Source organism: Bacillus sp. TCT6, from assembly GCF_056033845.1.
Genome location: NZ_JBVYHX010000001.1, coordinates 2,957,375 through 3,188,060, shown reverse-complemented (window position 1 = coordinate 3,188,060; position 230,686 = coordinate 2,957,375). Strand labels below are relative to the sequence as shown.

At 33.9% G+C, this 230,686-nt stretch carries 207 protein-coding genes, 9 pseudogenes, 1 riboswitch and 1 other annotated feature (2 of these 218 cut by a window edge); of the genes and pseudogenes, 146 read left to right on the top strand and 70 right to left on the bottom strand.

All coding sequences use genetic code 11. The features are described 5' to 3' along the window. On the top strand, nt 1-3,847 hold the 3' portion of the coding sequence (locus AC0ONG_RS16145) for a DUF7507 domain-containing protein (protein WP_474203618.1). It extends 3,626 nt beyond the left edge of the window; 3,847 of the gene's 7,473 nt are visible here — the last part of the coding sequence; its start codon lies beyond the left edge, outside the window; the stop codon is at nt 3,845-3,847. 49 nt (nt 3,848-3,896) lie between these two features. On the opposite strand, the gene AC0ONG_RS16140 is transcribed toward AC0ONG_RS16145, so the two are convergent. Then, a complete protein-coding gene (locus AC0ONG_RS16140) occupies nt 3,897-4,454 on the bottom strand; it encodes a CatB-related O-acetyltransferase (protein WP_000966310.1) in 558 nt (185 codons plus the stop codon). A 110-nt stretch (nt 4,455-4,564) separates the two neighbouring features. Between AC0ONG_RS16140 and AC0ONG_RS16135 the strand changes: the two genes are divergently transcribed. The 7 genes from AC0ONG_RS16135 to AC0ONG_RS16105 all read left to right on the top strand — a co-directional run bounded on the left by AC0ONG_RS16135 (nt 4,565) and on the right by AC0ONG_RS16105 (nt 9,122). Continuing rightward, entirely contained in the window at nt 4,565-4,906 is a 342-nt protein-coding gene (locus AC0ONG_RS16135; RefSeq protein ID WP_001268365.1) for an ASCH domain-containing protein, read from the top strand. After that, nucleotides 4,903-5,298, top strand: coding sequence for an NUDIX hydrolase (locus tag AC0ONG_RS16130; RefSeq protein ID WP_000620834.1), 396 nt, complete (start codon nt 4,903-4,905; stop codon nt 5,296-5,298). Before AC0ONG_RS16135 ends, AC0ONG_RS16130 begins: the two co-directional genes overlap by 4 nt. A gap of 86 nt (nt 5,299-5,384) precedes the next feature. After that, nucleotides 5,385-6,005 carry an acetate uptake transporter gene (locus AC0ONG_RS16125; RefSeq protein WP_000070938.1) on the top strand — a complete coding sequence of 207 codons (621 nt, stop codon included), beginning with the start codon at nt 5,385-5,387 and terminating at the stop codon, nt 6,003-6,005. A gap of 308 nt (nt 6,006-6,313) precedes the next feature. Next, on the top strand, nt 6,314-6,757 hold the full coding sequence (locus AC0ONG_RS16120; protein ID WP_001062758.1) for a flavodoxin: 444 nt from the start codon (nt 6,314-6,316) through the stop codon (nt 6,755-6,757). 16 nt (nt 6,758-6,773) lie between these two features. Then, the gene (locus tag AC0ONG_RS16115) at nt 6,774-7,673 is read left to right on the top strand and encodes a WD40/YVTN/BNR-like repeat-containing protein (RefSeq protein ID WP_000449483.1); all 900 of its coding nucleotides are present in this window, start codon (nt 6,774-6,776) and stop codon (nt 7,671-7,673) included. 215 nt (nt 7,674-7,888) lie between these two features. After that, on the top strand, nt 7,889-8,089 hold the full coding sequence (gene cspB, locus AC0ONG_RS16110) for a cold shock-like protein CspB (RefSeq protein WP_001179150.1): 201 nt from the start codon (nt 7,889-7,891) through the stop codon (nt 8,087-8,089). A 187-nt stretch (nt 8,090-8,276) separates the two neighbouring features. Further along, nucleotides 8,277-9,122 carry an exonuclease gene (locus AC0ONG_RS16105; RefSeq protein ID WP_000786425.1) on the top strand — a complete coding sequence of 282 codons (846 nt, stop codon included), beginning with the start codon at nt 8,277-8,279 and terminating at the stop codon, nt 9,120-9,122. 35 nt (nt 9,123-9,157) lie between these two features. Here AC0ONG_RS16105 and AC0ONG_RS16100 read toward each other — a convergent pair whose 3' ends face one another. From AC0ONG_RS16100 to AC0ONG_RS16090, 3 genes are all read right to left on the bottom strand, one after another. Beyond that, nucleotides 9,158-9,910: a hypothetical protein gene (locus AC0ONG_RS16100; RefSeq protein WP_016098795.1), complete on the bottom strand. Its 753-nt coding sequence runs from the start codon at nt 9,908-9,910 to the stop codon at nt 9,158-9,160. Between the two features lie 125 nt (nt 9,911-10,035). Beyond that, nucleotides 10,036-11,127 carry a DUF3900 domain-containing protein gene (locus AC0ONG_RS16095; protein WP_016077398.1) on the bottom strand — a complete coding sequence of 364 codons (1,092 nt, stop codon included), beginning with the start codon at nt 11,125-11,127 and terminating at the stop codon, nt 10,036-10,038. A gap of 209 nt (nt 11,128-11,336) precedes the next feature. After that, entirely contained in the window at nt 11,337-11,666 is a 330-nt protein-coding gene (locus AC0ONG_RS16090) for a hypothetical protein (RefSeq protein WP_000283708.1), read from the bottom strand. Between the two features lie 380 nt (nt 11,667-12,046). Between AC0ONG_RS16090 and AC0ONG_RS16085 the strand changes: the two genes are divergently transcribed. Continuing rightward, entirely contained in the window at nt 12,047-12,958 is a 912-nt protein-coding gene (locus AC0ONG_RS16085) for a VanW family protein (RefSeq protein ID WP_000488994.1), read from the top strand. Between the two features lie 175 nt (nt 12,959-13,133). Continuing rightward, nucleotides 13,134-14,042 (top strand): VOC family protein, encoded by a 909-nt coding sequence (locus AC0ONG_RS16080; protein WP_000251643.1) that lies wholly within the window; start codon nt 13,134-13,136, stop codon nt 14,040-14,042. A 47-nt stretch (nt 14,043-14,089) separates the two neighbouring features. Here AC0ONG_RS16080 and AC0ONG_RS16075 read toward each other — a convergent pair whose 3' ends face one another. Then, nucleotides 14,090-14,608 (bottom strand): GNAT family N-acetyltransferase, encoded by a 519-nt coding sequence (locus AC0ONG_RS16075; protein ID WP_001103122.1) that lies wholly within the window; start codon nt 14,606-14,608, stop codon nt 14,090-14,092. Between the two features lie 291 nt (nt 14,609-14,899). On the opposite strand from AC0ONG_RS16075, the gene AC0ONG_RS16070 reads away from it, so the two are divergent. Then, on the top strand, nt 14,900-15,577 hold the full coding sequence (locus AC0ONG_RS16070; RefSeq protein WP_000109726.1) for an MgtC/SapB family protein: 678 nt from the start codon (nt 14,900-14,902) through the stop codon (nt 15,575-15,577). Between the two features lie 202 nt (nt 15,578-15,779). After that, nucleotides 15,780-18,695 carry a collagenase ColA gene (gene colA / locus AC0ONG_RS16065; protein ID WP_136997236.1) on the top strand — a complete coding sequence of 972 codons (2,916 nt, stop codon included), beginning with the start codon at nt 15,780-15,782 and terminating at the stop codon, nt 18,693-18,695. A 334-nt stretch (nt 18,696-19,029) separates the two neighbouring features. On the opposite strand, the gene AC0ONG_RS16060 is transcribed toward colA, so the two are convergent. Then, on the bottom strand, nt 19,030-20,310 hold the full coding sequence (locus tag AC0ONG_RS16060) for a sensor histidine kinase (protein WP_000513024.1): 1,281 nt from the start codon (nt 20,308-20,310) through the stop codon (nt 19,030-19,032). A gap of 620 nt (nt 20,311-20,930) precedes the next feature. Here AC0ONG_RS16060 and AC0ONG_RS16055 point away from each other — a divergent pair. Beyond that, nucleotides 20,931-21,371 carry a hypothetical protein gene (locus AC0ONG_RS16055; RefSeq protein WP_000773517.1) on the top strand — a complete coding sequence of 147 codons (441 nt, stop codon included), beginning with the start codon at nt 20,931-20,933 and terminating at the stop codon, nt 21,369-21,371. 537 nt (nt 21,372-21,908) lie between these two features. Here the strand turns inward: AC0ONG_RS16055 and AC0ONG_RS16050 are convergent. After that, nucleotides 21,909-22,262: a hypothetical protein gene (locus tag AC0ONG_RS16050; RefSeq protein WP_000473481.1), complete on the bottom strand. Its 354-nt coding sequence runs from the start codon at nt 22,260-22,262 to the stop codon at nt 21,909-21,911. Between the two features lie 575 nt (nt 22,263-22,837). Here AC0ONG_RS16050 and AC0ONG_RS16045 point away from each other — a divergent pair. Next, the gene (locus tag AC0ONG_RS16045) at nt 22,838-26,119 is read left to right on the top strand and encodes a VaFE repeat-containing surface-anchored protein (protein ID WP_136997337.1); all 3,282 of its coding nucleotides are present in this window, start codon (nt 22,838-22,840) and stop codon (nt 26,117-26,119) included. Nucleotides 26,120-26,196: 77 nt separating this feature from the next. On the opposite strand, the gene AC0ONG_RS16040 is transcribed toward AC0ONG_RS16045, so the two are convergent. Next, nucleotides 26,197-26,451, bottom strand: coding sequence for a SunI/YnzG family protein (locus AC0ONG_RS16040; RefSeq protein ID WP_000900690.1), 255 nt, complete (start codon nt 26,449-26,451; stop codon nt 26,197-26,199). Nucleotides 26,452-26,709: 258 nt separating this feature from the next. On the opposite strand from AC0ONG_RS16040, the gene AC0ONG_RS16035 reads away from it, so the two are divergent. The 4 genes from AC0ONG_RS16035 (at nt 26,710) to hlyIIR (ending at nt 32,073) form a co-directional block, all read left to right on the top strand. Next, the gene (locus AC0ONG_RS16035; protein WP_001237444.1) at nt 26,710-27,453 is read left to right on the top strand and encodes a M15 family metallopeptidase; all 744 of its coding nucleotides are present in this window, start codon (nt 26,710-26,712) and stop codon (nt 27,451-27,453) included. Between the two features lie 731 nt (nt 27,454-28,184). Next, the gene (locus AC0ONG_RS16030) at nt 28,185-29,417 is read left to right on the top strand and encodes an N-acetylmuramoyl-L-alanine amidase (RefSeq protein WP_106081752.1); all 1,233 of its coding nucleotides are present in this window, start codon (nt 28,185-28,187) and stop codon (nt 29,415-29,417) included. Between the two features lie 304 nt (nt 29,418-29,721). Further along, entirely contained in the window at nt 29,722-30,960 is a 1,239-nt protein-coding gene (gene hlyII, locus AC0ONG_RS16025) for a hemolysin II HlyII (RefSeq protein WP_000709372.1), read from the top strand. A gap of 507 nt (nt 30,961-31,467) precedes the next feature. Next, complete coding sequence (gene hlyIIR, locus AC0ONG_RS16020) at nt 31,468-32,073, top strand: hemolysin II regulator HlyIIR (protein WP_000520485.1); 606 nt, start codon at nt 31,468-31,470, stop codon at nt 32,071-32,073. Between the two features lie 152 nt (nt 32,074-32,225). Here hlyIIR and AC0ONG_RS16015 read toward each other — a convergent pair whose 3' ends face one another. Next, complete coding sequence (locus tag AC0ONG_RS16015; protein ID WP_000061801.1) at nt 32,226-33,704, bottom strand: Lsa family ABC-F type ribosomal protection protein; 1,479 nt, start codon at nt 33,702-33,704, stop codon at nt 32,226-32,228. A gap of 1,025 nt (nt 33,705-34,729) precedes the next feature. On the opposite strand from AC0ONG_RS16015, the gene AC0ONG_RS16010 reads away from it, so the two are divergent. The 6 genes from AC0ONG_RS16010 (at nt 34,730) to AC0ONG_RS15985 (ending at nt 45,032) form a co-directional block, all read left to right on the top strand. Next, nucleotides 34,730-37,459 carry a sensor domain-containing protein gene (locus AC0ONG_RS16010; protein WP_002162673.1) on the top strand — a complete coding sequence of 910 codons (2,730 nt, stop codon included), beginning with the start codon at nt 34,730-34,732 and terminating at the stop codon, nt 37,457-37,459. A gap of 151 nt (nt 37,460-37,610) precedes the next feature. Beyond that, complete coding sequence (locus tag AC0ONG_RS16005; RefSeq protein WP_002162674.1) at nt 37,611-37,841, top strand: hypothetical protein; 231 nt, start codon at nt 37,611-37,613, stop codon at nt 37,839-37,841. A 512-nt stretch (nt 37,842-38,353) separates the two neighbouring features. Continuing rightward, nucleotides 38,354-39,622: a glycoside hydrolase family 5 protein gene (locus AC0ONG_RS16000; protein ID WP_025989072.1), complete on the top strand. Its 1,269-nt coding sequence runs from the start codon at nt 38,354-38,356 to the stop codon at nt 39,620-39,622. A 459-nt stretch (nt 39,623-40,081) separates the two neighbouring features. Next, complete coding sequence (locus tag AC0ONG_RS15995; protein ID WP_474203617.1) at nt 40,082-42,283, top strand: M60 family metallopeptidase; 2,202 nt, start codon at nt 40,082-40,084, stop codon at nt 42,281-42,283. A gap of 325 nt (nt 42,284-42,608) precedes the next feature. Continuing rightward, on the top strand, nt 42,609-43,157 hold the full coding sequence (locus tag AC0ONG_RS15990) for a fascin domain-containing protein (RefSeq protein ID WP_086397761.1): 549 nt from the start codon (nt 42,609-42,611) through the stop codon (nt 43,155-43,157). 1,539 nt (nt 43,158-44,696) lie between these two features. Beyond that, on the top strand, nt 44,697-45,032 hold the full coding sequence (locus tag AC0ONG_RS15985) for a hypothetical protein (protein WP_000524428.1): 336 nt from the start codon (nt 44,697-44,699) through the stop codon (nt 45,030-45,032). A gap of 257 nt (nt 45,033-45,289) precedes the next feature. Here AC0ONG_RS15985 and AC0ONG_RS15980 read toward each other — a convergent pair whose 3' ends face one another. Then, on the bottom strand, nt 45,290-45,664 hold the full coding sequence (locus AC0ONG_RS15980; RefSeq protein WP_000088964.1) for a hypothetical protein: 375 nt from the start codon (nt 45,662-45,664) through the stop codon (nt 45,290-45,292). Between the two features lie 1,019 nt (nt 45,665-46,683). On the opposite strand from AC0ONG_RS15980, the gene AC0ONG_RS15975 reads away from it, so the two are divergent. Continuing rightward, on the top strand, nt 46,684-48,666 hold the full coding sequence (locus AC0ONG_RS15975) for a methyl-accepting chemotaxis protein (RefSeq protein ID WP_000481863.1): 1,983 nt from the start codon (nt 46,684-46,686) through the stop codon (nt 48,664-48,666). Nucleotides 48,667-48,816: 150 nt separating this feature from the next. On the opposite strand, the gene AC0ONG_RS15970 is transcribed toward AC0ONG_RS15975, so the two are convergent. The 11 genes from AC0ONG_RS15970 to AC0ONG_RS15920 all read right to left on the bottom strand — a co-directional run bounded on the left by AC0ONG_RS15970 (nt 48,817) and on the right by AC0ONG_RS15920 (nt 63,458). Then, nucleotides 48,817-48,978: a hypothetical protein gene (locus AC0ONG_RS15970; protein WP_000724107.1), complete on the bottom strand. Its 162-nt coding sequence runs from the start codon at nt 48,976-48,978 to the stop codon at nt 48,817-48,819. After that, nucleotides 48,978-50,093, bottom strand: coding sequence for a Rap family tetratricopeptide repeat protein (locus tag AC0ONG_RS15965; RefSeq protein ID WP_000116956.1), 1,116 nt, complete (start codon nt 50,091-50,093; stop codon nt 48,978-48,980). The genes AC0ONG_RS15970 and AC0ONG_RS15965 overlap by 1 nt, the downstream gene beginning before the upstream one ends. A 1,160-nt stretch (nt 50,094-51,253) precedes the next feature. Continuing rightward, the gene (gene rfbG / locus AC0ONG_RS15960) at nt 51,254-52,342 is read right to left on the bottom strand and encodes a CDP-glucose 4,6-dehydratase (protein ID WP_000934343.1); all 1,089 of its coding nucleotides are present in this window, start codon (nt 52,340-52,342) and stop codon (nt 51,254-51,256) included. Between the two features lie 28 nt (nt 52,343-52,370). Next, nucleotides 52,371-53,330 (bottom strand): NAD-dependent epimerase/dehydratase family protein, encoded by a 960-nt coding sequence (locus AC0ONG_RS15955; RefSeq protein WP_000633065.1) that lies wholly within the window; start codon nt 53,328-53,330, stop codon nt 52,371-52,373. 54 nt (nt 53,331-53,384) lie between these two features. After that, nucleotides 53,385-55,454 carry a hypothetical protein gene (locus AC0ONG_RS15950; protein ID WP_001087536.1) on the bottom strand — a complete coding sequence of 690 codons (2,070 nt, stop codon included), beginning with the start codon at nt 55,452-55,454 and terminating at the stop codon, nt 53,385-53,387. Between the two features lie 20 nt (nt 55,455-55,474). Then, on the bottom strand, nt 55,475-56,224 hold the full coding sequence (locus AC0ONG_RS15945) for a sugar phosphate nucleotidyltransferase (protein ID WP_000864426.1): 750 nt from the start codon (nt 56,222-56,224) through the stop codon (nt 55,475-55,477). 563 nt (nt 56,225-56,787) lie between these two features. Next, nucleotides 56,788-57,462, bottom strand: coding sequence for a papain-like cysteine peptidase (locus AC0ONG_RS15940; protein WP_001046794.1), 675 nt, complete (start codon nt 57,460-57,462; stop codon nt 56,788-56,790). A gap of 410 nt (nt 57,463-57,872) precedes the next feature. After that, entirely contained in the window at nt 57,873-59,000 is a 1,128-nt protein-coding gene (locus AC0ONG_RS15935) for a Ger(x)C family spore germination protein (protein WP_136997152.1), read from the bottom strand. After that, nucleotides 58,997-60,100, bottom strand: coding sequence for a GerAB/ArcD/ProY family transporter (locus AC0ONG_RS15930; RefSeq protein ID WP_000527367.1), 1,104 nt, complete (start codon nt 60,098-60,100; stop codon nt 58,997-58,999). The genes AC0ONG_RS15935 and AC0ONG_RS15930 overlap by 4 nt, the downstream gene beginning before the upstream one ends. A 1-nt stretch (nt 60,101) precedes the next feature. Further along, nucleotides 60,102-61,595, bottom strand: a complete 1,494-nt coding sequence (locus AC0ONG_RS15925; RefSeq protein WP_000055704.1) for a spore germination protein — start codon at nt 61,593-61,595, stop codon at nt 60,102-60,104. Nucleotides 61,596-62,414: 819 nt separating this feature from the next. Further along, nucleotides 62,415-63,458: a Fic family protein gene (locus AC0ONG_RS15920; RefSeq protein WP_001204206.1), complete on the bottom strand. Its 1,044-nt coding sequence runs from the start codon at nt 63,456-63,458 to the stop codon at nt 62,415-62,417. Nucleotides 63,459-64,748: 1,290 nt separating this feature from the next. Between AC0ONG_RS15920 and AC0ONG_RS15915 the strand changes: the two genes are divergently transcribed. Next, nucleotides 64,749-66,125: a lytic polysaccharide monooxygenase gene (locus tag AC0ONG_RS15915; RefSeq protein ID WP_000769024.1), complete on the top strand. Its 1,377-nt coding sequence runs from the start codon at nt 64,749-64,751 to the stop codon at nt 66,123-66,125. Between the two features lie 272 nt (nt 66,126-66,397). Here AC0ONG_RS15915 and AC0ONG_RS15910 read toward each other — a convergent pair whose 3' ends face one another. The 3 genes from AC0ONG_RS15910 to AC0ONG_RS15900 form a co-directional block, all read right to left on the bottom strand. Next, nucleotides 66,398-67,813 (bottom strand): phosphatidylinositol-specific phospholipase C, encoded by a 1,416-nt coding sequence (locus tag AC0ONG_RS15910; RefSeq protein ID WP_016098781.1) that lies wholly within the window; start codon nt 67,811-67,813, stop codon nt 66,398-66,400. Nucleotides 67,814-68,227: 414 nt separating this feature from the next. Further along, nucleotides 68,228-68,797, bottom strand: coding sequence for a hypothetical protein (locus tag AC0ONG_RS15905; protein WP_000782791.1), 570 nt, complete (start codon nt 68,795-68,797; stop codon nt 68,228-68,230). Nucleotides 68,798-69,542: 745 nt separating this feature from the next. After that, nucleotides 69,543-70,829, bottom strand: a complete 1,287-nt coding sequence (locus AC0ONG_RS15900) for a glycosyltransferase family 2 protein (RefSeq protein ID WP_001183018.1) — start codon at nt 70,827-70,829, stop codon at nt 69,543-69,545. A gap of 283 nt (nt 70,830-71,112) precedes the next feature. Between AC0ONG_RS15900 and AC0ONG_RS15895 the strand changes: the two genes are divergently transcribed. The 11 genes and pseudogenes from AC0ONG_RS15895 to AC0ONG_RS15845 all read left to right on the top strand — a co-directional run bounded on the left by AC0ONG_RS15895 (nt 71,113) and on the right by AC0ONG_RS15845 (nt 82,200). Further along, the gene (locus AC0ONG_RS15895; protein WP_001124407.1) at nt 71,113-71,880 is read left to right on the top strand and encodes a glycosyltransferase family 2 protein; all 768 of its coding nucleotides are present in this window, start codon (nt 71,113-71,115) and stop codon (nt 71,878-71,880) included. A gap of 4 nt (nt 71,881-71,884) precedes the next feature. After that, entirely contained in the window at nt 71,885-73,288 is a 1,404-nt protein-coding gene (locus tag AC0ONG_RS15890) for a CDP-glycerol glycerophosphotransferase family protein (protein ID WP_001280559.1), read from the top strand. 213 nt (nt 73,289-73,501) lie between these two features. Next, the gene (locus tag AC0ONG_RS15885) at nt 73,502-74,527 is read left to right on the top strand and encodes an SDR family NAD(P)-dependent oxidoreductase (RefSeq protein ID WP_000465155.1); all 1,026 of its coding nucleotides are present in this window, start codon (nt 73,502-73,504) and stop codon (nt 74,525-74,527) included. Further along, nucleotides 74,524-75,486 (top strand): dTDP-glucose 4,6-dehydratase, encoded by a 963-nt coding sequence (locus AC0ONG_RS15880; RefSeq protein WP_000699376.1) that lies wholly within the window; start codon nt 74,524-74,526, stop codon nt 75,484-75,486. Before AC0ONG_RS15885 ends, AC0ONG_RS15880 begins: the two co-directional genes overlap by 4 nt. Further along, nucleotides 75,486-76,691 (top strand): UDP-4-amino-4,6-dideoxy-N-acetyl-beta-L-altrosamine transaminase, encoded by a 1,206-nt coding sequence (gene pseC / locus AC0ONG_RS15875; protein WP_000251480.1) that lies wholly within the window; start codon nt 75,486-75,488, stop codon nt 76,689-76,691. Before AC0ONG_RS15880 ends, pseC begins: the two co-directional genes overlap by 1 nt. Beyond that, nucleotides 76,692-77,687: a cytidylyltransferase domain-containing protein gene (locus AC0ONG_RS15870; protein ID WP_000679359.1), complete on the top strand. Its 996-nt coding sequence runs from the start codon at nt 76,692-76,694 to the stop codon at nt 77,685-77,687. 39 nt (nt 77,688-77,726) lie between these two features. After that, the gene (gene pseG / locus AC0ONG_RS15865; RefSeq protein ID WP_098437283.1) at nt 77,727-78,827 is read left to right on the top strand and encodes a UDP-2,4-diacetamido-2,4,6-trideoxy-beta-L-altropyranose hydrolase; all 1,101 of its coding nucleotides are present in this window, start codon (nt 77,727-77,729) and stop codon (nt 78,825-78,827) included. 1 nt (nt 78,828) lies between these two features. After that, a complete protein-coding gene (gene pseH, locus AC0ONG_RS15860; protein ID WP_000884084.1) occupies nt 78,829-79,389 on the top strand; it encodes a UDP-4-amino-4,6-dideoxy-N-acetyl-beta-L-altrosamine N-acetyltransferase in 561 nt (186 codons plus the stop codon). Further along, a complete protein-coding gene (gene pseI, locus AC0ONG_RS15855) occupies nt 79,382-80,431 on the top strand; it encodes a pseudaminic acid synthase (protein ID WP_000073381.1) in 1,050 nt (349 codons plus the stop codon). Before pseH ends, pseI begins: the two co-directional genes overlap by 8 nt. Nucleotides 80,432-81,198: 767 nt before the next feature. Continuing rightward, a pseudogene (locus AC0ONG_RS15850) lies at nt 81,199-82,039 on the top strand (FtsW/RodA/SpoVE family cell cycle protein). Further along, the gene (locus AC0ONG_RS15845) at nt 82,015-82,200 is read left to right on the top strand and encodes an FtsW/RodA/SpoVE family cell cycle protein (protein WP_367399326.1); all 186 of its coding nucleotides are present in this window, start codon (nt 82,015-82,017) and stop codon (nt 82,198-82,200) included. Before AC0ONG_RS15850 ends, AC0ONG_RS15845 begins: the two are co-directional and overlap by 25 nt. A gap of 73 nt (nt 82,201-82,273) precedes the next feature. On the opposite strand, the gene AC0ONG_RS15840 is transcribed toward AC0ONG_RS15845, so the two are convergent. The 3 genes from AC0ONG_RS15840 to AC0ONG_RS15830 all read right to left on the bottom strand — a co-directional run bounded on the left by AC0ONG_RS15840 (nt 82,274) and on the right by AC0ONG_RS15830 (nt 83,986). Next, nucleotides 82,274-83,251, bottom strand: coding sequence for a CgeB family protein (locus AC0ONG_RS15840; protein WP_000772272.1), 978 nt, complete (start codon nt 83,249-83,251; stop codon nt 82,274-82,276). Nucleotides 83,252-83,282: 31 nt separating this feature from the next. After that, on the bottom strand, nt 83,283-83,528 hold the full coding sequence (locus tag AC0ONG_RS15835) for a hypothetical protein (RefSeq protein WP_000477970.1): 246 nt from the start codon (nt 83,526-83,528) through the stop codon (nt 83,283-83,285). A 224-nt stretch (nt 83,529-83,752) separates the two neighbouring features. Continuing rightward, nucleotides 83,753-83,986 carry a hypothetical protein gene (locus AC0ONG_RS15830; RefSeq protein ID WP_000752669.1) on the bottom strand — a complete coding sequence of 78 codons (234 nt, stop codon included), beginning with the start codon at nt 83,984-83,986 and terminating at the stop codon, nt 83,753-83,755. 1,016 nt (nt 83,987-85,002) lie between these two features. On the opposite strand from AC0ONG_RS15830, the gene AC0ONG_RS15825 reads away from it, so the two are divergent. Next, the gene (locus AC0ONG_RS15825) at nt 85,003-86,202 is read left to right on the top strand and encodes an FAD/NAD(P)-binding oxidoreductase (protein WP_000857326.1); all 1,200 of its coding nucleotides are present in this window, start codon (nt 85,003-85,005) and stop codon (nt 86,200-86,202) included. A 66-nt stretch (nt 86,203-86,268) separates the two neighbouring features. Continuing rightward, entirely contained in the window at nt 86,269-87,705 is a 1,437-nt protein-coding gene (locus AC0ONG_RS15820) for an MBL fold metallo-hydrolase (RefSeq protein WP_000925301.1), read from the top strand. A gap of 53 nt (nt 87,706-87,758) precedes the next feature. Here the strand turns inward: AC0ONG_RS15820 and AC0ONG_RS15815 are convergent, their stop codons facing one another. Further along, nucleotides 87,759-88,262, bottom strand: coding sequence for a GNAT family N-acetyltransferase (locus AC0ONG_RS15815; RefSeq protein WP_474203616.1), 504 nt, complete (start codon nt 88,260-88,262; stop codon nt 87,759-87,761). A gap of 255 nt (nt 88,263-88,517) precedes the next feature. Between AC0ONG_RS15815 and AC0ONG_RS15810 the strand changes: the two genes are divergently transcribed. From AC0ONG_RS15810 to AC0ONG_RS15785, 6 genes are all read left to right on the top strand, one after another. Further along, complete coding sequence (locus tag AC0ONG_RS15810) at nt 88,518-88,916, top strand: DUF2871 family protein (RefSeq protein WP_000737896.1); 399 nt, start codon at nt 88,518-88,520, stop codon at nt 88,914-88,916. Between the two features lie 126 nt (nt 88,917-89,042). Beyond that, nucleotides 89,043-90,434 carry an FAD-binding oxidoreductase gene (locus AC0ONG_RS15805; protein WP_000406575.1) on the top strand — a complete coding sequence of 464 codons (1,392 nt, stop codon included), beginning with the start codon at nt 89,043-89,045 and terminating at the stop codon, nt 90,432-90,434. 4 nt (nt 90,435-90,438) lie between these two features. After that, the gene (locus AC0ONG_RS15800) at nt 90,439-91,416 is read left to right on the top strand and encodes a bile acid:sodium symporter family protein (RefSeq protein WP_098437285.1); all 978 of its coding nucleotides are present in this window, start codon (nt 90,439-90,441) and stop codon (nt 91,414-91,416) included. 12 nt (nt 91,417-91,428) lie between these two features. Continuing rightward, nucleotides 91,429-91,776, top strand: coding sequence for a DUF4260 domain-containing protein (locus AC0ONG_RS15795; protein ID WP_001172057.1), 348 nt, complete (start codon nt 91,429-91,431; stop codon nt 91,774-91,776). Between the two features lie 155 nt (nt 91,777-91,931). After that, nucleotides 91,932-93,026: a response regulator aspartate phosphatase gene (locus AC0ONG_RS15790; protein WP_001025501.1), complete on the top strand. Its 1,095-nt coding sequence runs from the start codon at nt 91,932-91,934 to the stop codon at nt 93,024-93,026. 54 nt (nt 93,027-93,080) lie between these two features. Further along, nucleotides 93,081-93,212, top strand: coding sequence for a hypothetical protein (locus AC0ONG_RS15785; RefSeq protein ID WP_000229165.1), 132 nt, complete (start codon nt 93,081-93,083; stop codon nt 93,210-93,212). A gap of 153 nt (nt 93,213-93,365) precedes the next feature. On the opposite strand, the gene AC0ONG_RS15780 is transcribed toward AC0ONG_RS15785, so the two are convergent. The 3 genes from AC0ONG_RS15780 to AC0ONG_RS15770 form a co-directional block, all read right to left on the bottom strand. Then, complete coding sequence (locus AC0ONG_RS15780) at nt 93,366-94,832, bottom strand: protein adenylyltransferase SelO (protein WP_000164912.1); 1,467 nt, start codon at nt 94,830-94,832, stop codon at nt 93,366-93,368. 178 nt (nt 94,833-95,010) lie between these two features. Then, on the bottom strand, nt 95,011-96,009 hold the full coding sequence (locus AC0ONG_RS15775) for an NADP-dependent oxidoreductase (RefSeq protein WP_000646432.1): 999 nt from the start codon (nt 96,007-96,009) through the stop codon (nt 95,011-95,013). An 18-nt stretch (nt 96,010-96,027) separates the two neighbouring features. Beyond that, entirely contained in the window at nt 96,028-96,372 is a 345-nt protein-coding gene (locus AC0ONG_RS15770; protein WP_000571870.1) for an ArsR/SmtB family transcription factor, read from the bottom strand. A 510-nt stretch (nt 96,373-96,882) separates the two neighbouring features. On the opposite strand from AC0ONG_RS15770, the gene AC0ONG_RS15765 reads away from it, so the two are divergent. Next, nucleotides 96,883-98,502 carry an FAD-dependent oxidoreductase gene (locus AC0ONG_RS15765; RefSeq protein ID WP_000841683.1) on the top strand — a complete coding sequence of 540 codons (1,620 nt, stop codon included), beginning with the start codon at nt 96,883-96,885 and terminating at the stop codon, nt 98,500-98,502. A 394-nt stretch (nt 98,503-98,896) separates the two neighbouring features. Next, a complete protein-coding gene (locus tag AC0ONG_RS15760) occupies nt 98,897-99,841 on the top strand; it encodes a glycerophosphodiester phosphodiesterase (protein WP_001226361.1) in 945 nt (314 codons plus the stop codon). A 38-nt stretch (nt 99,842-99,879) separates the two neighbouring features. Here the strand turns inward: AC0ONG_RS15760 and AC0ONG_RS15755 are convergent, their stop codons facing one another. Together AC0ONG_RS15755 and AC0ONG_RS15750 are read right to left on the bottom strand one after the other, a co-directional pair. Then, the gene (locus AC0ONG_RS15755) at nt 99,880-100,389 is read right to left on the bottom strand and encodes a DUF3916 domain-containing protein (RefSeq protein WP_001208326.1); all 510 of its coding nucleotides are present in this window, start codon (nt 100,387-100,389) and stop codon (nt 99,880-99,882) included. Beyond that, nucleotides 100,382-101,233, bottom strand: a complete 852-nt coding sequence (locus tag AC0ONG_RS15750) for a LysR family transcriptional regulator (protein ID WP_000351676.1) — start codon at nt 101,231-101,233, stop codon at nt 100,382-100,384. The genes AC0ONG_RS15755 and AC0ONG_RS15750 overlap by 8 nt, the downstream gene beginning before the upstream one ends. 117 nt (nt 101,234-101,350) lie before the next feature. Here AC0ONG_RS15750 and AC0ONG_RS15745 point away from each other — a divergent pair, with 117 nt between their 5' ends. Continuing rightward, nucleotides 101,351-102,550, top strand: coding sequence for an MFS transporter (locus AC0ONG_RS15745; protein ID WP_003279283.1), 1,200 nt, complete (start codon nt 101,351-101,353; stop codon nt 102,548-102,550). 110 nt (nt 102,551-102,660) lie between these two features. Here AC0ONG_RS15745 and AC0ONG_RS15740 read toward each other — a convergent pair whose 3' ends face one another. Then, nucleotides 102,661-102,891, bottom strand: a complete 231-nt coding sequence (locus AC0ONG_RS15740; protein ID WP_000798785.1) for a hypothetical protein — start codon at nt 102,889-102,891, stop codon at nt 102,661-102,663. A 257-nt stretch (nt 102,892-103,148) separates the two neighbouring features. On the opposite strand from AC0ONG_RS15740, the gene AC0ONG_RS15735 reads away from it, so the two are divergent. After that, nucleotides 103,149-104,282, top strand: a complete 1,134-nt coding sequence (locus AC0ONG_RS15735; protein WP_000915207.1) for a serine hydrolase domain-containing protein — start codon at nt 103,149-103,151, stop codon at nt 104,280-104,282. Between the two features lie 73 nt (nt 104,283-104,355). Further along, a protein-coding gene (locus AC0ONG_RS15730; protein ID WP_085959122.1) for an IS3 family transposase occupies nt 104,356-105,710 on the top strand; the annotation gives its coding sequence in 2 pieces (ribosomal slippage) (nt 104,356-104,809 and nt 104,809-105,710; 1,356 coding nt in all). 50 nt (nt 105,711-105,760) lie between these two features. Here the strand turns inward: AC0ONG_RS15730 and pepF are convergent. Both pepF and AC0ONG_RS15720 read right to left on the bottom strand, forming a co-directional pair. Beyond that, nucleotides 105,761-107,548 (bottom strand): oligoendopeptidase F, encoded by a 1,788-nt coding sequence (gene pepF / locus AC0ONG_RS15725; protein ID WP_000137539.1) that lies wholly within the window; start codon nt 107,546-107,548, stop codon nt 105,761-105,763. A 117-nt stretch (nt 107,549-107,665) separates the two neighbouring features. Further along, entirely contained in the window at nt 107,666-108,457 is a 792-nt protein-coding gene (locus AC0ONG_RS15720) for an arylamine N-acetyltransferase family protein (protein WP_000129187.1), read from the bottom strand. 203 nt (nt 108,458-108,660) lie between these two features. Here AC0ONG_RS15720 and amyS point away from each other — a divergent pair, with 203 nt between their 5' ends. Then, on the top strand, nt 108,661-110,202 hold the full coding sequence (gene amyS / locus AC0ONG_RS15715; RefSeq protein WP_000476414.1) for an alpha-amylase: 1,542 nt from the start codon (nt 108,661-108,663) through the stop codon (nt 110,200-110,202). 101 nt (nt 110,203-110,303) lie between these two features. Here amyS and AC0ONG_RS15710 read toward each other — a convergent pair whose 3' ends face one another. Continuing rightward, nucleotides 110,304-111,017, bottom strand: coding sequence for an exosporium leader peptide-containing protein (locus AC0ONG_RS15710; RefSeq protein WP_001001586.1), 714 nt, complete (start codon nt 111,015-111,017; stop codon nt 110,304-110,306). 608 nt (nt 111,018-111,625) lie between these two features. On the opposite strand from AC0ONG_RS15710, the gene AC0ONG_RS15705 reads away from it, so the two are divergent. From AC0ONG_RS15705 to AC0ONG_RS15695, 3 genes are all read left to right on the top strand, one after another. Further along, nucleotides 111,626-113,527 (top strand): endonuclease MutS2, encoded by a 1,902-nt coding sequence (locus AC0ONG_RS15705; RefSeq protein WP_001095201.1) that lies wholly within the window; start codon nt 111,626-111,628, stop codon nt 113,525-113,527. 6 nt (nt 113,528-113,533) lie between these two features. Beyond that, nucleotides 113,534-114,058 (top strand): GNAT family N-acetyltransferase, encoded by a 525-nt coding sequence (locus AC0ONG_RS15700; RefSeq protein WP_000256473.1) that lies wholly within the window; start codon nt 113,534-113,536, stop codon nt 114,056-114,058. Between the two features lie 160 nt (nt 114,059-114,218). Then, nucleotides 114,219-114,929 (top strand): histidine phosphatase family protein, encoded by a 711-nt coding sequence (locus AC0ONG_RS15695; protein ID WP_001042048.1) that lies wholly within the window; start codon nt 114,219-114,221, stop codon nt 114,927-114,929. A gap of 67 nt (nt 114,930-114,996) precedes the next feature. Here the strand turns inward: AC0ONG_RS15695 and AC0ONG_RS15690 are convergent, their stop codons facing one another. Next, nucleotides 114,997-115,962 (bottom strand): quinone oxidoreductase family protein, encoded by a 966-nt coding sequence (locus AC0ONG_RS15690; protein ID WP_016077422.1) that lies wholly within the window; start codon nt 115,960-115,962, stop codon nt 114,997-114,999. Nucleotides 115,963-116,085: 123 nt separating this feature from the next. On the opposite strand from AC0ONG_RS15690, the gene AC0ONG_RS15685 reads away from it, so the two are divergent. The 3 genes from AC0ONG_RS15685 (at nt 116,086) to AC0ONG_RS15675 (ending at nt 118,285) form a co-directional block, all read left to right on the top strand. Then, the gene (locus AC0ONG_RS15685; protein ID WP_000403873.1) at nt 116,086-116,979 is read left to right on the top strand and encodes a LysR family transcriptional regulator; all 894 of its coding nucleotides are present in this window, start codon (nt 116,086-116,088) and stop codon (nt 116,977-116,979) included. A 299-nt stretch (nt 116,980-117,278) separates the two neighbouring features. Continuing rightward, a complete protein-coding gene (locus tag AC0ONG_RS15680; protein ID WP_000473731.1) occupies nt 117,279-117,791 on the top strand; it encodes a YjfA family protein in 513 nt (170 codons plus the stop codon). Nucleotides 117,792-117,808: 17 nt separating this feature from the next. Next, nucleotides 117,809-118,285: a DUF2690 domain-containing protein gene (locus tag AC0ONG_RS15675; RefSeq protein ID WP_000771161.1), complete on the top strand. Its 477-nt coding sequence runs from the start codon at nt 117,809-117,811 to the stop codon at nt 118,283-118,285. A 113-nt stretch (nt 118,286-118,398) separates the two neighbouring features. Here the strand turns inward: AC0ONG_RS15675 and AC0ONG_RS15670 are convergent, their stop codons facing one another. Continuing rightward, nucleotides 118,399-118,887, bottom strand: coding sequence for a DinB family protein (locus AC0ONG_RS15670; RefSeq protein ID WP_136996389.1), 489 nt, complete (start codon nt 118,885-118,887; stop codon nt 118,399-118,401). Nucleotides 118,888-119,079: 192 nt separating this feature from the next. On the opposite strand from AC0ONG_RS15670, the gene AC0ONG_RS15665 reads away from it, so the two are divergent. Beyond that, nucleotides 119,080-119,535, top strand: coding sequence for a DinB family protein (locus tag AC0ONG_RS15665; protein WP_001081119.1), 456 nt, complete (start codon nt 119,080-119,082; stop codon nt 119,533-119,535). 193 nt (nt 119,536-119,728) lie between these two features. Further along, nucleotides 119,729-120,766: a DUF4003 domain-containing protein gene (locus AC0ONG_RS15660; RefSeq protein WP_003309751.1), complete on the top strand. Its 1,038-nt coding sequence runs from the start codon at nt 119,729-119,731 to the stop codon at nt 120,764-120,766. Nucleotides 120,767-120,849: 83 nt separating this feature from the next. Here AC0ONG_RS15660 and AC0ONG_RS15655 read toward each other — a convergent pair whose 3' ends face one another. Next, nucleotides 120,850-121,614, bottom strand: coding sequence for a DUF817 domain-containing protein (locus AC0ONG_RS15655; RefSeq protein ID WP_000499382.1), 765 nt, complete (start codon nt 121,612-121,614; stop codon nt 120,850-120,852). 269 nt (nt 121,615-121,883) lie between these two features. On the opposite strand from AC0ONG_RS15655, the gene AC0ONG_RS15650 reads away from it, so the two are divergent. From AC0ONG_RS15650 to AC0ONG_RS15630, 5 genes are all read left to right on the top strand, one after another. Then, entirely contained in the window at nt 121,884-122,918 is a 1,035-nt protein-coding gene (locus AC0ONG_RS15650) for a FecCD family ABC transporter permease (RefSeq protein ID WP_000902700.1), read from the top strand. Further along, nucleotides 122,919-123,935 (top strand): FecCD family ABC transporter permease, encoded by a 1,017-nt coding sequence (locus AC0ONG_RS15645; RefSeq protein ID WP_000677264.1) that lies wholly within the window; start codon nt 122,919-122,921, stop codon nt 123,933-123,935. Between the two features lie 21 nt (nt 123,936-123,956). After that, nucleotides 123,957-124,865 carry an iron-hydroxamate ABC transporter substrate-binding protein gene (locus AC0ONG_RS15640; RefSeq protein ID WP_000728216.1) on the top strand — a complete coding sequence of 303 codons (909 nt, stop codon included), beginning with the start codon at nt 123,957-123,959 and terminating at the stop codon, nt 124,863-124,865. Between the two features lie 217 nt (nt 124,866-125,082). After that, a complete protein-coding gene (locus AC0ONG_RS15635; RefSeq protein WP_000178503.1) occupies nt 125,083-125,634 on the top strand; it encodes a GNAT family N-acetyltransferase in 552 nt (183 codons plus the stop codon). A gap of 99 nt (nt 125,635-125,733) precedes the next feature. Beyond that, on the top strand, nt 125,734-125,961 hold the full coding sequence (locus tag AC0ONG_RS15630) for a coiled-coil domain-containing protein (RefSeq protein WP_001047304.1): 228 nt from the start codon (nt 125,734-125,736) through the stop codon (nt 125,959-125,961). Between the two features lie 72 nt (nt 125,962-126,033). Here the strand turns inward: AC0ONG_RS15630 and AC0ONG_RS15625 are convergent, their stop codons facing one another. Next, nucleotides 126,034-127,359, bottom strand: coding sequence for an ArsB/NhaD family transporter (locus AC0ONG_RS15625; RefSeq protein WP_000437996.1), 1,326 nt, complete (start codon nt 127,357-127,359; stop codon nt 126,034-126,036). Nucleotides 127,360-127,621: 262 nt separating this feature from the next. Here AC0ONG_RS15625 and AC0ONG_RS15620 point away from each other — a divergent pair, with 262 nt between their 5' ends. Together AC0ONG_RS15620 and bshB2 are read left to right on the top strand one after the other, a co-directional pair. Beyond that, entirely contained in the window at nt 127,622-127,972 is a 351-nt protein-coding gene (locus AC0ONG_RS15620; RefSeq protein ID WP_000407045.1) for a YojF family protein, read from the top strand. A 15-nt stretch (nt 127,973-127,987) separates the two neighbouring features. Continuing rightward, nucleotides 127,988-128,650: a bacillithiol biosynthesis deacetylase BshB2 gene (gene bshB2, locus AC0ONG_RS15615; protein WP_000439487.1), complete on the top strand. Its 663-nt coding sequence runs from the start codon at nt 127,988-127,990 to the stop codon at nt 128,648-128,650. Between the two features lie 111 nt (nt 128,651-128,761). Here bshB2 and AC0ONG_RS15610 read toward each other — a convergent pair whose 3' ends face one another. Then, a complete protein-coding gene (locus tag AC0ONG_RS15610) occupies nt 128,762-129,505 on the bottom strand; it encodes an SDR family NAD(P)-dependent oxidoreductase (protein WP_000768020.1) in 744 nt (247 codons plus the stop codon). Between the two features lie 745 nt (nt 129,506-130,250). Between AC0ONG_RS15610 and AC0ONG_RS15605 the strand changes: the two genes are divergently transcribed. After that, nucleotides 130,251-130,529 (top strand): hypothetical protein, encoded by a 279-nt coding sequence (locus AC0ONG_RS15605; protein WP_000865002.1) that lies wholly within the window; start codon nt 130,251-130,253, stop codon nt 130,527-130,529. A 318-nt stretch (nt 130,530-130,847) separates the two neighbouring features. After that, nucleotides 130,848-131,072, top strand: coding sequence for a hemolysin XhlA family protein (locus tag AC0ONG_RS15600; RefSeq protein ID WP_000390464.1), 225 nt, complete (start codon nt 130,848-130,850; stop codon nt 131,070-131,072). Between the two features lie 66 nt (nt 131,073-131,138). Here AC0ONG_RS15600 and AC0ONG_RS15595 read toward each other — a convergent pair whose 3' ends face one another. Then, complete coding sequence (locus tag AC0ONG_RS15595) at nt 131,139-131,705, bottom strand: DUF5823 family protein (protein ID WP_000570034.1); 567 nt, start codon at nt 131,703-131,705, stop codon at nt 131,139-131,141. A gap of 397 nt (nt 131,706-132,102) precedes the next feature. Between AC0ONG_RS15595 and AC0ONG_RS15590 the strand changes: the two genes are divergently transcribed. After that, nucleotides 132,103-133,302: a multidrug effflux MFS transporter gene (locus AC0ONG_RS15590; protein WP_000758019.1), complete on the top strand. Its 1,200-nt coding sequence runs from the start codon at nt 132,103-132,105 to the stop codon at nt 133,300-133,302. Nucleotides 133,303-133,851: 549 nt separating this feature from the next. Then, entirely contained in the window at nt 133,852-135,243 is a 1,392-nt protein-coding gene (locus AC0ONG_RS15585) for an amino acid permease (RefSeq protein ID WP_001284408.1), read from the top strand. A 198-nt stretch (nt 135,244-135,441) separates the two neighbouring features. Here AC0ONG_RS15585 and AC0ONG_RS15580 read toward each other — a convergent pair whose 3' ends face one another. Beyond that, nucleotides 135,442-136,461 (bottom strand): zinc-binding alcohol dehydrogenase family protein, encoded by a 1,020-nt coding sequence (locus AC0ONG_RS15580; protein ID WP_000643781.1) that lies wholly within the window; start codon nt 136,459-136,461, stop codon nt 135,442-135,444. Nucleotides 136,462-136,649: 188 nt separating this feature from the next. On the opposite strand from AC0ONG_RS15580, the gene aiiA reads away from it, so the two are divergent. Then, nucleotides 136,650-137,402 (top strand): quorum-quenching N-acyl homoserine lactonase AiiA, encoded by a 753-nt coding sequence (gene aiiA / locus AC0ONG_RS15575; protein WP_000216598.1) that lies wholly within the window; start codon nt 136,650-136,652, stop codon nt 137,400-137,402. A gap of 40 nt (nt 137,403-137,442) precedes the next feature. Here the strand turns inward: aiiA and AC0ONG_RS15570 are convergent, their stop codons facing one another. From AC0ONG_RS15570 to AC0ONG_RS15560, 3 genes are all read right to left on the bottom strand, one after another. Further along, entirely contained in the window at nt 137,443-137,937 is a 495-nt protein-coding gene (locus AC0ONG_RS15570; protein ID WP_000901705.1) for a YhfM domain-containing protein, read from the bottom strand. Between the two features lie 89 nt (nt 137,938-138,026). Beyond that, complete coding sequence (locus tag AC0ONG_RS15565; protein ID WP_000965812.1) at nt 138,027-138,491, bottom strand: DMT family transporter; 465 nt, start codon at nt 138,489-138,491, stop codon at nt 138,027-138,029. Nucleotides 138,492-138,504: 13 nt separating this feature from the next. Then, nucleotides 138,505-138,951 (bottom strand): DMT family transporter, encoded by a 447-nt coding sequence (locus AC0ONG_RS15560; protein WP_002082423.1) that lies wholly within the window; start codon nt 138,949-138,951, stop codon nt 138,505-138,507. Nucleotides 138,952-139,059: 108 nt separating this feature from the next. On the opposite strand from AC0ONG_RS15560, the gene yeiL reads away from it, so the two are divergent. The 4 genes from yeiL to AC0ONG_RS15540 all read left to right on the top strand — a co-directional run bounded on the left by yeiL (nt 139,060) and on the right by AC0ONG_RS15540 (nt 141,943). Beyond that, the gene (gene yeiL, locus AC0ONG_RS15555; RefSeq protein WP_000754833.1) at nt 139,060-139,752 is read left to right on the top strand and encodes a transcriptional regulator YeiL; all 693 of its coding nucleotides are present in this window, start codon (nt 139,060-139,062) and stop codon (nt 139,750-139,752) included. 15 nt (nt 139,753-139,767) lie between these two features. Then, nucleotides 139,768-140,127: a glyoxalase superfamily protein gene (locus tag AC0ONG_RS15550; protein WP_016077426.1), complete on the top strand. Its 360-nt coding sequence runs from the start codon at nt 139,768-139,770 to the stop codon at nt 140,125-140,127. Nucleotides 140,128-140,321: 194 nt separating this feature from the next. Beyond that, nucleotides 140,322-141,365: a flavin-containing monooxygenase gene (locus AC0ONG_RS15545; protein ID WP_000882897.1), complete on the top strand. Its 1,044-nt coding sequence runs from the start codon at nt 140,322-140,324 to the stop codon at nt 141,363-141,365. 329 nt (nt 141,366-141,694) lie between these two features. Then, on the top strand, nt 141,695-141,943 hold the full coding sequence (locus AC0ONG_RS15540; RefSeq protein WP_000666947.1) for a hypothetical protein: 249 nt from the start codon (nt 141,695-141,697) through the stop codon (nt 141,941-141,943). A 36-nt stretch (nt 141,944-141,979) separates the two neighbouring features. Here AC0ONG_RS15540 and AC0ONG_RS15535 read toward each other — a convergent pair whose 3' ends face one another. Together AC0ONG_RS15535 and AC0ONG_RS15530 are read right to left on the bottom strand one after the other, a co-directional pair. Beyond that, a complete protein-coding gene (locus AC0ONG_RS15535) occupies nt 141,980-143,017 on the bottom strand; it encodes a serine hydrolase domain-containing protein (RefSeq protein WP_001050173.1) in 1,038 nt (345 codons plus the stop codon). A 111-nt stretch (nt 143,018-143,128) separates the two neighbouring features. Continuing rightward, complete coding sequence (locus AC0ONG_RS15530) at nt 143,129-143,323, bottom strand: hypothetical protein (protein WP_000819655.1); 195 nt, start codon at nt 143,321-143,323, stop codon at nt 143,129-143,131. A gap of 133 nt (nt 143,324-143,456) precedes the next feature. Between AC0ONG_RS15530 and AC0ONG_RS15525 the strand changes: the two genes are divergently transcribed. After that, nucleotides 143,457-143,738, top strand: coding sequence for a hypothetical protein (locus tag AC0ONG_RS15525; protein ID WP_098437288.1), 282 nt, complete (start codon nt 143,457-143,459; stop codon nt 143,736-143,738). Between the two features lie 28 nt (nt 143,739-143,766). Here AC0ONG_RS15525 and AC0ONG_RS15520 read toward each other — a convergent pair whose 3' ends face one another. Continuing rightward, complete coding sequence (locus AC0ONG_RS15520) at nt 143,767-144,057, bottom strand: DUF3784 domain-containing protein (RefSeq protein ID WP_000171767.1); 291 nt, start codon at nt 144,055-144,057, stop codon at nt 143,767-143,769. Nucleotides 144,058-144,198: 141 nt separating this feature from the next. Here AC0ONG_RS15520 and bla point away from each other — a divergent pair. The 7 genes and pseudogenes from bla to AC0ONG_RS15485 all read left to right on the top strand — a co-directional run. Continuing rightward, nucleotides 144,199-144,714 (top strand): annotated as a pseudogene (bla, locus tag AC0ONG_RS15515) (subclass B1 metallo-beta-lactamase); the annotation flags it as partial. A gap of 741 nt (nt 144,715-145,455) precedes the next feature. Next, nucleotides 145,456-146,742: a hydroxylamine reductase gene (gene hcp / locus AC0ONG_RS15510; protein ID WP_002082429.1), complete on the top strand. Its 1,287-nt coding sequence runs from the start codon at nt 145,456-145,458 to the stop codon at nt 146,740-146,742. Nucleotides 146,743-147,607: 865 nt separating this feature from the next. After that, complete coding sequence (locus AC0ONG_RS15505) at nt 147,608-148,924, top strand: condensation domain-containing protein (RefSeq protein ID WP_000415486.1); 1,317 nt, start codon at nt 147,608-147,610, stop codon at nt 148,922-148,924. A 463-nt stretch (nt 148,925-149,387) separates the two neighbouring features. After that, nucleotides 149,388-149,708: a PadR family transcriptional regulator gene (locus tag AC0ONG_RS15500; protein ID WP_000429486.1), complete on the top strand. Its 321-nt coding sequence runs from the start codon at nt 149,388-149,390 to the stop codon at nt 149,706-149,708. Nucleotides 149,709-149,783: 75 nt separating this feature from the next. Continuing rightward, nucleotides 149,784-150,125 carry a DUF1048 domain-containing protein gene (locus AC0ONG_RS15495; RefSeq protein WP_000891990.1) on the top strand — a complete coding sequence of 114 codons (342 nt, stop codon included), beginning with the start codon at nt 149,784-149,786 and terminating at the stop codon, nt 150,123-150,125. Between the two features lie 169 nt (nt 150,126-150,294). Next, nucleotides 150,295-151,056, top strand: a complete 762-nt coding sequence (locus tag AC0ONG_RS15490; protein ID WP_000063331.1) for an ABC transporter ATP-binding protein — start codon at nt 150,295-150,297, stop codon at nt 151,054-151,056. Beyond that, a complete protein-coding gene (locus AC0ONG_RS15485; RefSeq protein WP_000837798.1) occupies nt 151,057-151,806 on the top strand; it encodes an ABC transporter permease in 750 nt (249 codons plus the stop codon). A 163-nt stretch (nt 151,807-151,969) separates the two neighbouring features. On the opposite strand, the gene AC0ONG_RS15480 is transcribed toward AC0ONG_RS15485, so the two are convergent. Next, the gene (locus tag AC0ONG_RS15480) at nt 151,970-152,929 is read right to left on the bottom strand and encodes a helix-turn-helix transcriptional regulator (RefSeq protein ID WP_098437289.1); all 960 of its coding nucleotides are present in this window, start codon (nt 152,927-152,929) and stop codon (nt 151,970-151,972) included. Between the two features lie 110 nt (nt 152,930-153,039). Here AC0ONG_RS15480 and AC0ONG_RS15475 point away from each other — a divergent pair, with 110 nt between their 5' ends. From AC0ONG_RS15475 to AC0ONG_RS15440, 8 genes and pseudogenes are all read left to right on the top strand, one after another. Beyond that, complete coding sequence (locus AC0ONG_RS15475) at nt 153,040-153,519, top strand: GyrI-like domain-containing protein (protein WP_000801027.1); 480 nt, start codon at nt 153,040-153,042, stop codon at nt 153,517-153,519. A 146-nt stretch (nt 153,520-153,665) separates the two neighbouring features. Beyond that, nucleotides 153,666-153,923, top strand: a complete 258-nt coding sequence (locus AC0ONG_RS15470; protein ID WP_001036217.1) for a DUF3963 domain-containing protein — start codon at nt 153,666-153,668, stop codon at nt 153,921-153,923. Nucleotides 153,924-154,571: 648 nt separating this feature from the next. Continuing rightward, on the top strand, nt 154,572-155,294 hold the full coding sequence (gene sigI, locus AC0ONG_RS15465; RefSeq protein ID WP_002082432.1) for an RNA polymerase sigma factor SigI: 723 nt from the start codon (nt 154,572-154,574) through the stop codon (nt 155,292-155,294). After that, complete coding sequence (locus AC0ONG_RS15460) at nt 155,284-156,573, top strand: anti-sigma-I factor RsgI family protein (protein WP_000981217.1); 1,290 nt, start codon at nt 155,284-155,286, stop codon at nt 156,571-156,573. The genes sigI and AC0ONG_RS15460 overlap by 11 nt, the downstream gene beginning before the upstream one ends. 193 nt (nt 156,574-156,766) lie before the next feature. After that, entirely contained in the window at nt 156,767-160,114 is a 3,348-nt protein-coding gene (locus AC0ONG_RS15455; protein WP_000414293.1) for a trifunctional glycoside hydrolase family 18/polysaccharide deacetylase/glycosyltransferase family 2 protein, read from the top strand. 251 nt (nt 160,115-160,365) lie between these two features. Further along, complete coding sequence (locus AC0ONG_RS15450) at nt 160,366-160,641, top strand: ArsR/SmtB family transcription factor (protein WP_000660065.1); 276 nt, start codon at nt 160,366-160,368, stop codon at nt 160,639-160,641. A gap of 537 nt (nt 160,642-161,178) precedes the next feature. Further along, on the top strand, nt 161,179-161,856 hold the full coding sequence (locus AC0ONG_RS15445) for a hypothetical protein (RefSeq protein WP_003279185.1): 678 nt from the start codon (nt 161,179-161,181) through the stop codon (nt 161,854-161,856). Beyond that, nucleotides 161,847-162,131 (top strand): annotated as a pseudogene (locus AC0ONG_RS15440) (hypothetical protein); the annotation flags it as partial. The gene AC0ONG_RS15445 and the pseudogene AC0ONG_RS15440, both read left to right, overlap by 10 nt. A 230-nt stretch (nt 162,132-162,361) precedes the next feature. On the opposite strand, the gene AC0ONG_RS15435 reads toward AC0ONG_RS15440, so the two are convergent. Both AC0ONG_RS15435 and AC0ONG_RS15430 read right to left on the bottom strand, forming a co-directional pair. After that, nucleotides 162,362-163,813 (bottom strand): FAD-dependent monooxygenase, encoded by a 1,452-nt coding sequence (locus AC0ONG_RS15435; protein WP_000371163.1) that lies wholly within the window; start codon nt 163,811-163,813, stop codon nt 162,362-162,364. A gap of 1,102 nt (nt 163,814-164,915) precedes the next feature. After that, a complete protein-coding gene (locus AC0ONG_RS15430; protein WP_001072997.1) occupies nt 164,916-165,239 on the bottom strand; it encodes a winged helix-turn-helix transcriptional regulator in 324 nt (107 codons plus the stop codon). A gap of 124 nt (nt 165,240-165,363) precedes the next feature. On the opposite strand from AC0ONG_RS15430, the gene AC0ONG_RS15425 reads away from it, so the two are divergent. From AC0ONG_RS15425 to AC0ONG_RS15410, 4 genes and pseudogenes are all read left to right on the top strand, one after another. Beyond that, entirely contained in the window at nt 165,364-165,897 is a 534-nt protein-coding gene (locus tag AC0ONG_RS15425; RefSeq protein ID WP_002082441.1) for an NAD(P)H-dependent oxidoreductase, read from the top strand. Between the two features lie 134 nt (nt 165,898-166,031). Next, complete coding sequence (locus AC0ONG_RS15420; RefSeq protein ID WP_136997081.1) at nt 166,032-167,534, top strand: class I adenylate-forming enzyme family protein; 1,503 nt, start codon at nt 166,032-166,034, stop codon at nt 167,532-167,534. A gap of 144 nt (nt 167,535-167,678) precedes the next feature. Continuing rightward, nucleotides 167,679-167,771 (top strand): annotated as a pseudogene (locus AC0ONG_RS15415) (GNAT family N-acetyltransferase); the annotation flags it as partial. 46 nt (nt 167,772-167,817) lie between these two features. Next, nucleotides 167,818-168,717: a PhzF family phenazine biosynthesis isomerase gene (locus tag AC0ONG_RS15410; RefSeq protein WP_474203615.1), complete on the top strand. Its 900-nt coding sequence runs from the start codon at nt 167,818-167,820 to the stop codon at nt 168,715-168,717. 83 nt (nt 168,718-168,800) lie between these two features. On the opposite strand, the gene AC0ONG_RS15405 is transcribed toward AC0ONG_RS15410, so the two are convergent. Beyond that, nucleotides 168,801-169,010: a hypothetical protein gene (locus tag AC0ONG_RS15405; RefSeq protein WP_000801655.1), complete on the bottom strand. Its 210-nt coding sequence runs from the start codon at nt 169,008-169,010 to the stop codon at nt 168,801-168,803. Between the two features lie 83 nt (nt 169,011-169,093). Here AC0ONG_RS15405 and AC0ONG_RS15400 point away from each other — a divergent pair, with 83 nt between their 5' ends. The 6 genes from AC0ONG_RS15400 to AC0ONG_RS15375 all read left to right on the top strand — a co-directional run bounded on the left by AC0ONG_RS15400 (nt 169,094) and on the right by AC0ONG_RS15375 (nt 174,728). Continuing rightward, on the top strand, nt 169,094-169,843 hold the full coding sequence (locus AC0ONG_RS15400) for a Nif3-like dinuclear metal center hexameric protein (protein WP_001027990.1): 750 nt from the start codon (nt 169,094-169,096) through the stop codon (nt 169,841-169,843). Between the two features lie 187 nt (nt 169,844-170,030). After that, complete coding sequence (locus tag AC0ONG_RS15395; protein WP_000406146.1) at nt 170,031-170,870, top strand: aminoglycoside phosphotransferase family protein; 840 nt, start codon at nt 170,031-170,033, stop codon at nt 170,868-170,870. Nucleotides 170,871-170,898: 28 nt separating this feature from the next. Further along, complete coding sequence (locus AC0ONG_RS15390; RefSeq protein WP_001099747.1) at nt 170,899-171,456, top strand: DUF7010 family protein; 558 nt, start codon at nt 170,899-170,901, stop codon at nt 171,454-171,456. A gap of 28 nt (nt 171,457-171,484) precedes the next feature. Continuing rightward, nucleotides 171,485-172,309, top strand: a complete 825-nt coding sequence (locus AC0ONG_RS15385; protein WP_000427246.1) for an MBL fold metallo-hydrolase — start codon at nt 171,485-171,487, stop codon at nt 172,307-172,309. Nucleotides 172,310-172,324: 15 nt separating this feature from the next. Next, nucleotides 172,325-172,891: an SGNH/GDSL hydrolase family protein gene (locus tag AC0ONG_RS15380; protein WP_000855216.1), complete on the top strand. Its 567-nt coding sequence runs from the start codon at nt 172,325-172,327 to the stop codon at nt 172,889-172,891. Between the two features lie 460 nt (nt 172,892-173,351). Beyond that, the gene (locus tag AC0ONG_RS15375) at nt 173,352-174,728 is read left to right on the top strand and encodes a S8 family peptidase (protein ID WP_000787689.1); all 1,377 of its coding nucleotides are present in this window, start codon (nt 173,352-173,354) and stop codon (nt 174,726-174,728) included. A gap of 160 nt (nt 174,729-174,888) precedes the next feature. On the opposite strand, the gene AC0ONG_RS15370 is transcribed toward AC0ONG_RS15375, so the two are convergent. Then, complete coding sequence (locus AC0ONG_RS15370) at nt 174,889-175,305, bottom strand: SRPBCC family protein (protein WP_000951539.1); 417 nt, start codon at nt 175,303-175,305, stop codon at nt 174,889-174,891. An 80-nt stretch (nt 175,306-175,385) separates the two neighbouring features. Further along, entirely contained in the window at nt 175,386-176,396 is a 1,011-nt protein-coding gene (locus tag AC0ONG_RS15365) for an aldo/keto reductase (RefSeq protein WP_000040529.1), read from the bottom strand. Between the two features lie 403 nt (nt 176,397-176,799). On the opposite strand from AC0ONG_RS15365, the pseudogene AC0ONG_RS15360 reads away from it, so the two are divergent. From AC0ONG_RS15360 to AC0ONG_RS15350, 3 genes and pseudogenes are all read left to right on the top strand, one after another. After that, nucleotides 176,800-176,937: pseudogene (locus tag AC0ONG_RS15360) on the top strand (winged helix-turn-helix transcriptional regulator); the annotation flags it as partial. A gap of 154 nt (nt 176,938-177,091) precedes the next feature. Next, nucleotides 177,092-178,153 (top strand): oxidoreductase, encoded by a 1,062-nt coding sequence (locus AC0ONG_RS15355; protein WP_000176639.1) that lies wholly within the window; start codon nt 177,092-177,094, stop codon nt 178,151-178,153. A gap of 32 nt (nt 178,154-178,185) precedes the next feature. Further along, the gene (locus AC0ONG_RS15350; protein ID WP_000146274.1) at nt 178,186-178,923 is read left to right on the top strand and encodes a GntR family transcriptional regulator; all 738 of its coding nucleotides are present in this window, start codon (nt 178,186-178,188) and stop codon (nt 178,921-178,923) included. 53 nt (nt 178,924-178,976) lie between these two features. Here AC0ONG_RS15350 and AC0ONG_RS15345 read toward each other — a convergent pair whose 3' ends face one another. Continuing rightward, complete coding sequence (locus AC0ONG_RS15345) at nt 178,977-179,321, bottom strand: winged helix-turn-helix transcriptional regulator (protein WP_000860831.1); 345 nt, start codon at nt 179,319-179,321, stop codon at nt 178,977-178,979. A gap of 579 nt (nt 179,322-179,900) precedes the next feature. Here AC0ONG_RS15345 and spxA point away from each other — a divergent pair. The 8 genes and pseudogenes from spxA to AC0ONG_RS15305 all read left to right on the top strand — a co-directional run bounded on the left by spxA (nt 179,901) and on the right by AC0ONG_RS15305 (nt 186,562). Next, nucleotides 179,901-180,296, top strand: coding sequence for a transcriptional regulator SpxA (gene spxA / locus AC0ONG_RS15340; protein ID WP_000236191.1), 396 nt, complete (start codon nt 179,901-179,903; stop codon nt 180,294-180,296). Nucleotides 180,297-180,343: 47 nt separating this feature from the next. Next, nucleotides 180,344-180,478: a BA3454 family stress response protein gene (locus AC0ONG_RS15335; RefSeq protein WP_000573531.1), complete on the top strand. Its 135-nt coding sequence runs from the start codon at nt 180,344-180,346 to the stop codon at nt 180,476-180,478. 317 nt (nt 180,479-180,795) lie between these two features. Beyond that, a pseudogene (locus AC0ONG_RS15330) lies at nt 180,796-180,880 on the top strand (transposase); the annotation flags it as partial. Nucleotides 180,881-180,951: 71 nt separating this feature from the next. Next, a complete protein-coding gene (locus AC0ONG_RS15325; protein WP_000101454.1) occupies nt 180,952-182,307 on the top strand; it encodes an RNA-guided endonuclease TnpB family protein in 1,356 nt (451 codons plus the stop codon). A 342-nt stretch (nt 182,308-182,649) separates the two neighbouring features. Further along, nucleotides 182,650-183,063: an Rrf2-family transcriptional regulator SaiR gene (gene saiR / locus AC0ONG_RS15320; protein WP_001083463.1), complete on the top strand. Its 414-nt coding sequence runs from the start codon at nt 182,650-182,652 to the stop codon at nt 183,061-183,063. A gap of 128 nt (nt 183,064-183,191) precedes the next feature. Continuing rightward, nucleotides 183,192-183,524, top strand: a complete 333-nt coding sequence (locus AC0ONG_RS15315; RefSeq protein WP_041487927.1) for an IDEAL domain-containing protein — start codon at nt 183,192-183,194, stop codon at nt 183,522-183,524. A 72-nt stretch (nt 183,525-183,596) separates the two neighbouring features. Further along, nucleotides 183,597-184,286, top strand: coding sequence for a DUF3888 domain-containing protein (locus tag AC0ONG_RS15310; RefSeq protein WP_000702349.1), 690 nt, complete (start codon nt 183,597-183,599; stop codon nt 184,284-184,286). 956 nt (nt 184,287-185,242) lie between these two features. Then, a complete protein-coding gene (locus AC0ONG_RS15305) occupies nt 185,243-186,562 on the top strand; it encodes an aromatic amino acid transport family protein (RefSeq protein WP_001014175.1) in 1,320 nt (439 codons plus the stop codon). 165 nt (nt 186,563-186,727) lie between these two features. Here AC0ONG_RS15305 and AC0ONG_RS15300 read toward each other — a convergent pair. After that, a pseudogene (locus tag AC0ONG_RS15300) lies at nt 186,728-186,856 on the bottom strand (VOC family protein); the annotation flags it as partial. Nucleotides 186,857-187,343: 487 nt separating this feature from the next. Between AC0ONG_RS15300 and AC0ONG_RS15295 the strand changes: the two are divergent. The 8 genes from AC0ONG_RS15295 to AC0ONG_RS15260 all read left to right on the top strand — a co-directional run bounded on the left by AC0ONG_RS15295 (nt 187,344) and on the right by AC0ONG_RS15260 (nt 197,492). Then, nucleotides 187,344-187,715 carry a DUF1304 domain-containing protein gene (locus AC0ONG_RS15295; RefSeq protein ID WP_000402472.1) on the top strand — a complete coding sequence of 124 codons (372 nt, stop codon included), beginning with the start codon at nt 187,344-187,346 and terminating at the stop codon, nt 187,713-187,715. A gap of 497 nt (nt 187,716-188,212) precedes the next feature. Further along, the gene (locus tag AC0ONG_RS15290; RefSeq protein WP_074789785.1) at nt 188,213-188,728 is read left to right on the top strand and encodes a heme-degrading domain-containing protein; all 516 of its coding nucleotides are present in this window, start codon (nt 188,213-188,215) and stop codon (nt 188,726-188,728) included. Nucleotides 188,729-189,150: 422 nt separating this feature from the next. Continuing rightward, nucleotides 189,151-190,635, top strand: a complete 1,485-nt coding sequence (gene zwf, locus AC0ONG_RS15285; RefSeq protein WP_000445329.1) for a glucose-6-phosphate dehydrogenase — start codon at nt 189,151-189,153, stop codon at nt 190,633-190,635. Nucleotides 190,636-190,674: 39 nt separating this feature from the next. After that, on the top strand, nt 190,675-192,669 hold the full coding sequence (gene tkt / locus AC0ONG_RS15280; RefSeq protein ID WP_000068270.1) for a transketolase: 1,995 nt from the start codon (nt 190,675-190,677) through the stop codon (nt 192,667-192,669). A 112-nt stretch (nt 192,670-192,781) separates the two neighbouring features. Next, the gene (gnd, locus tag AC0ONG_RS15275; RefSeq protein ID WP_001195925.1) at nt 192,782-193,675 is read left to right on the top strand and encodes a phosphogluconate dehydrogenase (NAD(+)-dependent, decarboxylating); all 894 of its coding nucleotides are present in this window, start codon (nt 192,782-192,784) and stop codon (nt 193,673-193,675) included. A gap of 109 nt (nt 193,676-193,784) precedes the next feature. After that, a complete protein-coding gene (gene fsa, locus AC0ONG_RS15270) occupies nt 193,785-194,453 on the top strand; it encodes a fructose-6-phosphate aldolase (protein ID WP_000667676.1) in 669 nt (222 codons plus the stop codon). Between the two features lie 327 nt (nt 194,454-194,780). Beyond that, nucleotides 194,781-196,304: a gluconokinase gene (gene gntK, locus AC0ONG_RS15265; RefSeq protein WP_033669680.1), complete on the top strand. Its 1,524-nt coding sequence runs from the start codon at nt 194,781-194,783 to the stop codon at nt 196,302-196,304. 126 nt (nt 196,305-196,430) lie between these two features. After that, on the top strand, nt 196,431-197,492 hold the full coding sequence (locus tag AC0ONG_RS15260) for a lactonase family protein (protein WP_000654322.1): 1,062 nt from the start codon (nt 196,431-196,433) through the stop codon (nt 197,490-197,492). A 66-nt stretch (nt 197,493-197,558) separates the two neighbouring features. Here the strand turns inward: AC0ONG_RS15260 and AC0ONG_RS15255 are convergent, their stop codons facing one another. Further along, a complete protein-coding gene (locus AC0ONG_RS15255; RefSeq protein ID WP_001207874.1) occupies nt 197,559-197,735 on the bottom strand; it encodes a DUF1272 domain-containing protein in 177 nt (58 codons plus the stop codon). 195 nt (nt 197,736-197,930) lie between these two features. Here AC0ONG_RS15255 and AC0ONG_RS15250 point away from each other — a divergent pair, with 195 nt between their 5' ends. Continuing rightward, nucleotides 197,931-198,752: a pentapeptide repeat-containing protein gene (locus AC0ONG_RS15250; RefSeq protein ID WP_000181443.1), complete on the top strand. Its 822-nt coding sequence runs from the start codon at nt 197,931-197,933 to the stop codon at nt 198,750-198,752. Between the two features lie 19 nt (nt 198,753-198,771). Then, nucleotides 198,772-199,459: pseudogene (locus AC0ONG_RS15245) on the top strand (hypothetical protein). 17 nt (nt 199,460-199,476) lie between these two features. Here the strand turns inward: AC0ONG_RS15245 and AC0ONG_RS15240 are convergent. Beyond that, entirely contained in the window at nt 199,477-200,361 is an 885-nt protein-coding gene (locus AC0ONG_RS15240; protein WP_000814767.1) for a DMT family transporter, read from the bottom strand. 463 nt (nt 200,362-200,824) lie between these two features. Here AC0ONG_RS15240 and AC0ONG_RS15235 point away from each other — a divergent pair, with 463 nt between their 5' ends. The 4 genes from AC0ONG_RS15235 (at nt 200,825) to AC0ONG_RS15220 (ending at nt 203,895) form a co-directional block, all read left to right on the top strand. Beyond that, on the top strand, nt 200,825-201,232 hold the full coding sequence (locus AC0ONG_RS15235; RefSeq protein ID WP_000285639.1) for a MerR family transcriptional regulator: 408 nt from the start codon (nt 200,825-200,827) through the stop codon (nt 201,230-201,232). Between the two features lie 119 nt (nt 201,233-201,351). Then, a complete protein-coding gene (locus AC0ONG_RS15230) occupies nt 201,352-202,680 on the top strand; it encodes a hemolysin family protein (protein WP_000402255.1) in 1,329 nt (442 codons plus the stop codon). A 52-nt stretch (nt 202,681-202,732) separates the two neighbouring features. Continuing rightward, nucleotides 202,733-203,146, top strand: coding sequence for an ATP synthase subunit I (locus AC0ONG_RS15225; RefSeq protein ID WP_127725894.1), 414 nt, complete (start codon nt 202,733-202,735; stop codon nt 203,144-203,146). A 200-nt stretch (nt 203,147-203,346) separates the two neighbouring features. Next, nucleotides 203,347-203,895 (top strand): DUF2179 domain-containing protein, encoded by a 549-nt coding sequence (locus tag AC0ONG_RS15220; RefSeq protein ID WP_000938443.1) that lies wholly within the window; start codon nt 203,347-203,349, stop codon nt 203,893-203,895. 95 nt (nt 203,896-203,990) lie between these two features. Here AC0ONG_RS15220 and AC0ONG_RS15215 read toward each other — a convergent pair whose 3' ends face one another. Further along, nucleotides 203,991-204,218 carry a DUF3923 family protein gene (locus AC0ONG_RS15215; RefSeq protein WP_000830329.1) on the bottom strand — a complete coding sequence of 76 codons (228 nt, stop codon included), beginning with the start codon at nt 204,216-204,218 and terminating at the stop codon, nt 203,991-203,993. 76 nt (nt 204,219-204,294) lie between these two features. Beyond that, a complete protein-coding gene (locus AC0ONG_RS15210) occupies nt 204,295-204,675 on the bottom strand; it encodes a hypothetical protein (protein WP_000810640.1) in 381 nt (126 codons plus the stop codon). A 297-nt stretch (nt 204,676-204,972) separates the two neighbouring features. Here AC0ONG_RS15210 and AC0ONG_RS15205 point away from each other — a divergent pair, with 297 nt between their 5' ends. After that, on the top strand, nt 204,973-205,887 hold the full coding sequence (locus AC0ONG_RS15205) for a tetratricopeptide repeat protein (RefSeq protein WP_001024467.1): 915 nt from the start codon (nt 204,973-204,975) through the stop codon (nt 205,885-205,887). A gap of 82 nt (nt 205,888-205,969) precedes the next feature. On the opposite strand, the gene AC0ONG_RS15200 is transcribed toward AC0ONG_RS15205, so the two are convergent. After that, nucleotides 205,970-207,166 carry an MDR family MFS transporter gene (locus AC0ONG_RS15200; protein ID WP_000834869.1) on the bottom strand — a complete coding sequence of 399 codons (1,197 nt, stop codon included), beginning with the start codon at nt 207,164-207,166 and terminating at the stop codon, nt 205,970-205,972. Nucleotides 207,167-207,278: 112 nt separating this feature from the next. On the opposite strand from AC0ONG_RS15200, the gene AC0ONG_RS15195 reads away from it, so the two are divergent. The 4 genes and pseudogenes from AC0ONG_RS15195 to AC0ONG_RS15180 all read left to right on the top strand — a co-directional run bounded on the left by AC0ONG_RS15195 (nt 207,279) and on the right by AC0ONG_RS15180 (nt 213,728). After that, nucleotides 207,279-207,821 carry a CGNR zinc finger domain-containing protein gene (locus tag AC0ONG_RS15195; RefSeq protein ID WP_001072943.1) on the top strand — a complete coding sequence of 181 codons (543 nt, stop codon included), beginning with the start codon at nt 207,279-207,281 and terminating at the stop codon, nt 207,819-207,821. Between the two features lie 38 nt (nt 207,822-207,859). After that, a pseudogene (locus AC0ONG_RS15190) lies at nt 207,860-208,633 on the top strand (class I SAM-dependent methyltransferase). Nucleotides 208,634-208,767: 134 nt separating this feature from the next. Next, the gene (locus AC0ONG_RS15185) at nt 208,768-211,275 is read left to right on the top strand and encodes a collagen-like protein (RefSeq protein WP_016077443.1); all 2,508 of its coding nucleotides are present in this window, start codon (nt 208,768-208,770) and stop codon (nt 211,273-211,275) included. A gap of 20 nt (nt 211,276-211,295) precedes the next feature. After that, nucleotides 211,296-213,728, top strand: a complete 2,433-nt coding sequence (locus AC0ONG_RS15180; RefSeq protein ID WP_474203614.1) for a BC_3345 family exosporium-associated protein — start codon at nt 211,296-211,298, stop codon at nt 213,726-213,728. Nucleotides 213,729-213,941: 213 nt separating this feature from the next. Here AC0ONG_RS15180 and AC0ONG_RS15175 read toward each other — a convergent pair whose 3' ends face one another. Both AC0ONG_RS15175 and AC0ONG_RS15170 read right to left on the bottom strand, forming a co-directional pair. Then, nucleotides 213,942-214,085, bottom strand: coding sequence for a hypothetical protein (locus AC0ONG_RS15175; protein ID WP_000945244.1), 144 nt, complete (start codon nt 214,083-214,085; stop codon nt 213,942-213,944). Nucleotides 214,086-214,182: 97 nt separating this feature from the next. Beyond that, a riboswitch (cyclic di-AMP (ydaO/yuaA leader) is annotated at nt 214,183-214,326 on the bottom strand. 43 nt (nt 214,327-214,369) lie between these two features. Next, a complete protein-coding gene (locus tag AC0ONG_RS15170; protein WP_000601235.1) occupies nt 214,370-214,825 on the bottom strand; it encodes a GNAT family N-acetyltransferase in 456 nt (151 codons plus the stop codon). Nucleotides 214,826-215,034: 209 nt separating this feature from the next. Between AC0ONG_RS15170 and AC0ONG_RS15165 the strand changes: the two genes are divergently transcribed. Both AC0ONG_RS15165 and AC0ONG_RS15160 read left to right on the top strand, forming a co-directional pair. Continuing rightward, nucleotides 215,035-215,283, top strand: coding sequence for a GlsB/YeaQ/YmgE family stress response membrane protein (locus AC0ONG_RS15165; RefSeq protein ID WP_000539733.1), 249 nt, complete (start codon nt 215,035-215,037; stop codon nt 215,281-215,283). Between the two features lie 63 nt (nt 215,284-215,346). Then, a complete protein-coding gene (locus AC0ONG_RS15160) occupies nt 215,347-216,468 on the top strand; it encodes an AI-2E family transporter (protein WP_000411479.1) in 1,122 nt (373 codons plus the stop codon). 28 nt (nt 216,469-216,496) lie between these two features. Here AC0ONG_RS15160 and AC0ONG_RS15155 read toward each other — a convergent pair whose 3' ends face one another. Beyond that, complete coding sequence (locus tag AC0ONG_RS15155; RefSeq protein WP_000241772.1) at nt 216,497-217,654, bottom strand: 1-deoxy-D-xylulose-5-phosphate reductoisomerase; 1,158 nt, start codon at nt 217,652-217,654, stop codon at nt 216,497-216,499. 139 nt (nt 217,655-217,793) lie between these two features. Next, nucleotides 217,794-218,001 (top strand) — a binding site (T-box leader). Between the two features lie 43 nt (nt 218,002-218,044). Between AC0ONG_RS15155 and AC0ONG_RS15150 the strand changes: the two genes are divergently transcribed. From AC0ONG_RS15150 to AC0ONG_RS15125, 6 genes are all read left to right on the top strand, one after another. After that, on the top strand, nt 218,045-219,043 hold the full coding sequence (locus AC0ONG_RS15150; RefSeq protein WP_136997273.1) for a tryptophan--tRNA ligase: 999 nt from the start codon (nt 218,045-218,047) through the stop codon (nt 219,041-219,043). 208 nt (nt 219,044-219,251) lie between these two features. Next, the gene (locus tag AC0ONG_RS15145; RefSeq protein WP_000845633.1) at nt 219,252-219,815 is read left to right on the top strand and encodes a maltose acetyltransferase domain-containing protein; all 564 of its coding nucleotides are present in this window, start codon (nt 219,252-219,254) and stop codon (nt 219,813-219,815) included. A gap of 71 nt (nt 219,816-219,886) precedes the next feature. After that, nucleotides 219,887-221,080 (top strand): MFS transporter, encoded by a 1,194-nt coding sequence (locus tag AC0ONG_RS15140; RefSeq protein ID WP_074789777.1) that lies wholly within the window; start codon nt 219,887-219,889, stop codon nt 221,078-221,080. A gap of 122 nt (nt 221,081-221,202) precedes the next feature. Continuing rightward, on the top strand, nt 221,203-222,231 hold the full coding sequence (locus tag AC0ONG_RS15135) for an ROK family transcriptional regulator (RefSeq protein ID WP_000003031.1): 1,029 nt from the start codon (nt 221,203-221,205) through the stop codon (nt 222,229-222,231). Nucleotides 222,232-222,292: 61 nt separating this feature from the next. Beyond that, the gene (locus tag AC0ONG_RS15130) at nt 222,293-222,673 is read left to right on the top strand and encodes a VOC family protein (RefSeq protein WP_000687550.1); all 381 of its coding nucleotides are present in this window, start codon (nt 222,293-222,295) and stop codon (nt 222,671-222,673) included. Between the two features lie 90 nt (nt 222,674-222,763). Next, nucleotides 222,764-223,018, top strand: coding sequence for a YbeF family protein (locus AC0ONG_RS15125; RefSeq protein ID WP_001289513.1), 255 nt, complete (start codon nt 222,764-222,766; stop codon nt 223,016-223,018). Between the two features lie 92 nt (nt 223,019-223,110). On the opposite strand, the gene AC0ONG_RS15120 is transcribed toward AC0ONG_RS15125, so the two are convergent. Next, complete coding sequence (locus tag AC0ONG_RS15120; protein ID WP_000540466.1) at nt 223,111-223,560, bottom strand: NUDIX hydrolase; 450 nt, start codon at nt 223,558-223,560, stop codon at nt 223,111-223,113. 17 nt (nt 223,561-223,577) lie between these two features. Next, nucleotides 223,578-224,417 carry a DUF2785 domain-containing protein gene (locus AC0ONG_RS15115; protein WP_074789775.1) on the bottom strand — a complete coding sequence of 280 codons (840 nt, stop codon included), beginning with the start codon at nt 224,415-224,417 and terminating at the stop codon, nt 223,578-223,580. Nucleotides 224,418-224,540: 123 nt separating this feature from the next. On the opposite strand from AC0ONG_RS15115, the gene AC0ONG_RS15110 reads away from it, so the two are divergent. From AC0ONG_RS15110 to AC0ONG_RS15090, 5 genes are all read left to right on the top strand, one after another. Then, nucleotides 224,541-225,263, top strand: coding sequence for a GNAT family N-acetyltransferase (locus AC0ONG_RS15110; RefSeq protein WP_136997269.1), 723 nt, complete (start codon nt 224,541-224,543; stop codon nt 225,261-225,263). 265 nt (nt 225,264-225,528) lie between these two features. Continuing rightward, nucleotides 225,529-226,548 (top strand): tyrosine-protein phosphatase, encoded by a 1,020-nt coding sequence (locus tag AC0ONG_RS15105; RefSeq protein WP_016077447.1) that lies wholly within the window; start codon nt 225,529-225,531, stop codon nt 226,546-226,548. Nucleotides 226,549-226,808: 260 nt separating this feature from the next. After that, nucleotides 226,809-227,267, top strand: a complete 459-nt coding sequence (locus AC0ONG_RS15100; protein ID WP_000520300.1) for a DUF2262 domain-containing protein — start codon at nt 226,809-226,811, stop codon at nt 227,265-227,267. 106 nt (nt 227,268-227,373) lie between these two features. After that, nucleotides 227,374-228,084 (top strand): YjjG family noncanonical pyrimidine nucleotidase, encoded by a 711-nt coding sequence (locus AC0ONG_RS15095; protein WP_000875915.1) that lies wholly within the window; start codon nt 227,374-227,376, stop codon nt 228,082-228,084. 229 nt (nt 228,085-228,313) lie between these two features. Beyond that, the gene (locus AC0ONG_RS15090; protein WP_000955110.1) at nt 228,314-229,279 is read left to right on the top strand and encodes a tubby C-terminal domain-like protein; all 966 of its coding nucleotides are present in this window, start codon (nt 228,314-228,316) and stop codon (nt 229,277-229,279) included. A 47-nt stretch (nt 229,280-229,326) separates the two neighbouring features. Here the strand turns inward: AC0ONG_RS15090 and AC0ONG_RS15085 are convergent, their stop codons facing one another. Further along, nucleotides 229,327-229,530, bottom strand: coding sequence for a helix-turn-helix transcriptional regulator (locus tag AC0ONG_RS15085; RefSeq protein WP_000896294.1), 204 nt, complete (start codon nt 229,528-229,530; stop codon nt 229,327-229,329). Continuing rightward, complete coding sequence (locus tag AC0ONG_RS15080) at nt 229,518-229,877, bottom strand: DUF3796 domain-containing protein (protein WP_000859209.1); 360 nt, start codon at nt 229,875-229,877, stop codon at nt 229,518-229,520. Before AC0ONG_RS15080 ends, AC0ONG_RS15085 begins: the two co-directional genes overlap by 13 nt. A 179-nt stretch (nt 229,878-230,056) precedes the next feature. On the opposite strand from AC0ONG_RS15080, the gene AC0ONG_RS15075 reads away from it, so the two are divergent. Then, the gene (locus AC0ONG_RS15075) at nt 230,057-230,251 is read left to right on the top strand and encodes a hypothetical protein (protein ID WP_000958863.1); all 195 of its coding nucleotides are present in this window, start codon (nt 230,057-230,059) and stop codon (nt 230,249-230,251) included. Between the two features lie 88 nt (nt 230,252-230,339). Continuing rightward, a protein-coding gene (locus tag AC0ONG_RS15070) for an ABC transporter ATP-binding protein (RefSeq protein ID WP_000570204.1) crosses the window boundary here: on the top strand, nt 230,340-230,686 show its start. Its footprint extends 379 nt past the window's final position; the window shows 347 of its 726 coding nt (coding positions 1-347); its start codon is at nt 230,340-230,342; its stop codon lies beyond the right edge, outside the window.

The window sequence follows — 230,686 nt, the reverse complement described above, 5'->3', positions numbered from 1 at the left end:
CGGGCAAACGGCTACGATTACGTTTCAAGTTACAGTGACGAGTGTTCCGAGCGGTGGAAATATAAGAAACCAATCGAACGTTACTGCAAGTTTTCTTATAAATCCAGCAAACCCTCCAATAACGACTGTTACAAATAGTAATTTTGTAGTGACGCAAGTAAACACAGCACAGTTAAATATACAAAAATCTTCATCTGTACAACAAGCAGCACTTGGAGAAACTTACACGTATTCTGTTGTCATTCGGAATAACGGTACAGTAACAGCAACGAATGTCTCTTTCCTTGATCCAATTGCTTTAGAAACAACATTTGTAGCAAACAGTGTAACGATAAATGGAACGCTACAACCTGGATTTGACCCAAATGTTGGTTTCCCGCTTCCTAATATTGCTGCTGGAACATCATTGACAGTAACGTTCCAAGTTACGGTAGTTGCACCGTCTACACGTGGAGCAGTATTAAATACAGCATCTGCTACAGCCACTTTCTTATTAAATCCTTTACAACCACCTGTAACAACCACGAATTCAAGTAATACAACGGTAGTTACAATACCGTTACCTCCTCCTGGTGAAGTAACAGCAACAAAAACAGTTGATGTTGCAACTGGGGCCGTTGGGGATGTATTAACGTATACTGTGCTCATTTCAAACGTAGGAATTATCCCTGTTACAGATGTGTTCTTCCAAGATGTCATACCAGAAGGAACGACGTTTGTTGACAATAGTGTAACGATAGGTGGAGTGCAGCAACTTGGTTTAAATCCAGAAATAGGATTTACAGTTACTCCATTATTAATCGCTGGTGGAAGTATTGAGGTCACATTCCAAGTGACGATTACAGAAATTCCAGATAATGAAGTCATATTAAATGATGCAGATGTTACATTTACTTCACAACCAAATCCGCAGGAACCACCGATTACGGAAACGGTATTAACAAATTTAGTCGTTACGACAATTAATATAGCGTTTATTTTTCCATTGAAACTAGTAGATAAAGAAGTAGCGACGGTAGGAGAAATATTAACGTATGATGTATTGATTTTTAATTTCGGAACAGTGCCAGCGACGAATGTTCAATTTATCGATACTACTTCCGCGGGTGTAGCATTTGTACCAGGAAGTGTGAGCATAAACGGGGTACCAGCACCAGGATTAGATCCTTTCATTGGTTTTACAGTTCCAGATATACCTGTCGATGATTTTGTACTTGTCACATATCAGGAAGTGGTTACAAGCATACCAGAAGGTGGAACGATTGTTAATTTTGTAGACGTTACAGCTACATTTGCTGTAAGTGAAACAGAACCGCCTATTACGGAAACAACGACAAGTAATACGACATTAACAGAAATCAATGAGCCTGGTTTGAATGTTTTAAAATCAGTGAGTCAGCCGGTTGTTGCAGTAGGCGATACAATCACATATACAACAGTAGTTCAAAATACAGGAACAGTGCCAGCAACGAATGTTCAATATAGTGATGTATTACCTTCCTCTATAGCATTCGTACCGAACAGTGTAACGATAGATGGTGTGTTACAACCTGGATTCAATCCGAATAACGGATTCCCGCTTCCAGATATAAATCCAGGTGAAAGTGTAGAAGTGACCTTCCAAGTAACCGTTGTTAGTGCGCCATCAAACGGAACAATTGCCAATACGGCAAATGTAACTGGAAGTTTTGTATTAGTACCAGGAGAACCACCAGTTATAGTAACAGAGCCGAGCAATACAACACTTACAACTGTAAATAGAGGGCAATTTAATGTTATTAAACAAGTAAATAGGGTTGCTACTCTCGTTGGAGATATATTAACGTATACGGTTCAAATAACGAATACAGGAACAGTAACAGCTAATGCTGTTCAGTTTGTTGATACCATTTCAGCAGGGGCGTCATTTGTACCAAATAGTGTAACGATAAATGGAGCCTCGCAACCAAACTTAAATCCAATTACTGGATTTGGAGTTGGAGATATACCGGTAGGTGAAACAGTTATAGTGACGTTTCAAGCGACAGTTACAAACATCCCGTCATCAGGAACAATTACGAACGTTGCAAATATAACAGGAAGCTTTACTTTAGTGCCAGGAGAACTACCAGTTGTAGTAACAGAGCCGAGTAATACGACGATAACTAGAGTGAATAGAGGACGATTCAGCGTTATAAAATCTATAAATAAAGAAGCGACACGATTAGGAGATACGTTAACGTATAGTGTGCAAGTTACAAATACAGGAACGGTAACAGCAACGAATGTTCAGTTTATCGATGTTCCATCACCTAGTTTAGAATTCGTTCCTGGAAGTGTACAAATAAATGGGGTTCCGCAAGTAGGTTTAGATCCATTTGTAGGCTTTGCATTGCCTGATCTTGCAGTAGGGGATAGTGTATTAATTACATTTGAAGTAAATGTAATCGCAGTTCCGCCTTCTAGTAGCGTTATGAATACAGCAAGAGTAACGGGAGATTTCGAATTGATTCCAGGAGAACCTCCGTCTACAATTACAAATTCAAGTAATACGACGGTTACGCCGGTAAATAGAGGCAGCTTAGATATGCTAAAAGAAGTAGACCATTCAGTTGTTGGTGTAGGAGAAACGGTAACGTATACTGTTCGTATATTAAATACTGGTACTGCTGATGCAATGAATGTTCAATTTATCGATGTGCTATCTCAGGAAGCTGATTTCATTCCAAATAGTGTAACGATAAATGGGGTTCCGCAACCGGGGTTAAATCCGCAGATTGGATTTACGATACCTGATATACCAGTTGGTGAGACGGCACTTGTAACATATGAAGCTACGATTACAAGTTTTCCGGATGGTGGAACAGTAGTAAACGTTGCTGGAGCGTTAGCAGAATATATTTTAGTACCAGGAGAGCCGCCAGTTACAGTGATGGACACGAGCAATACAGTTATTGTAACGGTAAATACTGCAATCTTATTTGTTGCAAAAGGAGCAAACTTTGAAGTAGCAATGATAGGGGATGTTGTCACTTACGGAATCGCTGTTATAAATGATAGTACAGTTCCTGTGACCAATATTGTGTTAACAGATATCATTGATCCGAATACGCTATTTATAAATGGTACGGTAACGGTAAATGATGTACCTCTTCCATTTGCTAATCCGAATACTGGTATTCCGTTAGGTGATTTTCAGCCAAATGATGCAGCAATTATTAATTTCCAAGTTGTAATAACAGGAGGGCAAGTAAATAATTTAGTTACAAATACCGCTACAGCGAATGGGCTCGCAACTGTAAATCCGAATGAGCCGCCAGTAGTAGTTGAAGGTGATAGTAATACAGTTGTTATCCCGTTTATTCCTCAAAATGTCTCAACGACAGTCGTAAAAACGGCAGATTTACAGGCAGCAACAATTGGAGATGTCATTACGTTTACGACAGTCATCACAAATACGGGTGATACTGTAATGCAAAATATTCGTTTTCAAGATATGTTAGATAGTAGTGTTCGATTTGTTCCTGGAAGTGTAACGGTTGATAATAGGCCAGTGCCGAATGTAAGCCCGGCAGTAGGGTTTCTTATCGGAATTTTAAATCCTGGTGAAGCAAGGACAGTTTCGTTCCAAGTAGCAGTACAGAGCGCGCCAAATGGCTCAGGAAATTATATAAATCAAGCGAGTATTCGTTTTGAACATCAAGTAGGCACAGTATTGCCACCTGTTACACAAATAGTAGAAAGTAACATAGTTGTCATTCCATTTGTTCCAACGATTGAACAAATTTGTGAAACAAACTTTAATTGCTTAGATAAAATTCCATTTCAATGTTCTCCGTGTAATCATTTGCATGGACATAAAAAATAAAAACAGAAAGAGCATCCTGAAAAATAATTGGATGCTCTTTCTGTTTTAATCATATAGATTCATTTTCGGGTGAGGTGAAAAATTCGTCGGTTTTGTCGGAGAGTAGTAATGGAATGGCTCCTTTTATAACAGAAATGTCCCAGTCCCACCATGCGAGATTCTCTAGTTTGTCAATCGTTTCTTGTGGGAAACGATATCGAACAAATTTTGCAGGATTACCAGCTACAATTGCATACGGGGGTACGTCTTTTGTAACAACGCTTCTGGCGCCGATAATGGCCCCGTTACCAATTGTAACACCAGATAAAATGCAGGATTGATAACCAATCCATACATCATTGCCGACTACGATATCACCTTTTGAAGAAGGGTGACCAGTAATATGTGCTCCTTCATCAAAAAGTGCATTAAATGGATAAGTTGTTATCCAGTCTGCGCGATGTTCACCGCCGAGTATGAAAACGACTTCTTCTGCTAATGAACAAAACTTACCTATTTTTAATTTTGTTTCATCGTTCCAAGAAAAAATGGTTGGCCCTACTTTACTATAAGTATAATCACCAATATCATATTTATTATATTCAGGTTTTTGATTTAAATATAACATGCTTCTTCAGCCTCCTTTCTCAATTAAGCGATACGTATGGAATATTATATGCAAGATGTAGTAATGTGAACTGTATTAATAGGTGAAATGAAAAAAAGGGAGTGGGATGTATGCGATACGAAATGGGTTTATATAATAAACCGTTTCAGTCAATTCAATCAGGAAAAAAAGTATATGAAGTACGCCTATACGATAAAAAACGTCAACTAATAAACAAAGGCGATGAAATCGTATTTACGAATCTTACGACGACAGAAATGATGACGGTAAAAGTAACGGAAATAAAGCGATACGAGAGCTTTAAATCTATGTATGAACAAATTGATAAAAAATTATTGGATTGTGAGAATGATAGTTTAGAGGAAATGTTAGAAAGTACATACAAAATATATACGAAAGAACAAGAAAAAGAGTGGGGAACAGTCGCGATTCGTATTGAGGAAATAAAATGATAAGAAATCGCGGGGCGGCTATCATTGTACAGGAAGGGAAAATTGCTCTTATAAAACGTATTCGAGAAGAGGAAACATATTATGTTTTTCCTGGCGGAGGGGTTGAGGAAGGTGAAACGCCTGAAGAGGCAACGAAAAGAGAGGTATATGAAGAATTAGGGCTACATATAAAAGTGGAGCACCTTATTGCAAAGGTAAAATATAAAGGAAATGAATATTATTATGGTGCCTATATTACAGGCGGAGTGTTCGGAAGTGGAACAGCTGAGGAATTTCAGCGGGAAGGTAGAGGAAGTTATATTCCGTTATGGCTACCGATAAACGAGTTGGAAAAAGTGAATATAAAACCTTATGAAGTGGTCGGAAATATATTTAATCATTATAAAATATAACGTCTGACAACATACAAAAAAAACCATTGACATAGGCTTCTGATTTAAGTATTGTATTCGAGTATGTTTATAATCAGGAGGTTTATATGAGCAATCAAACTACTACACATCATGTGAAAATGACAACAGCGGATCCATCTGGAATTGGTCTATTTGGATTAGCAATGGTAACACTTGTAGCATCATCTCAAAAGTTAGGCTTAACAGATGGCGTTTCACTTGTATTACCATGGGCAATCTTTTTAGGAGGATTTGCACAAATCTTTGCTTGCATTCACGATGCAAAGCATAACAATACATTCGGTACGACAGCATTTGGTGCGTACGGCCTATTTTGGTTAGGTGTTGGAATGACTTGGTTAATTCAACTTGGAGTATTTGGCGAAAAATTAGCACAAGCTGCAGATTCAAAACAGCTTGGTGTAGCCTTTATCGGATATTTGATTTTCACAATCTTTATGACGATTGGTGCAATGGAAACACATAAAGTATTATTTATGATCTTTGTCCTTATTGATTTCTTATTTATTGGTCTTTCATTAAGTACTTTAGGTGTTATGCCGCACGCAATGCATAATTTAGCAGCATATTCTGAACTTCTTATTTCATTATTATCTTTCTACGGTTCAGCAGCAGCAGTGTTAAATACACACTTTGGAAAAGTTGTTTTACCAGTAGGAAAGCCTTTTGGTATTTTTAAAAAGTAATAAAAAAGCACAGATGATTGTATAGTCATCTGTGCTTTTTTATTTATCCCGCTATTTGCCGGGCAGTAAGACCCCCCACCTCAAAATTCAGTGGAAGCAAAGAAGTTAGGTGAGGGCCCTGCTGCCCGTAAAAGTCCGATTGGTTCAACTAATAATGAGTGGGGGATGAACAAAACTCCCACTCATTAAAGTTTCACTTTATTTGAAATAAGTAATGTAAATAAAAGTAGAAAAAATCAATTGAAATTGATTCTCATTATTAATATAATGAGAATGAGAATCATTTATTGTTAGAGGGGGATGCCAAAGTGGCAAAAATTTTAATAGCTTATGCAAGTATGTCAGGAAATACAGAGAGTATTGCTGATTTAATTAAAGTTAGTTTAGATGCTTTTGATCATGAAGTAGTATTGCAAGAAATGGAAGGCATGGATGCTGAAGAATTATTAGCTTATGATGGAATCATTTTAGGATCTTATACGTGGGGCGATGGTGAATTACCATTTGAAGCGGAAGATTTTCATGAGGACTTAGAAAATATAGATTTAGCTGGGAAAAAGGTAGCGGTATTCGGATCAGGTGATACGGCGTATGAACTATTTTGTGAAGCGGTAACGATATTTGAAGAACGTCTTGTAGAACGCGGTGCAGAGCTTGTACAAGAAGGGCTGAAAATTGAATTAGCTCCAGAAGATGAAGAGGATGTTGAAAAATGCAGTAATTTTGCAATTGCATTTGCTGAGAAGTTCTAAGAATGGGAGTGTCAACGTGGAGACAATGTTAAGTGCAACTGCTATTGCAAAGTTAAGAGATGGAAAACTGTTGTTAGCTACTACATATAATGGCTTATTTATTGAACAAGACGGAGAATGGAAACGAATTTTAAATGGTTTTCAAAAACGAATTAGGGATTTACATAGCGAAGATAATGTAGTTTATGGTGTAGGTGACGAAGGGATTTTTATTCGTAGTATGAATGGTGGAGAGAACTGGACAATTCAGCGTTTTCCAACAAAAGCAACGAGTTGGAATGTATGTAGCAATGTACAAGGAACTGTCATTGCTCATGGAGAAAAAACGCTGTATCTTTCTAATAATTTCGGTTCGACATGGGAGACTATTCATCCGTTTCTTGAGTATGGCAGTGCGGCACCGTCTATTCGATCGTTATTTTTATATAAGCATTACTTATTTATTGGTACGAAAATACATGCTAAATATGGTGGTGTTTGGCTCTTTGATTTGAAGACACGTAAATTAAAGAGGATTAAAATTGCGATGAATCAAATGATCTCCGCGTTGACTTTACACAATTCTTATTTAGTAGCGGCAAGTGGATCGTGCAAGGGAGTTAGCGGGAATATTTCTTATTGTAAAATAGATGAAAGTATTGCGAGTGAAAAAATATATTGGCATACATGTCAAAGTGAGCAGAAAGCAAGTAGTTATTTAGACTTAAGTGTAGATCAACATGTTTTATATACAACTTCAACACAAAATAAGGCGGGTATTAGTAGTGTGTGCCGTGTGCTTCTTGACGAAGGTATTGTTACAGTATGTGATTCAGTTAAAGGGCACGGATGGCGCATTGTTAATCAAAAAGATGGTTATGTAGTAGCCGGATCAGGCGAATTAAAAGCAATGCAGTGGGAACAAAAAATAATTTAAGAAAAAAACTTTACTTTTATTATATTGATATGATATAGTGTATTTAAACCATTTTACTTTTAATAATATAGAGATTTAAATGAGCTGTAACTTCCGAGGAGGATAGCAATGTTAAATCTCCTCAGGGGTTGCAGTTTTTTAATATCTGGCTTATTATTGTAAGGTGGTTGAAAATGAATATGTACATATAGGTACATTGTAGGAGGATTTTTTTCATGCAAAACGGTAAAGTAAAATGGTTTAACTCAGAAAAAGGTTTCGGTTTCATCGAAGTTGAAGGCGGAGAAGACGTATTCGTTCATTTCTCAGCTATCCAAGGCGAAGGCTTCAAAACTTTAGAAGAAGGTCAAGAAGTTACTTTCGAAGTAGAACAAGGTAACCGTGGACCTCAAGCTACTAACGTAAACAAGAAGTAATTTTTGAAAAAAGAAGGGCTCGCCCTTCTTTTTTTTGCATTTTTATAGATGTCCTCCTACTTACATATCATAACGAGACTGAATTTTCATTTATTTATTCGGAGTATTTTTGTATAAAGTACATGAATAAATAAATACTGAAAATAGAGTGTTTGTGTGAAAAGGAATTTAGAAAGAGGTAAATAAATTGAAAAACGCTACACATTTCATTGTGTTTGATATTGAGAGGAATTTCAGACCGTATAAATCAGAAGATCCGTCAGAAATAGTTGATATCGGAGCTGTAAAAATAAAAATAGGTACAATGAAGATAATTGAAGAGTTTTCGGAGTTAGTAAAACCAAGTGCACGATTAACTCGTCATACGACAAAATTGACTGGAATTACAAAGGAAGATTTAATTGGTGTAGAAAAATTCCCTCAAATTGTAGAGAAATTTATTCAGTTCATCGGCGAAGATTGTATATTTGTTTCATGGGGAAAAGAAGATTATCGCTTTCTATCTCATGATTGTGCATTACATGGTGTTGAATGCCCAAGTATAGAAAAAGAAAATAGAATTGATTTGCAAAAATTTGTTTTCCAAGCGTATGAAGAATTATTTGAACATACGCCAAGTTTACAATTTGCAGTAGAACAGCTCGGTTTAACATGGGAAGGGAAACAGCACCGAGCTCTAGCAGATGCTGAGAATACAGCAAATATACTTCTTAAAGTATATAGCGAGAGAGATATTCATAAACGGTACAAAAGACATGGCGAACTGGAACTTGTAAAGGACGGGAAACTAACGGAAAAAGCGAAAAAAAAGATGCGAAAATGGGTGTTTAAAGAACTAAAGAAAAATACAGAACGCTCTTTTGAATGGAGTACATTTGAAAGTAGTGACACGTGGGAAAGTATTACGGAAAGATATTATATAAGTGAAAATACAGTAGAACTGCTGAAAAAACATTTTCGTACGGCAGTGCGAAAAGCAGAACGGCAGATTAGGTATTTGGCTGAGATGGAGGAGAATGTAGAGGTTAAATGACATTCTCCTTTATTTTTAGCTACATAAATTTAAATTCATCGTATTAAATAGCAATTAATTTGTTGCTGTAATTGAGCAGTCATTATTGCTTTGAAATTTAGGGTGTTAGTTAGAATGTTAATCTGTTGAGGAGTAGTTAATTTTTCAAATCCTTTTGCATGTGCAAAGAAATGTTGTAGGAATTTTTTCTTCTCTTCAGTTAATCGTTTATGATTTCCTATTGGAAGACCTGCACATTTATATAAAAATTGTTTAGTATTACTTTTTAACTTTAAATCACTAATCCAATTCATAGTTTTTTCAGTGGTATGGCTGTTTATGTAGTTTTTCGGAACGGTTACTTTATAATTGTAATCCCGTAAATCGTTTTTAGTAAAGCCTGTCTGTTTTAAAATTTGTAATAGAGGGAAATGATTTTCCTCAAGTTTATTTAAAATAAATTGTCTATTGGTTTTATTAGAATCGCCTTTGTTATGAAGTCTACGAAGTATTTTGAGGTATTGTGAAGGTTTTTCTGTAAAATCTTCAATAATACAGGGGATTTGTTTTATATGTGGATTATTAGTTATGAAATTGTAACAATCGTATTTTCCAACTAAAATGTATTCATCTTTTAGAGGATGCTTTTCGACTGGTAAGAGTAAATCGAATATATCAATATATTCAATAGTACTGTTCATTTTTTTAGAATAAGATTTTGTAATGTAGGGATTATACAATAGATTTATTTTTTCAATAGGAATCATGCTAACTTCAGTTAAAGAATGAGGACTATGGTAAATGATCATATGTATTTACCTCCTTAAATCAAATATATAGCATTAGAAAGTTGTCTTATGATAGCGATAGGAAAATACGTGATTAATGTGAAAAAACCTACCTCTATAAAAGAGGTAGGTTTTTTGCAGTTGTTCTATTCAATTCCCTCTGGACTATAGCTATACTGCTGCTTATTCTCAATCCGCTCAATCACATCTTGCAATTCATCTGGCTTCAGAAACTCAATAGGAGAGAATCCTTTTTCAAACGTAAGTGTGTCTGCTTCAATCATAAGTACATATCGGTCATTTACCTTCGCAATATGTATTTGGTCCCCGAAATCAGCCAGTAGAGCCTTCACAGAGATATGGTCTGCTTTTAGCTTTAATTCCACTTCTGGGGCGTGCTCGACGATTTGAGCGGTAGCTTCCATTACTTCTTCGGTTGAAAATTGTTCCATAATTTCGCGTTTCGGACTGGCAGCCCATACTTCCATCGCTTGGTCGAATTGTTCGCGTTCTTCTGTACCTTCTTCAAATACATCTTCAATTTGGTCGTATACCATGTCCATTACTTGTGTTTTCATAATTTCAGGCATAGAGCGTTCATATTCGACGAATTTTAAGAAGTCTTCAAAGTAGCGGGCGTGTGATGCTTGGTGAATTTTTAATTCGCTCACTTCGACCATACCTTCTTCAGGCATGTACGGATATTGGATAGATTTCATATTCTTTGTTGTGATGGCCATTTCAACGTTACGAATCAGTGTTGATTCATCAGAAATAGAAGCCACCTTTGGTTCGAAGTCACATTTCATTACAAATACGAATGGATCATCAAAGTATTTGCGTAGTTTTGCCTGAGCAATTAAAAATACACCACCGCGTACAGCGCTTGTGTCAAGATATGTATAAACGAGAGGTTCGCTCATATCTTTAAAGTTTTCCTTTGTTTCTGCAAAGCGAATACGATTAAAAAGGTTGTAATGAGGGTTTGAATCAAGTTCGTGCCCTTCCTCTACAATAAAGCGACCAATTTTTGTTGGGGCTTGTTCTGTTTTTGCATGACGTTCTACTTTTCGCTTCGATATTTTTAATAACTCACCATTCAAAAATTCTTTTAAGGAGCTATCTTCATATTCTTCAGCGTCTAAAGTTTGAAAATGTTTGTAGCGTTTATCAACTGCTTCACCTTTTCCTTCTACTTGTACAACATAAAAGGAAAGATAATTTATTTCAAAATCCATATTTATCACCTTGTTTCATTTCATTAACTCTTACTTGTTTCATTTCATTAACTCTTATCAGTATAGAGATGGAAAAAACTTTCGTCAATTTATATAAGGAAGGGGGAGCCCCTTCCTTTATATAATTTTTATCCCGCTATTTGCCGGGCGGGCTGCCCGTAAAAGCCCGATTGGTGAAGGCTGATTAAAGTTTCACTTTATTTTCTCGATTAAAATCCGTCTTCTAATGCTGCGAATGGAATGTTTAGTCTGTTTTCTACTGTGCGTAAACGTTGGTTTAAGCGGTTTAGTCTACGTGTATGGCGCTCAACTGTATTTTCTAGTTGACGTACTCTTTGTTCAAGCTCATTTACGCGTCTTTCTAATTGACGATTTCCAGTGCCAGGAAAAGAGATTGGAAGTTGGAATTGTCTATTTTGGTCATATGGATTCGTTTGCTCTGCGTGATCTATATAAGATTGGTATTGTGCTTGTAAGTCATACTGTGGTTGTTGGTACGCATATTGATTATATGGATCATATGGATTGTAGGGATACATAATAACATCCTCCATTTCTTTAAAATAGGTTGAATTCACCATAATGTATGTGCAAAAGCGGAGCGGTGGCACGGCAAATACCTATTTATGTTGAGGGATTTTTCTTTATAAAAAATAGCTTGAGGGTTTTTGATTTGTATTTCTTTTGCTTAATGGTATATACTGGATAAAAGGGAGAGTTTACATAAAAGTTACAATTCTATCAAACTCAAACTTTTATGTAAATATGTATAGACATTTGTAAAAGAAAAGAGTAATTTATATAGAGTGAAAAATAACTTGTAACATTTTATAAACATATTGTAAAATGATTGTAACAAAACATACATAAAAATGAAATAAATACATAATAGTGATGTTGGGGAAAGGGAGAGAGTATATTGTTCCGTAAAGTAAAGGGTATATTAGTTGGGGTGTTATGTGTAGCTGTAGTGAGTGGCTGTGGTACAAAAGTAAGTGATGTTGCATTGGTAAGTGATATTGGTGGGCACACTGTAGAGGCTAAAGCAGAAGTGCAGGATACTATTAGTTTAGTTGATGGTCGAACTGGTACTGAAGTGAAAAAATTAGATTTATCTGGTTTAGGCTATTTTGAAGATGAAGCGAAATTTAAAAAGTCTGTAACAAAGGTTGTTGGTGAGGTTGGAAAAAGCGTCGACAAAAAAATGGTTCCTTCACGTATAGCACCTGATGGAAGTTGGCAAGAAGGAAAACCTTCTTATGAATTAATGGAAAAAGAATTAGTAGATAAATTGTTAAATGTGGGTATGTGGGATGCTACGTATCAGTTGCCGATCGTGGAGAAAAAACCAGTCGCAACATTAAGTGATGCGCAAGGAAATGGTACGGTAATTGGTAGATATGAAACGAACTTAGGCGGTTCAACAGGTGGCCGTATTGAGAATATTCGTTTGTCAGCAGCGAGCATAAATGGAGTTGTGTTAGCAAAAGGAGACCGTTTCTCTTTTAATTCATTAATCGGTGATACAACACCAGACAAAGGATATCAATTAGGGAAAGAAATAGTTGATGGTAAATTAGTAGATGGATACGGTGGTGGTGTTTGCCAAACATCTTCAACTTTATACAATGCAGCAGATCAAGCTGGCCTGAAAATGGTGGAGAGAACTACACATTCTAAAACGGTAGGTTATGTTCCTCAAGGAAGAGATGCTACAATTGCATATCCATATTTAGATTTAGTATTTGAAAATACGAATGATGCACCTGTGAAGCTTTATATGGGCATTCAGGGTGGAAAGCTAGTTGCTGAAGTACATAAAATGAGATAAGCGTTAAAAAGCCCCCTTTTCTGAAAGTTAGAAAAGGAGGCTTTTTTTATTATGAAAATAAAAATGTATGTAAATTCCGACTTTTCTTATTTACATAGGATGATTTTAGTTGTATCCTTCATAGTAACGGTTATATGTAATGGTAAAATATAGGGATAAGGAGATGAAGTTATTCATGGTACGAATTCATCCGAAAACACGTATTGGTCATGTTGAATTTAAAGTGAAAGATTTAGAGCGTCAAATTGCTTTTTATAAGAATGTTGTAGGATTAGAGGTAATTAAGCAAGAGGGGAATAAAGCATATTTAGCAGGAAAAGGTAGTAAGAATACATTACTTGTTCTTGAAAAGATAGAGGACGGGGTACTGCAAGAACCGCGTACGACTGGTATATATCATGTAGCCTTTTTAGTTCCGACTCGTGAAGCTTTTGCTTCTGCGCTATTTGGGGTTCTTCGTAATAAGAATGTAATTGACAGCCCAGCTGAACAAGAAGGGCGTTATACATATTCAAATGAAATTTTACCAATCTCAAGGTTTAACAGTGCAAGTGATCATACATATAGCGAAGCGTTTTATTTGCAAGATCTAGAGGGGAATGGTATTGAAATTTATGCAGACCGTCCGCGTGATCAATGGGGAGAAGGACCAGGAGGAAGTACGCCACTAGATTTAAAAGAGCTGGCAACACTCGTTGATTATGAGGCTGATGGATTACCTGCTAATACTGTCGTTGGGCACGTACATTTACGAATAGCTGATGTAGAAAAATCACACGAGTTTTATGTAGAGACAGTAGGGTTTGAAGTGCAACAACGTGAAGATGACTGCTTATTCATTTCTGCAGGAGGATATCATCACCATATCGGTGCAAATACGTGGAACGGAGTAAATAATCCACACCCACCAGTACATGCAACTGGACTAAAGGTATATACAATTGTACTACCGCATAAAGAAGCGTTAGATGCAGTGAAAGAAAGATTAATAGAAAAACAACATGAAATAAATGAAACTACAAATGGGTTTACGGTAGTAGATCCAAGTGGTATTACAGTGCAGTTTGAAATAGAAGCAGTGTAAAATAAGCGAGAAAGTGTATAATCACTTTCTCGCTTATTTGTGATCATTCATAGCTCAATCCAATATCTTCTTACTACATTCCCATCTTCCTCAGTGAAATCATCATCACGAAGCCCGCCGTTATGTAAAATCGTTTTTTCAGAAGCGGTATTCACTGCGTCGCAAACGACAAGTACTTTCGTGATGTCTAATTCCTTCGTTTTTTCTAATGATAATGCTAGTAATTTCGTAGCATAACCTTTTCTTCTTTCAGAAGGGCGAATGCCATAACCGATATGACCGCCAGCGTTAAATAGATGTTCAGTTAAACTATGACGTATATTAACAGCTCCGACAATTCTATTATTATTTGTAACGAGCCAATATGTAGAATCTGGTACCCAAGTTTCAGGGATATTTATTCCGTTATGCGCATCGAGAAGTTCTTGAACCATAGCTGGGAAGTTAGCAGGATTTTTTGAGATAACCCACGGGATCATTGTTTCACCGCTATCTTTCCATTCGTTATAGAAATCTAAGTATTCTTCTTGTAAATCAGTAGTAGGTGTAAGTAACGAGACGTTCATTGTTAGTAAGCTCCTTTGTTTATGTAGTATTTATAAAAAAATTATGACACAAAATGAAAGCGTTTTCTTAAGTTTCTCAACCTAATTTCATGTAATTCACCTTTGATTTTTTAGAAAATTAGTGAAGATTTAAAATTAGAAGTTATTTATTTTATGTTAATATTTTAAATATTAACATAAAACGGTCGGAGTATTAAGTGTATTTTAGTGGTATTCCTTCATGTTGATAAATGGATGCTTGTGATAATTTTTGTTTTATCTATCTATAATGAATGAAAGGGGGAAGTGCCCGTGAGTGTAGATTTTGATTTTATTATACGAATCGGTGTTGCTGGCTTGTTAGGAGCAATGATTGGTATTGAAAGAGAAATTCGATCGAAAGAAGCTGGATTAAAGACTCATTTCCTCGTAGCGGTAGGAAGTGCGTTAATAATGGTTGTTTCGAAATATGCCTTTTCAGATATTGTGTATGAAGAGCATACGTCTCTAGACCCAAGTCGGATTGCAGCACAAGTCGTTAGTGGAGTTGGTTTTTTAGGTGCAGGCACAATTATTATTCAAAAGCAGGCGGTGAAAGGATTAACGACCGCGGCTGGTTTATGGGCTACTGCCGGCATAGGATTAGCAATTGGAGCGGGAATGTATGTAGTAGGGATTGGAGCGACGATTCTCGTTTTAATTGGTTTAGAAATTGTGAGTCGTATTTTTAAGGTGCAATTTTTATTTCCACAAAATATAACGGTGCAAATGTGTATAAATAAACATGAAGCGGTACAACAAATAGTAGAAACGCTACAAGTGAAAGGCATTCCAATAGTTTCATATGAGGTGGAGGCTTCACAGCAAGGTACAGAAACTGTTTATAAGGTAGGGATGCAACTGAAAAATATATCGTCAGAAGAAAAGAATGAGTTTATTCAGTATATGCAAACATTACCGGAAGTTACGTTTATAAAGTTAAAATCATAGTGTTGAAAACGAGGATAGATGTAGCAGGAATTTTGCTATTATCTATCTTTTTTTGATATAAAACGCACATAAAGTCAAGTGCTAATTTTGCGCAGCAAGGATACATATGTGAACGTTCCCTTATTTTTTCTCAATACAGGACAAAAAGTAAAAATAGTAAAATAATGGAGCGGGACACTAAAAATGTAAGGTAGGGGAGAGTATGAAAGGCTATTCAAAAAAAATGTTAGTAGGGGTAAGTTTTGCTAGTTTAATGTTAGGGAGTTTTCAAGGGGTAAGTTTGGCAGAAGATACTAAGGGAGAGCAAGTTTCTTATCGAAATGTACTCAAAATGGAGCCAGTCGGTGTACAACTACCAGTACAAGAATTAGCTCATTCATCGAAATTGCTCGAAAGCAAGTCTTTTGAGCAAAGGATACAATTTGCTGATTTATCACAAAGACCGCCTGAGGTAAAAAAGGAAAGTAAGCAATTAGCTGTAGCGAAAACTTATACAATTGCTGAATTAAATCAATTAAGCAATCAGCAGTTAGTAGATTTACTTATAACCATTGATTGGGAGCAAATTACGGGGCTATTTCAGTTTAATACAGACAGTCTAGCATTCTATCAAAATGATAGTAGAATGCAGGCGATTATTGATAAATTGAAGCAGCAAGGACAAGCCTATACGAAGGATGATTCAAAAGGGATTGAGACATTAGTAGAGGTATTACGTTCAGGGTTTTATTTAGGATTTTATAATTCGGAACTTAGTAAATTAAATGAACGGAGTTATCATGATAAATGCTTACCTGCATTAAAAGCGATAGCTAACAATTCAAATTTCAAGCTGGGTACATTAGAGCAAAATAGAGTGGTATCATCATACGGAAAGTTAATAGGAAACGCTGCGAGTGATGTGGAAACGATAACATCGGCTGCAAAGATTTTTAAACAATATAATGATAATTTCTCTACATTAGTAGATCATCTTTCAGCTGGAAATGCTATTTACGATATTATGCAAGGTGTTGATTACGACATTCAATCGTATTTGTACGATACGAGGAAAGCACCGAAAGATACAGTATGGTATCAGAAAATAGATAGTTATATTAATGAACTAAGTCGTTTTGCATTAATGGGAACGATTACCGCAAAAAACGGTTGGCTTATCAATAATGGCATTTATTATACAGGTAGGCTCGGTTCGTTCCATAGTACAGGAACGAAAGGATTACAAGTTGTAACAGATGCGATGAAAATTTATCCGTATTTAGGGGAGCAATATTTCGTAGCTGCTGAGCAAATCGCGACGAATTATGACGGAAAAGATGCAAATGGTAAAGTGGTGAATTTAGATCAAATAAGAGAAGATGGAAAGAAAAAATATTTGCCAAAAACGTATACGTTTGATGATGGGGCAATTGTTTTAAAAGCTGGAGATAAAGTGACAGAAGAAAAAGTAAAACGTTTATATTGGGCGGCAAAAGAAGTGAAGGCACAATTCCATCGTACGGTTGAAAGTGATCAACCTTTAGAAAAAGGAAATCCTGATGATGTATTAACGATGGTTATTTATAATAGCCCAGCAGAATATCAGTTTAATCGTCAATTGTACGGATATGAAACGAATAACGGTGGTCTTTATATAGAAGGAACAGGTACGTTCTTTACTTATGAGCGTACGCCAGAAGAAAGTATTTATAGTTTAGAAGAATTATTCCGACACGAGTTCACGCATTATTTACAAGGTAGATATGAAGTACCAGGGTTATGGGGTCAAGGGAAAATATATGAAAATGAAAGATTATCTTGGTTTGAAGAAGGGAATGCTGAATTTTTTGCAGGGGCAACGAGAACGGATAATGTTGTACCGAGAAAGAGTATTATAGGAGGATTATCTTCAAACCCAGCAGAGCGTTATACGGCAGAGCGAACGTTAAATGCAAAGTATGGAACATGGGATTTCTATAATTATTCCTTTGCTTTACAATCGTATATGTACAATAAGAGATATGATATGTTTGATAAAATACATGATCTTATTAGGAAAAATGATGTAACAGCATATGATGCATATCGCTCTACATTAAGTAAAGATGCGAATTTAAATAAAGAATATCAAGATTATATGCAAATGCTATTTGATAATCGTGAGAAATATAACGTACCATTAGTATCAGACGATTATTTAGCAAATCATGCACCGAAACCAGTTTCAGATATTGCGGCAGAAATAACGGCGGAAGCAAAATTGAAAAATGTATCAGTGAAGAAAAATAAATCAAAGTTCTTTAATACATTCACACTACAAGGAACATATACAGGAACTGCAGCAAAAGGAGAATATGAAGATTGGAAAATAATTACACAAAACGTTAATGATACGTTAAAACGTTTAAGCGCAAAAGAATGGACAGGCTATAAAACGGTAACAGCATACTTCGTAAATTATCGCGTGAATGCATCAGGACAATTTGAATATGATGTTGTGTTCCACGGTATTAATACAGAAGAAGGTGCAGAGAATAAAGCGCCAGTTGCGGTTATAAACGGTCCGTATAGTGGAAATGTGAATGAAGCAATTTCATTTAAAAGCGACGCATCAAAAGATGAAGACGGGAAAATTACTTCATATAAATGGGAGTTTGGAGACGGTACTGTAAGTAATGAGCAAAATCCAACTCACGTATATACAAAAGAAGGAGCGTATACAGCGAAATTAACAGTAACAGACGATAAAGGAGCAACTAATACTGCTACAGCGACTGTAACTGTTCAAAAGAAAGAAGATAACAGTTTAGAAAAAGAACCGAATAACTCATTCCAAACAGCAAACAAACTGCAGTTAAATCAAGTTTTACGTGCTAGTTTAGGAAATGGAGATACAAGTGATTTCTTTGAAATTAATGTGGAGACTGCTAAAAATCTTCAAATTAACGTAACGAATGAAAATAATATCGGAATGAACTGGGTACTTTATTCTGAAGCAGATTTAAATAATTATGTTACGTATGCTCAGCAACAAGGGAATAAACTAGTAGGTAGTTACTACACGTATCCAGGGAAGTATTATTTACATGTGTATCAGTATGGTGGTGGAACAGGGAATTATACGGTGGAAGTAAAGTAGTAAAAGGGGAGTTGTCTTTTTCAATGAACGGCACAAGGTCTGTACTTTAATGAAAAAACAACTGTAGGAAATGTCCCTAACGATAATAACAAATTAAGTGTCGAGAGATGCTATATTTACATTAAACAAATCTAATTAGTAAAAGAGATAAACTATTATTTCATCCAGATGTAAGAAAAGTTATAAATATTAAGTGCGTTTACTGTAATTAAACTAAAGGATCAGAGTGTATCTGTAACAATAGATAAGCTCTGACCCTTATTATTTTATAAATTTAAGATAATTAATAAGTAAGCTAGCTAGCTAGCGGGATTCTTAAAATTCATTTATATAATTAACTAAACAGAAAATTTTTATCACATTGGCAAGGGATACTAATAGAAAAGCGTGTCCCTTTACCTAATTCACTCTCTATCTCTATATCTCCGTTTAATTCTCTAATAATACTATAAGCAATCATAGTACCAAGCCCAGTTCCTTTTTCTGTTGTTGAATAGAATGGCAAAGCAATTCGTTTTATTTGTTGAGATGACATCCCAATTCCTGAATCAATAATATCAATTATGATATTTCCTTTTACTTTTTGTATATTTATTTGTAATAATCCACCATTTTTCATAGCCTCAATTCCGTTTTGGATGATGTTGTTTAGACAGAGTTTGAATTTTTCGGGGTCCCCATTTATATAAAAGGAATCTGTACTATTTTGTTTGATTTCAACTTTGTATGATAGAGCGAGTGGTGAAATAGTATCTTTCACCTGATTTAAAATGTGATTAATATCTATTTTCTCTTTTAGGGTGTTCTGTGGTTTGGTTAAAGATAAATAGTTATTAATAGTAGATTGTATTTGCTGCATTTCAATTAACATAATTTCTAAGTATTGATCCTGAGATAGCTTAGAGGCATGTTTTTCATTTAATAATTGAGTGAATCCATGTACCGTGGTTAGTGGATTGTGGATTTCGTGTGCAATTGACGCCGCTAGTTCGCTAGCTATATAAAATTTTTCAGCCCGTTGCAGTTTTTCTTCCATTTTATATTTCTCAATCATTCCCTCTATTAAATAAACTGATAATAATACTGTGAAAATATTAATGACTATATAATTTAATAAAAATTCTATGAGAGTAGAGTCTATTTTCCCTCCTGTATTTATTTGAGTTACAATACCGCAAATAGAAAGTGAAGTTGTACATACTAAAATAAGGAGTAAGCTTAATAATACTTTTTTTTCTTTAATATACATAGGTAATAGGTAACGAAAGAGCATTGTTATACCAAAAATAATAGTGAAGATAATAAATGATGGAAGAACGCCATTTCCGCCTAAGTAAAACCGATAAGAAAGATATAAAATTCCTATAAAAATAATGTTTTTTGTATTTCCATATAGAAAAACTAATATAATAGGAATAAAACGTAAATCATAAATAAATCCCACATGTAAATGAAAAGGAAAAGTCATACAAAAAATAATAGCAATGGAGGAAAGGATAGAAAATAACATATTATTACATGTTGTTTTTTCTTTAAACTCTAGCCAAAATACGTGATAGCTAAGGATACAAATTATTATAATAAAGGTATTTAATAAAAGAGTAGAAATTCCCATAGTTTTGCATCTCCGATAGTTTGTAAGTAGAATTATGTATGAGTTGGACATAGATGTTTAGTATTAGTAGACTTTTTATCTAAAAAAGGAAGGGTACTTGAAAAACATGCTGTTATATTACTCGTATTAAAATTGATAAGGAAAATAGAAAAAATCTATTTAAATTTATGTACATATGAAATTATCAACTAACTTTTGTATGGGTAAAATCGGGATTTAGTTACTGATAAAATAAGGTTTTTTAAGTATGAATATTCTGTGAAAATGATATGCGTGGTGACTTCTGTTTTGTAGCCTCCGTTATATTAACATGGAATATATCAAATTACAAAGTGAAATTTTAGAAAAATTTTATTAGTACATTTTATCTGAAATAGAAATGCTATTTATGTGAGTATTTTGGTACTTACTCGTATAAAACTTTGTTAGAAAAAGACTTTAAAATTTACATGTTTTTTATGAAGCGTAATATTGTAGCTTTATCTATGTGGGGTTCTCAATAACTGTTAATACAAAAAGTTAAGATATATAGTTTTATAGATATGAATTATTACATAAAAACGCACTTGGAAAAGGATGTATGATGGTAATAGAATACAAACATCAAGGGGGAACTTAAAATGAAGTTAAATAAACTAGTGCTTAGTTGTGGAGTAGTTTCAGCATTAACACTTGGTGTGTTAGGGAATAATACTTATGCTGAAGAAGTACACAAAACGAATGATCCAATTCATGTAGTTGAACATGTTTCTGCAGACTTATTATTAACCCAAACAATGGATTATAGTGGCGAGGCTGAAACTTCTTTCGTATATGATGGGAGTACTGACTTAAGCTTCTCTATGAAAAATAATGGTCAAAATACAATGGGATATAGTGTAAAAGGTCCAAATACAGAGCTAATTGTTGGTGGTTATATAAAACCTGGAGAACAACAAATTAATGTTACAAATGTACGGAATGCTTTATCTCCATTACCGAATGGAACATATAAAATTTACGTTTCAAATGATGATGGTTCTAAGGGGCAATTCCAAGTTTCAGTAAGATCTATGAATTAAATTTAAAACGCTTTGTTTTTAAGTTAATTTAATCTTTACTTATTGGAAAGAAGCTAAATTGAATTGAGAATTACCGATAAAAATGAAAACGAGCACCTTATCTAATTGTGAGAGGGTGTTCTTTTTTGCTATTAAACAGAAAACAATTACTTCCAACCACCTATAAATATATTTTGATATTTTCATTGCTAATCTACTAGTTTGTGTCAACGAGAGAATGTCTACTATAAAAGATATTAAAATAAAGATGATGTAACATTCAGCTAAATTATATGGGGAAATAGAAAAACCACTCTTATATGAGTGGTTTTTAGTAATTATTTTTAGGTTATACATTTAAAATTAGGCTAAGTTATAGAAATAATAAACATTTAATCCCGCATTAACTGGCAGTAAGACTCCCACCTCAAAATTCAGCGGAAGCAAAGAAGTTAGGTGGGGGTCGGGCTGCCAGTAAACGCCCGATTGGTTCAACTAATAATCAGTGGGGGATGAACAAAACCCCCACTGATTAAAGTTTCACTTTATCCGTTGTGATTATTTTGGTTCTGGATAATGATTGTAGTAAGAGATTCTAATAAATTCTTGGTAGACATTTGTTAATTTGGCATCTCTAAGAGCATCGTTGAATTTTTGCATACGTACACTACCTTGAGCGTAGCCTCCACCTGGGGCATAAGGGTTTCTAGCTTCAAAGTCATCCAAAAATACTTTTAATTTTTTATAGTCTTGAGATTGATAGAAAGCCACGGCCTCTTCAGGAGTGACATCAAAGTAAGAGGATGATGTTGAGTTATAAGAAGCTGCTTGAGCAGTAGGTGCCTCTAGCATAGTTGCAGCTCCACCGAACATAGTAAGCGCCATAGAAGATACAATAATTTTTTTAAACATAATAAAACCTCCATGTAGAATATTGGACTAATAGCAATCCTGTAATCAGTATAGTTACATTGAAAATGATTATCAAATGCAATGTTGCATAATGTATCCTGCTATTTGTGGGCAGTAAGGCTCAAAGCAGAGAAGTTAGATGGGGATCGGGCTGAATAAAGTTTTACTTTATTCTTTGAATGAAGAGTCACCCTTATATCTCAATGAAGGAGCGTAATAGAGAATTAATAGATTAAAAGAGGTGTATAAATTACTCGGATTAACAAGAAAATGAAAAGGCTATTTTTAATAAGGGGAAGGTTAATAGAAGATTAATAACTGGAGCAAAGGAATTGCTATTTATATATTTAACATACATATTTGTCTTTTAAATTGTAGGCGTGTTTTAGAATTTGTATATAGTAAATTCGTTAAAAAACTTGATAAATAATAAAATGTGTAAATTTTTTGACTATTTCATTAAAATTATTTAATATTTGTAATTTATTGTTTTATAATGATAATCGGGTCGATCGTGAATGTTTTAGATATTGCGATATATACTCGGATTAATTTATTCTAGGGAGGTTACAAAATTGGGTAAGAGAGTCATTATAAGAGTTTTTACATTATTATCAGTACTGGCATTATTCCTTAATGTATTTTTACCTAGGGCTAGTGCAGAGGTTATGACGCACGAGAAATATTCAATGAACTGGAGTTATAGTAATAGTTTAGGAAAGCACATTCGAACTGAAATGATTAAAAATTCAAGTGGTCAAATTGCTTATTGCTTAACTCTTGGACTAAAATCACCAAATGGTGAAGATCTTCCTGAAATGGGGAAAACAGATAATGTAGTATATAGGGTCCTATTAAACGGTTTCCCGCAAAAAAGTGTTCAGCAGTTGGGAGTAGCTAATCAGAATGAGGCACACTACGCAACTCAGCTTGCAGTTTGGAATGCATTAGGTCAACTTGATGTAAATGAACTGAAACATGAGAATAAAAATGTTGAAAAAGCAGCTAAGGCAATTATCAATGCTGCTAACAATAGCGGCGATACACAAGATATTTATATGAATGTTATCCCAGTTGAAAAACAAAAAGCAGAATTAAAAGGTGAGTTCTTCGAAACAAATCTATATACAGTACAAACAAATGCTAAGGGTGGTTCTTATAAAGTAGTAGCAAAAAATGCACCTAATGGAGTAAAAATTGTTAGTGAAAATGGTGAAGTGAAAGATCAACTTTCAGTTGGAGAGAAATTCCGTATCCAAATTCCTAAAAATACTAAAACAGGTGAATTTAATCTAAGTGTTGCTGCAAACTTAACAAAAGTTCAAGCAATTACTTACCGTGGTACGGATACTGTTCAGAATGCTACAGTACTATTAGAAAGAAATGAAGAAAAGCTTAGTAGTGATCTTGCAGTAAATTGGGAAGCAGCTGGTTCTTTAAAAATTAAAAAGGTTGGAGAAAATGGAGAAGTTTTAGCTGATGCAGTATTTGAGGTCTTTAATGCAAATAATGAATCAGTTGGAAAAAGCACGACTGGTGCTGATGGTATAGCAGAATTAAACAACTTACCAATTGGTACTTACACATTAAAAGAAATTAAAGCACCAACAGGCTATGTTTCAGATGATAAACCACAAACTATTGAAGTTAAGACAGGAGAAACAGGAGCTGTCCAAATAGTAAATAACAAAGTAAAAGGTAACATCGAAATTAAAAAGCTTAGTGATTCAGGAAAGGTTTTACCAAATGTTGAATTCACAGTCTTCACTGAAGATGGTAAAGAAGTGAAAAAAGTAGTAACAAAAGAAAATGGAATTGCAAACGTTGAAGGTCTTACGTATGGTAAATATTATTTCTTAGAGACACAAACACCTAATGGATATATTGGAAATAAAACAAAGTATCCTTTTGAAATTAAAGAGCACAATAAAACACTTACTTTTACAGTGGAAAATACAGAAGTAAAAGGTAGTGTAAAATTACTTAAAGTGGATAATGAAGATGTTAGTAAAAAATTAGAAGGTGCAGAATTCGAGCTAAAAGATGCAAGTGGAAAAGTAATTGGTGAATATAAAACAGATAAAAATGGTGAGATTAACGTCAAAGATTTAGCGTATGGTAAATATTCATTTGTAGAAAAGGCTTCTCCAAATGGTTATGTTCTTGTTAAAGAACCAATTATGTTCGAAATAAAGGAACATGGAAAGATTATTGAGTTATTGGCAGTTAATCATCTTATCAAAGGTGATCTAGAAATTACAAAGGTAGATGTAGCTGATGGAAATAACAAGCTTCCAAATGCAGAATTTACGATTTATAACGAAGCAGGAAAAGAAGTAGTAAAAGGAAAAACAGACGATAAAGGAATCGCTAAATTTGAAAAGTTACCATTTGGAAAATACACATATAAAGAAACTGTTGCACCAAAAGGTTATGTATTAAATGAAGAAACGTTCTCTTTTGAAATTAAAGAGAATGGTCAAATCATTAAACACATTGTCAAAGATGAAAAGATTCCTTCAATAAAAACAACAGCTACTGATAAAACAGATGGTACAAAAGAAATGCACACGTCTAAGTCTGTAACAATCCAAGATAAAGTGGAATACAAAGATCTACAAGTAGGTAAAGAGTACACTGTAAAAGGTAAATTAATGAATAAAGAGACTAATAAACCATTAGTTGTAAATGGTAAAGAAGTAACTGCTGAAACGAAGTTTACACCAACAGAAGCAAATGGTTTTATTACACTAGATTTTACTTTTGATGCAACTGGTTTAGAAGAAAAAGAAGTAGTAGTATTCGAAGAGTTACTGAAAGACGGAAAAGTTGTTACGACACATGCTGATATCAATGATAAAGGTCAAACAGTTAAGTTCGTTAAGCCATCAGTAAAAACGACAGCTACAAACAAAGCTGATGGTGGAAAAGAGATTCATTCAAAGGATTCTATCACTATTCAAGACAAAGTGGAGTATACTAACTTAGTTGTAGGTAAAGAGTACACTGTAAAAGGTAAACTTATGAACAAAGCTATTAACAAACCATTATTAATTGATGGAAAAGAAGTAACAGCTGAAACGAAGTTTACTGCAAAAGAAAAGAACGGTTTTGTAACATTAGACTTTACTTTTGTTGGTGCTGAACAGCAAGGAAGAGAAGTAGTCGTGTTTGAAGACTTATTACATGAAGGTCAAGTAATTGCAACTCATGCTGACATTAATGATGTAGGTCAAACAGTTCGGTTTGTAGAACCTTCTATTAAAACGACAGCTACAAATAAAGCTGATGGTTCTAAAGAGTTAGACGCTTCTAAATCTGTAACAATCCAAGATAAAGTGGAATACAAAGACTTAATCGTGGGTAAAGAGTACGTTGTAAAAGGTAAACTAATGGATAAAGCAACAAACAAGCCATTATTAGTTGATGGTAAAGAGGTAACAGTAGAATCTAAGTTTACTGCTAAAGAGAAGAATGGTTCTATCATACTAGATTTCACATGTAATGCTTCTGCATTACAAGGTAAAGAAGTAGTAGTATTTGAAGAACTGTATCAAGATAATATATTAATAGCTATTCACGCTGAAATTGAAGATAAGGGACAAACAGTGAAATTTAAAGAGGTAAAGCCGGAACAACCTAAACCAGAACAGCCGAATTCGGATGAAAATACTCCAACACCAGAGCAACCTAACGAGCAAGTAAAAGAACAACCACAACCTAAGAAAGAAATCCAATCTAAAATTGGATGGTTACCACAAACAGGTACTAATCTTACAAGTTGGATCTCTATGGCTGCAGGAGCATTACTGTTAATTGTTGGTGGAGTGATTTTCTTAAAACGTAAAAATGCATAGAAATTAAAAATAAGCACATCTGTTTTTATAACAAGATGTGCTTATTTTTATCATTTTAGCCAAGAAAACTCCTATATTTAAGTCTGAATGGCATTTAAAATAGCAACTTTATTTGTAGTAAATAATATATAATTTTGTTTTACTGTTTTAATTAAAATACGGTCTGTTGTCCCATAAGCTGCTCCAATACGTATTACATCTACGTCTTCAACACCAGCATAGGTAGCATCTTCGGTAACCTCAATCACATCACGTAATGGAATTGTAATCTCCGCCAATTGCCATGAAATAATTAACTCTTCATTTGTTTTTTTTACATTAATGCCTAGCATTATACCAAGACCCTTCAACAATAATATGCTACACTTCTAATCTCGTTATATAAATTTTTAGATTTTTTATCTATATGTAGCCATAGAATTTATTTATATTTGTGAGCATCTTAATGATGTCAAACAAATAGAAGGATATACAGTCTTTCTATTAAGAAATATGTTAAGAACAAAAGTTCACTTCAAATTAATATGAATTTGATATGGTTGAGATATTATGAACGAGAAACAGTAAGAGTTGCAGGAAGGAAATGAATAATGAGACTTAAATTAGTAGGGATTTTCAGTTGTGTAATTATGATGTTAGGTATTTTTATAATTTACACCAATCAATCTATTGGTAAAGAACCAGATAAGACGAACTATGAATCTCGTGAAAACTCCATAAATAAAGAGAAAGATAGTAGAGGAAAAGGGCAATCAAAATACAATGAAAGTTCTTTTGCTAGTATACAGGCTGTAGTTAATAAGGAATATGGATTACCCGAAGATTATAAACCAGAGGATTTAGTTGTACCAAATGTACCATTCTCATTTAGTGGAACGGTAGAAAAGAGCCACCTCCGTAAAGAGGCGGCAGAAGCACTGGAAAAGTTATTTGATTTAGCAAAGCAGGAGGGGATTCAGTTAAATGCTGTTTCGGGATTTCGTTCCTATGACTATCAACAACGACTGTATGCGAACAATGTGAAAAGAAAAGGACAAGAGCATACGGATCGCTTCTCGGCAAAACCAGGACATAGCGAACATCAAACAGGGTTAACAATGGATGTTTCTTCTAAAAGTGCGAACAATGAATTAGAGCTATCTTTTGCTAATACGAAGGAAGGAAAATGGCTGAAAGAAAACGCGCATCGTGCAGGGTTTATCATTCGTTATCCTAAGGGGAAGGAAAGTATTACAGGTTATGCATATGAACCTTGGCATATTCGCTATGTAGGAGATATTGCTGAAAATATATATGAACAAAAGCAGACTTTAGAAGAATACATGAATCTATGAAAATAGAATTGAAGAATTAAACGGGCTATCAATAGACGTGAGATTGTAAAAGGCAGGGGATATAAATTAAGGTGTTTTTTAATTTTTTTAGTGAAGAGGGAAGGTATCCCTCTTCTTTTTTCATTCCTTGTAAAATTTGAGGATGTCTTAGGGGAGTGAAAAGATGGATTGTGTAGGTGTATTAATAAAGGCTACTTTCGATGGCTTCTGGAGATGTTTTTTGAGGGAATATATTCATTGCAGCAATTGACTATATTATAGGAGCATTCACGTTGGGATATAACAGAGAATTATAGAGTAAAGTAGGATTCAAAAGCATTGTTAACAATGTGGGTGTTATAAGTTATTTTCCTATCAAAACAATTAGTTTTTGTTCAAAATTTAAGAGTGTTATTTTATTATATCTAGTAACTATTTATATTATTTAATAATTACTTGATTTACTATTAAGGTGATTATCTTACAAAATTGTAAGGTTATTTTAATTGACACTCGTATGTATAAGTAACTATACTGGTTACACAATGTTGGTGAGTATATTTAATAATCTTTATCTATAAGTGTATGTCCGAGGATTATTTTTGGAGCAATAATTCGATTTTAAATTTATTATATGATATATATTAATATAAACAACTTAATCTATTCTTTATTCAAGGTCGTATTATTTAAAGATTAATTATAAATGATATATTTACCAAATTGTAATAATTTGATAGAGGTGTTACATTTTGAAATACAAATTAATTGCTACAGGAATTCTTGCTGGAAGTCTATTAACCTACTCATCTAATACATTTGCAAATACTCATAAGTTCCCAGATGTTCCTGCATGGGCGGACAAATCCGTTAATTATTTAGTTGATAAACAGGTATTGAATGGCTATCCAGACGGAACGTTCGGTTCAAATGACTCATTAGACAGAGCTTCGGCTACAAAAATTATGACAAAAGTTTTAGGTATACAAATTGACTCTAATGCAAAACCATCATTTACAGATTCACAAAACCACTGGGCTACTCCGTATATTGCTGCTGCTGAAAAAGCTGGTATTGTTAAAGGTGAGGGTAATGGAATCTTCAATCCATCCGGAAAAGTAACTCGTGCTGCTATGGCTACGATGCTAGTAAATGCATATAAACTACAAAGCGCAGCAAATCATAATGAGCAGGTTAAATTTGAAGATTTAAAAGGGCATTGGGGAGAAAAATATGCCAATATTTTAATCGGTTTGAAAATTTCCAATGGTACTGAGAACGGTTGGCAACCAAATAAATTTATAACACGTGCTGAAGCTGCTCAACTTACTGCAAAAACAGATATGATGCAACATCGTCCCCAAAACCCATTAGAAAGCAAAACAATCATTATTGATCCTGGACATGGTGGCGAAGATCCTGGGAAATCCACAAAGGGATTACCTGAAAGTAAGATTGTACTAGACACTTCTTTACGTCTACAACAATTACTTGAAAAGCATACACCATTTACAGTTTTATTAACTCGTCAATCTGATAATAGACCGGGGCATGATCAAAAAAGTTCTTTACAGGAACGTGTTAAATTTGCTAAGAAAAATCAGGGTGATATCTTTATAAGCGTACATGCAAATGCTTTTAATGGTAATGCAAAAGGGACAGAAACATATTACTATAAATCTTCTAAATCCGAAAAAACAAATCCTCATGTGGAAGAAAGTCGTGTTTTAGCAGAAAAAATTCAAACACGTTTAGTAGAGGCACTTCAAACACGAGACAGAGGAGTTAAACATGGAGACCTTCATGTAATAAGGGAAAATGACATGCCAGCTGTGTTGACGGAACTGGCGTTTATAGATAATGGTATTGATTACAGTAAATTATCTACGGAAGATGGCAGACAAATTGCAGCAGAAGCCATTTATGAAGGAATTTTAGATTATTATGAATGGAAAGGAAATAATGTATCTGAATATAGGCTGTAATAAGTAATTGAAAATATAGTAATTCTCGAAATGAAGAATTCTATAATTTTTTTGTATTTTTTTAAATAATAATTTTAAATTTGTATTTAAAATTATTGTTTAAATTTTTATTTTATGTTTTAATATTATTGATAATAGTTATCAATAATAGTGAGAGGAAGATTAGTGAAACATGTGTTTTTAGTTAGTGTCATAAAAGTTAATGAATTTCTATATTGTATGGCTATGAATCTATCTCTATTTTTGCGAACTAGAAATAATATATTTATATCTTTTAAATGTTTAAGAAGGAGTGGCTGTCTGTATGAAAAAAGCAAAAGAAATAGCTAAATGTGTTGCGGTAGCGTCCGTTATTATGTCTGGATCATTTAGTTTACAAGCAACATCTGCATTTGCAGATTCTAAAGGAACTGTAGAAAATCTTCAAAATGGTGGGAAGGTCTATAATAGTTTTAAAACTACTTATGACATGAAGCAGAATATCAAAAATTCGATAAAGGTTTCTTTTATTGAGGATCCTTACGCAGATAAAAAGATTGCAATTGTGACCACTGATGGTAGTAATATTGATGCTAAATATACAGTTAATAGTGGATACTATAACGCAGGCTTAAAATGGCCATCAGCTTATCATACTGAAGCAGAAATAACAAGTGGTGATAGTGCTCAGTTCCATAAAGCTGCCCCAGTTAATACAATGACTTCAGCAAAGGTCACTTCTGAGGTAGGGTATACACTTGGTGGAAGTGTTAAAGTAGGAGTAAATGATAAAGGGCCAAATGCCGATGCAAGTATCACAGGTAGCTTTGCTTGGAAAGAAAGTGTATCTTATGATCAAGTAGATTATAAAACGGTATTAGAGACTCACACAGATAAGAAATTAAATTGGAAAGTAGGATTCCAATCATTTAATTTCCCAGAGTGGGGAATTTATAATCGTGATTCATTCAATACTTTCTATGGTAATCAACTATTTATGAAATCACGTAGTTATAATGAAGGAACGAATAATTTTGTTTCAAAAGATACAGTACCAGCTTTAACAGGATATGGTTTTTCTCCAAACGTAGTAGCGGTTATTACTGCTGATAAAACAGAAACTACATCAGATTTAAAAATAACAAATCGTAGAATTTCAGATCAGTACAATATTGAGTGGGTAAGTTCAAAATGGTGGGGAACAAATAATAAAGATACATATAATGAATTCTTTACGAACCACTATAAATTAGACTGGAAAAACCATCAAGTTACTCTTGATAACCAAAAATTCCTTGAAGAACAAATGAATAGTATCAACAGCGTGAATGATAAACTTAACAAAGGAAAAGGGAAGTTATCTCTTTCAATGAATGGAAATCAACTCAAAGCTACGTCTAGCAATGCTGGTTATGGTATCAGTTATGAAGATAAGAATTGGGGTATCTTTGTAAATGGTGAAAAGGTCTATACTTTTAATGAAAAATCAACTGTAGGCAATATATCTAATGATATTAACAAATTAAACATTAAAGGACCTTATATCGAGATTAAACAGATCTAGTCAGAAAATGATGGACGATTGATGGATAATTCTCTCATCAAGCTACGAGTATACTAGTTTATCCCGCTATTTGTGGGCAGTAAGACCCCTCACCTCAAAATTCAGCGGAAGCAAAGAAGTTAGGTGGGGGCCCTGCTGCACCTAAAAGCCTGATTGGTGAGGGCTGATTAAAGTTTCATTTTATTTTAAATCTGTATAATGTAACGAAAGGACCAAAGTTTATCTATAAAATGGATAAACTTTGGTCCTTATTATGTTTTTATTCGCACACGAAATTAAGATAAAATTAGATGTTTTTTGTCTATTCTTTTACTCAATTAGAAAAGAGCGTAAAGTATTTGAAAACTATTGATGCTACGCAAGGGGATATTGTTTAAAGTAATCAGAACTTCATCGGTTGTTAAGTTACCACTTTAAATATATAATTAAATTTCATTAAAAAGATACTCTATTCAAAGTCCTTATTGGGTTTTTGAAGTGAAATATATACTATTTGAGGTGTGTGAAATGGGGAAATCTCGAGAGCAGACGATGGAAAATATCTTAAAGGCTGCTAAGAAAAAATTTGGAGAGCGTGGCTACGAAGGTACGAGCATACAAGAAATCGCAAAAGAAGCGAAAGTGAATGTTGCTATGGCCTCTTACTATTTTAATGGGAAAGAAAACCTATATTATGAGGTGTTTAAGAAATATGGTCTTGCTAATGAGCTACCCAATTTTCTTGAGAAGAATCAATTTAAACCTATCGATGCCCTTAGAGAATATTTAACGGTTTTTACTAAACATATAAAAGAGAACCCTGAAATTGGATCATTGGCATATGAGGAGATTATTAAGGAAAGTGCACGATTAGAAAAGATTAAACCGTATTTCATAGGTAATTTTGAACAGTTAAAAGAAATATTACAGGAGGGTGAAAAGCAAGGAGTTTTTCATTTCTTCTCCATAAATCATACGATACATTGGATCACTTCTATTGTTTTATTTCCAAAGTTTAAAAAGTTTATTGATTCTTTAGGGCCAAATGAAACGAACGATACAAATCATGAATGGATGCCAGAAGACTTAGTGGACAGGATTGTTACTGCATTAACAGATAAACCTAACGTGTAAATTATTCAGTATTTATGAATTCTATTATTACTATTTAAAGCCTAATTTCTCAATGTATTGTAGAGAAATTAGGCTTTTTTCAACACGTCATTAAGGTTTTTATAGTTCAAGGACTCAAGTTAATGATTATATTTTCAAGTATTCGTTTTGAGCTACATAGATATAGTTTTTGTTGCAACTGTTTGTTGAAATGCTTTATCATGCTCAACAATAACCATTGTGGGATTAAATTGTTGAATAAGTTCTTCAATCTGCATACGGGAATAGATATCTATAAAATTTAGTGGTTCGTCCCATATATATATATGGGCTTTTTCACATAAACTTTTAGCGATAAGCAGTTTTTTCTTTTGTCCACCAGAATAATGAGATATATCTTTCTCGAATTGAATTCGATCAAAGTCCATCTTACTTAGGATGGATTTAAATAAGGTTTCATCAATCTTGTGCTCTTCAATGAAGTCTGATAGTGCCCCCTTCAAATGAGAAGTATCTTGTTGGACATAGGAAATGATGAGTCCTGTACCTAAAGTAACTAAGCCTGTATGCTGTATCGGATGTCCTAGAAGTAGTTTTAGGATACTACTTTTTCCGCTCCCATTCGTTCCATCAAGTACAATTCGGTCACCTTGTTCAACTATGAAGCTAATCGGCTCATTCACAATTTGGTCATTGTACTTAACGGACACGTCAACCAAAGTAACCAATTCATTTGATTTAAATTGCAATTGTTCCAATTTTAATGACTCAGTTTTTTCCACATTTTTTAGTAATTTTGACTTTTCCTCAATAGCTTTTTGTTGCCTTGATTCAAGGTTTTTTGCTCTTTTCATCATCTTGGCTGCTTTATGTCCTACAAACCCCTTATCCAACTTAGAGCCTGAATTCCTCGTTCCATTTTTTGAAGCTTCCACGTCATGAGACCAACTTGCTGATCGTTTGGAAGACTGTTTTAATCTCCCTATGTCTTTTTGTAGACGCTCATTTGTAGCCTTCTCGTGCTCTTGCTGTCTATCAAAATTTAACTTCCAAGAAGAATAGTTACCACTTTGAATTTCAATATTTGCTCTATTAATAGATAGGATATGGTCAACGCACCCATCTAAAAAGATTCTGTCATGTGAAATTAAAATAAATCCTTTTTTCTTCCTTAGATAATTAGAGACTATCTTTCGTGCATCTGTATCTAAGTGATTTGTTGGTTCATCAATTAATAGGAATTGACCCGCATTTAAAAACAGTGCAGCAAGCAACACCTTTGTTTGTTCCCCATTTGATAATGTTTTAAATGGTCTGTACATGACCTCAGCATCAACATTTAAATAGGATATCTCACGTAGAAATTCCCAATCTGCGGCTTGGGGACAAATTTCTTCAAGGATTTCATGAGTGAATTTGTTCCTATCTGAAACAGAGTAGGGGAAGTAATTGAATTCTACCGAAGCAAGGATTTTCCCGCTATACTCATAATTCCCTAACAATAAATTAAAGAATGTCGTTTTACCTCGTCCGTTTCTACCAATAAACCCTAGCTTCCAATCCGTATCTATTTGGAAGTTTACACTTTCAAAAATATTATCAAAGCTACCTGGGTATGAAAAAGTTAAGTCTTGGACCTTTATCATTGACATAATAATTCCTCCTTTATATATCGAAACGTTTCATATAAAGTCGGAACATCCATCCATTTTTTAATTCCTCTATATAAGTTTGATGGATATTAACGACTTATATAGAGCATTACATGTGTAACAATAGTGTCTGAAGTACTCATTTTTCTCGCTCCTTTATTTGTGAAGTACATTTAACAATTAGTAAGTTTCAACTAAGCTAAACGGGAATAAAAAAATCCCCCAATTTGTAATCGGAAGGATTAGTCTTTCGTCTATACTTAATAAGTACTTATTAATCATTTGAATCATGACAAATAAAGTATGAACTGAATTTTAAAAATGGATAGACTAACCCTATATTTTGTAGTTTGAAGTTATAAAATTCAACTTAAAATATAAATTAGTTAATCATTATTCATCCATCATTCCTTTCATAATTCTATTTTTAGAGTAACATTCTTTTTAGGGAGATGCAATATTAGCTTCAATTTCATCTAATCCTAGATCATTTATAATTCTTTGAGTAAGGAGATAAAATTTTACCTCTCTTTTTATAAACATCAAATTTTTGTTCAATAGGTCATGTCTTTTGTCCGTTAAAAAGGGAGGATATGAAATTGACATCAACCTTTGTTGTAACTATAATAGTTACAGTATGTTCCGTAAACTAATTCGAATTGCTATGTTAATGATAGTATATTTTCATTCCTTTTTAAGTGTGACAGGTAGCAACTAACTATAATCCAATAGAGGATTAGATTCTATCTCATATTTAAAGGGTAGATAAGTTGTACCCGCCAAATTTACGATGCGCAAATACTTAAAAAACTACATTTTTCAGCTTATCCTTTTTGGAATCCTCAGTATTGATAATTGTAAACATCTACAAAAAGTTAGCAAGACTGTTGTATGTAGAAAGAAATCTTTTAAAAAGGTCATAATATGGATAATAGGTAACACACATTTAAATTTAGTAGGAGTTGTGCCACTATCAAGAAATTTTTTTAATAAAAGTATAGAAAAAACTCAAGAAGGTGAGTCCATTGCGTAAACATGCATATGTGCAATTTTATGTATTGATATTGGCTTTAATAGCTTATATAAGCTTTTGCTTTATATTTATATTTGTTTTTCCAAGTCTTTATTTCGTATCAGATTTTAATATCCGACTATCATCTTTAGTTGTTGAAACTACTGTATTTATCTCACTACTGTATTCTATATTATCCAGAAAAATTAAGTTAGGAGTATTCTGGGTGTGCATTATTATTGCGATAGGTTGTTTCTTGATAGGGAATTTTATATCTGCTTTTCAAGTACTTAATGTAGAATTACCAATAAAAAATTTTAATATCTCTGATGTATTTTTGTTGCTTTTCTTATTCTTCTTTCTCTTTGCGTTCTTTTATAAAATCATGATGGAATGTAATAAATGGGAGAAAGCATATTTGCTTTGTGATTTATGCATTGTTGTTACTGCTATTTTTACATTAGAGTGGTATTTATTTAATAAACCTTCTGCAAATATCTTATTCTTATCAATTGGAGATGTTTTTCTCTCATTTATTTTTCCGATTATAGATTTATTACTTCTATTACTTGGAGTTACACTAATCTTTCGACCTGCTATTTTCAATGCAAAAAGCAAATTGTATATTTTTATCCTAGTATTAACTGGATTAGCTATTACGGACTATTTGTATTTTTACTTACAAGGTGATTTGTCAGAGCGTTCAGTTATATTTTTAAGGTGTTTGTATAGAGTTTTCCTATTATTTATTGCTATTGCTGCTACAATTCCAAAGGATGCTTCTTCTAAAAGAAATTATTTTATTATTAATCCGACATTTGGAGAGAAACTTCTTGGCATATTCCCTTATCTTGCAGTTGCAGTCTTAATTGGCTTTACTTTGAAAGAGCAAACGTCTTCAGCTACATTGATTACGGGAAATTGTATTGCTTTTGTATTTGTACTGATTCGTCATACAATCGTACGAATGCAAAACAAAGATTTAACTGAAACATTAAAAGTGTTTAATAATCAATTAGAACAAACAGTATCTCAAAGAACAAGGGATTTAATAAACAAATCTAATGATTTGGTAAAAAATCAAGAAAGATTTAAGTCATTATATGAGTATCATCCGGATCCTATTTTAACGATTGATTCAACTGGTATCGTATTAAATATAAACCAGGCTGGAAGTATGTTATTAGGAAAAGACAGTGCTGTATTAATAGGGAAAGAGTGCTTCTCTATTTTTTTAGATGAAGATAAATCTGAATTGGAAGCGGCTATAAAGAAAGGGAGACGATGTAGTTCATCTTCACTACAGTTGCGTGTGAAAAATAACAATGAGAAGGACATGCTGTTTTGGTATGTCACTATAGTTCCTATTATGATAGAAGGTCAAACTTTTGGGAGTTATGTAATGGTAAAAGACATAACGAGGATGAAACAACAACAGGATGAGATAAACTACCTTGCATTCCATGATACGGTGACGGAGATTGGAAATCGTATATTCTTCCAACAAGAATTAGATAGATCCATTAAGCGTGTGCAAAAAACACAGGATAAATTTGGGCTCCTGTATATTGATTTAAACCGCTTTAAGACTATTAATGATACACTGGGCCATTCCATTGGTGACAGGGTTTTAAAAGAAGTTGCCAAACGTTTTAGGACATGTCTTTCACCGACAATTCCTCTAGCAAGAATAGGTGGTGATGAGTTTGCAATCATTGTCCATAACCAAACAGAGCAACAGCTATTGAATTTGTGTAAAACTCTATTTCTTATAACTGAAGAACCATTCGTAGTAAATCAGCATAGTTTTTACTTATCTCTTAGTATAGGAATAGCAGTGTATCCATTTGGAGGAATAAATACTACTACACTTTTACAACACGCTGATATCGCTATGTATAGCGCAAAGGAAAAAGGTAACAATGCTGTTTGTATGTATGACGAGACATTATCTCAAAAAGTAACCCGTCGATTACGATTAGAACAGGATTTACCAAATGCAATTGAAAATAATGAGTTGTTTTTATTGTATCAACCACAAATTGACAGTAAGGAAGGTAAGGTTATTGGTGCAGAGGCTTTAATACGTTGGCAACATCCAGAACTTGGGCTGATTTCTCCGTTTGAGTTTATACCTATCGCAGAAGAAACGGCGCAGATTATTTCAATTGGAAAGTGGACGTTACAGAAAGCGTGTCGACAACTGAAAGAATGGCATTCTGCGGGCTTTTCAAATCTAAAGATGGGGATAAATTTATCAGCTATAGAGTTTGAACAGAAAGATTTTGTTCAAACCATTATATATACCATAGAAGAGATAGGAGTACCTGCTAATTCGATTAATTTGGAATTAACAGAGCGAATCGCCATGGTAGATGAAAAAGAAACTTTATCAAAGTTAAAAGCATTAAAATCATTTGGTGTACATTTATCAATTGATGATTTTGGTACAGGTTATTCTTCATTAGCGTATTTACCTCTTTATCCAATTGATACTTTGAAAATTCCAAGAGAATTTGTTAATAGGATTGGAACTTCTACTGATGGAGGTGAAATTATACAGACCATTATTTCACTTGCTCATACTTTAAACATGAAAGTCATAGCAGAAGGGGTAGAAACGAAAGAACAATTAACAGTGTTACAACGTAATGCATGTTATCTAATTCAGGGCTATTACTACAGTAAACCTGTAAATGATGATGAATTTATTGTTTTTTTAAGTACAATACAAAATGAATAAATGAAAAATCAGTATATGTATGAAATAAAGTGAAAAGAGGTTCTATCCATATGGATTTGAACCTCTTTTCACTTTATTTTCAGGAGTTATGCAGCAAGGTTTCAGCCTTTGAAAGTAAAATAAGTATCTATATTCCTTGTATTTTGGGTTAATGGGATATGAGGTGAAAGTTGCTTCTTGTGAAAAAGAATTAGAGCCAGCTTGTATATTCTTAAAGCAATTTGAAAAAGGATTAGCAGTTTGTATGGAATTAGGAAATGAAGAGTATGTATATCATTTCAATATTTTACGTTCTCTTAATGAAGATGAAGCAATTAAACTCTTAGAAGAAGTGAAAAAAGTATTTCTTACTTCGAAAAGCAAGGTTTATGGGATTTCGTAGAAGAATATGCAGATCTAAAAAAGGAAGAAATTATACAATAATCACATGCTATCATTTTTAATAGCTAATTAACAAAGGGACTCCAATTATGGAGTCCCTTTGTTAATGGGGTAATGCTTTGGTTTATCTAATTATAGCAATATTTGTAAAAAGTGTAAAGGGGTCCTAGTTTGGAGGGGGAATTATTTAATCTTTTTTATTTAATAAAAGGGATAATATTTAGTTATCTGCGCTTCTTAATTATGTTTTCTATCACAATTTGAAGTGAATTTCAGTTAATCTTATTTATTTTATGGGAATTATAAGGTATACTAAAAGTAGGTGCAAAATGTACCATTTGAAAAAGAGTGAATTGCAAAAAGGAATCCGTAAAGGATTCCTTTTTTGTTTCTTTGAAAATGAAGCAATGTTCTAATTATCTCATTCATTTTTATGAATACGCTGCGATCTTATAAACTAAAAAGGCTTTTATGGAAATTTGCCATATTCCTGTAACAAAACAAAGGTATGTTATGTGTGTTAAATATAAAGAGAAAGAAGGAAAAGTTGTGAAAAAAATTTTGCCAATTGTTGCGTTATTAGGCATGATGAGTTTTGGAGTACAGGAAATGAATGTAAGAGCTGATACATACCACAAGGGCGATTCGAAAATTAGTTTTTGGGATTCGAAAAGAAAGGGTACTAATTTCATGAATAGTACGTCATTACCTGAAAACTATAAAAGTGCAAAAGAAGCTAATATTGAATATGTACGTTTAGCACCTGATAAATGGGCAAAAGATAAAGATTTTCTATTTGAGGATAAACCAGATACTTCTGGAAAGGATTTTCTGATAGGTAATGCAGATAACTATCAGGGATTAGTAAAGGAGGATTTAGAAAAATTAAAGGCGGATTTAGATGCCGCACAATCACAAGGAATGAAAGTTGTTCTTACAATGTTATCTTTACCTGGTGATCGATGGCGCCAATTTAATAATAACAAGAATGACGACAGAATATGGGAAGAAGAGAGGTATCAAGAACAAGCAAGTCAATTTTGGAAGGACCTTGCTCTGGAATTAAAAGATTATCCTGCGGTGGTGGGTTATAATATTATAAATGAACCACATCCAGAAACAGCTAAAAATAATAGATATAATGATTTTTGGACAGAAGATTACGAGAAATGGTATGCAAAAGTGAAGGGAACGACAGCGGATTTAAACAGATTGTATCAAAAAGTAATCAATTCCATTCGTGAAGTAGACCAAGAAACACCAATTATTTTAGATTCAGGTTTATATGCTACTCCATGGGCTTTTAAATATTTAAAACCAGTAAAGGATAAAAAAACGCTTTACGCATTTCATATGTATGAACCATATGAATTAACGAGTCAAGGTGAAAAGAAAAATAAAGAATATCAATATCCAGGATTAGTAAAAGTAGGAGACTTAGAGAAACCTGTAATGTGGAATAAGCAGGGATTAGAGAAATTTTTGAAGCCAATCCAACAATGGTCTAAGAAAAATCATGTATCATCTAATCGAATTATTGCAGAGGAGTTTGGAATTAACCGTACTGTTCCGGGAGCTACCCAATACATGCAAGATCTTATTTCTATCTTCAACCAAAAAGGTTGGCATAAATCATTCTATGCATTCCGTGAAGACACATGGACAGGGATGAATTATGAATTGGGAACAGGAAAAATAAAATGGGATGAAGAGGGTAAACCGGTGCCTCAAGATAATTCACTCTGGGAAGTAATAAAAAAAGATTTACAACCACATAAATAGTTTAGAATATTTGTCCTAAGGACTAAATGTAAGCATCTAATTCAAGTAGAATTAGATGCTTTTTTTCAAAAAAGGTGGAAGCTTAAACAAATATAGTTGCAATTGAATTGACCTTTAAACTGAAAAATTTTTATGAATTTTTTGTGAGATTCCAACCCTTAAATGTTGAAAATTATTTACTGATTTCTCCAATTGGATATATTTCTCCAATCGGATGGAAGTTTAGAATACAGAATCAAAACATAATAAGCTGTTATCGATGAGTTTATCGTAAAGTTGTTATTTAATGTGTCATCAAATAACATTTATATACAATAATAAATAAAGAAAAGGAGATGTTTATGAAAAAATATAGAGTAATAGATACAACTTAAATAGTATGAATAGTTTAGATTGTAAAAACATGAAGAAGAAAACAAAAAATCCTTAAGAGTACTAAGGAAAAATGAAGGAGATAATATGGGGAATAATTCAAAATATAAAACTAGAAAAATACTTGCAGCTACTGCTACAGTAACTATGCTTGCGACTGGAATGATTTCTTCATCAGATGTCTTTGCGGAGCAAAAGGAGCAGCAAAAAAATTTATCGACATCACTGCAAAGTGAAAAATCAGTTAAATCAGAAAATAGAACATTTACAGTCCCAGGAAAAGGGGATGTTGAGCTAATAAAACAACAGGAAAGAAAAAGTATGGCATTTAGTCCATATGAACCAACTGGTTTATATGCAAAACCAAATGAACAAATAACGATTAATGTAGAAGGTAATCAAGATATTCAGGTATATATTGGAACGTATTCATATGATGCTTCTTGGAGAGAAGATTCTAAGATAAAATCATTTACATTAAAACCAGGTATAAACACAATCCAATCTCCAAATGGGGGGATGATTTATTTTTATAATAAACAACAAGGTGGTACCATTCGAACAACAATTACAACAGGCGGAACGACTACGCCCTTCTTTGAACTAGGAAAGCATACGAAACAAGATTTAATTAACATGCTGGACCAATATCCAAATGCACATGCAGTGGAGTTAAAAGGAGAACGTGTATTAATTACGGCTAGTCCTGCACGTATTAAGAAATATTTGTTGGGTTCTAATACAGATCCTGTACAACTCTTAAAAAAGATGGATGAAGCTACTCGAATTCAAGACAAAGTAGCTGGATTATCTGAAGAACAAGTAGATAAACATTATGTTCATTACGTAGAAGAAAATCATTCTCCTGATTATTATATGTATGCAACTTCTTATCGAACAGCATATGTAGGAGACGCAATCCAATACGTGTTAGATATTAATAAATTTATAACAGATGGCTGGGGCCCTTGGCATGAGGCAGGACATTTGAGACAACAATCGCCCTGGAAGTTTTATAATATGACAGAAGTACAAAATAATATATACAGCCTTTCTGTAGAAAAAGCATTTAATCAACCATCCAACTTAGAGAAAAGTGGAATTTATCCAAAAGCATTTCAATATCTAGAACAAGTGAATAAAAATTATGATGAAATTAGCGATGTTTTTGTAAAGCTTGTTATGCTTTGGCAACTACAGTTAGCGTATGGAGAGGATTTCTATCCTAAATTGCATCAATTGTATAGAGACATGCCTTCAAGTGAACTTCCACAAACTGATGAAAATAAAAAACAATTATTTATGATTTCAGCATCAAAAGTAGCCAAACAAAATTTGATTCCTTTCTTTGAGAAGTGGGGATTACGTCCAAATAACGATACTATTCAAAAAGTAGCTGCATTAGGATATCCAATTTTAACAGCAGAGATTTGGAAGAGTACGGATTCTAATCCAATTAAACCAGATATGCCTAATGAAAATAATATTTTAGAAGGAAACCAGTTTGCATGGTCACTAAAAGGAATTAGTGATTTCGAGTTTGCAAAAGTCAATTTTAATAAGTCGACAGAAGAGATGCAAATTGATTTAAAAGCAGGCGTACCACATCATTATTTTAATGAAACATATGCGAGTATTAAAGTACAAAATGCATCAGGAAAAGTAGTATACAATAAAGATATTTATGGGAACAAACAACAAAATGCTGAATCGCAAAAAGTTCCAGTTAAAGTAGGGGATTATATTGAGCTGACACATCTAGAAGGTGTGCATAGAGCTACTTTAATAAATGTAGGTAACAGTAAACAAGAAAGTTTTGGAAAAAAAGGCATGTATGAAGTTACAAAAGAAGGCTTGAAGAAAGTAGAAAAAATGCCAGAAACAACGGTTTTAGATGGAAATCATTTTGGGTGGTCTTTAAAAGGATATAGTGATAGAGAAATCGCAAAAGTAGATTATAATAGGACAACAGAGAAAATGCAGGTGAATTTAGAAGCAGGCGTACCACATTCTTACTTTAATAATACGTATGCAAGTATTACAGTAAAGAATTCAAATGGTGGTGTTGTGTACAATAAGGAAATAGTAGGGAATAGACAACAAACTGCTGAAAGCCAAACCGTGCCCGTAAAAGTGGGAGATTACATTGAGTTTACCCATATAGAAGGGGAAGCAGTAAAGGAAAAAACACGCGCTACACTTATTAATCTTGAGAATAATAAACAAGAATATATGGGCAAAAAAAGAACCTATCAAGTTACTTCAACGGGATTAAACAAAATAGATTAACATAAAAAACATTCTAAGTATTAGTTGGATGCAAATAGTCGTTCATTATGAACGGCTATTTGGCTTTTATTTAAAGAAAGGTGAAATGAAAATACTCTCTCTTTTGTATATACTTTCGTTTCCAAAAATTTCTACGTTTTTTTATCAGGGGGAAAATAATTTGAAAAATGTGCTTGAGAATTGATACATGTTTAATTGCTATAGATTTGAGAAAAAAGAAACAGAATAGTAAGGTATTTGTTGATAAATCCTCTCAATCGTTACAATATTTTACATATTTGGTATGATATACATGAGTTCTATGTATATTAAGGGAGGAATGGGAATGAAAAGGTTCATAACACGTGCAAGTGGTAATACAATCTCAAAAAGGTTAGTTTTAATGGTGTTGTCGATGGTTTTAATGATAGTGATGATTACACCATCGAATGATGTATCGGCAGCCAATCTATCAAAAGCAGGTTCACTAAAAGGCGTGAATTTATTTAATGGAAGTTGGACAGTTGCTATACAGGCAGCAAATTTACAATATGTTTCGGCTGAGCCTTCGGGAAATATAATAGCAAATCGTAATGCAGTTAATGAATGGGAGAAATTTGAATTAATTTCGACTGGGGAATTATATACGTACGCTTTAAAAGCTAAAAGTAATGGGAAGTATGTTTCGTTTGAGCCAAATGGTAGAGTAGTAGCAGATCGTACATCAATTGGTGCATGGGAAAAGTTTATCTTATATAATGGTGGAGACAATAGGATATATGTATTACAAGCACTAAGTAATGGTAGATATATATCAGCAAATGATGGTAGAGAATTAACAGCTACTAGTTATGTAGCTGGAAGCTGGGAAAGATTTGTTATTGTATACTTCTAAACTTTGAAGTGTTATATATCTAAATGATAATAGCATGTTTAGTTTGTATAAATACCTAATACAATAAATTGTTAAGTATGTAATACAAGTGTATATTAACGTGTAAAAGGGCTGCAAATAATTAGCGGTCCTTTTTGCATGTTAAATAAGCACTTACTGAGGTTATAATGAAAAGAAAAAGAACCCTATAGGGTTCTTTTTCAAGGCATATTAACAGTAAGGAGAATCATGAAATGCTACTTCAAATCTTTATTAGGGGAAAGATTTTGAATAAGCTTAACATACATCTATTTTTACATAAATGTAATATATAGTAAATTGATAATGTTTATACTTACTATTACTAATATTCAATTAAGATAGTTAGCACTATTTGTATAGTGTTAATGAAGTGCGTATTTAGAAAACTAATAATGGCCACAAGTTGGTTATATATGTCTAATATTATATTTTATTTGCTAAAAGAGCTTATAGATATATCATTTTAAAAATTAACTAACATTTAAACAATTTTAACTGAAATTGGGTGTGTATTAACTAAAAGTAAATAAAATAAACAAAGACCCTGTAATGAATACAGGGTCAAATACAGGGTTAAGGGAACGCATAGTTTCTCAAAATCATAATAGCATATATTCTTTGTATAGCTACATGAGGATTTTGACAGAATTAAGAAAAAGACAGAAATCTGTAAGAAAGCAAATATATTGCTGGAAATTTGATTTGAAATTAAACTATAAGGCATATTGAAATAGATGGAAACTCTTGAGTACCGTGATTAAATATGAGGTTTAGATTAGAGGGATAATTGGATCTTACTGAAAAGGCAAAATGTTTTTTAGATTAAAAGAAGAAAAGGCACTTTTGGGTGCCTTTTCTTTAGGTAAACAGTTTACATATTGCTGAATTATACACGAAACCATAATTCGACTATGAAGTAAATCTTAATATAATCCTAAATAGAAAAATATGTAATATTATATTTGAGTTTTTAATTATTTTATCGAATATAGAGTAGCAATGTAAATAAAAGGGCATGCATTCGTATCTGCAGCCCTTTTTAGGAGGAATTCAAGATACCAATAGGACACGTATTGGTAAACAGGTTCAAAAATAGTATATGTGAAAAGAAAAAGTCCTATACCAAAAGTAGACAGGACCTTATTTTTTACAATTTCAAAAATGACATTCTGTCCTTTTTGAAATTAGTACAACACACACTTGGTTTGTAATAAAGTTAGAAAAAGTATACATGAAAATGGCAGACAACTATTTTGTTGCCTGCCGGTGCTAGTGGGTTGAATGAGTTAGTCAATTCAATAAATTGCTACCCCATTACCAGAAGAGTGAAGCCGCTAGTTCAAACGGCTTATACATAGTTTTCCTAATAAAGAAAAAATTATGAGTAAAGATTTTGTTTGCTCTATATGAAAAGATAAATAGATATTCATCAGACAAGGATAATTTAGCATACCTTGAATAGGGTGAAGGAACGAATTAAATAAAAGGATTTTTGTTTAGGAAGGGACTGACTCAGGAATGGGACTTTCGGACAGGGTTTGGGGAGCGATGATTGCCTTTGGCATTGCGACTAATATCGTTGCTTGTATGATGGCAGTATACATTCAAAAATATGAGCTAATGATAAATCATCTTACAAATATTTTATTTTTAATAATTATCTCTTTAACGTTTATTAAGATGAAAATTAACAAATGGGTGGCTTTAGGATTTACATTTGTTGTAATAGAGAAAGGTATTAAGGCGGGATATGACTTCTACACACATGATTATTATGGTGTCAGTTGGAGTTTAGCTATCATTGTCTATTGCATATACGAGATGAAAAAGTATCATATTGAAATAAATGAATAGTCTCAACAATAAGATGTTAGTAGGTGTAATTTTTTAAATAATAAAAAAAAGACACTACAAGAGTGTCTTTTTTTTGAAAATACTCTATAATTAACTTTGGGGAAGGTAATGTTAGAGTATTTGTTTAGCATTATTTTTATATTTGATAAACCATGAAATCGAAAGATTTTGTGGTTTATTTTATGAACAATAGATATTACAGTATTGGCAGTAAGCTACTGATCATTATAAGCATTAAGAGAGAAGGGATTAAAAGTCTAACATCGAATAACGGTTCCGGAATATAGTGTTGCGAAATGATCTCCCATATCCCAAACGGTACTTGCCTGTATATAGCCCTTAAAGCCTTCTGAAGAATAATAAATCTCTTTTGGTATACTTTCTTTAGTTTGGAAATGTGCTTTAGAGTACTTTACATAATGGTTTTTAACAACTTTTGCATCTGGAACAATAGTGTTTTTTTGTTCCAATGTTGGCCTAGCACTAGAAGGTGATATAAATTTTACAGTGTCTTGGTAATTAGGATCTAAGGTGTCAGCTTGTACACTGTGTGACGAAACAATTGTGCTTAAACTACTTCCCGCGATTAAAGTTGCAAATACTAACTTTGAGAATTTTGTTAATCTACTCATTCTATAATCTCCTTTTTATTATTTTGTAAGGTATCTCCTTACACCTCACAGTCTATATCCACTACAAAAGGGTGTACATACATATTGATAGACAAAATTCTACAAAATACCTCATGTTTTTGGGGACGTGTATAATAATCCAATGTTTAATAATTTATCAGAAGTAAAAAAGTAAGTCTTATATAAAAGAAAAAGAATAATTTATGCAGGTAATGTATATAAAATTATTGTTTGAATATTCTAAAATGAGTTGATAAAGATGTGGGATTGTTTTTTAGAAAATAAATGATTCCAAAGATTAAATTTAGAAGTTTAATTCTCTTTGTAAGTTTATTTTTATAATACTATTCACAGGTGTAGATTATTAAGATTTAAATATAAAATGTCTAAAGATTTTTGTACAACCAAACAGTTAAAATATAAAAAAGTGAGAAAAATGATAAACATTCTTCTCACTTTCATCAATTAGGGTGGCATATACATAAATATGCGTTTGGGTAGATTTTTGAATGAAAAATCCACATGCATAGTATAACAAAAAAAATAGGGCTTTTCACATGTAATATTGCATATGAAATATAGTAAAGTTTTAAATTTTAATATTACAAACTTGTATATACGTGTTACAATGTAATTCTCTAATTTATTTTATTCAGCTATTTAGAATTTATGTTTTAGTTAATTTATTATGGTAAGGATTTCATCTGATTGGATTAGCGCTAAACTAGATTTTTATCCAAACAAATCCAATAATTATTTTTAAAATGAAGTATATGTTGTATCCAATTTATTTGGAATAATTCGTAGTCTAATAATTGCTGAATCTAGAAAAAAACATATTCGAAAGGAGGACAGATAAAACTCTGCCTGTGAAATTTAAATCGCTAAATGGTAAAGTGCGGATGATAGGATGTAATTGTGATTTCATTTCGAATGGTACCATAAATGAATATGGAAAAATATAGGATAAAATTTAAATGAACTATATAAGTAGTAAAAATGAAAAGGAGAAGTATCTAGTGTTTAATATAAAAGAAAGATTGGGACAAATAAAGCTTAAAACGAAGTTGTCTATGGCATTTATAGCAATATTAATTATACCAAGCCTTATCGTAGGAGTATCATCTTATAATAAAGCAAAAACAGATCTTAATGAAACAATTCTACAATCAGCAAAAGATAATATAAGTATTTTAGACAAGATTGTTGATGATGAATTAGAAAATAAGCATACAGATGTCACTCATTTTGCAAAGGTACTCACACAAGGGGATTATAATCCTGAACAATCGCAAAATGTACAGAGTAAATTTGATCAATATATACAGTTACATCCAGAGATAGAAACGATTTATACGGCATCCAGTAACAATCAATTTATTCATGCACCTGTTGGCAAAATACCAGAAGGGTTTAATCCGTTAGAAAGTAGTTGGTATAAGGATGCAGTAAAAGCAAATGGAGAGATTATTGTTTCATCTCCCTATAAATCAAAGTCTACAGGAAATATGGTAATTGCAATTGCAAAGCAAAATGCAGATAAAAGTGGTGTCATTGGCGTAGATTTGAATATTACAGATATCGTAAAAACATCCAAAATGATAAAAATTGGAAAGCAAGGATTTGTATCTATAGTTAGTCAAGATAAAACTATAGTTGTTCATCCATCACTAAAGCCTGGAGAGAAATTAGAGAAAACTTTAGCGGATGAATTGTACAAGACAGAAGATGGAGTAATTACTTATAGCCTCAATGGCGAAGATCGAAACATAAGCTTTAAGACAAATAAAAAAACAGGTTGGAAAATAGCTGGCGTAATGCCTACGAAAGAAATTGAAGAAGCTACTAATCCTATTTTTTATAAAACGTTCACTATAATAGGGGCTTCATTATTGTTAGGTGGAATTGTAATTCTATTCATACTCAGATCTATAATTACTCCACTAAGACAATTAGTCATTTCAGCTCAAAGAATTAGTCAAGGAGATTTAACCGAGAAAATAGATATTCGTTCAAAGGATGAACTTGGTCAATTAGGTGGTAGTTTCAATACAATGGCAGAGTCGTTACGTAATATTATTTCTCAAATTAACACATCTGCAGGACATGTAGCTGCGTCTTCTGAGGAACTAACTGCTAGTGTAGAGCAAGCAAGTGTTGCGACAGAACAAATTACAAAAGAGATGGAAGAAATCTCGAACAGTGCAGAAGTTCAAAATAATGAAGTTGAGTCTGGAGCTGAATTAATTGGTGAGGTAACACGAAATATTCAATATGTAGCTGAGAATGCATCTGAAGTATCGGCTTCATCCATATACACAAAACAAAAAGCCAATGAAGGTGAACAATTAGTAGAACAAACTGTAGCACAAATGCAGTCTATCCATCACTCTGTTTCTCAATCCGATAATGTAATAAAATTATTAGATAAGAAATCGCAACAAATTGGAAGTATATTAGAAGCGATTCAAAATATTGCGGAACAAACAAATTTATTAGCATTGAATGCAGCAATTGAAGCAGCTAGAGCAGGAGAACAGGGTCGAGGGTTTGCAATTGTTGCGGATGAAGTTAGGAAGCTAGCAGAGCAATCATCCGAATCTTCGATGGAAATTGGAAGCTTAATTAAGGAAATACAAGCAGACGTACATGAGACTGTAAAAGCTATGAATGAAGTGGGAGTAGAGGTACAGTCGGGAATTAAAGTTGCGAACGATACAAAGCAAAGTTTTTATGAGATTTCAAAATCTGCAAATGATATTGTGTCAAAAGTGCATGGTATGGTGGAACTATCTAATACAATGACTACTGATGCAATGAAAGTCGATACATCGATTGATCAAATAGCTATGGCTGTAAAAGAGAATTCTTCAAGTATGCAAACGATTGCTGGTTCATCTGAGGAACAACATGCTTCTATGGAAGAGATAAATTCTTCAGCAATACAATTAGCACAGATGGCAGAAGAACTTCAAGAGTTAATTGGTGGATTTAAGATTTAAGTTGAGATTCTAGGAGAGAATGCTAGAATCTTGTTACAGAGTGGAAATGCATAGTAAATAGGTATAATATATACTCTCTATGCGCGTATTGAACAGGCAGAAAACCCATTTAAAAACCCTCCATTTGGAGGGTTTTTAAATACATTTACATTAAATTTGTGGTGGTGCACCACCATAATCGCCAACACTATATGAAGGAGCAGGATAATGCCCATGAGTAGCAAGCTGATCTGTTTTAGAAAACTGAAAAATTCCCACCGTTAATACCCCAATAAAAGCAATGCCTGATAATAATAAGCTAATTTTTTTCATTATTTTAACACTCCTTTTGCAATTGATTTTTGTCTTGCTTGATAACAAATATGGAAATAGTCACTTACTTTTTGGTGGTTCTCTAATTGTCTACATTTTGTGGCAAATAATTCAGCGTATTCGACAACATATTCCCATAATTCTTCTTCCTTAAAGTATAAGATTCCTTCTTGAATGATTTTTTCTAATTCTTCCAATGGAATATTTTCGTTTAATCTTTTTAAAATAGAGAAGTGGTGTGTGTATTCTTCGTTATGAATTTTTCTGCAAATCTGTAATCCCTTATCAATGAGTTGGCTGGCCGTTGATTGTTCTCCTAATTTATAATGTTCCTTAGCTTGTAGGAAGATGGCCTTGAAGTGTGTAGGGATTTTCTCTGTTACTTCTGAAAGGTGACGAATAGCTAAAGTAGACATACTTTGATCAGAATACAGCCACCCCATAGTATTTTTTACATATAACAAGGAATCTTCTTCCCTATTTTTTTGTAGTAAATCAATTGCACAATGTAGATATTCTTCTGCTTGTTCGTACTGTTTTAAATAGATGCAGCAACCACCTAGCAAACTATTACAAAAGGCTGTTTTTACTTCATAACCTTCATACTTTGAAAAGATTGCTCTCGATTTATTTGCGTATTCGATAGAAGCGAGATTGTTATAGGTATGGTGATAGAAAGTAGCAATTCTATAGTAAAATTCAGCATGTTCAATTTCATCTGGTATAGCTACCAATATTTTTTCTGCTAGTTTATAATGTTCTTCTGCCTCAGTATAATTTGATATAAAAGTGGAATGAATGGATTTGAAAAAGTGATAATAGAATCGTAGAAATTGATCTGTAGGCATATCATAATCGCTAATAGTATCAAAACTATTTTGTTGAATACCAAGGCTATCTGTTAAGACCTTGTAACGAAATTCGAGTAGTGAATAGTATAGTAACAAATTTTGATCCTGATGTTCTTGATCCGGTTCAATGCTTAACTTATTAATTTTTTCATCAATTTTCTTTTTTAGATTAGTAGCTTTTATAACTTGTTGAGATAGCATTGCTCGATACCAGTCGTTCAATAGAGAGGTTAATTGCTCATTTCCCTTTACTGAAACACTCATAATATACGCCCCCATTTTCTAAAAAAATCCTAATCCAATTTAATTATAAACATCATAACAAAATAGAAGAAAAAATGGAGTGATATTACAATATTTTTCAAGAAAATTCAGAAAAAATAATCAATTTATGTCGAATATACTCATAATAAAACATCCGAAAATTATCAAAAGATAATATGAGTCTTTATACGTTCTATCAGGTGAACTTAGAAACTGTGATTGAAGATTTATGAAATTTTCTTTTCTTAAAACGGATCAATTACGTATTAATTTTTAAATTATTTTATCGGATACATATAGTATGTATCACCACCAAATGTATAAATCTTGCGTATGTAAATAAGAAAAGAATAAAGAAAACAAAAGAAGAACTTGTAAGAATTTCTACAAGTTCTTTTTTGGATAATGTAAAAAGGTGAAACAGACTATCTCATTATTTGTAATAGTGAAATTATCTTACTTATGGTTTTGTTTTATAGAAGATGTACTATTATATTTGAAGATTTGTTCTAAATGTTGATTAAAGGAAAATTAAAGACTGGTAGGGGAGAAGTGCATAAAAGAGAAAGCCTTCTTTACTTATTCTGAAAAGATAATTCAAAAAGCAATTTGTGTATAGAATAAGCAATGCATGAATTCATCGACATTGGTGATAATAAATAAGAGAATCATAAGCATGAACTTTAGTGGAATAGCTACAAGAAGGGGATAATTATAAAATTGTTAAAGCTCAGTATAATTCTATAATAGTAGATATAATTATTGGAATTTTCAACTTAGTTACTTTTCGGGTAGGGTAAGTAGAAGAGAATAGGAAGTTTTTCTTTGAAGAAAGCTCTTTTGACAGGAATAGATTTTTTCATAACTAGAACAAATAAATTAATAATCGCATATACTGTATTGTCGTTAAAGCAAGACAGTATTTTCTCATAACAAGGGAATCACTAGAAAAATATGTGATTCCTTTATTCTTCAGTATAATGTCAATAGTTGATTTGAAATAATCGAAGAAATAAAATCTTTGTTAATGGACAATCACATCATTTTAGGTATAGTAGGTTTATAATTTAGACTATAAAATTAATGTGTCTTTTATTATTTTAACCAAGAAGACTCCCTCCATAAGGAACTCACAGCAAGTATGAGTAAGTGGGAGTAGTTCAAAGCATGCAATATTGTTTGATTTGGCTAATACATAGATTTATCATCTCAGAACTGGTGTAAGAATTATAATGTTTATACCATTCTATTGTATTTTCTAAAGTCTGTTGTAGGGACCATTTTGGTTGCCAATCAAGATTGAATTTTGCTTTGCTAATGTCAAGATTTAGTAAATTTGCTTCATGAAAATTTATTGCGCCTATATTTTCTGCAGTCCAATCCCCACAGCCCCAAATATCTAGTAAACTTGTCACTAATTTTTCTACTGGAACAATATTGCTTAAGGATGGCCCGAAGTTCCATGCTCCTGAATAAAGGATACCATTATTTATAATTTTTTCTGTAAGGAGTAAATACCCGCTTAAGGGTTCTAGTACATGTTGCCAGGGTCTAATAGCAGTAGGGTTTCTAATAATAATCTTTTTGTTTGATTCTAATGCTCGTATACAATCAGGAATAATTCTATCTATTGACCAATCACCACCACCAATTACATTACCAGCTCGAACGCTTGCAATTATTTTCTTGTGGTGAGAAAAGTTTTCTTCTGAAAAGTAAGAATTTCGATAGGAAGAAATTAAAAGTTCGCAGCATCCTTTGCTTGAGCTATATATGTCATGGCCACCCATAGGATCAATTTCACGATAACCCCAAGGCCATTCTTTATTTTCATAGCACTTGTCACTTGTCACCATAATTCCTATTTTAGCTGATTCATGTAATCGAATTGCCTCTAGTACATTCATAGTTCCTACAACGTTTACCTCGTATGTTTCTCTAGGATATTCATATGAATACTTAACTAGAGGTTGGGCAGCTAAATGGAATACAATTTCAGGTTTATAATCTGTAAAAACCTTATTTAATTTATTAAAATCCCTAATGTCTCCACGAATATCAATTATATTGTTTTGAAGGTTAGTAATGTTAAAGTTATCATTTTTATTTTTAGGATCCAATGAATATCCGATTACAGTAGCACCTAATTCATTCAACCATAGGGATAACCAAGAACCTTTAAAACCAGTATGTCCAGTAATTAAAATTGTCTTTCCGTAAAAAGCATTATTAAAGTTTTGATTTAACAATTAGTCCACCTCCTTTAGTACCCTATTTTTAGGGGATTAGGTATAAATGTTTATTATTTTTATACCAATTAACAGTTTTTATAATTCCTTCTTCAATATTAATTCTAGGTTCCCAGGAAAGAGAGTTTTTTATTTTTTGCACATCTGCTTCAGGAACCCATCTTTCATTCGTTCTAGATGGAATTGCACCGTAATTTGGTCTGGAATTGGTTTTCAAATGTTTGAATAATAATTCTACATAATGTTTCAAGGGGTAAATAGTGCCACTCCCAATATTAAAGATTTCATTTTGTACAGTAGTATTCTCTACTGCTAGGATACAGGCATCTATTATATTTTCTATATAACAATAATCTCTTAATTGATTACAGAAAGTTAAATTTACATCTTTGTTTTGTAATACTTGCAAGATTATATAGCTAAAAATTTTATGTGGCTCCTCGCTTTCTCCGAATATGCCAAAAGGTCTTAATGTTATAAGATTAATGCTGTTTTCGCTAGCAATTTGATGGGCGAGTATAGTAGCAGCAGCTTTGGTACTTCCGTAGATATCCACAGGAGTTAGTAACATATTTTCATGAATAGGTTCCATCTTGTTACCGTATTCAGAACTACTCCCAAAATTGATAATTTTTTTACAATTCACCAATTTTGCTGCTTGAATAATGTTACATGTCCCTATAATATTTGTTTCTATAGCATGCATGTAATCTGTATGGGCAGAATTTACACCATAGGCTGCCAGGTGAAAGATATAATCCGGATTAACTTTCTTTATTGCATCCTGTACTTGTTTTCTATCTCGTATATCTATTTCATAGGTTTCAATATTTTTTATAATATCCTTTAGTCTCCAAAAATTTGATGGTGTTCTTATGAAAAGAACAATTCGTGCTTGTAAATTTAAAAGTCTTCGTGCCAAGTGAGAACCAATAAAACCGTATCCACCAGTAATAAGGAAAGTTTTATTTTTAAATGAAGTAATCATAGTGAAAATCTATCCTTTATTAAGATTTATTTTTAAATAAGGAGAGTATCTGTCTTAATTGTAATGAGGGGAGGAGTATTTAAAATAATTTTTTATTGTCGTTGTATCAATTTGGTCAGCAAATAAAGAGGAGGGGGATTTTTGAAAAGTATTATGAAGGGTATGACATGTCTTGTTCAATTGTTCAATATAAGGAATGTATATATAATCTAAAACTTCTGGAGGTAATTCTAAAGTTTCTTGTTTCCATAAATCGAACTCATTTGGATTAATAATTTGCATACTTCCAAAATGAAAAGCTATTAATTCATCTTGATCAATAAAAACTTTTTTATCTGTTTTTGATATAGAACTGCTATTTAAAATGACATTCCAAGGTGCTGCATCAATACCTTTATGAGTCATGATTTTTATATTAGAAAAGATGTTAGGAATGTGATTTAAATATTTTTGGTCACCCCATCTATTCATTTCAACATCATAATGATTATTGCAATATTCTAGGCATTTATCTTTCCACCATGTTAAAATTTCTTTGCTATTTTGATCGTTTTTGAAGCCTACTAAACCAGCTTGATATATACCGTGTATGTTTTCAATTTCAGTAGAGCTTCTTTGAGGGCAAAGGAATACAGAGTATTTCCACCATTCATCAAGAATGATATTAGGTGCTGTAAAGAAATACATATCAGCATCACAATATATAATGTGATCAACTTCCGGATAAAGACTAAGGACATGTAGACATAGGGGCGCTTTTAATGTCCAACAATATTCTTGTAAACTTCTATCATTTTTTATACTGAGGAGTTCATGATTTTCAATATCTTTTACTGGAATTAGTATGGCGTGCTTTAATTTTAATGTCTCTAATATTTGATAAGTTAAATCATCCATACAACAAATCCATACAGTAAATTTAGCGTTGAAATTTTCTAAGGAATAATAAGAGGTCAATCCTTGAATTAATCGTTCTTTACTTATAATCATGGAAAAGTTCATAAAATGATTGGATTGATTCATTTTTCTTCTTAATTGTGAATCTTTATATAAGGTTTGAGCTTTATTTATATCTTTTTTACTTAAAAATTGTTTAGTATCTTTATTGAATTTATTTTTTAATTGATTTAAAACAAATTGAATTCTCTCTAAATACGGAGTGTAAATATGGTTTAATATATTATTGGGTATTGAAATTGCTCCTAAAGACCAAAGATCAAAATCATTTTCATTAAAGATAGTAATACATGCAAAATGGTAAACAACTAGTTTGTCGTTTTCAATAAATACATCGTTTTTAGTCTTGTCAATTTTATAATCGTTATTATATATACAGTTCCAAGGCGCAGCATTTATACCTAAGTTATTTGAAATTTTTACTTTTGGAAAATATATAGGGATATAATCTAAATACTTTTGGTCTCCAAATTTCCCCTCCTCAGCCTCGGCACTGCACCAATCTAGACATTTATTTTTCCACCATCTTACACTTTTTAGTCCATAGAGATCATTCTTAAATCCAATTAGCCCAGCCTGATATTTTCCATACATTTTTTCTACCCAATCACGATCTCTTTGGGGGGTAAGGAAAATAGAGTATTCACCCCATTCCTCAAAAATAATATTAGGATCAGAGAAAAAGCATAAATCACCATCACAATATAGAATAGATGGTAAATCATAATTGACCAATAAATATTCTATCAAGACAGATTTTAAAGTCCAACAATATTCATTTACTTTTCTTTTTCTTTTAATTGCTTTTAGTTCACTATCTTCTAATTCTTCAACTTGTAAAAGGTTTACATTAATTAAATTCATTTCTTTTAATAGTGAATATGCAAAAGGGTCTATACAACAAATCCACAATGTGAATTTTTCTGAGTACTGCATTAATGATTGCTGTAAAGCAATGATTTTCAAGACATATTCATTACCTACAATGACACAGAAATGATTATTTAGATCATGTTGTTGATTATAGAATTGGGGATTCATTCTTTTTTGAGTATTTTTTTTGGAGAGATTTGAAGCTTTAATTCCTGTTGAAAGCGGGTTAACTATTTTCTCATTAGAGGGGATATACAATCGAGGTAAACTTATTTTTTTATCATTAGAGTTCAATGTTTATTCAGTCCTCTCCACTAAAATTTATTAGGATTCCAACTTTCATCTACAGTTTTTAAATCTTTAGGTGTATCGACACTAGCCCAAAAGTCATTGTGTTCATAGACTGCGAGCTCATTGTCTTTTATTAAATTGCGAAGAGGATCTTCTTCTAGAACACAATCATCACTATCACCTAAATAATCGAATATTTCTTTGTTAAATACAAAAAAACCGCCATTAATTACTTCATCAAGTAATGGTTTTTCTTTAAAATCAATAGCAATTCCATTTTCGACCGTCAATAGGCCATATTGACTATTTTTTTTAATTCCAGTTAATGTAGCAATTTTTCCTTTTTCTTTATGGAATGCTATTAGTTGATCAATATCTATATTTGCTAATCCATCGCCATAAGTTAATAAAAAGGTTTCATCCTGTACAAAGGGTTCAAGTTTTTTTAGCCTTGCCCCGGTCATTGTATCAATTCCTGTATTTATAAAGTGTATATTCCAATTTTCTAATTCCTGAAGTAGCGTATATTGATTGGTTTTAAAATTCAAACTAAAGTCATTCTCTTTCCAGCTAAAGTCCATAAAATATTCTTTAATTTTCTCACCTTTATATCCTAGGGGCAAAATGAAATCAGAATGTCCATATTTTCTATACCAATTCATTATATGCAAGAGGAGAGGCTTTCCTTGAACTCGAACTAATGGTTTGGGAATGTCCTCTAAAATTCCTTGCATCCGAAGCCCTTTTCCGCCACACAAAATTATGACTTTCATAAATTTCTTTCCTTCCTCTCTATATATTTTACTAATTTAAACTATGTAGTTTGTTTGATAAATGTATACACGGTTGTACCATAATGACAATCAACTAAAAAATATATGTTAGATTTATAATTCAAATGCTGATTAAACGTGAAGAATACGCACTGTAGTTTATTCTCAATCTTATGTAAATTAGGTTATTCTAAAATCAATGCTTTATTTTATTTAATACTAATGAAAGAAATTACTTGTTTGTAAGATAAAAGAAGGGGAGGGGAATCAAGGGAATTAAAGAAGCTTATAATGAAAAATCTAAGAAGGAAATTAACTATTTAAAGGAAGAGTGAACAAATATTACATTGTAGATTTTACAAATTTAAAAAAGAGCACCGTATAAAGGTGCTCTAGTGATGGAATCAATTTTGTAAAGAACCATTTATTCAATAAAGAAGGACTTATGAGTTATTATATGAACGGTTTATTAATTAAGTGTGTATCAATTAGATGGGAATTTTATTTCTCTACACCTATTTCAATTTACTGGAAAAATCATGTTAAAAGTAAGAAGAAAAGTATTAAGTTAATGTTATTTTATTTAAAATATAATTCCAATCGGAATCATCACCTTCCCATCTATCCTGATAACGTGGGAGTTCAATTGAACAAACCCTCGATATTCCCCAATTTTGTTCAACGATATTAGATATATCCTCCTTAAAATTGACAATAAGAATATTAAAATCTTTATTTGTAATTTCGGATAATACGTTTTTTAATTCAACCGCTTCATCTCGATTTCCCCAAATCCTAATGAATAAAATTGATTCACTACTATTTATTTTTTCAAGGAATCGATTAATTCTAGTGTCTAATTTAGCTTTAAAAGAAGGATAGGTTGATTTCCAATCCTTTTCTGAGTCAATAGGAAAGTCATGCATTGAAAAACAATTATAATAAGTGTCCTTTATACAATAGGTAATTCGTTCTGCCCATTTAGTTTGATTATCAAATTCTGATTCAATAAGACCGTAACTTTCTGAACCTTCTATGACCATATTTTCCAACTTCATAAATTTTTCAAATCGATTTTGAAGTAATCTGTTTACATCTGAAAGTGATGGATAATAAAACCAATCTAAAGGTCCAGAAAATGTTCTTAAATGGTGCCTTTTGATTTGGTTAGTGACTTGACACAAGCCTCCTAAACTTACAATTACGCCATAGGATTTTTGTATATCATCTAGGTTCATCCTCATCATCCTTTTTAAAAGTAATTTAAATTATCTATTCAGTATATGATGCAATAACATATTGATGTGGACATATATATCAAAGTACATAGAGCTAAGACATTGGTATAAATTTGAAAAGTCAAAATCCCTAAGTTAAGGGGTTATATCTTTAATGTTATATCATTGAGTTGCTATTGGGATGAAAGTTGGTAGGGATTATACTCTCCAGTAACTTAAATTAGAAACCAGTTCTTGATTACTACAGTAAAATTGTTGTGCCTTTAAAAGAATCCTTAGATAAAAAAGAAAAATCTATTGGTTAGCATTTAACCAGTAGATTTTTCTTTGAGTTATTATCTTTTACATAATAATTATAGAAGATGGAAAATTCCACTTAGAAATAATTTTAAGCAGAAGAATAGACTAGTCTAATTTCTAATGGTTCCAGTATCTTTTATTTTGACGTGTGTCTTTACATTTATTTTAGCCTCTGCTAACGCTTGCAACCAATTTCCTTTTACTTTTTTCCACTCTTTATATTGAAATGCTCTAGCATATTGGGATAATCCGATTGGATCAATTTTATTCTGCTGTATTTCATATAACATATTTTGTGAATTATTATTAATTTCTTTTTGAATAGCACTTTTTAAATTATTTATATTTTTTTTATTATCATAGTGCCCTTTAATTGAATTCGGATTGGTTTTTTCTATTAAAGCTACATTAGCGTAAATATCGAGATTAAATACAAACTTTCCGTTTTGAAAATTAACAACTACCTTCCTTGTCGCGTTCTGTACGAATATAGAAGTGTTTGTTTTTTTGTTGGACTTTTTAGGAGGAAGCGCAAGGTGTAGTATCATTCGCCCGCTACTTTTTTGCTTATTTATAAGATTGAAAAATTTAACATCTTTTTTAGGGATATGAGTTAAATATTTCCCTTTTCGATTTAAAAATGCAATTCCTACTGTATCGATTTCATTCTTTGTTTTTTTGATAATTGGAACAGTTTGCGTCATTCCTTCTTCATTTTGTTCTCTCATTAATTGTTGAATTGTAGAAGAGACGGATTGGTTATTTTGAATTGACGATTCGATTACACCATTTATATAAGATGAAAGTGATGGTTTACTAGGCTTATGAATTGTAAAAATTTGTTCTGCAGGTCCATCTACAAGTACTACTTTAGCATTAATGGTAGCGTAAGGGTCACGGTAAGAAGAATCAAGCTCCTGCAACCAATTTGCTTCTTGCGCTAATTTTTTTCCAATTAAAATGATTTCAGCTTTGGAAGCTGTCATAAAGCCCGTTAACTTCGTATCTATCTTACTGAATCCAGTATATACAGTTGATGCTTGTGTCCAATGTTCTATAGTACTTTTTTGCTGTTTATGATGAAAGAGTGGTATGCTTGTTCCAACTTTTATGTCTCCATTAGGGGTTCTATCCAAGCCAATTAACAGGATTAATGAAACCTTCTCAAGAGGAATTCTCTGACTACAACCAATTATATATACACAACAAATTACAATCCATATCCATTTTCGAATCAAAGTTGTTTCCTCCTAGTAATCCAAGTAAAAAGAATACTGTAAGCGAAAAATAAGATTGGTAATAGAATAAAGAAAACGACATTTAAGATATCCATAAGAGAATATATAAACAAATATTGATCCACATCGGGATTTAGGAAAATAAATAGGCCAACTATAAATAACATAAAAGCAAGCAGCGCCCAATTGCGGGCGTTTTTTTGAAGTGAAATGGCCACAGATTCAAAACTGAAAAATAAATACGGATATATCGTAGTGGAAAATACAATTAAATAGTAAGCGATATATATAATTTCTAATCGTTCCATGAAAGAAAAACGAACCCCTTTTAACAGATGAAATACTGGCCAGATTACGTCTTTTATCCCCTCTGGACTAAAGTATATATAAGAAAGAATAGTAACATATAGATAGAAAAACATGGTTCCAGTATTCGCTATTAGTAGTCCTTTTATGGCTTTTTGCTTTTTTTGTAAGAATGGATATATATAATATGCAATTTCTAGGCCAGCATAAGGAGTAATGGTTTCTTTTGTTGCCTTTACAATAGGGTATAATCCTTCTTTAAATATAGGTAGTAGGTGTAAAGGATTGTAGTTAGTCTTTAGTGAAAAAAGAAGAAATAGTGGCATCCAAGTAGTGAAGAAGAAAACAAGCATAGAATAACTAGTAAGAGCCCTTAACCCACTCAGGGTTAAAATAATAAAAGGTAATAGTAATAATATGGTGATTTGATAAGCAGGAGTGGAAGGGAATATCCACACTTTTACAATATCGGTTGCCTTTAATAAAGTATTAAATCCAGCAAAAAATAGATAAAAGGCATATGCAAGAAAAAGAATTGTCCCTATCCATTTACCAAAGTATGTTTTTAAGATTTGTGAGAAATTTTTGTTAGGATTTTTTTGTAACATTAATATAATAAATACCCCGATTATAGAAGTAACTATCCATCCGAGAATGATCGAAATCCAGCCATCTGTGCCAGCATTAGTAGCAAGGGGGCTTGGCATAATTAACATACCAGATGCAAGTTGAAGCGAATGAATGAAAATAATAAATTCGAATAAAGTTACTTTTTGGAACTTAAGATTTCCCATGTTAACCACCTTCTTTTTTCTTTCTTTGTTTCGGCTGTCCTGTACTCGAGCGGGTGGTAATCATCGAAATAGGAAATCTTACAAAAGAATCTTTTAACTCTTGGAGACGAAATGGTGCGATTGGCATTCCATATGGTGAACCATAGGAAGTTAGTGAAACAAAATGAGCAAATAAAAGCATTAATCCACTAACAATACCTACAATCCCATAAAAGTAAGCCAATAACATCATTGGAAAACGGATAAGGCGTATAGAACTTGATAAATCATAATTAGAAACAATAAATGAAGCAATGGCTGTAATAGATACGATAATAACCATAACGTTACTAACAAGACCAGCTTGAACAGCCGCCTGTCCAATTACAATCCCTCCAACGATTCCAATAGTTTGTCCAATTGGTTGTGGTAAGCGAATGCCAGCTTCACGTAGCATTTCTAGTGTAATTTCCATTATAAAAGCTTCCAATAAGGGGGAGAAAGGGACTTTGACTCTTGATGTTGCAATAGAAGTGTATAAGTCTATAGGAATAATTTCAAAGTGAAAAGAGACTATAGCAATATAAAATGCGGGTAAAAAAATAGCTATAATAAATCCTGCAAATCGTAATAAGCGAAAAAATGATGCGATGAGCCAATGAATATTATAGTCATCTGGGGTTTGAAAAAATCCAATCAAATTCATAGGAACAACCATTGCACCAGGTGATCTATCCATTAACACTGCTACTTTCCCATCAAGTATATGATTTGAAATGGCGTCTGGGCGTTCGCTTAAATAAGCCTGTGGAAAAGGAGTCCAATTTTGATCTTTTGTATAATTAGATAGCTCTCCAATACTTAATACCGCATCTGTTTTGATTTTACAGATTCTAGTTTCTATTTCTTGGACTACATCTGCGTTTGCTACATCACCTAAGTAAATTAAATAGACTATAGAAGTGGCTCGTTCTCCAATCGTCAGCTTTTTGATCTTTAACTCTGTAGAAGGAATATATCGACGAATAAGACCTATATTTTTTGTGGCATTTTCAATAAATCCATCATGGGATCCTTTAATAGTAACTTCTGAAATTGGCTCTTGAATCGCCCTTTCTGCCCAGCCTTTTGTGTTTATTAGAAGTGACCGCTTTTCTCCCTCCATAAACAGTACACATTGCCCCTCAAGTAACCCTTCTTTAATTTCATTCCATGTATATACTATTTTGGTATGAGTAGCAATAATATTAGAATTAAATATTTGACTGTCTTCATTTACTTCTTGTAATAATGGTGTAACAACATTGGTTTTTAATGCAACACCATCTGTAAGGCCTTCAAAATAATATAGTAAAATATTCGTGTTTGTTTTTAATTGCAAAGGATGTTCAATTAAATCTGCACTAATATCAAAGATATTATCTAGTGTATTTTTAAGTTGTTTTAAGTTACTTGTTTGAATCTTTTCAATGGTTTTATCTGTCTTAGTTTCTAAGGTCTCTTCATTTAAGGACAAAATTGACACCTCTTTAATATATAACGATTAGTTGTATTTATTATTTTTATATGATTGAATTTTATTCACTAATTTAAACTAATTGGAGATAAGAATTAATAAATTTGATGTGCTATATTATTAATTCAATAATTGAGAGCAAAAAGCAGATGTAATTTGTGTGGAAATTTAAGTATTAAGATAGAATTGAAATTTGAATGATTATAATAAAAAGAACCCTTGATAGGTTCTTTTTTAGTTGGTAAATATGTTGTCAACAATAGATGGCGATAAAGGTAGTAATTTAGATGTCTTTATGTTAATCAGCTAAATTTTGTAGGAAGAATTCATTTTTCATTTATTTGGGTGTTCTAGTGTATTTGAATTTTGCGCACTAACAAATTTTGTTTAGGGACAAAATGCATTTTCTTAATTATCAGAAAAAATAGCGCAACAAAATTCCTATTAATTATTTTGGTAGGTATCAAATATTTCTTTGGCCTTATTTTCTTGATATTACCGTACGTTTATATGTTTCTAAGGGAAAGAAATACTTTCATGTTACCATCTATTGTTTGATTAAGATGGTAACATGAAAGTGAAACGTTTACAACCAGAAAATAAAGAAAAAATATTAAAATGCGACTTTTTTCGACAATTATTCTATGTTTATATTTAATTTTATTATAGGAAAAGGCGGAGGGAAGCGGACCTTTTCCTATAAACTGTTTTGTTGGAATTAGAAATAACTAAAAAAGTAATAATAGCTTAAAATTAAAATGAAATTCAATGATAAAGTTATTATTGAATTTTTGAACCTCAGGTGTCTTGAAAGTATGGTCAAATTTTAATCCACTTTGCATTTCTTCCTTTTGTAACTAGCTTAATATGGCCAAACAGTTGCAAGGAATTTAAAGCCTTACTGATTGTACTCTCTGCAATGTCTGGATAAGTGTTACGAATACTTTCTTTAGTAAAGGGTTGTTTTTGTTTAAGTATAAAATCCTGAATTCTCTCAACTTTAGTATGTTTACATATAGAATCTAGAACTGTGTTATGAAGATCTTTGTAAGCCTCTAATATAATGGTTAAAAACGTTTTTAACCAAAAGCTATTATTATGTTCCTCGCAGTACCAATTCACCGAAGATTTATAAATCGAATTGTAATAATCAGATTCATGTTTCTTAATATATTTATCCAAACATACATATTTTACAAATGTATGTCCACTCTTAATTAACAGCAATTGCATTAACATAAATGCCAACCTGTTATTACCTTGATTGAAAGGGACTATGCAATAAAAATTTAATATAAAACGAGCTATTAATAAAAGTGAATGAAGCCCCTTACTAGTATTTAATGAGTTGTATTGATCACATAATTGCTCCATAAACTGTGGAATAAGTTCATGTGGAAGAATGCGGTAACTATTCAAATGCATTCCATGTTCTGGAATTCCTGGAATAATAAAAGGTTTTTCACGCCATTTGGCACTGTCAGAGGTAATGTAATGTATTAGTTGAAAATGTAATTCCTGTATAGTTGCTGGATTGATTAATAAAGTACAGGAGTTTTTATGTACAAAAGAAAGTGTTTGATAATAGCAAAAAATAGCATCTTCCGAAATATTTTGAGGTACGATATCATCTAAAATAAGTTCTTTTAATCTTTTATTAGGAACTTTTATATCCTCGTAAATAGTTGTGAAATTTTTTATGTAATGTAGTGGTATAGTTTTTTCTAAGCTATTAAATATGTCCTTGTTTTGTTCCTGATAAGCAGCTAATTTTCCTTTGAATTCGCTAATTTCACTTATTAAATTTATTAACCTCCTTTTCAATTCAATATTTTTATACTTATCATCAAAAAAGTCTCTCATTTTTGTTCCCCCTGTAACCCCTTAACACGTTGTTGCATATATCTTTCCATTCTAAAGGTATTCCACGACATCATTGTAAAATAACGACATTTTCTTTCTGATTTTAAATATATATCAGAATCTATATTTTTATTTAACAATTAAAACATGGAGATTATAAAGAAGAATCGTTAGGATTCAATTTTAATAGGCATAATCCTAACATCAAATGTACAAATGTACAATAAAAAAATAAAAAATATAAAACTATCGACTCTTTTGAAAGATTATTTAAAAGGGTTTTAAGAAATTGTAGGTATAGAGTGCTTTAGTTTAGCAGTAAATATTGAAGTGGTAATAAAGTTTTCATAGGTAATCATAAAGTAGATAAACTATTAATTTGTGACAATTATGTGTCTAATCTATTATATACTTTTATGAGAATTCTAAAATTAAATCCTAAAGAGCTGAATTTTCTATATTTATCATAAAGATCAGAAGAGGTGTGTTGATGAAATGTATCATTTTATATAAAAATATGTAACGTTTAATACTCGTATTGTAAAATATTTTGACATACGTTAATTTAAATATTAGGTACAGGAACATTTAATAAAAACTCAGTACTAAAATACCCTTTAAACGTTTCACCCTAAAATCGTTCTCAAGCACACTGAAGTTCATCCTTTGTTTCTGTGCCTTATTAGCTAAAAATAACATAACAAATTGTTAAAATGTGATAATTAAAAATGGGATTTTAAATCTTTTCTCTTTTCTTAAACGTTAACAATCTCTTGATAATCTGTTTAAAGTAAGGAAATACAGGATAGAAAATAGCTATTAATAAAGAAAATACAGTTAAGCTAGATACCTTAAGCTATTTTATGAGTAATTAAGCGTTAGTTTGAATTAGTAGGGGTATTATATGTGTTTTAACCTCAAGTGTATATGTTTAAGGTTAAAGGATTTGTGAGTGGTATAAAAGCAAAAAAGTCTGGAAGAAACGGATATAATCGGTTTCTTCCAGACTTTTTTGCTTTTTGTAATATAAAAAATTTATTTTTCCTATATGAGGAATTTTTTTTGTTTTAATATTTGAATTTTTTGTGAAATTAAACGGAGTTTTTATTCTTCTTTTAATACATAATGTTACAAAATTGCGTAATTGTATTTACTTTATTTTTATAGGAGATTAAAAATAATAATAAATGTACCAATTTATGAGAGATATTAATATATTAATTGATGATTTGTTCGTTTATCCTTATATTGCTATTATATTAGCGAAAGCAATATATTGGGGGGACAAAAATGAAATTGAAATTAACATCTAAATTGGAAAGATTAAGAACAAGTAAAAAGGGGATTGGTGCTTGTGTTTTGGCTGCAGGCATGACGGCAATCACAATGGCTCCTCAAAGTGCGTATGCACATGGGTTTGTTGAAAAGCCGAGTAGTCGTGCTGCTTTATGTAGTCAGAATTATGGGGTATTAAATTTAAATTGTGGAAATGTAATGTACGAACCTCAAAGTCTAGAAGCACCTAAAGGATTTCCAGATAGTGGACCGATTGATGGGAAAATCGCTTCGGCAGGAGGGTTGTTTGGAGGTATTCTTGACCAACAAACATCAAATCGTTGGTTCAAAAACACAATTAAAGGTGGAGTAAATACATTTACATGGAAATATACAGCAGCACATTCTACAAGTAAATGGCATTATTACATTACAAAAAAGGGATGGGATCCTAACAAACCATTAACACGTGCTGAATTAGAACCAATCGGAACTGTGAAACATGACGGTTCGGCTGCATCAAATAATTTAACACATACAATTAATGTACCAACTGATCGTAATGGTTATCATGTTATTTTAGCTGTATGGGATGTAGCAGATACGTCAAATGCTTTTTATAATGTAGTTGATGTAAATTTAGTAAATAATGAAACTCCTGATACAGTAGCTCCAAGTCAACCAACTGAATTAAATGCCTCTAAAGTTTCTGCCAATAGTGTTGAAATAACATGGAAGGCTTCCACTGATAATATAGGTGTAAAAGAATATCAAGTGTTACGTAATGGAGAAGTAATTGATACGGTACCAGGTACAACTTTTATTGATAAAAAATTAAAAGCAGATACGGAATATACTTATACAATAAAGGCATTAGACTCTGCTGGAAACATATCAAAAGAAAGTGAAAAACTGAAGGTTAAGACAACACATACAATCCCCGATATGGAGGCTCCAACTCAACCAAAAGGATTACATAGTATGGGTACAACATCGACAACTGTTGATTTAATGTGGAGTCCGTCAGAAGATAATGTAGGTGTTGACCATTATATTGTATATAGAGAAAGCGCTGGGGTTATGAATAAAATTGGAACAGCGGCTAATACATCCTTTATGGATAAAGATTTGAAGGCTAATACATCGTATAATTATGTAGTGACGGCGGTTGATTTAGCTGGAAATGAATCTAGTAGAAGTGATGTTTTGAATGTAACAACAAAGTCAGAGAATTCCGCATATGAAAAATGGGATGCAAGAAAAGCATATACTAAAGGTGATAGAGTAGTACATGAGGGGAAAGTGTACGAAGCGGTTCAAAATCATCAAGGAAATGGCGACTCAAATTGGATTTTTGCTTTATCGCTTTGGAAGCCAGTTTTGAATAAATGATAAGCTGAAAAAGATAGTTTACAATTTTGGATTGCTCTTTAAAAATTAAGGGCTGTTCCAAATATAATTATCTAATGGATTAAATGATATGTTAATAAAGTGAAACTGTAATCAGTGGAGGTTTTGTTCATCCCCCACTGATTATCAGCCCTCACCAATCGGGCTTTTACGGGCGCCCGTTAACGCGGGATAAAATTTAATCGCTATCCTAATGTTTACGAAATGAAATTAAAAAAAGAATCCCAATGGAATTCCATTGGGATTCTTTTTTTCTAATTTGTAATAGCGTAAATTTTCACTGTGAATTTGCTAGTGGCACCAATTGGACTTGCAATATAATATTTAGTATTTGTGTAAGCTTCAGTCTTAGATTCATGTGAAATATTTTTCCAACGAGTGGAATCTATTCCCAGGGAAACATCAATCATTACATTGAAAGAAATAGTAGAAGGATAATCTTTTTCTGAAGGCTCAATAACCCATTTTAATTCTTTTGTACCTACAGGTAAACTATCAATTTTAAAGTTTTGGCTGGATCGATTTTGTTGCCCTGATAAAGGACTAGATTCAGATGCTATTTGCGAAATTAATATTTCTTTTTCATTTGAATGTATACCATTTAATTTAATGATACTATCAATTAAACCTGGACCAGGAAAATCAGCTGCGATGATACCAGAATGTTTAATTGCGCCTTGTTGTAAGAGTTCGGTCCCAAGTATATTCATCCCCCCATAGTATACTTGTCCGTTTCTATCGCGAGGGAAATCACTCCACGCATTAGTGGAATTCGTTTGAATCAATTTAGGACTACTGTCAGTATTTCTGCCTTCTTTTCCGCTTGCAACAAACCAAGGATATACATTATTTAAAAATGCGGCTGCGCCCCCCGTACCACTAAAATGGTTGAGGTAAATTTTTCCATTATTAAAGTTAGTATTTGTATTTTGTAGATGGTTTTTTATCGCAATCCATTTTGTGTATATTTCGTTTGGTCCGCTTCCAATTTCAAATTTATCTTGTATATTCAAACCTTCGTAATCAATTCCGTACAATTGAGTGGATGTAAAGTTTTGTAAGATTACAATTTTCCCGCGGGTATCTCCTAAAGTAGGATTATTTCTATCTGAAGTTTGTACGGAATTAGGATCCCAAAAATATGAAGCATTAACGTTTTTGTATTTTAAAAATATCTCCTCAAATGATAGAGATCCATTTTCAGGAGTAGTTTCTTCTTTTAAGCGCATTAATATTGTTTCTGTTGGATGAGCTTTTAAAAATTGAATGGTCTCTTTCAATACATCTTCAAACACAGCTTTTTGATTTACAACACCATGATACATTGCAAAAGAATCTTTTACACGTTTAACACGCATATCTACATATCGAATTCCGGAATTTAATTGTTGGGATAAACTCATAGTTTGATTTCTTGTCAAATTTTCATCAATAAAACTTGCTCCATGTAAAGCCATTGTACCGTGAGTCCCTGGAATAGATATTTCACTTATTTTTGTTGAATCTTCTATTTTCGCCATCCACGATGGATTTTGATACCCTATATTGGATTCATAGGAGTAACCTGGATGACTATTAGCTAAAATAGTAGATGGTGTACTTAAACTTGCTAGTGTAATACAAGTAAGGATACTAATTTTAAAGAAATTTCTCATTTTTATTTTGTTCATTTTTTCTCTCCTGACCTTTAAACAATTGTTAGATGATTTTTTACTATATTTATTGTTTTTCATTCTTAAGATAATAAATTTTTGTATTTGAAAATAATTAACAATAGGGGGAGTAAGTTATTTGAGACTTTAATAATTTGTTATTATAAATTGTCTCTAATAGCCAAATGGATTATTGAAAAATCGAAGTATAGCCTCCCAAAAAAACAACTGTTTATTGCATTGAATACAAACAAAACAGAAGTCCTAAAAAAGACTTCCATTTTGTGACATATAATGAATAATAAGGTGGTAAACAAATCAAGATAATGTGATTGAGTGGTAAAAATTTATTAATAGCTGTTTTAGAATCTCTTATAACAAGGCTGATTACAAAAAGCGGATCTCTACACTGCTAATAAAAATTGAAAAATTCTACTCATTAAAACTTAGACTAACTACAGTTGCAATTGATTGGGCTGCATGTTCCCAGCTTCCATCTATAACTTTACCAATTTGCTGACCAAGTGTATTTAAATCATTTGGATTAACTGGAATTCCATTATACGCAGCAAGAATTGATAAAAGTGGAGCGGCAAATGGTGTCCAACCACCTCTATCAATATTAAATACAGGTTTATCTAGTACCTTTCCATCTTGTACTGTAAACTCATAATAAAATTGATCATCTGGACGAAAACTTAAATGATGAGAAATTTGCCCCTTAACATATTTTTTTCCTGCACCTAGGTTTACTACTTCTATTTCTTTTACATTAAATTCATGTTCAAATACTTTAATTTTTTTGACTTCTGGACCATTTAAGGCAGCTTGAACGGCTGTTTCCAAATTATTTTGTGCCAAAGGTTGAATACTCGATTGTGCCTCTTTGTGTTGAATAGGAGCCTCTTTTTCTGCAGCAAACACCGAGGTAGTAGGTAGTGCACCTGTAGCTAACGTAGCGGCAAGTGCTGTTGTCATAATGATTTTTCTTTTCATCTTCATAGTTTTTCTTCCTCTCTTAAAGTTATGATATATAATCTTTTAAAGACTGACACGGTGCAATTTTTTTCATAATGCACGTAAAAAATTAGTTTAAGAATTATGTGAAATCTTGTCAGAAAATTAAAGTTAATTATATATGTATTTAAGATGATATCTATCTACACATATTTTTTCAATTTTTAGATAAATGAAATAGTAATGACTTCTTAAGAATTAATTTAGCACCTTGTTTATCTAGAAAAGTCCTATAAACACATTTAATTCATAGTAAAAGTAATATATTTGATATTAAATGTCTTGCATAATGCGATAAAAGTTCACAATTTTTTTATCATTATATACAGAAAAAGGTAACGAAACTTAAGCGATATGTAATACTTGTCATAGTTGTGAATTATGTAAATCTATTTAGTGTAACAGCTAAGATGTTAGATCTTGTTTTTCTTAAAAACATTACTTATTCGGATTCATGAAAAGGATTTTAATGGATTAGTTTGATTTGATATAAAAAGAGGACGCATTTTTATTTGCGTCCTCTTTTTATGATAATTTATTTTACAAGTTAAGAAGAATCTTTGATCATCTAAATAAATTCTATCACCCTATTAGGAGATGCTAGTAGAACAATATGGACTTTTATTTAGTTCATTTTCTAACAGTTCGTTTAATTCAATACTATAGGCAAGCATAGTACTTAGTTCAGAACCTTCTTCTATTGTTTTATTGATAATACTCTTTCTTGGTACTATTCTAAGTATTTTTCAGCTAGGTAAGAGGGGTATGTTGAAATAGGAGGGCCCATCTTAAAGTAGGATAAATTGGTCTTTGAAATCGGTATACAGTTCTTTAATAAATATAGTTTTTGCAATATATCTTTATCTATGGGATGAAGCATATAATCTGTCATGATGAAATAATTGTGATGGTAGATAAATACTTTTCCTTCTGGTAAAACCGCGTGACGAGATAAATTTGGATAAATAGGTGGTCCATCTGAAAATTGATTTAAACTACGTTGTGAAACTTTAATAATTTCTTGAACTGAAAATTTAAATTTGCGAAATGCAATGGTGTCAATAAATGGACGTTTTTGATTATTTTCTATATAAAATAACTCTCCTTTTTCACTTTGCACAACCCGTAGATTTGGAATTGACTCTGTAAGGGTTATGGGGGGCCCTTCTGTATATTTGTAGATAAATGGATCGGGAATTAAGACAATTTCATTTTGATTATATTTGAAGTAAGAAAGCATATCTTTCGAAATAAGCCTGCGTTTAAAGTTATCAATTAAAAATACTTTACCTTGTGAATTACTAAATAAAATACCATTTAAATCTTTTGAAGGGAGGTTAGCATATAGGTTTTGGAAAGAGAATGGTGTTTTAAAAGTAATATCGAGCACTTTGTTAATGGGATAAAAAGGTTGAAATGTATTTAGGCGTTTCCAAAACATTGCATCTCCAGCAAACCAATATAAAGGATTTGTATCCCAATATCCACAGTACTTTTCATAGACTTTTAATAATATTCTTCTAGTATGCATAATTGAACAATGATCTACAACATTAGCAGCTGTATATAAAATTTCCGAAGCTTCTCTCACAAATTCATTTGTAGGTTGTAGGTTATAATCAACATATTTTACGTATTGGGAAGAGTAGACTACATCAATTTCAGGATGTTTTTCTAAGAAAGACAACATTTCAGCTAATCTGTTTGGAAGGTATATAGTATCATCTGTTAAATAGCAAATATAATCCCCACAAGTTAATGGTAGTGCCTCATTGATAAGTGTTGCATATCTTGTAGTTTTATATCGTTCATCATCTTGTATAAAACTATTCGTATAAGTAATTCGAGGATCCTCTAGATAATTTTTTATGACATTTATAGTTTCTGGACAGGAGTTATCATCCATAATAAAAAGTTCCCATTCTTTATAAGTTTGCATTAGAACACTTTCAATAACTTGATTAATTAATGATGGCTTATTATAACTAGTAAGGATAATTGATATTTGGGGTTGCAAAGTCTTCACCTCTATTGAGAATATTGAATGTGTTTTTCTAGTGAAATCTAATAATTAAAGCTTTATCGACACTTTCTTTTTTATACTTAAATAATTTATGACTTTTTCATAGATATGGTATGGACTATAGTGGAGAAAAAAGAGACATGGGTGAATATAAATACTGCTATTAATTTTTTATAGATAAAGAAACCTTTTTTAAAATTATCGGAACGGTTTGTCCTTTCTATTTATATAATAACGTAACTGTTTTTGTATTTATTGATAAGGAGGAGAGAGAGATTTGCCTAAAATTTCAGTTATAATGACAAGTTACAATAAGCCTGCGTTTGTTGAAAAATCTATATTAAGTGTATTAAACCAAACCTTTCAAGATTTCGAGCTTTTTATAATGGATGATGATTCAGATGAAATGACCCAGAAGGTGATTCAACCATTCATAAATAATGAAAATGTACATTTTTATAAAAGTAATGTAGCTCATATTTCTGAAAGGACAAAAAAAGTAAGATATGCCGCTTTAATTAATGAGGCACTTAAGCATGCTAAAGGAGAATATATAACTTATATTACAGATGATAATCAATATGAAGAAGAACGTCTTAAAAAGATGTCTAGTTATCTTGATGAGAATAAAGATGTTCAAATTATTTATTCTGCATCAAAAACGATTCATATAGATGAAACAGAGATGCCTATTAAAACGGTTGAGAGACCTGCAAAAAAAATTACGAATAATGCTCCATGTACAATTGATCATTGTTCTATTATGCATAGAGCATCTGTTTTACCAATTCTTGAAAAAAGGTGGAATTCTTATTGGGATGAAGATCCTCAGTTTTACCGGATAGGAGATGCACGCTTCTTTTGGAGATTAAATCACTATTGGGATTTTTATCCCTTAGATGAAATTTTAGATATCAATTATATTACTCCCCATTCAATACATGCGCAGTTATTTGCAGAAGAAAAAAATGAATTTGTGCAATTATTACCACCACAAAGAACATGCAAAGAATTAAGGGAAGACTTAAGAAGAAAAAGAGGGTGAAAAATTGAGTGACATTTATTTGAAAAATTACTGGCTATTAAATTTAGAGTATATAAATATTTTTTCAAGGTTAAAGCATTATAATATTCCTTTACCATTACTGAGTAATTTTTATCAATATTTAGATGAAGATATAAAAAATAAAATGAAAGATAATAATTTTTACAAGCAATTGTCAATTGAGCCAATAGCAGAAACACAGTTACAGTTAGAGTTTGAAAAAATAATGTCTGTATTTCAATCAAAAATAAAAAGAAAAAACCAAAATGGAGCAATCCTCCTAAATTCAGATTATCTCCGTTTTTCAGTAAGTAACTTTACTCACTTTAATCCAAATCAAACAAAGATATTAACTAGATCAAAAAAGACCGAACTCTATGGTCTTCCTACAGTTTGTGCACCAGATTATATAAATAAATCTGCTAATACCGCACATGTTTTTATAGAAAAAGCTAAAGAAATCTTTTTAAAGTTTAATAAGCACCCACTATTTTCAAACCTCTTTTTTCAAAAAAAATTACTAAGCGACCTTCCTATCATGATTGAGAAACTTAATATGGCTCATTTTATTTTTAAAGAACAAGATATTTCTGGTGTGATTGTCGGTACTACGGAAGATATAACAAGTAGAGCTCTTACTTTTCTTTCTAGTAGTGAGGGTATACCGAGTTATTGTCTGCAGCATGGTGCAGTAATGGGGGAAGAAGCATACTTTCCGGTTTTCGCAACAAAACAGGTCGTATATGGGAAATATGAAGAAGATTGGTACCTTCAAAAAGGGGTCAGTGAATCTCAAATCGAAATACTAGGGCACCCCAGATATGATGAGATCTTTGATAGAGTATATATGGATAAAAAGAATCTTTTTAATAAATTAAAAATAGATCCCTCTACAAAAGTGGTTTTTATTGCAACCCAGCCATTTAAAACTTCATTTTATACTGAATTGACAGAAAAGTTAGTGGAAGACAAAAATATTACGGTTATTATAAAACCACATCCTTGGGAAAAAGGGCGTAATTTAGTGGGAGAATATATTAAGTTAAGTAACTTATATCCTAATGTTAAATATATAACAAATGAAGTAAACATATATGATGTTATTTTACATGCAAATCTTGTGGTTATCTCAAATTCAACAGTGGGATTAGAGGCAATGTTATTAGATATACCTGTAGTTGTTTATAAATCTTTATTAGAGGAAAGGGATTATAAATATTACGATACATTAGATTGGCTTGTAAATCATTCTATGGAGGATATGACTAGCACGATTAAAAAGGTTCTAAATAATCCTTTACAATCAAATTTAGCAAAAGAATTAAGAAGAAAATTTATTAATGAAAACTATCCGCAAGAAGCATGCACAAAAAGATTAATAAATTTAATTCAAATTGAAAAAGATTAAAATCGTCACCATTTATAAATATTTGAAGTAAAAGATTATATCCTCAGTTTTCAATGATTAATATGTATTTTAAACTTGCAATAGAAACGTATGTTTCTATATCCGGCAAACTAGTTTATCTCTCAACAAATGGATTGCCTATGGAATTACAAACAAGTTGAAGAGAGTTTTTTTGCTAAAATTATTTTTTAATATGAGGAGGTATATATTTTCATGTTTTTTAAAGATAAAAATGTTTTAATTATTGGTGGAACAGGAACAATTGGAAAAAGCATTCTTTCTAATGTTCTACAGGAAAAGCCAAAAGTGGTAAGAGTTTTTAGTAGAAGTGAATACAATCAATTTTTATTACAAGAAGAATTTAGGGATAAAAATCGAAATATTCGTTATTTAATTGGGGATATTCGTAATTATGATCGAGTATTTAGTGCGATGGAAAATATTGATTATGTATTTCATGTGGCCGCGATGAAGCATGTTTCGTTTTGTGAATATAATCCGTTTGAAGCAGTTTTGACCAATATTTTTGGAACACAAAATGTAATAAAAGCGGCAATTGCTCAGAAAGTAAAAAAGGTAGTTTTTACAAGTTCTGATAAAGCGATTTCACCAACAAATAATTACGGTGCAACAAAATTGACTGCTGAAAGATTGATTACGTCAGCGGAATATTCAAAAGGTTCAAGTGAAACGACATTTACAAGTGTTCGCTTCGGAAATGTGATGGGATCAAGAGGCTCTGTCATTCCTTTATTTGAAAATCAAATTAAAGAAAACCAAAAAATAACTGTAACGGATCTTAGTATGAGTAGATTTATGATGACACTGAACCAAGCAACTATGTTAACAATTGAAGCAATGAAAATAGCAAAGGGTGGTGAAACTTTTATATTAAAAATGCCAGTTATTTCATTAAACGATTTAAGTGAAGTGATGATAGAAGAAGTTACAAAGTTATATGGATTGTCCAAGGAGAATATTAAAATTGAAGAAATTGGTTTAAAACCGGGTGAAAAAATGTATGAAGAACTTATGACACATGATGAATCTTTACAGGCTTTTGAATTACCAGATATGTTTATCATTCCTAGCCCATTAAAAAAGGGTACTCAATATGAAAATGCAAAAAGGGCGAAGGCAGGCTTTTACCGTTCTGATAATCAAAATGCTATTTCAAAAGAAGAGCTTAGAAATTTAATATTAAACCAGCAGCTATTAACAGGAGGGGAGAAAATATGAAAATATTAGTAACTGGTGGTGCAGGTTTTATTGGTAGGTGGGTTGTAAAGAGATTATTGCAGGATAAGCATGAAGTATGGATATTAGACAACTTAGCAAATTCAACTACTGCAAATATTACCGAGTTTGCACACGATCTAAATTTAAAACAATGCATTCAAGGAGATATTAAAGATAAAAAATTAGTTGCTCAATTATTTGAAAATAATTCATTTGACCTTTGTTATCATTTAGCAGCGAGTATCAATGTTCAAGATAGTATAGATGATGCTAGAGCAACTTTTGAAAATGATACAATAGGTACTTTTAATTTGCTAGAACAATGTCTTAATTATGATGTCAAAATGGTCTTTATGAGTACTTGTATGGTATATGATAAAGCTACTAATATACAAGGGATATCAGAATTAGACCCAATTAAACCAGCCTCTCCATATGCGGGATCAAAAATTGCTGCTGAAAACATGGTTTTATCTTACTATTATGCTTATAAGCTACCAGTAGTGGTTATTCGCCCATTTAATACGTATGGTCCATTCCAGAAAACAGGTGGGGAAGGTGGGGTTGTTGCCATTTTTATAAATAATAAATTAGATAATGTACCACTGAATATATATGGGGATGGAAAACAAACGAGAGACCTTTTATACGTTGAAGATTGTGCAGATTTTGTTGTGGCAGCAGGATACTCTGCAAAAGCAAATGGTCATATTATCAACGCTGGAACAGGGCAAGATATATCCATTAATAAATTAGCAGAATTGATTTCGGGAAATAAAGTAAGCATTCAACATGTAACTCATATCCATCCGCAAAGTGAAATTCAAAAATTATTATGTAACTATGAAAAAGCAAAAACAATATTAAACTGGGAACCAAAAGTTTCTTTAGAAGATGGAGTTATTAAAACAGAAGAGTGGATTAAATCTTTAAAAATTAATCCTAAGGAGAAAGAGTAATGGTAAGGGGAATCCTCGGTATGCATGGAGGAAAGCCTGTTAGAGAAACTTATTTACCATATGGCCAGCAACAAATTGATGAATATGATATTCAGGCTGTTGTAGATGTATTAAAAGGGGATTTTTTAACAACAGGACCAATGGTTCAACAGTTTGAAGAGGCTATAGCGAAATATGTGGGAGCAAAATACGCTGTTTCCTTTTCAAATGGTACAGCTGCATTGCATGCTGCCTGCTATGCAGCAGGCATAACTGAGGGAGATGAAGTAATTACAACTCCGATGACATTTGTAGCAAGTGCAAATTGTATTTTATACCAAGGGGGAAAGCCGGTATTCGCTGATATTGACAATGGAACATATAACATTAGTCCTAAATCTATAGAGGAAAAGATTACAAACAAAACAAAGGCTATTATTCCCGTACACTTTACTGGTCAGCCTGTAGAGTTAGAAGAAATACAAAAAATAGCAAAAGAAAACAATTTGATTATCATTGAAGATGCAGCCCACGCATTAGGAGCCACATATAAAAATAAAAAGATTGGTTCAATTGGTGATATGACAATGTTTAGCTTTCATCCGGTGAAACATATTACTACCGGAGAGGGGGGGGTAATTACCACAAATAATCCTCTGTTTTACGAAAAACTTTTTCAATTCCGTACGCACGGAATTGAAAAGAATCCTCGAAATCTTCTTGAAAATCATGGGCCTTGGTATTATGAAATGCAATTCTTAGGTTACAACTATAGAATAACGGATATACAAGCTGCTCTTGGCTTATCACAGTTAAATAAATTAGACTCTTTTATTAAAATTCGAAAGAAATATGTAGACATTTATAATAAAGAATTTAGTTGTTTATCTGAAATCATCATACCAAAGCAATTGCCTCAAACCGATTCAAGCTGGCACCTTTATATTATTCGTTTAAATACTAAATTATTAAAATGTAATCGAAAAGAAGTTTACGAGGCATTACAAAGAGAAAATATCGGTGTGAATGTGCACTATATACCGGTACATTTGCAACCGTTTTATCAAAAATTAGGTTATGGAAAAGGTATTTGTCCGCAAGCAGAAAATGTATATGAGGAAATTATTACGCTGCCTCTATTTCCTAAAATGACAGAAGCTGATGTGTGGGATGTAATACAAGCTGTGAGAAAAGTTCTTTCGTTTTATAGAGTTGCTAAAAATTAAATGAAAGGGGTGTTATTAAAATTGCAAAACCAAAAATTGTTAAGAGCAGTTACAAAAGGTGACATTAAAAAAGGAGAGATTATTACAGCTAATAAAGTAACAATGGAATTAAATGTTGTAGAAAATGCGCTGACCGAGCTTGAAGCAGAGGAATTATTACCTCAGGTAGCTGTATATAATTTGTCTGCAGGTACCCCAATAACAAAAGAGGTTATTGAACCTCCAAAGGTAGTAATAATTGTACTTTGCCGCTTAAAATCTACTAGGTTACCTTTAAAGGCAATATTGCCAATACACGGAGTTCCTTCCATTGAACGATGTCTTATAAATACATTAGCTATTCCAGGAAAACACCAGGTCATACTTGCTACTTCAGATATTGCACAAGATGACCCTTTGGAAAAATTTAATTTAGACGGGAAAGTTAAGATTTTTAGAGGTGATCCAGAAAATACCGCTGATCGCATGTTCCAAGCTGCAAAACAAGAAAATGCAAATATTGTCATACGGATTACAGGGGATTGCCCAGCTGTGTCACCTGAAATAAATACTTTTTTACTAGATGAACATTTGAAAAGTGGTGCAGACTATACACAGGCAGAGTTAAGTACGTTACCTGTTGGAACAGCAGGTGATATTTTTACATTAGAGGCAATCGAACGATTACTACAAACCCCAAAACCTTTAACTTATGCAGAATACCTTCCGTTTTATTTTATTAATAATCCACATTTATTTCGTATCAATGTAGTGAAACTTCCTCCAGCAGTTTGTTATCCTACTTGGAGGTTAACATTAGATGAACAACCAGATTTAGATATGTTCAATGAACTTTATAGAGGTCTGAATGTAAAATCTAAACCTTTATTCTTTCATCAAATAAAAGATTACATCCTTCGAAACCCTGAACTTATTGAAATTAATAGTCATGTAAAATTGAAATGGGCAAATCAACAATCATTAGTAGATGAGTTAAATAGAGAAACGATATTATAAATTAATAAATTGTAGTGCTTTTAGTGAGGAGGGAGTATCTTGCTTGAGAAAAAAATTGCCTTTCGCGCCGACGCATCTATTGAAATAGGTACCGGTCATATTATGCGTTGTTTAACACTGGCCCACGAGTTACGGAATAAAGGTGCTCAAGTATATTTCATTTGTCGTAAGCTAGAAGGTGATTTACATCAATATATTTTAAATAAGGGATTTTGTGTGTTTGTATTAGATGGAGATGGTGAAAATACAAATTTCTTAAGTTCAGAACACGGGAGTTATTTAAATTGGCTCAAATATCATTGGTTTGTTGATGCACAGCAGACCAATGATATTTTGTCGCAACTTCCCAAGTGTGATTGGTTAATCGTTGATCATTATGGATTAGATAATAGGTGGGAGTCTGCTTTAAGAAAAAGTGTAAGAAAAATTATGGTAATCGATGATCTTGCAAATCGAATGCATGACTGTGATTTGTTACTAGACCAAAATTTATACGATAACCCTAATGATCGCTATAAAGATTTAATACCAGAGCACTCATTAGTAAAATTGGGGCCTAAATATGCTATATTACGGCCAGAGTTTCATGCTGCTAAGAAATTTTCACGAAAAAGAACAGGAGAAATTGAGAGGATTTTTATTTTTTTTGGTGGGCATGATGTAACAAATGAAACATTAAAAACATTAAGAGCCTTACAAAATATAAATCAAGATAACTTAAAAATAGATGTTGTGGTAGGAAGCCAAAATCCGCATAAAGAGGAGATTCAAACTTATTGTAAGAGTGTTTCTAACGCTTCATATTATTGTCAAATAGAAAATATGGAAGAGCTTCTCGTACGAGCGGATTTAGGGATAGGAGCTGGAGGAACAACCACATGGGAACGCTGCTTTCTTGGATTACCTTCTATTACAATTACAACTGCACAAAATCAAATTGAAGTAACCAAGGCTGTAGCAAAGGTTGGAGCTACATGGAATATTGGTACAGCTGAAAGTGTTTCGGATAAAGCAATTATGGAATGTCTAAACAAACTTTTATCAAATTCTAAAATAGTGAAAGAAATGTCTAATAAAGCTCTTTCTATACAGTGTGCCAGTAATTCAAATGAAATAGCAAAAAATATTTTAGGAGGATAGTATGTTAGATATTGAGGATTTTCAATTGGAAAGGTTAGAAAAGAAAGATTTAGAACTTATTTTAAATTGGCGGAATGCAAAAGAAATACGTTCAGTTATGTATGAAGATCATCAAATAACAATAGACGAACATTTAAAGTGGTATGAAAAACTCGTAATGGATGAAACAAAGGTTGCAAGAATATTAATATATAAAGAAAAACCAATTGGATTTGTTAATTTTACAAAAATAGATGAAATGAATCGAACTTGTTATTGGGGATTTTATATAGGTGAAAAACAAAGTGTAAGACGTGCCGGAACTGTATTAGGTTTATTAGCATTAAATTTTATTTTTGAAATTAAAGACATACACAAAGTATATGCAGAAATAATAGAATCAAACTGTATTAGTTTAAATTTTCATCAGAAACTTGGTTTCCAAGAAGATGGAAGATATGAAGATTATATTTATAGGGACAATGATTATATAGATGTCATTACAATGACCTTGTCCCGTGAACAATGGGAGGAAAGAAAAGAAGCTATAAAAATAGAACTTGAAGGTGAAAAAAATGAGTAATGTATATATCGGAGGTAGAGAGATTGGCAATAGTTTGCCACCATTTATTATTGCAGAAATGTCAGGAAATCATAATCAATCATTAGATAGAGCGTTGAAAATTGTAGAGGCAGCTGCGGAGGCCGGGGCACAAGGATTTAAAATTCAAACATATACACCAGATACAATGACTTTAAATATAGAAAATGGTGATTTTTCAATTCACGATACGAAAAGTTTATGGAAAGGCAAATCACTTTATCATTTATACAAAGAAGCATATACACCATGGGAGTGGCATAAACCAATTTTTGATCGCTGTATAGAGTTAGGGATGATACCATTTAGTACGCCTTTTGATGAAACAGCTGTAGACTTTCTAGAGACATTAAATGTTTCATGTTATAAAATTGCATCTTTTGAAAATACTGATATCCCCCTCATACGTAAAGTAGCCGCAACAGGAAAACCAATAATTATTTCGACAGGTATGGCTTCAATTGCCGAACTTGATGAAACAGTAAGGGCTGCGAGAGAAGAAGGGTGTAAAGAACTAATTCTATTAAAATGTACGAGTACGTATCCTGCGTCTCCAAAATCTACAAATATAGTTACCATACCTCATATGAAAGAGTTATTTAAATGTCAGGTGGGTTTATCTGATCATACACTGGGTGTAGGAGTATCTGTAGCGAGTGTTGCCTTTGGGGCCACAGTAATTGAGAAACATTTAACGCTCTCGAGGTTGGATGGAGGAGTTGACGCTAAATTTTCAATGGAACCAGCTGAATTTAAATTATTAGTAAGCGAAACTGAAAAAGCATGGGAATCTTTGGGGAATGTATATTATGGACCGACTGATATAGAAAAAGATTCTTTAAAATTTAGAAGATCATTATATGTAGTAGAAAACATAAAAGCGGGAGAATTCTTTACAAATGAAAATGTTAAAGCTATTAGACCAGGGAATGGCTTATTACCAAAACACATATCCAAAATTATTGGGAAAAAAGCGAATAAGGATATCGAAAAAGGGACGCCTGTTTCATGGGATTTAATTTGATATCGAGGAAATGAGAGTGTTTATAGAAAGATTTATAACAAAAATACTATTTAAGTAGAGAATAAATTTTAAAGGCCCTGTTTAAAAACAGGGCCTTTAAAAAGGGCATAATATTTAACAACTGAAGGTACCTTCATATTACCATTATTGGAATATCGATACCATATGTTAGGTGTTGAGAAATAAAAAGTTCATTCGGTACAACAAAGTGGCCAGCGAAGCTAGCTAAACACTTGTTGCACAAAAGAAAATTAGGCCCTGAAAGTAATAGATATGTAACCTAAAGTTACATTTATAGTGTTAACAAGCTTGCATATATTATACGAAAAGGTATCTAGTAAAAAATTTATTTTGTAGAAATAAAAAATAAATTGTCACCGGATCACCTTTTGATAAAACAGCGTACTTTCAAACATAATATATTCAAATCCTTATGATATATGTAAATAAAAGAGCAGCTAGTGAAAGCTAGCTGCTTAATAAAGAAAAGAGAAGAACTACAGGGACGTTTAAATGAGTTCTGGCTTTCGCCTATCTTTAGTATTGACGGAATGTTTAGTTTTATGCTGAAAAACTTAAGAAGAGCATCTATAAAAAGACCTCTTTAAGGAAGAAATGAGATATTGAAAAGTGAATTAGGTTTTTAAAATTCAAGAAAATATATGACTATTTCATTATAATGTGACGATGAAACATAAAATAGTAGTTAACAAACTGGCCAGTATGGAAGCACAAACTTTGCATTTCAGCAAGGTAGGAACTATTTAATTGGTTTTGTACTGTTAATATTAGTTGCAAGTATTGAGTGGGATCAATGGCAAAATTTATCTTGTCCAATGTATATTATTGGATTTGCATCAATTGTTATATTAAAAATACTACCAGAATCAACATTTACTCCCGTTAAATTGGGAGCAAAAAGATGGTTTCAATTTCCTGTTATTGTTCAAATTCAACCATCGGAGTTTTTCAAAATTGCACTAATTATATTTGTCGCAAATTTAGTAATGAATCATAACGCTAAATATATGATTCGGACATATAAAACTGATTTCCTGTTGGTTGGAAAAATTATGTTAGTCTCAATTCCTCCTATTGCTCTGGTATATAGCCAGCCAGATACAGGGATGGTGTTCTTATACGCAGCATCTATTGTATTTATTCATATCAGGGATTCAAAAGAAATTAATTGCATTTTGTACATTCATTCCGGTAACTCTACTATCTACATTAATATTTACATACGTAAGATATCCAGATTTTTTCTTTAAAGAATTAGTTACTAGGTTAAAACCTCACCAACAATCACGCATTATAGGTTGGCTGAATCCAGCTGAAAATACAGATCAAGGGTATCAAACGCAACAATCTCTTTTAGCTGTTGGAAGTGGCGAATTACATGGAAAAGGATTTGGTCAAGGAAGTGTATATATTCCTGAAAAGCATACTGATTTTATTTTTGCTACCATCGCTGAAGAAGGTGGATTTATAATAGCGGCTCTCGTTGTATTGGTCTTGTTACTTCTTATATATCGAGTAACTATAATTGCATATTCAGCAGAGAATCTGTTTGGTACATTACTATGTGCGGGGCAATTAGTGTTCTAACACTTCGAATCTTCGAAAATATTGGTATAATGCCAGTAAAAGGAATTGCACTTCCTTTTTTATCATATGGAGGAAGTTCACTGTTTTCAAATATGATAATGATCGGGCTTATCTTATCGGTGCATAAAAATTATAAAAAATACATGTTTCAAGTGAAATAAAAGTTAAGAATATGTTATAGATTAATTTGAAGAAATCCCCTTGTGCATCTATATGCACAAGGGGATTTCTATTTTAATAAAGCTGTGACTGTAAAATAGTTGTTATAAAGTGGATTCTCTTATGAAAAGTATGCTGTGTTATCACTTTTGTATGAATTTTTTCAACCATTAATCTTTTTGAAATCGTGTCATCCAAATAAAGAGATACTTTATTTAAACAGTCTTCAAAGCTGTTATAGGATATAATTTCATCTTTATTGAAGAACGATAAAAGATCAGACTTTTCTTCAATAATTTGAAAGCCTTGGCAAGCGGCAATATCAAACGTACGATTATTAATAGTATTATTTTTTACTTTATTTTTATTTTTATTTTGTGGAAATAGATGACTACGATGAGGATTTAAAATAAGACTAGCGTTGTTATAATAGAGCGCAACTTCTTGAGGTGGAATCCATTCTTCTATAATTTTAATTCTTCGGTGATTTTTCCATTTTTTTAATAACTTATTTCTCCAATGTCGGCCAATAATAGTATAGTGATAGGGGGTATTTTCTAAAAGGAAATGTATTAATTTTACTCGGTTTGGATAAGGATAGCCAATGAATAATACTTCACTTTTATATTTTATATTTTTTAGACTAGGTTTAAATACGTCTATATTAGTTGCTAATGGTAAGTGATATACATTGGTATATCCTAAAGCTGTGTAATATTTAAGTGCTTCGCTATCAATAGTAAATATAAAATCAAAGTTATTTAATAGAAGAAGAGAAGTATCTATATAAAATGGATCCTCAGTTAACCAGACAGCTAATTTAATGTTCCATTTTTTAAAATATTGAATTGCTTTTTGTGGTAGATGATTACCTAATAAGGTGAATACAATATCGGGATGAAAAGTTGTTGTAATGAAATCCAATTGTTGTATTAATTCACTCGGTTGTATCGCTAACCATTCGAAATTTTGATCTATAAGTGTTCCTTGTATGCTTTGATCTAGATATTGATAAATTTTTGAGTAACCAGAAGTAATGTATAAGAGTTTCATATTTCAACCCCTGCTTTAGGTTTAAAATATATTATGAGATAAACGTAACACTTTCTATTTCTTTACAACTAATTTTAGTAATACTTGTAGTAGGAGGAGTAACTGAATTTTCCTCTTCTAATGTGACGATACAAGTATTAGGGTTAAAATTTGTAAAAATAGCAGGTCCAATAATATTCCCAGATTTACCAGTCACAGTAACGACTTCGCCTGGCTGTAAATTTTTAAAAATACTACATACTCCACCTGAACAACCAAATAAATTGCATAAGAACAAATTTATTCCTCCTTTAAACAATATACTATATCATATGAAGTTTTGTAGAACGATGTGTAGACAAGTAACCTTTAGAAGAGAAAAAATTTAAATTAAAGCAATTTATTGAAATAATAGGTCAATAGAATGTTACATCTCAGGGGATACTGATTAGATTTTTCATGAAAAAAGACATTCATTAGAATGTCTTAAATATGGATTAAGCTAGAAAAATATGAATCATTTTAAAGAGTGGTTAAAGTAACACTTTCTATATCTTCACAACTTATGAATGTAGTATTGGTAGATGAAGGGGTTATCACATCTTCTTCTTCCAATACTACTGCACATATATTCGGAAAGAACAGTGAAAAAGTAGCAGGTCCAATAATTTGACCTGATCTAGTAGTAATTGTAACAACTGTTCCCGTTGGCCACGAAGAGAATAGAAAACAAGCTAAACCTGTACAATCTGCCATAATAAATCCTCCTAACTTTAAATTTTAATTGAAGTAATAAAGTCCAAACATTTTATAGTGTATGTGGGAGTAACATGAAGTGCTTGGACTAATAGAAATCACTTTCTGGTTTTATCTCTTTATGATCAATGAGATAACTATTAAATCCTACAATACAAAGGTTTAATAAATACAATATGGTCAGAAGGTTTAATGAAAAAGATATTCTATGATATAGTAATTAGCTATTCCAAGGTCAAAATACTGTGAATAGGAATTATAAAGTGAGGAATTTTTCAGAGTAACAAATGGAAGTTTTAATAATGTAACAAAAATTGAACATAATCTTCATTAAAAAAAAGAACACAAATCAGTGCTCTTAGAAAGTAGACTATAGGGCTTTCGGATTAGTATATACTATCATATGCTCGTTTTTTTTAAGGGTGTAAACAAAATTAAATAAAAATAATACATATGAGGTTTTTAAAAGAGTAATAGCTCAACAGGATGGATTTGCATACATATAAACTAAATAACCATAATTTCATTTGTAAATTTATATAAACAAAAATATTTGAAAACAAACTTTTCGCGTTGCTAAATTGAATATTCCGGTTCTTATAAGTGACAAAGGATACTTTGAGAGAGTATTGAGACAAGGATAAACTGTAAGGAAAAATTATATAAGTGATTAGTTAATATAAAACCATCCTATTATTGTATATGTGGACACTGGATGTTTCTATGTAGTTTGTTTCAAGTGACTTATAATCCAATGTCTATTGGCATGTGATGTAATTAAATGTAGCTAGAATACAGTATAATATTGAAAAATATAAAGTTTGTAGTGTTTGAAACAAATTAAAGAAGTAACATAAGGAATTTACGCATAAAGTAATGTTGATGGTAAAATTAACAGAATTTTCATTTTAATAAGATAAAAATGTGATGTTTTTAACGTATAATAATTTTACTACGATGAAAATACGGCCACAAATTAGTTAATTTAAAAATTAAATTTAGATAGGAAGAGGATAATGAAGACCAGAGATAGTTATAAAATTATTGTCGTTGGTGCTGGGACTGCAGGACTATCTTCTACTGCACATTTATTAAGAAATATCCCCCTATTGAAAGAAAGTATAGCGATTATTGATCCGTCAAAAAAACATTATTTTCAGCCACTATGGAGTTTAGTGGGGGGAGGAATTGTTTCAAAGGAAAGTACAATGCGTGATCAAGAATCGCTTATTCCAAAAGGGGCAACGTGGATCCCTAAAAGTGTTGTTAAGTTATTTCCGGATGAAAATAAGATACTGTTAGATGACGGACTGCTGCTTGAGTATGAAATTCTTATTGTAGCAGCTGGTATACAAATAAATTGGGAAGGTATTAAGGGCTTAAAAGAATCTATTGGGACTAATGGGGTATGTAGCAATTATTCTTATACATATGTTGATTCTACTTGGAGAGAAATCGAAAAATTTAAAGGAGGAAATGCGCTTTTTACCCACCCTAATACTCCTATTAAATGCGGTGGTGCTCCACAAAAAATTATGTATTTAGCAGAGGAGTATTTTTGTAATAGTGGTGTAAGAAACAGAAGTGAAGTAATGTTTTATTCTGCAAACACTGACATATTTCAGGTTCCACGATATGCAAATACTTTAGAACAAGTACTAGAAAGAAAGCAAATTATAACGAATTATAATAAAAACTTAGTAGAAATTATCGCCGAAAAGAGAGAAGCAATTTTTGAAGATACGCAAACGCTGAAAAGAGAAACCATACCATATAGTATGATACATGTTGTTCCACCAATGGGGCCACCAAATTTTATTAAAGAGAGTGAAATAAGTGATTATCAGGGATGGGTAGATATAAACCCTTATACTTTGCAGCATGTAAAGTATAAAAATATTTTCGGACTTGGAGATTGTACTAATTTACCTACTTCTAAAACTGGAGCGGCAATTCGAAAACAAATACCTGTCTTAAAACAAAATATTATGGACGTACTTAGTGGAAGAGATTTGCAGGCTAAATATGATGGGTATACATCTTGTCCAATTATTACAGGATATAAAAGTCTTATACTCGCTGAATTTAACTATAAACATGAGCCTCAAGAAACGTTTCCGTTTAATCAAGCGAAAGAAAGGTATAGTATGTTTTTACTTAAAAGATTTATGTTGCCATATATGTATTGGAATTTTATGTTGAAAGGGATCCTATAGGGGAAGATAGAAAGTGGTTATAAAAATTGAAAAGCAATTTGAAATACCTATTTGGAGGGAATAGCTATGCTTTTAAAATATTTTTATGATGAAAAATTAGCACATGCTTCCTATTTAGTCGGTTGTCAGAAGGAAGGCGTAGCAATTGTAATTGATCCAGGTCGCTATATAGAACAATATATAGAATTTGCTAAGAAAGAGGGAATGGAAGTAATTGCTGCGGCTGAGACTCATATTCATGCTGATTTTCTTTCTGGGTCTAGAGAACTTTCCAATCTTTATCATGCAAATTTATATGTATCTGATGAAGGAGATTGTGATTGGAAATATCAATATCTTAATGAAGGTCGATACAAATTGGTTAGAGAGGGCACAGAGTTTAAAGTAGGTCATATAAAATTTAATGTAATTCACACCCCAGGGCATACGCCTGAAAGTATTTCTTTTTTAGTGACTGATACAAGTCAAAATAATTATACGAATGATAAACCGATAGGGATATTCACAGGTGATTTTATATTTGTAGGAGATATAGGAAGACCGGATTTATTAGAAACTGCAGTCGGTATGAAAGATACTGCAAAAATAGGAGCGAAACAATTATTTGATTCTATACAAAAAATAAAAATACTTCCTGATTATTTGCAAATATGGCCATCACATGGTGCGGGAAGCGCATGTGGAAAAGCATTAGGAGCAATTCCAACTTCTACATTAGGTTATGAAAAGATGTTCAATTGGGCATTTCAGTGTAATGAAGAAAGTGATTTTATATCAACTTTATTGACGGGACAGCCAGAGCCTCCAAAGTATTTTTCATTAATGAAGAATTTAAATAAGTATGGTCCGCCAATTCGTAAGAAGAGAAAAAGTAATGCTATTAATACAGTAGAAGAACTTCAAGAAATTTTGAAGAGCGTTCATCAAATAGTTGATATAAGGGATGTAGAGAGTTTTGCTGCAGGTCATATCGAGAAGTCAATTAACATACCTTATAACAATTCTTTCACAACTTGGTGTGGATGGTTATTAGATTATAAAACAGAAACGTTAATAATTCTAGATGAGGAAAAGGTTAAAGTGGAGGCAATTATTAGAGAATTTGAATCTATTGGGTTAGATAATATTATTGCTTTTGCACCCTTAAAAGTAATACAAAGACTTGATAGATTTGAAAGTTACAAAGAAAAAACATCGATTGAATTATATCCGCATATAAAAGGTGGAAGCGTTAAGGTTATCGATGTGCGTAGTAAAAAAGAGTGGGAGGAAGGACACCTTCATGATGCAATACATATCACTTTAGGTAATCTATTTGAACAACTAGATTATATACCGAAAGATTGTCCAATAGTTTTGCAATGTCGAACCGGATTACGTTCCGCTATAGCAGCTAGTATTTTACAAAGAGCTGGTATAAAGGAAGTAGTGAATTTAAAGGGAGGATTTCTTGCATGGAAAAAAGAAAGGCTTCCTTATACAACAAGCAATCTCAATGTGTAGGAAAATATTATTACAATAGTAAAGAAGGTCGCCATTCACGGCGACCTTCTTTACTATGCGTTATACCCAAATAATTTTAAATCTTCTCCAGACCCTGAAATAATCTTCTCAAATCGTAATCCTACTTTTTCTAAAAGCTTTCCTGAGGCGATGTTATCTATAGAAGTAATTGCTACAATTCGATTCATGCCGAGCTTTTGTACACCGTATTCGATTATTGCAGAAGCTGACTCGTAGTCATATCCTTTTGAACGGAATGTTTCTAAAAAGGCAAATCCGATATCAACGTCTTCTAATGAATCTCTTTTAATAAGGCCACACATACCAAGTGGAGTGAGATCTTCTTTTCGTTCTACTAAGTAAAGGCCAAATCCGAGTTTGTTATACATATCGATGGGACCGTTTACAATATAATTTTTTGCATCTTCTAAGTTTCTAACTCCTTTGTCACCGATAAACTGAATCCATGCAGGATCGTTTACTAACTCAAGAATAAAAGGAGCGTCTTTTATATCAAACCAACGAAGGTTAAGACGTTCTGTTTTAAGAACTATCAATGATTACACCACCTTTAAAAAGTTATAACAATTAGTATGGATTGTGTAAAACAAAAGTGCAACATATTTTAATGGGGCTTTGTTTGTTCACATAAAGTTCGTTTGTTTTGTATAGAGAGATATTTTATAATTAGGATTGATTGTAAAGAGTGAGGTGCTTATACAATGACTCCTAGGTGACTAGGAGTTTTTACTATATAACTATCATTATTACTAAATATGACACACTACACATTCTACTCAAGGAGGTACATAATGAAGAAATTATATAATGCATCGTTTACGTATTTGATTATCGGTTTATTATCAGGGATTTTCGCTAGGGAGTATGGTAAGTATAAAGGGATTTTAGGATCTACTTTGTTAAATCTTTTGCATACACATACACTTGTACTTGGCTTTTTCTTCTTTTTAATTGCTTTAGGATTAGCAAAAGTATTCGCGTTTCATGAAGTGCAAGGGTTTAATAAGTGGTTTGTTTTACATAACATTGCATTAACATTAATGTTAGGTTCGCTAGCAGCGAGAGGGCTTCTTCAGTTAAATGGAGCTGACTTTAAAGGGTTAACTTATATTGTAGGATTTTCTCATTCGTTGATGGCAGTTACTTTAATTTGGTTTATGTTGTTAATAAAGAAATCGTTTAAAATGTAGTGAAAAAGAACTTGTAGCGTGTGCTGCAGGTTCTTTTTTGTATGTTCAGGTTTAATAATCTTATTTTTCTGATTATTTTGTATAAAGATGGTATACTTGTTTTAAAATTAAAAAGGAGAGTTGATTATGGAAATAACAATTGAACATGTAGTAAATGAATTAAAAGGCATACTTCCTGAAGATCGAGTAGTAATAAATATGACAGTACGAGAGTTACATAGTAAAGATGAATCTTATCATACTAGTAGTTTACCTGATGTAGTTGTTTTTCCAAAAACGACCGAAGAAGTTAGCGCGATAATGAAAATAGCGATTCAGCACGGAACAGCTGTCGTTCCATTTGGAGTAGGGTCCAGTTTAGAGGGACATGTAATTCCTTACGAAAAAGGAATTACAATGGACTTTTCTCTTATGAACAAAATACTTGAAATAAGAGAAAAGGATTTTCTTGTGAGAGTACAGCCAGGGGTGACGCGCTCTCAGCTTAATAAAGAATTGAAAAAGTATGGATTATTTTTTAGTGTAGACCCAGGAGCTGATGCAACGTTAGGAGGAATGGCTGCTACAAACGCGAGCGGAACGACAGCAGTAAAGTATGGTGTAATGCGTGATCAAGTTCGAGATTTAGAAGTCGTTCTTGCGGATGGAGGGGTAATACATACCGGGAATTTAGCGGCGAAGTCATCATCAGGTTATCATTTAAATGGTATTTTCGTAGGATCAGAAGGAACACTTGGATGTTTCACGGAGTTAACTTTAAAAGTATACGGTATACCAGAACATGTTATGGCTGCGAGGGCATCGTTTCCAACTATAAATGATGCAGTAGAAGCTGTAATTAACATATTACAAGCAGGTATTCCAATCGCGAGAATTGAACTCGTTGATGAATTATCTATGAAACAAGTAAATCATTACAATGAAACAAGTTACAGAGAAGAACCGACACTATTTTTAGAGTTTCACGGCAATGAAGCAGGGTTAAAGCAAGATATTGAATTTACGAAAGAAATCGTTCTTGATCATAAATGTAAAGAAATTGCGTTTGAGACGGAAACAGCAGCAAGAAATAAACTGTGGGATGCAAGGCATAACTTAGCGTACTCTTACGTGCATAGTTATCCTGGTAAAAAGCTAATGAGTACAGACGTATGTGTGCCAATTTCGGAATTAGCTGGCGCGATTCAACATGCGAAAGAGGTATTAGATAAAGTAGGGCTTATTGGCGGTATTCTAGGTCATGTTGGAGATGGGAATTTCCATGTACTCTTAATGATTGACACAAATGATAAAGAGGAAGTAAAGAAGGCAGACGAAATAAACGAAAGTATCGTTCTGTATGCTCTTAAACGAGGAGGAACATGTACAGGAGAACATGGCGTTGGAATCGGAAAACGAAAGTATCAAGAAGAAGAACATGGGGCGGCATTATGTGTAATGGAGAAAATAAAGAAAGCTCTTGATCTGCAAAATATTTTGAATCCGAATAAGGTGTTTCAATTAAAAGATAGGGGCTGATCGGGTGAAAGTACTAGAAGCGATAAGTAATATAGCTGGAAAGTATTTTGCATTTTGGGTTATTTGTATTTCAGCTATTGCATATTTCATTCCCGCGCCATTTCTCGGGTTAACTAGTTACATAACGATTTTACTTGGGGTTGTCATGTTTGGGATGGGATTAACATTGAAGGCTGTTGATTTCAAAATCATAGCTACAAAACCATTAGCAGTTATTATCGGTGTATGTGCTCAGTTTATTATTATGCCACTTGTCGCATACGTACTAGCCTACGTTATGAATCTGCCAGCGGAATTAGCAGCTGGGTTAGTGTTGCTCGGTTCAGTACCGGGTGGCACTGCATCAAATGTTATGGTTTATTTAGCAAAAGGGAACTTAGCGTTGTCTATTGCAATGACTTCAGTATCAACGTTACTAGCACCAATTGCTACACCGCTCATTCTACTATTACTTGCAGGGCAATGGATGCCAGTAAATGCTATGTCCATGTTTCTTTCTATTGTACAAGTCATTATTGTGCCTATTATTTTAGGACTAGTAGTGAAAAAGTTTTTCCCTCATATCGTTAATAAAGGAATGACTGTTATTCCTTTAATATCAGTTGTAGCAATTATCATAATTGTTTCTGCAGTTGTTTCAGCAAATGTAAGTAGCGTTACTTCTTCAGGACTTCTTATCTTTATTGCGGTGATGCTCCATAATGCTTTCGGTTTTTTGCTCGGATATATAACTGCGTTCGTACTTGGACTAGACGAAGGGACAAGAAGGGCTATTTCAATAGAAGTAGGAATGCAAAATTCAGGTTTAGGTGTTGCACTGGCGACAGCGCATTTTGGACCGGCGGCTGCACTCCCAAGTGTATTAGCAGCAGTATGGCATAACATTGCAGGGCCAATATTAGCAACCATCTGGTCAAAAAATGCAAAAAATGAAAAGAATACTTTTAGCGATGAAAATGTATTAATAAATATAGAAAAATAGGAATGATAAATAATGCAAAAACGTATTGTACATTTTGAAGGAATGGTTGTATTTTTAGCCGCGATTTATATGTATTCGATATATGAGTTTAGTTGGATTATATTTTTTGTATTCCTTTTAGCGCCGGATCTATCAATGTTAGCATATGGGATTAATAATCACGTTGGTGCGAAAATATATAATGTATGTCACACATATATCATATCCATATTAATTGTTCTAATAGGTGTCTATTTTAAGATAGATACCGTTATAATGATTGGCTTAATATGGACAGCACATATTGGAATGGATCGAATGTTTGGATATGGATTGAAATATGAGACGGATTTTAAGGATACTCATATTCAGAGGTTATAAGAAAAAGTATTCATATTTACAGCGGGTCTATTAAAATATTGAACAAAATTCAGTGAATGAATTTTGTTCAATTGTTGAGAAATATATATATAGATAGATACAAATAATCGAATTATGTTATTTTTATGATAATTAAAAGAAGGAGAGTGGATTTGATGAATATACAAATCACTGGCAATGAATTAATTAATAAGATGCTGAATGATTGGTATCGAGATATTAGAGCTCAACGTATAAGTGAAGCAAAAAAATTAAAAGAAGAGATCGATAAAAAGCTTTATATTATCGAATCAGATGTAAAGGTTTCATTTCACTATTATCTGTTAGAATTTCGATATAAAGTGCTAATAGATGGTTTAGGTAATTTGAAAAAAGCTTTTGATAAAATAGATGCATTGCCTAAACCGAATGATGAATATTCTAATTATTATTATTATTTATTCAAAGCCATTCATTATACAATTCTTACTAATTATAGTGAAGCTAGCAACTATTTTGAAAAAGCTGAAGGGTTATTAGAGCATATTTCAGATGAAATTGAATATGCAGAGTTTAATTATAGAGTTGCTATATTAAAATACCACTTGCATTACGCATATTCAGCTATTGAATACGCTTCAAAGGCAAGAGATATCTTTGTTAAACAAGCAGGGTATGAAGTGAACATAGCGCTGTGCGAAAATATATTAGGATTATCTTTTTCGGAATTAAAGCAGCATGATAAAGGTGAGGAATATATTGCGTCAGCAATAAACATTTTACAAAAAAATGATGCTGAAATGTTAGTATTAAGAATCAGACATAATTTAGGTTTATTGTATGCGAGTCAAAATCTTTCAGTTTTAGCAATTAGACACTTATCTGAGGTTTCTAAAAAAATGCCTACTCATTATAAGGCAATCTTTTTAGAGGCAAGAGAATATTATAAATTAGGTGAAATAGAAAAAGCGAAGGAATTAATTGAAAGTGGATTGAAGGTTTGTGAGGAATTAAAAAATGATGAATATAGATATCACTTTTTAATTCTAAAGGGATTTTGTCAGCATTTAGAGGTAGAAAAAATAGAAAAAATTATTCTTGAAGGTTTTTCTTACTTTGAAAGAAAAAATTTATCGGAGTATATTCACGAATATACCGAAAGTCTGGCATTAGAGTTTCATAAAGTAGGTAATATAGAAAAAGCAGAAAAGTATTTTTTTATGAGTTATGAAATAAAAAAGAGAATATTTGAAAAAGAAGCATTAAAATAAAGAAAAAACTTGGATTATCTATAATGGGAATAGCAGCTGGAGTTATGGGGTTTTATGGTAGAAGGTCTTTGCAATAAATTAGCTCACAGTGGATATGGTAGAATGTTTATAATTATAAAACCTAATGAAAATCCATATGCTGTCTCTGAAGATACAACGATGCCTGCAAAACAAATCTTCTATTGAACGTGGGTAATTAAACAAGTCACAAATTATAATTTGTGACTTGTTTAAGGTTGGATACTAAATGTGTTGCTTTCAATATTGAAAGCAACTTTTAAGTTTGTGATTAATAGTTAACTTAATAAATTTTGGGTTAAAATAAAAACAAATTTTTAATCAAGTCCCACAAAAAGTACGATAAGGGCGATTCGTCGGTGCAGGCGGAATGCAGTATTCTTCTTGATCTGTAGAATACGCATAAGGGTTTGATAAAGCTTCAAGAAGTTTCTCCATTACGCTATAGTCGTCATTTGTAACAGCTGCTTCTAGTGCTTCTTCTACACGGTGGTTCCTTGGGATGATTGATGGGTTATTATTTTTCATCATTTCGTAGGCGTTTTCTTTCGATTGTTCTTGTCTTTTTAATCGAGATTGCCACAGTTTGTACCAATCTTTATATTCAGGACTTTCAAATAGAGCTGTATTTTCAATAGCATCAAGAGTTAATGAACGGAATGTATTTGTATAATCTGCTTTATATTTCTCCATCATTTTTAAAAGTTGCTCAATAAGTGGTTGATCTTGTTCTTCGGTACTAAATAGTCCTAATTTCTTTTTCATTCCAAGGAACCAATGGTTTTCATACTGTACGCTAAATTTCGAAATTTCGTCTTGGGCGATCTTTAATGCTTCTTCTTCATCTTCGTGCAGAATTGGTATTAAAGATTCTGCTAATCGAGCGAGGTCCCATGCGGCCATATATGGTTGATTTCCATATGCATAACGACCTTGTGTGTCAATAGAGCTAAATACGGTTCCTTGATTGTAATTGTCCATAAATGCACAAGGACCGTAATCAATTGTTTCGCCACTAATCGTTATATTGTCAGTGTTCATTACACCGTGGATAAATCCAACAAGTTGCCATTTTGCGATAAGACTGGCTTGTCTTTTAATGACTTCTTGTAGTAATGCAGTATATCGGTTTTCATGAGCTTCAATTTCTGGGTAATGCCTTTTTATCGTATAGTCAGCTAGTGATTTCAGGTCCTCTATTGAACCACGAGCTGCAGCATATTGAAATGTACCGACGCGTATATGGCTACTAGCTACTCTAGTTAAAATTGCTCCAGGTAACTTTGTTTCACGATATGTTGCTTCACCAGTTGTGACAACTGCTAAACTGCGAGTAGTCGGAATATCAAGTGCATACATTGCCTCACTAATGATATATTCACGTAGCATCGGACCGAGTGCAGCACGGCCATCTCCTCGGCGTGAATAGGGAGTAGGGCCAGAACCTTTCAGTTGAATATCGAAACGCTCACCTGAAGGAGTAATTTGTTCGCCAATTAAAAGAGCACGACCGTCGCCTAACATATTAAAATGTCCGAATTGATGGCCAGCATATGCTTGAGCTAATGGATGAGCTCCTTCTGGGAGTGCATTACCAGCGAAAATAGCAATTTCAGCTTCCTTTTTCAGTTCTTCAGGGGTCAAGCCAAGAGATATCGCTAATGAATGGTTTAGTTTAACTAACTCCGGTGAACTTACGGGAGTAGGGGGGATTTCTGTATAAAATGATTGTGGTAAAGTCGTATAACTATTATCTAAATTCCAACCTGTTTCATTATTTTTAGTCATTGTATCTCCTCCTTTTTGTATTTTAAGTTATGTATTTGTACGTATGTATTCTTTGTAAAGTTAACTAAAAGTATAATATAATATTTCCCCTTGCAATCTATTGTAAGGACTTCATTGCACTATGTCTATTTAACAGCAAATTTAAAACCTCCATTTTAAGAAAATGGAGGTTTTATTATTATTTAATTTTTACAATTATTTTTCCTTTTGCTCTTCCAGACTCTGAATATTCCATTGCTTTTTGCGCATCTTCAAAAGGGAAGACTCGATCGATTACCGGTTTGATTTTTCCGGCTTCAATATAGTTTGCAATAGTACGTAATTGATCCCCGCTTGGCTTCATAAATAAAAATGAATATTGAGCATTATGCTTTTTTTCAAGTGCAGTAAGTTTTTTGCTGGCTAATGAAAATAAGAGAGTTTTAAAGAATCCTGAACCAAATTCTTTACCGAAGCGTGCATTCGGCATACCTGAAACGGAAACAATGTTTCCTCTGCTTTTTATAATATTGAATGATTTTTCAAGCGTTGCACCGCCGATTGTATCAAATACCGCATCATAATTTTTTAGTATATCTTCAAATTTTTCTGTTTTGTAATTAATAATTTCATCTGCGCCAAGAGACGTTACTAAATTTGCACCAGCTTCACTAGCAGTCGTTGTAACAGTAGCACCCATTATTTTTGCTAACTGAATTGCGAAAGTACCAACACCACCGGATCCAGCGTGAATTAAAATCTTTTGTCCTTTTTGTAATTGCATGATGTCATGTAATGCTTGATATGATGTTAAGCCAACAAGTGGAATCGAAGCAGCTTCCTCAAAACTTAAATTTTTCGGCTTTAAAGCTATATCATCTTCATGAATGGCTATATACTCCGCGAAAGTACCAATCTTATTTTTTCTTGGACGAGCATATATTGCATCACCAACTTTAAAACGAGTTACTTTTGATCCAACCTTCGTGATGACACCGGCAAAGTCATTACCAAGGATTAGGGGCATTTCATATTTCAGTAACATTTTTACTTTTCCGTCGCGTATTTTAAAATCAATTGGGTTAATACTAGCTGCATGAATTTCTGCGAGCACCTCATACTCTTTTATTTCAGGAGTAGGTACCTCTGCCATACGCATTGGGACTTTTCCATATCTATCAATTATCATTGCTTTCATTTCTTATACCTCCAAGTTTTAATAAAAGTTTTGCAATAGCTTCTCAATATCTAATACAAGATTTTTTAATAAACCTAATTTTGTACGTATATCAATATAATAAAAATTCTTTGTACCTTCTTTTCTCATTAAAATAATGCCAGCTTCTCGTAAAATCTTAAGGTGATGTGATACTGCTGGACGGGAAAGGTGTGTTTGCTTCGTGATTTCTCCTACACGTAATCCTGTTTGACATTCCGTTTCCATTAGCACTAATAAAATAGCTTGACGTGTTTCATCACCAATTGCCAATAATACTTTTTGAGAATCAATAAAATCTTTTTTTATAATATTTAATTGTTCTTGTTTATTCATTTCAATCACTTTGCCTCCTGCTAATTAGTCGAAAGGTTTAAGATAACGAACCATTACTTCGATACGGTAATGCTACATGATTGTTGTATGAGGTGCAATATTGGGAAAGAAAATCGAGACGAATGAATTTTTTATTTTTGAAAATTATAGGGAGATAGAAAAGGGATTGGAAGGACTACATAACACAATAGATGAAGTTTTAAAAACAAAAAATGATGTAACAATAAAATAAGCGGTCGTAACCTTGTATAATCCATAAGGTTACGACCGTTTATAATGTTTGTATTATTTTTGATTTTTACGATAGAACATAGTTCAACGTAAAGTACGTTCTTTTGTTTTACACTTTCATACAGATATAATTCAGGTGGATTATATCTGTATGAAAAGGTAAAAGGGATTTTGGGGCGTAATCTATCTATATGATAATTCAAAATGAAATATAAGTCTATATTTTAATGTTTTTTTTGATTATATTTATGTCACTGAGCTCAGAACAATGATGTGGAGGGTAAATATATGAAATCGAATTATGTACCAGTTTTAATTGTTGGAGGGGGATTATCTGGGTTAGCGTCTGCGTTATTTCTTGCAAAACATAACATTGAGTACTTACTTATTGAAAGGCATCCGTCTACTGCCATTCATCCGAAAGCAGGCGGTCTTACTTTACGTACAATGGAGTTATTTCGAGAATTAGGCTTGGAACAAAGAATTAAATTGGCAGGTAAAGCATTAGAGAACTGCCGAGGAAGAATAGCGGTTCATACAATAGCTGAGGCGAATAAAGAAGAATTGGAACAAATGAGAGCGACGCAATACAGAAACGATGAAGAGTTACTTCAAAAAATAGAAAAGATTAGTCCATCAAAACAAACTGCATGTTATCAAATTATTTTAGAAGAGATGATGTTACAAGAAGCAAAAACGCTAGGCGGGCAACTATCTTTTTATCATGAATTAGTTTCATTTGAACAAAATGAAAACGGGGCAAAAGCAAAGATTCGAAATCGTGAAACAGAAAAAGAAAGTGTCATACATTGTGACTATGTAATTGCAGCGGATGGAGCGAAAAGTAAAATACGTGAGCAGTTAGGGATTAAAACTGAGGGGCGTGGAACCATTGGTGGCTATTATATGAATATTTATTTTGAAGCTGATTTAAGAGAGTTTATACAAGGAGACGCATTCGGTTTTTCGATGGTACTTCATCCGGAGGTTCTTGGTGCACTTATCCCAGTTGATAACGTAAAAAAATGGATTTATCATGTAGCCTACGATCCATTAAAAGGAGAGGGGCTAGAGGACTTCACTATAGAACGTTGTAAACAAATTATTCAAATAGCAATTGGAAGTACAAATGTTGAATCAAAAATATTAAGTGTTTTACCGTGGGAAGCGGCCGAAAGTACAGCGGTGAAATTTCAAGGAAATCGAACCTTTTTAGTTGGAGATTCAGCACATATTATGCCGCCAACAGGAGGATTTGGTTCAAATACAGGAATACAAGATGCGCATAACTTAGCTTGGAAATTAGCGGCTGTTATAAAAGGGAAGGCAAAACCAAAATTGTTAGAAACATATCATGAAGAGAGACACTCTGTTGCAAAATTAACGACAGCTTATGCAAGTAGTTTACTGTTTCGTGCTGCGAATAGAGAGGAAGGCAGTTTGAATAATATGGATGTTTTAGCTGTTACAGTTGGATATCAGTATTGTTCAGAGGCAATTATAGATAATTCAGTCACTCCACATAGAATGGATAGCATAGAGTTGAACGGGAGACCTGGAACACGAGCACCGCATTTATGGGGAACGTATGAAGGAAAGAAAGTTTCTACATTAGACTTATTCGGTAACAGTTTTGTATTACTTACAGGAGTAGAAAATAGTTCTTGGGCTGAGGCAGCACATGCTGTTTCAGCTAAATTAGGAATAAATATAAAAGGGTATCGTGTTGGCTTAAGTGGAGACTTTGTTGTTCCAGAAGATATTTTTAGCAAATTATATGGTATAGAGAATGGAGGTGCTGTATTAATTAGACCAGATGGCTTTATCGGATGGCGTTCGGAAAAAACGGTAGTAAATCCAGATATAGTATTGGAAGAGGTAATGAGAAATTTATTATGTGATTTTTAAGTAACTACAGAAATATTGTTTTATGTGCTTCACTGTACTGAAAAAAATATTCACAAATTTCAATAGGTTTGGTATGATTAAATTCGACAAGTTAATAGAGGCCGGAGATATTTGAGAAAAGCCATAAATTTATTTAGGGATACAGGAGTGTATTCTAAATAATTTATGGCTTTTTTATTGAATGAATCGTACAAAATAGAGAGTTACATATGAAAAGGAGGACTATAGGAATTAAATAGGATAATACTAGTTTTCTATATTAATAATATAGATAAAGTATATTTGTAAGATTGGAATTTTAATATAGGTCTATAAAAATAATGAAAGTGTGTCTTCTATTTCGTGTAAATCTCATTAGCTTGTTGAAATTTGCAACGTAGGAAGGGTTAGAAGGATGAGAAAGATTATTAGCGTTTTAGTTATTTTCTTTATGACGGGAAGTATCTTTGTTGGGGGAGCTGTTCATGCGAAAGCAGAAGGGAAGCATGAATGGAATACGAATAAGTTTTTAAATATTGCACATCGCGGAGCAAGTGGACATGCACCTGAGCATACTTTTGCTTCTTATGATTTAGTGAAAAAAATGAAAGCGGATTATTTAGAGTTAGATATTCAATTAACAAAGGATGGCCAATTAATTGCAATGCATGATACAGCAGTTGATCGCACTACAAATGGAACAGGCGAAGTACGTGATAAAACGTTAAGCGAAATAAAGAGTTTAGATGCAGGAACGTGGTTTAATAAAGCGTATCCAGAAAAGGCTAAGCAAGAGTATGTTGGGCAAAAAGTTCCGACTCTTGAAGAAATCTTCCAAAAGTATGGAAGAAGCATGAAGTATTACATTGAAACAAAATCACCAGATGTGTATCCAGGAATGGAAGAGAAATTGTTAGCATTGTTAAATAAATATAATTTAGTAGGTCAAAACATGTCATCTAGCCGTGTTATGATTCAATCATTTAGTAAAGATAGTTTGAAAAAGATTCATAGTATGAATGAAAATATTCCGTTAGTTCAATTGCTTTGGTATTATCCAAATGAAAACAATGAAATTGTTGAATGGTCTGGCATTACACATGAACCGAAAAGTGTAACGAATGATGATTTTCAAGAAATTAAAAAGTATGCAGCTGGTATTGGACCAAACTTACGTAATGATAACGGAGAACTAATTATTGATGAATCATATATGAAAATAGCTAGGAAAAATGGACTGTTAATTCATCCTTATACAATTAATGAGAAACCAGATATGAGACTGTTAATCAAATGGGGTGCTACAGGAATGTTTACAAATTATCCGGATCGATTACATAGTGTATTGAAGGGGAAATAAGTGAAAAAGGGTATACCAGTGTTTTAGGTACACCCTTTTTAATTTAACTCCCCGATAAACAGAATCTCTTTTTCGTAGCATTCATCTTCATCATAAATAATTTCTTGAAAGCGAAGCGTTTCGAAGGAATGACAAACTGAAATTTCTAATTTCTCCCAAAAATCAATTTCATTTGAAAGAAGAATCCATTTTTGAAATTCACTATTTCTATTAAAAAAATTATGAAAGTAGTCCTCATTTTTAAATATAATGATTTGCGAACCCCACAAATTATTTATAGAAATTAAAACAACAACTCGATATGTATGTGTATCGCTCGGTTTCATATTTATTAAATGATTTGCTTGATTTAATAAGGTTTGAATACATAATCGCTTTACTTTTCTAGGTGTTTTACGAGAGTCGATAAAAGTTTGCGAAACTGGCAATAGCATATTCCAATATTCATCGTTATAGAAAATAGAAGGGAACGTTTTTGTATGTTCCTCAATTCGCTTTATTAAAGTGTTTGTTTTTCGTTTCATACCACGTATTTTCTTTTCACGCATTGTGAGTCATCTCCATAAATTTTTGTAATGCAGCAGAGTGATATATATCTTTTCTAGTAATAAAAGTAGTAGGAACTTTTTTGAAGCTATTTGGTAAAGGGTTGAATGATATGTCATGTTTATGATCATTTAAAATAGACTTCATCATAATTGCTATGCCCATACCTGATTTTATACATGCGAGTATCGCCTCAATTGTTCCGAACTCTAATACTCGCTTAGGTGAAATTCCTTCTTCTTGAAGCCAATCTTCTAATAAATTTCTATAATAGCACCCGCGACTAAATGCAAGTAAATTCATGTCTCCGATGTCTTTAAAGGAAGATAAAGGATTTTTGCTAATGAGAACTAATTCTTCTTCACGAAATATATTTGTATGAAGTTCAGTATGCTGAGTAGAGCCAGCTATAAACGCTCCGTCCAGTTTTCGTTCTAATACAAGCCTAATCAATTGTTCCGTCGTATTTGATTCTAAAATCAATTCGACTTTTGGGTATTTCTCATAATAGGCTGTTAATATAGATGGAAGTCTTACAGCGGTTGTAGATTCTGTACATCCAATTTTTAAAGTGCCTCTTGGTTCGATCCCATTACTTTGAACTGCTTTAACAGATTGATCTATTAAGTGGATAATTTGTTTGGCGTATGTTAATAAAATCTCACCGTTAGAAGTTAAAGTTACACCTTTTCCGTTTCGGTAAAATAAAGGCACACCTAATTCGTTTTCTAGTTGTTTCATACGCATTGTTACGCCAGACTGTACATAGTTTAAATTTTTCGCTGCGTGAGATATGTTTTTTTCTTTCGCAACTTCGTAAAATACAGTTAAATCTTTTATATCCAAGTATCATCCCTCCATAAAAGGTATCATTTTTTTTGATGGATTACATGATAAATCTTTATTTTATATGATATCAGAACTTTCATACAATGAAAGGGGGATGGAGGGATTATTGTGTTAATGGAAGAAAGGGTGAATAGTACTTATAAGTGGGTTATGTTAATTTTTGCGACAGTTGCTCAAACAACAGCGACACTTATAACGTATGGTGTTGGAGCGTTTGCTTTATTTTGGAAAGAAGAATATGCACTTACGAATACGGAGAGTGGATTGCTAGTAAGTGTTGTAAATATAGGACCGCTATTTTGTATGCTTTTTGTCGGGCGGCTACTTGATCAATACAATGAAAAGTTGTTAATTTCGATAAGCTCATTTTTACTAGGAGGTTCATTTTTACTGACTAATATGGTCAATGAATTTAATGGGTTACTCTTTGTACTTTTATTAGTAGGAACGTTTTATAGTGTTTCGCAGCCAGGAGGAAGTAAGGTGATAATAAAGTGGTTCCCAAAAGAAAATCGCGGGTTAGCAATGGGGATTAGACAAGCTGGTATACCGATTGGTGGCACGTTAGCGGGAGTATTGATCCCGTTTCTTACAATAAAATATAATATGGCTTATGCGGTAAATAGTATTACATGCATTTGTATAATTGGAGGGTTTTTATTTTTTATATTTTATAAGGAACCATATATTCAAGAGAAAGTTAAACAAGAACGTATTAAACTTTCTTTTTGGATGCAGTTAAAAGAAGTGATGTGTAAAAAAGAGTTGTATGCAATTTATATAACTGGCATTTGTATGATTTCATTGCAAATGGTGTTAGTTGCACACTTTATAAAATTTTTAGTATTGGAACAATCAATCACGCCAATTTTAGCTGGAAAAGTATTTTCCGTTATGTTCTTTTCTGGAATGGTTGGTAGGATTATATTAGCAGCTACTAGTGATTTGTTTTATAAGGGAAATCGGCGCACCCCTTTATTTATAACTGTTTGTATTTCTATTCTCTTCATTCTAATATTAGTAATGAGCATACATACAATAACGAATGTATTGTATGGTGTAAGTGCATTGTTAGGGTTCTTTTCGATTGGATGGTTTAGTCTTTTTATAACTGAAGTTGCAGAATCAGCAAGTGAAGAATCGGTAGGGATGACAGTGAGTTTTGCACTTACATTAAATCAAATTTCCATTATTGTTGCACCTGCTTTATTTGGTTATATTGTAGATAAGAAGGGATATACGTATGCGTGGTTATGCATAGTTGTATTACTAACTATTTCAGCGGTTAGCTTATATAGGAATTATAGAAAATAAAGGAATGTTAGCAATGTAAATTTTTTGTGAAGAAAGTCTAAAGAAATGTTGAATGAGCGACATTTCTTTTTTTATTTGTTGTATAATCAAAATGTAAATGAGATTCGTTTTCAATTTCGTTCATTACCTCTTTTGAAATTACCTGTAATTTTAGCCATAATTAGCTGTTTTTCTTTATCGTTATTTGCATGATTTATTTTATTTAAAAATTTTTCAGCATCATTTCCTTTTAATATCATAATTTGTTTTCCGTAATATTCAATTAATATCATGTTGTTTTTTATTATCCGATAATGAAACATCTTATCATCTAAACGGTTGCGTTTATCGGTGTTTTTCATATTACATCTCCATTCTTTTTAGTATGTAACAAATGTTACAAAAGAATTTGAAATTATAGTGTAATGCATCCGATTGTATGTTGGAAATTTTGCTAGAAAGAAATACAATAGAGAGTAGTCAAAATTGAAAATGAGAAAAAGGAATCTAGTTTTAACATAGTGAATATTAAATAATATTATAATATACTTGATAATTAAAAGATATAAAATAGAATGGATGTACGTTAAGTGAAACTAGATAAAAGAGGGTTCCTAGTATGTTAAAGAAATGGTTAATCGTTTTCTTTATTTTTGCTGTTTTTTGTGGAAGTGTTGTTACACTAATACATGCAAATAAAGGAAAAAAATATGATGTAAAGGCATTTTCAAATGTAAATAGTAAGCAAAAAGATGTTAAGCAGGAAGTTGATGCGAATGCGAAAAAGCGTTATGAAATTGCAGCTGGAAAACTAGATCAGTACTTAAAAGATAAAGGATTTAATGGGAGTGTTCTTGTAGCAAGTAAAGATCATGTCATTTTACGAAAAGGGTACGGTTATGCGAATGTGAAAGATCAAGTATTAACAACTCCAAGAACGAAATATCGCATTGGGTCTATTACGAAAACAGTTGTTGCAATATCTATTATGCAACTAAAAGAAAAAGGGAAGTTGAACATTGAAGACAATGTAAATAAATATATCCCATCGTTTCCGGCAGATAAAAACATTACGTTACGAAATTTGTTAACACATACGTCTGGATTACCAGAACAGGGACAAGGTAGTGTTGACGCAGCATCACGGTTAAAATTAGTAACGTGGATTGGGGCACAAACGTTACAATTTCCAGCAGGGACAGGATGGAAATATACAGATTATAATTATATGGTGCTTGCATATATTGTAGAAAAAATATCGAATAAACCACTTGCTGAATATGTGAAAGAAAATATTTTGACTCCTGTTGAAATGCATGAATCTGGAATGGGCGCAACACTTCCAGAGGATATTTTCTTAGCAGAAGGGTATACGAAAAAAGATAATAAGTTAATAGCCACGCCTCGCTTAAAAATGAACTGGCTGTATGGTTGTGGTGAAATGTATACGACTGTTGAAGATATGAAAAAGTTAGATGAAGCTATTATGGATGGTAAACTACTTTCTAAACAAAGTGTATCAGATATGTTTTCTGCATCACCTGCAAGAAAATATGGATTTAGTTTCTATATTTACCCAGATTATTATCATAACCACGGTGTATTAGCTGGCTGGAACACTTTTAATAATTTTAACTGGGATAAACGAACGTTTGTCATATTATTTTCTAACGTCCAAAATGGTATGAATGATGCATTTAATCAAGAATTTAGGAAAATGGCGAATGATTTAATAGAAGGAAAGGGAATATAAAAAAGAGCCTCTAGCGAGTGAACTGCACCCCAATTGTTAGACACAGTCTAACAATTGGAGGTGCGGTTTTTCTATGGCTAAATTTACAGCTGATGAAAAAATACAAATCGTTCTACGTTATTTGAACGGAAATGAAAGTTATCGAGAAATGGGTAGATCGCTCGGTATAAGTGACACAATCATTTTGAATTGGGTAAACCAATATAAACAGAATGGTCTGGAAGCTTTTCTAAAACGATGTACAAATTACACACAACAATTTAAACTAGACGTACTAAACTTTATGATTGAAAACGGTATGTCCTTATTTGAGACGGCAGCTATCTTTAATATTCCTGCCCCTTCAACGATTTCTGTTTGGAAAAAACAGCTCGAAACACAAGGAATTGATGCCCTTCAATCTAAGAAAAAGGGGCGTCCATCCATGAAAAAAGATTCAAATAAACAATTAAAACAACATTTAGCTGAAGGGTCAGTCGAAGCACTTGAAGCACGCATTAAACAGCTTGAGATGGAAAATGAGTACTTAAAAAAGTTAAATGCCTTAGTTCAAAACAAGGAAAAATCACAAAACAAGACAAAGCGCAAGTAGTCTATGAATTAAGGCATAAATATTCGGTGAAGGCACTCGTGGAGCTAGCTACTATTCCTCGAAGCACGTATTATGATTTAGTAAAGAAAATGAATCGTCCAGATGTAGATGCCGATTTGAAAGCTGAGATTAAAGCGATTTATGAGGAAAATGAAGGTCGTTATGGTTACCGTCGCATTCGTGATGAATTAACGAATCGTGGCCAGAAAGTGAACCACAAGAAGGTTCAGCGCATTATGAAAGAGCTTGGGTTAAAGTGTGTTGTGCGTATGAAGAAATATAAATCCTATAAAGGAAAAGTCGGTAGAATTGCACCTAATATTTTAGAGCGTAATTTTCATACAGATGCACCGAATCAAAAGTGGGTAACAGACATCACAGAGTTTAAATTGTTTGGAGAAAAACTGTATGTATCACCTGTATTAGATTTGTATAATGGTGAAATTATTACCTATACAATTGGTTCTAGACCGACGTATTCGCTTGTTTCAGACATGTTAGAGAAAGCATTGGAACGTTTACCTGAAACGCACCAGCTACTGATGCATTCGGATCAAGGATGGCATTATCAAATGAGACAATACGTCCGTACTCTTGAATCAAGAGCTATCGTCCAGAGTATGTCTCGAAAAGGCAACTGTTACGACAACGCAGTAATAGAAAATTTCTTTGGGATTATGAAGTCGGAGTTCCTCTACATAAAAGAATTTGAAAATGTAGAGCACTTTAAAATAGAATTAGAAAAATATATAGATTATTATAATACGAAACGGATTAAGGCAAAATTAAAAATGAGCCCGGTACAATACCGGACTCACTTTTATCAAGCTGCCTAATCAAATAACCGTGTCTAACTTTTAGGGGTCACTTCACGAGAGGCTCTTTTTTATAGAGCTGAAAACTCCTCAACAAGTTGAGTGAATTGTTTCAATGCACTTTCAATCGGTTCTGGCGTAGTTAAATCAACACCAGCTTTTTTCAATAAGTTTAGTGGATAGTCAGAACTTCCGCCTTTAAGGAATTCAATATAATGTTTTTGAGCATTTGGATCGCCGCTTAATAGTTTATCAGCGATTTGAATGGCAGATGCGAATCCAGTTGCATATTTGTATACGTAAAACGGGCGATAGAAATGAGGGATTCTAGCCCATCCGTATTTTACTTCTTCATCAAATACAAGTGAATCACCGTTATATTCTTTAAATAGCTTTTCATAAATTTCACTGAAGACTTGGGCATTTAATGGTTTACCTTGCTCAGCCATTTCATGTGTGATTTTTTCAAATTCTGCAAACATGATTTGTGTAAAGAAAGTACCTTTAAATTTCTCAATAAAATGGTTAACTAAATGGTTACGCACGTTCGTTTCTTTTGCTTCTTTTAATAAATAGTGAATTAATAACACTTCATTTACTGTAGAAGCGACTTCTGCGACAAAGATAGAATAATGTGCAGAAATTCTTGGTTGGTATCCATGTGAATAGTGCGTATGCATACCGTGCCCGCATTCATGAGTAAGAGTGAACAGGCTGTTTAAATCATCGTGATGATTTAAAAGAATGAAAGGATGAACACCGTATACACCAAAGTTATAAGCACCAGAACGTTTTCCTGGTGTTTCTCTTACGTCTATATATCGTTTATCTTTAAAACTTTTTAATGTCTCAATATATTCTTCTCCTAAAGGAGCTAGTGATGCAATCATAATGTCAAATGCTTCACTATATGGAATGTCTTGTTTTGCACCCTCTACTAAATCGACGCCTAGGTCGTATTGTCTTAGTTCATCTACGTTTAATTTTTCTTTTCGAATTTCATTGTATGTATGTAATGTTTGAATATTTTTTTTCGTTGTATCAATTAGGTTTTCATATACTTCTTTCGGAACCATATCGCCAAATAATGATTTCTCTAACGCCGATGGATAGTGTCTTAGCTTCGAAACAGTAACATTATTTTTAATAGCAGCGGATAAAGTAGATGCGATGGAATTCTTTAACTGAACATATGGTTTGTAATATGCTTTATAAGCTTCTTTACGCTTTTCACGATTCGTATCTTCTATTAATTTTGCATACATTCCGCGTGTTAAGTTCACTTTCTCTCCATCGTCAGTCGTCACTTCACCAAATAATATATCTGCATTGTTTAACATACCAAATGTGTGCTGTGGAGAAGAAAGAGCTTCACCCATCTGTGATAAAATTTCTTCTTGGTCCTTATTCAATACGTGTTTTTTATAACGGTATAATTCAAACAAGTCTTCTTTATAATATTGTAAGCCTTCTGTTTCTTCTATGTAAGAATGTAATGTGCTTTCGTCTATGCTAAGTAAGAAGGGGGAAAAGAAAGATTTAGCTGCACTTACTTTCACGTGTAATTGTGATACTTTATCGACAAGAGATTGCGCGTCAGTATCGCGTGTATCAAGGTCAGATTGTAATCGTGCATAAGCGAACATTAAAGATATTATGCTAGAAATTTCTTCACTCTTCGTTAAATAAGCTAATAAACTATTACCATCGTGAATATTGCCATTAAACTCGTGTAATTCCTTCGTTAATACTTCAATTTTATGAAAATCACTTTCCCAATCTTCAATTGTATGGTAAATGTCTGTTAAATCCCATTTTTCTATATCAGCTACTTGTAATCGATCTTTAAGTTCTGTCATAATCATTTCCTTTCTAAACATGTAGTTATATTTCTATATAACTATGAAATACAACAAATTGCAAAAAATCCCTGCTGAAAATTGAAAAGCCTTGCTAAAATAACAAGGTTTACATACTTATAGTGTAATTCCGAATTTTGAATGTAAAAGGTTTGTATATTGCATGTCTGTAACGGTTTCTTTCGTTTTTTTACCATTTTTCGCTACTGTAAGGCTATCTTTCGTTAAAGAGGCATGCCCATCTTCAGTTAGTTTTACAATAAGAGGTACTTTATTAAAGGGTGATCCTTCATGTTCAACGATAATTTTTTGTGCTGTATTTGCTTTTTTTTCATCCACTTCTTCTATATAAAATGCATAGCCTAACGTCCAATCATCAGCAGAAGATTGATCCAAAAACTCATTGTTTTTACGCATCTCTAAAATGTAGTTTCCCTTTTCGGTCATTTCTTTACGAATACGATAATCTCCTGTAACAGAGTGAATGACTTCACCTGAGAAAGGGACAGGTGCAAGAGGTAAGTATGATCCGAATCCTACTTCAATTAAATAAAGTTCATTATGATGTGTTAAAACGGTTGCGATATGGCCAGAATCAACAGCCCATATGGAGTTTGCAGCGTTATAAACTGTTCCTGAAACGAGATGAACATCAAATCCAGCGTCTTTAAGGAAGTAATACATAGTAGGATTGAGTTCATAACAAAGACCGCCACGGTTATTTACTAAAATTTTCTCTTTCAAATTTTCTTTTGATATTTCTTTAAAATTCTTTTCGAGAATATTTAAGTTTTCAAAAGGAACAGTTTGTGCCATTGCGTACATAATGTTAGATAAATCTTCAAATGAAACCGTGTCTTTTTCTTCTATATGTAATCGTGCGAAAAATTGTTTTTGAAAGTCTGTCATAGAAATCCCTCCGCTATGCTTTTATAGGTAAATTGTAAACAATCTTGAATAGAATGTGAAATTAAAATTACGTTGAATATTTGAAGTGAGACTAAAAATAATGTGGGAGAGTGAGAGATTGCTACTTTACTAACGATGGAACGAATATTATAATAATTCTGATAAACTATGCAAACGCTTTCTTAAGAAGGGATGGAATACAGATGTTTAAAAGAATAACAATAGTCGGATTGTCAGTTGTTATGTTATTACCTAGTATATATGGGGAGAGTAAAGCATATGCAGATACAGTTAACAATGGAACGTTAATGCAGTATTTTGAGTGGTACGCTCCGAATGATGGGAATCATTGGAATCGTTTGCGTGCTGATGCTGAAAATTTAGCGGAAAAAGGAATTACATCTGTTTGGATACCACCTGCATATAAAGGAACTACGCAAAATGACGTAGGATATGGAGCATATGATTTATATGATTTGGGGGAATTCAATCAAAAGGGAACAGTGCGGACGAAATATGGGACGAAAGCACAATTGAAATCTGCCATTGACGCTTTACATAAGAAAAACATCGATGTATACGGTGATGTAGTTATGAATCATAAAGGTGGGGCTGATTATACGGAAACTATCACAGCAGTTGAGGTAGACCCGAGCAATCGAAATGTTGAAGTATCAGGTGATTATGAAATTAGTGCTTGGACAGGCTTTAACTTTCCAGGGCGTGGAGATTCTTATTCTAATTTCAAATGGAAATGGTATCATTTTGACGGAACAGATTGGGATGAAGGAAAGAAATTAAACCGAATTTATAAATTTAGGGGCATAGGTAAAGCGTGGGACTGGGAAGTGTCTAGCGAGAATGGGAATTATGATTATTTGATGTACGCGGATCTTGATTTTGATCATCCAGATGTTGCGAATGAAATGAAAAAATGGGGAACGTGGTATGCGAAGGAATTAAATTTAGATGGCTTTCGTTTAGATGCTGTTAAACATATTGATCATGAATATTTGCGCGATTGGGTAAATCATGTTAGACAGCAAACGGGGAAAGACATGTTTACAGTAGCTGAATATTGGCAAAATGATATCCAGACTTTAAATAATTATTTAGCGAAGGGCAATTATAATCAATCTGTGTTCGATGCGCCACTTCATTATAATTTTCATTATGCTTCAACAGGAAATGGAAATTATGATATGAGAAATATTTTAAAAGGAACGGTAGTTGCGAATCATCCTACACTTGCGGTTACTCTAGTTGAAAATCATGATTCACAGCCTGGTCAGTCATTGGAATCTGTAGTGAGCCCTTGGTTCAAACCGTTGGCATATGCATTTATTTTAACGCGTGCAGAGGGATATCCTTCTGTTTTCTATGGTGATTACTATGGTACAAAAGGAAATAGTAACTATGAAATTCCAGCGTTAAAGGACAAAATTGATCCGATTTTGACGGCACGAAAAAACTTTGCATATGGTACGCAGCGTGATTATTTTGATCATCCAGATGTGATTGGCTGGACAAGAGAAGGTGATAGTGTGCATGCTAATTCTGGTTTAGCAACGATAATCTCTGATGGACCAGGAGGGGCAAAGTGGATGGATGTTGGAAAGAATAACGTAGGGGAAGTATGGTACGATATTACGGGTAATCAAACAAATACTGTAACAATTAATAAGGACGGGTGGGGGCAGTTCCAAGTAAGTGGAGGATCAGTTTCCATATATGTTCAGCAGTAATTTTGTGATGAAAAAGGAGAGGTAGACTGAAATATAAGTTTTCCTCTCCTTTTTATATGGTGCATATTTATTTTTCCTGAATCTTTATTGTAATAAAAGAACTAGTCGACCTTTATAACAACAAGAGATGCATTGGAATAAATAATGTCACCCGTGGCTTCTCTTATTCGTAATCGAAGAACATCTCCTTGGTTTAAAGGTAATAGATCAGTTCTGGCGGATGTGGCTCTTACCCCAGAAGCACCACCAACTCGTGTTTCAATTGCGAATTGAATGGAATCGTTTATTGTAAGATTTAATATGCTAGACGAAATAGCTTGTATTACAAATACGATTGAAAAGGATACAGAGTATACACCAGTGGTATCAATTGTAATGGAGTTGTCTACTGGATTTAGAGTAGTTCCACTAACAGGTCCTGGAATGGTAAAGTTGACATTTGTATTAACTACTGCTGAAAAACCGATTCCTACTTCAGAAGTTATTGTTCCAAATACGGGAAGAATCCCTAAACCAGTTGCGCCAGTGGGACCAGTTATTCCAATTCCGGTAGGGCCTGTAACCCCAGTGGGACCAGTTATTCCGATACCGGCAGGACCTGTAACCCCAGTGGGGCCAGTTATTCCGATTCCGGTAGGACCTGTAACCCCGGTGGGACCAGTTATTCCGATTCCAGTAAAACCTGTCGCACCGGTAGGGCCTGTGATTCCAGTAGGTCCAGTAGGGAAAGTAAATGGTGGAATTGATGGTAGTGTGGGACCGATTAAATTTGGTTCCAGAGCAGGTCCATGTAAAGTATTATATTCTTCATTCATATAGTAAACCTCCTATCATTGCTTGTCATAATTATTAAATGTATTAGAGGAAGTAAATGACATTCGCAATAGCGGAGCCGCTTCTATAATTTTTCCTCAGCAAATATAGGTCTAGTTTAAGTGATATTGAAGCGTACAGTTACGTACTACTTAAGTATGACACCTTTACTTCTCACGTAACATATAGTATGATGATTTCAATAAATTAGATTTCAATGACTATAATATAAATTAATGAGAGGTGCTTTTTGTGAGTGCGGTAGGTACTAAATAGGAAAAATTTAATGAAATAAGTCAGATAAGAACAGGGGATTTTTATGTATACCATACCCCTAACTTTGTCATGGATTTATTTCGATACCTATGAAGATACCTACAATACTTTATAAAGCGTGTAATAAGGGACTGCCATCTATTTTTTTATGGCTTATTTCCTCATATGTTATTACACATGCCTTGTAAATGTAAAAGCTGCGGTATCCCCGCAGCTTTTTTGTATATATTTTTAATGTATAAAAATGGTAATTTAATAATGTAGAACTCATTGGAATCTAATGAGTAGGTATCTTCATTTATGATAAAAATCAATCATAGTGAGGAGAAACAAAATGAATACGATGACTTTTGAAAAGTTACAATATAACGAATTAAAGGATATAGTGAAATCTTATTGTGTAAGTGGATTAGGTAAGGAATTATTAAACAAATTAGAGCCGAGTACGAGTCTAAAAGTAGTGAGAAATCGCTTGAATGAAACGACAGAAGCACGAGCTATATTAGATGCAGAGGGGCATGTTCCTTTCTTCGGCATTTCTAATATTGCTAGTACAATTCAAAAATTAGAAAAAGGGATGATTTTAGATCCAGAAGAATTAGTAAGTGTTTCAGACTTTTTACGTGGATGTAGAAAGATTAAAAAGTTTATGTTAGATAAAGAATTTTTTGCACCAGTATTAGCTTCTTATGCAAATTCAATGACTGAATATAAAAGTATTGAAGAGGAAATTAACTTTTCAATTAAAGGAAATAGTATTGATGTAGCTGCAAGTAAAGAGTTAAAGCGAATTCGAAATAATATTGATTCTGTAGATGGGAAAATAAAAGAACGTTTAATGAAATTTTTAAATAGTAGTGCAAATAAGAAATTCATTCAGGAATTCTTTATTAGTAAAAAGGATGACCGTTATACGATTCCAATTAAATCTTCCTATAAAAATCAAGTTGCTGGAAGTATTATTGAAGCCTCGGCAAAAGGCTCTACTGTATTTATAGAACCGCATACGGTTACGAAATTGAATGCAGAATTAGCAGGTTTGAAAGCAGAAGAAGCGGTTGAAGAGTATCAGATTTTAGCGACGTTATCAGGAATGGTGTTAGAAAACATTTATAGTATAAAGATTAACATGGAGCTAATTAGTCAGTATGATATGGTATTTGCGAAGGCAAAGTTTAGTAAATCGATTGATGGAATAGAGCCGAAGTTAAATGATCATGGCTACATTCATTTAGTGAATTGTAAGCATCCGCTTTTAACAGGGCAAGTTGTACCGTTACATTTTAAAATTGGTCAAGAGTATCGTAGTTTAATTATTACAGGGCCGAATGCGGGCGGAAAGACAATTGTGTTAAAAACGATTGGATTGTTAACATTAGCTACAATGTCAGGCCTTCATATTGCAGGAGATAGAGGTACAGAAATCGCTATTTTCGAAAATGTATTCGTAGATATTGGTGATAATCAAAGTATTGAAAATGCATTAAGTACATTTTCGTCTCATATGAAAAATCTTTCTGAGATTATGAGGATGTCAAATAATAATACGTTGCTATTATTTGATGAAATTGGGAGCGGTACAGAACCGAATGAAGGTGCAGCACTTGCAATTTCTATTTTAGAAGAATTGTACCTTGCGGGATGTATTACCGTTGCGAGTACGCATTACGGAGAAATTAAACGATTCTCAGAAATGCACGATGACTTTATGAATGCAGCGATGCAATTTAATAGTGAAACGTTAGAGCCGCTTTATAAATTAGTTATCGGAAAATCAGGGGAAAGTAATGCACTTTGGATTGCGAATAAAATGAGCGTAAAAGAACATGTACTGAAAAGAGCGAAAGAGTACATGGGAAATAAAGAGTACGCTTTAGAAAAAGTGAATGAAAGTAAAATTAGAAAACCGAAATTTGTACAAGAAAAAAGAGAATCTCATTATGAGTACAAAATCGGCGATCGTGTGAATTTATTGGATTATGATGATTTTGGTATCATCTATAAGGAAAAAGATAATTTTTATAACGTTGTTGTATATTATAACGGTGAATTCGTTGAAGTAAATGTAAAACGTATTACTTTAGAAGTAGCAGCGAAGGAGTTATATCCAGAAGGATACGATTTAAATACACTATTTGTTGATTATAAAGAAAGAAAAATGCAACACGATATTGAGCGCGGATCGAAAAAAGCACTGCGTAAAATTCAAAAAGAAATAAGAAAGAATAGAGGATAAGTTAAAATGGTAACGATTAGACAAGAACAAAAAAATGATTATAGAAAAACAGAAGAAGTCGTAAAAGAAGCATTTTTACTTGAAGAATTTAGTGATAAAACAGAACATGAACTTGTAAAACGTATTAGAGAATGTGACGCGTTTGTTCCGGAGTTATCAATTGTTGCGGTAGATGAAGATATAGTTGGTCACATTATGTTATCGAAAATTACAATAGAACAAGATGGAACTTCTGTAGAATCGTTAGCACTTGCGCCAGTTTCAGTTGCTAGGGGCCATCAGAAGAAAGGAATTGGCGGAAAACTGATCACGGCTGCTTTAGAAAAAGCGAAAGAACTTGGATACGGATCAGTTGTAGTATTAGGACATCCAGAGTACTACCCGAAATTTGGTTTTAAGAAAGCAAGTGAGTGGAATGTAAAAGCACCGTTTGAAGTGCCTGAAGAAGTGTTTATGGCGATGGAGCTAAGAGAGAACGCTCTCCAAGGTGTAGAAGGAGTTGTTCAGTATTCGAGTGCTTTTGCTGAGTAGGAGTAACGGTTAAGAAATGTAATCATAAAAGATGCTATCTTTTTGTATGGATATACAGAAAGATAGCTTTTTTTATTAAGCGGATCTACTGACGTATATTTTGCTCAATGAATAATTGAGGTGGTAAAATTGAGATAGAAACGTAAAGGGAGAGAATAGAATGAATAAGCGAGAAACAGATAGCAATGAGAATGCAGTTACGTTATATGTTACAAGACACGGTAAAACAATATTAAATACGAATCATCGCGCGCAAGGTTGGGCTGATTCTCCATTAGTAGAAAAAGGTGTTGAAGTTGCCACAAATTTAGGAACAGGATTAAAAGATATTCATTTTATGAATGCGTATAGTAGTGATAGTGGCCGAGCGATTGAAACTGCTAATTTAGTATTAAAATATAGTGAGCAATCAAAATTAAAACTTGAGCAAAGAAAAGATTTGCGAGAATTAAATTTCGGTATTTTTGAAGGTGAAAAACTTGAGAATATGTGGGATGTGGTTGGAAAAGCTGCAGGCGTTCCATCACCAGAAGAACTTATGAAGTTTTCTATTCAAGAAGTGATTAATCTTATTAGAGTAGCAGATCCTACAAAACAGGCGGAAGATTGGGAATTATTTTCTACTCGTATAAAAGCTGAGATAGATAAAATTAGTGAAGAAGCTGCTGGAAATGGTGGCGGTAACGTTTTAGTTGTCGTTCATGGGCTTTTGATTACTACCTTAATAGAAATGTTAGACAGTAGCAAAACAAAACTTGGGGTGGAAAATGCTAGTGTGACGAAGATTGTATACCAAGATGGAACATATACAGTCGAGTCGGTTGGAGATATGAGTTATGTTGCAAAAGGGAAAGAAAGTGTGGAAATATAATTAAATCTCCAAGAGATATAAGAAAAGGAAGGTAGAGAAATCTAGATTCCTTTTCTTATTGGAACGATTATGGAATTAATAAAATCTTCCCTGTACTTTTTCTGCTCTCTAATAATTTATGTGCAAGAGCACCATCTTGTAAGGAGAATGTAGTAGGGCACTCAATGTTTAATTTGCCAGTTGCGATCCAATCGAATAATTGAGTAGATCGTTTTTTACGTTCTTCATAAGTGGTAAGAACGTTCCAAAGGTCTCCGCCAGTTAAAGTTTTTGAAGTATCCATAAGCATACGTGGATCAACTGGCGCAGGATTACCACCAGCCATTCCGTAAAATACGACAGTACCGCCAATTTTAGTAGCGTTAAAACTGTCCTCTAATGTAGAACCTACTGATTCATATACAACATTTACTCCAGTTCCATTAGTCATTTCAAGTACTTTCGTATGCCATTCTTCGTTATATAAAAATACGTGATCGGCACCAGCTAATGTAGCTATCTTTGCTTTCTCTTTTGATGACGTTAAACCAATTACTTTTCCGCCATATAGTTTAATCATTTGAACAAGAAGTTGACCGACGCCACCAGCTGCAGCGTGTACTAAAGCTATATCACTTTGTTTTAGTTGATAGCTATCTTGCGTTAAATAATGTGCAGTTAATCCTTGTAATAAGACAGAAGCGGCTGTTTCAAAAGAAATAGAATCTGGTAGTGGGATTACTTTTTCAGATGGAACGGCAACTAGTTCTGCATTTGCAAATGGGACGTCCGCAAATGCAATACGGTCTCCTGGGTTGATAGTAGTAACGTCAGCTCCTACTTTTTCAACAATTCCAGCTCCTTCATAACCTAATACATAAGGCGGATTGCCAGCAAGATGATAATCGCCGCGGCGTCTATAAATATCAGCGAAGTTTAATCCGATTGCTTTCGTGCGGACTAGAATTTCATTTGGATTTATGATTGGATCATGTATTTCTTTATATTGTAGTACATCTGGATTTCCAAACTGTTCGAAACAAAGTGCTTTCATATGGAATCCCTCCATTTGTATTGTTTGTCGATGCTCTTTATCATACAATACAAATATCAATAGGCAAAGAGGATTATTTTGATGAAATCAATCGGAAATATCGATTGAAAAGAGGGATGATAAATGGAGATAAAACAATTAATTACATTTAAAGTAGCAGCAGACACTTTGAATTTTACACAAACTGCAAAGAAATTAAATTTTGCCCAATCAAGCGTAACGGCACAAATTAAAACGTTAGAAGCTGAGCTTGGTACACCGTTATTTGAAAGATTAGGAAAACGCCTTTTCTTAACTGAAGCAGGAAGAAAGTTTCAACTATATGCGGACAAGATAATCGCACTTAGTAAAGAAGCAAAGACGGCCGTGAAAGATGATGAGGAAATAGCAGGTACGTTAATAATTGGTGCACAAGAAAGTCAATGTACATACAGACTGCCTTCTATATTAAAGAGGTTTAAAGCACAATTTCCTCAAATAAAACTTATATTTAAACCAGCACATTCCAATAAAGATGCAAAGGAACAATTGATGGAGGGGAAAGTAGATCTTGCATTTATTTTGGACGAATGTAAAACAGAAGATGTTTTACATGTGGAACCACTTATGAAAGAAGAATTAAAAGTAGTAGCTGCTCCTACGCATCGTTTACTTGAACAACCTTCAGTTTCTATAAAAGATTTAGAGAGTGAAACACTTCTACTAACAGAATTAGGCTGCTCGTATCGGACTTTATTTGAAGAACTATTTCGTATAGAAGATGTGTATCCAGCAAATAAAATTGAGTTCGTTAGTGTCGAGGCAATTAAACAATGTGTTATTGCAGATTTAGGTATAGCTGTTCTACCAGCGATAGTAGTAGAAAAAGATATAAGAGAAGGGACAATAAAAGAGTTACATTTAGAAAATGCAATTTCATCGATTTATACACAAATTGCTTGGCATAAAGATAAATGGATGACAGCACCACTGCAGCAATTTATTGATGTAACAAGGGAGTTTTTTACAACGGATTAAGTGGAGAAATATTTATTTTATATAAAAGAAAAAATGGCAATTTTGTATAAAGAACCGATGCTTGAATATAACAAGTATCGGTTCTTTTATGTTTTAAATATAGAATGCTATAAAATGTGTATTTCTCAACTTTTTTCTTACAAGGATAAGTAAAATTCTTCGTATATTCCAATAATCATCAGGGAATTTACAACGTTTATTCGTTTCTGTAAGATGCCTCTAGGAAGAGTGAAAGGAGGGCTTACATAGCAGTATAGCTTGTCTTTAGTATACGTACTTATTGTGAGGGGGAATTTAAAATGTTTAAAAAGTTAATGAAAGTATGTGTGTTAAGTGCGGCAAGTATAGGTGTATTATTTAGTTTTCAAGGAAGTACATTTGCAGCTACTGATTTAAGTAGTTATTATGACGGGAAAAATCCAGCAACAACGAAAGTATACGGGGGAAGTACAACATGTGATGCAGATGGATTTAATGCAAAGTCTACAGCAGTTTATGAAGGTAGTAAAAAAGTGGGGACAGTGTATTTACGTTACAGTAATAAATGTCATGCAGCATGGGCTAAGTTTGTGTTAGATCAACCAGCACCAGCTGTTTCGGGAGGAGTGTACGCGTACGCTGTTGTAAATAAATACAAAAATGATGTATTCCAAAAATCAGTTACTTCTAATCAGGGGAACGGCACAATAAAAACAGGTCAAACGAGCACTTATACAGGAATGGTATTTGATTTAACTGCTGATTTCGGATACACAGCAGATGCTGAAGCAGTTACGTTTAATAACGGTTACGGGAAAACAGCACGTTACTAATAAAGGAGTGAAATTATATGAAACTTTTAAAAAAGACGAGTGCATGTTTATTGCTATCTTTACTCGTTGTAACTAGTATGTTTAGCACGATTAATAGCGATAAAGCATATGCAGAAGATCATTCATATGATGGGAAAAGTCCTTATTATAATAGTTGTGATCAATCCGCAGTAACGAAAGAGAAGAAATGGATAGATTCAAATTCTTATGTAGAATTAAAATTTAGCACGACGTGTAAGACGGCTTGGGCGAAAGTTACTGTAACTCGTCCAGCAGTTTATAATAACGAAGCTGATGCAAGGGTTGTTAGAAAAACAGATGGAAAGGCATATACTTGCGGAAGTGCTGGAGGAAATGGTGTTGTAAATAAAGGACAAACATCATGCTATACGCCAATGGTATATGACTTGGATCCAAGAAAAGCGCAAGCACAGGGGAAACATGCCATTCCGAATAGCGATGCTTATAATTATGCGGAGACTATTTGGTATTGATGAGGATATGGAGATTGTAAGGTAGAGTATTTTAAGAGCATGTTTAGATTGGATTTCAAAACATGCTCGATTTGTATTCATTCTAATTTTTTTGGTAATCATAAACCATTGAATTAACTAAGGTCAGTATCAGGAGGAGTATATCCAAGGTACCTAGCCATCGATACAATTTGTCCTTTATGATGAAACTCATGAGTCTCCGTATGAGTTAAAAGCCATAGCGGAGTTGTGCTCCAAGGTTCTTTTTGCCACTTTACTTCATTTGCTATATTTTCGAGCCAACGGTCATTGTATTCATCTAAAAAACGTTGTACAGTCTCATCTACTAACTTAAATCTAGCACGGACTTTTTCCACATCTGCATGCTCAATTTCGTAATCGCTAGCAAATGAAAAATCTGCTCTTTTTTGCTTGAATGCGAATGATCCAAGCCAGTATCGGTAGCAATCGGCTACATGAATATGAGTCTTTATAATGCTACCGCTTCCGAAATTAGGAACTGTGCTATGTAATGTTTCTACGGGGATTGCTTCCAAAAACGAAAATAGAGTTTCTCTTGTAGAGCTAATAAGATTATATTGTTGTTTTAAAATATGTAACATGCAAGTACACTCCTCTTTTATTTACATAGTAAGTAATTCTATATTTACGAGGAGTGAACCTTTTTATTATTTTTAATAAGCATATTAGATGTATTTCTTATTTGTTTCTGATAGATTAAACAAGGTGAAACGTTAATAAGTTGAACATTCTTAGTTCATAATAAATTGTACATGAAGAAGGGAAACGATTAAATGAATAGACTAGTTGGCTTAAAACAATTTGAAATAACGCGCGGGGCATTACTTAAATTTATGGAAACGTTAGATGATAAAACTGCAGATACGCAGCCAGAGGGTTTTAACAATACAATTCGCTGGCATATCGGTCATGTGTTAACGGCAGCAGAGGTTTTCATGTTTGGAAAAGAATTCAAACAATTACCAACTGAATATCCAGGTATGTTTGGGTATGGATCACGACCATCTAAATGGAAAACAGAAGGACCATCGTTAGAAGTATTAACGGCTCAATTAAAAGAACAAGCAAAACGTATTAACGAAATTCCAGCAGAAGCATTTGAAAATAAACTGCCAGAGCCATTCCTAGGATTGGAAACAGTAGGGGAGCTTTACGGTATGATGCTTTATCATGAAGCTGATCATATTGGGCAAATGAAAGCGATGGAACGTATTATTAAAGCTCTTTAGTCTTAATTGCATATAACAAGCAATACAGTTGTAATGTTAAATAATATATACAAAAAAGGTAGATAAATTATTATCTACCTTTTTTGTATAACTTCTTGAAGGATTAGGGATTATCATCGTGGTGCTGATGAAGAAGGATTAGAGAATTTTATAATTTTTTAGGTTGTGATTATTAATTGTAGTATTCCTAAATATGGAATATAAGTATAATGATAGAGAAGAACTAGAAATAGGGGTGAATACTATGATTACATTAGAGCAAAAGTTAGAGCAATATAAACATACATATGTACAGTTAAAGGGAGAACTAAAATGGAAAACGAGTGATTCTCGAACAGGAATGATGATTGCTGCTATGTATGCAGGTAGTGATAAATTGTTTAATCTCGAACGTTTTTTAGAAATTAGTAGTTATATTAAGAATCAGGTAGGGATGTTTTCATACTTAAAGTCTTATCATCGTTTTGTAGTGGCCGCAACATTAGATATTCACTTTACAGATTACAAGAAAGCTTTTCGGACGTTTTTAGATTTATATGAACAATTGGTCACTAGTGGCTTTAGCCGGAGTATATTTACTTATCTCGCAGCAGCTGTGCTTTTAACAGAAGAAAATGAACAGCATGGCGCGCACATTCAGCGTTCGATGCAAGTATATAAACGCATGAAAAAGGATCACCTCTTTCTTACAAGTACAAATGATTATCCGCTCGCGGTTTTATTAGCAGGACAATCAGAGAATGTAGAAACACTTATGGATCGTGTAGAACGTCTGTATCAGAAACTAGCGAAAGCTGGTTTGCGTAAAGGGAATGATCTTCAGTTTTTAAGTCATATTCTTTCACTAAAGAAGGATGTCCGTGAAGAAATGTTAGTTGCAACATGTACAAACATATGGAATTTGTTAAAACAAGAAAAGGTAAAAGTGAAACAGATGCATTATCCAGCAATCGGGCTACTAGCGTTACTTGAAGATGGAGAAAAAGAGATTTATGCTATTAAAGCGTTGATTGAAAAACTGCAGGGGGAGAAATTATTCCGTTGGCATGCAGATGCGAATATTCTTATTGCTATTCAACTGTTCGTAAGTCAGAAAGGTGAGGAAAGTAAAGCTACCAACACAGGTTTACAAACTATGATAGAAGTCCTCATACAAGCACAACAAGCAGCTATGATGGCAACGATTGCCGCTTCATCTGCAGCAACATCTTCTGCTAGTAGTAGCTCATAATATGTAACTACTTTAATAAGGAAGGTAAAAAAGCCCATCACTTTCTAATGAGTGATGGGCTAAATATTTTTACATAATCAGCATTATTTTTTCGACTCTTTCAAATGTTTGAGTTGTGTAACAATCATAATGCTAATAACAACGAGTAAAAACCATGAACTAATTTTGCTTAAGTGAACGAGATTCCACGCTTCCCGTTGATTTGGATATTGCCATGCTCCGAAAAATGTTGCGATGTTCTCTGCAATCCAAATAAAGAACCCAATAAGGAAAAAGGAGAGAACGAGTGGCATTTTATATGTAACGCCTCGTAATGAAAATTCTACAAATGTCCGAAAGAAAACGATGAATAAAAGTACAGTTAATACCCATCTAAAGTCATATAGAAAATGATGTGTGAAAAAATTAAAGTAAATCATAGCGCCTAGCGGTATAGCAAAAATAGCCCTCGGCCAATGGTACATTTGTAAATGTAATCTTCTCCACGCTTGGCATATGTAACTGGCAACACTTGCATACATAAAGCCACTGTAAAGTGGAACTCCAAAAACTTTTGAATATGCCTCTTCTGGATAACTCCATGAACCGAAATGTACTTTATATATTTCTAGTAAAAGCCCGATAAGGTGAAAAACAGTAATTACTTTTAGTTCATCTTTCGTCTCAAGTCCAGTCTTATACATAATCCACTGCATAAGAAGACATACGATGAGTATGAAATCATAGCGGTATAACCCTGGGATGGAAATGATTTTTGATAGGGCTAGTGTTAAGAAAATAACGACTGGGAATAAACAGGATAATGCTTGCTCGTAAGTGAAATGTAATAGTTGTTTTATATAGAACATTGTATCTCCTTTTTGTTAGAAAAATCAAAATAATGACTAAGTATACTACAATTTAAAAAATAAACCAGCAGTCTATTTTGCATGTATTTGTAAGTTTTAGAAAGGAATTGTAATAAGTATTTTAATATTTAACAAATTAAAAAAATAGTTTGCTATTTTAAAAAAGTGAGGATATAATTTCTAAATAAAAATGATAATTATTATCAATAAATATTATAAAATAAAAATAATTATAAAAAAACAACTGAATATAAAGGATGAAATGAAACATGTTACATAAGTCTGCTGTATATGCTGGCAATAAGCACATGAAACATATTAAGTTCATATGTTTCATGTGCTTATCAATTTTATGTTTAATCGGATCTATATTTTTAGCTATTGCATTCGGTGCAAAGGATATCCATTTGCAAACCGTATGGACAGCGGTTTTTGATTATAATCCGAAATTAACGCAGCACCAAATTATATATGAATTAAGGCTCCCAAGGGTAATTGGAGCAGCAGTTGTAGGAGCAGCTTTTGCGGTCGCTGGGGCTGTTATGCAAGGAGTAACACGAAATCCTTTAGCTGATGCAGGTGTGCTTGGCATAAATGCAGGTGCGATGTTTGTAGTAGCACTTAGTTTTGCCTTTTTTCCGCATATGCCATATTCCTATTTAATGATTGTCTCTTTTATTGGAGCGGTTTTAAGTACAGTACTCATTTTTATTATCGGATCGGCCACATCAGGCGGATTAACACCAATGAGGTTAACGATTGCTGGAGCGGTTATGGCAGCGCTTTTACATTCATTAAGTTCAGGTGTTGCGATTTATTATGATTTAAGCCAAGATTTAGCGTTTTGGTATGCTGGTGGTGTTGCAGGGGTTAAGTGGGAACACTTGAAATTTTTAGTCCCTATTATTCTTATAACGATTATTTTTGCGACAATGCTAGGGAGATCTATTTCACTCATATCAATGGGAGATGATGTTGCTACAAATTTAGGAGTGAAAACGAACCGAACGAGAATATTAGGGATGATTATAGTAGTCATTCTTGCAGGTGTATCTGTTTCAGCTGTTGGTTCTATCGGATTTGTAGGACTCGTTATTCCGCATATTGCTAGAAAATTAGTTGGTGTTAATTATCGACTCATTATTCCTATGTCAGCATTATTAGGTGCTATGTTATTAGTTTTAGCTGACCTAGGAGCAAGAGCAGTAAACCCTCCTAAAGAACTTGCGATAGGAATTATGGTAGCTCTTGTTGGAGTTCCGTTCTTCCTCTATATAGCACGTAAAGTTGGGAGGGAGCTATAAGTGAAGGGTCTTATTAACACAGATAAAAAAAGAGCCATTACTGTAACTACAATATTCGGTTGTATTGGTATCGCTGTCATTTTACTTAGCTTAAATACAGGGACACTTAGTATTGCACCGCTCAAAGTAATTCAAACGCTTTTCGGTTATGGTGATTTTGAAAGTGCAACCGTGCTATACGATTATCGTATGCCAAGAATTATAATCACAATGTTAGCTGGTATTGGCCTTGGGATTTCCGGTGCGATTTTACAAGGATTATCACGTAACGCACTTGCAGACCCTGGTATTTTAGGATTGCATTCAGGTGCATCTTTCGGGCTAATTATATTTGTTACTTTCTTTCATTCTATTAATGAGAATGCATCGATTTTAATACCGTTATTTACATTTGGTGGGGGAATACTAGCTGCATTTTTAATTATTATACTTGCGAGTGATCGATCAAAAGGTTTACTTCCTATTAGACTTATTCTCGTTGGTATTGCTGTTTCAGCTGGATTTAGTGCGATTTCGTTATTTTTCTCTCTCAAGTTAAATGATGAGACATATACATTCGCTTCCAGATGGTTAGTTGGTAACGTGTGGGGAAGGGATTGGATTCATGTCCTTGCATTATTACCTTGGATTTTCATACTAACCCCGTATGCATGGCTAAAATCTAAAACGTTAAATGCATTGTCACTAGGTGATAGTGTGGCAGCAGGACTTGGTGTTTCTGTTCAAAAAGAACGGTTACTACTTTTAGCTACAGCGGTTGGATTATCTTGCGCGAGTGTATCGATGGCAGGAGGAATTGGTTTTATCGGTTTAGTTGCTCCGCATATTGCAAGAAAGTTAGTAGGTACTACGTATCAACATTTTCTTCCTTTAGCTGGCATTATCGGAATGATTATTTTAGTGCTAGCAGATACGATAGGTCGTTCTATATTTGAGCCAAACTCTATTCCAGCTGGTGTAGTAGTGGCAGCTTTAGGAGCACCGTATTTTCTTTATTTACTTACAAAAACAAAATAAATACTTCAAAGAGGAGAACATATGAAAAAGAAACTTACTATTTTATTTAGCATGATGTGTATTTTAGTATTAGCAGCATGTGGTCAAACGAAAGCTAATGAAGAGGCAACGAAAAAAACGGAAAAAAGTAATGACCCAAAAATTGCTTCAATGTCTATTCATTTAACAAATGATTTACTTGCATTAGGAATTACACCAGTAGGTTCTGTTATTGGGGGAGATTTAAAAGATTTCTTACCGCACGCTAAAGAGAAGTTGAAAGATACGAAGAAGCTTGGTGTTGTAACAGATCCGAATATGGAAGCGTTACTTCAATTAAAGCCAACTGACATTTATGTTGATGAAAAATATGCTGGTAAAGATGTAGCGAAATACGAAAAAATTGCAAAAACACATTCTTTCAATTTAGATGAAGGTACGTGGAGAGATCATTTAAAACAAGTTGGTAAACTTGTAAACCGTGAGAAAGAAGCAGATAAATATATTCAAGATTACGAAGAGCAATCAAAACGAGTAAAAGGTTTAATAGATAAAGAGCTAGGTAATAACGAAAAAGTAATGGCAATTCGCGTTACTGCAAAAGAATTGCGTGTATTTAGTACGAAAAGACCGATGGGACCAATTTTATTCCAAGACTTAGGGTTACAGCCTGCAAATGGTGTAGAGAAAATTGATGGAAACCGCCCTTTCGAAGTCATTTCACAAGAAGTATTACCTGACTTTGATGCAGATGCGATTTTCGTTGTTGTAAATAGAGATGATAAAGCAAAAGCAGCATTTAAACAACTTCAAGAAACGCCAATTTGGAAAGACTTAAAAGCAGTTAAAGGCAAGCACGTATACATTATCAATGATCAACCATGGCTGGACTATTCTGCTTTAGGAAACAAAATGGCAATGGATGAAGCGGAGAAAATGTTTACGAAATAATATAGTTTTGCTATTAGGAAAGGCCCTCTAAATTTGGAGGGCCTTTCTATTATTGTTAGAATAAATAAAAAATTATACAATGAAGTTAATTCAATATGGAGGAGATGTGCCAATGTCAGTGCTTATTGTAAGTATCCCATTTATGAAACAGTTTATGGAATAAGGGGATAAATAGTCTAAAATAAGTATCCCCGTTATTTAAAAGGGGGAGTTTGAAATGACAATGAATCTTTTTCGAAATAAAACGATTAAATTATCAGCTATGAGAGAAATAGATGCTGAAGTAATGGCTATGTGGCAAGAAGATAGTGAGTATTTAAGACATGTTGATACAGATGTAGCATTCCCGCAATCTTTAAATGAAATAGCAAGTGATGAGTTATTAAAAGGACGGAGATCGAATAGTGTTTCTTTCATGGTAAGGACAGTTCAAGAAGATCGCTTAATTGGTTTTGTGGCGATTCATGGTATAGAGTGGAATAACAGAACAGGTTTATTAGCCATTGGTATAGGAGATGCGAATGATAGAGGAAAAGGATATGGGAAAGAAGCAATACATCTTATTCTAAAGTATGCTTTCTATGAATTGAATTTACACCGCATCGGTCTCGATGTTATTTCGTATAATAAACCTGCCATTGCATTGTATAAAAAGATGGGTTTTCAAATGGAAGGCTGTATGAGAGAAGCGGTTCAAAGAGATGGGAAGTGTTTTGACCGTCTGATTATGGGGATATTGCGGGATGAATGGATAGAGCTGCAAGGTTAGAAAGTACATTCGAAATTATATATGTAGTATGCAGGAGATATAATGGTAATTGGCGAAAATTTACAGTGTGTTGATTGAATTTATAAGGAGTCATGCAAAATGAATTTAGAAAAGGCAAAACCAGTAAATGAAGAGGTCGCCGAATTAAAAGAACTTATTAAAGAGTTACACGGAAGTGTGCACCAACTTCAAAGTGAAGTGCAGCAACTAAGGCACGAAAGACCAGTTGTTGAAGTGAGAAAAGGTGTTCAATTATCACCAACAATTGTCGGACAAATTGGTGGTATGATTTTAGGTGGTTTAGCAATTATCGGTATATTTTGGTGATGAAAAAAGGTTTGCAGCACGGATGCTGCAAACCTTTTGTATTTGACGATATAATTTCATGCAATACAACTTTTACATTAAATAACGTAAATATATATAAGCATGTGATAACAAGAGTGCAACAATAGTTAATGGTAAACCAATTTTTAAGAAGTCCATATAAGAGAAGCCATGTCCTTCACGTTTTGCAATACCAGCAACGACTACGTTTGCAGATGCTCCGATTAGCGTTCCATTTCCTCCTAAGCAAGCTCCAAGTGATAACGCCCACCATAGTACTTCGATTTGCGGAGAGTCGACAGATAGTCCGAGTCCTGTAGCTAAGTCTTGAATAAGCGGGATCATCGTTGCGACAAATGGGATGTTGTCGATTGTCGCAGATGCGATGCCAGATACCCATAAAATAAGTATAGCTGCGAATCCGATGTCACCGTTTGTTACGTCGAGTACTTCTTTTGCAAGTGAAGAGATAAGTCCGATATCAATTAACCCGCCAACGAGAACGAATAGTCCGGCGAAGAAGAAAATGGTTACCCATTCAACGTGGGCAAATACATCTTCAATATCATGTTCTTTCACGCCGGTTAACATAAGAAGTGTAGCGCCTGTCATCGCGATAACAGCAGCGTCTACATGAATAATCGAATGAAGTACGAAGCCTAAAATAGTTAGTCCTAAAATCGAAATGGATTTTAAAAGGAGGCTTTGATCTTTAATGTAATCTTTTTCGTTTAATGCCATTAGTTTTTCGATTTGTTCAGATGTTGTTTTTAGTTTGTTACGATACATGAAGTAAATAATGCCAAGTGTCACAATAGAAATAATAATTACAATTGGAGCTAAGTTAAGTAAAAAGGCGTTAAAGTCTAAATGTTTGTTTGCTGATCCAATCATAATATTAGGTGGATCACCGATTAATGTTGCTGTTCCACCTATATTTGAAAATAGCACTTCTGAAATCAAATAAGGCACAGGATTTACTTTTAAAATACGTGTAATGGATAATGTAACAGGAACGATTAATAAAACGGTTGTTACATTGTCCAAAAATGCTGATCCGACAGCGGTTAATAGGGATAGTAATAATAAAATGCGAATCGGTTTTCCACCAGCTGCTTTTGCCGCTTTAATGGCCACAAATTCAAATACGCCTGATTGACTCGTAATATGTACGAGAATCATCATCCCGATTAAAAGGGTGATCGTTTCCCATTGAATATGTGATGTGAAAGCGGTATGTAAATCTACAACTCCAAAAATAATCATAATAGCAGCACCGAATAGTGCGATTACAGCACGATTCAATTTTTCAGAAATAATAAATCCGTACGTAATTAAAAATACGGCAATTGCAAAATAATATTGCCAATTTGCTACTTCATGTGCTGATTGTTCCAATCATGTCACCTTCTTTAAAGTATGTATTCAATTGTCGAAATGTATCTCGCTGCAATAATGCGGGATAAAATATATTGTAGCAAATTCAAAAAAGAAAGAAAACTATTTAACGAAGTGAAGGAAAAAATGTATTTTTTACATATCATATAAAAAATATAAAAAACGCAGTGCAAATTATTAGGAAAAGTGAGCGTTGTCCTCTAATATAGAGATAGCAATTTACATTATTTTTGCGTAAAATGGTTTAAAGAGGTGAATTCCGATGGAAATAGTAAAAGATAGTTCTCTTATTCAAAATGAAATTGAACGTTTTGTAAATAAAGATGTATATATTCATTTAGAAACGACAAACGGAGCGTATGCATCACACATAAATGAAAAGATGATGACAGTTGGTGCTTTCATTCGAAATGCGATTATCCGTTTTGAACGCGGGAAGATAACTGGAACAAATCCATACCGAGTTGGTCTGAAAATGGATCACGGTTGGGTATATGCTGAAGGTATTACGCACTGGGAAGTAGACGATCAAGAGCGTTTATTATTAGCTGGACATGATAATTTAGGTCGTCTAGCAGTTGCACTTGAGTTAAGCTTAACACCATTTAAGTAAGAAGGAGGGAAACTTATGGAGAGACATGTACTTGTTGTATTTCCGCATCCAGATGATGAAGCATATGCTGCGGGAGGAACAATTCGCTTATTAACAGATCAAGGAGTACCTGTAACATATGCATGTGGTACTCTAGGACAAATGGGACGTAACATGGGTAAGAATGTATTCGCTAACCGTGAAACGATTCCAAATATCCGTGAGAAAGAATTGAAAGATGCTTGTGAAGCGATGGGCATTAAAGATTTAAGAATGCTTGGCTTCCATGATAAAACGTTAGAGTTTGAAGATGTTGATTTTGTTGCTGACAAAATTGAAGCAATCATTCAAGAAGTAAATCCATCTCGAATTATTACATTTTACCCAGAGCACGGTGTACATCCAGATCATAATGCATTTGGCCGCGCTGTCGTTCGCGCTGTATCACGTATGCCAAAAGAAGAGCGCCCAGTTATTCATGCTGTTGCGATTACGAAAAATCGTGAAGCAGTATTAGGAGAACCGGATGTTGTAAATAACATTAGTGAAGTATTTGATCATAAATTAACTGCATTAGGTGCGCACCGTTCACAAACAGAAGCAATGCTTGAAGACACGCATGCAAAAATAAAAAACAAAGATGCAGCAACATTAAAATGGCTGCAACTTGAACAGTTTTGGACTTATAAATGGGAGTAGGCTAGAAGGATACCTTCTAGTTGCTCTTATATAGAAAAGCGCCGTCACTTGTGATGGCGCTTTTTCTTGTTGAAGACTATATATTTCTTAGGGGGCTTCAAAATTTTAAAATTAACGTGCAGTATAGCCTCCATCAACAAGAAGTGTTGTACCGTTAACAAAACTAGCATCATCACTTGCTAAAAATAAGACAGCTTTAGCGACTTCTTCTGGTGTTCCAAGTCTGCCTTGTGGATGAAGTGAAGCTAAATATTCTTTCTGTTCAGGATTAACACTACCAAGTAAAGGGGTGTCAATATAACCGGGGCACACCGCATTAATACGTATTCCATATTTAGCGTAGGCAGTACATAAATTTTGAGTTAATAGTTTCACACCACCTTTTGCAGAGGAGTATGCTGTTGGGGTAGGTAATGAAACAAAACTATGAATCGAACCAGCGTTAACGATGACACCACCTGTACCTTGTTTAAGGAATTGTTCAATCGAATATTTATTAGAAAGGAATACCCCAGACAAATTAATATCAATAGTTCTTTTCCATTTTTCATAGGATAATTCATTTGCCGGTGCATCATCAGCAACGCCGGCATTGGCATACATAATATCTAATTTACCGTATGTACTTACTGTCTCATGAATTAGCTGTTTAATATCTGCCTCTTTTGTTACATCAGTTTTAATAAATAACGTATTATATCCATGTGCATTCAATTCATCTGATAGTTCTTTTCCACGTTCAGAAAAGTCAGCAATAACTACTTTTGCACCTTCTTCGATAAAAAGACGAACAGTAGATTCGCCAATTCCACTTGCTCCACCAGTTATGATTGCTACTTTGTCTTTCAATTTCATATAAACCTCTCCATTCATCAATGAATTTAAGTCGAATTTTAAAATCTGGTTATATCACTATTAACCTTAAATAGTAAGTAGATAGAAGAAAAAGCTCGCGTTTACTTAATTGTAAGAGTGCTATTTTTTCTTTAGTGTACTTTTTGATACAGTTATGGACGAAAATATTAATTTGGTCAATCTTATCATTAGATTGAATATTTGGTAAAGAGCTCTCGAACAGAGCGAGTACGGATGTTGAAAAATTAAAATAAATATGAAGTATTATTTGTAGGGTAAGGAACAAGGGGGAGAGAAGCATAACGAAAACTACTACTCTATTTAAATAGGAAAAAACCTTGCAGGGGGGCAAGGCTTTAAACAGGGTATTAAAAATGATTGATTTATTAAGAAGAACTTCTTCTTGTGAATAAACTAATTTTAGCATGATAACTCATATGTATGTGTTACGAATTTGTGAATAAAAACTCAATGATAAAAGTATGAGTGAAAGGAAATAATGTATTTGAAATATGTATTATTACAGAAAGTTTAGTTGAAATAGTGAGGAAAATAAAAAAGCGCAATGAGCAAAATAATTAAGAGACGAATTATATGAAAGGTTAGTGGAACGCCTACTATTTAATTCTTTAGAACTGATTTTTAATAATGTATATAAGAAGCGTATATTTTGAATTATTTAATAGAATAATATATATTTATATTGATTTAGTGATTTTAGTTTTTTAAAAATGGGGAAATGGATATGAAGGTTAAATTTGCCGTAATAAAAGATGAGAACTTTGATTGTAGTTTATTGGAAACAAAATTATTGAAAACTTTTAAAGAAGTAGATTGTGAAGCAGATATTGTAAAGGTTGAGGATGAAATTTTTGAAAACAATGATATACAAATGCATTTGTCAGAAATAACCATTAATGTTACTGGGAAAAATATCGGATTTAGATCCGTTTCAGCCAGTATATTTATTGTTCTAGAGAGTTTATCAATACAGCTATTTCGTATTCATATTAGTATACTTTAAGCAGTTCAAAAAGTGGATTCTTCAGAAAATCATACTGATTATATTGAGTTGTAAATATGAAAATAATAGAAATTATCGTAGGTGCTCCCGAATGTTGGATTGCACATTGTTTGTTGTTAAATAAACAAGGGATACTTTTTCTAATTTGAACGTATCTTAACGCTAATTTATAAATAGAAGAATGGAAACATGTGAGTAATTCAATTAAATTGTACAAATAATTTGGTACGCGGATATACGGAATGTATTCACAGGTAAGAGGGTTGTCTCATAATATATATAGATTTTTCTATTAAGATGAACAGAGGGTGTGAATATATGGAAGATGTTTACGCTAAAATTGACAGTCTCAAGGCGGAGCAAAAAGAAATTATGCGAGACATTCGAAATTTAGAAACGCGTACCACTATTAATGAGAAAGACATAGCAACAATCAATAAGCAATTAGAAAAAATAAGTACAAACACAACTTGGATTTTGCGAATTATTATTAGTACGATAATAATGTCAGTTTTAGGATTGATATTAAAAGGAATGATTTAGTCTTGTGAAATAGAACAATATAAAAGAAAGAGGGGAGCTCCCTCTTTCTTTTATATAAATGAGAAGCTATAAATTTTCCGTTTCCTTTTCATCTGCATATTTTTCCTCTAAAGAAATTAATAGAGGAATGGATACAGTTACTAGAATGATTAAAGTAGTTATAAAAGATTTAGAAAGAGAAAAAGAACCTTCAATGAAAGGTGATAAAAACTTGAATGAAAGTATACTTGTTATTAAGGAAATTACTAAAAAGCTAAAAAGAGATATATTTTTATTCTTTATAGATGTCTCTATAAAGTTTTTAACACAGGTTATTACGACAAATATAGTTAATATGATAAGAGAAACAAAATAATGTGTTAAATTCGTCATACTAATAGTAGGGTCTTCTATTATGTAAGCAAGTAACTTAGATACTAATATTCCTCCAAACAATAAAATAATAAAAGCAAGTAATCCTTCTGATATATAAGTGCTGAAATTCTCTTTCTTGTTAAAGAGTTTGTAGTTCAGAGTGGATTGGATTATTTGAATTAGGAATAGGGTAATAATCCATACATAATATACAAATGGTAATTCTCCTGAGAATAGAGAAATTAGAAAGTTTACTACTGTCCTTAAAATTTCAATCATTACGAAAGTCCTCCTACTTGTTCAGCGTTATGATATTAGGAATATATCGGTCTATCATTTTATAATTAGGTTTATAAATTCAAACTATTTCTAATTATTCCATAATAAGGTGGTTATATCAAGTTGTTATCTTCTATGGGGTGTATTAGTTGTTCACTAATATAAAAAGAACATTTGAACGTTAATACTAGAAAAATAAAAGTAATATGTAATATAATTGAAAAAGTATGTTTTAAAATCAATGTTAATATTACCCTCCTATAAGTATTAACATACGTAATTGAGGTGTTTTCTTTGTTGTTTTATGACCGGATTTCTATAATGGCCCCTCCTGTTCCATAGCTTAGGAAAGTCTTTTTACTTCTGAGATTTTCAAAGTTATAGGAGGGTATGAAAAATGAAAAAAGTCTCGGTACCATCACTTTTGTTAATGATTGTTCTTGTCGCATTTCCGCAAATTAGTGAAACGATTTACACACCATCTTTACCAGACATTTCAAAGGCATTACAGGTAAGTAATAATGAGGTGCAGTTAACACTTAGTGTGTATTTTGCTGGATTTGCGTTAGGTGTATTTTTTATTGGTTGGTTATCAGATATAATTGGTCGTCGCCGGGCGATGTTACTTGGAATTGTCGTATATGGCGTTGGGAGTTTCTTGTGCTTTATTGCAAATTCCATTGAAGTTTTATTGCTAAGTCGTTTTATTCAAGCGTTTGGAGCAAGTGCAGGATCCGTGGTTACACAAACGATTCTTCGGGAAAGTGTAGATGGGCATAAACGCCATGTTATGTTTGCTCAAATTTCGGCAGTCATTGCTTTTACACCAGCGATAGGCCCGCTAGTTGGGGGCTTTCTTGATCAAATGTTTGGATTTAAAATAGTATTTTTAAGTTTAGTTGTTATGAGTGTCGGGATTTTTCTGTATACGTTTGTTTCTCTTCCAGAAACAAAAACAGACTCAGTGACAAATAAAATAAATGTCTTTTCAGTATTGAAAAGATTAATTACAAATCCGAAAGTAGTAACATATGGGCTATTAATTGGAGGAGCAAATGGTGTTTTATTTAGCTATTATGCAGAAGCACCGTTTATCTTTATCGAATACTTTCAGTTATCACCCAGTACGTATGGATTTTTAGGAATTGTTGTTGCGTCTGCTTCTATTGTTGGAGCGAAAGTTTCAAAACGTTTACTGGTTACTTATAAGCCAGAGAAAATTATATATATCGGTTGTCTTGTAATGACAGGTGGAGCAGTCGTTTTATCTATTATTACTTCAGTTGGATCAAATCCAAATATAATATATATGATTGGATTTTTAGTAGCGATGTTTATATTGCTATTAGGAATTGGAGTAGCGTTACCTAATTGTTTAAGTTTAGCATTAGTAGATTTTCAAGATGTTATTGGTACAGCTGGTGCATTGTTTAGCTTAGGGTACTATATAATTGTAACGGTGACAATTTTGGGAATGAGTCAGCTGCATACAGGCTCGTTACTGGTGATGCCACTTTATTTTCTGGTTATTGTAGTTATTATGATGGTGTTTACTAAAGTGTTTATTTTAGGTAAACAAACTTCAAAAGCAATTTAAATATGAAATGGTAAAAGGGTCTCATTAAAAATGAGACTCTTTTATATTTTATGCCTCAAAATTGGACTGGACTAAAGAAGTTAGTAATTTATTAATATATTAAATTTCTGATTGGTATATGAATCTAACGTTTGGGAAATCACGTTATCAACTATGAAGATTGAAGTACATGAGATGTGAAACCGAGGAAGAAATGCCATCCTTGGTTATTTATATTGTAATAATATTCATACCGGAATCATATTGAATAGATGTATTTTATTGTTAATTTAGTTAAAAATTAAGCAGGCTTATGTATAATAATTTATTGAAAAAATAATTGAATTTTTCAGATTAATGAATTAATATAAGGTAAGTAATTTTAAGATTTATAGAATATTGGAAGATGAAGGTTTTGAGAATTTTATTAGGAGCACAAAACGATTTTAGGATAGCTTTAAAGCTAGTGTAAAATGACGTTTGCTTCATCATTTTCAGGGCCGAAAGGAATTAGGGGAAAGCATCTTGTTTTAAAATGCGGCTATGAATCATCTAAGAGGGGGAAGTGAAGTGGCAAACAAAGAATTGAAAAGAGGTTTAGAAGCACGTCATATTCAAATGATTGCTTTAGGCGGAACAATTGGTGTTGGTTTATTTATGGGGTCAGCCAGTACAATTAAATGGACAGGTCCGTCAGTAATGCTTGCTTATGCAATTGCAGGTATTTTTATCTTCTTCATTATGCGTGCCATGGGAGAAATGTTGTATATGGAGCCAAGTACAGGCTCATTTGCGACATTCGGTCATAAGTATATTCATCCGCTAGCTGGTTATATGACAGCGTGGAGTAACTGGTTCCAGTGGGTTATCGTTGGGATGTCAGAAATTATCGCGGTTGGAGCGTATATGCAATATTGGTTCCCGGATTTACCAGCTTGGATACCAGGTATAATTGCCATGGTCATTCTTGGTGCAGCTAACTTAATTTCTGTTAAGTCATTTGGTGAATTTGAATTTTGGTTCGCGATGATTAAAATTGTTACGATTCTATTAATGATTATTGCGGGATTTGGTCTTATTTTCTTCGGAATTGGTAACGGTGGAGAAGCGATTGGTATATCTAATCTTTGGTCAAATGGCGGTTTCTTTACAGGTGGTTTTTCAGGATTCTTCTTTGCATTATCACTTGTAGTTGGAGCATATCAAGGTGTGGAATTAATCGGGATTACTGCTGGTGAAGCGAAAAATCCGAAGAAGACACTTACAAGAGCAATTCAAAGTACAATTTGGCGTATTTTAATATTCTATATTGGTGCTATTTTCGTTATTGTAACTGTGTATCCGTGGGATCAATTAAGTACAATTGGTAGCCCGTTCGTAGCGACTTTTGCGAAAGTTGGTATTACGGCAGCAGCTGGACTTATTAACTTCGTTGTAATTACAGCGGCAATGTCTGGTTGTAATAGTGGTATTTATAGTGCTGGACGTATGCTTTATACGTTAGGGATAAATGGACAAGCACCAAAATATTTCACAAAACTTTCTGGAAATGGTGTACCTTTATTTGGTACAGTTGGCGTAATTATCGGTTTAGCGGTTGGTGTTGTATTAAGCTATATTGCACCGAAAAACTTATTCGTATATGTATATAGTGCGAGCGTACTTCCTGGTATGGTACCATGGTTCGTCATTTTAATTAGTCAAATTCGTTTTAGAAAAGAAAAGGGAGCAGAGATGAAAGATCATCCGTTCAAAATGCCATTTGCTCCTGTAACAAACTATTTAACGATTGCCTTTTTAATTATGGTATTAATCGGAATGTGGTTTAACGATGATACTCGTATTTCACTAGTTGTAGGTATTATTTTCTTAGCTATCGTTACAATTAGTTTCTATGCTTTTGGAATAGGGAAGCGAGCTCCGTTAGACGTTCAAAACAATAAAGAGATTTCAAGTAAATAAAGAAAAGGCTGTTCATCTGGAACAGCCTTTTCTTATTGTTGATATAATTTGATTTGTGATAGATATATTTGAAAAATCGTTGATATATTGTACGTTATGATAGATATATTTGAAAAATCGTTGATATATTGTACGTTATGATAGATATGTTCGAAAAATCGTTAATATAATTTCACATACTATCTGTCACTATCATGATTAAAATTTCTCTAATACGATTTTCCCGATGGTACGTCCACTTTCAAGTAGTGCATGTGCCTTCTTTAAGTTTTCAGCGTTAATCGGTGTTAATGTTTCATTTAAGGTAGTCTTTAAAATGCCTTCATCTAGTAGTTCGCTTACTTTATTTAATAGTTCGTGCTGCGTAATCATATCGCCAGTTTCATACATTGCTTTTGTAAACATAAACTCCCAAACGAGTGTAGCACTTTTACTTTTTAAAATACCCATTTCAAGAGGGTGTTCATTTTCTACGATAGAGCAAATTTTGCCTTGTGGTTTAATAAGGTCACATATTGCTTGCCAATGTTGATCTGTATTGTTTAAGCAGAAAATATAATCTACATCGCTGAATCCAAGGCTTTGTAATTGCTCTTTTAAAGGGGCATGATGGTCAATTGTATGGTCAGCTCCAAGCTTTTTAACCCAGTCTATCGTTTCGCCGCGGGAAGCAGTTGCAATTACATTTAGTCCAGCCCATTTCGCCAGTTGAATTGCAATTGAACCGACACCACCAGCTCCGCCGATAATTAAAATGTTTTTAAATGAGTTCGTATCTTTTTTAGTATGATCAATGCCTAAACGTTCAAATAAACCTTCCCAAGCTGTAATCGCTGTTAAAGGAATTGCGGCAGATTCAGCATCATTTAACGTTTTTGGTTTCTTACCAACGATTCTTTCATCAACTAAATGATATTCACTATATGTACCTTGTCTCGTAATGCTTCCAGCGTAAAACACTTCGTCGCCTTCTTTAAATAACGTACAACCTTCGCCCGTTTGTACGACAATACCACTCGCATCCCAGCCGAGTATTTTTGCTATATCTTCTTTTTTATCTTTCGGAGAGCGAACTTTTGTATCAACTGGATTAACGGAAATTGCGTTAATTTTAACGAGTATATCTCTTCCTGTAGCAACAGGTCTTTCAACTTCAATATTAATTAAACTGTTTTCTTCTTCAATAGGTAAGTATTCATGTAAACCAATTGCTTTCATTTCTATTCCCTCCATTAAAGTAAGAGTCATTTACTCTTTTATTATAGATGGTGAAATGCCATTATGTAAAAAAAGTACACTCTTTTTTATTTATGCTGGTATGAAAGTGTGGAAGGAGTTTATTTCTAAAAAGCAGAATTTTTTATTGTGTTACTTTATCTTAAATTAAATGTAAAGGTGGATACATAATGACAGTAAAAAAGCTTTATTTCATCCCAGCAGGTCGTTGTATGTTAGACCATTCTTCTGTTAATAGTACGCTCACACCGGGAAATTTATTGAACTTACCTGTATGGTGTTATCTTTTGGAGACGGAAGAAGGGCCTATTTTAGTAGATACAGGTATGCCAGAAATTGCGGTTAATAATGAAGGTCTTTTTAACGGTACATTTGTTGAAGGACAGATTTTACCGAAAATGACTGAAGAAGATAGAATCATAACTATTTTAAAGCGTGCAGGGTATGAGCCAGATGATCTCCTATATATTATTAGTTCACATTTGCATTTTGATCATGCGGGAGGAAATGGTGCTTTTTCGAATACGCCAATCATTATACAGCGTGCTGAATATGAGGCGGCGCAATATAGAGAAGAATATTTGAAAGAGTGTATATTGCCGCATTTGAACTACAAAATTATTGAAGGGGATTATGAAGTGGTACCTGGTGTTCGGTTATTGTATACACCAGGACATTCGCCAGGGCATCAGTCACTGTTAATTGAGACAGAAAAATCCGGTCCGATATTATTAACGATTGATGCATCTTATACGAAAGAGAATTTTGAAGATGAAGTGCCGTTTGCAGGATTTGATTCAGAATTAGCTTTATCTTCAATTAAACGTTTAAAAGAAGTTGTGGCGAAAGAGAAACCAATTATTTTCTTTGGTCATGATATAGAGCAGGAAAAGGGATGTAAAGTGTTCCCGGAGTATATATAGTGCAAAAAGTCATGAGCTCGCGTGCTCATGACTTTTTCGTTTAAATAATTTTTTTAAATAAATTATAAACTTTTTTTGAACTATCTTCGTTTAACTGATAGTACGTAAGGTTTACATCATCAGGAGTATCTTGCTGAGCAATCATCACTTCGCTGTTGTGATGATCAACTACCCATATGAAATATTTTTTATAAGTTCCATCTTCGAAAGTAATCCACATATCACAATCTATTAAATCTGATCCTTCCTCATCCAATGTTAATTTGCCTTTTTTTGCGGTATTCATACTGTTAATAAACGTTTTTAACTCATCTGTTTTTGTGAGAAAGATATCCTTTTTTGTTTTAATTGATTCGACATGTATATCTTTTATTTCCTGTTTTCCTAAAAAAACAGGAGGCTCATTTGGATCTCGGGAGCTTGAAATAATAGTAGCTTTCTTTTTCGGCTTATTTGCAGTATACAGATCTTGAATAGATTTTCCCGAGTTTACAAACCATACAATTCCAGAAATAATTAATACGCTACCTAACAATAAAATAATTTTTTTAATAGGATTTTCTCCTCTCTATTACTTTGTGTGAAGAGCTTTTCTATTAATATATGATAGGTAAGCGTAAAGTATTATAGTTGAACTTGGTTATGCTTCACAGTTTTTATCGGGCGATCTATGAGTAAATTGTAAGTGAGCCCAATTAATACGAAAATGCCACCGATAACTTTACCGATAGAGAGTTCATTTGTCAGGAAGAAATCAATAATAGTCCCCGCAAATAATTGTCCGATAAAGATGAGTAATGTTAAATAAAAGGCTGATATTTTAGGAGTAATATAGTTGGATAATGAAATAACGATAACGCCTACTAATCCGCCTAAGTACACGGCGATAGGAATAGATTGCAACGTATGAATAGGGATATACAATGAATCTGAACTGAAAATTAAAAATAACATAGAGAAAAATAATCCAGTAATATAATTGAAAAACGTGCCTTCCCAGTTTCCAATTTCCTTTGCTAAATTCGCGTTAATAATTCTAGCAACGACGATAGAAACACCAGCTAAAATAGCGATCGTAATATATAACATATTTTTGCCCCCATTAATAAATTGTCATGATAATAATCCCAGAAGAGATGAATGCTAATCCAACTAGTTTTTTCTTTTCAAACTTTGCAACTTTCATTCCTAATAAGCCGAAATGATCAATAACGATGGAAGCAATAGATTGACCGAGTAAACTTAATGCGATCGTAATAGAGGCACCGAGGACGGAGAAACTTATATTATTAAAAAGAACAGTGAATACTCCAATCGCTCCAGCGCTATATAAAAAAATCGGAATACCTTTATCGAAATGAATTTTATGTTTGTTTAAGATTAAAATGAAGATAACTGCAATTAAACCGACGAGGTGAATGACAACGCTTGCTGTATACTTCCCAATTAACTCGGATAAAATTCCATTCAATGGGAGCATAACGGCGATGAGCACACCAATAAAGACAGAAAGAAAGTTATACAATGTAATATCCCCTTTATATTTCATATTTGTAATGACTGTATCATGCTGAAATTGTGTATTGTTATGACATATGTCATAGTGGAAGAAGAAAATTTTAATTACAATGGGGATGAGTTGTAAAGGTGGGGAACTATGAAGAAAGTATGTAATTCTATTAAACTAGCAGAGTATATGAAGAAAAATAATATTGATTCATTTTTTAGTCATGATATGAAGCCATATATGGAACTTATATTTTTTAAAAAGAATGAGTTTATTTGTAGAGAGAATGAAGAAATAGAGTATTTATTTTTCTTCGTTGAAGGAAAAGCGAAAGCGTTTAATACATTAAGTAACGGGAAATCTGTATTGCTATGTTTCTATGATAGTTTGCAGCTGTTAGGAGATGTTGAGTTAATTCATTCTCAAAAGACTGCTTCAAACGTACAAGTAATGGCAGATTCATATTGTGTTGCTTTACCTTTAGGAAAAGTGAGAAATCAGCTATTTCATGATGCGAAATTTTTAAGATGTATTTGTGGATCGTTAGCACATAAGTTAAATCGACTTTCAAAAAATAGTACAATTAATTTACTATATCCACTTGAAAATAGACTTGCAAGTTACATGTTAGCAGCAGGGGAACGAGCGGTGCAGCACGGAAATCGAATTGTGTTTAGTGGGAATTTAACGGAAACAGCTGAATTGTTAGGAACGAGTTATCGGCACCTATTACGTACATTAAATATTTTTTGTGATAAAGAGATTATAAAGAAAAACAATGGTTGCTTTGAAGTAGTGAATGTGGATGTTTTGAGGGAATTGGCTGCGGATGTTTATAAATAGGAGATGAAGTTATAAATGATTACACCTATATTTAGAATTTTTGATATTGAAAAAGCAAAACTATTTTACATAGGTTTTTTAAGATTTAAACTGGATTGGGAACATCGGTATGAGGAAAATATGCCATTATATATACAAATTTCGTTAGATGATACTGTGATACATTTATCAGAACATCATGGTGATGCCTCACCAGGTGGTGCGATTCGGATCAAAATAGATGATGTAAAGGATTATCATTCTGTATTATTAAGTAAAGAATATGCTTATTCGAAGCCGAATATAGAAAAAACACCTTGGGGTACAATTGAATTAACTGTGATTGATCCGTTTTTAAATAGAATTATATTTTATGAGGAAAAATTGTCGGAGTAGAAAGGATTCATATACAAATATTCATGGGTTAAGTAGTGTAGTTACGTGGTAAATGTAATGAAGAGTAGTTCATAAAGTAGTGAACTGCTCTTTTTCATGTTGTTAAACAGATTGAATTATTGAAAAATAAATCGTATGATAAAATACATGAACAAATGAGCATATATTCATTTGTTGTAAGGAGGAGGGAAAAGATGTTAGATGCAATCATTGTTGGAGCTGGTCAAGCGGGATTGACAATAGGATACTACTTGAAGCAGGCAGGATATAATTTTTTATTACTCGAGGCAGGAAACCGAATTGGTGATTCATGGAGAAATAGATATGATTCTTTGCGGCTCTTTACACCGAGTGAATATAGTAGTTTACCAGGTAGGATATTAAAAGGAGCAAGGAATGAATTTCCACATAAAGATGAAATTGCAACTTATTTAGAAGAATATGCAAGACATTTTCAATTACCGGTACAATTACAAACGGAAGTTCTAAAAATAAAGAAAGAAAAAGAAATATTTGAATTACATACTCCTACAGAAATTTTACAAACGAAAAAAGTTATTATCGCATCAGGTGGTTTTCAGCATCCATTTATTCCCTCGTTTTCAGAAAATCTTTCACCACATATTTTTCAAATACATTCATCACAATATAGATCATCATCGCAAATTCCACAGGGGAAGGTACTTGTAGTAGGTGGCGGAAATTCAGGAATGCAAATCGCAGTAGAACTTGCAAAAACGCATGAAGTTACGGTGTCTATTAGTCATCCCTTAACGTTTTTACCGTTACAACTTTTTGGAAAAAGTATTTTTAATCTGCTAGAAAAAGTGGGTTTATTGTACGCTGAAATAAATACAAAGAGGGGAAGATGGTTTCAGAAGAGAAAGGACCCTATTTTCGGTTTTGAAGGTAAGAAACTTATTCGTAATGGAGCAATCAAACTACAAGAAAAAGTAGTAAGTGCATCAGGAAATAACATTATGTTTCAGAATGGTGATATTTATAGTGCAGAAAGCGTTATATGGTCAACTGGTTTTGTTCAAAATTATAATTGGATTGAAATTGAACAGGCAGTGAATGAGAAAGGGTTTCCTAATCATATAAAGGGAGTTAGTCCAGTAAGAGGATTGTATTATATCGGATTGCCGTGGCAATCTCAAAGAGGCTCTGCGCTTATTTGTGGTGTAGGAAAGGATGCAGTATATTTGCTTTCTGAAATCAAAAAAATAGATCAGTAGCAATAACTACTGATCATCCATATGTACATGAATTAGGAGAGGTCAAACATTTATTAACTTTATTATAATAGATTTTCATAGAATTAAAAACTGAAAATTCAAATTTCATGTTGAGAAAGTTTTTTGTATCGAAATATATGAAAAAATAGGGATTTTCATCCCACATTAACGGACAGTAAGGCCTCCACTGATTAAAGTTTCACTTTATTAAAAGGAAAAATGATATTTATATTTTAGTAAATTATGATATAGTCTAAATAAGTGTGTTTTTCCATAAATGTAATTATTTTCATTGTAGTTTCGTTTATATAAGGGAAGGAGAAGTAATTATGAAGTTTGATGATCAACGCTTACTAGGAGTCCGATTAGGTTCTGTACTTGTGACAGAGGAAAATCAATATTTAGTAATTAAGAAAAAAGATCATTATGCACTATTAAATATACATAATTTAGAATGCACTCATGTTGAAGTGCAGTTAGAACATTTGGAAGAAATGTTACATGAAGATTTTCAGGAAAGTATAACGGAAATTATCGCACCAGAACATATAAAAATTGTTGCGAAAAATGTTATATAGATAAAGAAGCTGGAAGGAACAGCTTCTTTATTTTCATTATAAGGATAACGTTTTTACAACCTCACCAATGATCCCTTCCATTTGATGAACACCTAAATCGGAATTGGTCATAATAACAGCGCCATTCCCGCAGTATGGATAACAAACCATCATACATTGAAATCCGACGCCCCATCCGAGTGAATAAATCTGTAATTCTTCATTAGAATCATCTAGAAAAACACCTAATCCAGTCCATTTTGAGCAACCTTGAGGAGAAATCATGTCTAGTACTAATTTTTGAGAAAGTTTTAGTTTGCCCTTTCCTTGTAAGGAATGAATGATTTCAATGACTAAAGCTGATAAGTCAGTTGGTGTTGTCCAAATGCCTGAAGCAGCTGCGAATGGATAAAATGGAAATCTCTCATTTGTTACAGTTCTATCTTTATTATGGCCGCAAGCAAAAACATCGGTTTTATCTATGTCTTTTGGAGAGAAGAGTGTACTATTTTTCATTTGTAGTGGCTGAAAGATATATTCTTCAAGTAAAAGGTTAAATGGTTTTCCAGTTATATCTTCAAGTAGTAGTTCGATAATACAAAAGTTTGCATCAGAGTAGTGAAATTCACTTTCTGGTTTATAAGTTATTTCTATTGGTACTGAACAATATGATGTTTTACCAGCAAGGAGTTCAGATAAGTTTGGTCGCCCTTGTGCAAATGTAAAATGTTCAAAACTATTAGGAGGATCAATAATTCCAGATTGGTGACTTAATAAATTTCGCAGGGTGACTTTTTTCTGTGAGGTAAATAGATTGGTAGGTATGTTCCAAGATGTAAGTCTATCATTTACGTCTCCATCTAAATGTATGATTTCTTGATCTGATAACGTTAGTACGAGCATTGTAGTGATAAACTTACTAATAGAACAAGAATTAAATATAGAATTCGTAGTGACAGTTCTAGTTGTTCCAGATTCAAGTGTTCCGAAAGTAATCGCTTCGTCTAGTTTGCCGTCACGTATAACGGCAAGACTTAAACCTGCAACGGAATATTGGTTCATTTTCTCGTATATATTGTTACTTTTTAAGTTCATAGTGACTCCTTTCTTCAAAAAAGACAGAATGTTAGTTCTATTATACTATAGTGAATAGAGAGTGTGAGAGAAAAAGAAAAAACTTCATCGATCAAAGATGAAGTTTTTTAGTTAATTTGAAGTGAATGTTTTAAAAAATTTATCGCGGTACATGTACATAATCCATGAGGTTGTTATTAAAGAAATGATGATTTGTTTGTTTTTAATTGGTGCATTGAAAACAAGCCAACCCACTATATCAAATAATAAATGTAGCATGATTGAAAGAACTACAAATTGAAGTAACGTATTTAAAAATCTTTTCATAAAGTGTCCCCCTAAAATAATAGGTTTTATTAACAGTTTGATATAGTGGTATTATACAGTAAATGTTTCTTGTGGTAAAATTTACATAAGTTAGTGAAATAAAACAAATGAAAGTTAGTAAGGGGGAACATTCATGGAATTCTGGATGGTTATACCGATAGTAGCCTTAGGTTTCATTTATATCGCTGAAAAATTAACTACAATTGAAAAGAAAAATGATGCGCGTTTAAAGAGAATTGAAGATAGATTACAATTAATTACGAAAGAATTGGGAATTGTAGAAAGAGAACCTGAAATTAATAAAGAACTACGCCAGCTTGTAGAAGAAGGCAAAAAAATTACAGCAGTTAAGAGAGTAAGAGAAGCTTTTGGTTTTTCCTTACTAGAAGCGAAGCAATATGTTGATAAATTATAAAAAAGATCACCCATTTGGGTGATCTTTTTCACTGCACCATGCGTGTATTTACATAAGCCGCGATTATAACGTGTCCAATTATAATGATAGGAAATAAGATTTTGGCATTAGGAGTAGTGAAGACACTACCGATTGTCGCAATGACACCAGCAATTAAATTATAAAGACCTACTATTTTTGATAGTGTCACTTTATCAAGCACGCGGCGTTCGTTGAATCCTGATAAGAGGCAAGTGTATTGTTTTACTCCGATGAAATAAGCTAGTGCAAATGAAATGATTGCTACTATGAATAATGATGGTGAAGCGAAGAGAGTCATTGCAAACACCTCCGTTAATGGGCTATAAATAAATTATAGTCTGAATGTTATAATTTAACAAAATACAATTTTGATTTTAAATGTAATAGAAAAATGGAGTATTTGTAATGAGGGGAGATTAAGTATGAATATTGTGGAGTTTCAGATTGGGATGAAAAATTAACGAAGGAACTAATAGAAATGGTAGAAAAGAAATTTCAGAAGCGCGTAACGGATTTCATTATTACACATGCGCACGCTGATCGAATTGGCGGAATAAAAACGTTGAAAGAAAGAGGTATTAAAGCGCATAGTACAGCATTAACTGCAGAATTAGCAAAGAAAAATGGATATGAAGAGCCGCTTGGAGATTTACAAACAATTACGAGTTTGAAGTTTGGCAATACAAAAGTAGAAACGTTCCATCCAGGGAAAGGACGTACAGAAGATAATATTGTTGTTTGGTTGCCACAATATAAAATTTTAGCTGGAGGCTGTTTAGTGAAATCTGCGGAAGCAAAAGATTTAGGAAATGTTGCGGATGCATACGTAAATGAATGGTCTACATCGATTGAGAATGTGCTGAAGCGATATGGAAATATAAATTCGGTAGTACCTGGTCATGGAGAAGTAGGAGACAGAGGATTACTTTTACATACATTGGATTTATTAAAATAAGAAATTGTAGAAATACAAAAGAGAGGAGAAATAATTTTCTCCTCTCTTTCTTCTAACTATATTTAAATGCTGAATCTGTCGATTACGCCAGCATGTATTACTGAGATTTTAATTCCAAGTATACAAATACTAGAACTGTCATAATTGCTATAACAACGTAAGTAGCATCAAGCATTATAAGTGTTTTTAAAGTTTCAGTCATTCTAATTCACCCCTGTTATAAAAATATAACATGATCTTTTTATTGATTAGATAAGAGATCATAAAGATAAAATGTATATGAAATTTCTTAAGTAGTTTCTATATAAATATATCATATAAATAATGTAAGTAATGTTAAGATAGTGTAAATGTATTGTAAATAAAAAGCTTTACAATAAAGGCTTTAATAAAAAATGATAGTTCCTTAAAATAAAAAATACGCTATTCTTTCTATTGAAGGATAGAAAAGGATGGCGTTTTTGTATGTCTATTTTCATATGTGATGAATTGCAACTATTTGTATAAGGATTCAAAAAATTTTCGTTGTATATATTTCTCCAAATTAATTATTTAGCTATTTAAAAGTATCGAAAGATGTGTGCACACTAATGTACATTTTTTAGTGTCAATAAAAATATTATGTCAACAATATGAACTGTCACAAATCTTTATATATTATTGTGATTGATATCACATCACTTTTTTTCAATGGGTATTATGCTTAAGGTGTAATGAATGATTGGGAGAGGGTGGGATGATATGTTTTGTTATCAATGTGAACAAACGCCAACAGGCGGATGTAAAGTGATGGGTGTTTGTGGTAAGAATGAAACGATTGCGAGTTTACAAGATACGATTGTGTTTGGGCTAAAAGGAATTGCAGCTTATCGCACACATGCTGCTCAGCTAGGGTATACGGATGCATTTGTAGATGCTACAACACAAGAAGCTTTATATATGACATTAACAAATTCTAATTTTAACGAACAAGAGCATATTGATATGGCTATGAAAGTTGGGAAATCAGCTTTACGGGTGATGGAGTTATTGGATGAGGCACATACGAATCATTTTGGTGTGCCAGAACCTGTACAAATTACACAAAATCGTGTAGAAGGTAAAGCAATTGTAGTTACGGGCCATAATTTATTTGCATTAGAAGAACTATTAAAGCAAACAGAAGGAAAAGACATTAATATTTATACGCATTCTGAAATGCTACCAGCACACGGATACCCGCAGCTGAAAAAATATAAACATTTAAAAGGAAACATCGGTAAGGCATGGTATGATCAAAGACGCCTTTTTGAAAAATTTACTGGTGCCATATTAGCTACAACGAACTGTGTTATGCCAATTAAAGGCTCGTACTCTGATCGATTCTTTTCATATGACATTGCAGGTTTAGAAGGTGTACAAAAAATTGAAAATGATGATTTTACAACGTTAATTCAAAAAACGCTAGAACTTCCAGAAGTACATATGGAGTCGGATGAACAGTTAGTGACAGGGTTTCATCATAATACAGTATTATCATTAGCTCCAGAAATTATTGACGCAGTAAAAAAAGGGAAAATAAAGCGTTTCTTTGTTATCGCCGGTTGTGATGCACCGGGAAAAGGCGGAGAATATTATCGTGAATTAGCAACGTCACTTCCGCCAGAAACGGTTATTTTAACAACTTCTTGCGGGAAATTCCGCTTTAATGATGTGGATTACGGTGTTGTACCTGGTACGGAAATTCCGCGTTACATTGATTTAGGACAGTGCAATAATTCAATTTCTACAGTGAAAATAGCGGCTGCTTTAGCTGATGCTTTTCAATGTGAAGTGAATGAATTGCCAGTAAGTATTGTCCTATCATGGTTTGAACAAAAAGCGGTTGCCATTTTACTAGGGCTATTTAGTCTTGGGATTCAAGATATTCGCATCGGTCCAAAGGCTCCTGAATTTATTTCAGCTGGCGTGCTTGATGTATTACAAGAAACATTTGGTTTAAAACTAATTACAAATGCAGCAGAAGATATGGCTATGATGTTATCGTAACGGAAAAGATGTTTTCACTTAATTGTGGCTTTATAAATCATTTGTATGTGTGTGAGTAAACGAACATACATACAAATGATTATTAATAAAGAAAATTTGCTATATCTATAAATTTTATAATTTTATAAAGCTTTTAAAGTGTAACACCACATGCCCATCACCTTAAGATTTTAAGTATCCCCAAAACGAAATTTTTACATGAATATCTATAATTTCACCTCTTTTTCATTTGATTTGAAAATAAGCTTTCTATTTTTAAAAACCAACGATACCACCTCAAATTATATGAATAAAATCCATTCATTTATTAGGAAAATGGATTAAAAATAATAAGGTAGACTAAAAAGTAAAATATTATTTATGATAATCATTCTTTTATAAAATTCAAATTGGAAATAGCCCTACTCATTTTCAAAATGGAGGGGCTTTTTTTACTGTAAAATCAATATCTGCAGCTTATTTTTGTTGAAAAAATTCTCATTCTTATTTTGATAGTGATATGGGTACATATACATGCACATCAATCTTTTATTATGAAGTAGCCCTTGAATATATTGTTTTTTATTGACAGACATAAAAATGATTTATTTGCTGTATTGATAATTTATAGACGTTATAATAAAATGTTTATGTATATTTAAACTTAATTTATTTTTGTTTGGTTTCATTGGGAGGTTAGGCAGTGTTAATAACAATAAAATAATGGATATATCACCTGCAAAAAGAATGAAACCAATACGGAGAAGATGATTTCGTTAAAAATTTAAAAAATAAGCGTTATTAGCTCTTGAAGAAAAATGACTAGAAAAATTACAAGCATATGGAAAATAGGGTTATACAAAAAGTCCTAAAGGGGGACGGAATTATGGAGAAAAGAAAGTATTCAGTAACACCACAAGATCGAATGAATTATGTATTAGGTCTTTATTCTGCAGATCAACAAATTAATGCAGTTCTTTATTTTCCTGTAGGTATATCCAAGGAAATACTTGAAGAATCAGTAAGGATAACGTTGCAATTGCAACCAGTTTTGAACAGCCGGTTTGTAGAAAATGATATTCCTTACTGGGAGGAACATTCATCTGACACTAACTCATCTATTTGCTTTTTTGCAGAAGGAAATAATCAAGAACTTGAAATAATGGCAATAGATTTTATTAAAGAACCTGGTGATCGTATACAGGGGCCTATGGTTCAAACGAAATTATTACGGGGCACTACAACAGATATGTTAGTTGTGAAATTATCTCATCTATGTTCAGATGGTGCAGGAGTCAAGGAATATATTAAATTGCTTGGAACAATATATACGCACCTTTCATTGGGACGGTCTAAGAAGCAAATTATAAAGGAATTTGATGAGGGAAATGAGAGTTGTCGAGATCAATCACATGTATTCAAATACGCTGGAATATCGGACATAAAAAGTGCGTATCGTCCTAACCAAGAACAACAGGCATCGTTATGGTCTTTTCCATCTCAACCTAACAAAAATAAATTTCCCCAAATGTCCGTACGGCGATTGAGCCATGAGCAAACTCTACGTTTAACCCAATGGACAAAAGCACAACAGGCTACCTTGAATGATGTAATCATGACTGCATACTTCCGAGCTTTATCACATTTCACTGTGTATGCAGAACCTCGCACTGCAGAAAAAATGATTGGCTTGACAATTGATTTACGTCGATATCTGCCTAATAATACAACTGGTGCTATTTGCAACTTATCCGGTATGGAAATGCCAGTGATTAAAATGGAAGACGATGAAACATTTAAGCAGACTCTTGTTCGAGTTAAACAATCAATGGATAAAATAAAGTCTCAAAATCCAGGTCTTTCTTCAGCAGCAGGAATGGAGCTACTGGCAGAAATGAAGCTATCTACAGTGAAGGAAATGTATAATCAGCAATATGAAGAGGCTGTACAGATGGGGATGGCGTTGCCATTACTGACAAATTTGGGAGTGATCGCTGAGGAACCTATTCAGTTTGGTCAAATTCAAGCTGAGGACGGGTATATGGCATCACCTATTATGTATGCACCATTCTTTTCAATGGGAGTAAGCTCTTATAATGGAAGACTTACATTTACGATTGGTTATCATGCGCCGGATACATCAAAAGAAAAGGTAGAAAAATTTTTAGATAGTGTTGTGAATCAACTATCAGAAATAAAATAAAAGAGAATATAGAGAACAAATTTCTAACAGAATTGTATTTTAGGGGCTCGTATCATGTACGGATAACCTCTGGGAATTTTCTCTGACCGCACTTGCCTTTATGCTTTATATGCAATGGGAATGGTAGTGAGAAACAATTTGTATCGTGAAAAAACATGATATATCGGTATGAAAACAATAAAGCAGAGCTGATTTAAATTACACTTTGAATCAGCTCTGTTTTACTAGTTTGATGGCCCTTACAACAAAAAAAGGAGACTGTATCCGGTTAGGGTAAAGCGGATTTTTAATTTTTTTGAAAATAAAGTTGACATCCACAACTACTTAGTCATACAATGTAGTTGTAATAAGTAATACTGAATAGTGTAGTTTTACTCAAAAGCTATTCAGTAAAAATTCGCCTTAGTACTCTGTGATACTGAATATAAGTCAGACAGAATAGGGGGTAAAGGAGGATCAGGACATGGAAAATTTAACTGAAATGCTGAAAGGTTCACTGGAAGGGTGTGTGCTGGAAATCATTAGTCGCCGTGAAACGTATGGCTATGAGATTACCCGCCACCTGAATGATCTTGGGTTTACCGAAGTCGTAGAAGGGACGGTTTATACTATCCTCGTACGATTAGAAAAGAAAAAGCTTGTGAATATTGAAAAGAAACCATCAGATATGGGACCGCCTCGTAAGTTTTATTCATTAAATGAGGATGGCCGTCAGGAGCTTGAATTGTTTTGGAAAAAATGGGATTTTGTATCTTCAAAAATTAACGTCTTGAAGTCAAACTAGCCTCATAATATAAAATGTTCCGGCTCATATTTGGAGAGTTTCTAGTTCTGCTTTATAAAAAAGGAGGAAAATAAGATGTTGGAAATGTTTAAAAAATTAATTGGTGATAAAAAAGAGTACAAAATGATGATGGCACGTGTTGGAGCACTGCCAGAGGACTATCAGTTTGTGTTTAAGAAAATTCAAAACTACATGTGGAATTTCTCAGCGGGTAATGGAATGGATATGCTGCACATACAGTATGAGTTAATCGATTTGTTTGAAGCAGGTGCAGCGGAAGGCAGACAAGTGCTTGATATTACTGGGGAGGACGTGGCATCCTTTGCTGACGAACTAGTGGCAAACGCTAAAACGTATGTCTCCAAGTATCGTGAAGATTTGAATGAAAGTATTATGAAGAAATTGAGAAAAAAATAAATGCAATTAGTAATACCGACTGATTAGCTGGTTACAAATGTGAATTGCCGCCATCGCTATTCAGTTATATTTTTAAACCAGTACTAAGTAATACAGATTATCAGTGATACTAAATAGGTAGAGGTAAATAAATTATCTTCGCAAAACATTTTATAGGGAGGGAAAAAGTATGAGTAATGCAGCGATTTCTGTAAAAAGCTTGAAAAAATCCTTTAAAGACAAGGGAGTTTTAAAAGGGGTAGATTTTGAGGTGCAGCGTGGAGAAATTTTCGCGCTGCTAGGCTCAAATGGAGCGGGAAAGACGACAACGGTCAATATCCTTTCGACGCTAATGAAGCAAGATGATGGCGAAGTGAGTATTTGCGGTTTTGACGTCCAGCGACAACCAGATTATGTTCGTCAAAGCATCAGTTTGACAGGACAGTTCGCAGCTTTAGACGGCATGCTTACTGGAAGGGAAAACTTGATAATGATCGCTAAGTTACGTGGTGTTTCCAATCCCGCACAAGTTGCTGATAATCTACTTGCAAGATTTAGCCTGACTGATGCGGCCAACCAGAGGGCAGATCAGTATTCAGGAGGGATGAAGCGCCGGATTGATATCGCAATGAGTTTGATTGGGGCGCCAGCAGTTATTTTTCTCGACGAACCAACGACCGGACTTGATCCAGAAGCGCGGATCGAAGTGTGGGATACAGTAAAGGAACTTGCCGGTAGTGGTACAACTATTTTGCTTACGACTCAGTACTTGGAGGAAGCAGAACAACTGGCAGACCGTATCGCTATTTTGCATGGCGGAAAAATTATTACGACAGGTACTCTTGCTGAACTGAAAGAGATGTTCCCACCGGCAAAAGTGGAGTATATCGAAAAGCAACCGACATTGGAAGAAATATTCCTTGCGATTATTGGCAAAAAGGAGGAGATGTAAATGAAAAGTAAAACAGGTGTATTACTAGGTCGTTTAATGCGTAACATTATGCGCAGTCCGGATACAATTATTACAGTAGCAATTACACCGATTATGATGATGCTATTATTTGTTTACGTATTTGGCGGGGCTATAAAGACAGGAACGGATAACTACGTTAATTATTTATTGCCGGGAATTTTGCTAATGGCTATCGCATCCGGTGTAGCTTACACTTCCGTGCGACTATTTACGGATGTAAAGAGTGGGCTGATGGCACGTTTCATTACGATGCCTATTAAGCGCTCATCGATATTGTGGGCTCACGTTTTAACCTCTTTTGTTGCTAATGTACTTACTATCGTGGTGGTTATTCTTGTTGCATTATTAATGGGTTTCCGTTCCAGTGCTAATATTCTAGAGTGGCTCGCGGTAGCTGGAATACTTGGGATGTTTACGCTGGCGCTAACATGGCTAGCTATCATTCCAGGATTGAAAGCGAAGTCTATGGAAGGGGCGACTGCTTACTCGTACCCGCTAGTTTTTCTTCCATTTATTAGTTCGGCCTTTGTGCCTACCGAAACGATGCCAAAGATTGTTCGTGCGTTTGCAGAGAATCAGCCTGTAACTTCAATCGTGAATGCGATTCGTGCTCTTTTATATGAAGGAACTGTGGGTAACGATATTTGGATTGCACTCGCTTGGTGCGTAGGTATAATGGTCATCTCTTACTTTTTCGCCAGTAAAGCATTTAAACGTCAGTTAGGGTAAGAAACGAGATAAACGAAACCTTCAGGAATAATATATATTTAGAAAAGCACGGGAGATTTTCCGTGCTTTTATTATTTATCATGCTCTCATTGTAGTAAATGAAATGGTATTTAAAAATAGGATAATTATCCAGTGATAAAGCTTAATATTTGAGGCTCACTGCTTATGGAATGTATAAGCACACTCGTTTTTGTAAATCTGCTAATACTTCATCGGGTATTTCTTTGATTTTAATATCCTTCCCTAGAAAAAGCAGCCAATTTATTATTTCCATCACTTCATCGGGATTGTTAACATTGATAAAAGTTTTTAAAATGGCTGTGGATTGGTAAGGATTAGTATAAGATATTGAAATTTTTAAAGGATGGTATTTTTTGAACTGGGCAATTGCTGTCGGACCAAGTTCAAATACAAGGTTAATTGCTTCGTCCTTCTTACTTAGTTTTTCTAAAATCTTTTTCTTATTTAGCCTTTTGTTCGTCGTGTATGGTTCGATATTAATGAGATCATCGACAGGAAACATCATCTTCTTTTCTTCTTTTAAGTCAAACCCTTCAATAATCCAATGACTTTTTTCTTGATAAAGGTGTAATAGGTAAATTGGATAAGACTTGATTTTTTCTTCTTTGACAGTAATCAATAAATGTCTATCCAATAGAAGGATTTGAATGAGTTTTTCTAACATCGGATGGGGGAGGTCAGAAAGCTCAAGTAGATCGGGATTATGGGGGTTAGTCCCTTCAAAAAGTAAGAGTTGATTTAAAAGAACAAGGTCATCTTGTTGAGTTTCAGAAATGAGTCCTAGTAGTTTTTCGGCTAAAGATTGGCGACTCTTTAAATAGGGAAGTTGTTGATTTCTTGTAGCCATAAAGGCAATAAAAAGGGCTTTCACTTCATTATCAGTAAAGCGAACAACGGGCAGGATAGAGTTATGCATAACAAAATATCCACCAGTTCTTCCAACTTCAGCGACAAGTGGCATGCCCATAGCTTCAATTTCTCTTATGTCTCTAATAGCTGTCGATCGCGATATGTTAAATTCTCGTATGATTTCAGAAATTGTAAAGTGAGAGCGATTGTTGATATACCGCATAATTGTATTAATCCGTTCAACTTTTTTCATTAGAGTCTCCTAAACAGTATCATTTTTTGACATGATTTAAAGTTATTATAAACGTATCAGATGAAAAGATAAATCATTTGAATCATTTTAAAAGAAGGAAGGTTTTGAATATGAAAAATTATACGATTGAAGAAAAAGATAGCTTTATTGTGTTAGGTATTGGAACTGAAATTAAGAGTGACTATACAGACTTTGCTGGGATAAATAAAGAAAAGGAAGACTTTTGGTCGGCTGTTAAAGAAGATGGAAGGCTGGATACTTTAAAAGCTTTAGCTACAAACGAATACATTTTTTCTGTGAGTGAAGCGGTGAATAACAAGATGATGTATTATGCTGGTGTTATGACAGAGGCACAAATAGAAGAAGCATCTAGAGTAATCCAATTTCCGAAGGGAGAATACTTAGTAGTGAAAGGGGAAGATAAGACGGCTGAAGAGCTAAGTAATAAGCTGACTGGCATTGCCTTCGGTCAAGCTTTACCAGATGCAAAAGATTTTGCCTATGTTGGCGGGCCAAATACAACAGTTGAGATGGGACAAAGAAACGGCTTAGTATTTGGTGAAATGTGGATTCCGGTTGTTAGGAAGTAAAGTGATAAAAGGTACGAATATGGAAAGTAGAGGCTAACAATATTGAATTGTTGGCCTTTTTGATTTGAATATAATATTCATATACGACTACACAGTATGTTCTGATAAAATGGAATAAAAGGTAATTATTGTAAGGTGGTGGTGAGGTGAATAAAAAAAGGCTTTTTGAGCTATTCATAGTAACGTTTGTGTTTCTATTCCTTCATGTAAGTACATTTACTAATGAAAGATTTAACGATAAATTGGGATCCTTTACTTTCATTGTGCTCCTTCTTATGCTTTCTATTTACAGCGTATTTATAGAAAAGTATTTTGATGATATACAAAAGTGGATTCGAAATATTACATGTTGCTTTGCTTTATTCGTAGTGGTTTTAGTAGCTCTATGGATAGGTTATTTTTAGTCCTTACTTAAGAGAATGAGAAATATGTGATTACACTACATTCGATTCGATAATATGACTTAGCTGCATCGGTTTATATTAATCTTTTCTCTCCTCAATCATGATAAAATGTACAAAATGAGAATCCAATTTAATAGATATTATAAGAAAACCATCAATTTGATTATCCTTTTTCAAATTGATGGTTTTTATTTTTGAAATAAATATGTATTTTTTAAAAAAATATTTTTTGACCCCCATAAAACTATGTATTCCTCCGAATATGTATAGTGAAGAAAATAAATAGAAGAAAAATGACTATGAAAGAATATAGAAGCATTAATAAATTTACTAGATTAAGTGGGCATCCGAAATAAAAGGATGAAATTACCAATGATATAGAGAAGAGTTATTCAAGGATTGCAGATAAAATAGAAAAAGAATAAGCAAAACGAACGGTAGAAAATAAGAAAGTAGATAAAAATTAAAACTTAACTTTTGTGCCGAGAGAAAAGGAAAATCATTAAGAAAACGTTAGGAAAAGTTAGAATCGAAAAATATAACTAACAGCAAGAAGACAAGACCGAAGAAAAGTACCAAGAAAATCTGGTTAAATGGTCACTTGTGTAGTGGCCATTTTGCTATTTGAAGGAGGCTGGGAGATTACAAGTGTTGAGTTTAGTAATGAAGATCTTAAGAAAACCGAAAATAGAAGATATCGTATGTAACATACAAAACAACGAAGAAGACAAAGAAGCGTTTATCGTACAGTATCAGCCTTTTATTAGAAAATCAATCTCATCTGTCTGCCGCCGATATATTACAGAACAGGATGATGAATATAGCATTGGATTGTTTGCGTTTAACGAAGCAATTGAACAGTATTCATATACAAAAGGAAAATCCTTTTTAGCGTTTGCTGATCTTCTTATAAAAAGAGATGTAATTGACTATATACGTAAGGAGTCTAAACATAACTTTGTCTTTTTAAAAGAAGATGAGCAAGAGGAAATGTTAGAAATGCAAGTATCGCTTACGGAGTATATGAAAGAGATGGAAAATAGTAACCGTAAGGAGGAAATTCTTCATTTTCAAAGTGTGCTAGCTGAGTTTAAAATCACATTCTCAGAGCTTGCTAAAGAATCTCCTAAGCATCGTGATACACGTGAGCACTTAATAGAAATTGTAAAAATTATTATAAAAGAAGAGGAAATGATGGAAGAGCTGTTCCGAAAGAAAAAGTTACCGCTTAAACATATAGAACCACGTGTTAGGGTAAGTCGTAAAACGTTGGAACGACATAGAAAATACATTATTGCAATGTGTATTATTTTTGCAAACAACTATACATATATTCTGGATTACATAAGAGGGGAAAAGCATGATGAATAAAGGAATTGTGATGGATATAAAAAAGCATAGCGTAGTTGTTTTAACACCAAATGGAGAGTTTATTACGTGTAAAAGAAAAGGGGATTCTTGCATAATCGGGGAGGAAATCTTATTTGATGAGCAAGAACAAAAAGCATCGCATTTTTCGATCCCTTCCTTTTTAAAACCTGCATCAATACTTGTTGTTTGTTTTCTATTTGCAGTGCTGTTTTTCTACAACCAACCAGAAGAAAAAGTATTTGCTTACGTCTCAGTTGATATAAATCCAAGTTTAGAGGTGAGCGTAACAAAGGATTTTCGTGTTATAGATTTGCAGGCTTGTAATGATGATGGAAGGCGTATTTTAAAAGAATTGAAGCAATGGGAAAATAAACAATTGCAAGAAGTAATACGTAGGATTATAAAGCAAAGTCAAGAGGATAAGTATTTAACGAATGATAAGCAAGTTATGCTAACAGCTGTTGCAAAGGACAAGGCACTAGAACCACAGTTGGAAAAGGCGATGAAAGAATTAAAGAAAGAATATGAGCTAAAACATATTACAGTTGAATATCAAAGTAGCACAATGCAAGTACGAGAGAATGCTAGAAAAGCTGGAATTGGCACAGGTGTCTATATAAAGCAAGAGAGTGAGAAGAACAAATCGGTTACGCCTCCTGCCACGCCGTCTAATCCGGTGGAAAACGAAGAAGAGATACAATTGCAGCCGGAGTCATCTCCTGATGCATCACCGGATTTGTCTCCCGTACAAGAAAAAAAATATGAGAAGCCAGAGCATAAAGAACAAAAGAAAACAGAAGAACAGCCATCGAAGCAAATAAAAGAAAACAATGGAAGAGGATCCCAGCAAGAAAATAGAGGGAATCAACAGGAGAATAACAGTAGAGAATCTCAACAGGGAAATAATGGGGACCGACAAGGGAACAATGGAAGAGGATCTCAACAAGGAAATAATGGGAATCAGCAAGGGAACAACGGAAGAGGATCTCAACAAGGAAATAATGGGAATCAGCAAGGGAACAACGGAAGAGGATCCCAACAAGGAAATAATGGGAATCAGCAAGGGAACAACGGAAGAGGATCTCAACAAGGGGATAATGGAAATCAGCAAGGGAACAACGGAAGAGGATCTCAACAAGGAAATAATGGGAATCAGCAAGGAAACAATGGAAGAGGACCCCAGAAAGAAAATGGTGGAAACGAGCAAGGGAACAATGGTAGGGGGTCTCAACAAGAAAATAGAGGCCACCAGCAAGGGAATGAAAAGAAGAATCAATAGAATATGGAAGTGAGAGATTCATTTCAAAGCTAAAAGGATTTCTCTCGCTATTGTGGGCAGTAAAACTCCCATCTCAAAATTTGGCTTGGGCAAAGAAGTTAGGTGGGAGTTGGGCTGCTTGTAAATGAGGGCTGATTAAAGTTGCACTTTATTATTCTATAGTTCTATTAAGAAGGAGTATGTGAAAAATATAATGGAGAAAAACATTCAACAAGAGAAAGATAAAGAAAAACCTGTTTTTTATGATCCGAAAGGAAGGAGAAACATAGCCTTTATTTGGTTTCTATGTATCTCAATAGTTAGTGTAGGTGTTGTATTTTATTTTTTCTTTCAAAGTATTTTTTCAACACCAGAAATTCCAAACATGAATCCTACTGTAAAACAAGATACGAAACTTGTACCAATTAATCAAAAACTTAGTGAGGAGCAGTTAAAGAACGAAGAATTCAAGCCAAATACCGAAATGAAGGATAATAAAAATTTGGTGAATTCGACAAACGATAGTAAACAACCTAAAGAAGTGTATGGTTTTTATGTAAACTGGGATGAAAATAGTACCGCTTCTTTAAAAGAAAATATCGATTCATTAACCACGTTAGTACCAGAATGGTATCATTTAAAAGAAGATTTAACGATTAGAAGTGAGATAAAACCTGAGATAGTAAAACTAGCAAAGAAAAATCATGTGAAAATTATGCCGTTACTTACTAACTATACAGAAAAAGCTTCTGGCCCTGATAGTGAGCTTATCCATAAGTTACTGAATTCGCCGAATGATGTGAAGACGAAATTTATTAATGATTTAGTAAGCCAAGTTAAAAAGAATCAGTTTTCAGGTATTAATATTGACTTTGAGGCCGTACCTGAAAGTGATAGAGAAAACTTAACAAATTTCATGAAAGAAATTACTACGGTCTTTCATAAACATGATTTGCTCGTTACACAAGATGTTCCAGCTAATGATAAGGCTTTTGATTATGGTGCGTTAGCAAAAATAATAGATCGTATGATTGTAATGATGTACGATGAGCACTATGGAGCGGGGGAACCAGGACCAATTGCTTCAAATAAGTGGTTCCAACATACATTGAATGAACTGAATATTCCGTCTAATAAACTTATAGTTGCTTTCGGTAACTACGGATATGATTGGGAAATAAATAGTAAAAAACCTGCGAAGTCTTTAACTTTTTCAGAAGTTATGACAATGGCGAATGATTCCAATATGAAAATTCAATGGGATAACATGAGTGGAAATCCTTATTTTAGATATAAAACAGGAGAGAAAGAACATACTGCTTGGTTCTTAGACAGTGTTACTCTCTATAATCAAGTGAAAATCGCAATGGACAACAATGCAAAGGGGTTTGCGTTATGGAGATTAGGAGCAGAAGATCCTACAATATGGAAAGTTTTAAAAAATCCGATTGAGGCACAAAAAAATCCTAATGTATTACATAAAATCACTAGTTTAGATGAAGTGAATTATTCTGGACAAGGTGAAATTTTACAGATTGAGAATGAAAAGCAAAATGGATTGAGAGATTTTAAAGTAGGTAAAGATGGTTATCTTACAGATGAAGTATATCAATCTTTACCATCTGCATACGAAGTGCAACGATATGGAAAACCGAAAGGGAAACAAGTAGTATTAACATTTGATGATGGACCAGACCCGAAATATACGCCAGAAATTTTAAATATATTAAAAGAGAATAAAATAAAAGCTGCTTTTTTTGTCCTTGGTGAAAACGCACAACTAAATCCTAGTATTGTAAAAAGAATATACGATGAAGGGCATGAAATTGGCAATCATACTTTCAAGCATCCTAACGTAGCTGATACGTCTTTACTACGAACAAAAGTAGAACTTAATACGACGCAACGTCTGATCCAGGAAATAACTGGGCATTCTACAGTTTTGTTTAGGCCACCATACGAAGCGGATGCTAACCCGGATTCCTCAAATGAAATAGTGCCTATTTTACGGGCACAAAATATGAACTATACAATGGTAGCAGAAAAAGTGGATCCTGAGGACTGGGCAACACCATCAACTAATGAATTAGTAAAGCGTGCTCTTAATCCCGTTTATAAGGGAGAGGGAAATATTATTCTTCTCCATGATGCGGGAGGGAATCGTACCCATACGGTAGAGGCGTTGCCGATCATTATTAAAGAGCTTAAAAAGCATGGATATAGTTTTGTAACAATTTCAGATTTAATGAATAAAGAACGAGATGAAATTATGCCCCCAGTTTCTTCTGAGGGTGAGCAATATTTACTTTACAATAAAGCTGTCTTTTCAGGGGCGGGATACTTTAAACATATATTAACAACTATTTTTTATATTGCTATTGGATTAGGGATTTTTCGATTCTTATTCTTAATTTATTTTGCATGGAAGCAAAAAAGAAAAACGTTATCTCGCTCTATTAATTCGTCCTACCAACCTTTTGTTAGTGTTGTCATAGCAGCATATAATGAAGAAAAGGTGATAGCTAAGACAATTCGCTCAATTTTGGATAGTAAGTATGGAGAATTTGAAGTTATTGTTGTGGATGACGGATCGACAGATGGTACGTCAAAAGTAATGCAAGAAACATTTTATAAACACCCTAAAGTTCGTTTCATTCAGAAAGAAAACGGCGGGAAATCATCGGCAATGAACCTAGGGTTTCAACAATCTCGAGGAGAGATTATTGTCACTTTAGATGCGGATACTATTATTGCGCAAGACGCCATTTCTCTAATGATTAGACACTTTGAAGATCAGAATGTAGCAGCAGTTTCAGGTAATGTTAAAGTGGGGAATAGACGAAATTTGTTAACTACTTGGCAACATGTTGAGTATATTACAGGGTTTAATTTAGAACGTAGAGCTTTTGATGAGTTAAATTGTATTACAGTTGTTCCAGGAGCTATTGGGGCGTGGCGCAAGAAGAATGTAGTTGAATCTGGATATTTAAGCGAAGATACATTAGCAGAAGATACGGATCTTACTATTACATTTTTACGTCAAGGATATAAAATTGTATATGAAGAAAAGGCCTATGCTTTTACGGAATCACCTGAAGATGTGAAAAGTCTCATTAAACAGCGATATCGTTGGTCATATGGTACACTCCAATGTCTTTGGAAACATCGAAAAGCAGTGTTTCATACAAAACATAAAACGTTAGGATTTATTGCATTGCCTAACATGTGGTTATTCCAATATGTTCTGCAATTCATTGCTCCTTTTGCAGATATTTTAATGATTATGGGGCTGTTTGGTAGCAATCCGCTAAAAGTGTTAGGGTTTTATCTTGTATTCTTTTTATTAGACCTTTTTGCATCTCTGTTTGCATTTAAATTAGAGAAAGAGGACCCTAAACCGTTAGTGTGGTTAATTTTACAACGCTTTATTTATCGTCAATTTATGACTTATGTTGTCATTAAATCTATATTCTCATCTATTCGAGGCGTAGCGGTAGGATGGAATAAACTAAAGAGAATGGGGAGTGTTAAACATTCCACGGAACATAAGGAGGCATCATAAGAGAGCAGACTATCTGCTCTTTTTTTCATTGATTTTAGTTAGTTGAATGTAGAGTTGTAGCATAAAAACTGCTGCTTCTATAACGAGATTCCTATTCATCATTAATAGTGAGACATTATGTTAAGCTAATCTTTTAGTTTTGGATTAAAGTTTTTTTATATTTTTTTAAAATGACGGACACAAAAACGCATATACCTTCGAATTATATATATGGATAACATAAATATGTATATAAAAAGGGGAGAAATAAGATGAAAGAAAAAAAAGAAATGTTTCAAGAAATCGCTGAGGTGTTAAAGGTATTGGCGCATCCAGTTCGTCTATCTTTAGTAAAAATAATGCTTGCAAAAGGTCCTACTAATGTAACAACAATGTATGGGGATTTGGAAATGCCTCAAAGTACAATTAGTCAACATTTATCTAAACTAAAAGCTGCTAAAATGGTTACAGGTACTCGGAAAGGATTAGAAATTTATTATGAGGTAACTGACAATCGCACAAAATCAATATTAGCATGTTTAGTTTAAATGCTGACTTCTAGACGTCAAAATTAAGAAGAGGATAGGAAAGCAATTCTATGGAGAGAGTTTTTAAGGTTTTTACACAAGTGAAGATCTGAAGTAAAGTTCCTTAATAAATAAAATAGTTGTTTGAAAATATGGTATAAAATGGAATTTTTATACCATATTTTTTAATATCTGTAATAAAAGGAAGAATGTTTTGGTTTCAATTTATACGCTATCTTTATAAATTTTGATTACCTTAAACGTTTGACAAACTAGCAATAGGTCTGGAGTCAAAGTAAGTCCACACAGGCTTAATTCCTAAGTGGAAAGATCAACATGCTCAATATGCAAAAAAATATAACTTAAATCCTCTGCATCCTAGATTTTGCAAAATTACTTGTTACCTTATTTATTAAAAAAATCAATTAAGGAACTATTTAGTGAAAATAAATTGTTCAGTTAAAGGTGCATTTTATAGAATGTAAGGAAAGGTCTCAATTTCAGTAGACACGTGGATTCGCATACTGATAGAATAAGCGAAAATATAATAAAGGTGGAATGGATTTGAGAAAAAGGTTAGGATGCTTACATGCCCATTATTCAAATATAGAATATATAGAAAAGGCACTTACCTCATTTAACATTGAATTAATCCATTTTGTTGACCCGGCATTAATGTATCAGGTTACATCCAATGAAAAATTTCAAGAATCAGATGCTCAATTTAAAGTTAAAGAGCAAATAGAATGGATTGCTCAATGTAATGTTGATGCTATCCTTATTACTTGTACAAATTATATTGCAATTTTACATGAAGACCAAGACTCAATATCAGTGCCAATTATTAAAATTGATGTACCTTTCTTTGATTACATATGCAATATACAGCAACCTCAGACAATTGTTTTTACAAATCCTGCAACTGTTGAAGGCACAGTAGAACGTCTTAAACATCATGCTAATAGCCTTCAAAAATCTTTAGATTTAGAGGTTGTTGTCATAAATAGTGTTTTTGAATTGATAATGAAAGGACTAAAAAAAGAATACAACCAAGAAGTTACAAAGTTCTTAAATCAAATCATTAAAGATGAAAAGAAATTTATCTCTGTTGCTCAATTATCTATGGTTGATGCATCTAAGCAAGTTGAGTATAAAACATCTAAGACTATTATTACTCCATTGAATACATTGGTATCTTACATTGTTAATAAATTAAAATTAGAGAAGAAAAATTAGTGGTAGAAGACAGAGGATTTGGAATTATGTATGGCTTTCTATCAATTTTCCTCGGGTTAGGTACTGTTATCTTACATAATGTTTGGACACTTAATTGGCAGGGACTCATTACACTTATTGCATGGCTCGCACTATTAAAAGGGATTTATGTAATTGCATATCCTGAACCATCCAAGAAAACCGATTTTGAAGTAAGAGTACTATCTACTCGTATAGTGCTTGCTATCCTTGGTGCTTTATCTTTATGGATGCTTTTCATACTTTATATGAAATAGAGACAAATATTTTTGATCATGGGAGTATATAGGTGAGGAGTTTTGGGTAGTCCTTTGGAACGAGATTTTATAGTTAACTGTAAATATAGTGTTTCTTCCCTTGTAGATATGTTTTTATAAATAGTGAGATGGGCAAAACGAAAAGAGTCCTAAATAAATAGGATTCTTTTCGTTTTATAAAAGTGAACTTATTTTGTATCACTAATACAATGGATGATTATTTTTCCGGACTATTCGCAGTTATCTATCTTGGTATACTCAATGGTGGCTATGTGACCATCCGGTCGAATCAAAACGGTATCTATATTTTTTAACTTGGAATCTTGTATTTCTCCTATTATCACCTTTATGTGTGAATCAATATTTATTTTATTTATCTTATCTATATAAGTAGGGTGTATTAATAAAATAAATTTACCATCCTGCATTAATTCAAAGAGTTTATAACTTTTCTTATTTAGAGAAGAAATAGTGAGGTTTGTACATCTTTTTCCTATCAATGGATGCCTTTCTGTATCGTGCATCGACGAATACATTATCCCTAAGCCACTTACTCTTTCAGATAAATCTTGATTTATCTCGGGGTATGTAAGTAGGTACGAAAATAAATCCCTCAATTCCATTCCTGCGTTTGAAAAGTTTATCATTAATTGTTCTTGCGCTTGTACTTCCTTGAAAAATTGTTTTCCCACAGCATGTCTTTCAATATGATAACTTTCTAATAGGCTTTCATATTTTTTTTGTTTTATTGCGAGTCCTAATTTCCAGCCTATATTAAAAGCATCTTGTAGACCTACATTCAAACCTTGTCCTCCAGCAGGGAAATGAATATGTGCTGCATCCCCTGCTAAGAATACACGCTTATGTTGATAAGTATTTGCTAGTTTGGTTGCATTGCCAAAACGAGAAAGCCATATTGTGCTCTTAATTTGAAGATGTTCACCTGTAATACTATAAATACTATCTATAAACTCTTTTTCTGTAACAGCAACATGAACAGGTATTGTCTGATTCTTAGGATCAACAATTGCAAAACGAAATACATCAGTTGTAATAGGTACCATCATTAATATCCCATTTATATTAGAAGTAGATAAAAATGGAGTATCTGGTATATCTTCTAAAATAACATCACCTAATATAGCAGTAGTTGTTGTGTTTGTTCCATTAAACGGTATATTTGATAACTCACGAACTATACTTCTTGCTCCATCAGCTCCTATTACATATGGAACTTCTATTTTATATATTGTTTCTCTTTGTTCTATTTCTAGTTGTACAAATGTTTCATATTGTTTTAAGTCTTTCACAGTATGCCCGCGTTTAATGACTACACCTAATTCTAATGCACGTTCTTCTAATATTCCTTCTGTAATAGATTGGGGAATAAAAAGTGTATACGGAAAATCAGTATTTAAATTTTTAAAGTTTAATCTTGTATCTAAGGCAGCAAAATGACTTGTATTTAATTTCTTTCCTCTAGCTAAAAATCGATCTGCAATACCTCTCATAGCCATCAATTCTAAGGAGCGGGGGTGTAGTGTGAGTGCTCTAGAATTTCGTACCCGGTCTAATCTTCTCTCTAAAACAACAACTTTTACGTCTTGGATAGCTAATTCACATGCTGCCATAAGTCCAACTGGACCACCACCAACTACCGCTACATCATAATAATTGTCCATATCATGCCCTCCATTTATTTAATTGTTTAAGAGCTAATGTGAAAAATTGTAAATAGATTTATAAATGTTATCTATTGTACATATATAATTATACTTCATTTTGGTTTCCGAGGAAACTAAAATGAAGTTCCTAGGAGAAGTTTACTTAGTAAGTGTGTAGTTAAAGCTATATAGCGTGTCTGCAGCTTCTTCTGCTTGTACTATTTTTGCTAAAAATGCTACTACTGTAGTTCCATATGGGAGTTGTAAAGGTCTTTCTGCTATTCGTAGTTTTAATGAAGTAGTAGTGGTTGTAACTCGACTTCAAATAATTCGCTTTCAATTTCATTAAGTGCATACATTGATACAGGATGTGGAGAGGTATTAGATAAGACTTGTGATGAAAGGAGTTCTCCTGATGAGGAGTAAAATGTAACAAACACTTGTGAAAATGGAGGGACCATAATGATTACACGGTCAGTTTTTTGTAACGTATTAACCAACTCCAAAATAATATAGTTTTATAAAAATCAAAAAACAATAGATAAATATAAAGATATTATTATGGGTACTTTTCCAATAGTGAATTAAGCAAATTAATAAACTCTTTATTTTATTGTAAATAGTTTAAGAGCACACAAATATGCGTGCTCTTAGAATAGAAAGGTAGTTTTCTATGAGTAGGGAGTCCCCATACAATAAAATATGCTTGTCCAATTTAAATGTGAGAAGTTTTTTATAAAAATTCTATTTGGTAAGTCTATGTGAAAAATCACCTTGTACAGGAACTCTTTGCAAAGTATTTTGTCTGCAGTCATGATTATTAAAGTTGATGAGAGCTGTTATCCGAATAATAAAACCACATCTCAAATTGTTGACTATATGTCTAACAACTAGGATGCGGTTCAATGAATAAAAAGTGTCCGAATAAAATATAAGGTAAAAAGTATAGGATACTTTTGTTATAAAGAGTATTTGTAGATGAATGTTATTGTTTTTTACTTTTGAAAGATTTGGGCTTCTAAATTACGAGTTGTTGGAGTACCTCTAATATAAAATTTCAGTAGAAATATTGAACTACTAATATGAATGTAGAAGATTTAATAAAGACGGTAATGTTCTTTTAGTCATGTAATCTTTTCATTTGATGATCTTTTCCCCATTCACATAGTTCATCCATAATTTGCATTAAAGATTTCCCGTATTCGCTTATTGTGTACTCAACCTTTGGTGGTACTTCTTGATATACAGTACGATGGATAATCCTATCAGCTTCAAGTTGGCGAAGTTGTTGAGTTAGAACTTTTTGCGTAATGTTTGGGATTTCTCGTCGGATTTCGTTTGTTCGCATTTTTCCATCCATCAACACACATAAAATATGAACTTTCCATTTTCCGCCGATTACATCGAGTGTCGTTGCAATTGGGCAGTCTTCATTTTGATTCATATAACACCTCCACAGGTACTTTAAGGTTCCTATAGCACTTTAAAGTACGTACTTTTCAATTATATGTGACTCACTCATACTAATACGTAAAGGGTTGAATAATTTATAAAGGGGATGAAAAATGATGAAAACACTTGTAATTGTAGCACATCCTGATATTGAAAAATCAAAAATTAATAAAAGATGGATTGAAGAACTTGAGAAATATTCGGATGAAATTACGGTGCATGAATTGTATAAAGTGGCACCGAATTGGGAGTTTAATGTGGAAGAGGAACAAAAGCTGTTAGTAGAACATGACCGATATATATTTCAATTTCCTCTCTACTGGTACAGCTCACCACCTTTATTGAAAAAATGGTTCGATGATGTATTAACATATGGGTTTGCATACGGATCACAAGGAGATAAAGTGAAGGGAAAAGAATTTGGTGTAGCTATTTCTATAGGTGGATTAGAAAAAGACTATGAAAATAGTGGGATTACAATGGATGAGTTGACGAAACCATTCCAAGCTACATGCTTATATACAGGTATGGAATTTATACCTTCCTTTTATTTATATGGTGCAGAATATAAACTAAGTGATGAAGAGATTGATAAAAGTGCACCTGAATATGTGCAATATGTGATGAACAAGAAGTATTCTAATATATAATGAAAAATAGCCATTTACTTGTGAAGTAAATGGCTATTTTATATTCTTCTTATATTCACTAAGTGTAATCTTTAGTAAATTAATAGTTAATCTGGTAAAATAAAAAACCTAACATATATAAAGGGGAGTTTTACTTGAGAACGATGCAAAAATTATTACAAAAAAGAGCAATGCAATCACCAAATTTGGAAGCGCTTGTAGGCGGAGAGAAAAGGTATTCGTTTCAGCAGTATAATGAACGAGTAAATCAGCTTGCACATTATTTGTTACATAATGGTGTGCAAAGAGGAGACCGTATAGGAATACTATGCAAAAATAATCACCCGTTTCCAAGCGTTATGATGGCAAGTTTAAAAATTGGAGCGGTATGTATTCCGCTAAATCATCAGCTTACTGCTTATGAATTAGAAACGATTGTAAAAGAAGCGAAATTAAAAGTATTAGTTATTGATGAAGAATTTAGTGAAGTATTATTAAAGATTGATGCTGTTAAAGAAATCCCTTATGTAATTCAAACGACAAAAGAAGGTTTTGGTTCATTTGAATTAGAGCTGCAAAAACAGCCAACGACAGAACCGAACGTAGAAGTTCATGAAGAAGACGACGCCATTTACTTATTTACTTCAGGAACGACTGGACAGGCGAAAGCATGTGTAATTGGACATAAAAACTTACATCACTATTTTGCTGAAATTGCGGGACAAAGAGAAATCCCAGCAGGTGAACGCTTTTTATCTGTGCATCCATTGTTCCATATGAGTGGCGTGCTTTCTATTTTAAATTGTATTTATCATGGCGTTGCAATGATTTTCTTAGCTGATTCGAACCCTACTCTTATTTGGGATAAGATTGAAGAAGAGAAAATTACTACGATGCTTGCGTTCCCAGCTGTTTATAGTTACATGCTTGATGAGCTAAATAAAAAAGAACGTAATATTTCAACCTTTAAAGTAGCACAAAGCGGTGGTACAAAAGTGCCAGAAACACTCATTCAAAAATATATGGAAAAAGGAATATATATGGTGCAAGGCTATGGTAGTACAGAAGGTTGGGTTGTAACCTCATGGCATCCAATGATGGGAAAAGAAAAGATGTCTTCTGTAGGAAAAACCTTGAAAAATGTAGAGGTGAAAATTGTTCATCCGGAAACAGGACATGAACTAACAACAAATGAAGTTGGAGAGATTCATGTGAAAAGTCCATACATGTTTAAAGGGTATTGGAATAATGAAAAGGCGACAAAGAAGGTAGTAAAAGATAACTGGTTTAACATGGGTGATGCTGGCATGATAGATGACGATGGATTCCTGCATATTATGGGAAGATATAAAGACGTTATTATACGCGGTGGTGACAATGTATATCCAGATCAAGTAGAAGATGTTATTCATGAAATACATGGTGTTTTAGAAGTTGCAGTAGTTGGAGTTCTAGATGACTTTTGGGGAGAGGTTCCAAGAGCTTTCATTGTGAAGGATAGCGAAACAATATTAACAGAAGAAAGTATTATTCAGTATTGTAAACAGAAATTAGCCAGTTACAAAATACCAGAAGTGGTATTCATAGATGAGTTACCGAAAAACGCTTTAGGAAAAGTGTTGAAGAGGGAATTACGAGATGTAGTTCTTATGAAATAGAAAATTATGAAACGATGGAGAACCCAGTTATGTATAAAGCATGACTGGGTTTTTATGTATCAAAAACATAATAATTTACTAGATTTTGTATTTCATGTAAGATAATAAAGAATATTCAATTAATAATTCGAGGGATGAAATTAAATGAAGCTACCGTTATTAGAAGTAGAGACGGATAGACTCATTATCCGTCCATTTCAAAAAGATGATTATGGAAGTTGGTTAGATCAATTTTCTTATTGATTATAAAAATAAAGAAATGGACAAATAAGGAGAAAAGAAAATGAAGACTATAAACGTATTTCATTACGACGCATTTACGAATAAACCAAATAAGGGAAATCCAGCAGGTATTGTATTAGAAGCAGATGGATTAACGGAAGAGGAAATGCAAATTATTGCTGAAAAAATTGGATATAACGAAACAACTTTTGTTCTTTCTTCAGAAGTAGGAGATATAAGAATGCGTTATTTTACACCTGGTTTTGAAATGGATTTATGTGGTCATGGGACAGTAGGGACGATATATGCTTTGCGCGAAAAAGGTTTATTAGAAGAGAAAAGTAACCTTACGATTGAAACGAAGGCTGGGATTTTACCGATACAAATAGGTGTAAATAAAAATGGAGAAACCTTTATTAAAATGAGACAGGCAGCACCTCAGTTTAAAGAATTTACAGGTTCAAAAGAAAAATTAGCTCATAGTATTGGTTTAGAAATAAATGATTTAGATGTAAGTTTACCGATTGTATATGGAAGTACTGGTAATTGGACTGTAATTGTACCGATTAAAAATCTTAATGCATGCGAGAGAATGAAACCTAATAATGCTGCATTTCCATCAGTATTAAAAGAAATACCTAATGCTTCTATTCACCCAATTTGTCTAGAAACTTATGATGAACTAGCACAAATGCACGGCCGTCATTTTTCATCAGCTTACGCTGGGACGATTGAAGATCCAGTGACAGGAACAGCTTCAGGTGTAATGGGAGCGTATTATGCGGAGTATTTAGAGAAAGATTTTGAACATGAATTGGATTTAATCGTTGAGCAAGGACAGGAAATAAATAAAGATGGTCGTGTAACTGTTTATGTAACGAAAGAGATAGAAAACGAGAAGTTACAAATAGATATTGCTGGAACAGCGGTGTATGTGAAAGAGTTTGAAGTTTCAATATAAAGTGAAACTTTAATCAGTGGGGGTTTTACTGCCCGGTGAATAGCAAGATAAAAAAGAAAGCCCGGAATACATCCGGACTTTCATTATCTGTTCAATACTTCAATGTACGAAGCATTTCCGGTTGTTCTTAAAGCGGAGCGGAAATTATTATTTTCTAACGCCACAGCAACTTGTTGTAACTGCTGTGCATCATCATGATGGATAAGTAAGCTGTCAGCACCGCTTTCTTCTATATGAATGTGTTCGACATTTCCGATAGCATCATGTACAGCTTTTAAAAATTCAGGTTTCATGGTGTCCTCCTATATGTATGTAACGTTGTTATTTAGTATTTCCTTATTTTTGAAATATAAAAGTAAATGAAAGGAGAAATAAAATGAATATAACGCAGTTTAACGAACAGATAACATCATTATTTGAAGAGCATCTTCACAAATATGGCGATGATGAATATGGTTTTACTCATATAAGTAAAGATGAATTTCACAAAATCGGTTACACAACAAATCTGACATTAGAGACGATTGAAGAAGCGTATAAAAATGGAGTCGATATGATAGTTACACATCATGCGCCGTGGAGTTTTTTATTTGGTATGGAAAAGGCTTGTATTGAGAAATTGAAGCAATATGAAATGAATCATTTTTGGATTCATTTGCCGTTAGATTTTGTAAAGTTTGGCACGTGTACGTCGTTATTTAACGGAATTGGGATAGATACAATACTAGAATATTCCACGTATGAGGAAGAAGAACTACCGGGAATAGGAGAATATAAAGAAGCGATTCCTTTTTCAAACTTAGTTGGAAAACTGGAAGAAAAAATGGAAGAGAAAGTGAAGAGCTGGAGAAATCATGATAAACCAGTAAAACGGATTGCGATTTTAACCGGTGCAGGAAACAATACAAATTTAATTGAACGTGCATTAGAAAAAGGATGTGACACGTACATAACAGGTGAAAAAACATTATATACAGTGCAACATGCGAAATTTAAAGGGATTAATTTAATTGTAGGCAGTCATACTTTTACAGAAGTGTTTGGTGTAGAAAGTTTGGCTCATAAATTACAAGACAGAGACCCGGCAATAGAAATTATTAGAGTATATGAAGAGCATTTAGAGTGATGAAATCACATCACATTACCATAAATGGAATGAACTATATGATGGAATATTGAAGAAAGCCATTGTAATAAAATAAAATTGTTGTTTGCTATATTAGGATGGTTGGCAGGATTCCCCTCACGTTTGTCAAATAATAGTAAAGTTGTCTTTTGAATTAAGGGAATCTTCCGAATTAAAGGGTGAGAGAATGGAAATTTCAATAATCACTGCACAACTAATTAAGGAAAAAGTTATTTCACATTATCCAAATAGCGTAAAAGCATTAAACGGGGGAACGACAAGTACTGTATATTTGTTGGATGAACAATACGTTGTAAAGTTGAATGAATCGGATGTCATACGTGAAGAAGCTTATTTTCTTCAGTTTTATAAAAAGGACGAATTATTTCCAAAGCTTTTATATAAGGAACCTTTAAATCGCTATATTGTTTACTCATTCCTTGAGGGCACAACGTCTTGCAAACTAGGCCATAAACGGAGTGTTCTTTGTAAACTTGTAAAGGAAGTTATCAATAAGTATGAAGTGGCTACAGAGGTTGATGGCTGGGGATGGAAAGAAAATCTGCTTCAATCTTGGAGTGAATTTTTAACAACAAATGTGATAGAAGCTCATGAAAATGTAAGACGTTACATAAGTGAAGAAGAGTATAGAACGGTTCTTAATTTAGCAAATAGGGATGCTGGAATAAATCAGCCATTTTTATTGCATGGTGATCTTGGATTTCATAACTTTATATTTAAAGAGAATAAACTGCACGGTGTAATTGATCCTTTACCAGTGTTAGGAGATCCTATATACGATTTAATTTACGCGTTTTGTTCAACTCCGGAAAATTTAACAAAAGAAACAATTAATTATGCGATGAAACAGTGTGTATTTCATAAAAAAGACTGTGATTTATATGAAGAAATAGTCATAGGATTATATTTACGTATAGACACATGTTTAAGACACCACCCGAAAGATTTAGAAGATTATTTAATAGCTTGGCGTTATTGGATGGGTGAAATTAAGCCGGCTTTATAGCACAAATATTTTTGGGGGAGATAGTGAAATGAATGTTGCAGAAGCGAAAAAGGATTTAGCAATAAAAACGAAGAGAGGCTTACCGATTATATTAGCCGGCGTTTTATTTTGGATAGTTATGAGTATAACGGGATTTGTTCTTTCTGAAAAACAAGTGGTGTGGGTATATTTAATCGGTATGGGCTGTGTGTTTCCTTTTGGCTTAATGATAGCTGCTATATTGAAAATTGATATGTTTGCGAAAGGAAATCCGTTAGGGGTTTTGGCAGGCTTAATTGGTGGGATAAATGTATTGAATATTCCACTTGTATTACTTGCCTATTTTCAATTTCCAGAATGGTTACCTTTTGTAGTAGCGATGTTAATAGGTGTTCATTTTATTCCGTACGTATGGATTTATGAAAGTAAAAGTTATGGTTTATTGTCAGTAGGGACTGTATTTGTAACGTCAGTTTGTGGGATTCTTTTTGCAGAAAAAGGATTTATTGTAATTCCATTATCGGTTACAGTTGTCTATTTACTTACTTTTATAAGTTTGTTAATTGAAAATAAAAAAGCAGATCATTATCAACAAAAGTCAGCTTAATAAAGAAATAGGGATAGGGGGAATTATTATGGAAAATTTCGTTTGTACAACGTGTGGTGTGCAGTATGCAGCGAGTGTAGAAGAACCGGTGAGTTGTCATATTTGTGATGAAGAGAGGCAATATGTTAACCAAAAAGGACAATCTTGGACGACACTAGAAAGCTTACAAACAGGTGATACATATAAAAATGAAATAATCGAAGAGGAAAATGGACTTTATAGTATTACGACAAAACCAGGATTTGCGATCGGTCAAACTGCATTTATAGTGAAAACAGAGTCATATCGTTTACTATGGGACTGTATTACGTATTTAGATGAAACGACAATTGAGAAGATAAAAGAGCTTGGTGGATTAGATGCAATTGCATTGTCTCATCCGCATTATTATTCAACGCAGGTAGAATGGGCGGAGACATTTGATGTACCAATTTATATACATGAAGATGATAAAGAGTGGGTAATGCGCCCGAGTAGTCGTATTATTTACTGGTCTGGAGAGTCATTACAATTAGCTAATGGATTAGTCATTCATCGTTTAGGGGGACATTTTAAAGGTGGATCTGTCTTACATTGGGAAGAAGGTAATGATGGAAAAGGGATTTTGTTAACAGGTGATATTATTCAAGTTGTAGCGGATGAAAGGTGGGTAAGCTTCATGTACAGCTATCCAAACTTAATTCCACTACCAGCGAGAAAAGTGGAAGAAATGGTGAATCGAGTGAAGCCGTTACAGTTTAATCGTTTATACAACGCTTTTCATCGAGTAGTAAAAGAAAATGCAAATGAGGCAGTTGAACGTTCTGCTGAAAGATATATAAAAGCAATAGAAGGAAAGTTGTTTCATACGTAAAAGGAGAATAGCTTAATGAAAACGTTAGTATGCTTTGGAGATAGTATTACAGCTGATGAAACATTTTTTAATGGAATGCCGAGATTAACACCACGTTTGCAAGAGGTGTTTCCGAACTGGAAAATAGTGAATGCAGGTATTCCAGGTGATAATACATTTGATGCGTTAAATAGAATTGAAGAAGATGTAATATCATATAAACCAGATTTCGTAACAGTTTTTCTTGGTACGAATGATGCAGTCCCTTTTTCTCAAGTGTCATTACAAGCATATAAAGAAAACTTAGAGAAGATTGTGAACCAAATTTCATCAAATAAAGTACTACTGATTAGTCCTGCACCAGTTGATGAAGAAAGACAGCATAACAGAACAAATAGAGTACTTGGTCAGTATGCAGACGTGGTGGAGGAAGTGGCGAGGGAAACAGGAAGTTATTTTCTAAACGTATTCGCTGAAATGATTCAAGAACGGGATTATAAAAGGTTTGTAGAAAATGATGAAAAAGATGGGTTACACTTTGGGCCAGAAGGTTATGAGTATGTAGCGAAGTTAATTGGTGAAAAGTTAAAAGGGATTTTATAAGGAGCAAAGCACTTAGTGCTTTGCTTTTTCGTATTTCTTTCGCAGTCCATAAACTTATTGATCGCTGTAATTTGGACAGATATTTTGCGTTTTTATCCCGCATTAACTGTCCGTAAACGCCCCATTGGTGAGGGCTAATAATCAGTGGGGGATGAACAAAAACCCCACTGATTAAAGTTTCACTTTATGTGCTTAAAAGGCGAGTTCTGTTTTAAAGTAATATAAATTTATTTTTAAAAATTTATATTTCGTAGTTGAAAATCAATAAAGGTGTAACTATAATAGTTACAGTAAGTTTGTTATTTTGAAATGTACACATTGAATTACAAGAATGAAGGGAGTTTTTATGTAAATCAAAAAGTTATAAAAATCTATTAATTTTTATAATAAGATAAAATGCTTTTCGGTTCATACACATTATGAAATATGTTATTTCTAATAGAAAACTAGAGGTGGAAAAATGAAAAATTTTAAAGGTATGTTGATATCATCACTTGCAATTACAACTTTTGCTGGGGTAGGTACGACATTTGTAACAAATACAGTACATGCTGCTAATAACGATTCTAGTAAAATACAAGTTCGTTCTAATAAGAGTATAAACACAACAACTGGCTCGAGAGGGCCTGTATTATCAGTCAATCCTTATGATGAACCTAGATTTTCGAGACAGGGATATCTTGAAGAGGCACCTTTAGGAATTAATGCTCCTTATGCTTGGGGAATTAAAGGAGGAAATGGTCAGGGAGCAACTTTTGTAGATTTGGAAGAAGGCTGGTTATTAAATCATGAAGATTTAGTCGGTCAAAATATTGAATTTATGTCTGGAAAAATGAGTAATGATCTTTCTCACGGTACTTCAGTTCTAGGTGTTGTTTCTGCAGCTGACAATGGAATTGGGAACATTGGGATTGCACCAAAAGCAAAGGCAAAAGTAATTTCAGTGATCCGAGATAATGGGAGAATCGATGTAAGAGATGCTATTTTAAGTGCCGTAGATTCTTTACAGGCTGGAGATGTTTTATTAATAGAAGAATCCTTTAAATATGATGGATATGGAGATGACCCTTTACCAGTAGAAGTATACCCGAGTATATTTAACGCAATTCGCAAAGGTACAGATAAAGGCATTATTATTGTAGAAGCAGCTGGTAATGGTGGGATTGATTTAGATGAATTTAAAGACCGTAATGGTAAGCAGATTTTAAATCGAAATAGTCCAGACTTTAAAGATTCAGGAGCTATTATAGTTGGAGCATCTACTGCAAGAGTTCCTCATAAACGTTTAGCTTTCTCTAACTATGGTAGTAGAATTGATGTATATGGTTGGGGAGAGTATGTTGATACATTAGATACATATCAAAATCAAAATAGTAAAGGACAAAAAGTTACAGATCAGAACATAATTAATCGTTATACTTCTAATTTCCGTGGTACTTCTAGCGCTTCGCCTATAATTGCTGGGGCTGCTGTATCGATTCAAGGGATTGCTAAAGAACATTTAGGTAAGGCATATACACCAAAAGAATTGAGAGCAATTTTAAGTAATCCTAATACAGGCACAAAGTCTAATAACCCATCATCTGATAAAATAGGGGTTTTACCAGATTTAAAAGCGATTTTGTCTAACCTTGGATTTCATAGTGATTTGACTACCAATGATCCTATGGTATTTCCAGATAACGTAGAAAAAAATGAAGGAAAAGAAAATTCAACTTTCGTATTTCCAGGTGAAGAAACAAAAAGAACAGGTGATAAAAATTCAACTGTAACCTTCCCAGAAGAAGATTTAAAACAGGAGGAAAAAGAAGAGGGATTAATTGTTTTTCCTGATTAATAAAAAAATACTACCTTCCATTTGGAGGTAGTATTTTTTATTTCTTGTCAATAACAAGCAGGCATGAAATTTGTATTTGTTTATCTTTCATAATGAACTTAACCACAAAATCGAATATTTGACTGTTAATTTACTTTTTCGTCTCAATCAATTATATGAATTAATCTAGAAATGCTTGCTGCAATGCTTTCAGTCCATCACTGTAAATGCCATGAAACAGATTAATTGCCTCTTCATCACTAACTTCAACAGGAGTGAACGTACCAGACCACTCTACTAACGATGTGTTACTTTCAGTACCTTCTTTAACCTGGATTGTAGATAAATAATTAGTGACTGGGAACGGTGCATTCATGATTGAATACGTGTAGTAGCGCTCTTTATCATTGAATACTTCTAATCGTTCTATAATTGTATCGCCATCTGGATTAGCTAGATGACGTACACGACCGCCTTCAGTTAATTTACTGCTAGGTATATAAGGTAACCAGTCTGGAAGGGAGTTGAAACCTCCGATTAATTGCCATACTTGTTCCGGTGAAGAAAACATTTCCATAGATGTAGTAGTATGTGCCATATTCATTACGCTCCTTTTCATCCCGGTATTTACGGGTAAATAATCAGTGGGGGATGCTCCCACTGATTAAAGTTTCATTATTATTTTACGTTGATTGGTAGTGGTGCATTAGGTGCTACTAGTTTTTGTTCGCGCATTTCTTCCCAGAATGCTGCTGGAATTACTGTATTTAAGGCGTTTTGGTCTTCTACAATTCGTTCCGGTTTACTTGCACCAGGAACAACGGCAGCAACTGCTGGATTTGCTAGTGAAAATTGTAATGCAGCAGCTTTGATGCTGATGTCGTGACGATCTGCAAGAGCTTTGATTTTCTCAACCTTTGCAATAATTTCTGGCGATGCTTTTTGATATTCGAAGTGAGCGCCTCCAGCAAGAATACCTGAGCTATATGGGCCACCAACAACAATATCCATATTATGCTTTACAGCTGCAGGCATTACTCGTTGCAATGCACGTTCGTGGTCTAATAATGAATAGCGACCAGCTAGTAAGGATATATTTGGTTTCGCTTCTTCTAAATCAAGCATAAGTTCAATTGATTCTACTTTGTTTACTCCAAGCCCCCAGCCCTTAATAACTCCTTCTTCACGTAAACGTGTTAGCGCACGGAATGCTCCTGTTCGAGCTGTTTCAAATTGTGAAATCCACTCATCACCATAAAAGTCTTGTGCTAAATCATGAATGAAAACAAAGTCTAGACGATCTGTTTTTAAACGTTTCAAACTTTGCTCGATAGAACGAAGTGTTGCATCTGCGCTATAGTCATTGATCATTTTATTTTTGCGACCAAATTCGAAAAGTCCGCCTTTTTCACCTAAATCACGTGCAGATGGATCTTCTAGTTCATCTGAAATCGTTCGACCTACTTTGGTGCTTAAAAAGTAATCATCACGATTTCTTTTTGACAGTGCTTCACCAAGACGGATTTCCGCTAATCCAGATCCATAAAGTGGAGCTGTATCAAAGTAACGAACGCCATTCTCCCAAGCAGCATCCACTGTAGCGATTGCTTCTTCCTCTGGGATATTACGGTACATATTTCCTAGTGGTGCTGTACCAAACCCGATTTTTTCTTTTAGTAATTTACTCATTATAGATATCCTCCTAAAATATATTTGAAAATTATTTATTCATTGTGAATGGATGTGAAAATGAAAACATGTCATTTCATCGTCTGACAAAATGTATGATAAAAATACTCACTTTAAAGTACAGGTAATTTCTAATACTTCATGACTTACTCAACTCTTACAAATGCTATTATGAAATGTATTTTACATAATGAAAAGTACGTACTTTAAAGTGATATAGATACTAAAAAGTAATACAGGTACTTTTTGGTGCCGTACTACTCATCTGCTGTTTACGTATGCTATTATGAAACATGTTTAACACAATAAAAAGTACGTACTTTAAGGTGCTATAGATACTTAAAAGTAATATTTAAATATTTTAGCTTATTTGTCTTATAAAATTATTAAAGGAGATTTTTATATGAAAACATACAATATTCCTGTAGAGGCAACTTTAGAGGTTATCGGTGGAAAGTGGAAAGTAGTTATCCTTTGTCATTTAAAGAAAGACAAAAAGAGAACGTGCGAGTTAAAACAATTAATGTCTGGTATTACACAAATATAGTAAAGAAGTAGGGATGAAAATCGAAATGGTTTCTATCCCTACTTTTTCATTTTATATACAAATTAAGAACTAAAACTATATACTTTTAAAAAGTAAACTATATAATAAATGTAGAAACGAAAATTTATGAGCAAGGAAGTTGAAAAATATGACATTAACAATGGGCTTTATTGGATTTGGAAAGTCAGCTAACCGCTATCACTTACCTTATGTAAACACACGTAATAATATAAAAATAAAAACGATTTTTGTACGTCAAATAAATGAAAAATTAGCGGCTCCATATAAGGAAAAAGGTGTTTACTTCACTACTGATTTGGACGAATTGTTGAATGACAAGGAAATTCAAGTCGTGACGATCTGTACGCCAGCACATACGCATTATCAATTAGCAAAAAAAGTTATACTAGCTGGAAAATCAGTTATCGTTGAAAAACCATTTTGCGATACAGTGGAACATGCGAAAGAATTATTAGCTTTAGGACGAGAAAAAGGTGTAGTAGTTATGCCTTATCAAAACCGCCGTTTTGATGGTGATTTTTTAGCTGTGAAGCAAGTAATTGAACAAGGGTTCCTTGGTGATATTATTGAGATTGAATCACATATTGATTATTTCCGTCCTGGTTCAATCACTCATGAAGCTCCAAAAGAAGAAGGTTCATTTTACAGTTTAGGTATTCATACGATGGACCGTATGATTTCACTATTCGGCCGTCCAGATACGGTGACATACGATATTCGTAATAATGAAATGGAAGGTGCGGTTGATAACTATTTCGATGTTGGTTTACATTACGGAAATCAGTTGAAGATTAAGCTGAAAACGAACCATGTCGTAGCAAAAGATTATCCACGCTTTATCGTTCATGGAACAAATGGATCATTTATTAAATATGGTGAAGATCAGCAGGAAAATGATTTGAAAGCGGGTGTTATGCCTGAGAGTGTAGGGTTTGGTGAAGATTCACCGATGTACTATGGAGTTGCTAAGTATCGTAATGCAAATGGTGACTGGATTGAAAAACAAATTAAAACGCCACTTGGTGATTACGGTCGTTTCTATGATGCCGCGTATGAAACAATTATAAATGGTGCACCAAAACTTGTGAAAGACGAAGAAGCGGTAACGAATATTGAAATCTTAGAAAATGGATTTGCTTCCCCATCACCTTCAGTTTACAAACTTGAGGCTTTACATTTGAATGAATAGAAGAGAGTTTGCAGTATAAAGGAGGTATGGAAATGGCAAGCGGATCAACACAAGTAAAATACCTCGGCATTTATCAAAAGATTAAACAGCAAATTTTAGACGGTGAATATAAAATCAACGAAAAAATTCCGAGTAGCCTCGTCCTTGCTGAAGAATTTGGTGTTTCAGCCCTTACTATTAAGAAAGCGCTGGATCTATTAGTTAGAGACGGCTACATTATCCGCCGGCGCGGAAGTGGAACAGTGGTGCAAGATTGGCGTCAACAGGAAAAGGCACGAATGATTCAAACTTTAACGGGTACGAAAGCTGTATACGGCAGTGAGGTAGAAAGTCAAATTATCGAGTTTGCGATTGTTGGGGCTGATGAAGTAGTTGCTGAGAAATTGGGAGTTTCAATCGGTGATTTCGTCTATAAAATCATTCGCCTCCGCATCATTCACAGCATTCCGACGATTATAGAGCATACATGGATGCCAATTTCGGTTATCCCAGGTGTTGAGGCTTCTGTTTTAGAGGAGTCGATATACTCACATATTCAAAATAAACTTGGTCTTGAAGTAGGGACATCTGTTGTCAGGGTTAAAGGAATTCGCCCAGATGATAGGGAAAAGCAGTTTATGAACTTAACAAATCAGGATTTCCTAATGCGAGTTGAACAAGTAGCTTATTTAACGGATGGACGAACTTTTGAATATTCTTATGCAGATCATCTACCCGAAACCTTTGAGTTTGAAACAGTCATTACTGCAAAAAATTATAAAGAGACATAAAAACCGGTTGAGGCAAGTATTGTCTCAACCTATTTTTATGTCTTCTACAGTTATTATTCATCTGCTGTAATCAGCATGGATGTGTTCCCGGTTTTTTCAAGATGAACTTCTCCCCAGGAACAGAGGGAATCAAGTATAGCTCCTAAAGACGAACCGTAATCCGTTAAAGAGTACTCTACTTTTGGTGGTACTTGGTCATATACTTTCCTTTGAATTACACCATCTTCTTCTAGTTCCCGTAATTGTTGGGTTAACATTTTTTGCGTAATACCAGGCATTAAACGTTTTAATTCACTCGTTCTTTTTGTTCCTTTTTTTAAATGACAAAGGATAACAACCTTCCACTTTCCACCAATAACTTCTAAAGTCGCTTCTACAGGAATATTGTATGTCTTCATAAAAAAAACTCCTTTGATGAATTTAGATTACAGTTGTGAGCCTACATCCGTTGCAATACTAAAATTATTTCTTTTTAGTACCTATAACACTTTAAAGTGCGTACTATTTATTGTGCTAAATATCGGTCATAATAACCGATGTAAGAGAGAAATAAGCAGAATGGCACTTGAAAATGCATATGTTACTTTTTAGTACCTATAACACTTTAAAGTACGTACTTTTTATTAGGATGAATATAATCCATAATAGCACTTGTAAGCAAGAAATGCGTGAAATGTGCTTTGAAGGAGCCATCATGCTATGGGGAATTTTACATGAGAATAATTTGTTGTGTTATTAAAATTAATCCAAGACTTAACAGTTGATTAATTGAACTGTAAAGTTTAAAATTACAGTAAGATTTTTAAAAGTGAGTTGTTAACGTCTGTAAAATGTAGCATGAATAATAGCGATAAATGAAACATTGCTGAATAATTAACATTATGTGAATTTGATTCTAAACTGTAATTTTTTTTAATACATTTCAATAAGCGATATTTAAAATGTACGTTTAATAACATTAAAGGAGTGAGTTAAATATGGTAATTCTATATACAACAGCAAGCTGTGCTTCATGCCGAAAAGCGAAAGCATGGCTTGAAGAGCATCAAATTGATTATATTGAAAAAAACATCGTATCAAATTCTATGACAGTTGATGAGCTTAAATCGATTCTTCGTTTAACTGAAGAGGGGGCTACTGAAATTATTTCAACTAGATCGAAAACTTTTCAGGACTTAAATACAAATATTGATGAGCTCTCGCTAAATGAATTTTATACATTAATAATTGAGCATCCATTAATGTTGCGTCGCCCGATTATGCTGGACGAAAAAAGATTGCAAATTGGTTTTAACGAAGAAGAAATTCGTAAATTTTTACCACGTAGCGTCCGAACATTTTTAAACATTGAACTGCAAAAGCTGGCTAATTAATAAGTAATATTTTTTAGGGGAAGTGGTATGAAAGGAGGAAGCAGAAAATGATAGAAGTATGTGTTACAGTCAATTATAACGATAGAAATTATCAAACAAATGTTATTGTAAGTAAAGATACGATATGGACAAAAATTAAACAATTGGCAGAAGAACAAGTGAAGAAACAATGGAGTCTTTAATGTATTTTTAACTTAAAAAGCTAAAGTGAGTTATGGAATCTATTTCTTTATGCTAAGAGTGGTTCTTATTATATTTTAACGTCTGGCTAACCTATCTGTAATATTTATCCTTTCCGGCAAGAAGACCCCATCTGATTTGGGTTACGGTTGAAACCCAACAATTCAGGTGGAGATGAATTGCCGTCAGAAGATAGGCTGAACGCTTTTGTTTCTTTTGTCTTACGATATAATCTGCCCTAGGTAAGGAGGGGATATATCGTAGGACAACTAAATTAGATAAGGATAATCATAATCATTTGGATACTTGGACCAAAAGGAATTACGATGAAGACCATGTTCACATTTTGTTCCGTTCTAAATATTGATTTGTCAAAAGTAATTAACAGTTACAAAAATATTTCTTTCCTAAGAAAAAACACGATTTTAGGAAAGAAATAATTGTAATAAACTCTCTGAGAAAGGTGGTGAAAACAATGGCTAGAAAGAAAGCAGTGAAAGTATTACGGAAACAAAAGAAAAGAGAAACCATGCAACGATTCACGCAGAAACAGAATATCGGACGAGCTTGCCTCACAGCTAAAGAATTTCGTTTACTGCAGCGCATGTCGCATAGTTCAAAAGCGTTGCGAAATGTTGGGCTATACACGATGAAACAAAGTTACTTGAACAATAACAGGATGGCTACTGTAAAAGAAGTGGACACTGCTATGCAAGCCGATACGAACTACTCGGGCGTTCAATCAAACTCTGTTCAAGCGATTCGTAGAGCCGTATTTACAGAAGTAAAAAGCTTTTTTAAAGCGTTGGAACAGTGGAAGAAACATCCTGAGAAGTTCACAGGTCGTCCGAAGTTTCCAAATTATTCTCGTTCCACGGACAAACGAATTATTGAAATCTATCAAGTGCCAAAAGTGGATGAGAACGGATATTGGATCATTCCGATGAATGTGGCATTCAGGAAAAAATTCGGTTCCATTAAAATACGTATGCCTAAAAACTTGAGAAATAAAAAAATCTCCTACATTGAGATTATACCGAAGCAAAAAGGTCGGTTCTTTGAGGTGCATTACACATATGAGATGCACGTTTCTCAAATGAAGAAACCACCCACGACCACGAGTAACGCTTTGAGTTGCGATTTAGGTGTAGATAGATTAGTAAGTTGTGTGACAAATACAGGTGATGCATTTTTAATTGATGGGAAAAAATTAAAATCCATTAACCAGTACTTCAACAAAATGATACGTAATCTAGGGCGGAAAAATATGGACAATGGAATTTCAAAACGTATTGTAACGAATCAAATGGCTGTACTTTGGCACAAACGAGAACGACAAATAAATGGTTACATTTCACAAACTGTAGGCCTGTTGTTCAAAAAAGTGAGAGCATGTAACGTAGATACAATTGTCGTAGGGTATAACGCTGGTTGGAAACAAAAATCTGATATGGGGAAAAAGAATAATCAAACATTTGTTCAAATCCCATTTCACAAACTGATGGCAGCAATTGAGAATAAATGTATAAAAGAAGGCATCCGATTTGTAAAACAAGAAGAAAGCTATACTTCAAAAGCTAGTTTTCTGGATAAAGATCCGGTTCCAGTTTGGTCTAAGGATGGTAAAACTCATTATTGCTTTAGTGGCAAACGAATCACGCGTGGTCTGTACCAAAGTAAAGCAGGAACATGTATCCATGCTGATATTAATGGTGCGCTGAATACATTGAAAAAATCAAAAGTTGTAGAATTAGATGGCAATCTCAAGGTAAAAACGCCGATTCTATTAGAAGTGCAAAAACGTAAGGCTGTTGCTTCGCGCATAGCTTAGTGGGTGTGTCAACCATCCATGTGTACTCGACTTGTCGGGGCTTGTAGCACACGCCGGATTCATCTGAGTGGTGGCTTCTTCTATAAGGGAGAACTGCTCTTTTTCGAAAGGGTGGTGGAAGTGGGAAAACAATCATTCGTTGTCAGTACCAACCAAAAACATACTTGGGGTGTTACCATAAGGTGGCATGAACGCTAGAGCGTCAACTGTCTAGTAATAGACAGAAAAGACCTAGCATTCAAACTCAATCCCCACTGAAAGGCTTTATCTCAGTAGGGGTAGTTGACGGCTACAGTATGTTAATATATGAGAAACAATATTTTTGATTGTAGGAGGAAAACAATGAACAGCGATTTTACCTTGGCCATACACAGTTTAACTTATTTAGCTTTACAGCCAGACCGGATGTCAACAAGTAATGCTATTTCAGAAAGTGCAGGTGTTCACCCAGTACGCATTCGCAAAGTACTAAGTTTGTTAAAAAAACATAAGTTTATACAATCGAAAGAGGGGACTGGTGGCGGTTTTATTTTCGCTCGCGATTTAGATGAAATTAATCTTTGGCATATTTATCAGATAACCTCTGAAGGTGCTTTGCAGCCGAAGTGTCCGGAATCAAACGATCAGTGTGTTGTAGGTTCGAACATGCGAAAAGTTCTTTTTGCTATTTTCTTAGGTGCTGAAGAACATCTAGGTGAATACTTAAAGAATTATACAATGAAAGAAGTTGTTGACCTTATTAATCAAGAGCGTTAAGCGGCTTAATTATTATATAGCCGTGAGTTCTTAACACATAAATGTAATGAAAAATATTACAGTTAAATTTATTTTTTTATGTTGTTTATCGTCACTAAAAATAATTTGTAGGAAGGTGAAAGAGTATGATGTCAAAGCATAATCCTGTTTTAAAAGTAGGCGATTGGGTTCGAGGAATATCAGTAGAGGGTGAATTAATACTTGGTTATATTGAATTATTTGATAATGTAGGGGAAGTAGTTAAGGTTAATGTTGTGAAATGTGACAACAGAGATACAATAAATAAAACAATGTCCTTTTTAAGTAAACATGTAAAAAAACTCCCTGAATCAAAGGCAATAAATAAGGAACAAATTCTTTACCTTATAGACCTTGCATTATTAACAGGAGACGAAGAATGGTTTATCGGACTTTCTTCAAAATTAAACTCGATAAACGAGCTAGTTAATGGGGGAGTTTAATTTTTTAGCTTATACCCTAATCAATAATATCCTTTCTTTTGTTGCATCTTAATAAAAGAGGGGATGGATGTTATGAAAATAAGATTAACAATGGTTAGCATCATATGTCTGTTTATTTTTTTATTACCCTGCATTTCTGCTCAAGCAATTGTAAAAAAGGAAAATGATATAAACAGAAATTTTGGCATAGATTTAACTGGTTATAAACTTTATTCGTTTGGTGAATTTAACCAATTAGATTATAAGATAACACCACTTACTCAGTTGTTTTTAGGAATAGTGCAAACAGAAGGTGAGTGGATTAATGAACCACGATTATATATTAAGGGAAATAAAGGTTATTTTCATCTTTTGAAAGCGGACGGTACGAATGTTCTTTATACCGTTGAAAAGAGCGGGGATTTTTGGAGAATTATAGATGTAAAAAGAAAGAAAATCAGCAGAATAACTGTATCAAAACAGCTTTTAAAAGAAGTAGTAATTGAGCTCTTATTGGAGCCAATAAGTAAAGAGGTTGAAAACTATTATAAGGAACCAAAACTTTGGTATCGAGGTTCTGAAAAAATACTTGAAATAAAAAAAGATACAACAAACTATACTTTTTATGTAACTGTTCAAATTCAAACTTTTGAGGGTGCACACAACCCGCCTTATGGAGAGGACACAATTACTTTTCGCATAAAAGGAAATGATCTAAAAACGATTCATTATAAACATAGAGATATTCCTGAAGAAGAGTCGAACAAACTACAATTAAGATAACATTGAAGTGATTTGTTTGTGCATCCTTGATAATGATAATTATGTAAATGAGCTGTCCATATGGGGCAGCTTTTTTGTTTTTTTACTCAGTGTATCTTTTTAAAATGTATATGAATTCAATATTAATAATATATATCCTAAAATTTGGTTTTTTTATTTTGGAATTTTTTCTTTTTACCTACATTAATTATTTATTAGAATATCTTTTATGTTTAAAATGAAATTTTTTGATAAAGGGGATATAAGTATCTTTATAATGAGTAACCTAGAAAAACAATGTATTATTGTATTTTTTTACTAACTAATTCAGCTTTAAGCGATAAAAACAATGGCTACATGCTAACTGTAAAATATTATCCATATAAAATTATTCCACTTTAATATTTCTGAAAATATAAAAATATTAATTTTATAAATATACACGTTATAATGAGGGCGTCGAGAGAAATTTTATTATCTCTGGAGAAAATATAAAAAATGCGATTACTAGTAAGAAAGGTGTGTGATTAGAGGCGAAATGTATGTAAAGTGCTTCAGTGGCTTGTGTAAGCAATATCATCAGTGCTGCCGAAGTTATTAAAGTAATGTATAGAATTGAGAAAGAAATGCCTCGCAAATGAAGAGAGGCCGGTTTAGCTAAAATTACTGTTAAAAGTAAAAAAAGAGAAACCATTAAAGTAATACACTGTTATTAGAAATGTTGCAACGTATTTATGAAGTCTATTCTATATTGTTCTCTTAAGGGGTCTTTATATAAAGAGCGGATATTATGAGTAAACTTTTTTGTGAACGCTAACAATTATATTAGGACGCTAACTAGCGAATGTTTCAATTTGGTTTCATTATGATGAAGGACATACAATGTGGGGCAACTTGTAAGGAATTCATTTTCCGAAAGGGAATATTTGTTAGCAGCAAAGAGAGATGTAGAAATAGATACAAGGGGGAGTTATTATATGAACGGGAATACTGCAAAGAAAATAGAAGTTCAAGCTGAAAATACCGCACTAAAAAATGAGCAATATGCAGATCCGAAAAAGTGGCATAAGCAGGATACTACATGGGCACTCAGTCTATTTGGAACTGCAATTGGAGCAGGGGTGCTCTTTTTACCGATTAATGCAGGTTCAGGTGGTTTATTATCTTTACTACTAATTACATTACTTGCATATCCAGTTATGTACTACTCACATAGGGCGCTTGCTAAAATGATATACGCTTCTAATTCTGCTGATGAGGGGATCACAGGTACAATTAGAGAGTATTTCGGAAATAAAGCGAGTATCATTTTTAACATCGTATATTTCAGTTCAATTTATACAATCGTACTAATGTATTCGGTTGCGCTTACAAATACTGCAAGTAGTTTTATCGTGCATCAATTGCACATGCCAGAGCCTCCAAGGGCTATTTTATCACTTGTATTAGTTCTTGGTCTTATCGCTATACTGAATTTTGGTCAAGATATCACTGTAAAGATCATGAGTATGCTAGTGTATCCTTTCATAGCTTCTCTACTGTTTATCGCAATATCTTTAATTCCACAGTGGAATACGTCAATGCTTAGCTTTTCAGCTGTTTCTACTGCTTCAACAGGAACAGGATATTTGGGAACGATACTGTTGATTCTACCAATCATCGTATTCTCATTTAATCATTCACCTATGATTTCATCATTTGTTGTGAAACAGAGAGCTACGTATGGAATCGAAGCCACTGATGCTAAATGTGCGCAAATACAAAAGGTTTGTTATATCATGACATTCGTTGTAGTTATGTTCTTCGTTTGGAGTAGTGCACTGAGCTTAACTCCAGAGGATTTAAAAATGGCAAAAGAGCAAAACTTATCAATCCTTTCATATCTTGCGAATGAACTTAATTCACCTGTAATCACGATTGCAGCTCCAATTATTGCTTTTGTGGCTATTACAAAGTCTTTCCTTGGCCATTATATCGGAGCATTTGAAGTAATGCGTGACATGATTATTAAGTTCGGTAAATCACGTGGAAAAGATATTGAAGAAAAAACAATTAAGACAGTAATCCTTACTTTTGTTGTATTATCATGCTGGTTTGTTGCTTATACAAATCCAAGTATTCTTGGACTTATTGATTCTCTAAGCGGTCCTTTAGTTGCTGCTATCTTATGTCTATTACCGATGTATGCGATTCAAAAAGTGCCAGTACTAGCTAAATACAAAGGGAAAATGAGCAACGTATTTGTTATTATTGTAGGTGTACTTACTGTCTTAGCAAGTATTAAGTCATTATTCTAATTCACTATTATTGGTATTAGTGTAAAAATAGTTAACATGAAAAACTTTTTGGACAAACTTCTCACATTGGAGAGTTTGTCCTTTTTTAGTCATTCTATCAACTTGCCGACAAACAAGCCACCTTCCAGGCAGAAGGTGGCTTGTTTCGGTATTAATTTATTTTAACTATTCATGTCTGAATGGCCCTTTTGGAGCAATTAGCTCTAAATTAGTACCATCTGGATCGGGGAAGTAGGCAACTCCTGTACCAAATCCAGATTTCTAGCCGTCTTCTTGAAAGATAATTGGTTCGTCATATGGTGCTATCCTATGCCCATCAAGCTAACAAAATGGATTGCCTCTGAAACAAAAAATGATTTTTATTACTATAAAAAACGTAAAGTATCTGTTTTTAGAAAAAATTAATTTTTATAAATTGATGGAGATATAACTCAATTCTTTTATATATTTAGTTAAATATGATTGTCAGAATGAACTTAAAGTAATTATGATTTCTAGAAATACGAACTGATGTTTTGAATTGGTTTAAAGTTGCTGGAACAAAATAAAACCAATTGAGCAAAAAAACTTGCAAAAATAAAAAGAGAGATGTATATTAATTGATGTATCAATAATTGATACATCAATTAATATTTTGACAAGAAAGAAAAGGAACATTTTATGAAGGAAATGTTCGTAAATATCAGTGGAGAAGAACGCAAAATACTTATTCATGTTCTATTACAGATACAAAAAAATGTAGAGAATATTAAAGAATAGAGAGTGTAGGGGGCAGAATAGTGTGGAAATAATCGCAGCTATTTTAGTCGGGATCGTAGCATTAGAACATTTGTTTATCATGATCCTTGAAATGTTTTTTATTGATTCAAAAGTAGCGAAACGTGCTTTCAAATTACCGAAGCATTTAGAAGGAGATCGAAACGTAGCCATTATGTTTGCAAACCAAGGTTTATATAATGGATTTTTAGCGGCTGGTCTCATTTGGGGACTTGTACTTGGGCTCAATCCAATTGGTTATATGGTCCAATTATTTTTCGTGATTTGTGTGGTGATAGCAGCTATTTTCGGAGGTTTCACATCTAATAAATCAATTATTGTGAAACAAGGACTTCCAGCTGTTTTAGCACTAGTTGCTCTTTTATGTATGATATAGAATCAAAGTTTCTCAATAAAAGAACTCATTTTTGAAAAAATACGCTATTCTTTCTTTAGAATTATAGGAAAGGATAGCGTTTTTGTATGTCTATTTCTATATGTAGTGAATTACAACTATTCCTTCAAGGGATTCAACTGCTTTTCAGCTTTTGGATATATTTTCATCCATCTTTGTTTCCTCCTATTGTTGGATAGTGTAATAATTGATAAAAATTTTGATGAAATTGGATTATAATGATTGATCAAAAAAGCTAGTGATTAAAAATATTATTCTTTAGTACATACATTTTTAAGATGTTAAATATATTTCATAATAGTCTCTGTAAGATAAGGGTAACTAGAATAGTACTTTTTATAACTTTGAATATCATTCATAATAGCACCAGTAAGAAGAAAACAAGCTTTACGGTACTAGTCACCAAAGATGTTACAGTAGTTTATTTAGAATCAGATTGATTGAAAGGTTGTACTATATGGCCTAATAATTTCGGAAAAATGTCGGTGTGGCATAAAACAATTATGGAGGTTAAAGATATGAGTACTTCAAATTTGAATGAAATAAGTAAACGAATTTTAATAGAGGAGGAAACACTTCAATTTTCCTCTTTTACAAATGAAGATGCACTGCAACTAGGTTTATTTATCGTTGAAACAGCGAAGAAAGAGGGGAAATTGATTGCTGTTGATATAACGAAAAACGGTGTGCAATTGTTTCATTTCAAAATGACAGGGACAAATGAGGAAAATACGAAATGGATTGAGCGTAAAAAACGAGTCGTTTCTCTGCATGATCATAGCTCGTATTATATGCAGATACAAAGTGAAATAACTGGAATCTCATATAATGAAAAATATCTTTTAGATACTTCGGAATATGCTGCGTTTGGTGGCTGCTTTCCTATCAGAATAAAAGACGTAGGGGTTATTGGAATGATAACAGTTTCGGGATTACCACCAGAAGAAGATCACGAATTGGTTATAAGAGCAGTTAAGAATCATCTGAAGCAATAATAAAAAGGCCAAAACGAACAAGAATATGTTCATTTTGGCCTTTTTATTATTCATTTCATGTAATGAACATAGATCTAATCTTTTTCTAATAAATACATGAGTACTAAAAGATATTAGGGAATGAAGAATCTTTAATCCGAGACACTTTTCTTGACGATGATAATTTATGTAGTTAATATGATAGATATAAAATAACTTAATTACTTTTAATAATTAAATTATTTTATATAAGTTATAGTAATTAAGTAGTATGTGGTAAAAATGCTTTGAATTGCCACTATTAATATTGGGGACAATGAGAAAGCGACAAATATAAAAAATTTGAAGTTAAGAAGCAAGAGTGAATCAACAATGATAGTAGCTTCTGTACAATGCATTTTTACTATAGTGACAATGACTATACATCACGAGGGGGACTGAACTTGGAATCAATGACCTTTGTTTTATTTGGAGCGACAGGGGACTTAGCAAAACGCAAAATTTACCCCGCGCTATATAACTTATATAGAGATCAAAAGCTTCCAAAGCAAATATCTGTTATCGGGCTTGGAAGACGTGAAGTGTCTCATATAGATTTTCAAAAAAGAATAAAAGAATCAATAGAGACGTTTTCTCGTCAGAGGGAAGAAGGTACTCCGGAACTCGAAGGTTTTTTAGATAATTTTCGCTATTGTCCATTAGATGTGAGTAAACCGGAAGACTATGAGAGGTTATTACAAGTCGTTCGTGAAAGGGAAGAGGAACTACATATAAAAGGTAATAGAATGTTCTATCTTTCAGTTGCTCCTGAATTTTTCGAGACCATTGCTTTAAATATTAAGGAAAGCGGACTTGATAAAACAGATGGATGGAAACGCCTGATGATTGAGAAACCGTTTGGGCACGACCTTACATCTGCTCGTGAGCTTAATGATAAGCTTAGTCGCACGTTTGAAGAAGACGAGATATACCGTATTGATCACTATTTAGGTAAACCGATGATTCAAAACCTTGAAGCACTAGAATTTGCAAATCCTGTTCTCCAATCGATTTGGAACAAAGAACATATAGCAAATGTACAAATTACAGCTAGTGAAACAGTTGGGGTTGAAGAAAGAGCCGGATATTATGATCATGCAGGAGCCATTCGAGATATGGTTCAAAATCATATGTTACAAATATTAATGATGACTGCTATGAATCTGCCGGAAAAGGTTAATGCGTGTGAAATTCGAGAGGAAAAACGAAAAGTAATGGAGACGCTTCGTAAAGTGAAAAAAGAAGACGTTCAAAGCCATATCATTCGCGGTCAATACTCTTCAGGAGAGATAAAAGGCGGGCAAGTTGTAGCGTATAAAGAGGAGCCAGGAGTAAATCCTTCTTCTAACATAGACACATTTGTTGCTGCTCGTTTGTGGATCGATAATCCATTTTGGACTGGCGTTCCCTTCTATATACGAACAGGAAAACGAATGAAAGAAAAGTCTACTCGTATTGTAATTGAATTTAAAAATACGTTAAAACAGCAATATCAAGATAATAATCCAAATGCAGCACCTAACTTATTAATAATTGAAATTAGCCCAGGTGAGAATGTTTCATTACAGTTAAATAGTAAAAATCCATTGAAAAATGGAGAGATTGAACCGATGCGTATTAACTTTACTTGCGAGCAAGTGGATGTGGGAGTACCTGAAGCGTATGAAAGACTCATTCATGATGCGGTGAGTGGAGACGCTACATTCTTTGCACATTGGAGAGAAGTTGAATTGTCATGGGAATGGGTACAACCAATTCTTGAAGCGTTCGAGGAAAACTTATTACCGCTTCATGAATATGAGTCTGGTTCATATGGTCCAGAAGCGTCTAATGAACTGTTGCAAGAAAGTGGATTTAAATGGTGGTTAGATCAAGAGACGGAAAAATAAGTACTTTCTTTCATGAAAGCATTTAGGGGGACGATTACTATGGCACAAAACATAAATCAATTAGCAGTGAATACACTTCGTACGTTATCGATTGATGCTATTAATGCGGCAAACTCAGGTCATCCAGGTCTTCCGATGGGAGCAGCACCAATGGCTTATGCATTATGGGCGAATCATTTAAATTACAATCCTAATCACCCAGAATGGTTTAACCGTGATCGTTTCGTTTTATCGGCAGGACATGGATCTAGTCTGTTATATAGCCTACTTCATTTAGCTGGATATGACGTTTCAATTGATGACTTGAAAAACTTCAGAAAGTTAAATAGTAAAACACCAGGACATCCTGAGTTTGGTCATACTCCTGGAGTTGAAGCGACTACAGGCCCGTTAGGACAAGGGATTGCTAATGCTGTCGGAATGGCAATGGCAGAAGCTCATTTAGCAGCGAAGTTTAATAAGGATGGTCACTCTATTATAGATCACAATACGTATGCTTTAGTCGGAGATGGTGACTTAATGGAGGGTGTCGCTTATGAAGCGATGTCAATGGCAGGACATATGAAACTTGGCAAGTTAATTGTACTGTATGATTCAAATGAAATTTCACTTGATGGTGAATTAGGCATTGCTTTCTCTGAAGATATTCAGAAAAGGGCAGAATCTGTACATTGGCAATATGTAAGAGTTGAAGATGGAACCGATGTCGATGCTATTACAAAAGCCATTACATTAGCGAAAGAAAATACGGATCAACCTACTCTTATAGAAATTAGAACCATTATAGGTTATGGAAGTCCAAAAGTTGCTGGAACGAATAAAGCACATGGTAATCCGCTTGGAGTAGAAGAAGCGACAGCGACAAAACAAGTGTATGGTTGGCACTATGAGGAAGACTTCTTTGTGCCTGAAGAAGTAACAGCTCATTTTAATGAACTGAAACAAAAAGGTATTGAAAAAGAGAACGAATGGAATGAGCAATTTAACGTATACAGAGAGTCAAACCCTGCACTAGCAGATGAATTAGAAAAAGCGATTACAGGTGAGGTTTTAATTGAAGCGAAAGACATTCTATCTTTTGATACTGAAAAAACAATTTCCACTCGTGTTGCAAGTGGGGAAGCTATTAATCATTATGTGAAATCGATTCCTTCTATTTTCGGTGGAAGTGCGGATCTTTCTCATTCTACGATGACAGATATAAAAGGTGAAGCAGTATATGCAGTAGAATCATATGCTGGACGAAATATATACTTCGGTGTACGTGAACATGCAATGGGCGCGGCAGCGAATGGACTGGCTCTCCATGGAGGAGTAAAACCTTTCGTAAGTACATTCTTTGTATTTAATGATTACCTTCGTCCATCGATTCGACTGGCTGCACTGCAAAAGTTACCTGTTACTTACGTATTTACACATGATTCGATTGCTGTAGGAGAAGATGGTCCAACGCATGAACCAATTGAACAATTGGCAGCGCTTCGAGCAATTCCTGGTCTAACAGTTATCCGTCCGTCAGATGCAAATGAAACAGCAAGTGCTTGGGCGTATGCTTTACAGCAAACGGATGGTCCAGTCGTTTTAGTACTGAGCCGTCAAAATTTACCGGTGTTTAATGAAACGAAAGCGAACATAGAGAATCTCTCTAAAGGAGCTTACGTATTAACACAAACAAATGAAAATCCGGATGTAATTTTAATTGCGACAGGTTCTGAAGTATCCTTAGCTGCTAGTGCGAAAGCAAAATTAGAAGAAGAACAAGTTTCTGTTCGCATCGTTGCAATGCCGAGCTGGGAGTTATTCGATCGCCAATCGAACGAATATAAAGAATCCGTTCTTCCGTCTTCTGTAACGAAACGAGTATCTCTTGAGATGGGTGTATCTCTAGGTTGGGAACGTTATGTAGGACAAGAAGGAAAAGTACTATCAATTGAAACATTTGGAGCTTCAGGAACTGGAGCTGAAGTCATGAATCTATTTGGATTTACGACAGAAAATGTTGTTCAAATTACAAAAAATGTGTTGAATTCTTAAGCTATGACTGTGAATACCTTTCTGTACATACTAACATTTCAGTGCTGAAAGGTATTCCAGATTGTAGTGATATGGATTTTTAATAAAAGATGATTTGAGGAGGAATTATATTATGCAAGTAGGATTAATTGGGTTAGGTAAAATGGGATTAAATTTAGGGAAAAATTTAATGGATCATAAACATGAAGTAGTAGCATTTGATTTAAATACGAGCGCAGTAGAAGAAATGAAAGAGTACGGGGCAACGGGTACATCTAGTTTAAGTGAACTTGTTCAGTCATTACAATCACCAAGAATTCTTTGGGTAATGGTACCACACGCTGTTGTTGATTCTGTTATTGATGAGGTTACACCACTTTTATCAAAAGGAGATATTTTAATTGAAGCTGGTAATTCACATTATAAAGAGTCTATCCGCCGATATGAGCAATTAAAGAAAGATGGCATTCACTTTATGGATGCAGGAACTTCTGGCGGAATGGAAGGCGCTCGTAATGGTGCTTGTTACATGATCGGAGGAGATCAAGAAGCTTGGGACATCGTTGAACCTATCTTCCGCGATACTGCTGTAGAAAATGGATTCTTATATGCTGGAAAAGCTGGTAGTGGTCACTTCTTAAAAATGGTTCATAACGGAATTGAATACGGTATGATGGCTGCTATTGGTGAAGGATTTGAGATTCTAGAGAAAAGTGAATTTGACTACGATTATGAAAAAGTATCAAGAGTATGGAACAACGGTTCAGTCATTCGTTCTTGGTTAATGGAATTAACAGAAAATGCATTTTCTAAAGATGCAAAATTGGATGAGATTAAGGGTGTTATGCATTCTTCTGGTGAAGGAAAATGGACAGTAGAAACAGCATTAGACCTTCAAACAGCAACTCCTGTTATCGCAATGTCTCTATTAATGCGCTACCGCTCATTAGACAATGATACATTTACAGGAAAAGTTGTAGCAGCTCTGCGCAATGAATTTGGCGGACATGCAGTAGAAAAGAAATAAAGTGAAACTTTAATAAGTAGGGGCTTCATTCCACACCAATCGGGCTTTTACGGGATAAGCATATTAAACATGTAACTCATCAACGTTTAAAAACTGGAGGGAATTAATCATGAAATTTTTTATTGATACTGCAAATCTTGAGGACATAAAAAAAGCATATAAACTTGGAGTTTTAGCTGGTGTTACAACGAATCCTTCTTTAGTAGCAAAAGAGGGCATTAAATTTGAAGACCGTATTGCAGAAATTTGTCAGGCAGTTCCTAAAGTTGAATCTGTTTCGGCAGAAGTAACGCCAGATGCTGTTACAGCTGAAGAGATGATCGCCCAAGCAGAAGAACTGATTAAAATTAACGGTGGCGATGAAAAAGTTACAATTAAACTTCCGATGACGTTAGCTGGATTAGAAGCTTGTCGCTACCTTACTGAAAAAGGTGTGAAAACGAATGTTACACTTATTTTCACGGTGAACCAAGCACTTTTAGCTGCTCGAGCAGGTGCAACGTACGTTTCTCCATTTTTAGGACGCTTAGATGATATTTCTGAAGATGGCGTATTATTAGTTGCTAAAATTGCTGAATTATTCGATGTTCATCAACTAGATACACAAATTATTGCGGCTTCTGTTAGACATCCAGATCATGTAACTCGTGTAGCGATGGCAGGTGCTCACATTGCAACAATTCCTTATAAAGTAATTGAACAACTTGCTATGCACCCATTAACAGACCAAGGTATTGAGAAATTTGCTGCTGATTGGGCGAAAGCGCCTAAATTATAATGAAGTGAAATGTTCACTAATTGCTTTTTTACGAGAGGGTCAATCTCTATGTGACTTCATCCTATAAACTTAATCTTGATTTTGACATCTTATTACGTGAAAACAGCAATATCATATAGAAACGATTCATTTTCAAATTAGTACAATAGATATGAAAAGGCCCCCTTATGAGAGTAAAGTTAGTTAGCACGTAATTCTCATAAGGGAGAGTCTTTTTTCGTATAAACCATGGTGCTCCCAAGTATGTATGCATAATTAGTAAAGAATTGAGAGTGTTCTTTTTTAATGGGATATTCTGAAAGGGGTTACATAGTGAGATCGAAATATATGATCGGTGTAGATATTGGGACAACTAGTACAAAATCGGTTTTGTTTTCAATTGATGGATCTGTTATTGCAAGTCATGGAATTGAATATCCTTTATATTCTCCTACGCCTGAAATAGCAGAACAAGATCCAGAAGAAATCTTTCAAGCGGTGATACATACGATTAAAGAAGTTGTGCAATCAAGTAATATACAAGCGGTTGATATTCTCTGTGTTTCTTTCAGTTCGGCAATGCATAGCGTTATCGCTGTAGACGAAGATGGAAATCCGTTAACGAAATGTATCACGTGGGCAGATAATAGAAGTGCAAGCTGGGCGGAGAAAATAAAGAATGATATGAATGGTCATGAAATTTATTTACGTACTGGGACACCTATTCATCCGATGTCACCACTTTCGAAATTAGTTTGGTTACAGAATGAGCGGGTAGAATTGTTCGCAAGAAGTTATAAATTCATTTCTATTAAAGAATATGTTTTCTACAAGTTATATAAAGAATATGTAATTGATCATTCTATAGCATCAGCGACAGGGATGTTTAATTTGAAATCTTTAAAATGGGATGAAGAGGCTTTACATGTTGCGGGAATTACAGATGACAAGCTTTCTAAACTTGTTCCAACAACGCACAGTTTAACAGGATTAGATGAAGAGCTTGCCAAAGAGATGAATGTACTTGTTTCTACGCCTTTTGTAGTAGGAGCGAGTGATGGAGTACTATCTAATTTAGGTGTAAATGCAATAGACCCTGGCGTTGTGGCTGTTACAATTGGTACAAGCGGTGCGATACGTGCTGTAACAAATCGTCCTGTAACAGATCCAAAAGGTAGAATTTTTTGTTATGCGTTAACTGAAGACCATTGGGTAATCGGTGGTCCAGTTAATAACGGTGGTATGATTTTCAGATGGGCTCGTGACCAATTGGGCACTTCAGAGATTGAACTTGCGAAGCGTTTAGGAAAAGATCCATATGAAGTACTTACTGAAATAGCAGCAAATGTGAATCCTGGATCTGACGGTTTATTGTTTCATCCGTATTTAGCAGGGGAAAGAGCTCCTTTATGGAATGCAAATGCACGGGGATCTTTCTTTGGACTCGGATTGCATCATAAGAAAGAACATCTTATCCGTGCTGTTTTAGAAGGAGTAATTTATAATTTATATACCGTTCTTCTCGCTTTAAAAGAGCTAATTGGCGAACCAAAAAAAATTCAAGCGACAGGCGGTTTTGCAAGATCGGAACTTTGGAGACAGATGATGGCAGATATTTTCCATCAAGACGTATATGTTCCTGAAAGTTTCGAAAGCTCTTGCTTAGGTGCTGCAATCCTCGGTTTATATAGTTTAGGTGAAATAGATACATTATGCGTAGTTTCTGAAATGGTAGGGGCAGATTTTCATCATGGGCCAAACATGGAAAGTGTGGAAAAATATAAAGATTTAACACCAATCTATATTCGTCTGTCTCGTCAATTGGAAGAAGAATATGAAAGTATAGCAGCGTACCAAAAAAAGTGGGTTTAAAAGCTATTTATAAAGAAAATATGGTAACGTATAAAGAGGTACTCCGATTTTTTAGGATACTCTTTCAACATAAAATATTTTAAGAAGTATGATGAACGAAAAATATAGGGAGAGAGGGTTATAAAAATGAAGGATAACAAAGAGTTTATTGGATATGTTGGAACTTACACAAAAGAAAATAGTGAAGGAATATATAAGATTACTTTAGACACAGAAGCAAAAAAAATTAGTAATGTAACACTTGCCGCTAAGCTGGATAACCCTACATATGTAACGATTAACCGAAATAATGAGTATCTCTATTCCGTTGTTAAGGAAGGAGAATCTGGTGGTGTAGCTGCCTATTCAATTGATAGTAAAACTGGAGAGTTAAAGGCAGAAAACAGACAAGTAGTAGAAGGGGCTTCTCCTTGTCATGTGAGCGTTGATAGTGGGAATCATACGGTAGTTACAGCAAATTACCATAAAGGAACGATTGAGTCTTTTGAAATAAATGAAGAAAATGGAACTGTAAATCCTGCTTCATCTATTATGGCGCATGAAGGTTCAGGTCCAAATAAAGAAAGACAAGAAAAACCACATGCACATTACGCGGGATATACTCCTGATGAAAAATATGTGATAGGTGTTGATTTAGGAATTGATAAGTTAATTACGTATGAAATAAAAGATAGTACATTAACAGAAGTGAATAGTTTATCTGTAAATCCAGGGAGTGGTCCAAGACACATTACTTTTCATCCAAATGGAAAATACGCTTATGTAATGACGGAGCTTAGTTCAGAGGTTATTGCGCTAACATATAACTCGGAAGAAGGATCCTTTACAGAAGTACAGTATATTTCTACTCTTCCAGAACACTTTGATGAAAATAGTCAAGGAAGTGCTATCCATATTTCTTCTGACGGCCGTTTTGTATATGCAGGTAATCGTGGTCATAATAGTATCGCTATTTATAGCGTAGATCAAAATTCAGGTCAGCTTACATTTGTTGAACATACATCTACAGAAGGAAATTGGCCGAGGGACTTTGTATTAGATCCCACTGAAAAGTTTCTTGTTGCTACAAATGAAAAGTCACATAATCTTGTGCTATTTTCAAGAGATGAATCTACAGGAAAGTTAACACTTTTACAATCTGATGTTGCTGTGCCAGAGCCTGTTTGTGTGAAGTTTTTAAATGTTTAAGTTGTGTTCGATATAATTTCATATATTCAGAAAACAATAAAAAGCAAAGCGATATCGCTTTGCTTTTTATTGTTTCTTTTTCGGTCTACGTACTAATTCGCCGCCGCAGTTTGGACAAACGTTGTGTCTTTCTTCTGTACATGGTGCGCAAAATGTACATTCATATACACAAATGTATGCTTCAGAATCTTGTTCGAGCGATTGATCGCAAATTTGACAGTTTGTTTTCATTTGTAGTGCCATAATAAGTCTCCTTTTAGTTAGAAAATTTATAATTTAATTATAATTCATTAAATAAAAATAGTCCTTTTCAATTGAAAGGAAATCGAATGATAAAGTTATGAATTGAAACGAAAGATGCCGGTTTATTTTAAAATTGATTATTTATTACAGTTGGAATATTATGAAATAGTCAAAAGACAACAGGGGGTATAGATTTTGACTAATCATAATGATCATTTAAAAGCAAACTGCGAAAAATGCTTCGGTCTATGTTGCGTTGCATTACCGTTCGCAGCATCGGTAGATTTTGCAGTGAATAAAGATGGTGGTAAACCATGTTCCAACTTACAATCAGATTTTAAATGTAGTATACATAAAAATCTTAGAGGAAAAGGTTATAAAGGTTGTACAGTATTTGAATGTTTCGGCGCTGGGCAGAAGATTTCTCAAGTTACATTTAACGGGGTTGATTGGCGGAAAGATGCTAAGCATGCGAGAAAAATGTATGATGCTTTTCCAGTTATGCATCAACTTCATGAAATGCTTTGGTATTTGAATGAAGCGATTCTTTTAAAGGCAACACAGCCAATTCATAAAGAGCTGAAGACCGCAATTGAGGAGACAGAGCGACTTTCGAATTTAAATCCAGATAAGTTAATGAAAATAAATGTTCCAGTGCATAGGGCAGAGGTAAACATTCTTCTTTTAGAAACGAGCGAATTAGTATGGAAGGAAATGAATACTGCGCGTAAGAAACGAATCATACACCGCGGTGCAGACCTTATGGGAGCAAATCTGAAAAAGAAAGATTTACAAGGTGCAAATTTAAGAGGAGCATATTTAATTGCGGCAAACTTAAATGGAGCAGACTTACGAGGGGCAGATCTCATCGGAGCAGATTTACGAGATGCAGATATTCGCGGGACTGATTTTACAAATAGTATTTTCCTGACGCAAGTTCAAGTTAATGCGGCTAGAGGGGACAAACATACGAAATTACCGAAATTATTGTCTCGTCCATCGCATTGGAGTGCGTAAAGAGTGAGGAGTATTTAGTGTGGATATATTTCAGTATTTAGAAGAGGTGCAAGAGGATGCCTTTTCGTTAGCAGTAGAGCAAATAGAAGCGAAGTATTATGATATTTGTTGCATGTTGGCGTCTACAGAATATGCAGAACGAATTAAAGCAATTGATTTAGAGTCATATAAGGAAAGTATTAGAGTAGGTTTGGATGCAGCTGTAGAAATGGCTACTAATGAAGAAGCAAAGGCGATTTATTTTGAGTATGATCTTGATAACGAGTGGAATAGTCAGTTTTATCCCGCATTAACGGGCAGTAAGACCCCCACCTCAAAATTCAGCGAAAGCAAAGAAGTTACGTGGGAAGTCAACTGCCCGTAAAAGCCCGATTGGTTCAACTAATAATCAGTGGGGATGAAGAACGCCCCCACTGATTAAAGTTTCACTTTATATTTGTGAGGAATATGTTTCAATGGAAGAAGAGGACGATAATTGGGCTTCAGAATGGACATATAATATTGAGGGGCCGGGGTCTGTAGAATTAGCGGATATGTATAATGAAAATGGCTTTGACACAAGTGAAAAAGCAATCGGTATAACTTTATATTTAATTGCTAAAACGCTGTGTAGTTTTATAAGTGTACGTAGTGAAGTGCAAAGTAATATACCGATTTGTATTGGTTTTCACGACCAAGATCCAATTATACGAACAGGCAGAGACTAAGAATCTCTGCCTGCTTTTTATTTCTTTTCAAAAGTAGTAATTAAAACGCTACATATAATGAGAATACCACCAATGAAAAAGTTACTATTTAATGTTTCATTTAAGAGCAACCAACCAAGTAACGATCCAACGATAGGTTGGAAGAAGAAAAATAAGGAACCGATGCTTGCATCCAGTAATTCTAATCCTTTATTCCAAAGGAAAAAGGCACCTGCTGTTGAGACGATTCCTAAGTATAATACGCCTAATATTACGTACGTATTTACTGTTCCGATAGAGGCCGCTTGTAGCTCCCATATCATAAAAGGTGTAATAAAAAAGAGTGAAAAGAAAATTGCGTACGTTGTAATAACTAAGGATGAAAATTGGATTGAAGCGATTTTTACATAAATAGATAGTAAAGCCCACGTAATAGCGGCTCCAACTAAAATGATTGTTCCGATAAAATAGGAGCCGATTTCAATATCCCATCCGATTACGATAATGACACCGATTGTCGCTATTATAGTAGATAAAAGTCTACGAGCAGTTAGTTTTTCTTTCAAAATGAGCGCTGCAAATATAACCATAAATGCAGGTGTAGCTGATGTAACTAACGAGCCTGTATGAGCGTCGGATAATTTTGTTCCGATAAATTGGCATGTGATTGAAATGAAATAGCCGATAAATCCAATCCAAGCGAATAATAGCCAATCTTTTTTGCGAATGGTTGCTTTTTTCTTTTGCTTTTTCTCAGCTATTTTCAAAATGAAATACAAAACAACAAAAGCGATAATAAAGCGTAACCAAACGAGTGTCAGTGGTGGGATAAAATCGAGTATGTATTTGCTAACAACATACATACCACCCCATATACTTGCTGTTAGTGATAAATATATAGCTCCTAAAATTGTTTGTTTCATGTAAAGTACCTCCGTCTATTTTTAGGGTAATATGAGTTCCCTAAGACGAGGCGTAGTGTATGTGCTAAATGAATGCCCGTCTTAGTTTATAGACGGCCTACAGGTTGATCGTTTTCGAATGAAGTGTTGTAGTACATGAGTGCATTCCTCCTTCATATTTTATAATGATATTATAACTTAATTTTCAGTTTATTGTACTGGGTTATTTTTTTAGAAATAGAACGGTATGTTCTAAAATAAGAAAATTTGAAAAGAACAGGTGATTTCATAAATATATTTGGCTAGCACGTAATTAATGAAATTTAATAATTTAATTATATAAGTAGAATCATATTCTATAAGTTTAAGAAAATATATGAAGTTGTGTATAAATTGTGAATAATAAACCGTCACGTTTGACTGTACAGTTTATGTGTTGTATGATGTAAGTAATATAAACAAGGGGGGGAAGATCGTTGGGAAGGTGTATCGAATCGGACAGTTGGCTCTCATGGCTCACGTGTCGAAACGAACGATTGATTATTATACGAATCTAGGTATCTTAAAAGCGGAGCGATCTCAATCTAATTATCGCTATTACGACGAAACAGCATTTGAGACATTACAATTTATTGAGAAGTGCAAAGAAATGCATATGCCGCTTTGTGAGATTAAAGAGAAAATCGAGGAGAAGAAGAAGCTGCTCGGTATCAATGAACACGTTTCGAAACAAGTGAATGAAGTGACAGACCATATTCACCGATTAGAAGTGGAGCTTACTGAGTTAAAACCGCTTTTAGATGAATTGACTGATTCACAACGTGAAAAAATATCGAAATCTTTATCAGGTCAAACGACAGCTTTAATACAGACACTTGCTCTATTATTATAGAATAAGTGAAATCCGACCTCTTTAATTTTTGTATCGGGCTATGTTTTCTAACAAACAAATAAGAAAACATTATAGTATACAGGAGGTGGACACCTTAGTTTTTTAACTAAGGGGATTCATTGGAAATATTTAATTTAGTCATGGTTGCGATTTTAATCGCATTTACTGGATTTTTCGTAGCAGCAGAGTTTGCGATTGTAAAGATACGTTCAAGCCGTATCGATCAGCTTGTTGCGGAAGGAAAACGCGGTGCTTTAGCAGCGAAAAAGGTAACAACAAATTTAGATGAATATTTATCTGCTTGTCAATTAGGTATTACAGTTACAGCTATGGGATTAGGTTGGTTAGGTGAACCGACAATCGAAAAGTTATTACACCCGTTATTTGAGAAATGGAACTTAAATCCTTCTATTTCATCAGTATTAACATTTGGTCTTGCTTTTATGATTATGACGTATTTACACGTTGTAGTAGGGGAATTAGCTCCGAAAACGATGGCAATTCAAAAGGCTGAAAGGGTAACGTTATTATTGGCAGGTCCATTAATGATGTTCTATAAAGTAATGTATCCATTTATTTGGGTATTGAACGGTTCAGCTCGTGTGATAACTGGTTTATTCGGTTTAAAGCCAGCTTCAGAACATGAAGTAGCTCATACAGAAGAAGAATTACGTCTTATCCTTTCAGATAGCTATGAAAGCGGCGAAATTAATCAAGCTGAATACAAGTATGTAAATAACATTTTTGAATTTGATAATCGTATTGCGAAAGAGATTATGGTACCGCGAACAGAAATCATTGGTTTCTACCTGGAAGATTCAGTAGAAGAACACATGAAAGTAATCCAAAATGAGCGATACACACGTTATCCGATTTTTGGAGAAGATAAAGATGATATTATCGGTATGGTCAACGTAAAAGATTTCTTTATTCGATATATGACCGAGGATCAAAAAGATTTATCATCTATTCGCTCGTATATGCGTCCGATTATTGAAGTGATGGAAACGACTCCAATTCACGATTTATTACTTCAAATGCAGAAAAAGCGAATTCCGATGGCTGTTTTATATGATGAGTACGGAGGAACAGCCGGAATTGTAACGCTTGAAGATATCTTGGAGGAAATCGTCGGCGAAATCCGTGACGAATATGATGAAGATGAAGCACCACCAATTCAACATGTGAACGAGCAACATATCATTGTTGATGGAAAAGTGCTTATCTCAGAAGTGAAAGATTTATTTGGATTACACATCGAAGAAGATGATGTGGATACAATCGGTGGATGGATTATGATGCAAAATCATGAAATCGAAGAAGGACAACACGTTGAGGCGGAAGGTTATGAATTTAAAGTGTTAGAAAAAGACGCTTACCAAATTAAACGTGTTGAAATTCGTAAGATGGAACAAGAACAAGAAGAAGAGAAAGCAGCAACTGTGTAAGTTGCTGCTTTTCTTCTAAAGTACAAAAAATGAGAACTTAGGAGCGGATATTTTGATTCAAGAAGCCTTACGTGTATATCGATTACAATTGTATGTGATCTTTAGTGGTTTACTACTTATGTGGACGATTACTCCGTTTGGAAAACAAGTGACAGGGTTTGGTATTGGATTAGCAGTAAGCGCCTATTGTCTTTGGTTATTAGCTCGCAGGGTGGAGAAACTCGGAAAAAGTATCGTAATGAAGGAAAAGACTCCTGGGTTAGGAGTTCTAAACCGATTTGCAGCTGCCATTTTAGGAGCAATCATCATGTATGAAATTGAGCATGAAATGGAAATGTGGGCATTTGGTACAGGCATTTTAGGTGGTCACTTTTTAATGATTGCAAATTTAGCTTATGCGAATATGCAGTTAGTGAAAGAGGAAGAGAAGCAAAGGGAACATGCTTCGAAAAACATAGAGCTATGATGAAAGGGGCCTAATGGGGTTCCTTTTTTGTGTTTAAGTGAGCTAATGAAAGGAATCAATTTTACGACAAATATAATACGCTTCTTTTTTTTGTTTTTCAATAGTATGAAAAATAATGTAAAAAAATTTAAAAACCCATCGATTTCTAAAGGTTATGTATGTTATTATGACAAAAGACTTTTTGAAAGAGGTGGATACCAATGTTACAAGCGTTACTTATTTTTGTGCTTCAAATTATTTATGTTCCAATTTTAACAATCCGTACGATTTTGCTTGTAAAGAATCAAACAAGATCCGCTGCTGGTGTTGGATTGTTAGAAGGAGCTATTTACATTGTCAGTTTAGGTATTGTGTTTCAAGATTTATCAAATTGGATGAACATCGTTGCCTATGTCATTGGCTTTAGTACAGGACTTTTATTAGGCGGTTATATAGAGAATAAATTAGCAATTGGTTATATTACGTATCAAGTTAGTTTACTAGACCGTTGTAATGAATTAGTAGATGAACTACGTCACTCTGGATTTGGTGTTACGGTATTTGAAGGCGAAGGAATTAATTCTATACGTTATCGCTTAGATATCGTTGCAAAGCGCTCTAGAGAGAAAGAACTGTTAGAAATCATTAATAAAATTGCACCGAAAGCGTTTATGTCTTCTTATGAAATCCGTTCATTTAAAGGCGGATATTTAACGAAGGCGATGAAGAAGAGAGCGTTAATGAAGAAGAAAGATGAACATGCATCGTAAAGAAAAGGGGGTAGTGCAGCTTTAAAAGCATGGCATAATCCCAAAATAAAAAGAGAGGAATCAAGTTTGAAAAAGATTCCTCTCTTTTTTATGTATTATTTTTTTCTACTCTTTCTTAAATTAACAAGTAACCATACAACTTGAATAATTATTGGTAATATAAATGCAATTAATAAAACGATAAAGGCTATTAATTTCAGCTCAGGTGTTTGAGTAACACCGGTCCCATCAACCTCTCTTAGCAAAATGATAGCTGTCAATATCCCGAAAGCTATAATCCAAAATATGTTACCAATCCACCAATAAATCCATCTTCTTTTCATGCTAGCACCCCTTATATTTACCCACTGTTAAAAGTAAATTTTCGTTCGTTACATTTATAATGAAATGCCTATAAAATTAATTTTTTTTAACTGTATACCTAACTTGTTTAAAGGTTACCATTTCTCCATCTTTATCATCATCTTTTGTTTGCAAAAGTTGAACTTTTGGCTTGTAGTCCGTCCTATGAGCGTGTTCGATATCTTTAATGTTAAGCTTGTAGGATTCACCATTATTAATTTTTTGTTCCAATACTTTTTTATTAGCAACATAAATAAAGGTCACTTTATTTTCATCAATGCCCTCGGTCTTAATTTCTAATTCATTATCTTTTGTTGTAATGGTTGGTGTTAATAATTCCATACTGCCGTTTCCAGTTTCTAAAGAATTTCCTGCAATAGCTGAACATCCGGATAATATGATTCCGGTGAATAGAAGAACAGCTAATTTCTGTTTCATAACATCCCTCAATTCCATGTGAATTTTGATTTTGGTATTGCTAGATTACTAGTGTGGAGCGTAAATGTTTAGTTAGTACCCTTTTAATTGTACCATAATATGTAAATTAAAACAGGATGTATATCCAATTTAAGGGAGATTAAAAAATTTACTGATTGTTGTAAATTCGTGTGTTTTAGCTTCTATTTCAATCGAAATGTAGACGAGAGAAAGAAATTTTTTTATAGAAATTATAATTTTTACATTTTACAATAATGATAGGGAATAGATGAATTCATTTACTTCGGAGGTAGTTATTTGAACATTAATGAGAAGGCAATTGAAATGTTTGAACAAAATAAATATGAGGAAGCAATGGAACTGTTTCAACAAGCAGTACATGAATCTAGAGACGTACAATCTCTCAATAATCTGGCTTGGATGTACTTTTATGAGGAAGAGAATGATGATAAAGCTCTTGAATTAATAAGAGAAGTTGTTAAGTTGAATCCTTCTTCATACTTTCCTTATAACATCTTAGGGGAAATTTACACGAAACAAGAAAAATGGGAAGAAGCGAAAGAAGTATTGCAAAAATCTATTTCGATGCAACCATCGGATGAAGCATTTCACAATGTAGCTGTAGCGCATTATAACCTTGGAGAGTTAGAAAAAGCTTCGGAATTTTTTTTGCGAGTTGCAGGGGATTCGGACTATATAATGTATAGCTATGTAAAATGCTTAATTGATTTAGGGCGAACGACAGAAGCGAAAGAGAAGTTAGATGCTTTTAACAGGAAATCTGATAATTTTTTAGGAGAAATTCATGTAGCAGATTTATATGTTGAGTTGAATTGCTATAACGAAGCAATTGAATGGTTCGAAAAGGGATACAAAGAAGTTTGGAAAAGTCCTAACTGGATTGGTAGGTTTGTATATGCTCTATATAAAGCTAATAATTTCTCCCGTATAAATGAAGTTATACAGGAATCTATCGAAGCGAAAACATCAGAAATAGAAGATGTTCAGAATGAAGAAGTAGAAGAAAACTGGACAGAAAAAGATAAGAAAGAGTTAATTGAGGAATATACAGAAGAGAATAATTGTTATAAAACAATGATAGAACGTATCAAATCTGGATATGTTCCAGGGTTAGAATTTGAAACTTATCATTTAGGGGGGTGCTATTTATTTGGTTGTAAAAGACATAATCATCTTGAATATGAAAAATAAAAAGATTCGACTGTCAAGTATGATGGTCGAATTTTTTTATTATAGGTTGCTTGTCTAAAGGTACCATTTCAATTGTAATGTGTTAAAGAGGTTTCGTCTCATTACATAGGTATATATCCTCTTTAGAGCTCCCTTTTTTAATATTTAAAATATGGAGTGAAATAAAACCAATAACTCCTATTCCGCCGAAAATAAGCCATGGTGTATACATTCCGTTTAAATTGGATGTAAACGATGTCCCGGTATAGTTACCGATGATAAAACCAAATGCGAGTGATAGTTGATAAAATCCGAAGAAAGTGGCTGTATATGATTCATTACTGTAATTTGCAATAGCGATATCAGCGTTAGGTAATACGAGTGTTTCACCGATTGTAAATAAAATTACACAAATAAAGAGCCAATATGGGTGTTGAAATAAAGGAATGAGTAAAAAGGAAATACTCATTAATAAAACACCGTATTTAATAATCGAAAGTGTGTTGTATTTGTGGAATAATTTTCGGAATAATACCATAAATATGACGCCTGTTATCGCATTTATCGTAATAACGAGTGTAGCAAGTTGATTGCTATTACTAATGTTTTTCATATGAAGTGGAAGTGCGACAGTAAGCTGAGTAAACATAATATAGAAGAAAATCATGATAAAGGAAAACAGAAGGAAAGACTTGTTTTGTAAGATGGCCTGTATTCCTAATGTAATAGACGTGTTTTCAGTAGTGACTTGGAAGTGATTTTTAAGTAAGTAAAAGATAAAAGCAAATAACAGCATAAGAGATCCTGTTAGAGAGAAAGCGTAGAGTGGATCGAGTAAGAGTAAGAACCCTCCTGCAATTGGTCCGATTATTGCACCGCAATTAAAGCTAAGGTTTAAATATGTAAATAAATTTTTTCTCAAATGAGCTGGCTGTGAGCCAAATATAGCGCGAGCGGCAGGTTCGTAAAATGCAGTTCCGAAGCCGATAAGTGCAGAAGAAATAGAAATTGTATAGAAATCAGAGCATATTCCTAAAGCGATAAATCCGATTCCTCTCAAAAATAAACCAGCTATCATCATAATGATATAGCCTATTTTGTCAGCAATTAACCCTGAGAATAATGGGATAACTCGTGATGTAATTGTCATAACCGTCAACACTGTTCCTACTTGGACAGCAGAAAAATGAAGAAAGGTTAATAGATAAATAGCTAAAAATGCGTATACTGCAAAATACCCAAAAGACATAAAAAATGAAGAAATAAGCATGAAACGTATCGGTGTTGAGAAACTTTTCATAGAAATCCCCCTAATTATGTAACCAGTAAAATTATTTGATGGTTAACTATTTTATACTATAATTATACATAAAGTCAGAAAAAAGTAAATTTTAAGAAGAAGGTGGATCGAATTGAATCAAAACGCTCCAAATGAACTAGAATATATTCGGGAATTTTTAAATACATGGAGAATACCAAACGATACGAGAGAGCCAATTGATTTGCTGCAAACAAAAGAAGATATAAAGCTCTTTATGAAAGAATATTTTGATGAAGAGTTTCCATTTCATACGATAGAGGAATTAAGAGGTTTTCGAGAAGATATTCGGATGACAATTGAAGGCGAAGAATCATTGCAAAAATGGTTAGAGAAATACCCATTTCATGTACATATAAAGGAAGATATGAAAGGTATTACATATGAACCAGTATATGAAGAGAATGTGTATACAAAAGTGCTAAGCATTGTGTTAATGTCAATTCAAGAAAATGTGTGGGGAAGGTTAAAAGCATGTCCAGATTGTCGCTGGGTATTTTATGATCATTCGCGAAATGGAAGTAAAAGATGGTGCGGTATGTATGCTGGAGAAGAAGGAGGAAGAGCATGCGGGACGATTGCAAAAGTGAAAAACTACCGGGCGAAGAGAAAAGGGCGATCTGGTTATGATATGTAAGTAATATTAGAGAAAGAAAAATGGATGGGGGGAATGCTATGGAAGGCACACAAATGTTAGCTTTAAACAAAAAGTGTTGGGATACAGTTGCACCATATTTCTTTCAAGTGGATTGTTTACCGAAATATGGTCCGTATACGGCGTCTGAAGATGAGATTCATTTGTTCGAGTCAATTAGAAATAAAAAAGTTCTTGATATTGGGTGTGGAAGTGGAAGTGGACATTCGTTGCAATATATGGCAGAGCATAGGGCAGAGGAAGTATGGGGTCTTGATCTTTCAAGTGAACAAATTAAAACAGCGAATAAAACGTAAAAGCGTTGGAATCCAAAGTTAATATGCGGAGCAATGGAAGAAGAAGGAGATATTCAGAAAGGGTATTTTGATATTATATATTCCATTTATGCATTAGGTTGGACTTCAAATTTAGGAAAAACAGTAGAGTTTATATATTCCTATTTAAAGCCAGGAGAAAGTTTTATTTTTAGTTGGGAGCACCCAGTATATTCAAACTTACAGTATGGTACAGAAGAAGTTGCTATAAAGTCTTCTTATCATGAGGAAACGTCCATTACGTTTGAAACATTTAAAGGAGAAAATGTACAAGCGATATTATATAAGAGAAAAATAAGTACATATATAAATGAGTTAAATAGAGCAGGCTTTATAATTGAGAGAATAGAAGAGCCTGAACCATCGAGCTCGTTTGATGGAGAACTAGCTGAGCCGTCTACGAAATATTATTCTTTATATAAAGCTAGGATGGTACCAACTACTTTTATTATTAAGGCGAGGAAACAAATTGTTTTATAAAAAGAAGCCTATCGTTTCAAATAGTTGAAATGATAGGCTTCTTTATTTTTAAAAAATAAGGTCAGAGGTGTACTTTTTTTAAAAAAATGCATTTCATATAAAAGGTGTAATGATTTTAGGGAAGGGGGATTGTTGTGCGTCATCATAAAAATTGCAAAAAATTCGGAGTGGCACTGCCTCTTCCGCTTATAGGTGCAACTGGTCCAACAGGTAATAGTGGCCCTGTAGGTCCAACTGGAGGGCATGAAGGTCCTGTTGGTCCAACAGGGATGACTGGACCGACGGGAGCAACTGGTCCCCAAGGACCTCAAGGTATCAGGGGAATACAAGGTTCGCGAGGGACAACAGGAGCGCAGGGAATACAAGGAGCTGTTGGTGATACCGGAGAGCAAGGTATAACTGGTCCAACTGGCCTCCAAGGTGCTCAAGGATTAATCGGAAACCAAGGTCCAATTGGTGATATTGGGGTACAAGGATTAGAAGGAACACAGGGAGCTACGGGTCCTGCTGGTAGTCAAGGAATACAGGGCATACAAGGAATACAAGGGGAAGTAGGTGAGCGAGGACAAACAGGGGCACAAGGAATACAAGGAGAGAGAGGGGTAACTGGAGTTCCAGGGGTAACTGGTTCCCAAGGTCCTCAAGGTGTTCAAGGGATACAAGGAGAGCAAGGGGCTACTGGTATACAAGGAGAAGACGGCGCTCAAGGAATACAAGGAATTACTGGAGAACAAGGACACCAAGGTGATCAAGGGGCACAAGGTGTAGTAGGACCAACTGGTTCTACTGGAATACAAGGTCCTCAAGGTATAAGCGGAATAAAGGGAATAACCGGTGTAACAGGCCCTCAAGGTCCACAAGGAGTTCAAGGAATACAAGGAGTAAGTGGATCCACAGGTTTTCAAGGAGCAAAAGGAGTACGAGGGATAACAGGAGCAACTGGTCCTACTGGTACACAAGGCTCAGAAGGACCACCGGGTGGTCCGACGGGAACAACCGGTCCAATTGGTCCATCTAGTGGAGTGACTGGTCCATCAGGTCCACCCGGCCCGCCAGGAGGTCCAACAGGTCCAACGGGTGCGACTGGTTCAACAGGTGTAAGCGGAGGGATAGGACCAATTGGAGCGCAAGGAGTGCAAGGTATAACAGGTCCAACAGGTCCTCAAGGTGTAAGGGGAGTCCAAGGTTCCCAAGGTGTAGTTGGAGCAGTTGGAGTCCAAGGGGCACAAGGTCCTCAAGGTAACCCAGGTATAACGGGTCCAACGGGTGCAGAAGGTTCTCAAGGAATACAAGGTACGCGTGGAGTAACTGGTCCGACAGGTGCAGAAGGCCCTAAAGGTATTCAAGGTATTCAAGGTGTAATAGGCCCAACAGGTGCACAAGGAATGGTGGGAATACAAGGGATAGCCGGTCCAGCTGGTGTTACAGGAGCGGAAGGAGTTCAAGGTGAACAAGGAATCCGAGGAGCAACTGGTCCAGCTGGAGCGCAAGGTATACAAGGAGTACAAGGAATTCAAGGGGAAACAGGAGCAGCTGGAGCACAAGGTCCTCAAGGAGTTCAAGGGATACAAGGGACTACGGGATTGACAGGTGCACAAGGTGCACAAGGTCTTCAAGGAGTGCAAGGAATAATCGGTCCGACTGGAGCTATTGGTTTGCAAGGTCCTCAAGGATTACAAGGAATAACGGGTCCAACAGGAGTTCAAGGAGTGCAAGGAATACAAGGAGTGCAAGGAATAATCGGTCCAACAGGAGCACAAGGAATTAGAGGTCCCCAAGGAAATACAGGGGAGGTCGGTATAACTGGCTCTCAAGGAGTCCAAGGGGCACAAGGTAGTCAAGGACCCCAAGGCCCACAAGGGAATATTGGAATTACTGGTGCAACGGGTGAAACTGGAGCTACTGGAGCAACCGGGTCAACTGGACCACAAGGTGTGCAAGGTGTTCAAGGGATTACGGGAATACAAGGAATAACAGGAATGACAGGCGATATAGGTGCAACGGGTCCGCAAGGAATACAAGGTATACAAGGAATTCAAGGTTTGCAAGGCCCAATTGGAGCAAGTGGGGTGACAGGTGCTAGTGGTAGTATAGGCCCAGTTGGAGCGCAAGGTAGTCAGGGGCAAAACGGAGCGGTTGGACCAACAGGCGCAACTGGTAATGTAGGATCAATAGGTTTCTCGGGGATAGCAGGAGCGACTGGAGCGACTGGTTTACCTAGTGGGGGCGGTTATTTCTTTTCCACTGCAACGAGTACAATTGCAGCGAATGCGCTAATACCAATTAATTCTGGTTCTACAATTTTTGGAGCAGGAGTTAGTTTAACAAATGCGACAACTATAACGTTAAGTACGCCAGGGATATATTTAATAAGTTATTATTTTCAAGGGGATGCAATTTTGGGGAATGAAACGATTTCGGTAAGGCTTGTTTTAAACGGAACGCAAGTCGCAGGGAGTTTTATTCTTTATGTTACAAAAGGTAATTTTATATTAGAACCAGCGATTTCAAATACGATGGTAATTGAAGTTACTTCTCCAAATTCCACTTTGTCATTACAAAATGGTCCATTAGCTATTGGGCATGTAACGACATTAGCGGGAGTAATAACAGCTAGCTTAAACATATTACAAATAGTTTGATGCGTTACAAACGGGAGGAGATGCTTGTGAAGAATCAAGATAAGTGTAGTAAGTTTCAAGCACCTATTCCTTTTCCGCCGCCAGGTATTACGGGGCCCACTGGACCAACCGGTCCAACAGGTGCTTTAGGTGGACCAACTGGACCGCAGGGAATACAAGGCGTACAAGGTCCAATCGGTCCAACAGGTCCGACAGGAATACAAGGGGTGCAAGGGGTACAGGGAGAAAATGGTCCAACAGGTCCAACAGGTTTAACTGGACCACAAGGCTCTCAAGGTAGTCAAGGACCTATGGGAGAACAAGGCCCACAGGGAATACAAGGTGTTCAAGGAATTCAAGGCGAAAGAGGTCCGACAGGTCCAACTGGTATTCAGGGGATACAAGGAATTCCTGGTCCAATCGGTCCAACAGGTTCAACAGGAATACAAGGCATACAAGGAATGCAAGGGGAAGTCGGTCCGACAGGTCCAACAGGAATACAAGGTATACAAGGAGTGCAAGGGGACAATGGTCCAACAGGTCCGACTGGAAATACTGGTATACAAGGTGTTCAAGGTAATTTAGGAAGTAGTGGTTTACAAGGTATAACAGGAATACAAGGAATACAGGGTCTAATTGGTCCAACGGGCCCAACAGGTTCTCAAGGAATCCAAGGGGAACAGGGGCCAATGGGGCCACAAGGGGAAACTGGTGTTCAAGGTTTACAAGGTCCCCAGGGAGAAATGGGGCAGGTAGGTCCAACCGGTTCTCAAGGAATCCAAGGAGTGCAAGGTGTAATCGGTCCGACAGGGGCAACTGGTTTACAAGGGGATCCAGGTCCAACTGGATCAACCGGATCAACTGGGATAACCGGTCCGACTGGTTCTGCAACGGGTCCAACAGGAGCAACAGGTCCAACCGGTCCTCCGGGAGGCCCAACCGGTCCAACCGGTCCAGCAGGATCACCAGGGGGTCCAACCGGTCCGACAGGAGCAACAGGGGCAACAGGGGCGACAGGAGCAACAGGAGCAACAGGAATCCAAGGAGTGCAAGGAATACAGGGTCCAACAGGAGCAACCGGTTTAACAGGTTTGCAAGGGGTACAGGGGCCGATGGGGGCAACAGGTCCAACGGGTGACCAAGGCATTCAAGGTCCACAAGGGATACAAGGAGTAATCGGCCCGACAGGTCCGCAAGGTCTACAAGGATTACAAGGCTCAATCGGCCCAACCGGTCCGACAGGTCCCCAAGGAGTGCAAGGGGCACAGGGTCCAATCGGTCCAACCGGCCCACAAGGGGTTCAAGGTATACAAGGTGAGCAAGGAGTAAGGGGAGCGACAGGTCCAACTGGTTTACAAGGTCTACAAGGCGTACAAGGTCCGAGTGGCCCAACTGGCCCACAAGGAGTGCAAGGCGTACAAGGTCCGAGTGGCATAACAGGCCCAACCGGTCCTCAAGGAATACAAGGTATCCAGGGACCGCAAGGAAGTATAGGCCCAACCGGTCCTCAAGGAATACAAGGAGTGCAAGGTCCCCAAGGTCCAACAGGTCCGACAGGGGCAACGGGTCCTCAAGGAATTCAGGGAATCCAAGGTCCGATTGGTCCAACTGGTCCCCAAGGAATTCAGGGGATACAAGGAGTGCAAGGTCCAATCGGCCCAACTGGTCCAACCGGCCCTCAAGGTCTACAAGGAATAACCGGCCAGGCGGGCCCAACCGGTCCAACAGGAGCAACCGGTCCGACTGGAGAAACGGGTCCCCAAGGTCCTCAAGGAATTCAAGGATCACAAGGAGAAATGGGTCCAACGGGAGCAACCGGCCCGACTGGAGAAACGGGTCCCCAAGGTCTTCAAGGAATCCAAGGTCTCCAAGGGATAACAGGTTCGACGGGAGCAACCGGCCAGACGGGAGTGACTGGTGCCACTGGCCCGACTGGAATACAAGGCATACAAGGAATAACTGGAGCAACAGGGGGAACGGGAGTAACAGGCCCAACCGGCGCCACTGGTCCAACCGGCTTAACTGGAGCAACAGGATCATCTGCTATATCGACAGGTGGTGGCTATTTCTTTTCTACATCAACAAGCACAATTGCAGCAAGTGCCAATATTCCAATTAACTCGGGATCCACTGTATATGGAACTGGTGTATCTTTAACTAGTGCTACAACTGTCACAGTATCGACGCCAGGAATATATTTAGTAAGCTACTATTTCCAAGGGGACGCGACTGGTGGGAATGAAGTAGTATCTGTAAGATTACTATTAAATGGAACACAAGTAACAGGGAGTTTTATACAAAATGTAACGACATCAACTGTAGTATTGGAACCATCTATTTCAAATACGCTTCTTGTAAATGTAGCTAGTGCAAATTCAACGTTTATATTACAAAATGGCCCGCTCGGTGTTGGGCATGTGACTACAATAGCAGGTACGATTACGGCAAGTTTAAATGTAGTGAGAATATTATAAGAAATATAAAAACACAAGGAATGTCTTTTTAGACACACCTTGTGTTTTTGATGTTAAATGAACAATTTTTTATCCTGCATTAACGGGCAGTAAGACACCCACTACAAAATTCAGTTAGAGTAAAGAAGTTAGGTGATAGATCAACGGACCGTAAAAGCCCGATTGGTTTAACTAATAATCAGTGGGGATGCCCCCACTGATTAAAGTTTTGCTTTATCTTTTTGGCTGAAAAATATGTTGAAAGAAGTATTTGTGATGTAAGTTATCTACAATTTTATTTGCTTGATATGTGCGATGTTGTTCGAGTCGAAGTCTTTGCTCCATCATTTTTATTGCGTGATCAGATAAACGTAACATAATACATATCTCCTTTTCTATAAATATAGGTGACTATTTGATATCGATCCCATATTTATAATTAAGGAGGCAAAATGTGTAACATAGGCAAAAAGCACCTTCCTCTCCCATTACGCTTACGAGGTTAGCTGTCGGACTCGGGAAGTGAGAGTTTCCCTACTTAAAAAAAGATTCGCCCCAAGTAGCATAGCTACAAAATTGGTTCCCCCGCTCCAAAATTTGGACTCAGCAAAAGGTATTATAAGGTAAAAGGTAACATAAATAAAACGATTAGTCAAATTATTTTATTTTTTCTGTTTTTTCAGTTGTGTAAGTACTATTCCATCAGGTAGTTCGGTGTATGTTACTTCAAGGAAGCCGTGTTTTTTATATAATGCGATAGCAGGGGTATTTGCTTTACCTGTTTGTACAATGTATGTCATAGAAGAAGGGAACATGTTAAATATATAAATTAGGAGTTTCGTCGCAATTCCTTTTTGAAAAAAATCGGGCGATACAACTAACCTGTGGATATCAATTAGTTTTTCTTCTTGTACAAAAGAAATAAAGCCGACAAGTTTATTTTCAGAAAAATATCCATAGAATGTTTCAACGCAACTTTGAATATCGTTTACAGTATCATATAAACGGGGTATGGCAGTACTATTTAAGTAGTCCCCTTCAACTTTATAGGCTGGAATTTGAACTTGTAAAATGGATGTTGCTACTTCAAAAGAAGTGGAATTTAACTTAAGAATCATAGATAATGAAGCCTCCTTTGAATATGGTATATTAATATAATTGCTTTATGGGTGAGTTTGACAATATTTTTCTTTTTTGCATATAATATATGTATCTCCATATGTAAAATAGTAGTAAATATATTTCTATAGTGAAATATGATTAGCAATGATAAATACATATGTTTGTATTGAATCATACAAACTATAATAGAAATGGAGGACTAAAAATGGGATGGATTATCACATTAATAGTTGGTGCTATTATAGGTGCAATTGCTAGTTCTATAACGGGTAAAAATTTCCCAGGTGGTATGTTCGGAAATATTATCGCAGGTTTATTAGGTGCTTCGTTAGGTGGTAGATTATTTGGATCCTTTGGGCCATCATTTGGTGGGATTCATGTCGTGCCGGCATTATTAGGTGCAATCGTGTTAATTCTTATTGTATCATTTGTAGTGAAAGCTGCAAGGAAATAGAGATATAGATTATGATGAAGAGCCCTGAATAAGGGCTTTTCATCATTCGAAGAGGTGGTTTCATTGGAGAAAATAAATATAAGAAAAAGAGATAAGTTAAGAAAGTTTTTTAGAGAACAAAATTATTTGGCGGTATTGCTTGGATTTGCGTTATTGTTTATTAATATTTTATTACTAACAAAAATATCATTTGTTTTTACACCGTTTATCGTATTTTTAAAAACAATTTTCTTCCCAGTACTATTGGCAGGCGTGCTATTCTATATTTTGCATCCATTCGTTTCACTTTTAGAAAAGAAAGGTGTTTCAAGAATCGTATCGATAGCCTCAATATACTTAATAGTAATCGGATTATTTGTGTTTTTAGTTGTAACTGTTATCCCTATTATTAAAGATCAAATTGATGCATTAATTGATAACTTACCGTACTTTGGCCATGAGATTGAACAAGCAGCGCGTAGATTCGGGGAAAGTAATTTACTTGGTAAAATTCAGGAGAATTTAAATATTAATGTTGCGAATATGGTAAAAGACTATACAGTTGATTTTACAAAGTCATTATCATCAGTAACTGGGAATGTAACTGGATTCTTGAGTACTGTTACAGAGGTTGTTTTAACATTTGTAATGGTTCCATTTATATTGTTCTATCTTTTAAAAGATGGCGAACAATTGCCGAATCACTTCTTAAAATTCATTTCAGAACAAAGACAACCAGCAGCAATGAGAATACTAGATGATATGCACTATGCGATTAGCTCGTATATTAGAGGGCAAATTATCGTGAGCTTGTTTATCGGTATTATGCTATTAATCGGTTACCTTATTATCGGTATTAAATATGCGGTACTACTTGCGATTTTAGCGATGATTGTAAATATCGTTCCGTACGTAGGACCAATTATTGCTATTACACCAGCGTTAATTATCGCATTTATTGACTCGCCAGCAATGGTGTTAAAAGTAATCATTGTTATGATGGTTGTACAATTAGCAGAAGGTAAATTTATTTCTCCTCAAGTAATGGGGAAAAAGCTAGATATTCACCCAATTACAATCATATTTATCATTTTAACTGCCGGAAACTTATTCGGGATTATGGGCATTATTTTAGCCATTCCAGGATACGCGATATTAAAAGTGTTAGTTACGCACGGTTATAGATTTGTTAAGTTGAATACGTGAAAAAAGAGCTAAAACAGTGGGAACTGTTTTAGCTCTTTTTTATTAACAATTCATTTGCATATTGGCGCGCCCATTGATCCGCTTCCAATATAGCATCTAGTGAAAGGTCTTTTACGTTATGATGAGCTTCAACTGTTTTGTAAATTGTTTTTTCAATATCGAAAAAGACAATTTCATTTTTTAAGAATCGTGCATTCGCAATTTCATTTGCTGCATTTAATACAGCGGGAGTAGTACCACCGATTTTGCCACATTCATATGCGTATTGTAGACAAGGGAACTTCTCTAAATCTGGTTTTTCAAAATGTAAACTACTGATTTCTAATAAATTTAATTTTTTATAGGAAGAAGGTAGCCGAGTAGGATAGTGAAACGCATATTGAATAGGCATTCTCATATCAGGAGCACCGAGCTGTGCCATAACTGATCCATCAATAAATTCTACTAAAGAATGAATGATGCTTTCTTTATGAATCATTACATCAATTTTTTCATACGGAATATCAAATAGCCATCTCGCTTCCATTACTTCGAATCCTTTATTCATTAATGTGGCAGAATCAATCGTTAGTTTTGCGCCCATTAACCAGTTTGGATGTTTTAAAGCGTCCTTAGCTTGTAACGTTTGCATTTCTTCACGTGTTTTATCACGAAAAGCACCACCGGAAGCTGTTACAATTAACTTCTCAATCTCTTTATTATTTTCTCCGTTTAAACATTGGAAAATAGCTGAATGCTCACTATCTACTGGAATTAAGCGACATCCGTTTTGTTTCGCTAGTTCAGTTACGATATGTCCAGCTGCAACTAAAGTTTCTTTATTAGCAATAGCGATATCTTTCTTCGCTTTTAATGCTTCAATTGTTGGGAGTAATCCTGAAACACCGACAACAGAACTTAATACAAGATTTGAATCAGGGTGAGTAGCTACTGCAATTAAGCCATCAGTCCCGTGTGTGATTTTTGTATTTGCTGAAATACGCGTACGAAGCGTGTCTGCTAAGTCTTTTGTCGCAACGCTTACAATACGAGGTTGAAACGTTTTGATTTGTTGCTCAAGAAGATCAATGTTATAATTTGCGGTTAAACCGACGATTTTGAAATGTTCAGGATGAGCTGAAATAACATCTAATGCAGATGTGCCGATGGATCCTGTGGAACCTAAAATGGATATATATTTTACCATGAAAAAACCTCCAAAGTTGTTTTGAATATTTCTGCAAACCTATATAAGATTAGACAATTGAAGTGGAAATTCCTGCTATATAAAATAGAAAATTCGGGTTTGTTTGGAAGTGAAATGTGATAAACTGTAAAAAAATAACGAAAAAGCAATGAAAGAGAAGAGTACATATTCGAAACTTTTCAGAGAGCTGATATGTGGTGAGAATCAGTAAGGGATGAATATGGAATGGGCTCTGGAGCTTCTAACTGAAATGAGTAGGTAAAGACGGTTACTTCACGTTAAGAAGTTGAAGTGAGCTATAATGATAGCTAATTAAGGTGGTACCGCGGGAGTTTCTCGTCCTTTTTAAGGATGAGAGGCTCTTTTTATTTTGAGAAAGGAGGAGTTAGTGTGAGTGAAAAAATAATGTTAACAGGAATTAAGCCGACAGGTTATCCGCATTTAGGAAATTATATTGGCGCGATTAAACCTGCATTACAAATGTCAAAGAATAATGAAGGAAAAGCATTGTACTTTATAGCTGATTATCATGCGTTAAATGCTGTGCATGATTCAGAAAAGTTCAGCAGTTATACGAAAGAGGTAGCAGCTACTTGGTTATCGCTTGGACTTGGGGAAGATGTTATTTTTTATCGACAAACAGAAGTGCCGGAGATTCTAGAATTAGCTTGGATATTAGCTTGCTTAACTCCGAAAGGACTTATGAACCGTGCTCATGCGTATAAAGCGAAGGTGGAGCAAAATAAAGAAGCGGGTTTAGAGATAGATGCAGGAGTGAATATGGGATTATATACGTATCCGATCTTAATGGCGGCGGATATATTACTATTTCAAGCTACTCATGTACCAGTTGGGAAAGATCAAATTCAGCATATTGAAATTGCACGTGATATTGCGACGTATTTTAAGCATACATTCGGCACGACATTTACACTTCCGGAGTATGTCATACAAGAAGAAGGAGCAATATTACTAGGACTTGATGGAAGAAAGATGAGTAAAAGTTACGGGAATGTAATCCCATTATTTGCAGAGAAAGAAAAACTACGAAAGTTAATATTTAAAATCAAAACAGATTCTTCACTTCCGAATGAACCGAAAGAACTAGAAACGTTATTTATGACATATAAAGAATTTGCGATGGAAGATGAAATACAGTCGATCCGTGAAAAATATGAGACTGGAATCGGATGGGGTGATGTGAAAAAAGAGTTGTTTCGCGTTGTAGATCGTGAGTTAGCTGGACCTCGTGAGAAATACGCTATGTATATGAATGAGCCAAATTTATTATACGAAGCGTTAGAAAAAGGTGCTGAGCGGGCAAGAGAAATCGCGAAGGTAAATTTAGCTGAAATTAAAAAACGGATTGGATTTGAGAGGGGGCGCTGAGCGTTCCCTTGTTTATCTATATAATATTCTTCATATTGATATGTAGAGCAAGGAATTCGCACTTCTTTTCAAAACTTATTAGTTGCATATGTTAAAAAGTATGCTAATATAGGGTTACTTATTAAATGTGTTTAATAAGTATAATTTAAGTCACTTATTAAAGAAGTTTAATAAGTGGATCTCATTCAATAAAAAAGGAGATGAATGTATGAAAACGGAGAAAGAAAAGATGGTGGCAGGAGAAATGTATATGCCAGATGATGAAGAGTTAGTAGCTGATAGAACTGAAGCAAAACGTTTAACACGCCTTTATAATGAGGCGATGGAGATAGGAGATGAAAAACGTTTTACGTTATTAAATCAGCTTTTAGGTTCTTCAGCTGACGGGAAAGCCCAAATCAATCCTGATTTTCGTTGTGATTATGGCTACAACATCCATGTTGGAAAGAGCTTTTTCGCAAATTTCAATTGTGTGATTTTGGACGTTTGTGAAGTACGAATCGGTGATAATTGTATGTTTGCACCTGGAGTTCACATTTATACTGCTACGCATCCGCTACATCCGGTAGAGCGGAATTCCGGTAAAGAATATGGAAAGCCTGTAAAGATTGGTAACAACGTTTGGGTTGGCGGGGGAGCTATAATTAACCCTGGTATTTCAATTGGAGACAACGCTGTAATTGCCTCAGGGGCAGTTGTGACAAAAGATGTACCTCATAATGTAGTTGTTGGTGGTAATCCAGCTAAAGTTATTAAAACGATAGACTTATAGAAATCGTTTTTTTTACGGGTATATGAATAAACTGGTGTCTTATCGTATAGACAATGGGGAAGGTGTTTCATATGGAGAAATATAGTGCGAACAATCATACAAAGACATTACTTGCCTCTCGAAATGCTCTTTTTCTCTTATTTGCTTTGCCAGGTGTGGCATTTGCTACATGGATTTCAAGAACAGCAACTACTCGAGATATGTTAGCAGTGTCAAATGCAGAAATGGGCTGGATTTTGTTCGGACTATCTGTTGGTTCAATAATTGGTTTACTGAGTGCAAGCCGCTTCATTGACTGTAAGGGAGCTAGAGACGTTATTATAGGCAGCATGTTTTTTATGATTGTTGGATTGATTTGTTTAGGTATAAATATTTATTTTGTTTCTAGTATGGGGGCTTTTAGTAGCTTACTAGTATTTGGAGTAGGCTACGGATTGGCGGAAGTCGCATTGAATGTAGAAGGTTCTTCCATTGAGCAGAAATTAGGAACAACTCTTCTTCCGAAATTTCATGGCTTTTTTAGTGTAGGAACTTTAGTAGGCGCGCTCAGTGGTTCTGTCGCAGCGTCGCTTCACATCCCGATTCTGTATCAGTTTCTTGTGATTTCGGTCATGTTTCTATTACTTGTATGTATGGTGTATCGTTTTCTTCCGCATGGAACAGGAAAGAAGGAGAAATCGCGGAACAAAAGGAGAGAGAAGCGTACTTCCTTACGTATGGAAAAAAAGGTGCTTTTAATTGGTCTTTTTGTGCTTGGAATGGCATTTGCAGAAGGTAGTGCAAATGATTGGCTACCTATCGTGATGGTAGATGGACATGAGCAAAGTATAGTGGCAGGTTCTATTATGTACGCAATTTTTGTATTAGCAATGACGTTAACTCGTATGTGTAGCAGCTATTTCCTTGATCGATTCGGTCGTGTCGCTGTCGTACGTGCCACTATTATGATGGCGATTCTAGGAATTTCAATCGTAATATTTGGGAGTAATTCGTATTTTCTAGCATTTGGTGTAGTACTGTGGGGGATTGGTGCAGCGCTAGGTTTCCCAATTGGTCTGTCAGCTGCTGGAGATGACCGTGAAAATGCGACTTCTAATGTTGCTGCAGTTTCTATCATTGGTTATACAGCCTTTTTAGTCGGACCACCATTTTTAGGGATACTTGGGGAAGCATTCGGAATACGTAATGCCTTGCTAGCGGTTTTATTATTTGTTCTTTTGTCTGGAATTGTATCGTCTATTACAAGAGAGAATACACCGAGCTAAATAAGGATTGCATGCAGCGGAAATATATCATCTCTATTGCTTTAGAAAATGATGTATGATATATTGTCAACGCAACTTATTAAAAGTGTTTAATAAGTATGTTGATTAAGGTGGTGAGCGATTTGAGTGAACAATTTGTTACTCAAAAATCAATTAAAGAGACGATCCTTCGCGGCATTCGTACGGCTCTTCTAGAGCAAGGAAGTGCGACGAAAGTTGAACTTAGTAATACATTAGAAATTAGTTTTCCAACGATAAGTAAATTTATAGAAAATATGAAACAAGATGGTGAAGTCACTTTAGTCGGTTTAGATGATTCAAGTGGCGGAAGAAGAGCGAAACGATATGCGTATAATCCAGAATATATGTTAGGATTAGCGATATTTTTAGAAAAAAATGAGACGAATTATACAATTTTTAACTGTTTAGGGGAAGTAAAAGAACAAGGGAGTACTTCAAGTGCATTAATTGATGCGGGACTAAGCGTATTAACAGAACATATAGAAAGTCTTATAGCTATGTTTCCAAAAATAAGTTCTATATCAATTGGTGTCCCTGGTGCGGTCGATAATGGGCGTATTTTCTATATTCCTGGATATGAAAAGTTTCAAAATTTTAATTTGAAAAGTCACTTTGAGGAACTGTTTTCTATACCAGTAGTAATAGAAAACGATATGAATGCTGCAGTGCTCGGGTATCATAAAAACACGAGGAATAATGACAATTCCTCTCTTGTATATTTGTATTCAGGTCAAAATGGCCCAGGTGCGGGGATTATGGTAAATGGAGATGTCGTACGCGGAAGTACATTTTTCTCAGGAGAGATATCTTTCGTTCCGCAGTATGATAATAAAAATTTCTTACAAGCTTTGAGAAGTGGGGATTCGCATAATTCAGAGGAATATAATATAGATGCTATTACTCGTTTAATAGCTACATGTATAGCTATTATTAACCCTCATACGTTTATCTTCTGTGATGATGAAGTGAATCAATTTGTAATAGATCAAATTGTAAAAAGTTGTCCGCAGTACATTCCGGCAGAACATATTCCGAAAATAACAGTGAGCAACTGGAAAGAAGATTATTTATATGGGTTAAAAAGCCTTGGACTTGATCTTATGATTACGAGAACAAATAAAGAAAATTAAATGTACTGGCAATGAAGCATCCAATTGCCAGTTGAATAACATAAAAGAAAAGGTGTCGATTATGAAAATTGAACATGTAGCAATTTGGGTGAATGATTTAGAAGGAATGTGTGATTTCTATAAACAGTACTTCGGTGGTGAAGAAAATAGCTTATATCACAATCCGAAAAAGCAGTTTGAATCTTATTTCATAACTTTTGAAGGTGGTGCGCGTCTAGAACTTATGAGACAAGTAGGGATAGACGATAAAATAAAAACACAAACAGTAGGATATGCGCATATTGCTTTTTCTGTAGGTAATAAAGAAAAGGTGAACGAATTAACTCATACATTAAGAGAAGCAGGGTACCCTGTGTTAAACGGCCCACGAACTACAGGGGATGGTTACTATGAAAGTGTAGTAAGTGATCCTGAAGGGAATCAGATTGAGATAACAATCTAACATTATATTTACTAATAAAAAATAAAATTTTGTTGTTCCCCCAAATGTTTACGAGAAACCTATTATTTCTGCAGAAAGGGGGACATAACATTGAGTGAAATCATTTTTATTTTCTGTATATATCCATTGCTTATTTGTATTTTTTCAATAGCTGTGACATATAAAGTAGGTACATTTTACGCGATGCCAATTGTAACATTTCTTATTTTTCTTATGTTAAGTGTTACAGTGCACGATCCAGCATTTTTCTTTTGGGTTGGCATGTATACTATTCTTTCATTTATTGTTTCTTATATAACTATCCTTTTTATAAAGGGATATAAAGTTGTAGAAAGAGAGCGTTAATATCATTTTGGGGAAATAGGGATTTACGGTGAACGATAACAACCTCATTTCACGTTGTAATGACGGGAAATGAGGTTGTTTTATTTATATTTTTAATTAGAGTGATGAAAATCGCGAAGAATCCCCTCAATGACTGGATGAAGAGTACTAGGTAACTCATCAAACGGAAAGAAACGTAATTCTTTTGACTCAGTTTTATCACATATAAGCTCCCCGTGAAATTCGCGGCAAATATAAACAACGAGTACACCATGTACTTGATCGCCGTTTGGATAGATTTGAAAGAAATCTGGCCCTGAGTATGTACGGAATAGTTCTGGATTTTTAATAATAAGTCCAGTTTCTTCAAATACTTCTCGTTTTAAAGCACCTTCTAACGTTTCGTTATATTCTAAGGCACCCCCAATAATGCCCCATCGGTTAAAATCTGTCCGAAGCTGCAGTAATACTTCATCTTTTTCATTTAATATAATGGCATGTGATCCTATTAAAATAAGTGGATGATTTCCTACTAGATTTCTCATGTCTTCAATGTAGCCCATATTTTTGCTCCTTGTATTTAATAATAGTTAGGGAGTTCTTTTAACATTCTTTCTGTTTTACGCGCTGTAAAAGCTAAGTTATGGTCATCTTTCGTTCTGAAAAATAATGTGCGTAAAAAGGTTTTAATGTTGGCGCATAAAATACAATACTCATTAAGTGAAAGGCGTTTTCTAATTTGAGGAAGCCTTTTTATTTTTTTATGAATAATAGAAATTAACTCGTTTTGAGGAAAATCATGATACAGCATTGCTAGTAATGGAGTAACAATGCGTTCATCTTCATTATTATGAAAAAGGTCAGATGGAATAAAAATTTTATTTAATAAACAATGAATTAATTCTTCGTACCATTCAAAGGTCGTATACGTATTATGAACAATTTCGGTGAAAGCATCAGATACGTGAGCAAGACAATGAGCCCATCCTTTGTTTTCAATATAGCCTCGAAAATCCGTTTCTAAGTTTGTATATGTAATGAGTTTATTTTTTATTTCTTCGATATCCTCCTCTGTACAAAAGTAGTGCGAATTAGCGAATTGGAGTATTAACGCAATTAACGAAACAGTGTAAGAACGTGTGAAAACCCCATCTGTATGTGGGGAGTAAATGTCACAATATAAATACTCATCACTTAAACAAGTTTGCAGAAGTAATTTCAGCTGATCGTCCATAAGGAATTCATGATGAATGAAATGCGCAAAACATTTATATATAAGTTGGTAACGAACGTAGCTATCAGTCGTTCCGATATACTGAAGCATGTTCAAAGTTAACTCATTTACGTCTATATGCTGTAGTTGCGTATAGTCATTTTGTTGTATAAGCTCTAACTGTTGTTGCAATGCTGTAATATTCACTGGAGAACCTCCTCCGCACTTTAAAGATGCGATCTTTTCTAGTATTCTATATATTCAAGGACAATCCTGCTCATGCAAGGAGAACGATTAGAAATTCGAGTATGATATAGATGAGGGAAGAATATGACGACGATAGAACAGTTAGAAAAACATTTTAAAATAAGAAGAAGTGCTTCTTCTATTATGATAAAAGAAAATAATGCAGAGGTTTTTACAGAAGAGCAATTAGAGGGAATGATGCAGTATTGCGTTGCCGAAGCTGAAAAAGATGGATTAGAAAAATTACATTTTGAAATTTCTTCAAAAAGCCCAAATTATGATGTGTATAAAAAATGTTTTGAAACGTATTCATTTGAATATGTTACGGAAAGCATGATTGTATTTAAAGATATATACGAAGTAGAAGATATAGAAAGTGAAGTTGATTTTAAGTTAATTGAAGAAGTAGGGGAAGAGGCTTTTTATTCACTGTGGAATGAAGCGACGGGAGAACCAGTCGTTCATGATCAATTTGTGCATATGATGCTACAAGAAATTGGTGAGCAATGGAAAGAACATTGCTTAACAGCGAATGTCGATGAAAAGCCGATAGGAATTGTAATCCCGCATATTGAAAGAGGTACGTTAGAAGAAGGGAAACTTATGTACTTCGCAGTTACTCCAAATATGCGTAATAAGGGATATGAAGCTGTATTATTTGCAGGTGCGTTGTTTGTCTTAAAGGAAATAGGTGCATCTTATTATATTGGTGAGACAAATATACAAAATGAATGGATGAAGGATGTTTTTGAAAAGAATGGATGTCAGCTGCTAAGTTGTACTGAGCGGTATGTGAGGGTGTTTTAGGAGGATGAATGGTCTATATTCTCGAACTCGTATAGCGGGAGGGGACTATTTATTCGCACCCTGATCGCGGGACAGTTGTATATAAAGATTTAGGTGATGAACAAATTGCATATGTCTTTCGAGGGAATCCGTGTACAACTTATGAACAAGTAAAAGAACTTTTTGCCTCTTTGTAAGATAAAAAGAAAAATGAGAACGACAAAATAGATATTCCTATAATACAATAAAGAAAGATTCGATTATATGAGAAAGCGTTGGTGAAAGAATGGAGCAGCAAAGAAATTGGCTACAAGCAACTGTAGAAAGAATTGAAGATAATACGTTACAAATAAAGTGGGAAAATAATATAGAAGAAGTTCGTATTTATTGGAGTACTTCACCAGATCATATTGAAGAAAATGGAGAACTACTTGCAACGGTAAATGGAGAATTATCATATACAATTGAAAACCCGAGTGAAAATGAACGTCCATATTTTAGATTAGTAGGAAGTAATGGACAAGCAGTAACAGTAGCCGAGCGTAGATTGCCATTACAAGGTGCGTTTAACTTCCGTGATATGGGAGGATATGAAACGACTGAAGGCCGTAAAGTAAAATGGGGCAAATTATACCGCTCTGAAGAATTAGCAGGGCTAACTGAATGGGATATTGCCTATTTACAAAAGTCTGGCTTAAAGTTAATTTGCGATTACCGTACAGACTTTGAAGTGAAGCATAAGCCGAATCCAGAGATTACGGGTGCTCGTCAAGTGTGCTTACCAGTTATGCAAGACTTAGCGAAAGACTTAAATATAAATGAGTTTTTCCAAGTTGGTGACCTTTCTATGTTAGGAAAACCAGGTGAATATCTTGTGAAAATGAATCAAGGTTTCGTAAGTGGTAACGAGGCATTCGTGAGCTTCTTAAACTTAGCGCAAAACCCGGAAAACTTACCGTTAGTAAACCACTGTACAGCTGGAAAAGATCGTACTGGATTTGGTTCAGCATTATTACTACTTTTACTAGGTGTACCAGAAAAAACAGTAATGGAAGACTACTTACTAAGTAACGGATTTCGTGAAAAGCTAAATGAAAAAATGATGGCCTTTTTAGGTGCGAAATTACAAAACGATGAGAGCAGAGCGATATTAGGTGCAATGTTTGAAGCACGTGCTGAATACTTGCAAGCTGCGATTGGTGAAATTCAAAAGCAATACGGATCAGTTGAAGCATACGCTGAAAGGGCTCTTGGCTTTACGAAAGAGTCGTTAGAGGAAATGAAAGAGTTATTACTAGAAGATTAATAAGTAAAAGGAGGCTGAGCGGATTAGCCTCCTTTTACTTATAGCGTAGTTGAAAATAGAAGATAATGGTGTATTCAATAAAGAGCAGGTTAAGCGCCTCATAATGAAATATATAAACTTATATTACTATCGTGTTATTATGTTAAGTGACGGTAAAGTCGTGTGATTTATAATGATTTCTATAATGAACTATAGGGAAAAAGCAAGAAAATGTCTATGTATTTGATGGAGGGTTATCATAATAGAAAGGAAATTAGGAGATGGGGAAATCAATAAAAAGTGAATTAATAGGATTGTTTACCTTTAATGAGACATGTAAAGTATATCAGCAAAAAAATGAGGAAATACATTGGCAATTGGATATTAGAAATGAATATGTAGATGTTAATGAGATGATTAAAAGGGCAGAGAAGCTTTTTTTATGTATAGAAGAATTTGATAAAAAGGCTAAAGTAGCCATAGCAGAAAAATTGATAAATTACAAAAATGATTTTTGGCCTGAGTATGATGATAATGATGAACATTTAAATTGGGATGCTGTAGATGCAGGAGAATATGATATAACGAAAGAAAAATTTGCAAAAGCGATTACGCTCTATGACATTGAAATTAGAGAAAATGATATATACTGTGAATATCATGATGGAGATTTATTTGGTGGACACATGATACATGCCTATTTTAATAATGATTATAAATTATTAAGCGCAGAGGTGTAATTTTAGTTATATAAAAATTGAATTAAAGTGTGCTTTAGTTAAAAGAATTAAATAAATTTTAAGCAATGAGAACGAAGCTTTTAAAATAGGAATTGAGGAGAACATCATGAAATACAAAGTTATATTATTCGACGTAGATGATACATTATTAGATTTCCCTGAAACGGAAAGACACGCATTACATAATGCGTTTGTACAGTTTGGTATGCCTACAGGGTATAATGATTATCTTGCAAGTTATAAAGAGATTAGTAATGGATTATGGAGAGATTTAGAAAATAAAATGATTACGCTAAGTGAATTAGCAGTAGATCGATTTAGACAATTATTTGCACTTCATAATATAAATGTAGATGCACAGCAATTTAGTGATGTATATCTTGAAAACTTAGGGAAAGAAGTACACCTTATAGAAGGCGCAGTACAATTATGTGAAAATCTACAAGATTGCAAGTTAGGTATTATTACGAATGGATATACGAAGGTGCAACAATCAAGAATCGGAAATTCACCTTTATGTAATTTCTTTGATCATATTATTATTTCTGAAGAAGTTGGTCATCAAAAGCCAGCACGTGAGATTTTTGATTATGCATTTGAGAAATTTGGAATTACGGATAAATCAAGTGTACTAATGGTCGGAGATTCGCTAACTTCTGATATGAAAGGCGGAGAAGATTACAGCATTGATACGTGTTGGTATAATCCAAGTTTGAAAGAAAATAGGGCAGAAGTTAAGCCGACTTATGAAGTGGAGAGTCTGCTACAAATTTTAGAAATTTTGGGAGTGGCGGAAGAAAAGGTAGCTTCATTTTAATTGTGCTGATATTTGTCGGCAAATCGATGATATATTGTAAGTTGCGATAGATATATTTGAAAAATCGCTCATATAAGTTCATATACTAAGATATAGAACAAAAAATAACGCTACTATACAAGGTCATTCACGTGTTATAATGCGTGAATTAAATATACGTATATAAATAGTTTCTCAGAGTGATGCGATGTCATGTATGATTAGTGTAACAACTAGAGGTGAATGAAGGATGTTAACGTTTTTATTTGAGTTAGACAAGAATCTCCCGCAGAAGGATGAGCCACGGTATGTTGCTTATACAAATGGTTTTATCGAAGGGGATTTAACAATTTGTATGGGTGACAGAGTATTTTTTCAAAAATCATGTATGAAGGTTGCAGAGCTGGGCATTTATTTAGGTCAGTGGATGGAACAAGTTCAACACGGGCAAAACGTGCCTATGAAATATGAAACGGCTGACCGTGAAGAGGTCATTCTTGGCTTATTCTATGAAGAGGATCATAACCAATGGAATGTTTCTTCCAGCTGGCAAGAATTTGAACTTCAAGAGCGTATCTCTACTGAAACATTAGTAGAGAGCGTTCAATGCTATTTATATGAGCTAAATAAGGAACTGCGTGCGATAGAATATCCTGTGACGTTTGATCAGTACTTAAGAGGAGAGCGAATGATGCAGCTTTCTTACAAACGACCGTGTGATAGCAAAGCAGATACGACGCCGATAGAGGTTTATAATGGAAGCGAGCAAGTAGGCGTAGTAAGGGGCTATTATAAAAATACGCTGATGAGAGTGCTGGATTTTATTCCGAAAATTGGTAGTAATATCATTTATGAAATAAAGGATATTAAGAACAATATTCGCGTCATTGCAAAGGATGTAAGTAGGCAGCGCCAAAGAAAGATTTTAGTAACGTACATCGATAATAATGATGCAGAGCATGAAATACTTGTATGTGACGGAAAGTTATTGGATGCAAATTTTATATTTACCTTTACATATAAGGCAGAAGAATATGTTGTTCATAAAACTTCATTTGGAATGGGAAAATTATTACGAAAAGGCTATTTAATCGCAGATTGGAATATTCGTCTTGAGGAAGATATGTATTACATCGAGATGAATGCATATGATGGAGATTACATGGAGGATCAATACTTACTATTAGGCGTATTTCATGCGGTTTTATATGGATAATCGATGAGAAATACCGTCATTCTTCTTGGAAAGAATGACGGTATTTTTTATTTATCCTCAAAAATAAAAATCTCATCAATCGTACTATGAAGTGCCTTCGCTATATCGTGAGCGAGTTGCAATGAAGGATTATACTTACCTTTTTCAAGGTGGCTAATTGTTTCACGGCGTACACCAACTTGCTTCGCTAAATCTTCTTGTGTCATGTTCAATTTTGCGCGGTATTCTTTTATCTTCGTTACGAACGCCATGGTGCATCTTCCATTTCATCAACAGGTTTATCATAAAAGAACATAGAAAAACCGAACGTAAGAATGAGTGTGCCGAAAATAAGAGTGATATCAATTTCTTGTAAGATGGGGTTTGGAAATAACATTTCAATAAATATAATGATAGCGGTAGTTAGTAATGTAACGATAAATGCATTGCGACACGATTTATTGACAATTTGTTCAAACAGTTCATCGTGTTGAACTGTTCTATACGATGTGAAAAAGGAGAAGAAACAGAACATAGTAAACAATCCTTTTTCATAAAAAAATCCGAGGAAACCGAAGAAACCGAGAAATCCTAAATATTTTATCCAAGTTGTTTTCATGATAGGTCCTCCTTACGTTGTTAGAAATAAGTCACGTTATGTTACAAATATATCACAATTGGATAGGAATGGTAATAATAGTTTTCCAGTTTGCTTCATAATAATAGTAAAAAGAGGAAATATGCTGCGAAATAAAGAGGATAATATTGTAAAATGGTTGTAAGGAGGGGGAGGAAGAAATGCTAACTTGGATCATGATCGTTGTATTACTTGTAGTGATTACTGTCATTGCGACGGTGTTAATTGGGCGTAATGGTGATGCAAATTATAGCAAAGCGACAAAGGGGAATATTAAACGATTAACAATGATTTATATTATACTAGCTGTCGTTTTAGTTGTTGGATTAGGGGTGTATATTTATTTTAAAGGTTAAATAAACTGAAAAATGTAAAAATCTTAAAATAGAAGTATGCTATAATATCAATATAGTTATTTGGTAATTAAGGAAAGGATTGGATGGAATGATTGAAATTACGAATGTGTCAAAAAGTTATAATGGGTCTACCTATGCAGTAAAAGATTTAAGTTTATCTGTACCTAGCGGCGAAATCTTTGGATTTTTAGGACCGAATGGTGCGGGTAAATCCACGACAATTAAGATGATTACTGGCATTCACGGGGTGGACAAAGGGACTATTACGATTAACGGAAAAAATATTATGGAAGAGCCGATGGAAGCGAAGAAGACGTTTGGTTATGTGCCGGATAGCCCAGATATGTTTTTACGTTTAAAAGGAATTGAATATTTAAACTTTATGGCTGATATGTATGAAGTGCCGAAAGAAGTAAGACAAGAACGAATAGAGTC

Excerpts from the sequence above, each read along its gene's own strand:
- AC0ONG_RS15350 (WP_000146274.1), top strand. The coding sequence starts at position 178,186 with ATGGCAAGCGGATCAACACAAGTAAAATACCTCGGCATTTATCAAAAG.
- AC0ONG_RS15450 (WP_000660065.1), top strand. The coding sequence starts at position 160,366 with ATGAAAGAAAAAAAAGAAATGTTTCAAGAAATCGCTGAGGTGTTAAAG.
- AC0ONG_RS15100 (WP_000520300.1), top strand. The coding sequence starts at position 226,809 with ATGGGGAAATCAATAAAAAGTGAATTAATAGGATTGTTTACCTTTAAT.
- AC0ONG_RS16135 (WP_001268365.1), top strand. The coding sequence starts at position 4,565 with ATGCGATACGAAATGGGTTTATATAATAAACCGTTTCAGTCAATTCAA.
- aiiA (WP_000216598.1), top strand. The coding sequence starts at position 136,650 with ATGACAGTAAAAAAGCTTTATTTCATCCCAGCAGGTCGTTGTATGTTA.
- AC0ONG_RS16095 (WP_016077398.1), bottom strand. The coding sequence starts at position 11,127 with ATGGATTTTGAAATAAATTATCTTTCCTTTTATGTTGTACAAGTAGAA.
- AC0ONG_RS15370 (WP_000951539.1), bottom strand. The coding sequence starts at position 175,305 with ATGGCACATACTACTACATCTATGGAAATGTTTTCTTCACCGGAACAA.
- AC0ONG_RS15665 (WP_001081119.1), top strand. The coding sequence starts at position 119,080 with ATGAATAGACTAGTTGGCTTAAAACAATTTGAAATAACGCGCGGGGCA.
- AC0ONG_RS15165 (WP_000539733.1), top strand. The coding sequence starts at position 215,035 with ATGGGATGGATTATCACATTAATAGTTGGTGCTATTATAGGTGCAATT.
- AC0ONG_RS15545 (WP_000882897.1), top strand. The coding sequence starts at position 140,322 with ATGTTAGATGCAATCATTGTTGGAGCTGGTCAAGCGGGATTGACAATA.
- AC0ONG_RS15650 (WP_000902700.1), top strand. The coding sequence starts at position 121,884 with ATGTTACATAAGTCTGCTGTATATGCTGGCAATAAGCACATGAAACAT.
- AC0ONG_RS15825 (WP_000857326.1), top strand. The coding sequence starts at position 85,003 with ATGAAGACCAGAGATAGTTATAAAATTATTGTCGTTGGTGCTGGGACT.
- AC0ONG_RS15790 (WP_001025501.1), top strand. The coding sequence starts at position 91,932 with ATGAATATACAAATCACTGGCAATGAATTAATTAATAAGATGCTGAAT.
- AC0ONG_RS15910 (WP_016098781.1), bottom strand. The coding sequence starts at position 67,813 with ATGAACAAAATAAAAATGAGAAATTTCTTTAAAATTAGTATCCTTACT.
- AC0ONG_RS15820 (WP_000925301.1), top strand. The coding sequence starts at position 86,269 with ATGCTTTTAAAATATTTTTATGATGAAAAATTAGCACATGCTTCCTAT.
- AC0ONG_RS15145 (WP_000845633.1), top strand. The coding sequence starts at position 219,252 with ATGAAAACGGAGAAAGAAAAGATGGTGGCAGGAGAAATGTATATGCCA.
- AC0ONG_RS15920 (WP_001204206.1), bottom strand. The coding sequence starts at position 63,458 with ATGAGAGACTTTTTTGATGATAAGTATAAAAATATTGAATTGAAAAGG.
- AC0ONG_RS15780 (WP_000164912.1), bottom strand. The coding sequence starts at position 94,832 with ATGACTAAAAATAATGAAACAGGTTGGAATTTAGATAATAGTTATACG.
- AC0ONG_RS16090 (WP_000283708.1), bottom strand. The coding sequence starts at position 11,666 with ATGTATCCCTACAATCCATATGATCCATATAATCAATATGCGTACCAA.
- AC0ONG_RS15445 (WP_003279185.1), top strand. The coding sequence starts at position 161,179 with ATGGATTTGAGAAAAAGGTTAGGATGCTTACATGCCCATTATTCAAAT.
- AC0ONG_RS15365 (WP_000040529.1), bottom strand. The coding sequence starts at position 176,396 with ATGAGTAAATTACTAAAAGAAAAAATCGGGTTTGGTACAGCACCACTA.
- AC0ONG_RS15795 (WP_001172057.1), top strand. The coding sequence starts at position 91,429 with ATGCAAAAACGTATTGTACATTTTGAAGGAATGGTTGTATTTTTAGCC.
- AC0ONG_RS15685 (WP_000403873.1), top strand. The coding sequence starts at position 116,086 with ATGGAGATAAAACAATTAATTACATTTAAAGTAGCAGCAGACACTTTG.
- AC0ONG_RS15090 (WP_000955110.1), top strand. The coding sequence starts at position 228,314 with ATGTTAACGTTTTTATTTGAGTTAGACAAGAATCTCCCGCAGAAGGAT.
- pseI (WP_000073381.1), top strand. The coding sequence starts at position 79,382 with ATGAGTAATGTATATATCGGAGGTAGAGAGATTGGCAATAGTTTGCCA.
- AC0ONG_RS15670 (WP_136996389.1), bottom strand. The coding sequence starts at position 118,887 with ATGTTACATATTTTAAAACAACAATATAATCTTATTAGCTCTACAAGA.
- AC0ONG_RS16075 (WP_001103122.1), bottom strand. The coding sequence starts at position 14,608 with ATGAACGTCTCGTTACTTACACCTACTACTGATTTACAAGAAGAATAC.
- AC0ONG_RS15785 (WP_000229165.1), top strand. The coding sequence starts at position 93,081 with ATGGTAGAAGGTCTTTGCAATAAATTAGCTCACAGTGGATATGGTAGA.
- AC0ONG_RS15905 (WP_000782791.1), bottom strand. The coding sequence starts at position 68,797 with ATGAAGATGAAAAGAAAAATCATTATGACAACAGCACTTGCCGCTACG.
- AC0ONG_RS15260 (WP_000654322.1), top strand. The coding sequence starts at position 196,431 with ATGAAGGATAACAAAGAGTTTATTGGATATGTTGGAACTTACACAAAA.
- AC0ONG_RS15955 (WP_000633065.1), bottom strand. The coding sequence starts at position 53,330 with ATGATTACTTCATTTAAAAATAAAACTTTCCTTATTACTGGTGGATAC.
- AC0ONG_RS15990 (WP_086397761.1), top strand. The coding sequence starts at position 42,609 with ATGAAAAGGTTCATAACACGTGCAAGTGGTAATACAATCTCAAAAAGG.
- AC0ONG_RS15380 (WP_000855216.1), top strand. The coding sequence starts at position 172,325 with ATGAAAACGTTAGTATGCTTTGGAGATAGTATTACAGCTGATGAAACA.
- AC0ONG_RS15745 (WP_003279283.1), top strand. The coding sequence starts at position 101,351 with ATGGAAGAAAGGGTGAATAGTACTTATAAGTGGGTTATGTTAATTTTT.
- AC0ONG_RS15480 (WP_098437289.1), bottom strand. The coding sequence starts at position 152,929 with ATGAAAAAAGTTGAACGGATTAATACAATTATGCGGTATATCAACAAT.
- AC0ONG_RS15315 (WP_041487927.1), top strand. The coding sequence starts at position 183,192 with ATGTCAAAGCATAATCCTGTTTTAAAAGTAGGCGATTGGGTTCGAGGA.
- AC0ONG_RS15965 (WP_000116956.1), bottom strand. The coding sequence starts at position 50,093 with ATGAGTGTTTCAGTAAAGGGAAATGAGCAATTAACCTCTCTATTGAAC.
- AC0ONG_RS15605 (WP_000865002.1), top strand. The coding sequence starts at position 130,251 with ATGAAGGTTAAATTTGCCGTAATAAAAGATGAGAACTTTGATTGTAGT.
- AC0ONG_RS15675 (WP_000771161.1), top strand. The coding sequence starts at position 117,809 with ATGAAACTTTTAAAAAAGACGAGTGCATGTTTATTGCTATCTTTACTC.
- AC0ONG_RS15565 (WP_000965812.1), bottom strand. The coding sequence starts at position 138,491 with ATGTTATATATTACGATCGCTATTTTAGCTGGTGTTTCTATCGTCGTT.
- colA (WP_136997236.1), top strand. The coding sequence starts at position 15,780 with ATGAAAGGCTATTCAAAAAAAATGTTAGTAGGGGTAAGTTTTGCTAGT.
- yeiL (WP_000754833.1), top strand. The coding sequence starts at position 139,060 with ATGAAGAAAGTATGTAATTCTATTAAACTAGCAGAGTATATGAAGAAA.
- AC0ONG_RS15620 (WP_000407045.1), top strand. The coding sequence starts at position 127,622 with ATGGAAATAGTAAAAGATAGTTCTCTTATTCAAAATGAAATTGAACGT.
- AC0ONG_RS15485 (WP_000837798.1), top strand. The coding sequence starts at position 151,057 with ATGAAAAGTAAAACAGGTGTATTACTAGGTCGTTTAATGCGTAACATT.
- AC0ONG_RS15405 (WP_000801655.1), bottom strand. The coding sequence starts at position 169,010 with ATGAAACCTGAATTTTTAAAAGCTGTACATGATGCTATCGGAAATGTC.
- AC0ONG_RS15550 (WP_016077426.1), top strand. The coding sequence starts at position 139,768 with ATGATTACACCTATATTTAGAATTTTTGATATTGAAAAAGCAAAACTA.
- AC0ONG_RS15355 (WP_000176639.1), top strand. The coding sequence starts at position 177,092 with ATGACATTAACAATGGGCTTTATTGGATTTGGAAAGTCAGCTAACCGC.
- AC0ONG_RS16050 (WP_000473481.1), bottom strand. The coding sequence starts at position 22,262 with ATGTTTAAAAAAATTATTGTATCTTCTATGGCGCTTACTATGTTCGGT.
- AC0ONG_RS15655 (WP_000499382.1), bottom strand. The coding sequence starts at position 121,614 with ATGTTCTATATAAAACAACTATTACATTTCACTTACGAGCAAGCATTA.
- AC0ONG_RS15970 (WP_000724107.1), bottom strand. The coding sequence starts at position 48,978 with ATGAAAAAAATTAGCTTATTATTATCAGGCATTGCTTTTATTGGGGTA.
- AC0ONG_RS15610 (WP_000768020.1), bottom strand. The coding sequence starts at position 129,505 with ATGAAATTGAAAGACAAAGTAGCAATCATAACTGGTGGAGCAAGTGGA.
- AC0ONG_RS15430 (WP_001072997.1), bottom strand. The coding sequence starts at position 165,239 with ATGAATCAAAATGAAGACTGCCCAATTGCAACGACACTCGATGTAATC.
- AC0ONG_RS15805 (WP_000406575.1), top strand. The coding sequence starts at position 89,043 with ATGGAAATAACAATTGAACATGTAGTAAATGAATTAAAAGGCATACTT.
- bshB2 (WP_000439487.1), top strand. The coding sequence starts at position 127,988 with ATGGAGAGACATGTACTTGTTGTATTTCCGCATCCAGATGATGAAGCA.
- AC0ONG_RS15660 (WP_003309751.1), top strand. The coding sequence starts at position 119,729 with ATGGAATATAAGTATAATGATAGAGAAGAACTAGAAATAGGGGTGAAT.
- amyS (WP_000476414.1), top strand. The coding sequence starts at position 108,661 with ATGTTTAAAAGAATAACAATAGTCGGATTGTCAGTTGTTATGTTATTA.
- AC0ONG_RS16040 (WP_000900690.1), bottom strand. The coding sequence starts at position 26,451 with ATGCTAGGCATTAATGTAAAAAAAACAAATGAAGAGTTAATTATTTCA.
- AC0ONG_RS15580 (WP_000643781.1), bottom strand. The coding sequence starts at position 136,461 with ATGAAAGCAATTGGTTTACATGAATACTTACCTATTGAAGAAGAAAAC.
- AC0ONG_RS15410 (WP_474203615.1), top strand. The coding sequence starts at position 167,818 with ATGAAGACTATAAACGTATTTCATTACGACGCATTTACGAATAAACCA.
- AC0ONG_RS15390 (WP_001099747.1), top strand. The coding sequence starts at position 170,899 with ATGAATGTTGCAGAAGCGAAAAAGGATTTAGCAATAAAAACGAAGAGA.
- AC0ONG_RS15395 (WP_000406146.1), top strand. The coding sequence starts at position 170,031 with ATGGAAATTTCAATAATCACTGCACAACTAATTAAGGAAAAAGTTATT.
- AC0ONG_RS15080 (WP_000859209.1), bottom strand. The coding sequence starts at position 229,877 with ATGAAAACAACTTGGATAAAATATTTAGGATTTCTCGGTTTCTTCGGT.
- AC0ONG_RS15720 (WP_000129187.1), bottom strand. The coding sequence starts at position 108,457 with ATGACAGACTTTCAAAAACAATTTTTCGCACGATTACATATAGAAGAA.
- AC0ONG_RS15540 (WP_000666947.1), top strand. The coding sequence starts at position 141,695 with ATGAAGTTTGATGATCAACGCTTACTAGGAGTCCGATTAGGTTCTGTA.
- AC0ONG_RS15830 (WP_000752669.1), bottom strand. The coding sequence starts at position 83,986 with ATGGCAGATTGTACAGGTTTAGCTTGTTTTCTATTCTCTTCGTGGCCA.
- AC0ONG_RS15810 (WP_000737896.1), top strand. The coding sequence starts at position 88,518 with ATGAAGAAATTATATAATGCATCGTTTACGTATTTGATTATCGGTTTA.
- AC0ONG_RS16000 (WP_025989072.1), top strand. The coding sequence starts at position 38,354 with ATGTGTGTTAAATATAAAGAGAAAGAAGGAAAAGTTGTGAAAAAAATT.
- AC0ONG_RS15110 (WP_136997269.1), top strand. The coding sequence starts at position 224,541 with ATGACGACGATAGAACAGTTAGAAAAACATTTTAAAATAAGAAGAAGT.
- AC0ONG_RS15525 (WP_098437288.1), top strand. The coding sequence starts at position 143,457 with ATGGAATTCTGGATGGTTATACCGATAGTAGCCTTAGGTTTCATTTAT.
- AC0ONG_RS15400 (WP_001027990.1), top strand. The coding sequence starts at position 169,094 with ATGAATATAACGCAGTTTAACGAACAGATAACATCATTATTTGAAGAG.
- AC0ONG_RS15635 (WP_000178503.1), top strand. The coding sequence starts at position 125,083 with ATGACAATGAATCTTTTTCGAAATAAAACGATTAAATTATCAGCTATG.
- AC0ONG_RS15435 (WP_000371163.1), bottom strand. The coding sequence starts at position 163,813 with ATGGACAATTATTATGATGTAGCGGTAGTTGGTGGTGGTCCAGTTGGA.
- AC0ONG_RS15490 (WP_000063331.1), top strand. The coding sequence starts at position 150,295 with ATGAGTAATGCAGCGATTTCTGTAAAAAGCTTGAAAAAATCCTTTAAA.
- AC0ONG_RS15535 (WP_001050173.1), bottom strand. The coding sequence starts at position 143,017 with ATGAACTTAAAAAGTAACAATATATACGAGAAAATGAACCAATATTCC.
- AC0ONG_RS15495 (WP_000891990.1), top strand. The coding sequence starts at position 149,784 with ATGTTGGAAATGTTTAAAAAATTAATTGGTGATAAAAAAGAGTACAAA.
- AC0ONG_RS15175 (WP_000945244.1), bottom strand. The coding sequence starts at position 214,085 with ATGTTACGTTTATCTGATCACGCAATAAAAATGATGGAGCAAAGACTT.
- AC0ONG_RS15455 (WP_000414293.1), top strand. The coding sequence starts at position 156,767 with ATGGAGAAAAACATTCAACAAGAGAAAGATAAAGAAAAACCTGTTTTT.
- AC0ONG_RS15240 (WP_000814767.1), bottom strand. The coding sequence starts at position 200,361 with ATGAAACAAACAATTTTAGGAGCTATATATTTATCACTAACAGCAAGT.
- AC0ONG_RS15870 (WP_000679359.1), top strand. The coding sequence starts at position 76,692 with ATGAAAGGGGTGTTATTAAAATTGCAAAACCAAAAATTGTTAAGAGCA.
- AC0ONG_RS15590 (WP_000758019.1), top strand. The coding sequence starts at position 132,103 with ATGAAAAAAGTCTCGGTACCATCACTTTTGTTAATGATTGTTCTTGTC.
- AC0ONG_RS15700 (WP_000256473.1), top strand. The coding sequence starts at position 113,534 with ATGGTAACGATTAGACAAGAACAAAAAAATGATTATAGAAAAACAGAA.
- AC0ONG_RS15735 (WP_000915207.1), top strand. The coding sequence starts at position 103,149 with ATGTTAAAGAAATGGTTAATCGTTTTCTTTATTTTTGCTGTTTTTTGT.
- AC0ONG_RS15460 (WP_000981217.1), top strand. The coding sequence starts at position 155,284 with ATGATGAATAAAGGAATTGTGATGGATATAAAAAAGCATAGCGTAGTT.
- AC0ONG_RS15740 (WP_000798785.1), bottom strand. The coding sequence starts at position 102,891 with ATGAAAAACACCGATAAACGCAACCGTTTAGATGATAAGATGTTTCAT.
- AC0ONG_RS15640 (WP_000728216.1), top strand. The coding sequence starts at position 123,957 with ATGAAAAAGAAACTTACTATTTTATTTAGCATGATGTGTATTTTAGTA.
- AC0ONG_RS15845 (WP_367399326.1), top strand. The coding sequence starts at position 82,015 with ATGTGCGGGGCAATTAGTGTTCTAACACTTCGAATCTTCGAAAATATT.
- AC0ONG_RS15310 (WP_000702349.1), top strand. The coding sequence starts at position 183,597 with ATGAAAATAAGATTAACAATGGTTAGCATCATATGTCTGTTTATTTTT.
- AC0ONG_RS15075 (WP_000958863.1), top strand. The coding sequence starts at position 230,057 with ATGCTAACTTGGATCATGATCGTTGTATTACTTGTAGTGATTACTGTC.
- AC0ONG_RS15210 (WP_000810640.1), bottom strand. The coding sequence starts at position 204,675 with ATGAAACAGAAATTAGCTGTTCTTCTATTCACCGGAATCATATTATCC.
- AC0ONG_RS16130 (WP_000620834.1), top strand. The coding sequence starts at position 4,903 with ATGATAAGAAATCGCGGGGCGGCTATCATTGTACAGGAAGGGAAAATT.
- AC0ONG_RS15215 (WP_000830329.1), bottom strand. The coding sequence starts at position 204,218 with ATGAAAAGAAGATGGATTTATTGGTGGATTGGTAACATATTTTGGATT.
- AC0ONG_RS15995 (WP_474203617.1), top strand. The coding sequence starts at position 40,082 with ATGGGGAATAATTCAAAATATAAAACTAGAAAAATACTTGCAGCTACT.
- AC0ONG_RS15560 (WP_002082423.1), bottom strand. The coding sequence starts at position 138,951 with ATGAAATATAAAGGGGATATTACATTGTATAACTTTCTTTCTGTCTTT.
- gnd (WP_001195925.1), top strand. The coding sequence starts at position 192,782 with ATGCAAGTAGGATTAATTGGGTTAGGTAAAATGGGATTAAATTTAGGG.
- AC0ONG_RS15095 (WP_000875915.1), top strand. The coding sequence starts at position 227,374 with ATGAAATACAAAGTTATATTATTCGACGTAGATGATACATTATTAGAT.
- tkt (WP_000068270.1), top strand. The coding sequence starts at position 190,675 with ATGGCACAAAACATAAATCAATTAGCAGTGAATACACTTCGTACGTTA.
- AC0ONG_RS15335 (WP_000573531.1), top strand. The coding sequence starts at position 180,344 with ATGATAGAAGTATGTGTTACAGTCAATTATAACGATAGAAATTATCAA.
- AC0ONG_RS15880 (WP_000699376.1), top strand. The coding sequence starts at position 74,524 with ATGAAAATATTAGTAACTGGTGGTGCAGGTTTTATTGGTAGGTGGGTT.
- AC0ONG_RS15945 (WP_000864426.1), bottom strand. The coding sequence starts at position 56,224 with ATGAAAGTCATAATTTTGTGTGGCGGAAAAGGGCTTCGGATGCAAGGA.
- AC0ONG_RS15290 (WP_074789785.1), top strand. The coding sequence starts at position 188,213 with ATGTCGGTGTGGCATAAAACAATTATGGAGGTTAAAGATATGAGTACT.
- AC0ONG_RS15690 (WP_016077422.1), bottom strand. The coding sequence starts at position 115,962 with ATGAAAGCACTTTGTTTCGAACAGTTTGGAAATCCAGATGTACTACAA.
- AC0ONG_RS15305 (WP_001014175.1), top strand. The coding sequence starts at position 185,243 with ATGAACGGGAATACTGCAAAGAAAATAGAAGTTCAAGCTGAAAATACC.
- spxA (WP_000236191.1), top strand. The coding sequence starts at position 179,901 with ATGGTAATTCTATATACAACAGCAAGCTGTGCTTCATGCCGAAAAGCG.
- AC0ONG_RS15325 (WP_000101454.1), top strand. The coding sequence starts at position 180,952 with ATGGCTAGAAAGAAAGCAGTGAAAGTATTACGGAAACAAAAGAAAAGA.
- AC0ONG_RS15760 (WP_001226361.1), top strand. The coding sequence starts at position 98,897 with ATGAGAAAGATTATTAGCGTTTTAGTTATTTTCTTTATGACGGGAAGT.
- AC0ONG_RS15375 (WP_000787689.1), top strand. The coding sequence starts at position 173,352 with ATGAAAAATTTTAAAGGTATGTTGATATCATCACTTGCAATTACAACT.
- AC0ONG_RS15695 (WP_001042048.1), top strand. The coding sequence starts at position 114,219 with ATGAATAAGCGAGAAACAGATAGCAATGAGAATGCAGTTACGTTATAT.
- AC0ONG_RS15170 (WP_000601235.1), bottom strand. The coding sequence starts at position 214,825 with ATGATTCTTAAGTTAAATTCCACTTCTTTTGAAGTAGCAACATCCATT.
- AC0ONG_RS15505 (WP_000415486.1), top strand. The coding sequence starts at position 147,608 with ATGGAGAAAAGAAAGTATTCAGTAACACCACAAGATCGAATGAATTAT.
- saiR (WP_001083463.1), top strand. The coding sequence starts at position 182,650 with ATGAACAGCGATTTTACCTTGGCCATACACAGTTTAACTTATTTAGCT.
- AC0ONG_RS15255 (WP_001207874.1), bottom strand. The coding sequence starts at position 197,735 with ATGGCACTACAAATGAAAACAAACTGTCAAATTTGCGATCAATCGCTC.
- AC0ONG_RS15680 (WP_000473731.1), top strand. The coding sequence starts at position 117,279 with ATGTTTAAAAAGTTAATGAAAGTATGTGTGTTAAGTGCGGCAAGTATA.
- AC0ONG_RS15130 (WP_000687550.1), top strand. The coding sequence starts at position 222,293 with ATGAAAATTGAACATGTAGCAATTTGGGTGAATGATTTAGAAGGAATG.
- AC0ONG_RS15105 (WP_016077447.1), top strand. The coding sequence starts at position 225,529 with ATGGAGCAGCAAAGAAATTGGCTACAAGCAACTGTAGAAAGAATTGAA.
- AC0ONG_RS16015 (WP_000061801.1), bottom strand. The coding sequence starts at position 33,704 with ATGTCAATGATAAAGGTCCAAGACTTAACTTTTTCATACCCAGGTAGC.
- AC0ONG_RS16055 (WP_000773517.1), top strand. The coding sequence starts at position 20,931 with ATGAAGTTAAATAAACTAGTGCTTAGTTGTGGAGTAGTTTCAGCATTA.
- AC0ONG_RS15500 (WP_000429486.1), top strand. The coding sequence starts at position 149,388 with ATGGAAAATTTAACTGAAATGCTGAAAGGTTCACTGGAAGGGTGTGTG.
- AC0ONG_RS16100 (WP_016098795.1), bottom strand. The coding sequence starts at position 9,910 with ATGATCATTTACCATAGTCCTCATTCTTTAACTGAAGTTAGCATGATT.
- AC0ONG_RS15385 (WP_000427246.1), top strand. The coding sequence starts at position 171,485 with ATGGAAAATTTCGTTTGTACAACGTGTGGTGTGCAGTATGCAGCGAGT.
- AC0ONG_RS15765 (WP_000841683.1), top strand. The coding sequence starts at position 96,883 with ATGAAATCGAATTATGTACCAGTTTTAATTGTTGGAGGGGGATTATCT.
- AC0ONG_RS16080 (WP_000251643.1), top strand. The coding sequence starts at position 13,134 with ATGGTACGAATTCATCCGAAAACACGTATTGGTCATGTTGAATTTAAA.
- pepF (WP_000137539.1), bottom strand. The coding sequence starts at position 107,548 with ATGACAGAACTTAAAGATCGATTACAAGTAGCTGATATAGAAAAATGG.
- AC0ONG_RS15530 (WP_000819655.1), bottom strand. The coding sequence starts at position 143,323 with ATGAAAAGATTTTTAAATACGTTACTTCAATTTGTAGTTCTTTCAATC.
- pseC (WP_000251480.1), top strand. The coding sequence starts at position 75,486 with ATGGTAAGGGGAATCCTCGGTATGCATGGAGGAAAGCCTGTTAGAGAA.
- AC0ONG_RS15915 (WP_000769024.1), top strand. The coding sequence starts at position 64,749 with ATGAAATTGAAATTAACATCTAAATTGGAAAGATTAAGAACAAGTAAA.
- hlyIIR (WP_000520485.1), top strand. The coding sequence starts at position 31,468 with ATGGGGAAATCTCGAGAGCAGACGATGGAAAATATCTTAAAGGCTGCT.
- AC0ONG_RS16005 (WP_002162674.1), top strand. The coding sequence starts at position 37,611 with ATGGGATATGAGGTGAAAGTTGCTTCTTGTGAAAAAGAATTAGAGCCA.
- AC0ONG_RS15885 (WP_000465155.1), top strand. The coding sequence starts at position 73,502 with ATGTTTTTTAAAGATAAAAATGTTTTAATTATTGGTGGAACAGGAACA.
- cspB (WP_001179150.1), top strand. The coding sequence starts at position 7,889 with ATGCAAAACGGTAAAGTAAAATGGTTTAACTCAGAAAAAGGTTTCGGT.
- AC0ONG_RS15980 (WP_000088964.1), bottom strand. The coding sequence starts at position 45,664 with ATGAGTAGATTAACAAAATTCTCAAAGTTAGTATTTGCAACTTTAATC.
- AC0ONG_RS15705 (WP_001095201.1), top strand. The coding sequence starts at position 111,626 with ATGAATACGATGACTTTTGAAAAGTTACAATATAACGAATTAAAGGAT.
- AC0ONG_RS15200 (WP_000834869.1), bottom strand. The coding sequence starts at position 207,166 with ATGAAAAGTTTCTCAACACCGATACGTTTCATGCTTATTTCTTCATTT.
- AC0ONG_RS15475 (WP_000801027.1), top strand. The coding sequence starts at position 153,040 with ATGAAAAATTATACGATTGAAGAAAAAGATAGCTTTATTGTGTTAGGT.
- AC0ONG_RS15425 (WP_002082441.1), top strand. The coding sequence starts at position 165,364 with ATGAAAACACTTGTAATTGTAGCACATCCTGATATTGAAAAATCAAAA.
- AC0ONG_RS16140 (WP_000966310.1), bottom strand. The coding sequence starts at position 4,454 with ATGTTATATTTAAATCAAAAACCTGAATATAATAAATATGATATTGGT.
- AC0ONG_RS15930 (WP_000527367.1), bottom strand. The coding sequence starts at position 60,100 with ATGGGAAATCTTAAGTTCCAAAAAGTAACTTTATTCGAATTTATTATT.
- AC0ONG_RS16035 (WP_001237444.1), top strand. The coding sequence starts at position 26,710 with ATGAGACTTAAATTAGTAGGGATTTTCAGTTGTGTAATTATGATGTTA.
- AC0ONG_RS15600 (WP_000390464.1), top strand. The coding sequence starts at position 130,848 with ATGGAAGATGTTTACGCTAAAATTGACAGTCTCAAGGCGGAGCAAAAA.
- AC0ONG_RS15140 (WP_074789777.1), top strand. The coding sequence starts at position 219,887 with ATGGAGAAATATAGTGCGAACAATCATACAAAGACATTACTTGCCTCT.
- hlyII (WP_000709372.1), top strand. The coding sequence starts at position 29,722 with ATGAAAAAAGCAAAAGAAATAGCTAAATGTGTTGCGGTAGCGTCCGTT.
- AC0ONG_RS16060 (WP_000513024.1), bottom strand. The coding sequence starts at position 20,310 with ATGGGAATTTCTACTCTTTTATTAAATACCTTTATTATAATAATTTGT.
- AC0ONG_RS15180 (WP_474203614.1), top strand. The coding sequence starts at position 211,296 with ATGCTTGTGAAGAATCAAGATAAGTGTAGTAAGTTTCAAGCACCTATT.
- AC0ONG_RS15940 (WP_001046794.1), bottom strand. The coding sequence starts at position 57,462 with ATGAACCTAGATGATATACAAAAATCCTATGGCGTAATTGTAAGTTTA.
- pseH (WP_000884084.1), top strand. The coding sequence starts at position 78,829 with ATGTTAGATATTGAGGATTTTCAATTGGAAAGGTTAGAAAAGAAAGAT.
- AC0ONG_RS15345 (WP_000860831.1), bottom strand. The coding sequence starts at position 179,321 with ATGAAGACATACAATATTCCTGTAGAAGCGACTTTAGAAGTTATTGGT.
- AC0ONG_RS15085 (WP_000896294.1), bottom strand. The coding sequence starts at position 229,530 with ATGGCGTTCGTAACGAAGATAAAAGAATACCGCGCAAAATTGAACATG.
- AC0ONG_RS15520 (WP_000171767.1), bottom strand. The coding sequence starts at position 144,057 with ATGACTCTCTTCGCTTCACCATCATTATTCATAGTAGCAATCATTTCA.
- hcp (WP_002082429.1), top strand. The coding sequence starts at position 145,456 with ATGTTTTGTTATCAATGTGAACAAACGCCAACAGGCGGATGTAAAGTG.
- AC0ONG_RS15985 (WP_000524428.1), top strand. The coding sequence starts at position 44,697 with ATGGGACTTTCGGACAGGGTTTGGGGAGCGATGATTGCCTTTGGCATT.
- AC0ONG_RS15775 (WP_000646432.1), bottom strand. The coding sequence starts at position 96,009 with ATGAAAGCAATGATAATTGATAGATATGGAAAAGTCCCAATGCGTATG.
- AC0ONG_RS15220 (WP_000938443.1), top strand. The coding sequence starts at position 203,347 with ATGTTACAAGCGTTACTTATTTTTGTGCTTCAAATTATTTATGTTCCA.
- AC0ONG_RS15840 (WP_000772272.1), bottom strand. The coding sequence starts at position 83,251 with ATGAAACTCTTATACATTACTTCTGGTTACTCAAAAATTTATCAATAT.
- AC0ONG_RS15755 (WP_001208326.1), bottom strand. The coding sequence starts at position 100,389 with ATGCGTGAAAAGAAAATACGTGGTATGAAACGAAAAACAAACACTTTA.
- AC0ONG_RS15120 (WP_000540466.1), bottom strand. The coding sequence starts at position 223,560 with ATGGGCTACATTGAAGACATGAGAAATCTAGTAGGAAATCATCCACTT.
- AC0ONG_RS16125 (WP_000070938.1), top strand. The coding sequence starts at position 5,385 with ATGAGCAATCAAACTACTACACATCATGTGAAAATGACAACAGCGGAT.
- AC0ONG_RS15595 (WP_000570034.1), bottom strand. The coding sequence starts at position 131,705 with ATGATTGAAATTTTAAGGACAGTAGTAAACTTTCTAATTTCTCTATTC.
- gntK (WP_033669680.1), top strand. The coding sequence starts at position 194,781 with ATGATCGGTGTAGATATTGGGACAACTAGTACAAAATCGGTTTTGTTT.
- AC0ONG_RS15630 (WP_001047304.1), top strand. The coding sequence starts at position 125,734 with ATGAATTTAGAAAAGGCAAAACCAGTAAATGAAGAGGTCGCCGAATTA.
- AC0ONG_RS15710 (WP_001001586.1), bottom strand. The coding sequence starts at position 111,017 with ATGAATGAAGAATATAATACTTTACATGGACCTGCTCTGGAACCAAAT.
- AC0ONG_RS15155 (WP_000241772.1), bottom strand. The coding sequence starts at position 217,654 with ATGGTAAAATATATATCCATTTTAGGTTCCACAGGATCCATCGGCACA.
- fsa (WP_000667676.1), top strand. The coding sequence starts at position 193,785 with ATGAAATTTTTTATTGATACTGCAAATCTTGAGGACATAAAAAAAGCA.